This is a genomic window from Streptomyces sp. NBC_00212 (assembly GCF_045206365.1).
Lineage (GTDB): Bacteria > Actinomycetota > Actinomycetes > Streptomycetales > Streptomycetaceae > Streptomyces.
On sequence record NZ_CP108115.1, the window covers coordinates 55,764 to 278,472 of the forward strand.

225 protein-coding genes, 31 pseudogenes and 1 riboswitch (1 of these 257 running past the window's edge) are annotated in these 222,709 nt (G+C 67.9%); of the genes and pseudogenes, 122 read left to right on the forward strand and 134 right to left on the reverse strand.

The genetic code is table 11. The features are described from left to right. The 3 genes from OHA17_RS00300 to OHA17_RS00310 form a co-directional block, all read left to right on the forward strand. Window positions 1-360 carry the final stretch of a DUF317 domain-containing protein gene (locus tag OHA17_RS00300; RefSeq protein ID WP_406502897.1) on the forward strand. The gene continues 780 nt to the left of window position 1, outside the view, so only the last 360 of its 1,140 coding nucleotides appear in the window; the start codon falls outside the window, past its left edge; the stop codon is at window positions 358-360. Between the two features lie 17 nt (window positions 361-377). Then, entirely contained in the window at window positions 378-794 is a 417-nt protein-coding gene (locus tag OHA17_RS00305; RefSeq protein ID WP_406502899.1) for a DUF3592 domain-containing protein, read from the forward strand. 386 nt (window positions 795-1,180) lie between these two features. Beyond that, on the forward strand, window positions 1,181-1,846 hold the full coding sequence (locus OHA17_RS00310; protein WP_406502901.1) for a hypothetical protein: 666 nt from the start codon (window positions 1,181-1,183) through the stop codon (window positions 1,844-1,846). Between the two features lie 571 nt (window positions 1,847-2,417). Here OHA17_RS00310 and OHA17_RS00315 read toward each other — a convergent pair. Continuing rightward, entirely contained in the window at window positions 2,418-3,305 is an 888-nt protein-coding gene (locus tag OHA17_RS00315) for an endonuclease NucS domain-containing protein (protein WP_406502903.1), read from the reverse strand. 95 nt (window positions 3,306-3,400) lie between these two features. Here OHA17_RS00315 and OHA17_RS00320 point away from each other — a divergent pair, with 95 nt between their 5' ends. From OHA17_RS00320 to OHA17_RS00350, 7 genes and pseudogenes are all read left to right on the forward strand, one after another. Further along, window positions 3,401-3,682, forward strand: a complete 282-nt coding sequence (locus OHA17_RS00320) for a helix-turn-helix transcriptional regulator (protein ID WP_406502905.1) — start codon at window positions 3,401-3,403, stop codon at window positions 3,680-3,682. A 190-nt stretch (window positions 3,683-3,872) separates the two neighbouring features. Further along, window positions 3,873-4,550 (forward strand): hypothetical protein, encoded by a 678-nt coding sequence (locus OHA17_RS00325; RefSeq protein ID WP_406502907.1) that lies wholly within the window; start codon window positions 3,873-3,875, stop codon window positions 4,548-4,550. Between the two features lie 235 nt (window positions 4,551-4,785). Then, window positions 4,786-4,893, forward strand: a pseudogene (locus tag OHA17_RS00330) (PhnA domain-containing protein); the annotation flags it as partial. Window positions 4,894-5,329: 436 nt separating this feature from the next. Then, window positions 5,330-6,169, forward strand: coding sequence for a PxKF domain-containing protein (locus tag OHA17_RS00335; RefSeq protein WP_406502909.1), 840 nt, complete (start codon window positions 5,330-5,332; stop codon window positions 6,167-6,169). Between the two features lie 465 nt (window positions 6,170-6,634). Beyond that, complete coding sequence (locus OHA17_RS00340; RefSeq protein WP_406502910.1) at window positions 6,635-6,781, forward strand: hypothetical protein; 147 nt, start codon at window positions 6,635-6,637, stop codon at window positions 6,779-6,781. A 646-nt stretch (window positions 6,782-7,427) separates the two neighbouring features. Continuing rightward, complete coding sequence (locus OHA17_RS00345; protein ID WP_406502912.1) at window positions 7,428-7,913, forward strand: hypothetical protein; 486 nt, start codon at window positions 7,428-7,430, stop codon at window positions 7,911-7,913. Then, window positions 7,910-8,236 carry a transcriptional regulator gene (locus OHA17_RS00350; RefSeq protein ID WP_406502914.1) on the forward strand — a complete coding sequence of 109 codons (327 nt, stop codon included), beginning with the start codon at window positions 7,910-7,912 and terminating at the stop codon, window positions 8,234-8,236. Before OHA17_RS00345 ends, OHA17_RS00350 begins: the two co-directional genes overlap by 4 nt. A 99-nt stretch (window positions 8,237-8,335) precedes the next feature. Here OHA17_RS00350 and OHA17_RS00355 read toward each other — a convergent pair whose 3' ends face one another. Both OHA17_RS00355 and OHA17_RS00360 read right to left on the reverse strand, forming a co-directional pair. Further along, complete coding sequence (locus OHA17_RS00355; RefSeq protein ID WP_406502916.1) at window positions 8,336-9,124, reverse strand: hypothetical protein; 789 nt, start codon at window positions 9,122-9,124, stop codon at window positions 8,336-8,338. An 837-nt stretch (window positions 9,125-9,961) separates the two neighbouring features. Next, window positions 9,962-10,453, reverse strand: coding sequence for a hypothetical protein (locus OHA17_RS00360; RefSeq protein WP_406502918.1), 492 nt, complete (start codon window positions 10,451-10,453; stop codon window positions 9,962-9,964). A 705-nt stretch (window positions 10,454-11,158) separates the two neighbouring features. On the opposite strand from OHA17_RS00360, the gene OHA17_RS00365 reads away from it, so the two are divergent. Further along, a complete protein-coding gene (locus OHA17_RS00365) occupies window positions 11,159-11,431 on the forward strand; it encodes a hypothetical protein (protein WP_406502920.1) in 273 nt (90 codons plus the stop codon). A gap of 139 nt (window positions 11,432-11,570) precedes the next feature. Here OHA17_RS00365 and OHA17_RS00370 read toward each other — a convergent pair whose 3' ends face one another. After that, the gene (locus OHA17_RS00370) at window positions 11,571-12,419 is read right to left on the reverse strand and encodes a hypothetical protein (RefSeq protein WP_406502922.1); all 849 of its coding nucleotides are present in this window, start codon (window positions 12,417-12,419) and stop codon (window positions 11,571-11,573) included. Window positions 12,420-12,483: 64 nt separating this feature from the next. On the opposite strand from OHA17_RS00370, the gene OHA17_RS00375 reads away from it, so the two are divergent. Continuing rightward, window positions 12,484-13,449 (forward strand): beta-propeller fold lactonase family protein, encoded by a 966-nt coding sequence (locus OHA17_RS00375; RefSeq protein WP_406510602.1) that lies wholly within the window; start codon window positions 12,484-12,486, stop codon window positions 13,447-13,449. Window positions 13,450-14,135: 686 nt separating this feature from the next. Here OHA17_RS00375 and OHA17_RS00380 read toward each other — a convergent pair. The 5 genes from OHA17_RS00380 to OHA17_RS00400 form a co-directional block, all read right to left on the reverse strand. Then, a complete protein-coding gene (locus tag OHA17_RS00380; RefSeq protein ID WP_406510603.1) occupies window positions 14,136-15,236 on the reverse strand; it encodes an IS110 family transposase in 1,101 nt (366 codons plus the stop codon). A gap of 354 nt (window positions 15,237-15,590) precedes the next feature. After that, window positions 15,591-15,788, reverse strand: a complete 198-nt coding sequence (locus OHA17_RS00385) for a hypothetical protein (RefSeq protein ID WP_406502924.1) — start codon at window positions 15,786-15,788, stop codon at window positions 15,591-15,593. A 618-nt stretch (window positions 15,789-16,406) separates the two neighbouring features. Next, window positions 16,407-18,590, reverse strand: coding sequence for a hypothetical protein (locus tag OHA17_RS00390; protein ID WP_406502926.1), 2,184 nt, complete (start codon window positions 18,588-18,590; stop codon window positions 16,407-16,409). Beyond that, window positions 18,580-18,957 carry a hypothetical protein gene (locus tag OHA17_RS00395; protein WP_406502928.1) on the reverse strand — a complete coding sequence of 126 codons (378 nt, stop codon included), beginning with the start codon at window positions 18,955-18,957 and terminating at the stop codon, window positions 18,580-18,582. The genes OHA17_RS00390 and OHA17_RS00395 overlap by 11 nt, the downstream gene beginning before the upstream one ends. Continuing rightward, on the reverse strand, window positions 18,954-20,390 hold the full coding sequence (locus OHA17_RS00400) for a PrsW family glutamic-type intramembrane protease (protein ID WP_406502930.1): 1,437 nt from the start codon (window positions 20,388-20,390) through the stop codon (window positions 18,954-18,956). The genes OHA17_RS00395 and OHA17_RS00400 overlap by 4 nt, the downstream gene beginning before the upstream one ends. Window positions 20,391-21,039: 649 nt before the next feature. Between OHA17_RS00400 and OHA17_RS00405 the strand changes: the two genes are divergently transcribed. Then, entirely contained in the window at window positions 21,040-21,282 is a 243-nt protein-coding gene (locus OHA17_RS00405) for a hypothetical protein (RefSeq protein ID WP_406502932.1), read from the forward strand. Window positions 21,283-21,656: 374 nt separating this feature from the next. Here OHA17_RS00405 and OHA17_RS00410 read toward each other — a convergent pair whose 3' ends face one another. Next, entirely contained in the window at window positions 21,657-22,778 is a 1,122-nt protein-coding gene (locus OHA17_RS00410; RefSeq protein WP_406502934.1) for a tetratricopeptide repeat protein, read from the reverse strand. Further along, window positions 22,775-24,049, reverse strand: a complete 1,275-nt coding sequence (locus OHA17_RS00415; protein WP_406502936.1) for an ATP-binding protein — start codon at window positions 24,047-24,049, stop codon at window positions 22,775-22,777. The genes OHA17_RS00410 and OHA17_RS00415 overlap by 4 nt, the downstream gene beginning before the upstream one ends. Before the next feature lie 258 nt (window positions 24,050-24,307). Between OHA17_RS00415 and OHA17_RS00420 the strand changes: the two are divergent. Then, window positions 24,308-24,640, forward strand: a pseudogene (locus tag OHA17_RS00420) (ElyC/SanA/YdcF family protein); the annotation flags it as partial. A 139-nt stretch (window positions 24,641-24,779) separates the two neighbouring features. Here OHA17_RS00420 and OHA17_RS00425 read toward each other — a convergent pair. The 9 genes and pseudogenes from OHA17_RS00425 to OHA17_RS00465 form a co-directional block, all read right to left on the reverse strand. After that, complete coding sequence (locus tag OHA17_RS00425) at window positions 24,780-25,142, reverse strand: hypothetical protein (protein ID WP_406502938.1); 363 nt, start codon at window positions 25,140-25,142, stop codon at window positions 24,780-24,782. After that, window positions 25,139-26,176, reverse strand: coding sequence for an IS110 family transposase (locus OHA17_RS00430; protein WP_406502940.1), 1,038 nt, complete (start codon window positions 26,174-26,176; stop codon window positions 25,139-25,141). The genes OHA17_RS00425 and OHA17_RS00430 overlap by 4 nt, the downstream gene beginning before the upstream one ends. Window positions 26,177-26,444: 268 nt before the next feature. Further along, window positions 26,445-27,347, reverse strand: a pseudogene (locus tag OHA17_RS00435) (ISKra4 family transposase); the annotation flags it as partial. Window positions 27,348-27,455: 108 nt separating this feature from the next. After that, window positions 27,456-29,237 carry a reverse transcriptase domain-containing protein gene (locus OHA17_RS00440; protein ID WP_331721310.1) on the reverse strand — a complete coding sequence of 594 codons (1,782 nt, stop codon included), beginning with the start codon at window positions 29,235-29,237 and terminating at the stop codon, window positions 27,456-27,458. Between the two features lie 534 nt (window positions 29,238-29,771). Continuing rightward, window positions 29,772-30,407: pseudogene (locus OHA17_RS00445) on the reverse strand (ISKra4 family transposase); the annotation flags it as partial. A gap of 66 nt (window positions 30,408-30,473) precedes the next feature. Then, window positions 30,474-30,995 carry a hypothetical protein gene (locus OHA17_RS00450; protein ID WP_331721311.1) on the reverse strand — a complete coding sequence of 174 codons (522 nt, stop codon included), beginning with the start codon at window positions 30,993-30,995 and terminating at the stop codon, window positions 30,474-30,476. Window positions 30,996-31,270: 275 nt separating this feature from the next. Continuing rightward, window positions 31,271-31,915 (reverse strand): hypothetical protein, encoded by a 645-nt coding sequence (locus OHA17_RS00455; protein WP_406502943.1) that lies wholly within the window; start codon window positions 31,913-31,915, stop codon window positions 31,271-31,273. 133 nt (window positions 31,916-32,048) lie between these two features. Next, window positions 32,049-32,279, reverse strand: a complete 231-nt coding sequence (locus tag OHA17_RS00460) for a hypothetical protein (protein ID WP_406502945.1) — start codon at window positions 32,277-32,279, stop codon at window positions 32,049-32,051. A gap of 182 nt (window positions 32,280-32,461) precedes the next feature. Next, window positions 32,462-32,905, reverse strand: a complete 444-nt coding sequence (locus OHA17_RS00465; protein ID WP_406502947.1) for a hypothetical protein — start codon at window positions 32,903-32,905, stop codon at window positions 32,462-32,464. Between the two features lie 114 nt (window positions 32,906-33,019). Between OHA17_RS00465 and OHA17_RS00470 the strand changes: the two genes are divergently transcribed. After that, window positions 33,020-34,162 (forward strand): acyltransferase family protein, encoded by a 1,143-nt coding sequence (locus tag OHA17_RS00470; RefSeq protein ID WP_406502949.1) that lies wholly within the window; start codon window positions 33,020-33,022, stop codon window positions 34,160-34,162. A gap of 429 nt (window positions 34,163-34,591) precedes the next feature. Next, window positions 34,592-35,668 (forward strand): acyltransferase family protein, encoded by a 1,077-nt coding sequence (locus tag OHA17_RS00475; RefSeq protein ID WP_406502952.1) that lies wholly within the window; start codon window positions 34,592-34,594, stop codon window positions 35,666-35,668. 784 nt (window positions 35,669-36,452) lie between these two features. Here the strand turns inward: OHA17_RS00475 and OHA17_RS00480 are convergent. From OHA17_RS00480 to OHA17_RS00500, 5 genes and pseudogenes are all read right to left on the reverse strand, one after another. Further along, on the reverse strand, window positions 36,453-36,626 hold the full coding sequence (locus tag OHA17_RS00480; protein ID WP_406502954.1) for a hypothetical protein: 174 nt from the start codon (window positions 36,624-36,626) through the stop codon (window positions 36,453-36,455). Continuing rightward, window positions 36,590-37,216: pseudogene (locus OHA17_RS00485) on the reverse strand (trypsin-like serine protease); the annotation flags it as partial. The pseudogene OHA17_RS00485 and the gene OHA17_RS00480, both read right to left, overlap by 37 nt. Window positions 37,217-37,421: 205 nt before the next feature. Next, window positions 37,422-37,544: a hypothetical protein gene (locus OHA17_RS00490; RefSeq protein WP_406502956.1), complete on the reverse strand. Its 123-nt coding sequence runs from the start codon at window positions 37,542-37,544 to the stop codon at window positions 37,422-37,424. 209 nt (window positions 37,545-37,753) lie between these two features. Further along, entirely contained in the window at window positions 37,754-39,223 is a 1,470-nt protein-coding gene (locus OHA17_RS00495; protein ID WP_406502958.1) for an FG-GAP-like repeat-containing protein, read from the reverse strand. A 244-nt stretch (window positions 39,224-39,467) separates the two neighbouring features. Further along, a complete protein-coding gene (locus tag OHA17_RS00500) occupies window positions 39,468-39,863 on the reverse strand; it encodes a hypothetical protein (protein ID WP_406502960.1) in 396 nt (131 codons plus the stop codon). 506 nt (window positions 39,864-40,369) lie between these two features. Here OHA17_RS00500 and OHA17_RS00505 point away from each other — a divergent pair. From OHA17_RS00505 to OHA17_RS00515, 3 genes are all read left to right on the forward strand, one after another. Next, window positions 40,370-44,284 (forward strand): polymorphic toxin-type HINT domain-containing protein, encoded by a 3,915-nt coding sequence (locus OHA17_RS00505; protein WP_406502962.1) that lies wholly within the window; start codon window positions 40,370-40,372, stop codon window positions 44,282-44,284. Next, window positions 44,281-44,790 carry a hypothetical protein gene (locus OHA17_RS00510; RefSeq protein WP_406502964.1) on the forward strand — a complete coding sequence of 170 codons (510 nt, stop codon included), beginning with the start codon at window positions 44,281-44,283 and terminating at the stop codon, window positions 44,788-44,790. Before OHA17_RS00505 ends, OHA17_RS00510 begins: the two co-directional genes overlap by 4 nt. A gap of 344 nt (window positions 44,791-45,134) precedes the next feature. After that, window positions 45,135-46,802, forward strand: coding sequence for an IS1182 family transposase (locus OHA17_RS00515; RefSeq protein ID WP_406502966.1), 1,668 nt, complete (start codon window positions 45,135-45,137; stop codon window positions 46,800-46,802). 10 nt (window positions 46,803-46,812) lie between these two features. Here the strand turns inward: OHA17_RS00515 and OHA17_RS00520 are convergent, their stop codons facing one another. After that, a complete protein-coding gene (locus OHA17_RS00520; protein WP_406502968.1) occupies window positions 46,813-47,076 on the reverse strand; it encodes an integrase in 264 nt (87 codons plus the stop codon). A gap of 38 nt (window positions 47,077-47,114) precedes the next feature. Here OHA17_RS00520 and OHA17_RS00525 point away from each other — a divergent pair, with 38 nt between their 5' ends. The 3 genes and pseudogenes from OHA17_RS00525 to OHA17_RS00535 all read left to right on the forward strand — a co-directional run. Then, window positions 47,115-47,621: a transposase gene (locus OHA17_RS00525; RefSeq protein WP_406502970.1), complete on the forward strand. Its 507-nt coding sequence runs from the start codon at window positions 47,115-47,117 to the stop codon at window positions 47,619-47,621. Window positions 47,622-47,864: 243 nt separating this feature from the next. Continuing rightward, the gene (locus tag OHA17_RS00530) at window positions 47,865-49,133 is read left to right on the forward strand and encodes an IS110 family transposase (RefSeq protein ID WP_406502972.1); all 1,269 of its coding nucleotides are present in this window, start codon (window positions 47,865-47,867) and stop codon (window positions 49,131-49,133) included. 56 nt (window positions 49,134-49,189) lie between these two features. Next, window positions 49,190-49,342 (forward strand): annotated as a pseudogene (locus OHA17_RS00535) (IS5/IS1182 family transposase); the annotation flags it as partial. Window positions 49,343-49,429: 87 nt separating this feature from the next. Here OHA17_RS00535 and OHA17_RS00540 read toward each other — a convergent pair. Continuing rightward, window positions 49,430-50,446, reverse strand: coding sequence for a hypothetical protein (locus tag OHA17_RS00540; protein ID WP_406502974.1), 1,017 nt, complete (start codon window positions 50,444-50,446; stop codon window positions 49,430-49,432). Between the two features lie 401 nt (window positions 50,447-50,847). Between OHA17_RS00540 and OHA17_RS00545 the strand changes: the two genes are divergently transcribed. Genes OHA17_RS00545 through OHA17_RS00560 form a run of 4 tightly spaced genes read left to right on the forward strand, consistent with a single transcriptional unit; the run spans window position 50,848 to window position 56,121 of the window. Next, entirely contained in the window at window positions 50,848-53,034 is a 2,187-nt protein-coding gene (locus tag OHA17_RS00545) for a HAMP domain-containing protein (RefSeq protein WP_406502976.1), read from the forward strand. A 4-nt stretch (window positions 53,035-53,038) separates the two neighbouring features. Then, window positions 53,039-54,541, forward strand: coding sequence for a poly-gamma-glutamate synthase PgsB (pgsB, locus tag OHA17_RS00550; RefSeq protein ID WP_406502977.1), 1,503 nt, complete (start codon window positions 53,039-53,041; stop codon window positions 54,539-54,541). Further along, a complete protein-coding gene (locus OHA17_RS00555) occupies window positions 54,538-55,020 on the forward strand; it encodes a poly-gamma-glutamate biosynthesis protein PgsC/CapC (protein WP_406502979.1) in 483 nt (160 codons plus the stop codon). Before pgsB ends, OHA17_RS00555 begins: the two co-directional genes overlap by 4 nt. Window positions 55,021-55,044: 24 nt before the next feature. Next, window positions 55,045-56,121, forward strand: coding sequence for an NlpC/P60 family protein (locus tag OHA17_RS00560; protein ID WP_406502981.1), 1,077 nt, complete (start codon window positions 55,045-55,047; stop codon window positions 56,119-56,121). Between the two features lie 57 nt (window positions 56,122-56,178). Here OHA17_RS00560 and OHA17_RS00565 read toward each other — a convergent pair. After that, a pseudogene (locus OHA17_RS00565) lies at window positions 56,179-56,463 on the reverse strand (transposase); the annotation flags it as partial. Window positions 56,464-56,502: 39 nt separating this feature from the next. On the opposite strand from OHA17_RS00565, the gene OHA17_RS00570 reads away from it, so the two are divergent. Then, complete coding sequence (locus OHA17_RS00570) at window positions 56,503-56,664, forward strand: hypothetical protein (RefSeq protein WP_406502983.1); 162 nt, start codon at window positions 56,503-56,505, stop codon at window positions 56,662-56,664. 100 nt (window positions 56,665-56,764) lie between these two features. On the opposite strand, the gene OHA17_RS00575 is transcribed toward OHA17_RS00570, so the two are convergent. From OHA17_RS00575 to OHA17_RS00595, 5 genes are all read right to left on the reverse strand, one after another. After that, window positions 56,765-57,010, reverse strand: coding sequence for a hypothetical protein (locus OHA17_RS00575; RefSeq protein WP_406502985.1), 246 nt, complete (start codon window positions 57,008-57,010; stop codon window positions 56,765-56,767). Further along, entirely contained in the window at window positions 57,007-57,993 is a 987-nt protein-coding gene (locus OHA17_RS00580) for a hypothetical protein (protein WP_406502987.1), read from the reverse strand. The genes OHA17_RS00575 and OHA17_RS00580 overlap by 4 nt, the downstream gene beginning before the upstream one ends. Before the next feature lie 95 nt (window positions 57,994-58,088). After that, window positions 58,089-58,571, reverse strand: a complete 483-nt coding sequence (locus OHA17_RS00585; RefSeq protein WP_406502989.1) for a hypothetical protein — start codon at window positions 58,569-58,571, stop codon at window positions 58,089-58,091. Between the two features lie 203 nt (window positions 58,572-58,774). Next, on the reverse strand, window positions 58,775-59,047 hold the full coding sequence (locus tag OHA17_RS00590; RefSeq protein WP_406502991.1) for a hypothetical protein: 273 nt from the start codon (window positions 59,045-59,047) through the stop codon (window positions 58,775-58,777). Between the two features lie 473 nt (window positions 59,048-59,520). Then, window positions 59,521-59,925, reverse strand: a complete 405-nt coding sequence (locus tag OHA17_RS00595; RefSeq protein WP_406502993.1) for a cupin domain-containing protein — start codon at window positions 59,923-59,925, stop codon at window positions 59,521-59,523. Window positions 59,926-60,276: 351 nt separating this feature from the next. Between OHA17_RS00595 and OHA17_RS00600 the strand changes: the two genes are divergently transcribed. The 4 genes and pseudogenes from OHA17_RS00600 to OHA17_RS00615 all read left to right on the forward strand — a co-directional run. Then, a complete protein-coding gene (locus OHA17_RS00600; protein ID WP_406502995.1) occupies window positions 60,277-60,543 on the forward strand; it encodes a helicase associated domain-containing protein in 267 nt (88 codons plus the stop codon). 348 nt (window positions 60,544-60,891) lie between these two features. Further along, entirely contained in the window at window positions 60,892-62,319 is a 1,428-nt protein-coding gene (locus OHA17_RS00605) for an ATP-binding protein (protein WP_406502997.1), read from the forward strand. Window positions 62,320-62,655: 336 nt separating this feature from the next. After that, window positions 62,656-63,264: an SMI1/KNR4 family protein gene (locus tag OHA17_RS00610; RefSeq protein WP_406502999.1), complete on the forward strand. Its 609-nt coding sequence runs from the start codon at window positions 62,656-62,658 to the stop codon at window positions 63,262-63,264. Window positions 63,265-63,270: 6 nt separating this feature from the next. Then, a pseudogene (locus OHA17_RS00615) lies at window positions 63,271-63,426 on the forward strand (transposase); the annotation flags it as partial. A gap of 94 nt (window positions 63,427-63,520) precedes the next feature. On the opposite strand, the gene OHA17_RS00620 reads toward OHA17_RS00615, so the two are convergent. The 4 genes from OHA17_RS00620 to OHA17_RS00635 all read right to left on the reverse strand — a co-directional run bounded on the left by OHA17_RS00620 (window position 63,521) and on the right by OHA17_RS00635 (window position 66,430). Continuing rightward, window positions 63,521-64,015: a hypothetical protein gene (locus OHA17_RS00620; protein ID WP_406503001.1), complete on the reverse strand. Its 495-nt coding sequence runs from the start codon at window positions 64,013-64,015 to the stop codon at window positions 63,521-63,523. 88 nt (window positions 64,016-64,103) lie between these two features. Then, on the reverse strand, window positions 64,104-64,382 hold the full coding sequence (locus OHA17_RS00625; RefSeq protein WP_406503003.1) for a hypothetical protein: 279 nt from the start codon (window positions 64,380-64,382) through the stop codon (window positions 64,104-64,106). A 151-nt stretch (window positions 64,383-64,533) separates the two neighbouring features. After that, complete coding sequence (locus tag OHA17_RS00630) at window positions 64,534-64,932, reverse strand: RidA family protein (protein ID WP_406503005.1); 399 nt, start codon at window positions 64,930-64,932, stop codon at window positions 64,534-64,536. Between the two features lie 574 nt (window positions 64,933-65,506). After that, the gene (locus tag OHA17_RS00635; RefSeq protein WP_406503007.1) at window positions 65,507-66,430 is read right to left on the reverse strand and encodes an LLM class F420-dependent oxidoreductase; all 924 of its coding nucleotides are present in this window, start codon (window positions 66,428-66,430) and stop codon (window positions 65,507-65,509) included. Here OHA17_RS00635 and OHA17_RS00640 point away from each other — a divergent pair. Further along, window positions 66,429-66,647 carry a hypothetical protein gene (locus tag OHA17_RS00640; RefSeq protein WP_406503009.1) on the forward strand — a complete coding sequence of 73 codons (219 nt, stop codon included), beginning with the start codon at window positions 66,429-66,431 and terminating at the stop codon, window positions 66,645-66,647. The two genes, OHA17_RS00635 and OHA17_RS00640, sit on opposite strands and share 2 nt — an antisense overlap. A 387-nt stretch (window positions 66,648-67,034) precedes the next feature. On the opposite strand, the pseudogene OHA17_RS00645 reads toward OHA17_RS00640, so the two are convergent. After that, window positions 67,035-67,262 (reverse strand): annotated as a pseudogene (locus OHA17_RS00645) (hypothetical protein); the annotation flags it as partial. Window positions 67,263-67,422: 160 nt separating this feature from the next. Between OHA17_RS00645 and OHA17_RS00650 the strand changes: the two are divergent. Continuing rightward, window positions 67,423-67,698: pseudogene (locus OHA17_RS00650) on the forward strand (site-specific integrase); the annotation flags it as partial. A gap of 149 nt (window positions 67,699-67,847) precedes the next feature. Here the strand turns inward: OHA17_RS00650 and OHA17_RS00655 are convergent. Then, window positions 67,848-68,549, reverse strand: a complete 702-nt coding sequence (locus OHA17_RS00655) for a 2-phosphosulfolactate phosphatase (protein WP_406503011.1) — start codon at window positions 68,547-68,549, stop codon at window positions 67,848-67,850. Between the two features lie 423 nt (window positions 68,550-68,972). Here OHA17_RS00655 and OHA17_RS00660 point away from each other — a divergent pair, with 423 nt between their 5' ends. After that, entirely contained in the window at window positions 68,973-69,449 is a 477-nt protein-coding gene (locus OHA17_RS00660) for a hypothetical protein (protein ID WP_406503013.1), read from the forward strand. 191 nt (window positions 69,450-69,640) lie between these two features. Here the strand turns inward: OHA17_RS00660 and OHA17_RS00665 are convergent, their stop codons facing one another. Both OHA17_RS00665 and OHA17_RS00670 read right to left on the reverse strand, forming a co-directional pair. Then, window positions 69,641-70,156 (reverse strand): DinB family protein, encoded by a 516-nt coding sequence (locus OHA17_RS00665; RefSeq protein WP_406503015.1) that lies wholly within the window; start codon window positions 70,154-70,156, stop codon window positions 69,641-69,643. Between the two features lie 964 nt (window positions 70,157-71,120). Then, window positions 71,121-71,744, reverse strand: coding sequence for a ricin-type beta-trefoil lectin domain protein (locus OHA17_RS00670; RefSeq protein WP_406503017.1), 624 nt, complete (start codon window positions 71,742-71,744; stop codon window positions 71,121-71,123). A gap of 315 nt (window positions 71,745-72,059) precedes the next feature. On the opposite strand from OHA17_RS00670, the gene OHA17_RS00675 reads away from it, so the two are divergent. Further along, the gene (locus OHA17_RS00675; protein WP_406503019.1) at window positions 72,060-72,371 is read left to right on the forward strand and encodes a hypothetical protein; all 312 of its coding nucleotides are present in this window, start codon (window positions 72,060-72,062) and stop codon (window positions 72,369-72,371) included. A gap of 207 nt (window positions 72,372-72,578) precedes the next feature. Next, complete coding sequence (locus OHA17_RS00680; protein ID WP_406503021.1) at window positions 72,579-73,127, forward strand: YceI family protein; 549 nt, start codon at window positions 72,579-72,581, stop codon at window positions 73,125-73,127. Between the two features lie 177 nt (window positions 73,128-73,304). Here the strand turns inward: OHA17_RS00680 and OHA17_RS00685 are convergent, their stop codons facing one another. Next, a complete protein-coding gene (locus tag OHA17_RS00685) occupies window positions 73,305-73,727 on the reverse strand; it encodes a two-component system response regulator (RefSeq protein ID WP_406503023.1) in 423 nt (140 codons plus the stop codon). A gap of 737 nt (window positions 73,728-74,464) precedes the next feature. Here OHA17_RS00685 and OHA17_RS00690 point away from each other — a divergent pair. Then, window positions 74,465-74,770 (forward strand): hypothetical protein, encoded by a 306-nt coding sequence (locus tag OHA17_RS00690; protein ID WP_406503025.1) that lies wholly within the window; start codon window positions 74,465-74,467, stop codon window positions 74,768-74,770. Here OHA17_RS00690 and OHA17_RS00695 read toward each other — a convergent pair. Further along, on the reverse strand, window positions 74,670-75,215 hold the full coding sequence (locus OHA17_RS00695; RefSeq protein ID WP_406503026.1) for a helix-turn-helix domain-containing protein: 546 nt from the start codon (window positions 75,213-75,215) through the stop codon (window positions 74,670-74,672). The two genes, OHA17_RS00690 and OHA17_RS00695, sit on opposite strands and share 101 nt — an antisense overlap. A gap of 63 nt (window positions 75,216-75,278) precedes the next feature. Between OHA17_RS00695 and OHA17_RS00700 the strand changes: the two genes are divergently transcribed. Continuing rightward, the gene (locus OHA17_RS00700) at window positions 75,279-76,214 is read left to right on the forward strand and encodes an alpha/beta fold hydrolase (RefSeq protein WP_406503028.1); all 936 of its coding nucleotides are present in this window, start codon (window positions 75,279-75,281) and stop codon (window positions 76,212-76,214) included. A gap of 98 nt (window positions 76,215-76,312) precedes the next feature. Here OHA17_RS00700 and OHA17_RS00705 read toward each other — a convergent pair whose 3' ends face one another. Together OHA17_RS00705 and OHA17_RS00710 are read right to left on the reverse strand one after the other, a co-directional pair. Next, on the reverse strand, window positions 76,313-76,573 hold the full coding sequence (locus tag OHA17_RS00705; protein ID WP_406503030.1) for a hypothetical protein: 261 nt from the start codon (window positions 76,571-76,573) through the stop codon (window positions 76,313-76,315). A 347-nt stretch (window positions 76,574-76,920) separates the two neighbouring features. After that, window positions 76,921-78,108, reverse strand: coding sequence for an MFS transporter (locus OHA17_RS00710; RefSeq protein ID WP_406503032.1), 1,188 nt, complete (start codon window positions 78,106-78,108; stop codon window positions 76,921-76,923). Window positions 78,109-78,372: 264 nt separating this feature from the next. Here OHA17_RS00710 and OHA17_RS00715 point away from each other — a divergent pair, with 264 nt between their 5' ends. Continuing rightward, a complete protein-coding gene (locus OHA17_RS00715) occupies window positions 78,373-79,287 on the forward strand; it encodes a hypothetical protein (protein ID WP_406510604.1) in 915 nt (304 codons plus the stop codon). Window positions 79,288-79,780: 493 nt separating this feature from the next. On the opposite strand, the gene OHA17_RS00720 is transcribed toward OHA17_RS00715, so the two are convergent. The 9 genes from OHA17_RS00720 to OHA17_RS00760 form a co-directional block, all read right to left on the reverse strand. Beyond that, a complete protein-coding gene (locus OHA17_RS00720; RefSeq protein ID WP_406503034.1) occupies window positions 79,781-80,245 on the reverse strand; it encodes a hypothetical protein in 465 nt (154 codons plus the stop codon). A 28-nt stretch (window positions 80,246-80,273) separates the two neighbouring features. Then, on the reverse strand, window positions 80,274-81,011 hold the full coding sequence (locus OHA17_RS00725) for an MgtC/SapB family protein (protein ID WP_406503036.1): 738 nt from the start codon (window positions 81,009-81,011) through the stop codon (window positions 80,274-80,276). A gap of 83 nt (window positions 81,012-81,094) precedes the next feature. Further along, window positions 81,095-81,487 carry a glyoxalase gene (locus OHA17_RS00730; RefSeq protein WP_406503038.1) on the reverse strand — a complete coding sequence of 131 codons (393 nt, stop codon included), beginning with the start codon at window positions 81,485-81,487 and terminating at the stop codon, window positions 81,095-81,097. A gap of 18 nt (window positions 81,488-81,505) precedes the next feature. Next, window positions 81,506-81,886 carry an ArsR/SmtB family transcription factor gene (locus tag OHA17_RS00735; protein WP_406503040.1) on the reverse strand — a complete coding sequence of 127 codons (381 nt, stop codon included), beginning with the start codon at window positions 81,884-81,886 and terminating at the stop codon, window positions 81,506-81,508. Beyond that, a complete protein-coding gene (locus OHA17_RS00740; RefSeq protein ID WP_406503042.1) occupies window positions 81,864-82,238 on the reverse strand; it encodes a hypothetical protein in 375 nt (124 codons plus the stop codon). The genes OHA17_RS00735 and OHA17_RS00740 overlap by 23 nt, the downstream gene beginning before the upstream one ends. Window positions 82,239-82,287: 49 nt before the next feature. Further along, entirely contained in the window at window positions 82,288-82,749 is a 462-nt protein-coding gene (locus OHA17_RS00745; RefSeq protein ID WP_406503043.1) for a winged helix-turn-helix domain-containing protein, read from the reverse strand. Between the two features lie 210 nt (window positions 82,750-82,959). After that, window positions 82,960-83,220 carry a hypothetical protein gene (locus OHA17_RS00750; protein WP_406503045.1) on the reverse strand — a complete coding sequence of 87 codons (261 nt, stop codon included), beginning with the start codon at window positions 83,218-83,220 and terminating at the stop codon, window positions 82,960-82,962. Window positions 83,221-83,227: 7 nt separating this feature from the next. Next, complete coding sequence (locus tag OHA17_RS00755) at window positions 83,228-83,473, reverse strand: hypothetical protein (RefSeq protein ID WP_406503047.1); 246 nt, start codon at window positions 83,471-83,473, stop codon at window positions 83,228-83,230. A 202-nt stretch (window positions 83,474-83,675) separates the two neighbouring features. Beyond that, a complete protein-coding gene (locus tag OHA17_RS00760) occupies window positions 83,676-85,322 on the reverse strand; it encodes an NRAMP family divalent metal transporter (protein ID WP_406503049.1) in 1,647 nt (548 codons plus the stop codon). Between the two features lie 311 nt (window positions 85,323-85,633). Next, window positions 85,634-85,807, reverse strand: a riboswitch (M-box (ykoK) riboswitch). Window positions 85,808-85,934: 127 nt separating this feature from the next. On the opposite strand from OHA17_RS00760, the gene OHA17_RS00765 reads away from it, so the two are divergent. Further along, the gene (locus OHA17_RS00765; RefSeq protein WP_406503050.1) at window positions 85,935-86,057 is read left to right on the forward strand and encodes an SGM_5486 family transporter-associated protein; all 123 of its coding nucleotides are present in this window, start codon (window positions 85,935-85,937) and stop codon (window positions 86,055-86,057) included. A gap of 52 nt (window positions 86,058-86,109) precedes the next feature. Here OHA17_RS00765 and OHA17_RS00770 read toward each other — a convergent pair whose 3' ends face one another. Further along, complete coding sequence (locus OHA17_RS00770; protein ID WP_406510605.1) at window positions 86,110-87,492, reverse strand: FtsW/RodA/SpoVE family cell cycle protein; 1,383 nt, start codon at window positions 87,490-87,492, stop codon at window positions 86,110-86,112. 464 nt (window positions 87,493-87,956) lie between these two features. Between OHA17_RS00770 and OHA17_RS00775 the strand changes: the two genes are divergently transcribed. Continuing rightward, window positions 87,957-88,967: a hypothetical protein gene (locus OHA17_RS00775; protein WP_406503052.1), complete on the forward strand. Its 1,011-nt coding sequence runs from the start codon at window positions 87,957-87,959 to the stop codon at window positions 88,965-88,967. 119 nt (window positions 88,968-89,086) lie between these two features. Here the strand turns inward: OHA17_RS00775 and OHA17_RS00780 are convergent, their stop codons facing one another. Together OHA17_RS00780 and OHA17_RS00785 are read right to left on the reverse strand one after the other, a co-directional pair. After that, the gene (locus OHA17_RS00780; RefSeq protein WP_406503054.1) at window positions 89,087-89,482 is read right to left on the reverse strand and encodes a hypothetical protein; all 396 of its coding nucleotides are present in this window, start codon (window positions 89,480-89,482) and stop codon (window positions 89,087-89,089) included. Window positions 89,483-89,623: 141 nt separating this feature from the next. Then, window positions 89,624-90,043, reverse strand: coding sequence for a sec-independent translocase (locus OHA17_RS00785; protein ID WP_406503056.1), 420 nt, complete (start codon window positions 90,041-90,043; stop codon window positions 89,624-89,626). Between the two features lie 176 nt (window positions 90,044-90,219). On the opposite strand from OHA17_RS00785, the gene OHA17_RS00790 reads away from it, so the two are divergent. The 5 genes from OHA17_RS00790 (at window position 90,220) to OHA17_RS00810 (ending at window position 93,956) form a co-directional block, all read left to right on the forward strand. Continuing rightward, the gene (locus OHA17_RS00790) at window positions 90,220-90,687 is read left to right on the forward strand and encodes a hypothetical protein (RefSeq protein WP_406503058.1); all 468 of its coding nucleotides are present in this window, start codon (window positions 90,220-90,222) and stop codon (window positions 90,685-90,687) included. 246 nt (window positions 90,688-90,933) lie between these two features. Continuing rightward, window positions 90,934-91,482, forward strand: a complete 549-nt coding sequence (locus OHA17_RS00795; RefSeq protein WP_406503060.1) for a DUF6542 domain-containing protein — start codon at window positions 90,934-90,936, stop codon at window positions 91,480-91,482. Beyond that, window positions 91,475-93,037 carry an LCP family protein gene (locus OHA17_RS00800; protein WP_406503062.1) on the forward strand — a complete coding sequence of 521 codons (1,563 nt, stop codon included), beginning with the start codon at window positions 91,475-91,477 and terminating at the stop codon, window positions 93,035-93,037. The genes OHA17_RS00795 and OHA17_RS00800 overlap by 8 nt, the downstream gene beginning before the upstream one ends. 90 nt (window positions 93,038-93,127) lie before the next feature. Then, entirely contained in the window at window positions 93,128-93,352 is a 225-nt protein-coding gene (locus OHA17_RS00805; RefSeq protein ID WP_406503064.1) for a cold shock domain-containing protein, read from the forward strand. 247 nt (window positions 93,353-93,599) lie between these two features. After that, complete coding sequence (locus OHA17_RS00810; RefSeq protein WP_406503066.1) at window positions 93,600-93,956, forward strand: ArsR/SmtB family transcription factor; 357 nt, start codon at window positions 93,600-93,602, stop codon at window positions 93,954-93,956. Between the two features lie 123 nt (window positions 93,957-94,079). Here the strand turns inward: OHA17_RS00810 and OHA17_RS00815 are convergent, their stop codons facing one another. Both OHA17_RS00815 and OHA17_RS00820 read right to left on the reverse strand, forming a co-directional pair. Beyond that, on the reverse strand, window positions 94,080-95,444 hold the full coding sequence (locus OHA17_RS00815) for a hypothetical protein (RefSeq protein ID WP_406503068.1): 1,365 nt from the start codon (window positions 95,442-95,444) through the stop codon (window positions 94,080-94,082). Between the two features lie 12 nt (window positions 95,445-95,456). Then, window positions 95,457-97,001 (reverse strand): LCP family protein, encoded by a 1,545-nt coding sequence (locus OHA17_RS00820; protein WP_406503070.1) that lies wholly within the window; start codon window positions 96,999-97,001, stop codon window positions 95,457-95,459. Between the two features lie 150 nt (window positions 97,002-97,151). Between OHA17_RS00820 and tatA (OHA17_RS00825) the strand changes: the two genes are divergently transcribed. Both tatA (OHA17_RS00825) and OHA17_RS00830 read left to right on the forward strand, forming a co-directional pair. Further along, window positions 97,152-97,436 (forward strand): Sec-independent protein translocase subunit TatA, encoded by a 285-nt coding sequence (tatA, locus tag OHA17_RS00825; protein WP_406503071.1) that lies wholly within the window; start codon window positions 97,152-97,154, stop codon window positions 97,434-97,436. Window positions 97,437-97,643: 207 nt separating this feature from the next. Then, window positions 97,644-98,048, forward strand: a complete 405-nt coding sequence (locus OHA17_RS00830; protein WP_406503073.1) for a hypothetical protein — start codon at window positions 97,644-97,646, stop codon at window positions 98,046-98,048. A gap of 69 nt (window positions 98,049-98,117) precedes the next feature. Here the strand turns inward: OHA17_RS00830 and mihF are convergent, their stop codons facing one another. The 3 genes from mihF to OHA17_RS00845 all read right to left on the reverse strand — a co-directional run bounded on the left by mihF (window position 98,118) and on the right by OHA17_RS00845 (window position 99,581). Next, window positions 98,118-98,435 carry an integration host factor, actinobacterial type gene (mihF, locus tag OHA17_RS00835; protein WP_406503075.1) on the reverse strand — a complete coding sequence of 106 codons (318 nt, stop codon included), beginning with the start codon at window positions 98,433-98,435 and terminating at the stop codon, window positions 98,118-98,120. Between the two features lie 112 nt (window positions 98,436-98,547). Then, on the reverse strand, window positions 98,548-99,000 hold the full coding sequence (locus tag OHA17_RS00840; RefSeq protein ID WP_406503077.1) for a single-stranded DNA-binding protein: 453 nt from the start codon (window positions 98,998-99,000) through the stop codon (window positions 98,548-98,550). A 206-nt stretch (window positions 99,001-99,206) separates the two neighbouring features. After that, window positions 99,207-99,581 (reverse strand): STAS domain-containing protein, encoded by a 375-nt coding sequence (locus OHA17_RS00845; RefSeq protein WP_406503079.1) that lies wholly within the window; start codon window positions 99,579-99,581, stop codon window positions 99,207-99,209. A gap of 718 nt (window positions 99,582-100,299) precedes the next feature. Here OHA17_RS00845 and OHA17_RS00850 point away from each other — a divergent pair. After that, window positions 100,300-100,581, forward strand: coding sequence for a hypothetical protein (locus OHA17_RS00850; RefSeq protein WP_406503081.1), 282 nt, complete (start codon window positions 100,300-100,302; stop codon window positions 100,579-100,581). A 25-nt stretch (window positions 100,582-100,606) separates the two neighbouring features. Here the strand turns inward: OHA17_RS00850 and OHA17_RS00855 are convergent, their stop codons facing one another. Continuing rightward, a complete protein-coding gene (locus OHA17_RS00855; RefSeq protein WP_406503083.1) occupies window positions 100,607-104,569 on the reverse strand; it encodes a Pls/PosA family non-ribosomal peptide synthetase in 3,963 nt (1,320 codons plus the stop codon). A 513-nt stretch (window positions 104,570-105,082) separates the two neighbouring features. Next, window positions 105,083-106,600 (reverse strand): LCP family protein, encoded by a 1,518-nt coding sequence (locus OHA17_RS00860; protein WP_406503085.1) that lies wholly within the window; start codon window positions 106,598-106,600, stop codon window positions 105,083-105,085. A gap of 146 nt (window positions 106,601-106,746) precedes the next feature. Between OHA17_RS00860 and tatA (OHA17_RS00865) the strand changes: the two genes are divergently transcribed. Next, a complete protein-coding gene (tatA, locus tag OHA17_RS00865) occupies window positions 106,747-107,031 on the forward strand; it encodes a Sec-independent protein translocase subunit TatA (protein ID WP_406503086.1) in 285 nt (94 codons plus the stop codon). Window positions 107,032-107,042: 11 nt separating this feature from the next. On the opposite strand, the gene OHA17_RS00870 is transcribed toward tatA (OHA17_RS00865), so the two are convergent. Then, window positions 107,043-107,282 (reverse strand): hypothetical protein, encoded by a 240-nt coding sequence (locus tag OHA17_RS00870; protein ID WP_406503088.1) that lies wholly within the window; start codon window positions 107,280-107,282, stop codon window positions 107,043-107,045. A gap of 128 nt (window positions 107,283-107,410) precedes the next feature. Between OHA17_RS00870 and OHA17_RS00875 the strand changes: the two genes are divergently transcribed. Both OHA17_RS00875 and OHA17_RS00880 read left to right on the forward strand, forming a co-directional pair. Then, window positions 107,411-108,070 carry a hypothetical protein gene (locus OHA17_RS00875; RefSeq protein ID WP_406503090.1) on the forward strand — a complete coding sequence of 220 codons (660 nt, stop codon included), beginning with the start codon at window positions 107,411-107,413 and terminating at the stop codon, window positions 108,068-108,070. A gap of 286 nt (window positions 108,071-108,356) precedes the next feature. Next, window positions 108,357-109,172 (forward strand): IS5 family transposase, encoded by an 816-nt coding sequence (locus OHA17_RS00880; RefSeq protein ID WP_406503092.1) that lies wholly within the window; start codon window positions 108,357-108,359, stop codon window positions 109,170-109,172. On the opposite strand, the gene OHA17_RS00885 is transcribed toward OHA17_RS00880, so the two are convergent. Both OHA17_RS00885 and OHA17_RS00890 read right to left on the reverse strand, forming a co-directional pair. Continuing rightward, window positions 109,144-109,605 carry a hypothetical protein gene (locus OHA17_RS00885; RefSeq protein ID WP_406503094.1) on the reverse strand — a complete coding sequence of 154 codons (462 nt, stop codon included), beginning with the start codon at window positions 109,603-109,605 and terminating at the stop codon, window positions 109,144-109,146. The two genes, OHA17_RS00880 and OHA17_RS00885, sit on opposite strands and share 29 nt — an antisense overlap. Before the next feature lie 255 nt (window positions 109,606-109,860). Then, entirely contained in the window at window positions 109,861-110,166 is a 306-nt protein-coding gene (locus OHA17_RS00890; RefSeq protein ID WP_406510606.1) for an SGM_5486 family transporter-associated protein, read from the reverse strand. Between the two features lie 302 nt (window positions 110,167-110,468). Here OHA17_RS00890 and OHA17_RS00895 point away from each other — a divergent pair, with 302 nt between their 5' ends. Then, window positions 110,469-111,446: a recombinase family protein gene (locus OHA17_RS00895; protein WP_406503096.1), complete on the forward strand. Its 978-nt coding sequence runs from the start codon at window positions 110,469-110,471 to the stop codon at window positions 111,444-111,446. 117 nt (window positions 111,447-111,563) lie between these two features. Here the strand turns inward: OHA17_RS00895 and OHA17_RS00900 are convergent, their stop codons facing one another. Beyond that, the gene (locus tag OHA17_RS00900) at window positions 111,564-113,015 is read right to left on the reverse strand and encodes a family 2B encapsulin nanocompartment shell protein (protein WP_406503098.1); all 1,452 of its coding nucleotides are present in this window, start codon (window positions 113,013-113,015) and stop codon (window positions 111,564-111,566) included. 611 nt (window positions 113,016-113,626) lie between these two features. Here OHA17_RS00900 and OHA17_RS00905 point away from each other — a divergent pair. From OHA17_RS00905 to OHA17_RS00915, 3 genes and pseudogenes are all read left to right on the forward strand, one after another. Further along, complete coding sequence (locus tag OHA17_RS00905; protein ID WP_406503100.1) at window positions 113,627-114,604, forward strand: magnesium transporter CorA family protein; 978 nt, start codon at window positions 113,627-113,629, stop codon at window positions 114,602-114,604. A 518-nt stretch (window positions 114,605-115,122) separates the two neighbouring features. Next, window positions 115,123-116,829, forward strand: coding sequence for a phosphatidylglycerol lysyltransferase domain-containing protein (locus tag OHA17_RS00910; protein WP_406503102.1), 1,707 nt, complete (start codon window positions 115,123-115,125; stop codon window positions 116,827-116,829). Between the two features lie 206 nt (window positions 116,830-117,035). Next, window positions 117,036-117,576, forward strand: a pseudogene (locus OHA17_RS00915) (transposase family protein); the annotation flags it as partial. A gap of 163 nt (window positions 117,577-117,739) precedes the next feature. Here the strand turns inward: OHA17_RS00915 and OHA17_RS00920 are convergent. Then, window positions 117,740-118,060 (reverse strand): annotated as a pseudogene (locus OHA17_RS00920) (hypothetical protein); the annotation flags it as partial. A 410-nt stretch (window positions 118,061-118,470) separates the two neighbouring features. Between OHA17_RS00920 and OHA17_RS00925 the strand changes: the two are divergent. After that, window positions 118,471-118,839 (forward strand): hypothetical protein, encoded by a 369-nt coding sequence (locus tag OHA17_RS00925; protein WP_406503104.1) that lies wholly within the window; start codon window positions 118,471-118,473, stop codon window positions 118,837-118,839. Further along, complete coding sequence (locus OHA17_RS00930) at window positions 118,836-119,513, forward strand: nucleotidyl transferase AbiEii/AbiGii toxin family protein (RefSeq protein WP_406503106.1); 678 nt, start codon at window positions 118,836-118,838, stop codon at window positions 119,511-119,513. The genes OHA17_RS00925 and OHA17_RS00930 overlap by 4 nt, the downstream gene beginning before the upstream one ends. 581 nt (window positions 119,514-120,094) lie before the next feature. Here OHA17_RS00930 and OHA17_RS00935 read toward each other — a convergent pair. Then, window positions 120,095-120,823, reverse strand: a complete 729-nt coding sequence (locus tag OHA17_RS00935) for an SDR family oxidoreductase (RefSeq protein ID WP_406503108.1) — start codon at window positions 120,821-120,823, stop codon at window positions 120,095-120,097. 75 nt (window positions 120,824-120,898) lie between these two features. On the opposite strand from OHA17_RS00935, the gene OHA17_RS00940 reads away from it, so the two are divergent. Together OHA17_RS00940 and OHA17_RS00945 are read left to right on the forward strand one after the other, a co-directional pair. Then, window positions 120,899-121,276, forward strand: coding sequence for a MerR family DNA-binding transcriptional regulator (locus OHA17_RS00940; protein WP_406503110.1), 378 nt, complete (start codon window positions 120,899-120,901; stop codon window positions 121,274-121,276). 308 nt (window positions 121,277-121,584) lie between these two features. Next, window positions 121,585-122,443 (forward strand): annotated as a pseudogene (locus OHA17_RS00945) (integrase); the annotation flags it as partial. Window positions 122,444-122,484: 41 nt separating this feature from the next. Here OHA17_RS00945 and OHA17_RS00950 read toward each other — a convergent pair. Continuing rightward, window positions 122,485-123,666, reverse strand: a pseudogene (locus OHA17_RS00950) (IS3 family transposase). A 24-nt stretch (window positions 123,667-123,690) separates the two neighbouring features. Then, window positions 123,691-124,062, reverse strand: a complete 372-nt coding sequence (locus tag OHA17_RS00955) for a pyridoxal-phosphate dependent enzyme (RefSeq protein ID WP_406503112.1) — start codon at window positions 124,060-124,062, stop codon at window positions 123,691-123,693. Between the two features lie 196 nt (window positions 124,063-124,258). Between OHA17_RS00955 and OHA17_RS00960 the strand changes: the two genes are divergently transcribed. Beyond that, window positions 124,259-124,609, forward strand: coding sequence for a peptidase inhibitor family I36 protein (locus OHA17_RS00960; protein ID WP_406503114.1), 351 nt, complete (start codon window positions 124,259-124,261; stop codon window positions 124,607-124,609). 31 nt (window positions 124,610-124,640) lie between these two features. On the opposite strand, the gene OHA17_RS00965 is transcribed toward OHA17_RS00960, so the two are convergent. From OHA17_RS00965 to OHA17_RS00980, 4 genes and pseudogenes are all read right to left on the reverse strand, one after another. Continuing rightward, window positions 124,641-124,799, reverse strand: coding sequence for a hypothetical protein (locus tag OHA17_RS00965; RefSeq protein ID WP_406503116.1), 159 nt, complete (start codon window positions 124,797-124,799; stop codon window positions 124,641-124,643). Further along, the gene (locus OHA17_RS00970) at window positions 124,796-125,101 is read right to left on the reverse strand and encodes a hypothetical protein (protein ID WP_406503117.1); all 306 of its coding nucleotides are present in this window, start codon (window positions 125,099-125,101) and stop codon (window positions 124,796-124,798) included. The genes OHA17_RS00965 and OHA17_RS00970 overlap by 4 nt, the downstream gene beginning before the upstream one ends. A gap of 443 nt (window positions 125,102-125,544) precedes the next feature. Continuing rightward, window positions 125,545-125,748 (reverse strand): annotated as a pseudogene (locus tag OHA17_RS00975) (DUF3710 domain-containing protein); the annotation flags it as partial. 42 nt (window positions 125,749-125,790) lie between these two features. Then, window positions 125,791-126,237 (reverse strand): YidB family protein, encoded by a 447-nt coding sequence (locus OHA17_RS00980; protein ID WP_406503119.1) that lies wholly within the window; start codon window positions 126,235-126,237, stop codon window positions 125,791-125,793. A 661-nt stretch (window positions 126,238-126,898) separates the two neighbouring features. Between OHA17_RS00980 and OHA17_RS00985 the strand changes: the two genes are divergently transcribed. Both OHA17_RS00985 and OHA17_RS00990 read left to right on the forward strand, forming a co-directional pair. Beyond that, window positions 126,899-127,270, forward strand: a complete 372-nt coding sequence (locus OHA17_RS00985; protein WP_406503121.1) for a hypothetical protein — start codon at window positions 126,899-126,901, stop codon at window positions 127,268-127,270. Beyond that, entirely contained in the window at window positions 127,267-127,524 is a 258-nt protein-coding gene (locus OHA17_RS00990; protein WP_406503122.1) for a hypothetical protein, read from the forward strand. The genes OHA17_RS00985 and OHA17_RS00990 overlap by 4 nt, the downstream gene beginning before the upstream one ends. An 810-nt stretch (window positions 127,525-128,334) precedes the next feature. On the opposite strand, the gene OHA17_RS00995 is transcribed toward OHA17_RS00990, so the two are convergent. Further along, on the reverse strand, window positions 128,335-128,559 hold the full coding sequence (locus OHA17_RS00995) for a hypothetical protein (protein ID WP_406503124.1): 225 nt from the start codon (window positions 128,557-128,559) through the stop codon (window positions 128,335-128,337). Window positions 128,560-128,972: 413 nt separating this feature from the next. Between OHA17_RS00995 and OHA17_RS01000 the strand changes: the two genes are divergently transcribed. After that, entirely contained in the window at window positions 128,973-129,332 is a 360-nt protein-coding gene (locus OHA17_RS01000) for a hypothetical protein (RefSeq protein WP_406503126.1), read from the forward strand. 151 nt (window positions 129,333-129,483) lie between these two features. Here OHA17_RS01000 and OHA17_RS01005 read toward each other — a convergent pair whose 3' ends face one another. Continuing rightward, window positions 129,484-129,648 carry a trypco2 family protein gene (locus tag OHA17_RS01005; protein ID WP_406503128.1) on the reverse strand — a complete coding sequence of 55 codons (165 nt, stop codon included), beginning with the start codon at window positions 129,646-129,648 and terminating at the stop codon, window positions 129,484-129,486. Between the two features lie 443 nt (window positions 129,649-130,091). Here OHA17_RS01005 and OHA17_RS01010 point away from each other — a divergent pair, with 443 nt between their 5' ends. Beyond that, window positions 130,092-130,580: a transposase family protein gene (locus tag OHA17_RS01010; RefSeq protein WP_406503130.1), complete on the forward strand. Its 489-nt coding sequence runs from the start codon at window positions 130,092-130,094 to the stop codon at window positions 130,578-130,580. A 226-nt stretch (window positions 130,581-130,806) separates the two neighbouring features. Here the strand turns inward: OHA17_RS01010 and OHA17_RS01015 are convergent, their stop codons facing one another. Continuing rightward, a complete protein-coding gene (locus OHA17_RS01015) occupies window positions 130,807-131,325 on the reverse strand; it encodes a YcxB family protein (RefSeq protein ID WP_406503132.1) in 519 nt (172 codons plus the stop codon). Window positions 131,326-131,428: 103 nt separating this feature from the next. Between OHA17_RS01015 and OHA17_RS01020 the strand changes: the two are divergent. After that, window positions 131,429-131,713, forward strand: a pseudogene (locus OHA17_RS01020) (ATP-binding protein); the annotation flags it as partial. A gap of 45 nt (window positions 131,714-131,758) precedes the next feature. Here the strand turns inward: OHA17_RS01020 and OHA17_RS01025 are convergent. Beyond that, entirely contained in the window at window positions 131,759-132,307 is a 549-nt protein-coding gene (locus OHA17_RS01025) for a TetR/AcrR family transcriptional regulator (RefSeq protein ID WP_406503134.1), read from the reverse strand. Window positions 132,308-132,428: 121 nt separating this feature from the next. Here OHA17_RS01025 and OHA17_RS01030 point away from each other — a divergent pair, with 121 nt between their 5' ends. The 3 genes from OHA17_RS01030 (at window position 132,429) to OHA17_RS01040 (ending at window position 135,057) form a co-directional block, all read left to right on the forward strand. Next, complete coding sequence (locus tag OHA17_RS01030; RefSeq protein WP_406503136.1) at window positions 132,429-133,664, forward strand: MFS transporter; 1,236 nt, start codon at window positions 132,429-132,431, stop codon at window positions 133,662-133,664. A gap of 80 nt (window positions 133,665-133,744) precedes the next feature. After that, window positions 133,745-134,134 (forward strand): nuclear transport factor 2 family protein, encoded by a 390-nt coding sequence (locus OHA17_RS01035; RefSeq protein WP_406503138.1) that lies wholly within the window; start codon window positions 133,745-133,747, stop codon window positions 134,132-134,134. Window positions 134,135-134,604: 470 nt separating this feature from the next. Continuing rightward, entirely contained in the window at window positions 134,605-135,057 is a 453-nt protein-coding gene (locus OHA17_RS01040) for a GNAT family N-acetyltransferase (protein WP_406503140.1), read from the forward strand. A 29-nt stretch (window positions 135,058-135,086) separates the two neighbouring features. Here the strand turns inward: OHA17_RS01040 and OHA17_RS01045 are convergent, their stop codons facing one another. Continuing rightward, window positions 135,087-135,767, reverse strand: coding sequence for a transposase (locus OHA17_RS01045; protein ID WP_406503142.1), 681 nt, complete (start codon window positions 135,765-135,767; stop codon window positions 135,087-135,089). 14 nt (window positions 135,768-135,781) lie between these two features. Next, window positions 135,782-136,690 carry an ISL3 family transposase gene (locus OHA17_RS01050; RefSeq protein WP_406503144.1) on the reverse strand — a complete coding sequence of 303 codons (909 nt, stop codon included), beginning with the start codon at window positions 136,688-136,690 and terminating at the stop codon, window positions 135,782-135,784. Between the two features lie 267 nt (window positions 136,691-136,957). Between OHA17_RS01050 and OHA17_RS01055 the strand changes: the two genes are divergently transcribed. Both OHA17_RS01055 and OHA17_RS01060 read left to right on the forward strand, forming a co-directional pair. Continuing rightward, window positions 136,958-137,482: a hypothetical protein gene (locus OHA17_RS01055; RefSeq protein WP_406503146.1), complete on the forward strand. Its 525-nt coding sequence runs from the start codon at window positions 136,958-136,960 to the stop codon at window positions 137,480-137,482. A gap of 151 nt (window positions 137,483-137,633) precedes the next feature. After that, a pseudogene (locus OHA17_RS01060) lies at window positions 137,634-138,071 on the forward strand (transposase family protein); the annotation flags it as partial. Here OHA17_RS01060 and OHA17_RS01065 read toward each other — a convergent pair. Next, a complete protein-coding gene (locus tag OHA17_RS01065; protein WP_406503148.1) occupies window positions 137,987-138,460 on the reverse strand; it encodes a hypothetical protein in 474 nt (157 codons plus the stop codon). The pseudogene OHA17_RS01060 and the gene OHA17_RS01065 overlap by 85 nt on opposite strands. A gap of 367 nt (window positions 138,461-138,827) precedes the next feature. Beyond that, the gene (locus OHA17_RS01070; protein ID WP_406503150.1) at window positions 138,828-139,691 is read right to left on the reverse strand and encodes an NAD(P)-dependent oxidoreductase; all 864 of its coding nucleotides are present in this window, start codon (window positions 139,689-139,691) and stop codon (window positions 138,828-138,830) included. Window positions 139,692-139,809: 118 nt separating this feature from the next. Here OHA17_RS01070 and OHA17_RS01075 point away from each other — a divergent pair, with 118 nt between their 5' ends. Continuing rightward, window positions 139,810-140,364: a CGNR zinc finger domain-containing protein gene (locus tag OHA17_RS01075; RefSeq protein WP_406503152.1), complete on the forward strand. Its 555-nt coding sequence runs from the start codon at window positions 139,810-139,812 to the stop codon at window positions 140,362-140,364. 123 nt (window positions 140,365-140,487) lie between these two features. Here the strand turns inward: OHA17_RS01075 and OHA17_RS01080 are convergent. Further along, window positions 140,488-140,925: pseudogene (locus tag OHA17_RS01080) on the reverse strand (GNAT family N-acetyltransferase); the annotation flags it as partial. A gap of 173 nt (window positions 140,926-141,098) precedes the next feature. Continuing rightward, window positions 141,099-141,863: an SDR family oxidoreductase gene (locus OHA17_RS01085; RefSeq protein ID WP_406503154.1), complete on the reverse strand. Its 765-nt coding sequence runs from the start codon at window positions 141,861-141,863 to the stop codon at window positions 141,099-141,101. Between the two features lie 71 nt (window positions 141,864-141,934). Between OHA17_RS01085 and OHA17_RS01090 the strand changes: the two genes are divergently transcribed. Next, the gene (locus OHA17_RS01090; RefSeq protein WP_406503156.1) at window positions 141,935-142,861 is read left to right on the forward strand and encodes a LysR family transcriptional regulator; all 927 of its coding nucleotides are present in this window, start codon (window positions 141,935-141,937) and stop codon (window positions 142,859-142,861) included. Between the two features lie 416 nt (window positions 142,862-143,277). Here the strand turns inward: OHA17_RS01090 and OHA17_RS01095 are convergent, their stop codons facing one another. Beyond that, complete coding sequence (locus OHA17_RS01095; RefSeq protein WP_406503158.1) at window positions 143,278-143,733, reverse strand: hypothetical protein; 456 nt, start codon at window positions 143,731-143,733, stop codon at window positions 143,278-143,280. A 64-nt stretch (window positions 143,734-143,797) separates the two neighbouring features. Then, window positions 143,798-144,187: pseudogene (locus tag OHA17_RS01100) on the reverse strand (Mu transposase C-terminal domain-containing protein); the annotation flags it as partial. Between the two features lie 106 nt (window positions 144,188-144,293). On the opposite strand from OHA17_RS01100, the gene OHA17_RS01105 reads away from it, so the two are divergent. Further along, a complete protein-coding gene (locus tag OHA17_RS01105; RefSeq protein ID WP_406503160.1) occupies window positions 144,294-144,422 on the forward strand; it encodes a hypothetical protein in 129 nt (42 codons plus the stop codon). A 542-nt stretch (window positions 144,423-144,964) separates the two neighbouring features. Here OHA17_RS01105 and OHA17_RS01110 read toward each other — a convergent pair. Then, on the reverse strand, window positions 144,965-145,888 hold the full coding sequence (locus tag OHA17_RS01110) for an alpha/beta hydrolase (RefSeq protein WP_406503162.1): 924 nt from the start codon (window positions 145,886-145,888) through the stop codon (window positions 144,965-144,967). Between the two features lie 130 nt (window positions 145,889-146,018). Here OHA17_RS01110 and OHA17_RS01115 point away from each other — a divergent pair. The 3 genes and pseudogenes from OHA17_RS01115 (at window position 146,019) to OHA17_RS01125 (ending at window position 147,947) form a co-directional block, all read left to right on the forward strand. Continuing rightward, a pseudogene (locus OHA17_RS01115) lies at window positions 146,019-146,356 on the forward strand (MerR family transcriptional regulator). A 246-nt stretch (window positions 146,357-146,602) separates the two neighbouring features. Next, window positions 146,603-146,875 (forward strand): DUF6233 domain-containing protein, encoded by a 273-nt coding sequence (locus tag OHA17_RS01120; RefSeq protein WP_406503164.1) that lies wholly within the window; start codon window positions 146,603-146,605, stop codon window positions 146,873-146,875. 124 nt (window positions 146,876-146,999) lie between these two features. Then, window positions 147,000-147,947, forward strand: a complete 948-nt coding sequence (locus OHA17_RS01125) for a hypothetical protein (RefSeq protein ID WP_406503166.1) — start codon at window positions 147,000-147,002, stop codon at window positions 147,945-147,947. On the opposite strand, the gene OHA17_RS01130 is transcribed toward OHA17_RS01125, so the two are convergent. The 3 genes and pseudogenes from OHA17_RS01130 to OHA17_RS01140 all read right to left on the reverse strand — a co-directional run. Next, window positions 147,944-148,819, reverse strand: a complete 876-nt coding sequence (locus OHA17_RS01130; protein WP_406503168.1) for a DUF4352 domain-containing protein — start codon at window positions 148,817-148,819, stop codon at window positions 147,944-147,946. The two genes, OHA17_RS01125 and OHA17_RS01130, sit on opposite strands and share 4 nt — an antisense overlap. A gap of 402 nt (window positions 148,820-149,221) precedes the next feature. Continuing rightward, window positions 149,222-150,085, reverse strand: coding sequence for a DinB family protein (locus tag OHA17_RS01135; RefSeq protein WP_406503170.1), 864 nt, complete (start codon window positions 150,083-150,085; stop codon window positions 149,222-149,224). Continuing rightward, window positions 150,082-150,690 (reverse strand): annotated as a pseudogene (locus OHA17_RS01140) (3'-5' exonuclease); the annotation flags it as partial. The pseudogene OHA17_RS01140 and the gene OHA17_RS01135, both read right to left, overlap by 4 nt. Window positions 150,691-150,753: 63 nt before the next feature. Here OHA17_RS01140 and OHA17_RS01145 point away from each other — a divergent pair. Together OHA17_RS01145 and OHA17_RS01150 are read left to right on the forward strand one after the other, a co-directional pair. After that, a complete protein-coding gene (locus tag OHA17_RS01145; protein ID WP_406510607.1) occupies window positions 150,754-151,167 on the forward strand; it encodes an ATP-binding protein in 414 nt (137 codons plus the stop codon). Between the two features lie 20 nt (window positions 151,168-151,187). After that, a pseudogene (locus OHA17_RS01150) lies at window positions 151,188-151,394 on the forward strand (ATP-binding protein); the annotation flags it as partial. 186 nt (window positions 151,395-151,580) lie between these two features. On the opposite strand, the pseudogene OHA17_RS01155 reads toward OHA17_RS01150, so the two are convergent. Then, window positions 151,581-151,646: pseudogene (locus tag OHA17_RS01155) on the reverse strand (hypothetical protein); the annotation flags it as partial. A 127-nt stretch (window positions 151,647-151,773) separates the two neighbouring features. Continuing rightward, entirely contained in the window at window positions 151,774-152,373 is a 600-nt protein-coding gene (locus OHA17_RS01160) for a hypothetical protein (protein ID WP_406503172.1), read from the reverse strand. A gap of 172 nt (window positions 152,374-152,545) precedes the next feature. Here OHA17_RS01160 and OHA17_RS01165 point away from each other — a divergent pair, with 172 nt between their 5' ends. The 3 genes and pseudogenes from OHA17_RS01165 (at window position 152,546) to OHA17_RS01175 (ending at window position 155,505) form a co-directional block, all read left to right on the forward strand. Next, window positions 152,546-153,586 (forward strand): helix-turn-helix transcriptional regulator, encoded by a 1,041-nt coding sequence (locus OHA17_RS01165; protein ID WP_406503174.1) that lies wholly within the window; start codon window positions 152,546-152,548, stop codon window positions 153,584-153,586. 231 nt (window positions 153,587-153,817) lie between these two features. Next, window positions 153,818-154,901 (forward strand): annotated as a pseudogene (locus OHA17_RS01170) (integrase core domain-containing protein). A 31-nt stretch (window positions 154,902-154,932) separates the two neighbouring features. Then, the gene (locus OHA17_RS01175) at window positions 154,933-155,505 is read left to right on the forward strand and encodes an IS3 family transposase (RefSeq protein WP_406503175.1); all 573 of its coding nucleotides are present in this window, start codon (window positions 154,933-154,935) and stop codon (window positions 155,503-155,505) included. Window positions 155,506-155,544: 39 nt separating this feature from the next. Here the strand turns inward: OHA17_RS01175 and OHA17_RS01180 are convergent, their stop codons facing one another. Further along, on the reverse strand, window positions 155,545-155,850 hold the full coding sequence (locus OHA17_RS01180; RefSeq protein ID WP_406503177.1) for a hypothetical protein: 306 nt from the start codon (window positions 155,848-155,850) through the stop codon (window positions 155,545-155,547). Between the two features lie 357 nt (window positions 155,851-156,207). Between OHA17_RS01180 and OHA17_RS01185 the strand changes: the two are divergent. After that, window positions 156,208-157,657: pseudogene (locus OHA17_RS01185) on the forward strand (NF041680 family putative transposase). Here the strand turns inward: OHA17_RS01185 and OHA17_RS01190 are convergent. The 7 genes and pseudogenes from OHA17_RS01190 to OHA17_RS01220 all read right to left on the reverse strand — a co-directional run. Next, window positions 157,632-157,793, reverse strand: coding sequence for a hypothetical protein (locus tag OHA17_RS01190; protein WP_406503179.1), 162 nt, complete (start codon window positions 157,791-157,793; stop codon window positions 157,632-157,634). The pseudogene OHA17_RS01185 and the gene OHA17_RS01190 overlap by 26 nt on opposite strands. Window positions 157,794-157,803: 10 nt before the next feature. Continuing rightward, window positions 157,804-158,673 carry a carbohydrate ABC transporter permease gene (locus OHA17_RS01195; RefSeq protein ID WP_406503181.1) on the reverse strand — a complete coding sequence of 290 codons (870 nt, stop codon included), beginning with the start codon at window positions 158,671-158,673 and terminating at the stop codon, window positions 157,804-157,806. Continuing rightward, entirely contained in the window at window positions 158,670-159,629 is a 960-nt protein-coding gene (locus OHA17_RS01200; RefSeq protein ID WP_406503183.1) for a carbohydrate ABC transporter permease, read from the reverse strand. Before OHA17_RS01200 ends, OHA17_RS01195 begins: the two co-directional genes overlap by 4 nt. After that, on the reverse strand, window positions 159,623-160,963 hold the full coding sequence (locus OHA17_RS01205) for an ABC transporter substrate-binding protein (RefSeq protein WP_406503185.1): 1,341 nt from the start codon (window positions 160,961-160,963) through the stop codon (window positions 159,623-159,625). The genes OHA17_RS01200 and OHA17_RS01205 overlap by 7 nt, the downstream gene beginning before the upstream one ends. After that, window positions 160,960-161,940, reverse strand: a complete 981-nt coding sequence (locus OHA17_RS01210; RefSeq protein ID WP_406510608.1) for a GNAT family N-acetyltransferase — start codon at window positions 161,938-161,940, stop codon at window positions 160,960-160,962. Before OHA17_RS01210 ends, OHA17_RS01205 begins: the two co-directional genes overlap by 4 nt. Continuing rightward, window positions 161,937-162,119, reverse strand: coding sequence for a hypothetical protein (locus tag OHA17_RS01215; protein ID WP_406510941.1), 183 nt, complete (start codon window positions 162,117-162,119; stop codon window positions 161,937-161,939). Before OHA17_RS01215 ends, OHA17_RS01210 begins: the two co-directional genes overlap by 4 nt. Window positions 162,120-162,261: 142 nt before the next feature. After that, window positions 162,262-162,900, reverse strand: a pseudogene (locus OHA17_RS01220) (exo-beta-N-acetylmuramidase NamZ domain-containing protein); the annotation flags it as partial. On the opposite strand from OHA17_RS01220, the gene OHA17_RS01225 reads away from it, so the two are divergent. Continuing rightward, on the forward strand, window positions 162,814-163,350 hold the full coding sequence (locus OHA17_RS01225; protein ID WP_406510609.1) for a terpene synthase family protein: 537 nt from the start codon (window positions 162,814-162,816) through the stop codon (window positions 163,348-163,350). The pseudogene OHA17_RS01220 and the gene OHA17_RS01225 sit on opposite strands and share 87 nt — an antisense overlap. Further along, window positions 163,351-163,593 carry a hypothetical protein gene (locus OHA17_RS01230; RefSeq protein WP_406503187.1) on the forward strand — a complete coding sequence of 81 codons (243 nt, stop codon included), beginning with the start codon at window positions 163,351-163,353 and terminating at the stop codon, window positions 163,591-163,593. It abuts the gene before it with no gap. 253 nt (window positions 163,594-163,846) lie between these two features. Here OHA17_RS01230 and OHA17_RS01235 read toward each other — a convergent pair whose 3' ends face one another. Then, the gene (locus OHA17_RS01235) at window positions 163,847-165,142 is read right to left on the reverse strand and encodes an exo-beta-N-acetylmuramidase NamZ domain-containing protein (protein ID WP_406510610.1); all 1,296 of its coding nucleotides are present in this window, start codon (window positions 165,140-165,142) and stop codon (window positions 163,847-163,849) included. Between the two features lie 598 nt (window positions 165,143-165,740). On the opposite strand from OHA17_RS01235, the gene OHA17_RS01240 reads away from it, so the two are divergent. Continuing rightward, on the forward strand, window positions 165,741-166,022 hold the full coding sequence (locus OHA17_RS01240) for an HU family DNA-binding protein (protein WP_406503189.1): 282 nt from the start codon (window positions 165,741-165,743) through the stop codon (window positions 166,020-166,022). A gap of 160 nt (window positions 166,023-166,182) precedes the next feature. On the opposite strand, the gene OHA17_RS01245 is transcribed toward OHA17_RS01240, so the two are convergent. Then, window positions 166,183-166,566 (reverse strand): WhiB family transcriptional regulator, encoded by a 384-nt coding sequence (locus OHA17_RS01245; RefSeq protein ID WP_406503191.1) that lies wholly within the window; start codon window positions 166,564-166,566, stop codon window positions 166,183-166,185. 225 nt (window positions 166,567-166,791) lie between these two features. On the opposite strand from OHA17_RS01245, the gene OHA17_RS01250 reads away from it, so the two are divergent. Next, window positions 166,792-167,055 carry a DUF6225 family protein gene (locus tag OHA17_RS01250; protein WP_406503193.1) on the forward strand — a complete coding sequence of 88 codons (264 nt, stop codon included), beginning with the start codon at window positions 166,792-166,794 and terminating at the stop codon, window positions 167,053-167,055. Window positions 167,056-167,171: 116 nt separating this feature from the next. Continuing rightward, window positions 167,172-167,381: a hypothetical protein gene (locus tag OHA17_RS01255; protein ID WP_406503195.1), complete on the forward strand. Its 210-nt coding sequence runs from the start codon at window positions 167,172-167,174 to the stop codon at window positions 167,379-167,381. A 24-nt stretch (window positions 167,382-167,405) separates the two neighbouring features. Here OHA17_RS01255 and OHA17_RS01260 read toward each other — a convergent pair whose 3' ends face one another. Further along, window positions 167,406-168,524: a serine hydrolase domain-containing protein gene (locus tag OHA17_RS01260; protein WP_406503197.1), complete on the reverse strand. Its 1,119-nt coding sequence runs from the start codon at window positions 168,522-168,524 to the stop codon at window positions 167,406-167,408. A gap of 173 nt (window positions 168,525-168,697) precedes the next feature. Here OHA17_RS01260 and OHA17_RS01265 point away from each other — a divergent pair, with 173 nt between their 5' ends. Beyond that, the gene (locus OHA17_RS01265) at window positions 168,698-169,393 is read left to right on the forward strand and encodes a TetR/AcrR family transcriptional regulator (protein ID WP_406503199.1); all 696 of its coding nucleotides are present in this window, start codon (window positions 168,698-168,700) and stop codon (window positions 169,391-169,393) included. Between the two features lie 597 nt (window positions 169,394-169,990). Here OHA17_RS01265 and OHA17_RS01270 read toward each other — a convergent pair. Both OHA17_RS01270 and OHA17_RS01275 read right to left on the reverse strand, forming a co-directional pair. Beyond that, on the reverse strand, window positions 169,991-170,509 hold the full coding sequence (locus tag OHA17_RS01270; protein ID WP_406503201.1) for a YcxB family protein: 519 nt from the start codon (window positions 170,507-170,509) through the stop codon (window positions 169,991-169,993). Between the two features lie 154 nt (window positions 170,510-170,663). Beyond that, entirely contained in the window at window positions 170,664-171,020 is a 357-nt protein-coding gene (locus tag OHA17_RS01275) for a hypothetical protein (RefSeq protein WP_406503203.1), read from the reverse strand. 322 nt (window positions 171,021-171,342) lie between these two features. Between OHA17_RS01275 and OHA17_RS01280 the strand changes: the two genes are divergently transcribed. Then, complete coding sequence (locus tag OHA17_RS01280) at window positions 171,343-171,777, forward strand: hypothetical protein (protein WP_406503205.1); 435 nt, start codon at window positions 171,343-171,345, stop codon at window positions 171,775-171,777. Between the two features lie 249 nt (window positions 171,778-172,026). Continuing rightward, a complete protein-coding gene (locus tag OHA17_RS01285) occupies window positions 172,027-172,407 on the forward strand; it encodes a hypothetical protein (protein ID WP_406503207.1) in 381 nt (126 codons plus the stop codon). 7 nt (window positions 172,408-172,414) lie between these two features. Here the strand turns inward: OHA17_RS01285 and OHA17_RS01290 are convergent, their stop codons facing one another. Next, window positions 172,415-172,606, reverse strand: coding sequence for a hypothetical protein (locus OHA17_RS01290; protein WP_406503209.1), 192 nt, complete (start codon window positions 172,604-172,606; stop codon window positions 172,415-172,417). 486 nt (window positions 172,607-173,092) lie between these two features. On the opposite strand from OHA17_RS01290, the gene OHA17_RS01295 reads away from it, so the two are divergent. Further along, a complete protein-coding gene (locus tag OHA17_RS01295) occupies window positions 173,093-173,365 on the forward strand; it encodes a hypothetical protein (RefSeq protein ID WP_406503211.1) in 273 nt (90 codons plus the stop codon). A 105-nt stretch (window positions 173,366-173,470) separates the two neighbouring features. Here the strand turns inward: OHA17_RS01295 and OHA17_RS01300 are convergent, their stop codons facing one another. After that, window positions 173,471-173,806 (reverse strand): hypothetical protein, encoded by a 336-nt coding sequence (locus tag OHA17_RS01300; protein ID WP_406503213.1) that lies wholly within the window; start codon window positions 173,804-173,806, stop codon window positions 173,471-173,473. A gap of 453 nt (window positions 173,807-174,259) precedes the next feature. After that, complete coding sequence (locus OHA17_RS01305; protein WP_406503215.1) at window positions 174,260-175,486, reverse strand: hypothetical protein; 1,227 nt, start codon at window positions 175,484-175,486, stop codon at window positions 174,260-174,262. Between the two features lie 285 nt (window positions 175,487-175,771). Here OHA17_RS01305 and OHA17_RS01310 point away from each other — a divergent pair. Next, window positions 175,772-176,050: pseudogene (locus OHA17_RS01310) on the forward strand (transposase); the annotation flags it as partial. Between the two features lie 96 nt (window positions 176,051-176,146). Here the strand turns inward: OHA17_RS01310 and OHA17_RS01315 are convergent. Further along, a complete protein-coding gene (locus OHA17_RS01315; protein ID WP_406503217.1) occupies window positions 176,147-176,563 on the reverse strand; it encodes an SRPBCC family protein in 417 nt (138 codons plus the stop codon). A 28-nt stretch (window positions 176,564-176,591) separates the two neighbouring features. Further along, window positions 176,592-176,963, reverse strand: a complete 372-nt coding sequence (locus OHA17_RS01320) for a VOC family protein (protein ID WP_406503219.1) — start codon at window positions 176,961-176,963, stop codon at window positions 176,592-176,594. A gap of 166 nt (window positions 176,964-177,129) precedes the next feature. Between OHA17_RS01320 and OHA17_RS01325 the strand changes: the two genes are divergently transcribed. After that, window positions 177,130-177,585 carry a hypothetical protein gene (locus OHA17_RS01325; RefSeq protein WP_406503221.1) on the forward strand — a complete coding sequence of 152 codons (456 nt, stop codon included), beginning with the start codon at window positions 177,130-177,132 and terminating at the stop codon, window positions 177,583-177,585. Window positions 177,586-177,622: 37 nt separating this feature from the next. Here the strand turns inward: OHA17_RS01325 and pip are convergent, their stop codons facing one another. Beyond that, the gene (gene pip / locus OHA17_RS01330; protein WP_406503223.1) at window positions 177,623-178,585 is read right to left on the reverse strand and encodes a prolyl aminopeptidase; all 963 of its coding nucleotides are present in this window, start codon (window positions 178,583-178,585) and stop codon (window positions 177,623-177,625) included. 192 nt (window positions 178,586-178,777) lie between these two features. Continuing rightward, complete coding sequence (locus tag OHA17_RS01335; protein WP_406503225.1) at window positions 178,778-180,028, reverse strand: IS256 family transposase; 1,251 nt, start codon at window positions 180,026-180,028, stop codon at window positions 178,778-178,780. 82 nt (window positions 180,029-180,110) lie between these two features. Here OHA17_RS01335 and OHA17_RS01340 point away from each other — a divergent pair, with 82 nt between their 5' ends. The 3 genes from OHA17_RS01340 (at window position 180,111) to OHA17_RS01350 (ending at window position 182,722) form a co-directional block, all read left to right on the forward strand. Continuing rightward, window positions 180,111-180,581, forward strand: a complete 471-nt coding sequence (locus tag OHA17_RS01340) for a helix-turn-helix domain-containing protein (protein ID WP_406503227.1) — start codon at window positions 180,111-180,113, stop codon at window positions 180,579-180,581. A 185-nt stretch (window positions 180,582-180,766) separates the two neighbouring features. Then, entirely contained in the window at window positions 180,767-181,123 is a 357-nt protein-coding gene (locus OHA17_RS01345; protein WP_406503229.1) for a hypothetical protein, read from the forward strand. A 141-nt stretch (window positions 181,124-181,264) separates the two neighbouring features. After that, window positions 181,265-182,722 carry an NF041680 family putative transposase gene (locus OHA17_RS01350; RefSeq protein ID WP_406510611.1) on the forward strand — a complete coding sequence of 486 codons (1,458 nt, stop codon included), beginning with the start codon at window positions 181,265-181,267 and terminating at the stop codon, window positions 182,720-182,722. A 567-nt stretch (window positions 182,723-183,289) separates the two neighbouring features. On the opposite strand, the gene OHA17_RS01355 is transcribed toward OHA17_RS01350, so the two are convergent. Together OHA17_RS01355 and OHA17_RS01360 are read right to left on the reverse strand one after the other, a co-directional pair. Beyond that, window positions 183,290-183,787 (reverse strand): hypothetical protein, encoded by a 498-nt coding sequence (locus tag OHA17_RS01355; RefSeq protein WP_406503231.1) that lies wholly within the window; start codon window positions 183,785-183,787, stop codon window positions 183,290-183,292. Window positions 183,788-183,801: 14 nt separating this feature from the next. Next, on the reverse strand, window positions 183,802-184,338 hold the full coding sequence (locus OHA17_RS01360; RefSeq protein ID WP_406503233.1) for a hypothetical protein: 537 nt from the start codon (window positions 184,336-184,338) through the stop codon (window positions 183,802-183,804). 300 nt (window positions 184,339-184,638) lie between these two features. On the opposite strand from OHA17_RS01360, the gene OHA17_RS01365 reads away from it, so the two are divergent. Then, on the forward strand, window positions 184,639-185,187 hold the full coding sequence (locus OHA17_RS01365; RefSeq protein WP_406503235.1) for an FG-GAP repeat domain-containing protein: 549 nt from the start codon (window positions 184,639-184,641) through the stop codon (window positions 185,185-185,187). 165 nt (window positions 185,188-185,352) lie between these two features. On the opposite strand, the gene OHA17_RS01370 is transcribed toward OHA17_RS01365, so the two are convergent. Together OHA17_RS01370 and OHA17_RS01375 are read right to left on the reverse strand one after the other, a co-directional pair. Beyond that, the gene (locus OHA17_RS01370) at window positions 185,353-185,781 is read right to left on the reverse strand and encodes a hypothetical protein (protein ID WP_406503237.1); all 429 of its coding nucleotides are present in this window, start codon (window positions 185,779-185,781) and stop codon (window positions 185,353-185,355) included. 20 nt (window positions 185,782-185,801) lie between these two features. Beyond that, window positions 185,802-186,101, reverse strand: a pseudogene (locus OHA17_RS01375) (DUF2637 domain-containing protein); the annotation flags it as partial. A 94-nt stretch (window positions 186,102-186,195) separates the two neighbouring features. On the opposite strand from OHA17_RS01375, the gene OHA17_RS01380 reads away from it, so the two are divergent. The 3 genes from OHA17_RS01380 to OHA17_RS01390 all read left to right on the forward strand — a co-directional run bounded on the left by OHA17_RS01380 (window position 186,196) and on the right by OHA17_RS01390 (window position 189,124). Next, window positions 186,196-186,426 carry a hypothetical protein gene (locus OHA17_RS01380; RefSeq protein ID WP_406503239.1) on the forward strand — a complete coding sequence of 77 codons (231 nt, stop codon included), beginning with the start codon at window positions 186,196-186,198 and terminating at the stop codon, window positions 186,424-186,426. 341 nt (window positions 186,427-186,767) lie between these two features. After that, window positions 186,768-188,423 (forward strand): gamma-glutamyltransferase family protein, encoded by a 1,656-nt coding sequence (locus OHA17_RS01385; protein ID WP_406503241.1) that lies wholly within the window; start codon window positions 186,768-186,770, stop codon window positions 188,421-188,423. A 164-nt stretch (window positions 188,424-188,587) separates the two neighbouring features. Beyond that, window positions 188,588-189,124, forward strand: a complete 537-nt coding sequence (locus OHA17_RS01390; RefSeq protein WP_406510612.1) for a hypothetical protein — start codon at window positions 188,588-188,590, stop codon at window positions 189,122-189,124. On the opposite strand, the gene OHA17_RS01395 is transcribed toward OHA17_RS01390, so the two are convergent. Beyond that, the gene (locus OHA17_RS01395) at window positions 189,081-189,872 is read right to left on the reverse strand and encodes an IS5 family transposase (protein ID WP_406503243.1); all 792 of its coding nucleotides are present in this window, start codon (window positions 189,870-189,872) and stop codon (window positions 189,081-189,083) included. The genes OHA17_RS01390 and OHA17_RS01395 overlap by 44 nt on opposite strands. 920 nt (window positions 189,873-190,792) lie before the next feature. Between OHA17_RS01395 and OHA17_RS01400 the strand changes: the two genes are divergently transcribed. Then, entirely contained in the window at window positions 190,793-191,398 is a 606-nt protein-coding gene (locus OHA17_RS01400) for a dihydrofolate reductase family protein (RefSeq protein ID WP_406503245.1), read from the forward strand. A 79-nt stretch (window positions 191,399-191,477) separates the two neighbouring features. Here the strand turns inward: OHA17_RS01400 and OHA17_RS01405 are convergent. Then, window positions 191,478-192,789 (reverse strand): annotated as a pseudogene (locus OHA17_RS01405) (transposase). Between the two features lie 329 nt (window positions 192,790-193,118). Between OHA17_RS01405 and OHA17_RS01410 the strand changes: the two are divergent. Then, window positions 193,119-193,931 carry a squalene/phytoene synthase family protein gene (locus OHA17_RS01410; protein WP_406503247.1) on the forward strand — a complete coding sequence of 271 codons (813 nt, stop codon included), beginning with the start codon at window positions 193,119-193,121 and terminating at the stop codon, window positions 193,929-193,931. A gap of 127 nt (window positions 193,932-194,058) precedes the next feature. Here OHA17_RS01410 and OHA17_RS01415 read toward each other — a convergent pair whose 3' ends face one another. Then, entirely contained in the window at window positions 194,059-194,538 is a 480-nt protein-coding gene (locus OHA17_RS01415; protein WP_406503249.1) for a ricin-type beta-trefoil lectin domain protein, read from the reverse strand. A gap of 276 nt (window positions 194,539-194,814) precedes the next feature. On the opposite strand from OHA17_RS01415, the gene OHA17_RS01420 reads away from it, so the two are divergent. Together OHA17_RS01420 and OHA17_RS01425 are read left to right on the forward strand one after the other, a co-directional pair. Next, window positions 194,815-195,051, forward strand: coding sequence for a hypothetical protein (locus OHA17_RS01420; RefSeq protein ID WP_406503251.1), 237 nt, complete (start codon window positions 194,815-194,817; stop codon window positions 195,049-195,051). 68 nt (window positions 195,052-195,119) lie between these two features. Beyond that, on the forward strand, window positions 195,120-195,644 hold the full coding sequence (locus tag OHA17_RS01425) for a hypothetical protein (protein WP_406503253.1): 525 nt from the start codon (window positions 195,120-195,122) through the stop codon (window positions 195,642-195,644). A gap of 231 nt (window positions 195,645-195,875) precedes the next feature. Here the strand turns inward: OHA17_RS01425 and OHA17_RS01430 are convergent, their stop codons facing one another. The 4 genes from OHA17_RS01430 to OHA17_RS01445 all read right to left on the reverse strand — a co-directional run bounded on the left by OHA17_RS01430 (window position 195,876) and on the right by OHA17_RS01445 (window position 199,871). Next, a complete protein-coding gene (locus OHA17_RS01430) occupies window positions 195,876-196,952 on the reverse strand; it encodes a hypothetical protein (RefSeq protein WP_406503255.1) in 1,077 nt (358 codons plus the stop codon). A gap of 78 nt (window positions 196,953-197,030) precedes the next feature. Further along, window positions 197,031-198,050, reverse strand: a complete 1,020-nt coding sequence (locus tag OHA17_RS01435; protein ID WP_406503257.1) for a polyprenyl synthetase family protein — start codon at window positions 198,048-198,050, stop codon at window positions 197,031-197,033. 448 nt (window positions 198,051-198,498) lie between these two features. Next, a complete protein-coding gene (locus OHA17_RS01440) occupies window positions 198,499-199,092 on the reverse strand; it encodes a lytic polysaccharide monooxygenase (RefSeq protein ID WP_406503259.1) in 594 nt (197 codons plus the stop codon). Between the two features lie 329 nt (window positions 199,093-199,421). After that, the gene (locus OHA17_RS01445; protein ID WP_406503261.1) at window positions 199,422-199,871 is read right to left on the reverse strand and encodes a hypothetical protein; all 450 of its coding nucleotides are present in this window, start codon (window positions 199,869-199,871) and stop codon (window positions 199,422-199,424) included. A gap of 291 nt (window positions 199,872-200,162) precedes the next feature. Between OHA17_RS01445 and OHA17_RS01450 the strand changes: the two genes are divergently transcribed. Beyond that, window positions 200,163-200,387, forward strand: coding sequence for a helicase associated domain-containing protein (locus OHA17_RS01450; protein WP_406503263.1), 225 nt, complete (start codon window positions 200,163-200,165; stop codon window positions 200,385-200,387). A gap of 260 nt (window positions 200,388-200,647) precedes the next feature. On the opposite strand, the gene OHA17_RS01455 is transcribed toward OHA17_RS01450, so the two are convergent. After that, a complete protein-coding gene (locus tag OHA17_RS01455; RefSeq protein WP_406503265.1) occupies window positions 200,648-200,980 on the reverse strand; it encodes a hypothetical protein in 333 nt (110 codons plus the stop codon). A gap of 134 nt (window positions 200,981-201,114) precedes the next feature. Between OHA17_RS01455 and OHA17_RS01460 the strand changes: the two genes are divergently transcribed. From OHA17_RS01460 to OHA17_RS01480, 5 genes and pseudogenes are all read left to right on the forward strand, one after another. Beyond that, window positions 201,115-202,058 (forward strand): IS5 family transposase gene (locus OHA17_RS01460; protein ID WP_406503267.1). Its coding sequence is split into 2 segments (ribosomal slippage): window positions 201,115-201,495 and window positions 201,498-202,058, totalling 942 coding nucleotides; the frame shifts between segments, so codons are not numbered across the junction. Between the two features lie 156 nt (window positions 202,059-202,214). After that, a complete protein-coding gene (locus tag OHA17_RS01465) occupies window positions 202,215-202,598 on the forward strand; it encodes a transposase (protein ID WP_406503269.1) in 384 nt (127 codons plus the stop codon). 203 nt (window positions 202,599-202,801) lie between these two features. Beyond that, complete coding sequence (locus OHA17_RS01470; RefSeq protein ID WP_406503271.1) at window positions 202,802-203,047, forward strand: hypothetical protein; 246 nt, start codon at window positions 202,802-202,804, stop codon at window positions 203,045-203,047. A gap of 15 nt (window positions 203,048-203,062) precedes the next feature. Further along, window positions 203,063-203,623 (forward strand): annotated as a pseudogene (locus OHA17_RS01475) (transposase); the annotation flags it as partial. 543 nt (window positions 203,624-204,166) lie between these two features. Continuing rightward, on the forward strand, window positions 204,167-204,892 hold the full coding sequence (locus tag OHA17_RS01480) for a PxKF domain-containing protein (protein ID WP_406503273.1): 726 nt from the start codon (window positions 204,167-204,169) through the stop codon (window positions 204,890-204,892). A gap of 316 nt (window positions 204,893-205,208) precedes the next feature. On the opposite strand, the gene OHA17_RS01485 is transcribed toward OHA17_RS01480, so the two are convergent. After that, complete coding sequence (locus OHA17_RS01485; protein WP_406503274.1) at window positions 205,209-205,388, reverse strand: hypothetical protein; 180 nt, start codon at window positions 205,386-205,388, stop codon at window positions 205,209-205,211. 76 nt (window positions 205,389-205,464) lie between these two features. Here OHA17_RS01485 and OHA17_RS01490 point away from each other — a divergent pair, with 76 nt between their 5' ends. Further along, complete coding sequence (locus OHA17_RS01490) at window positions 205,465-206,742, forward strand: IS701 family transposase (RefSeq protein WP_406503276.1); 1,278 nt, start codon at window positions 205,465-205,467, stop codon at window positions 206,740-206,742. A gap of 133 nt (window positions 206,743-206,875) precedes the next feature. Beyond that, the gene (locus OHA17_RS01495) at window positions 206,876-207,685 is read left to right on the forward strand and encodes a terpene synthase family protein (protein WP_406510613.1); all 810 of its coding nucleotides are present in this window, start codon (window positions 206,876-206,878) and stop codon (window positions 207,683-207,685) included. On the opposite strand, the gene OHA17_RS01500 is transcribed toward OHA17_RS01495, so the two are convergent. After that, on the reverse strand, window positions 207,651-208,325 hold the full coding sequence (locus OHA17_RS01500) for a hypothetical protein (protein ID WP_406503278.1): 675 nt from the start codon (window positions 208,323-208,325) through the stop codon (window positions 207,651-207,653). The genes OHA17_RS01495 and OHA17_RS01500 overlap by 35 nt on opposite strands. Before the next feature lie 174 nt (window positions 208,326-208,499). Next, window positions 208,500-208,697 (reverse strand): hypothetical protein, encoded by a 198-nt coding sequence (locus tag OHA17_RS01505; RefSeq protein ID WP_406503280.1) that lies wholly within the window; start codon window positions 208,695-208,697, stop codon window positions 208,500-208,502. Between the two features lie 1,275 nt (window positions 208,698-209,972). On the opposite strand from OHA17_RS01505, the gene OHA17_RS01510 reads away from it, so the two are divergent. Continuing rightward, a complete protein-coding gene (locus OHA17_RS01510; RefSeq protein ID WP_406503282.1) occupies window positions 209,973-210,344 on the forward strand; it encodes an anti-sigma factor antagonist in 372 nt (123 codons plus the stop codon). Between the two features lie 68 nt (window positions 210,345-210,412). Here OHA17_RS01510 and OHA17_RS01515 read toward each other — a convergent pair whose 3' ends face one another. Both OHA17_RS01515 and OHA17_RS01520 read right to left on the reverse strand, forming a co-directional pair. Next, complete coding sequence (locus tag OHA17_RS01515) at window positions 210,413-210,601, reverse strand: hypothetical protein (RefSeq protein WP_406503284.1); 189 nt, start codon at window positions 210,599-210,601, stop codon at window positions 210,413-210,415. Window positions 210,602-210,978: 377 nt separating this feature from the next. After that, entirely contained in the window at window positions 210,979-211,338 is a 360-nt protein-coding gene (locus OHA17_RS01520; protein ID WP_406503286.1) for an STAS domain-containing protein, read from the reverse strand. A 188-nt stretch (window positions 211,339-211,526) separates the two neighbouring features. Here OHA17_RS01520 and OHA17_RS01525 point away from each other — a divergent pair, with 188 nt between their 5' ends. After that, window positions 211,527-211,727, forward strand: a complete 201-nt coding sequence (locus OHA17_RS01525) for a flagellin (protein ID WP_406503288.1) — start codon at window positions 211,527-211,529, stop codon at window positions 211,725-211,727. 560 nt (window positions 211,728-212,287) lie between these two features. Here OHA17_RS01525 and OHA17_RS01530 read toward each other — a convergent pair. Beyond that, on the reverse strand, window positions 212,288-212,839 hold the full coding sequence (locus OHA17_RS01530; protein WP_406503290.1) for a hypothetical protein: 552 nt from the start codon (window positions 212,837-212,839) through the stop codon (window positions 212,288-212,290). Window positions 212,840-213,633: 794 nt separating this feature from the next. On the opposite strand from OHA17_RS01530, the gene OHA17_RS01535 reads away from it, so the two are divergent. After that, window positions 213,634-214,743, forward strand: a complete 1,110-nt coding sequence (locus tag OHA17_RS01535) for an alpha/beta hydrolase (protein ID WP_406503292.1) — start codon at window positions 213,634-213,636, stop codon at window positions 214,741-214,743. A 99-nt stretch (window positions 214,744-214,842) separates the two neighbouring features. Then, window positions 214,843-215,786, forward strand: a protein-coding gene (locus tag OHA17_RS01540; RefSeq protein WP_406503294.1) for an IS5 family transposase whose coding sequence is annotated in 2 segments (ribosomal slippage) — window positions 214,843-215,223 and window positions 215,226-215,786 — 942 coding nt in all. Because the reading frame shifts where the segments join, the coding sequence is not laid out codon by codon here. On the opposite strand, the pseudogene OHA17_RS01545 reads toward OHA17_RS01540, so the two are convergent. Then, window positions 215,786-216,043 (reverse strand): annotated as a pseudogene (locus OHA17_RS01545) (transposase); the annotation flags it as partial. The gene OHA17_RS01540 and the pseudogene OHA17_RS01545 sit on opposite strands and share 1 nt — an antisense overlap. A gap of 212 nt (window positions 216,044-216,255) precedes the next feature. On the opposite strand from OHA17_RS01545, the gene OHA17_RS01550 reads away from it, so the two are divergent. Continuing rightward, window positions 216,256-217,485: an IS701 family transposase gene (locus OHA17_RS01550; RefSeq protein WP_406503296.1), complete on the forward strand. Its 1,230-nt coding sequence runs from the start codon at window positions 216,256-216,258 to the stop codon at window positions 217,483-217,485. 717 nt (window positions 217,486-218,202) lie between these two features. On the opposite strand, the gene OHA17_RS01555 is transcribed toward OHA17_RS01550, so the two are convergent. Continuing rightward, entirely contained in the window at window positions 218,203-219,003 is an 801-nt protein-coding gene (locus OHA17_RS01555; RefSeq protein ID WP_406503298.1) for a maleylpyruvate isomerase family mycothiol-dependent enzyme, read from the reverse strand. A gap of 840 nt (window positions 219,004-219,843) precedes the next feature. On the opposite strand from OHA17_RS01555, the gene OHA17_RS01560 reads away from it, so the two are divergent. The 4 genes from OHA17_RS01560 to OHA17_RS01575 all read left to right on the forward strand — a co-directional run bounded on the left by OHA17_RS01560 (window position 219,844) and on the right by OHA17_RS01575 (window position 222,256). After that, complete coding sequence (locus tag OHA17_RS01560) at window positions 219,844-220,227, forward strand: hypothetical protein (protein WP_406503300.1); 384 nt, start codon at window positions 219,844-219,846, stop codon at window positions 220,225-220,227. Next, the gene (locus OHA17_RS01565; protein WP_406503302.1) at window positions 220,178-220,636 is read left to right on the forward strand and encodes a transposase; all 459 of its coding nucleotides are present in this window, start codon (window positions 220,178-220,180) and stop codon (window positions 220,634-220,636) included. The genes OHA17_RS01560 and OHA17_RS01565 overlap by 50 nt, the downstream gene beginning before the upstream one ends. A 4-nt stretch (window positions 220,637-220,640) precedes the next feature. Then, window positions 220,641-221,288 (forward strand): transposase, encoded by a 648-nt coding sequence (locus OHA17_RS01570; protein ID WP_406503304.1) that lies wholly within the window; start codon window positions 220,641-220,643, stop codon window positions 221,286-221,288. Between the two features lie 770 nt (window positions 221,289-222,058). After that, on the forward strand, window positions 222,059-222,256 hold the full coding sequence (locus OHA17_RS01575) for a hypothetical protein (RefSeq protein ID WP_406503306.1): 198 nt from the start codon (window positions 222,059-222,061) through the stop codon (window positions 222,254-222,256). The last annotated feature ends 453 nt before the right edge of the window (window positions 222,257-222,709 follow it).

The following is a 222,709-nucleotide window of genomic DNA, read 5'->3' on the forward strand; positions in this document are numbered from 1 at the left end:
CCGCTCGCCGATGCGGGCTGGAAGCACTCCATCGACGGGCGCTACATCTCCTGGCAGGCCCCCGGCCCCGAGAAGGGCGGCGTACAGTTCGACGCCTTCGCCGCCCAGACAACCAACGACTCCCTTCCCACATGGACCATCTGGGGCGGCCACGCCGTCCACCAGCCCACCTGGCAACTCCAGCTGTCCGCACACGCACCCACCTCCCTGGTGCAGGACATCGCCATCGAAATGGCCGAAGGCCAAGGGTCCCGCCGAGCACGGCCCGCAGCTGACGGCCCGGCGCTCCACACCGTCCAAGCCCCGGCTCCCGTGGCGGCATCTCCGCCGGCCACGCACCTTCCCACTCACGGCCGATGAGCCTCTACCCTGCGCAGATGACAATGTTCTGGGTGGGTCTCGGCATCCTGGCCGCCTTCGGGACCCTCTGCTTCTTCCTGGCGCGACAGCTGGCCGACCGACTGCGCACGGTCATGAACGGCATAGCCGTGGAAGGCCGATGCATACGCAGGTACTCGACCGAGGGCAGCGAGGGCAACACCTACTGGCACCACGTCCATGCCTTCACGACGCTCGACGGCCAGTACATCGAATTCGAGGAGGACGCCCTGCTCCTCGCGCAGGGTGACACCGTGACCGTGCGATACCGACCCGGCAGCCCCGCCCGAACAGCGACCATCATGGGCCCCGGAGGAACCTGGTCGCCGCTGTTCGGGAGCCTCTTCGGCATCCTCATCTCCGGCACCTTCACCGCGTTGGGCGTGCTGTTCGTCGTCCTGAGCTTCACCCCGTAGCCGCCCCGAACCGGGCCGCGTCCTCAGCTCGGACAGCCGCCATCGGTAGGTCAGTCCAACGCAGCCGTTCACCGACGAGCGACCGCGATGGCGCCGACCACAGCTCAAATACTCAAGATCGCTTAGCTCGGGTGCGATCGAGCTCGTCCCAGGCGAGTCCCCCTTTGAAGGTGGCACGTTCAGTCGATTCATCACCTAATGGAATGAATGCGACTACGGAGGGTTCCACCTCGTTCACTCTAGGTGCTGCTATGGGTTTTATCCGTTCGTGACCCGTCGACAGGGCCACGATCACGCCGGGAGGCTGCGGAATGACTGAATCAGTGATCAGACGCCTCTGGAAACCCGTAATCGCTTCCGCTGCAGCAACGTGTGCGTTCCTGGCAATGACGAGTCCGGACCCGGCCTCGGCACGTGCCGGCCAGGCTGCCGTCGGCTACTTGAATCTGCATGGGTGCGCGTACAACGGCGGCCTGACCACCGTCACGCCCATCTCCAACAACGCACCTGCCTTCGACTCGGGTACGAACGTGTCGAACACCCCGGACACGGCCACGAAGTGCGGACCGGGAGTCGGCCCCAGCTTCCCGGTGATCTATCAGAATTCAGGCTTCAAGGCCCTGGACCTGTCCAGCGGCAGATACTTGAACCTGCATGGGTGCGCGTACAACGGCGGCCTGACCACCGTCACGCCCATCTCCAACAGCTCACCTGCCTTCGACTCGGGGACGAATGTGTCGAACACCCCGGACACGGCCCTGAAGTGCGGAGGGGGAGTCGCCAACTTCCCCCTTATCCCTCAGAATTCAGGCTTCAAGGTCCTAGACCTGTCCAGCGGCAGGTACTTGAACCTGCATGGGTGCGCGTACAACGGCGGCTCGACAACCGTCACGACCGTCACGACCGTCTCCAACAACGCACCTGCCTTCGACTCGGGTACGAACGTATCGAACACCCCGGACACGGCCCTGAAGTGCGGACCGGGAGTCGGCAACTTTCCCCTGAGCCGTCAGAACTCAGGCTTCAAGGTCCTAGACCTGTCTCACAGCTGATGGCAAGGCTGTATCAGTCAGCTGTCTGGGGTTCTTCGTCCAGGTGCGGTTGCGTCCGAGGGCACGGCACCGGTGAGTGCCCTCGCCTCGATGAACACTCGGGTCCGATTCCCGAGCGAGAATCGCAACGCCGCATCCACTGAGATGGCGTTGTTCATCGAACGTGTAGATGACCCCGGGCTCCGGTCCGGGGCCATCACTCATTTCTTCGTCGCGCGGCGGCTTTCGATGACGTCGGTATACCGGCCGAGGACAGCGAGGACGGAGTCCTCATCGGCCCCGGACACCGCCCGCAGCGGCCCCGTCGGCGTCAGCGGGACCGACTCGCCCGGCTCTCAAAGCAATGCCACGACTCCGTTGGTGATGCTGGTGGGGGGGCTGACGGATGGCGTTGGTGGCCATCCATCGGCAGGGCGATACATAGCAGACGATCCCCGGTTAGCAAAACCGGAGATCCTCCGCACCATTAGTGGTCCACCGCCCATACCTGCCCGTCACGTCGAAAGGCAGCATCACGACGACACCCCACAACTCCACACCCTGCTTGAGCCACCGCCTCCGCAGAAGATCTCTAAGCCGCGGCATAGCTGAGGCGGAACAGGTCCTGGGCACGCTCCAGGTCCCGCTCCGTACGCAGCTGCAGTTCCAAGTCCCCCGTGCCGTGGTGACCCAGCCCTGTCACATCCCGGGTGAAACCCGGAACGAGGTCGACCTCCTTCGGGTCCGCCTTGAGGTAGATAAGGACCTTGGTCTGCTGCGGCGGGCAGACGCAGGCGAAGTTCCGCAGCCGCTGGTAGGCGCGGTACTGCTTGCGCTGCACCCGGGTCACACCGTCACCGAGTCCGACAAGGACCTCGTCGACCGCCTCGGCCAGCTCGGCCATCGCGCCGTCTTGCCGTCGGACACTCGGCCGCGTGGCCACACGCCGGCGAACCCGCCGGCGAGCGGCCGACTGTCCGGTGACCGACGCCACGGTCTCCAGGCCGATGTGGTCACTGCCGTAGTACCGGTAGCGGACCAGGTCGATGCTGCGCCGGTGCTCTCGTACGGCGTGCGCGTCGTAGCGGGTGAAGTCGCCAGCCACACAGATCAGCCTCGGTCCGCTCCACAGGATCTGGGACGCGGCCATCACCCCGAGCCGGTCGCGGACCAGACTCCGGAAGGCGTCCTTGTGGTTCGTCAGCCAGGCCATGTAGTAGAGGCCCTGGTTGATGACGCCTGCGTCGGTGCCGCGCTTGTACTCGACGATCACGGGGGCACCGTTCTCGTCGAGGCCCAGCGAGTCAATCCGTCCCCCGTCGACACAGTCGATGACGTACTCGCTCGCCAGGAACGTGACGCCCAGCATCGTCTCCATGTGCGCCTCGACGAGGTCCTGCACATCCGCCTCGACCTCAGCCGGACGCGGCATGACCTCGCTCACGCCGCCTGCCGTGTTGAACAGCTTCAGACCGACCACTCCCCCTCCGCGATCACGTTGCCAGAGGGCAACGTCACAGAGTTCGGGGATATTTCCGCGACCGAAGCCGTCTTGAAAGGACCGAAGAGTCACACATGCACAGCCAGAACGACGCGATATCCGATACGGACGCCCAGCACAGCCCCGAGCAGATCCGCGCCACCTGGGGCGGAACCGGCAGCGTCGAAGACGCTTCCCGGGCCTTCGGGTTCTCCAGGGCGAAGGGCTACGACCTGGTCCGCCGTGGAGAGTTCCCCTGCCGTGTGCTGCGCCTCGGCCGTACTACCCGTGTCGTTACCGCATCCCTGCTCCGCGTCCTCGACAGTGGCGAGCCGGAGTACAGCGGCCCCCACGTCGGATGCTGTACACCGTCATAACCCACGACGCGATCCCCCCGCGCAGCGAAAACGATGGTCATCGGCCGATGGTGACGCGGCAGGCATCGGCCGTAAAGGCTCCGCTCCGGTGGGAGCGGGTCCTTCGATCGAGCGGACTGTGCCCCCTGACCGAGCGGGAGTTGGGGCGTTGGCGGTAGCTTCACGGTGTCGCCGTCGCTGGGGGTTCCGCATGACTGTCCGCCGTATCGCCGTCACCGCTGTCTCACTGCTGCTCGCCGTCACGGCGGCGGGCTGTTCGGGCGGTACATCCTCCGACAGCGGGAAGCATCCGAAAACGCCAACGCCCAGTGCGTCCGGCAGCTCGGCGCCGGGCGCCGACGGTCCCGGCGCGGCCTTGCAGTACGGGCCCGGCCCACAGGCGAAGTACACCGTGCAGACCCAGCCGCCCGCCGGGTCATGCCACTTCGGATACACAGCGGCCAAGGAGCCGCTGGAGGACAAAGCGTGCACTCCCGGCGCGCTCAACCCGAAGGTCACCACCGCGACGTTGAAGACCACGATCTGCCAGTCCGGATACACCTCGACGATCCGGCCGCCCGCCAGCATCACCGGTGCAGAGAAGGCAGCGAACGCCAAGTCCTACGGATACACCGGCGCGCTGCACGACGCCGAGTACGACCACCTCGTCTCGTTGGAGCTCGGCGGTGACCCCAACGACCCCCGCAACCTCTGGGTGGAGCCGCCGTCACCGGGCCACAAGGCGGGCGCCGGCCCCAACAACCCGAAGGACAGCGTCGAGTCCAAACTCCACACGGCCATCTGCTCCGGCAAGGTCCCGCTGGCCGCAGCACAGAAGGCGATCGCGACGGACTGGACCACCGCACTGGCCACACTGAGCCTCAACTAACCGCAGGCAGAACAGCCAACACGGCTACCGGGCCGCGTACCGGACCCGCGCGGCCGCCAACGATGCGGGGCGGCATGACCTCGGCCGGGCCCGGCCAGACCGCAGGTCGATACCGGCCCAGCATCGCGGCCCGGCGCACGCCTGGAGGCATCGGTACATCAGAACCTGTTCGAGGAGAGCATCGTAGGGTCGGCGGGCGCGATCTCCGGCTTGAGGGCCAGAGGTTGGGGCCTGGGTCTCCGCGTGGCGCCTCGTCAACGGCATCGACGGATATGACATCGACTGCAAGATCGACGGCCTCGACCCCATGCGACTCAAGTCCAGCGTGGTCAAGAAAACCTGACACTTCCGGCCGTACAGACCAGATTGCGCGAGCTACTCACCTTTCCGCTTCAGGGTGACGGTGCCCCACAGCGCAGGAACCTCTTGATGGTCGGCTGTCCTTCTGTACCGGATGGCGGCCTGCGGCGGCGTAGGTGGGGTACGCCCTAGTCCATCTGGTCTGTGCCGGGGGCCTATTGGGCTCTTCCCCGGACTGGACGGGCGGCGGGATGCTCGTGGGTATCAGTGAGCGGTACGCAACGACTCTCATGCGGTGATCCCCTGGGGGGCGATTCTGGGGACCGTGATGGGTCACGGCTGAGGACGGCGCACCGGGTTCGGAGCCCCCGTCGGCGTGGCGCCTGCCGGGCGGTTTCGGGCCGCGGCGGGGTTGCCGCGCCAAGCCGGTCCACCAGGGCCGCCGGGTATACCCGCCACCCCGGAAAGGGGTATTCCTCATGTCGCGCTCCCGCACCATCGCCACCCCGGCGGGCCGGGCCCGCTGGTCCTTACGCACCCGCCTGACCGCGCTGTTCGCCGGCGCGGTGCTCGTCTCGGCGGGCTTGTTCACCCTGGCGGCACCGGCCCAGGCCGACTCGATCGTCCAGATCAACGACTCGGCCGACCCGGTCACGGTCAATACCTCGTACACCTACGTCGTCAACGTCAACTACACAACCGACGCCGACGTGGACCAGACCACCAGCATCACCCTCAGCGGGGCGGCCGCGACGTTCACCGCCGTCACGTCCTCCAACCCCAACGACGCCTGCTTCGCGAACGGCGTCCATGCGCATTGCGACAACGCCGGCTACCACGGCACCTCGGAAACCATCACCCTGACCGTGCTGCCCACCGCTGCCGGTACGGTCACCGCCAGTGCCGCCGCGGTCGGAGACGCCTACGGTTCTGACAGCACCACCACGACCATCACCGCGGCCGGACCGGTGTACACCTTCTCCGGGTTCTTCCAGCCGGTCGACAACCCGCCCACCGTCAACACGATGAACGCCGGGCGGGCCGTCCCCGTGAAGTTCAGCCTCAGCGGCAACCAGGGCCTGGACATCTTCGCCACCGGATACCCCGCCTCGCAGCACGTCACCTGCAACACCGGGGCGCCCCTCGCCCCGATCGAGCAGACCAGCAGCGCCGGGCAGTCCAGCCTGACGTACGACCCGGTGACCGACACGTACACCTACGTGTGGAAGACCGACCGCGCCTGGAAGGACACCTGCCGCACCTTCGACCTCAAACTCGCCGACGGCAGTGACCACACCGCCAACTTCAAGTTCAGCTGAACCACCCCGCACCAGGTGGTGCCCGGCGCTCCGGTGCCGGGCACGCCTCGCGCTGGGCTCCTCGGTACAGGCCCGGGTGTATCCCGATGAGATGCGATAGCCCGGCGACCCCGGCGGAGGCGGTCTGACCACCACGCAGCCACTACAGCGGGAGCGGGTGCGCTGCGAGGCCGCCGACCTGTTCACTCGGGGCTCACGCCCCGGCAGGTACTGACCTTTTCGCTTCGGGTGACGCTTCGTCGGGGGTGGTGGCTTCGAGCAAGTGCCGGGGCAGGGGGCAATGTGCCCATCCCTGTGGCCTGTTGTTCCCTTCCGGGGCGGGTTCGGTTGGCGGCAGGGTGACCTGGCATCGATGGTCAGGTTTGCTGGCCGTGGCCGTCCGCGCCGAGGCCGTCACCGCACAGCGGGCTGAAGTCGAGGTCCAGGTGCGGGTCGTACGCCTCGGGCTCAAGGTCGAGTTCGTGAGTGGAGTACTCGCCGACGCGGCGGATGCACTCGGTCAGGCACAGCGAAGATGTGGGCCAGGTCCTCGGGGTCGACGACGTGGCCTTCCTCCTGGAGCTGGTGCACGATCTCGACGATGTCCAGAGCGTTGTGGAAGCCGGGCGGTAGCCCGCCGTCCTCGTCCGGTGACCGCTGCGCGTTGTATGACACCGTCCTGTATCGCCCGAAGGCGTGTCAGTCAGGCCGAGGACGGCCGGGCCGTGGGTGAGGCGCCGGTTTGGTGCCGGTGGGGTGGTGGCAGTGATGGTTCGTCAGGTTGGTGGTTGTGGCCGTGTCGGTGATGTACGCGGCGACGGCGGCCGGCTTGCGTGTGGAGGGTCCCGGGGCTGTCTCCGAGCCCCGGGACCCTGGTGCACTTCATCCTGACCCGCCGGTTCAACGACCGTCCGCAGCCCGGGTCACCACCGCCCTACGCCCAGTCCATGCCGAACCCTGCGAGCTGCCCAAGCTGCCCGGCGATCAGTCGCGGCGGCTCTTGTGGTGGGAGACCCACACCCCGAGCCGCATGTTGTGGTACGGGCCGTCCAGGGCGAACTGTTCGGTGTGCGATACGGAACGGCGGTCTGCTGCTGTCAGAAGAGCTTCTGGGGGGCCTGGTGGTTGACGGCGGAAGATCGCGTACCGCACTCTCAACGTCCGCCTGCTCCTGCGCCCCCTCAAGTGCATCAGCAGCTCTTCATGCTCGGGTTGCCCAAATGCGAATCTAGAAAGTAGTTTCTACTTGGAAAGTGACGTTGCGTGCGGGAGTGAGTGGATGGACGAGTACCAGGTGGGCATGGACGTTGTGGCTCGTCAGCGCCGGGCCGCGGCTGCGCGGGTTCGGCTGGGCTGGTGGTTTCCGGTGTTGATCGCGGTGTCCTGGGCGCTTGCGGTCAGCAGTGCGTTCCCAGCGGATGGCTACCGGCGCTTGGGCGTTCCGGACCTGCCGTACGGCCAGGTTGGCGGTCTGCTGTTCTTGGCACTGATCGTGGTGTTCTCCGTGCGGTCTGGGATGAATCGGCGGGACGTACGGCCGTTCGCGATGTATCCGTCGTTGCGTCGGCGTTTCCCCGCGTTCGTCCTGGTGTGCCTGGGCGGTGTGGCGGTGGTGTTCGGGCTGGGCCGGCTGAGCGGTTCGTCGAGCGCCGCATGGGCGGCCACCGTGGTCGCGGTGGGCGCGGGGGGCGTGATCGCATTCCTGCTGACCTGGATGGCCGCGGGGATCCGTGGCGACATCCTGACGGGGAGCCAGCGGCGGTGACCGAAACCTCCATGGGGCTGGACCCTGTGATCCATCACCTGCCGAAGCTGTCGATCTGCGCGCTGCTGGCCGCAGGCCCGCAGTGGGTGGAGTTCCGCACGGTCCGGGAGGCGACGGGGCTGAGCGATTCCATGGTGTCCAAGCACAGCCGCGCCTTGGAGGACGTGGGCTACATCGAGGTCCGCAAGGGCGGGGTCGGGCGGCGCCCTCGTACCTGGTTCCGCATGACCCCACTGGGCCAGGCCCGCTACGGCGGGCACGTCGCGGCACTGCAGCAGATGCTCCAGCGGGAACCTGACCAGGACACCAACCCGGACGCCTGACTACCGCGTACGCGCAGCAGCGACCGTGCGGAAGCCGGGCAGAGTACTGCCGGGCACCCTCACCTTCTTGAGGGTGCCCGGCAGCGTCTGATCGAACAGCTACATGCCCAGACAGGTGGCGGCGGCGTTGCCGTAGTACAAGCTCACGGCCGCCGCGCACGCGGGCCCCGCGGCCGCGCAGGGCCCACCGAGGATGCCCATGACCCAGCCGGGAATCGAGGCGTCATCAATGCAGCTCTTGAGGTCGTCCCAGAAGTCCGCCTGCTGGACGTGACCACCCGAGGTGAAGCCCGCCTGCTGGACACGGCCACCCGAGGTCATATCCGCCTGCAGGACGGAAGCACCCGGGGTCGCCTTCGGCACAGGACCGGCCGCCGGGGCCGACGACGTGCCGTCGCCCGAGCCGCTCACGTGCTGCGCAAGAACGCCGTCCCGCCAGGCCGTCAGCACCCCAGAATTCGGCCCCGTGGGCTTGAACTGCGACTCGGCGCTGTGCAGCGCACCGTCCTTGCCGATCTGCACCGTCAGAGCGCTCGCGGCATGCAGTCCCGCACCTCGGATGGGGATCACCAGGGTAGTACCGTCCGGTCCCACGACTGCGCGAGCGCGCCCGATCGCCAGCTGCGCGCCGTCGGGCAAGTGCATCGCCAGCTGGCCGGAGGCTATCTGGCTCTTCACCCGTGCCACCGCATCGGCCTTGACATTCGCGGGGGCCTCCGCATGGTCCTTGCGGAACTGCTGCAACGCGTCCTTGAAGTTCCGCGCCGACGCGCCAGTCGCAGCCACCTGGACCCCCGCAGCCGATTGTCCCGCGACTGCAGGCACCGGCCCGGTGTGCGTCGGAGCACTCGCGCTGGCCGCACCCCCGACGGTGAGCACCATCGTCATCGCCGCCCCCGCAGCTACCGTCGAGAATCCCGAGGCGACCACTGCTGCGACCGTCGGAACACTCCACTTTGCTTTGCGCACAGATTCTTCCCCATCTACTGCCTATTTTCACATGGCTACTTGCGATCGATCACATACAGGGCGAGTCGGTTAATTCGGTCAGTCGCCCCCGGTTTCCCGGCCACCCGAAGTGATCATGCCGGGCGGTGCGGAGCGACGTTAGCGCGCATTTGCGATGGATCTATCGTGCATTTGCGGACACATCAGACTCGCGTATCGAAGGGTCTCAAACCATTCACATATTCCGGCCTAACCTCACCTCAAATGGTCACACCGGCCCGAAGTCGGCCCTATCGACCGGAGGTTGGACGCCCCCATCGGCTACGACGCCCCGAACCTGTACCTGCACTCCTGAGACGAAATGAGAAGGCGGCCTTCCATGTCTTGCGGGGCGTGACGGCCGCAGCGTGGTCGCCATCGGCGAAGGTGCATATGTCTGGGCGGACCGTGGGGCGCCGTACTGGAGGCTCAATTCGCAGCATCGTGACCGCATGCGCGGCGCACAGCAGTCATGTAGGCGCCAGGCAGAGGCCCCGTGGTGCCCGTTTCTGGCGCGCTACTGAGGTTTTCGCCTCGGGGTGACGGCGGGCCGTTGTGGGTGAGCGGGTGCGGGTGAGCCTCTGGTGGCGGGGTGCGGTGTGATCGCGGCCGGTGGGGTGCGGGCGGGCCGGGGTACCCCGTGGGCATGCGGTATACCGGAGCGGGCGGGTCGGGGCCGGGGACGGCGCCGGGGTCCGGGGCGCCGTGTACGGGGCTGTTGGGTCTGGCTGGGGGTGTTCAGGTGCGGGTGGCGCGGTGTTCGGTGGTGGCGCTCACCGAGCCGGGATCGGTCTGGATGTAGACGAAGCTGTCTCCCGAGGCTGCGGGGTAGATGTCGAAGTGCAGAGCACCCGCGATGGTGAGGGTGCCGGTGCAGTCCGGGGCGAGGGTGTAGGTGCCGGTGAAGTGGCTGCCGCGGGTGACCGTGCCGTTCGCGCTGAACGTGTTCGTGCCCCGCACCGCGCCGTTGCCGTCAAAGTGTTCGGTGCCCGCGAACGCGCCCGGTGTGGCCTGACCACCAGAGACGGTCCAGCCGTTACCGGCGAAGAGATACGTGCCCGTCAGTGTGGCCGTGCTGCAGGACTGCTGGACCGCAGCATGCGCGGGCGCACCGCTGGCACCCGCGGAGCCGGTGAGGGCCAGTGTGCCGGCCGCGCCGAGGACGCAGGCCGAGGCCACGGCCAGGCTACGACGGTGTGCGCCGATCCAGCTGAAGTACGAGCGTGACATGGGTGGTTCTCCCTCCCGAGGCACCGTCCTGACCGGCCTTGAACGGCAGGCAGCGGCGAACAGCGCGATGACGAATACGAGCAGAACCAGCAACGCAACAGACGAAAGCCGCCCCCAGCACGGACCGCTCCCGCCTCCCCCGGGACCGGGCTGCCCACGAGCGGCGTCCAAGCTCTGCCGTGCCGCGTCGTTGCTGCGAGAGTTCCACCACAACCGGCGCCCCAGGAAGACGAGTACACGCCACGGCCCGGCACTGCCCGCACCCCCCATCACCGCTACTGAGGTTTTCACCTCGAGGTGACGGCCGTGGAGTAAGGCGGTCAGCCACGTGCGCACGCTGATCCGTGCGCACGTGGCTGGGGGTGTACGTGCTGGGTGAACGCGGTTTGGGGCGGGTGCTGGAAGACCCGATCACCCTGCCCTGGCCGAAAAATGGCCCATTCGTCGCTGTTGGCACGCCGGGTGCAGCCGCCAGTCTGGGCGGTCCACGACGCAGGACGTGTGCACCGTCCCGCCCGGCATTCACGTGCCGTGACGGCCGCCTGGACCCGGCCCCTGTCCCGGCGGCGCACGGATGCCCCGGCGGCAGGCCGACGCTCACGTCCTGGCCGGGCACGGGCGAAGCCCGCACCCGCGTCGCGGACACACCGCGCCCGCGGGGTCGCAGGGGCCCGCCACCGGGCGCCGCACGGAGAGGGAACTGTCATGAGCACATCTGCTCTGAGTCGACTACCGGGCGCCAGAGTGCGCCACCGGCTCGCGGTGCTGTTCTCGGCCGCCGTGCTCTCCACCGCCGGCCTTGCCGCCGCGACTGGGCCGGCCGAGGCCGCCCCGGCCCCGACGGCCGAGGTGGCCGTCACCAACACCGCCTATGTCGCCAACATCGACTCGGACAACGTGTCGGTCGTGGACACCGCCACCAACACCGTCACCGCGACCATCCCCCCGTCGGCAACGACCCCGTCGGCGCCACGGTGACCCCTAGGGCGTGTCCGACGGGTCGCGTGACCGTCCTGGGTACTGGTCGTTTGCTGTGGCTCCGGCGATGATCCGCGGGGCAGTTCTTCCCGGTCTGGAGACTCCCGGGAACCATGGAGAGGTCGGTGATCGGGGGAGGTCAGGGTTTCCAGGGGAGGCGGAGGGCTTCGAGGCCGGGGTTGTTGAGGAGGGCTTCGATCAACGGGGTGGGGCCTGCGACCTTGGTGCCGTGGAGGTCGAAGTGAGTGAAGGTGACCCAAGTCCGGTCAGCGGGCCAGATATTGGAAGGGCTGCATGCCATCAGGTCGGGATGGTGGTAGAGGCTGTGGGCGTCGCCCAGGCGGCCGGTGAGCACCGCGGGGACGTGGTAGTAGAACATGTTTCGGCAGAAGTGGACCAGGCAGCGAGTGTCAGGGCCGTCCGGGCTGTGCTCAATGAGTAGGTCGATCAGCCGGTGCCAGGTTTCCCAGTCGAGGCTGCCTTCGTTCGACCACAGGATGTTGTCCGGCCAGCTGTGGTCTTTCGAGCGCCATGAGCGCAGTTGGTACCGGTCGGGATAGGAGCCTTCCTCGACGATCGCGTCGCCGATGCGTTCGGCCAGCTCGGACCAGCGCACGCGTTGCCAGTCAGGCCCGGGATGCGCGGCCCAGTCCGTCTCATCGTCGCAGTCGTTGGCGCCTTCCGTGCCGATCGCAGCGTCTGTACCAGCCGGAGTGGCCGGGCGTCGCGGGTCCTCGTACATGGCGTGCAGGATCCAGGCACTGTCAGGGTGAGCCGGTGGCTCGAAGCCAAGAAGGCCGTCGTCACCGGAGAGTGCGGCCAGCCAGCGCGTTTCGGTCTCGGCGGGAACGCGTGCCCAGTTGGCGAATGACGCAGCCTCCTCGGGCGTCAGGACCCGCGCAGCCCTCTCGGCCTTATCCGCCGCGAGGATGCTCCGCAGTGCCGGAGGCACCTCGGCCATGTCGGGAAGGCTGTGGATATCTTGCATCTGGCCATTCTCTCAAGCCGCAGGACTCGCCCGGCGACGGTGTCGGTGAGCCGGCAGATCGTGTCTGGCGGCGGCATCTGCTGGTCGCGGACGTCAGGGTGTCGAAGCCACCTATCGGACAGGCCCTAACGGCAGCACGCTCTACATCACCAACTACGCCTCCGCCTCGGTATCGGTGATCAACACCGCCACCAACACCGTCACCACCACTGTCCCCGTCGGCACCCAGCCGTTCGGCATCGTGGTGACCCCCAACGGAAACACCGCCTACGTCACCAACAGCAACGACAACACCGTGTCAGTGATCAACACGGCCACCAACAGCGTCACCGCGACCGTCCCCGTCGGCAACCACCCCGACGGGGTCGCGGTGACCCCCGACGGTGCCCACGTCTACCTCGTCAGCCAGAACAGCAACACGGCCACCGTGATCGCCACCGCCACCAACACCGTCACCGCCACCATCCCCGTCGGCGCGATCCCGACCGGCATCGCGGTCTCCCCCGACGGCAGCCGCACCTACGTCACCAACGCCAACGACAACACCACTTCGGTGATCAACACCGCCACCAACACCGTCACCGCGACGATCCCCGTGGGCGCCTACCCCTTCGCCGTCGCATTCGCCCCAGTCGCAGCCGCCGCAGACCTCGCCGTGTCCGTCACCGCCCAGCCGCACCTGGGCATCCTGGTCCCCTACCTCACCTTCACCCTGACCGCCCACAACACCGGCCCCAGCGCCGTCAGCTCGGCGACCATTACCGCGAGCCTGCCGCCGGGCGCCTCCGCGACGAACCTGTCCGCCGGATGCACCACCACCAGCGGCACCGTCACCTGCACCTACGGCGCCATCGCCAACGGCGCCAGCACCGCCAAGTCCTTCAGGATCCCGCTCAACCTGCTCTCCCTGGGCCAGGTCAAGGTCACCGCCGTGCGCACCGCCTCCGCACCCCATGACCCCAACCCCGCCAACGACACCGCATCCGCCACCTGCACCGTCGTCTCCGTCATCCTGGCCACCTGCCCCTGACCCGGCACCACCCCTACCTGCCCGGTGGGCCGGGGGCTGAGGCGCACCGGGCACCCTCTCCTCGAAGAGTCGGCCGGTCGGCTGGTTGCGCACCTTGATGCGGATATCGGTCTGCCCCACGGCCGCTGGCGTAAGGAACGGGGGCAGCCACCCGGAGAGGCGGCTTCCATTCTGATCCTGATCACGGGGCCGTTGCCGGCCCCTTGTCGCCCATCACAACCAGCGGGATGACGGAGCTACGGTTGTCCGCCACGCCCCGTACCGGCCCACCACGGCCAGCCTCCACCCCATGAAGCCCCAGCCCCATGCAAGTTCCAGTCGCTCCATGCAGATCCACGGGCAAGGCCAAGCTGACCTGGCCGAGGACCGCCGATCCTGGCGACACCGTCATCAACTGCCCCTGACCCCATAGCGACAACCGTCACACACGCATAGCACCAGCACCACAGAGCCGCGGCCACCAGCACCACAACGCCCACCCGGAGGCCGCGGCTCACCCACACCCCCGCCGGTCTGCCCCAGCTCGGCAAGTCGCTCCAAAGGAACCAGGAGCTACACCCATCAAAGTTCCCGTGGACTGCCAGTCGTCACTCAGCGCTCCGTGGACGGCCAGTGCGCCGTCTGCGGGCTGGCCGCAGGGGGCATGCCGCTCCCCGCGCCCTCATCAGAGCGCACTCAAGGACCGTTCACGAGCAACCCGGGCCCTGCCGCTGCCTCTCAATGAGGCGGTAGACCTCCCGGGCCACATACCGCTTCAGGCAACGGATGATCTCCCGCCGGGTCTTCCCTTCCGCCACCCGCCTCTCGTAATACGCCTGGGTACGCGGGTCCCAGCGCAGCCGAGTCAGCACGATGCGATACAGGGCAGCATTCGCCTGCCGGTTGCCGCCACGGTTGAGCCGGCGATGGCATCTGCTGCCCGAGGAGTACTCAACCGGGCTTGCCCCGCACAACGCAGCGAACGACGCTTCGCCGCGCATTCGCTGAGCGTTGTCCCCGATGGTGATCAATAGAACGGCGGCGCTTTCCGGTCCTACCCCTATAGCGCCGAGCAGTTCGGGGTAGTGCCGCTCGATCAACGCGGAGAGGCGCTGCTGCAGCCCCTGGGCCTGCACGAGGAGCTGCTCGATGCGCTGGGCCAGCGCGCACAGCGTGAACCGCGTGGCCTGCAGCACCGGATCTGCTGCCCCGTCATCCTCGCTGAGCCGGGCGCAGGCGCGAATGAGTGCACGACGCTTCAGACTCATCAGCTCTTCCCGCAGTGCAGGATCAGCGGTGACCAAGATCGCCTTGAGCTGGTTCGTGGCCTGGGTAGAGGCTTTGACAGCAGAGTCCCGGGCCGCCTTGTACATCCGGGCGATCTCGAGGGGGCCATTGCCCGCCTTGGGGCAGGAACGCGCACGACCGCTGAGCACGACACGGGCCGCGGCCTCCGCATCGCGGCGATCGGACTTACCATGACGACGACGCGCCGCACGGTCAGGTCCAGGGGCCTCGTACACGACGAAGCCCCGCGACAGCAGATACCGGGACAGGGCCGCACCGTAGCTGCCCGCCCCCTCCACTCCGGCCCGGCGAACAACGCCTAACTGACCTGCCCACTGGGCGAGTTCCCGATATCCGGCCGCGGTGGCCGGGAAACTCTGCACAGCAAGGACCTGACCCGTCGTGGAGACAGCGGCGGCCACATGAGCATCTCGGTGCGTGTCAATACCAAGAACCACCTCCTCTGGATCCAGAGGGGGGTGCTGCTTGGCAGGAGTAGCGCCTGCACAAACGATCACCATCACCACCTTCGATGGCTGCGCGCCTGCGCGGTCACTGGCCCGGAGGGGCGGTCATCGGTGACACAGTGCATATTCCTTACGCAGGACCATCCTCCAGACACACGCTCCGGGCCGGTGCCCATCCATACCGCCCAGCCCCGAGGAACGACAGGGGGATCGAAGGACACATCCGTTCAGAAAAGTCACGAGTCAGATCCCGCAACAGGGCAGTACTGGTGCCACTATCCCCGGCCGATCCCGAAAGGGAGCCGCTGTTCCACTTCACGTGCGGGCCAACGGAAGTCCCCCCGCGGCCAGGCGCCCGGAATGCTGCGCCGGTGCGTAATGGTGCGCACACCACTCGCAGCAGCCAAGCTACGAGGCGATATCCAACTGGGCCACGTCCGGCGTGCCGAACAGGTCGTCAAAGTGACGGGCTCCCTGGGTGGAGATCAGAAAGTACGGGGCACCTGATCCCGCACTGCTGTGCGGCCCTTTCCGTCCCACGACGAGCACATCGTACGGCGACCGCACATCAAGGCCATCGAAGACGTAGTAGACCGGAAGCTGCATCCAGGCAACGAGCTGCAAATGCGCAACCACTGCAGCCCGTTTGCCTGCTGGCGGCACCCCAACTCGAGCCCGGATACCACCTCATCAGCCTGGAGCTCGGCGGAGACCCCAACGCCCCCGCAGCTTCTCGGTCCACGGTCACCAGGGCTTTGACCAACGCGGGACCATCGCCGCGTGCACGGGGGTGGTCCAGGGCCGTACCCTGCGGGTCCGCGCTCGCCACCTGCTCCCCACGTACGCGGGGTGTTGCCTACCGTCGGGGACTGACAATTGCTGAACGCGCCCTGGCCATGACGCCCTCGCACATGGCGAGCAACCGTCCCGGCCCGCGCTGCGGGCCGGGATCGTCGGTCACCTGCCCTCGGGGTGGCTGCGTGTCTGAGTCAGCTCGAACATCTCATCGGAGTAGCGTCTCGCGGCATTGCCGACCTTCCCCAACTGCTCGCGTTCCCCAGCCGGTCCTGGCGTGCGGAATTTAGCCTCGTCGTAGAAAAAGCGGCCGACCTCATAGACCAGCTCAGCACGAGCAGACGCATCGCCAAAGAAGTCGTCGGGCAGAACCGTCTCTTCGCGGTGACGTGGCCGGACGGCAGCACCCTTTGTAGGCCAGGGGGCGTTTCAGAGTGCCCTTCGGCGTCGGAACGCTGAGCCGTCGCGGACGAACAACAGCAGGATCCCCAGGGCGACCAGGAGGCCGACGAGGATACCGGTGCGACTGCTGGCAAAGCCTAAGACGCGGTCCCAGACGCCGACCGGGGTGGCCTTCGCCGTGTCGCCCAGCCAGACGGTGCCGTCGGCCGCCTTCGTCGGCTGGTGTGCGGATTTCTGGATGGTCTGCGGTAGTCCGGGCGCCAAGCGGTTCATGTCTGCCGAACTGAGTCTGCTCGGGCTCAGCTTGCTGAAGTCGACGCCGCCGGTCCGCATGGTGTACGTCACGACCGTGTCGCCGACCCGCGTGGTACGCGAGTAAGTGAACGCCCCATCGCGGATGGACCGCACATACGCGTCGTAGACCTGCTGCGGCCGCCAGCTCCCCTCCAGGGCCGCGGGACCTATCTCGCCGGAGCCGATCAACTTGTCGAACGACGTGGCCTCCCCCTTGTCGTGCCGGTCACGGATCCACTGGGCCACGACGCGGGCCAGGAACGCCTGGCGCAGCGGCGCGTATTCAGGTGCCGTGTTCACCGCCTTCGCGATCCTGGGTACGACCATGTCCTGTTCGACCTGCGCGTTGCGCGCCGTCTCCTGCGGGTCGGCGTTGCAAGTGGTCTGCCCGAGGCCGGCCACCTTCTCGGGTTTGGCTTTGACGTCGAGAGTGGCTTTGAGGACATAGAGCGAGGAGCCGTCCTGACGCACCTCGACGGTGCCGGGAACGATCCACATGCGCGACGAGTAGCAAGTATGGCCGCCTGAAATGCCGAGCCGCCTCCAGTACTCGGCTCCGAACTCGGTCTTGGGGTCCAGCAGTTTCCCCTCGGTCTGCTTCATCTGCCAGTCCGCCTCCAGCAGGGCACGGCCGGTATCGGTGCGGCCCAGCTGTGCGTCGATGATGCGGTCCGGCTCACTGGGATTGAGATTGACCCAGAACTTGTCCGGGCTCAGCGCCAGCCACGTCCGCAGCGCGCCCATGCTGTCGGTCAGCGCCTGACGCCCGGTGCGGGGATCGCTGATCTGTTCGCCTGTGGCAGCCTGTCCGGAGAAGGCGTACTGCACCGCGGAGTCGCCGTCGTCGGAGAGGTAGCGCAGCTGGAGGCTGGAGAGGTCGATGCCCCCGTTCTGCTCCGTGCCCAGTGCCCCGGCCAGACCCCCCTCGCTCTGGCCGCAGGGCGCGGCCATCAATCGGGAGGTGGAGTTCATCGCCTGCGGCTTGTTCACGGGCGTGCACGGGGCGGTGAGGCCCACCTTGTTGAGACCCTTGTCGATCTGCTCACCGGCATGCTTGTTGTAGGCGGTCTCCAGCCGTTTGTTGAGGCGTCTCCATATACTGGCGGCAAGCTTGGCCTGATCGGTCCTGTAATCGTCCCAAGGTGTTACGAACAGGCGCTTGGGGAACGTGTAGCCCCACTTCGTCATTTTTGGGCTGCATACGTTGCAGAAGCCGCGCTGGCCGGCGATACCGGCGCCAGCTTTTTCCTTCATCATCTGGACGGCGTTGGTGATCTCCGCGCGTTCGGCGTCGGTGTGCGCGATGTGCCGCAACGTGTTCGTCATGGTGCGCTCGAACCACTCGTTCATGGCGTCCTCCGAGTGGTAGTCCTCGCCGTGGCTGCCGGTGGCGAGTTCCAGGACCTGCTCGTTTCCATAGACGTCCACCGCGGGCGTGCCAAGTTCCCCCAACAGGGCGTCGTTGGCGTAGTTCTCGGCGTCGAGCGTGCTCGCGGCCAGCGCGTACTGCCATGCGGGCTTGGTGGTGGGCGACACTATCTCTTCGGACAGTCGGCCCATGAACTCGCGGTAACGCTCGCGCACCCACGCCGGGAGCTCGGTGTCCTTCTCGATCCAGGAAAACTTGAAGTACGCCACCTGGGCGTTCGGAGCACCCTCCACGTGAAGTCTGAGTCTTCGCATGTTCAGGTAAAGCGCCTCACCGAGAGGATTGCCAATGATCTTCTCTTCGGCCAGCTCCTTGAGTTCGTCGTTCGTCGGGGACTTACCGACCGCAATCAGGAGGCCGTCGTCGCCGGGCTGGGGAGAGGGCTCTGCCGCGGCCGAGGCGAGATGTTCTCCCGGTACGGCGGCGGGGGCGAGGGTCATGAGCAGGGCGGCGAGCAGCACGCCGAGGTGCGAGAGGCTACGGCGCATGAGTGTGCTCCCCCACCGGCGGGACGATGCCGGTGGCCGCGAGGTACTCGGTGAGTACGGGGGCCGGGCCTATGGTGAGGTCCTCTGCCTGCCGGTCGCTCATCTGCCGCTCGGCCCGGCGGACGACAAGCGCGCCGGCTGCGGACAGCGCTCCTAGGGCCAGTACGGCGACGGCGACGGCGCCGGTCGCGGAGGTGGCGGCCGAGCACGCGCGGTGCTGTCTGAGGTCCTTCATCGACACGGACGGCTTGTAGCCGACTCCGATGCTGCAGGCGGATGCCGTGGGCGCGGCCGGGAGTACGACGCCGAGCGCCAGGACCACGACCACGGCCAGTCGCGCGGCGAACCCGCGTGCGGCGCGCCTCACGGCTGCACCATCCTGCGCTCGCCCTTGGCCCGCATCACCTGTGCCCTCAACTCGACCCCCTCGCTTGTCATTTCGGAATCTCCTTCGGCGACCCAGCCGGCCAGGTCCAGTTGCGCGGACTGCAGGCGGTGCAGGGACCATGCCGTCCGCCGTCCGTGGATGCGCCACGTGCGTACCAACGTCCACAACCTCAGGGCCGGAGAGGCCAGCACAGGGGCCTCGACCGGTGTGACGGGCCCTGCGGGCGCGCCCTCGGCTGCCAGAGCGTCCCGCAGCTGGGTGGCTCGGGTCCGCAGCCCCGTCACCAAGATGGCCACCGCGATGGCCAGGAAGGGGAGTTGCGGCAGCAGCCAGAAAAAGGGCGACGCCACCAGTGTGTCCAGGGTGCTGCCCGTCTCGACATGCTCACCCACCTGCCCGGCCAGCCAGCCCGAGAGCGTCTCGGCCCCGGCCGAACCCCCTATGCCGGCCAGCAGTCCTGCCGCGACGGGCCTGCCGCGCAGCCGGGCTCCGGCAGCGGCGCCGAGCCCGGCCCCGATCAGGGCCCCGAACGTCACCTGCCCGCCCAGCACACCGATGGACTGACGGATCCAGTACTCAAATCCGCCGGTCGGCCCCAAGAACGCGCCCAGGCTGCCGTAGATCTTGATGAAGAGGATGCTCTCGACGAAGTTGTAGCCGAGACCTACCGCCGCACCGAGGACCAGGCCCGTCACGGCATCGGTGACGCGATGGCGCAGCAGCATCAGCAACAGGGCGACGCCGCCCGCGATGAGCAGCCCGTTGGCAACGCTGAGATGCACGACCAGCAGGTCCATCGTGTGGCTGAGGCTGGTAGTGAAGCCGCTGAGGTCCGTCGTTCCGGCCTTGGGTCCCAGGAAGCCGTAGGCGGTGCCGAACGCCAGGCTGGTGTAGGCGCGGCCGAGACCGAAGACAATCAAAGCGCCCCAGGCGAAGGCCAGGAGCAGCGCGGTCCATGACAGCCGCGCAAATCGCACGGTCGCACGCAGCAGGAGCAGCACCAGGACTGTGCTCGGCAGGCACAGCAGGGTGACCGGGAAGTACGAGATCACCACCGTCAAGGGGATGAGTCCGAACGGCAGCAGCAGGCAGCCCAGAGTGACCCAGGTCAGGACGATCGCGCGCCGTCCGTCCCGTTCCGCGGTCCTGCGGCGGGTGAGTGCGGCGAAGATCTGAACCGCCGCTCCGGCCGCGATGCCCGCGATCACCGCCCAGAACACGAGGCGGGGCGTTGACAGCAACCGGCCCAGCGATCCGGACGAGCCCGGGAGCCGATAGAAGATGGACAGAGCGGGCTCGTCCGGCAACAAGTGCGGCCGGATCAGATTGAGGACCAGCTCGATCAAATACAGCGCGATGGCCAGCCGCGCGATCAGCAGGGCTCGGCTCCGCAGCAAAGGGTCGTCTCTCATGGTCAGAAGGCGCCGACCACTCACGAGCCACCTCCGGACAGACCAGGCAGGCCAGTCGGCAGATCCGTCGGGAAGTCCGTGGGCAGACCGGTAGGGAACCCGGAGGGCAGGCCGCCGACATCGGGAGCGGACGGCAGGGGCGGCATCGACGGCAGCGGGGGCAGATCGGTCGGCAACCCCGACGGTGTCGGCAGGTGTGGCACCGCCGTTTCGTTGGCACCGCTCACGTCCACCGCGAGCACCGCGCAGAGCAGTGCGGCACCTAGCGCACCCGCGGTAACCAGCAACCGCGTCTGCCGCGCTTCATGAGTAACCAACCGATCCTCCATCCCCCGTTGAACCGTTCGCGTCCTATGAACCACCAAAAGTTGTCCGCGTTCAGTCACGCACAGGGAGGCGGGGCAGGGAACCCGGAACGATCCGGAACGAAGGTCGCATGACTCATTCCCGCCACACCGAAGACTGGTGTATCTGCAGACGAAGGCGACCACGATGATCGTCGACCGATGGCGACGCGACAGGCACCGGCCGTAAAGGCCCCACCTCGGCGGGAGCGGATCCTTCGATCGAGCGGACTGTGCCCCCTGACGACACGGGAGTTGGGGAGCAGGCGGTAGCTCCACCGTGTCGCCGTCCCTGGGGGTTCCGCATGCCTGTCCGCCGCATCGCCGCCACCACTGCCTCACTGCTGCTCGCCGTCACGGCGGCGGGCTGTTCGGGCGGTACATCCTCCGACAGCGGGAAGCATCCAGGAACGCCCCATGGAAACCTCTTCGCACCTCCAGGCACCAGCGCCACCATCACGTCGGAGGTCTTCGTGTCCCAGCGTCATGCGCGGCTGACGCCCATCCACTACGCGACCCGCTACGGCCAGCATTCAAATACGCGCTGATCTGGTGAAAGCGCTGCCAGGCGGAGGGATCGGGCCGCGGCCCAGGGTGAAGTGCAGGGCCGGGCGGGCAGCTGGGCCGAGTTGCACGGGGCCAGGTCGGACAGAGCGCGGCGAGCACGTTCGGAGCCGAGATCTGGCGTGCTGAGGCTTCGGATAGGAGTGCATCCGCTGCTTCCGGAAAGGAGGGTTTCGCCCGCCGGGATGCGGCCCGCGGAGAGGAGAGGGCTGTTCAGTGCCCGCGATGTTCACCGCCATGACTCCGGGCAAGCCGGCGGACGGCCAGAAGTCCAGGGCCGACATGGCCACCGCCTGCTTAAGCGGTCGTGGCTTGTCGGCTGGCTCGTCCGCCCCTCGTTCATGCGGCCCCGAGTGGGTTAGCGAGTCTTCTTCTTGTCGAACCAGATGGTGGCCGCTGTGGGCACAAGCCCCGCCCAGAACAGGAGGCGAGGTGCGGGCAGGCTTGTCCAGGGGAGTCCGGCAATCAGCAGGGCGCACAGCGTGGCCCAGCTTGATTGGGCGGCGGCGATGCGGGCCCAGCGGCCGCGGCGGATCAGCGAGCGGACGTTGAGCTGCACGCCGCCTCGGAGCTTGCGGTAGCGGCGCCAGGCCCCGAACGCCCAGACCACTGCCATGATCACGATGACCCACAGGCGCTGGCCGATGGGGAGGGGCAGTTCGGGGGCGGGCCGGTCATCCGAGGGGAACAGGTTGACCATGGCGCCCGCCACGACCAGGCAGAGCAGGGCGAGCCATCGGGTGCCGCGCAAGAGGCGGTAGGTGGCGCGGTCGAGTTGCTGCTGCATGAAGGGGTGGTCAGGCTGACCGGCGAGTGCGTCCGCGTACAGCTCGGCGGCCCGGGTGGCACTCACGCCCGGTGCCTGTGCGGCCTTCTCCGTCTGGCGGGTGAGGGCCCCGGAGTGAGTGGGATCGATGCGGAGGATGGCCTCGTCGAGTTGATCGGAGACGGTGCCGTTGCCGCAGGTGCTGGCGATGAGTTGCGCGACTTCGTGGGCGTAGATGTTTTCGGGGCCCAGGCGCAGTGCCTCCATGGCCAGGTCGGCTGCCTCGCGGGAGATGCGATCGGTGTCGCTGAAACTGATTTTCCCGGTGCCGGTTGCCTGGGCGTGTCGGACCACGGCAGTCCGCCACACGGCGTCGGCGAGCATGGCACGAGGGTAGGGCTCGTCGGGAGCCACCCGGACCGCCTCCCGCAGTACGGGTTCGACGTCGAGCCAGCCCCCGTTGCGCACCATCGCCTGAGCACGCAGCAGCAGGGCACCGTAGTCCGCGGGAGCCAGTCTGAGGGCCTCGTCGGCCGCTTCCATGGCCTTCTCGGGCTCGTCCGCGTGCAAGTGGCAGTAGCTGAGCTTCACCCAGGCGCGTATGTCGCCGGGGTCCTCCGCGAGATGGCGGCCCAGCAACTCCAGGGCCTGGTCATGGCGTCCGAACTCGATCAGAGCGTGGGCCCGTTCGACGGCCCGGTCCAGCGCGGTCACAGCTTCCGCTTCTTCTTGAGGTAGGCGACCAGGTCGTCGTACATGCCGCCGTCGTTGGCGTACATCGCGACGTTGCGCGCCGCGGCGAACCACGGCTCCGTCGAGGGCACCGTCTGCTTCGCAGCATCCAGCAGGTCCTTCATGCCGATCATGCGGACGACCCCGGTGCGTACCGAGTCGAGGAGCGCTGATTCGGCTGCGGACTCGCACAGGTGGGCCAGGTCGGCGCCGGACAGGCCGTCGGTCAGCTTGACGAGCTTGCCCAAGTCGACCTTCTCGATGGGACGTTCGCGCAGGTGGTAGCGGAGAATCGTCTCGCGTGCCGGGGCGTCGGGCGGCAGTACCAGGAGCGTGCGGTCGAAGCGGCCGGGGCGGCGCAGGGCGATGTCGACGTCCCAGGGCACGTTCGTCGCGGCGAGCACGAAGACGCCCTCGTTGGCGGTGGCGTTGATGCCGTCGAGCTCGGTCAGGAGCTGGTTGACCGTGTTGCGCATGCCCGCGCTCTGCGTACGGCTGCGCTTGCCGCCCAGAGCGTCCAGCTCGTCGAGGAACACCACGCAGGGCGCCTGGCGGCGGGCTGTTTCGAAGAGTTCGTGCATGTTGCGTTCGGAGTTGCCGATCCACATGTCGAGCACGTCGTTGACCGACACCGACAGGAAGCTCGCACCGAGCTCGCCCGCGACGGCTCGCGCCACGAAGGTCTTGCCGCAGCCCGGAGGCCCGTACAGGAGGAGGCCGCCGCGCAGGCTCTTGCCGTACAGCTTGCGCAACTCGGGGTTGCGCAGCGGCGCGAGGAACGCAGCTTCCAGGCGGTCCTTGACCTCCTGCATGCCGCCCACGTCGGCCAGGCGCACGGTACCCGGAGCATCCACGTCCCAGGCCAGGGCGTCCTCGGGGTCGCCGCTGCCGTCGGTGGCAAGGGGCGCTTCGACGAACCGGGGCGGAATCACATCCTTGAACTGGTCAGCGGCGGCACCCCAGTTGAAGTCGGTGTCGAGGCCGGGCTCCGTGGGCGGGGTCGCCCGGGCCGGCGGAAGCACAGGAGCCGGCGCATCCGCGGAGGAGGGCACCCCCATGGCACGCGCCATCAACGCCTTGGCCTGACCATCGCCCGGCGCGTGCTGCAGCGCGACGGCCACCTCGGTGACCGCGGCGTCCTGCTGCCCGGCGTCCAGCAACAAGCCGGCCAGGTGCAGCCGCAGCGGTACGTCACCGGGTGCCGCCTCGACGGCCGTGCGCAAGCTTCGTATCAGGGGAGAGACCTCAGACATGCGCCCAGCCTACGGACCCGACCACCCTCGTCTCATCACGGGCCCTGCCGATCCGCTGACGACAGGAGTGCCGAGGAGAGCCACCTCCGCGCTCACGTGTTCCTCGCGGGCCGGCATCACGACCTCGTCGTCATGGCATGCGCGACGGCGCGTTCGCCCAACCGCACTCGACATGCGAGTAACTCCTCACAGCATGCGCCGTATACCGCGGGGGCCGGTGCTTCGCTGCCCGTCTCCGAGGTGTCCTAGAGTCGCCGCATGCGACGGAGGACAGGACTGGCGATCGCCGGGGCTGCGACGTTGGCCTGGGGTGAGTGGTTGAACTGGCGCTGGTCGCGAGCTCTCACGGGAAACAGCGGGGGCGATTCCGAGGCCGTGGCCGTGCTGGGCTACCGAAACCCCCAAGCAACGGCGAACTTCGTCAACCGCTGGCGGGTCCGTGCTGGAATTCGCTCCATCGCTGCCGACCGTGCGCGTGGCACTCGCGTGATCTTCAGCGGTGGTGCGACCAGCGGTGGCGTCGCGGAGGCCCAGTTGATGGCTGACTACGCAAAGTCGGTGCTCGCGTTCGACGGCACCGTGCTCCTCGAAGGGTGACCATGCCGGTCAGGCGGCCCGCCGCGTCACGGATGACGGCAAGCCAGGCGCGATAGCGGCACAGCAGTTCGACAGCCCCGGCGACGCTGTCGGAGGGGGCCAATTCGGCCACCGGGCGTGCCAGTTCGCGCGCTTATGGCGCCCCCGCAGGCGCGGGCCCCCAGGGCGTCGCGGGCGTGCACCGAACCGACAACCCCGTCGCCGTCGCGTACCAGCAGCCGCTGGCGGCCGCGGTGGCCAGGACGGTGTCGACATCCGGGTCTGCGTAGACGGTGGTGATCTCCTCGGCGGGAACCTGAAGGTCGGCCGCGGCGATCTGGGGTTCGGTGAGGGAGCGGACGATCAGCGCGACGTCGTCCTCGCCGACCAGGCCGAGGCGTTCGGACTCCAGGCGGCAACCGCCCTCGCCATCGGCAGCCCGATGGCTCCCGAAGTCTGCTGGCCCACGACTCCACCGCTCACCCCCAGACCAGCCAGGGCTGAAAGGGCCGTTCATGAGCAACCCGGTGCCGGACGCTGCCCCTGGACGAGGCGGTAGACCTCTCGGGCCACATACCGCTTCAGGCAGCGAATGACCTCGCGCCGGGTCTTGCCTTCCGCCACACGCCGCTCGTAGTACGCCTGGGTGCGCGGGTCCCAGCGCAGCCGGGTCAGCACGATCCGGTACAGGGCAGCATTCGCCTGCCTGCCGCCACCACGGTTGAGCCGACGATGACATCTGCTTCCCGAGGAATACTCCACAGGACTCGCCCCACATAATGCGGCGAAGGACGCTTCACCGCGCAAGCGGTCGGCGTTGTCCCCCATGGTGATCAACAGAACGGCGGCGCTATGCGGCCCGACCCCCGCCACGGCAAGCAACTGGGGGTAATGCCGCTCGATCAACTCCGCGAGGCGCCGCTCCAGTTCCCGGGCCTGCACGGTCAGCTGCTCGATGCGCTCAGCCAACGTGCGCAACGTGAACCTCGTAGCCCGCAGTACAGGATCGCCACCCGCGTCATCGTCGCCGAGCTTTACGCACGCGTGGATCAGTGCTCGACGGCTCAACCCTGCCAGCTCTTCCCGTAGTGCCGGCTCGGCGGTGACCAAGACCGCTTTGAGCTGATTGGTGGCCTGCCTACAGGCTTTGACGGCGGAGTTCCTGGCCACGTTGTACATGCGGGCAATCTCCACCGGCCCGTTCCCTGCTTTCACACGGGAGTAAGCTCGGCCACTGAGCACGGAACGGGCGGCGGCCTGTGCGTCACCCTGATCAGACTTGCTGCGTCGACGGCGAGCTGAACGGCCCGGTCCGGGGGCCTCGATCACGTCGATTCCCTGGGACAGCAGATACCGGGACAGGGCGGCCCCGTAGTTGCCCGATCCCTCCACCCCGGCACGCCGGACAACACCCAACTGGGTCGCCCATTGGACAAGTTGGCGATATCCGAGCGCGGTGGCCGCGAAGCTCTGTACAGCGAGGGTCTTCCCCGTCAGCGACATCACGGCGGCTACATGGGTATCCCGGTGCGTGTCGACACCAAGAATCACCTCGCCTGCATCCGCAGGACCGTTGCGGGAAACAGTGTTCGCAATGATCGTTCCTCCACCACCGTCAGTAGTTCCAAGTCAGCGTCACCACTGGCCCGGAGGAGCAGTCGTCAGTGACACAGTGCGCATTCCTCACGCAAGGCAGAGCTCTGGACACACTCCCCCGAGACAGTCCTGTGCCCACTGCCCTGCACCGGTGATCGACGCAAGATGGTTAGGACACTGCGGTCAGAGATGGGGTGTGGATCCTCTGGAGTGATGGTCGTGATCAAGCAGTGAGGCGGTACTCCTGCTGGTCGGGGCTGGGGTAGAGGCGTTGGTGTTCGCGGGCCGCGTGGAAGGTCCAGTAGTCCTCGAAGTCGCCGTTGGCGATCAGTGCGCGGAGTTGGAGGACGGCTTCGGCGCCGGTAAGTCCCCAGCGGGCGCCGGTGATGTCGAGGCGGTCGGCGACCAGGTGTCGGCAGGCGCCTTCGACGGCGCCGGTGGCGATCGGCCAGCCGGCCGCGAGGGCGGTGTCGTAGTGGAGTTGGTCGAGATGACCGGTGAGGTAGCGGGCGCAGGTGGTGACGGCGTCGCGGCGGGTGGCGGCAAGCTGTTCGGCGGTGGCCTGGGCGGTCATCTCCTTGGCGGCGCGGCCGGCGTGTCCGGCGAGGATCGCGGTGAGTTTGTCCGCGGCCCAGGTCTCGGCCTCGCGGCTGCCGACGGGATGGAAGGCGTGCGCGGCTGTCCATGTGTACTCGGCGACGTGCACGAAGTCGAGCAGGACGTGAACGGGGATGCCGCGGCGTGCGGCTTCGTTCTGGATCAGGTCGAGTTGATGGCGGGCGCCGTCGACGAGCACGATCCAGTCGCGCAGATACTGCGGGTCGCGGGAAGCGGCCTGCGCGAAGGCGTCAGCGACGACCCGTTCCGGAGGGCGGATCACCGAGGCGGTGCACCACTTCCGCTCCGCTTTCGGGCCCTGCCGGGGTGGCCGCATTTCACTGCGGCCACCGGGCGGGTGCACGATGTCGTGCGGTCGACGCGGGGCCGGGACGACATCGAAGACGCAGGCCACCGTCGCCATCCGTTTGCGGTTGGGCTTCTCGCCCGGGGCAAGACGCCCCCGCCGCCCGGCCGCAGCACTCTTGGCCGCGGCCCGGCGGGTGGCCTCGCGCAGGGCCTCGGGCCGGTGAGGTCGGCCCACGGGCGCGGTTCCGGTCTGTTGACCGGCCCGGTTCCCGTGAGCCTCCTCCCGAACCGGACTTGATCGTTTCCGATCATCCGGCTCTCCAGCGGTTCATGCCGTTATTGCGGCAGGAGGGTCAGCGTGGATAGCGTCATGGCACGGCGCACACACCACGAGGGTTTTGCGCCGCTTCATCGTCATAAACACTGCCCAGGCCGGTTGTTGAGGGCCTTCGGAGCTTTGGAGGTCGGCGAGTTTACGGACATGGTGTACTTGGATATTGTCCGTGCTCCCGCAGAGTTCACATTCCCCGTGGCGGAGCCGACGGATCAGCTCACTGCCCGTGAGGGTGCTCCGCACTGGACGGCGATCGATGATCTTCGCCGTACGCTGCCGTTTCAGCGGAATTCCCCCGAACGTCGCGACCAAAGGGTTCCGCCCTGGGCCGCGTTCGATGCGGGCTTGCAAGCAAGTCCGCAGTCCCTCAGGCGTCTCGACCTTTACCTTGTATTTTCGAGACATCTTGGTGACCTTGGAATTGTGCTTGTGGGCCAGCGTCTTAAGTAAGGAGGTCTGCATCACCCAGTGCAGTCTGTTCAGCCAGTGGACGTTGCTGGCGAGTAGGTAATACTGCACCATGCCCCTGTATTCGGCTCCGAACCTTGCCACGATATTGTAGTCGCTACGGTGCAGAAGCCTGGTCTGGGATGCGGGTTTGCCGCGTTCCATGTACTGGGCGCATTTGGTGGTGAGAACATCGACCGGGACTCGCAGTCCGATCACGCCGTTGACTGCCCGGTTTTGACGGGTAATCTGGTCATTGGCGTGCTGGGCGACGATGTGATAGCCGAGGAATCTTGCCCCCTTTCTGGCGTGGGTGATCAGCGTCTTTTCTTCTGACAGCTCCAGCTTGAGCTCGCCTTTCAGGAACTGTCGGATACGCTGTTTTATCTCCTCGGCTTCGGTGACGGGTCCGCTGAACCCGAGTAGGAAGTCGTCGCAGTACCGCACATACCGCAGTCGCCGATATCCGGGATCTTGTGGATTCCCGTAGGGGATACGGCGGCGCTGCTGGCGCAACTTGCGGAGAGCCAAATGGTCACCGCTTTGTTTCGCCTGTGCGATCGGCGAGTCGAGCCTCCGGTATGCAGGGTTGGCGACCCTGTTCTTTCCTCGGGTGTATCCGGGCACGAGAACTGTCTCGACGAATTCATCCAACCTGTGCAGGTAGATATTCGACAGGATGGGTGAGGCGATGCCTCCTTGTGGCGCGCCGGACAGAGTAGCGTGCCATTCCCAATCCTGAAGGTACCCCGCCGTGAGCATCTTGTGGATCAGCGCAAGGAACCGGCCGTCGTGGATATTATCGCCGAGCGCCGTAAGCATGACAGTGAAGTCCAGGCTCCCGAAGCAATCGGCGATGTCCCCTTCGATAAACCAGTGTGTTCCTTTCCAGGTTTCGGCGACCTCCCGCAAAGCGGTGTGGCAGCCCCGGCCTGGGCGGAACCCGTGTGAATGGTCGGAGAACTGGACGTCGTAGTACGCATCAAGCAGCATACGCACCACTTCGGCGACCAATTTATCCGACCAGGACGGTAGGCCCAGCGGACGCAGCTTCCCGTTCTTTTTCGGGATGAAAGTCCTCCGTGCAGGGCTGAAGATATAGCGCTCGTGGCGCAGAGCATCAATGATCTGCTCGATCTTTCCCAGTGACATACCGTCCACGGTTTCCTCGGTGACCCCTGGCGTCATCGATCCATGGTTGGAATAGATGCGTCCGTAGGCCATAAGGAATAGCTGCGGGTTGAATAATTGTCGATACAGTCGATCCAGCGGCAGGCCCTCCCTGCCGCGCTTTCGGAGGATATCCAGAACCGTTTGGGCGTTCTGCATTACGCATACCCCCACGGTTCGAACATCCGAACAGCCTGGCCCCCTTGGCCCTGTGGACGGCTTTCCCGCCCTCCCTGGCAGGACGTTACTCCTGCGACTACTACGGGGCCTCCGTCACCGTAGGGCACTTTGCCCCTTAGGTGATCCCGGGTACGTCCTCTGTGTACGTAACAGCGCGACTTAGGCATCCCATTCATCCCCTTGAATCCCTTCGTTAGGGATCGCCCCACGCTCTGGAGGTTGCATCGACCGTCATGCGGAGTCGTCGCAGAGCATGGCACCGGTTCCAGACGTCTTTCCGATGGGTGGGCGTATACACCTTCTGGGGATTGGGCTTCAACCAATCCAGGCTTTGCCATATCACGCGGGTCCCTCAGTGCACCGTCCCATACGTCTGGACCCGGCCACTGATTTTCTGGCATGCTGCGGTCCCCGTCACCTTTCGGCTTTGGGTAAGCCATTGGACCCAAGAACTTTCCTCCAAGTTCCTCCCGACTGAATCGGGAATACAACAGAGGCGCCTTACCGGCGCACCATCACCACACCCTTGCCGTCGACCTCGATGATCAGCGGCATCTCGCGGGTGCACGGAGTGGGGATCCTCGCCGTGTAGTAGGCGGCGATGTCGACCGCGGAGGCCATGACCAGTTCTTTGAGGCGGCGCTTGCCCAGGACCTTCCCGCACCGTCGCTCGATCGCTGCGGCGGCCTGGTCGAAGGAGCCGCGGACCGCTTCCAGGGCCGCGAGCCGGGCAAGGCCGCGGGAGTGTCGACCGGCGGGCAGTGACAGCTGGGCATCCGCCGGGTGCACGTTGGCAACACCTCGTCCGCGATGGGCGATCCGGCTCACGCGCACCGGGCCGAACACACACGTCAGCAGGCGGCGATGCCCTCGCTCCCGCCAGGTCCGCGGCTGTCCTTCCGGACCGAGGACGACCGGCTGTCCTCCCTTGTCCCACATCGCGTCCTCCTCCTTCCTGGCGCGAGAATCGAGGTGGTCCTGCATCACCTGCCGCAGCAGCTCGCGTCCCAACTGTTCAATCTGCACTTCGAGTTCGTCATGGGGCAGGCCGCCTGCCGGGCCCTCGGCCAGTGCCGAGATGAGGCGTTCGAAGGCATCGCGGGAGGCGAAGTACGGATCAGGTTCGGGTAAGGCGTCGTACTGTTCCACCGGGCTCTTCTTTCAGCAGATCCGATGTGGTTGGCACCCTCGAATCTACGGAGAAGAGCCCCTTGGTCACCGGGAGTTGGACCGGTCGATGCCCGGACCGCGACGTGCCAGGCCGAACCGTCCCGGCACGTCCTCGTCCAGCCACCCCCGCTCCACCAGACGCTTGAGCTTCACCCTCGTGCCCTCGATCTTCCCGGTCGTCGCCGGCAGCCCGATCCGCGGCACAATCTGCTTGGCCTGCAGCGGGCCCGGTGCGTCGGCGATGACCTCCATGATGTCCCGGTACACATCCGGCAGCACCGTTGTCACCAGACCCTCCCGCCAAGGCGGGACCATCATCACCGCCGCCCCGTGCGGCTCCGACTCCCGCTCAGGCTCCGCCGACACGACCAACTCGACGTCCATATCCGCGGCCGACAACTCAGCCAGCACCTTCGTGACGGTCTCCCGCGTGATCTCCAGCCGTGACAGGTCCTCCCGAGCCTTCTCCATCCTGAGGGCCAACTCCGCGGCCTCGGCCTGGAGTTCCTCGACACGCCGCCGAGCCGCAGCCTCCCGCGCCTCAAGCTCCTCCGGCAAAGACACCATGGCACCCCACCTCCACCTCGCCACGGTAGAAGCACGACAGCACCGCCCACGCGTCAATCAGCATCTTCCCAGCTCAGCTGTCCCTCGAAAGGATCCACACCCTACGGTTTTGGCCTCCTGCGTCGTCCCGGTGCGGGTTCCTGGCACTGCGGCGACCGCTCGTGCAGCGCCGAACGCACCAGGGGGTCGGCGATCGGCGCGCCGGGCTGAGCCGCCTCCCGGCGCAGCGCCTGGCAGGTGGGGCAGTTCTTCTTCACCCGTCTCTTCCCGGGGTGTCATTTTGGGTCGGGGTTCAGGCGTAGCCAGGCGGTGAGGGCGGCGTGCAGGTCGAGGACCTGGGTGCGGTTCAGAGGGGTGGGCTCGTTGTAGTGGAGGCGTACGGCGTCGGGGGTGATGGTGTAGCCGGCGTGGTGGTGGCGGGCGGAGAGCGGGCTGCCCTGGGCTAGGACCCGCAGGTACTGGTTGCTGCGCGAGTTGCCGGGGAGGGGGCGTTGCCAGGCGCGGGCGGTGGCCGGGGTGGGGCGGACCGGCTGGCCGATCGCCCGGTAGAACGCGCTGATCGCCTCTTCCAGGGGCCGTAGGCCGGAGGGGGCTGCGCCGGTGAACGCCTCGATCACCTCGGCGCTGGAGGCTTCGTCGACGCCGTCGTACAGGCGGACCGCGGCCGGGGCGATCAGGACCCGGGAATAGGTGTGCTGCTGACTCTCGTGCAGCCGTCGCAGCAGCATCACCGACTCCTGCACCGGATGGCCCCCCGGCTTGGACGGGAACCGGTTGACGTCGCGGGCACAGTGCAGCCGGCCGGCCATACCGAGCGCGCCGGAGCTTTTGTGGAGGAACCCGGCCTGGGTGACCACCGCGGTGATCTGACGGCCGGTTGTCTGATTCGCCCTGCGGAATCCGATGACTGCCAGTGCCATGCGCGCCCCCCCCGTGCGGTGTCTTGCGCCGATTCTGGACCTGCCCGACCGCGGCAGGTGCCGGTTTCGGGGAGCCGACCCGGATAGGTGGAGGCGCAGGCGAAGGCGAGCGCCGGGCACGCCTCGGTGTCGGTCAGGCCGTGGCCTGGGGCCATGCGTCGAGGGTGTCTCTCCGGCCGTCCGGATGCTGCTCCCACAGGCGGATCGTCGCTGTGGCAGGAGTGGTGCCGTACAGGCCGATCCACTCCCGGAGCTTGTGCTCGGCGGTGGCCCGGCTCGCCCAGGAGCCCTCGACCGCAGGGCCAACCGACCCTGTCGGGGCGAACCGGAGGGTGACGTGGAAGGTGTGGTCTGCCTGGTCCATGCCCGCACCGTACGTCCCGCCCCTGACAACCAGGCCCGGTCGGCATGGCGCAGTCCTGGCGGTCCGCTGCCGCCACGGACACCTGACTCGTCTCTTTGACCGGTCGCGCTGGCCAGCCGGCTGCGGGCCAGGCCCGGGGCCAGCCGACCCGACACCCAGTCCGGGCTTCGGTTACGTGTCGGTCAGGGGTGGGTGGGGGCGGTGTCGAAGAGGGGGTCGAGCGGATCGCCCTCGTGCCCGACGACGAGACAGGCCGCGGCCCACGGTCCCCGGGAGAGCTCCACGAGCCGGGCCAAGGCCGTTGCCTCGGACGGCAGTTTGGCCGGGTCGAGGCCAAGCGCCCGGGCCGCACGGTCGCGTCGCCGATCGAGGTCGGGCATGTCCTCCCGGTATTCGTCGGCGATGGCCCGGAGTTCTTCGGCCGTCCGACCGGGAGCGTCCCGCCACCACGGCACCGCGAGACACAGCCGCACCAACTCCGCCAGCCCGAGCGCGAGCGGGCCGGCCTCGCCGTCGAGGCTCACGTACACCACCGGGCGTTCCTCGCCGCCCTCGCCGACGAAGCAGAACGCGTCGCCCGAGCCCGCCCGTGCGAACTGCTCCAGCCGGGCCCCGGAGGTGTTCACCGAGGTTGCTGCAACGTACTGTGACCCGAGCAAGGGGGAGGGCCTGGGCCGTGTCGAGGCCCTCCCAGCCAGTCAGCCCGGCCGCAGCCAGTACGTTGTGCCTAGGCCGAGAATATGAAGGACCCCGTGCCCACGCCCAGCCCTTCCCAGCTATCGCAGCGCAGTGCCTTCTTCGACAATGCGAAGGTCATGCTGGTCGTGCTGGTTGTCCTCGGACACGGGTGGGAGCAGATCATCACGGTCGACGCGCCGGTGCTGCGGGCCTTGCACAACGTGGTGTATGCCTTCCACATGCCGGCGTTCATTCTGCTCTCCGGTTATTTCTCGAAGAGTTTTACCGGTCGTCCCGATCAGATTCGACGTCTCGTCACCGGAGTTCTTCTCCCTTATCTGATTTTCAATGCTCTCTATGCCGCTGCCTATTACTATCTCCGTGGCGCGCCTTTCAGTACCAATCCCGCCGTTCCTGTGTATCTGTGCTGGTTCCTGATTGCCCTGTTCCTGTGGCGGCTGACGGCTCCGCTGTGGAATGCGCTGCGCCACCCGGTTGCCACGGCCGTGGTCATCTCGCTGGCCGCAGGTGCCGTCGAGATGGGCCAGGAACTGGCCATGGCGCGGGTGCTCATGTTCCTGCCGTGGTTCGTTGTCGGACTGCGCATGCGGCCCGACCATTTCGCCCGGCTCCGCACGGCCGCTGCCCGCTGCTGCGCCGTCGTGGTCTTCGCGGTCTCCCTGTGCCTGGCCCGGGTGCTGTCCCCCGCTCCGAGTGACGACTGGCTCTCCATGTCCAGCGGATACAGCGCCCTGCACAGTACGCCCCTGCACTACCTCCTGGGGCGTCTGGCGCTCTTCGCGCTCAGCGCGGCACTGGTGGCTTCCTTCTTCTCGCTCGTGCCCGGCCGCCGCATGCGGATTACCGCACTCGGCGCGGTCACCCTGTACCCCTACCTGCTCCATGGCCTCCTTATCCGCGCGGCCGAGAAGGCGGGGGTCTTCTTGGTGTTGATGAACTGGGGGCCGGCAGGCACGGCTCTCCTCACCGCTGCCGTCGTCCCCATTGTCCTGTTTCTTTCCGCAGCACCCGTACGTGCCCTGGCCCGCCCCCTGGTGGAACCACGCCTGCCCCGCTGGCTGGCGAAGCCCACGCCCAGCCCTGCCCGGCGCGCCCGGCCCGAGGGCAGCCCAGAACCGCTCCCAACCCGCCAGGACCAGGCCTCGACCTCCCCCAGCTCCCCGGTGATGTCCGCGGACCGGTGACCTCGCCCCGGCACCGACAGCCCCTCACCGCCCGCAGCCCGCTCAGGCCTCCCACGGCCTCGCCGGGGCGTCGCTCCGGAGCCACCGGCCAGTAACACTCACTCCGCGCCAGGGGAGAGCCTTCTCCGAACGGGCCGCCCGCGCAGGAGCCGAGCCCAGGTCTCAATGACGGGCTGACTGGCGCAGACTTCTCCGCACTGGCCTCCGCACCGGCAGTGGTCGGCTATCAGGCCTGCAGGGAGCGCAGCGCGCAGCTGCTTCAACAGCCCTTCCGCGTGCCACTGGGTGATGGCCTGTAAGTCGCTTTTGTGCATCCTCAAACGAAGCTGCCGCACGGGTGTTTCATGGTCGGGTTTACGATCGGCGTCGGCTGTGGCGGTTGCGTGCTCGCAGTGCCCGCCTCTGATCCCCTGCCTTGAGGTATCCCACGTGACGCAACTCGTTTCTCCGTCCCTTCGCCCCCCGGGCGCGCAGACATCCGTCCTCCGCCGGGACCCCTACTACGACAATGCGAAGCTGCTGGCCGTCGTCCTGGTGGTCTGTGGCCACTTCTGGGAACCGCTTATCGAGCAGCCGGGGCAGCGTCACCTCAAAGCCCTCTATCTGCTCGCCTACACCTTCCACATGCCCGCATTCATTCTCATATCGGGCTACTTTTCACGGACTTTCACGGCGCGGCCGCAGCAACTCCGCCGCCTGGCGACCGGGTTGCTCATACCCTTCGTGCTCTGGGGCGCGTTGCTCACTCTCTTCAACAACACGTTCTCCGGCACGCCTACGAAGTGGCAGCCGCTCACGCCGGTGTGGATCACCTGGTTTCTGATCGCCCTCTTCCTGTGGCGCGTGTCCGCCCCGCTCTGGCAGACCCTGCGCACACCAGTGGCCATCGCCACCGCGCTCTTCCTTGCCGCCGGAGCCTTCTCGCTCGGTGCCCAGCTGTCCGTGACCCGTGTCCTGCAGTTCTTGCCGTTCTTCGTCATCGGCCTGACCATGCGGCCGTCCCACCTGGTCTGGCTGCGCGAGACCCGATGGGTGAAGGGAGCAGCCGTCACTGTCTTCGTCGTGGCGGGCGTCGCGGCGTACTGGCTGGCGCCGCGCCTCGGGGCGGGATGGCTGTACCGCAGCGGCAGCGCCGCTGAACTGCACGTCTCATACACGCACTGGCTTGTGCAGTCCGCTGCCGTCTATGCCGCTGGCCTCATCGTCACGGCAGCTTTCCTGGCTCTGGTCCCCGGCCGCGATGCCTGGTACACCGCGCTCGGCGCCGGCACCATGAGCGCCTTCCTTCTTCACGCCTTCATCCGCCAGGCGCTGGTCCACACTCACACCTACGACCACCGTGTCCTTCACCATCCGGCAGGCCAGGCCGTTCTCACGGCCCTGTCCATCGCTCTGGCTCTCGCGCTCTGCACCCGCCCTGTGGGGCGGATCATGAGGCCGCTCATCGAACCGCGCCTGAACTGGCTCTTCCGCCCGAACGGCACGCCAGGGAACCAGGTCCCGTAGAGGTACCCAGCCGCACCGCTGTCCGTGAAATGTAGATCTGTCCCCTATGGGGCAGATGGCGCGCGGGGCCAGAACCAGCGGGTCGGCTCAGCGACAGTCACGACCGAAGCCGTTGCAGGATCTGCGGGTGAATCTTGCGCCGGGAGTCGCATGCTGCACGGGCTGACAGCCGTCGAAGGGAACGTGAGGGTGTTCAGGGGCGGGAGGGCGGTGCCGGGTGGCCGGCGCGCAGGCGGCGGTACCACCACATGGTTTCGGCTTCGCGGTGGTTGAGGCTGCAGTCCTCCATACCGCACGTCTCCCGGTGGTTTTCAGCGGCCGCGCGTGCCGCTTGCAGGGCTGACTGCCTCGAAGCACGACGCTGCTGGCGTCGCGACGGTCCTGCTAGCGGAGCCCGGAGATCCTGCCGCAGTGTTCGGTACCACCAAAAGGCAGATCGCTCACGGTGTACGAGGAGGCAGTTGTGGCTGGGGCAGGAGCGGGCGTGGTGCCGTGCCGCAGCCAGCGCGGTGGATATTCGCATGTCCGATATCCGCTTGATCATCTCGCCCCTCTCCCGGCTTAGTCTTTTTATCCGTCTGTCATGCGCCATGGTAGCTCTGCGGCAACATCGCCGCGGAGGCGTCCGGGGAAGGCCTTCGGCTCACAGGGGCGATGATGTGCGCCGGGTCGGCAGGGGCTGGCTGGCAGCGGTCATGTCCGCCCGACCGGTCGACGTTGCGTGGTGGCTGACTACCGGGGTGGGGCCCGACCGCGGGAGTCCCACGTCGGCCGGTTCACGGCCTCAACCTCGCGGCCAGGCGTCCTGGCCGTCGGCGAGTGCGCCGGCACCGTCCCCCTTGAAGAAGTTGAACCGTTGCTGGTTGTCCCACAGGCTTCCGAGGTCGGCCTTTCCGTCGCCGTCGAAGTCGCCCGCCAGGATCAGCTGTGCGGCGCCCCAGGTCTTGTCACGCCACATGTCAGTCCGCCCTGGGCGTTGCCGCTGTAGCGGAAAAGTGCGCCGTCACCGCTCGTGACGACGACGTCAGCGCGTCCGTCACCGGTGAAGTCGCCGGTGGTCAGCTTGACGGCGGCCTTCCAGCTGCCGTCGTTCTTCCACATGCTCTTGCTGGCGCCGCTCAGCACCCCCTCACTGTTGGTGGGGTAGGCGTACAGGGCGCCGACGGAACCGGCACCCCGTACGGTGAGCAGGCCGTCGCGCCCGGTCACGTCACTCTTGAAGCGGGCGAGCTGGAGCATGCCGTTCCAGTTCATGGTTGCCGCGACCAGCTCCGCGGTGATGCCGTTCATCCGTACGGTCGGCCCGCCCGCATCCCCTTGGCGCACCACCGCCTCGCTGGACCCGTTCAGGTTGACCGTGCTGCCCGCGACCGAGCCGAGGGTGAACGTGCAGGAGTGCAGCTTGTTGGGCACCCATTCGGTCTTGGTGCGGCCGAGCCCGAGGGAGGTGAGCTGCTCGTTCGCTGCGGCGGGTGTGGAGGCGAGCCGGATCGGCTTGATGGTCGAGTCCTGGATGCGCTGGGCGTGCTTGACCATCACCACGTCCCGGGTCCGTGCGCGGGACGAGTTCGACGGCTTCCCGGACGTTGCCGGTGGTCGAGGCGAGGTCGGTGCGGCCGACGGTGACGGTGGTCTTCACGACTGGTTTGCCGGCCGGGGAGGGCTTTGCCGTCGACGGCAAAGCAACTGGCGGCGGTGAGCACCTACTGAGGGGCGACCAGCGCGCCCGTGCACGCCGCGTTCTCGCCGACGTTCACCTTCGCGGGGAACTGCAGGACTCGTTGGGGGCGTCGGGGCCGGTGAGTGCGGTGGCGGGGGCTGCGGTGACGAGCCCCGCGGCGAGGGCGGTACTGGAGAGCAGTGTGGCAGGCAGCACGGAACGTGCACCTCGGACAGACACGAGAGTCCCTCGAGAACGACGAGGAGGAAAAGAAAATAAGGAGAGAGCTGCGCGGACGGCGGGCGGCGGCCAACGCCGCAGAGACGAGAACGCGGGGCTCCACGCAGGTGGGTGTTGATTAGCCAGTTCCGGGGCGGCGGCAGACCGGCGCCGGGGGCCCTCCCCAGGGCCCCCGGCGCGGTTGACTACTTGGCGGGGATGTAGCCGCTGCTGATCTGGTGGTAGTCGGTGAAGCCGTCGCCGAAGCTGCGGCCCATGACGATGGTGCCGTCGGTCTGGAGGCCGAGGATGTCGGCCTTGCCGTCGCCGGTGACATCAGCGAAGGCGAGGCGGCTCTGCATGCCGACGTAGCCCTTGCTGATGGTGTGGAAGTTGGTGAATCCGTTGCCGGTGCCCACTCCCATCACGACCGACCCGTCGTCCTGGAGGCCGAGGATGTCGGCCTTGCCGTCGCCGGTGATGTCGGCGAAGGTGAGGCGGCCTTCCATTCCCTTGTAGCCGCTGCTGATGGTGTGGAAGTTGGTGAATCCGTTGCCGGTGCCCACTCCCATCACGACCGACCCGTCGTCCTGGAGGCCGAGGATGTCGGCCTTGCCGTCGCCGGTGATGTCGGCGAAGGTGAGGCGGCCTTCCATTCCCTTGTAGCCGCTGCTGATCTGGTGGTAGTCGGTGAAGCCGTCGCCGAAGCCGCGGCCCATGACGACCGACCCGTCGTCCTGGAGGCCGAGGATGTCGGCCTTGCCGTCGCCGGTGATGTCGGCGAAGGTGAGGCGGCCTTCCATTCCCTTGTAGCCGCTGCTGATGGTGTGGAAGTTAGTGAAACCATTCCCGTTGCTCGCACCCATGACGATCGAGCCATCAGGCTGCAAGCCGAGAATGTCAGCCTTCCCATCACCCGTCACATCAGCGAAGCTTACGGCCGACGTCAGCCAGTGGCTGGTCTGCTGGATCCAGCCACCCAGGTCATCGACCCGGACGTCGGTGGCGCTGGTGCGGGTTTCGGCGGGGTCGTTGCCGAGGCAGCCGCCCTGCCATGACAGCGAGTTGATGGCGACGAGCTCGGGCGTCGTGCCGTTCGTGCGCACGGCCGGGCTTCCCGCATCTCCCTGACACAGCACGGCAGTCTCCGAACCGTTCAGGTTCACCGAACTACCGGAAGCCGAAGCGACGGTGAAAACACCGCTGTGCAGCTGGTTGGGCACCCACTCGGTCTTGGCCCTGCCAAAGCCCAGTGAAGTCAGCGCCTCGCTCGCAGCGGCCGGCTGCGCGGCAACCTGGACCGGCTTGATCTTCGGGTCCAGGATGCGTCGGGCCAGTTTGACCATGACGACGTCGCGGTCGGCACGTGGCACCAGCTCGACGGCCTCCTGCACGCTGCCGCCCGCCTGCGACAGGTCCGTGCGCCCCACGGTGACCGTCGTCTTGACGGTGGGCTTGCCTGCCTGCGCGGGCTTGCCATCAATCGTGAAGCAGCTGGCTGCGGTGATGACCCATTGCGGGTCAACCAGCGCGCCGGTGCACGCCGTTGCCTCGCCGATGTTGAGCTTGGCGGTGAAGGCGTAGCTACCGCTGGCGGCGTCACTGCCGGTGAGAGCGGAGGCAGGAGCAGCGGTCAGGAGCCCGGCTCCCACTGCAGTGGAGAGCAGGGCGGTCATCCACGCAGCACGTGAACTCTTGGCAGGCATGATGGTCCTTTGGATGCTTCGAAGATAGAGAGCCCCGAGTGGGGCGGCATGGCAGCGGACTGCTCGCGACAAGGAGACGTCCATCGCCTTCTGGTCGCGCTGTCGCGGCGGCAGCCAGGCACGTCTGTTCACGCCGCTGGGCAAGCGGGGCGAAAGGCATGGGCGGGGCTGGCGCTCTCTGGTGGACTCGACAGTCCACGCGTGGCTGTGGACGTCAGCCGGTGACGCGGAGTTCGACAAGGGCGGAGCGCTTGCCGATGGCGCCGGTCTCGCCGACGGGGGTGTAACCGGTCTCCTCGCCGGGCTTGGCTGCGGGGGCGTTGACAACAGATTGCTGACCGTCGTCCTTAGCGATCAGGGTGGCCTTGACCGGGTGCTCCTTGGTCCAGATGCCGTAGGTGTCGGGGAGTTCCAGGGCGAGGTAGCCCTGCTTGCCGCTGATCGCGAAGCAGAAGTAGGTCCCGCTGGTGCGGGACTCGACCTGGACATCCCATGCGGAGGCGCAGTCGGTCAGCATGATGCGGCCGTCGCCCCGCTTCAGCGTGATCTTCTTCTCCGCCAAGATCGTCGCTGCGTTCGGGTAGGCGAAGGTTTCGACAGCGGACGGCATGTCAGCAGCCGTGACGGACGCGGTCACAGGGCCTTGCGCCTGAGGGGCGGCCTGCGCAGTGGTCAGCGCGACCAGTCCGGCCGTTGCCGCAACTGCACCGACAACGCCCGAAATTGCCGCCTTGCGGGCGCGGGGTATGGACACGGAGCCCTCACAATCATGGATGCATGGGCACATTAGAAGCCCATGAGATTCACGTAAGTAAAACATAGGTAAGATCAGCTTGAGCGTGCCCCCAACCACTCCTGATGTGGGGGGGCGTTACGGCTGGCCGGGGGGCGGCAGCCGCGCCTGCTGAGCCGGTCTTTCGCAGCCGCACCTACTTCCCTTCCATGGCCCGAAACGGACATGTCCTGATGTTGCTCCGTTCCTTCGGGCGGCTGGCCGCAGTGATGCGCGCCCGACTCGGAAGGAACAACCAGGTGAAACGCCTACTGCGCTCTGTCAGAGCGCAAGACATCCCAGCCGTACGCACCCGCAGGCGAAGGCACCTCTCTCTGCACGGTATGGCCGCTGGGCTGCTTCCCGCCACGCTGACAGCCGGGCTGCTCGTAGCTACACCCGCCGCTGCATCGGACGACCTCGACGCGGCTGTCTTCCGCGGGCAGGCGGTCGAGCTGTGGGAGACCGGCGGCACGGGAATCAAGGAAGAGGCAGAGAAGGCCCTTCTAGGGTCTGACGAGGACATCAAACGGTTCCTCACCGATGCGCCCACCATCCAGACCGTTGACGATCGAGTAACGGTTAGCCGGATCATCAACGCGGGTGGCCCGCAGGTCCGGGACGCAGCGAAGAAGGCCCTCTCATCCGCGAATCCGGATGATGTGGCAGCGTTCATCAGAGATGGGTGGAAGGCTCCCCTGCAGGTGGACCGTCGCGTCGAAGTGTCGCGGGTCATCAACCTCGGAGGTCCCGGCGTTCAGGACGCCGGGAAGGCTGCCCTTGAAGGCACACCCGAAGATGTGGACAAGTTCCTGGCCGGGGGGCAATACGAAGCGCGGAAGATCGACAACCGTGTCAAGGTCTCCCAGCTGATCAACACGGGTGGCCCGGCAATGAAGGCGGCCGGCAAGGTCGCACTGCAGGGTAGCCCGGAGGACATCCAGGAGTTCTTGGAGATCGGCCAGTTCACGGCGCGCAACCGCGACCAGGAACACGCCTCCATCGCCCAGCTGAATGAGCAGGCTGTGGAGGCCGGCAAGCGGGCAGACGACGCGACGAAGGCGTCTCAGGAAGCCTCTGCGAAGGCGATCGCCGCGTCCGAGCTGGCCAAGGCGGCTGCCGAAACCGCGGCGAAGGAAACCGGCGAAGCCAAAAACGAGTCCCAAAAGGCCGCCCTCAAGGCGAAGCAGGCAGCAGAGGCGGCGAAGGCCGCGGCTGCCGCCTCTCAGACCGCGATCGAAGCGGCGAATGCGGCCAACCGCTCCGCCCGGGTCGCCGCCCTGGCAGCCGCGCAGACCGCAAGCGCCGCTGCCGCTGCCGCGAGCGCGGCTGACGATGCGTACAAGGCATCGATCGCCGCACTTGGCGACAAGAACAAGGCCGAAGAGGCTAAGAATTACGCCAAGAACGCCCAGATGGCCGGCGCACTCGCCAGGACATCGGCGCTCACCGCCCAGCAGGCCGCCAAGGCATCTCTCGCCGCCGCCACCGCTGTCAGCGCGTCGAGGAGCGCCACCGCCAACGCCAATTCCGCCGCGGCGTCGGCCGACGAAGCCGATGCTGCTGCCCAGGCCGCCGGGGTCCATTCCGGTGTGGCTGCCGCTGCGGCTGCAGAGACCCGTCGTCATGCCAACGAGGCCAACCGCGCAGCCAACGCTGCCGAGGCGCTGGCCAGGAAGTCTGCGGCAGCCGCTCTCGAGGCGGGCGATCACGCCAACAAGGCTGCCACGCACGCCGATAACGCCGCGGCCGCTGCGGAAGAGGCCGCGAAGCACGCGGGCGATGCCACTCGGGCGGCGGCGGAGTCGAACAAGCAGGCAGACAAGGCGAAGGAGGCTGCCGACGAGGCCAGCGCGGCGGTCGCCACTGCCAAGAAGGTCTTCGCGATCGCTCGCGAGACCGAGGTCGAGGAACTCAGCACCCGCACCAACGCGGCCATCGAGCGGGCCAAGTCGGACAAGGCGGCCACCGACGACTTCACTAAGCAACTCGCCCAGGTCGCCCTCGATGACACGGCCATCACGAACGACACCGCAGCACTCTCCGCGGAGGCAGACAAAGCGGGTGCCGACACCAAGGCCATCGCCGCCAAGGGCCGCGAGATCGCCCTGCGCGCACTCAAGCACTATGGCTCCTGGCGCCAGGAAGCAGCGGCCAAGGCTCTGTCCGGCACCGACACCGAAGTACTTGACTACCTGCGCACTGGCGCCAAGAAGGCGTCTGCGGACGAGGTGCGCCAGCAAGTGTCCGACCTCGCCTCGGCCAGCCCCTACGAGGCAGTGCGTACGGGTGCCATGGACGCGCTGAAGGGTACAGATCAGCAGGTTCGCGAGTTCTTGAGCACAGGGCAGTACGAGGTGGCGGCCACCGACTACCGAGTGCTGATCTCGAAGATCAACAATGCGGGCGGGCCGAGCGTGAAGGAGGCATCCAAGGCCACCCTCGCCGACGGCAGCCCCAAGGCCATGGCTGCGTTCCTCAACAGCGGCCAGTACCAGGCTCGTAACACCGACGAGCGTGTGATCGCGACGAAGCTGTTCAACGACGGCGGCCCCGAGGTCAAGGGCGCAGCCATGGCCGCCTTGCAAGGCCCGGCAGATCAGGTGCACGACTTCGTCCAGGCCGGCCAGTACATGGCCGACCGAAAGGACCAGCTCACCAGCAACCACGTCGCCCAGGTCCAGCGCCTGATCAACGAAGCCGACGGCGTCGCCGCCACCGCGCAGAAGAACCGCTGGCTCGCCGCCAAGGCCGCAGCAGACGCCAACCAGGCCAAGGACGAAGCCAACAAGGCCGCTGCAGAAGCGCAGAAGAACGCTGATCTGGCAGGCAAGTACGCCGCGGACGCCAAGACTTCGGCCGATCAGGCAGAAGCTAGCGCCAATCGAGCCGCCAAATCAGCCACAACCGCTCGCAGCGCCGCCGATGCTGCCGACCGCGACGCCGACGCCGCAGCCGAATCCGCCGCCCAAGCTGCATTCTCCGCGAGCTACGCGCGAGCCTCCGCCACGGAAGCCCACAGCTCCGCAGCCGACGCTAAGGACTCGGCACTGGCGGCAGGGAAGAGCGCTGGGGAAGCCAACACCATCGCCTCGCAGACATGGGCCGACGTGCTGACGAAGCGCCAGGCCGAGGAGGCAGAAGAGCGTCGGCTCGCCGCGGAACAACGCAGGCAGGAGGAGGCGAGTAAGCCCAAGAAGCACGAGTGCATTCAGTTCATGAGCCGGGACAGCCTTGCGCCCTGCAAATACGACGAGAACGCCGTCATCGTGGTACCCACGGTCGACCCACGCCTCGCCAAGCTGCTCCTCAACGGCGGCATGGAAGTCCTAGGAGTTAACGACCTTCTCGACTGCATCAACGATCCCACCATCGGAAAATGTGCCCTCGCAGTGGCCGGCGTCCTCCCCGTCGGAAAGCTTAAGCTCCTCAAAAAGGGCGCCGACGGCATCGAGGACATCGCCGAGGCATCTCGTGTCGGACGAGTCATCAAATGCGCTACATGCTTCCTCGCCGGAACGAAGGTTCTCATGGCGGACAAGTCCGCCAAGAACATCGAGTCGGTGAAGATTGGAGACAAGGTAACCTCGACTGACCCCGTAACGGGGAAGACTGAGCAGCAGGAAGTTTCCGACCTGATCATCACGGACTACGACAAGAGCTTCAACAAGCTCACCATAGCCACCGATCACGGAAGTGCACTGCTCACCGCCACACGGGAGCACCCCTTCTGGTCCCCGTCGGAAAAGACGTGGGTCGAGGCCCACGCCCTTCATGCCGGAATGACCTTGAAGACTGCCGACGGCAGTACTGCGGAAATCCGGTCCAACACATCATTCACCGAGCGCGCTCGTACCTACAATCTGACCGTTGACCGCCTGCACACCTACTATGTGTTCGCGGGGCATACTCCGGTCCTGGTCCACAATGAGGTTTGCGGAGTCCGCGTGTCACCCATGGCCTCGGACTGGGCCACGAAGGGCGCGCATCTGCACTTCGGTGCAGACGAGGTTCGCGTGTTCGCTAACGAGTCTGGTGGGCTCGGAGCTAAGCCGCTCCGAATGAGCAACGGTTGGGCTTCCGACAAGAGCGTTCAGAAGGTCCTCGACACACTCAACAGCAGCCGCGAACTCCGCCAGGACCTGGTCGAGAAGGCCAGTGCCGCAATGGCCGAGATGAACAAACACAACTGGGGAAACGAAAAGAATCGGGCCGCTGAAATGAGCCGCCTAATTAACACACTGGAGAAGATGGGATGAACGGACCCGAATTCATTGCGAGGGCGGTCGAAACGGGCTCACTGTTCGACTTCTCTATCGGAGCGAAGCTGGCCGAGGCCGAGAAGAAGATCGCTCTCGAATACTTCGATGAGCTTCAAGGTCGTCGCGGCGCAAGAACGCTGCGGCGAGATTATGGCCTCTTCGAGGCCGCCTTCAGCGATGAGTCGGACTGGACCTGCCGGTCCATCACCCTGGAAATCCACCGACTCGCCTCCATGCCCGAGCTTGCGGCCAGGGTCAGGGGGCTGACGGGCATCAATCTCACGCCGTACACGAAATGGACGGATGTAGCGGAGGCGCTCCACGGCCTTGTCGGGTGTCTGCCGTTCGACTCGCCAACCGTCACGCAAGGATATAGAACGTACCGATCAAGAAATACAGGAGTCTCTGTCATCGTGATCGATGACGCATCATCCGAACGCGGCACATATCCTGGAAATGGCGACATCTGGGGTCTGGATATCGTAGACCCGAGATTCCTGTAAACAGGGCTTGGTGGAAATCTCTGCCCGGATCCATATTTAGACGGGCCAGATGGTGCACCATACCCCCGGTCAATGCCGCGCTATAGTCGACCTTCAGGCATCCCGGGCGTAGTGGCGGCACTTGAAGGGCGAGTGCCGCCCGGTTCGCAAGGAAAAGGAAAGAGCCAAACCGCTGACAGGAATAAGCAACCTCGGCCGGAGTAAATCCCGGCCGAGGTTTCGCTATCAGCCTGGCTTTACTGAGCGACTCTGTCGGGAATCTTGAGGACTTCAGGCGCGGTGGCTTGATCGGCGGGCATGCTCAGGGTGGTTCATGAACTTGACGGCCGTACGTGAGGTGCTCGATGTCCATCCGCCCGCGCTCCGGTGTCCAGATCCCGCCCCTGACCGCGCGGGTGGCTCGGGCGAGCAATCCCCGCGGGACGACGGCGATATGGGTGCGGGACCGGCTGGATGGGCTGTGGCGGGACGAGGATTTCGTCGCCTGGTATCCACAGGACGGTCGGCCGGGTCTGTCGCCGGCCCAGCTGGCCACGGTCTGTGTGCTGCAGTTCCTGCACGGGCTGTCCGACCGGCAGGCGGCCGAAGCGGTCCGCTGCAGAATCGATTTCAAGTACGCCCTGGGCCTGGAACTTGACGATCCGGGCTTCCACCACAGTGTGCTGTCCGACTTCCGCGACCGGCTGGCCCAGGGGGACCGAGCAGATGCCCTGCTGGATCTCATGCTGGAGCGATTACGGACGGCCGGGCTGGTCAAGGAGCGCGGACGACAGCGCACCGACTCCACTTATGTCCTGTCCACAGCACGGGAGTTGACCCGGCTGGAGCTGGTCACCGAGGCGGTGCGGGCAGCCTTGGAGGAACTGGCCCGCGACGCGACCGAGATGCTGGACGGCCTGGTGACGGCCGAGTGGGGTGAACGATACGGGCGGCCGGTGCGGATGTGCAGCCAGCCCAGTCACCCCGTCGCCCGGCTCACCCAAACCGGCCTGGATGCCCGCGACCTGCTCGGACGCTTCCAGGAGAATCGCCCTGGCCAGGTCCTGGGACCCATGCTGGAAGTACTGCGGCAGATCATGGTGCAGCACTTCGTCGTCGATGCCCGTGGGCAGCTGCGGCCGCGCACCGAGCGGGACGGCCTGGCACCGGCCAGGATCCGGATCGAGTCGCCCTACGAAACCGAGGCCCGGTGGGTCCGCCGGGGCAACACGCGCTGGACCGGATACCTCACCCACGTCACGGAGACCTGCGGCGAGACGAGCATCAACGTGATCACGGACGTGGCCACCGTGGCGTCCGCGGCGGACAGCACTGCCCTGCCCGGCATCCACGCCCGCCTCCGGCACCGCCGGCTACTGCCCGCGCAGCACCTCGTCGACGGCGGTTACACCTCTGTCGCCCTGCTCGACGCTGCCGCCCGCGACCATCGCATTGACCTGGTCGGGCCGCTGAACCGGGGCAATCCCCAAAAGAGCAGACGCGAAAAGGGCTTCGCCCGCGAGGACTTCACCATCGACTTCGACCAACGCCAGGTCACCTGCCCCGCAGGTCAGACCAGCCGGACCTGGCTGGAACCACCGGCCATGGCCCCCTACACGGTCGTCCGCTTCCATGCCCGGCAGTGCGACCCCTGTCCGCAGCGCACTTCGTGTGCGCCCGGTCTCTCCGCACGCACTGTGAACTTCCTCCCCCGCCACCTCCATGAACTCCTGATACGTCATCGCGCTGACCAGCACGACCACGAGTGGCGGCGCCTCTACGCCTCCCGCTCCGGCGTCGAGGGAACAGTGAACGAGTTCGTCAACAACCATCAGATGCGGCGCTGCCGCTACCGCGGCTTGGCCAGGACCCACGTCCAGCATGTCCTGACCGCCATCGCCGTCAACATCGAACGCCTCGCCCAACAGGAACCCGCCACTTCCACCCACCGTCCCAGGCGACCCACAATGTTCCAGCAGTACCTCGAAGCCCGCGGGCTACCCCGGCCCCTCTGGTGGCGCCAAGGCAAGTGACCTTGGAATCTCAAGATTCCCGACAGAGTCGCTCAGCGTGTTGGTACTCGTGGATCACTCCGCCGAGGCGGTCGCGTCGGCGTATGTCCAGGCGGGTGATCTGCCTGGGGTTGGTGATGGTTTCGGGGAGTGCGCGCAGCGGCGCGGCTGCCTGCAGGGAACGGTGGGTGCGGTGCTCGTTGGAGAACTGCTCGTACTCGCTCAGGACATGCCGCAGGTGGTGCCCGTGCCAGATCAGGGTGCGGTCGAGAAGCTCGCGGCGGAGGCTGAGCACCGCGTCGTACGTTCGCTGAGCAGGTCGAGGGGTTGACCATGCGGTATGGCCGCTACGCGCCGCTTCTGCTGGTGGCGCTGCGGGCGGTGGGCCTGGCACTGGCTGGCAGCGCCGGAGCCCGGCTCTTGAAGGTGCTGAACGTGGTGGTCAGCCGGGTGACGCTGCTGTCCCTGGTGCTCGCGCTGCCCGAGCCGACAGTGGCCTTCCCACGCATCCTGGGTGCCGACGAGTTCGCCCTCAAGCGGTCCCGCCGCTACGGCACTGTGCTCGTCGACGTGGAGACCCACCGCGTCTTCGATGTGCTCGACGGCGCGTCGCGGGACACGTTCGCTGCCTGGCTGGAAGCACATCCCGGGGCTGAAGTGATCTGCCGCGACCGTGCCCATTCCTTTGGCGATGGCGCCCGGCGGGGTGCCCCTCATGCCCGGCAATGTGCTGATCGCTGGCATCTGTGGAGCAGCCACAGACTCCTCCGCCACCCATCCTGCTCGCATGACCGCATCACCCACGGTCACCTCGTCACGAAAATCTTGCGAGGAACGTAGATCGCTGCGCTGATCATCTTGAGTGCGGGAAAGTTGGGTCTGGATGTCCCGACCACGCCGATGGGTCTGCGATGCCGGTGAGCTCGTTTGCAAGGATGGTGTGGGAGTCAGCCAGGGGATCGCGGTTTGTCGCCATGGCGGCATTGCGCCGGCCGGGAGCACGCGTGTCAGATTCCGATTCTTCCCTCGGCTCCCTCGGGGCAGCCGTCGAGCGGGGCAGGTGCGGTCGTCGGGAGGTGCATGATGAGTCGGCAGGACATCAACGACGAGGCCATCCATCTGCGGTCTGCGGGGGTGGATCTGGGAAAACGGTTCCTGCTGGCCTGTGTGCGCACGCCCAGCGCGAAGCGGGCGGGGGCCTGGGGCCTGGAGACTGAGCGGTTTGGGACCACGCGGGCGGAAGTACGCCGGCTGCTGGCCTGGCTGAGTGAGCGTCAGGTCGAGGTGGTGGTCATGGAGGCGACCGCCGACTACTGGCGGGGCGTGTACTACGTGCTGCAGCCGCATCTGAACCTGATGCTGGTCAACCCCGCCCACCTCATGGGAATCCGAGGGGGCAAGAGCGACCCCAGCGACGCGGCCTTCCTGGCCCGGGCCGGCGCGTCCGGCCTGGTGATGGCCTCCTTCGTGCCCGAGCGCGACATCCGGGAACTGCGCGAACTGACCCGCAGGCGGACCGAGCTCGTGCGTGCCGCGGGCTGGGAGGCCCAGCGCTTGGAGAAGGTGCTGGAGGACACCGGCATGAAGCTCGCCTCGGTCCTGACCGACGTCACGGGCGTGAGCGGGCGGGCCATCTTGGAAGCCCTCATCGCCGGGGAACGCAGCCCCGAGTACTTGGCCGACCTGGCCGTCGGCAAGGCACGCGCCAAGATTCCGGCACTGGTCGAAGCCCTGGACGGCGAGTTCACCGACCACCACGCGTTCATGGTCCGCCACTACCTCGACGAGATCGACCGGTTCAAGGCCGCTGTCACCGCCTTCGACGCGCGGATCACCAGTGTGCTGCGCGAGCGCGAGCACGAACTCGACCTCCTGGACACCATCCCGGGGGTCGGCCGGATGGCCGCGGAGATCATTCTCGCCGAGACCGGCGGCGACATGCGCCAGTTTCCCAGCGCCCACCACCTGGCCTCCTGGACCGGCGTCTGCCCCGGACAGAACGAATCCGCAGGCATGAAGAAGTCAGGGCAGACCCGACCGGGCAACAGCAACCTCAAGCGCCTCCTCGGCGTCGCGGCCATGGCCGCGATCAGGAACAAGCACACCTACCTCTCCGCATACTTCCGGCGTCTCGCCGCGCGAAGGGGAGGCAAACAGACCGTGGTCGCGGTGATGCACAAGCTCGCGATCGCCATCTGGCATGTCCTGCACGACCGTGTCCCCTACCGGGAACTCGGCGCCGACTACTTCACCCGTCGCGATCCCGAACGCGCCATGCGCCGCATGACCAAGGAAGCCAACAGCCTCGGACTCACCATCCGCTTCGACCACCTCCCGACCACCGCGGTCTGAGGGGGCCGGAGTTCCGGAGCCAACGGCGCGCGCCCACGAGGGCGCGCGCCGTTGGCTCCGGTGCGACCGCTCACCGTCGCTTCAGCGAGTGGAGCCAGTTGTGGGTGTTGGCGAAGCCGCACGGTATGGTCCTTGACGAACTCGACGCCCGGGGTGAGCCGGACTGGTCGCGGTGCGCCATCGACTCGGTGAACATACGAGCCTTCAAGGCAATGCCACCGTAGTTAAGTCTCGGCCCGTCGGAGAAGGCACGTCACATCCTCACTGTCAGTCCTCCACGGGTCCGGCCCGCGGCGTCAGTCCCGCCCTGTGCTCTCCTGGCCCGCCGCCCACCGGGCGGTGAGCGTGTCCACGGCGGCGATGGCGCGCCTCGTGGAGGCGTCGTCCGTGCGCACCGTGTTACTGAACTCGACGTGCAGGAACGGGACATCTTCGGCTGCCGCCTTGCGGCCCTCGACGTTCTCCGTGCCCTCCAGCGGGCATGAGCGCGCCCAGGCCCGGCACACCTGGAAGCCCTGGCCGAGCAGCGCGTTCGCCAGGCTCTTGCCGTCGGCTCGGCCTGCCGTCCCGGTCCCGGTGGAGGCGATGACGTCGTGGTCGGGATCGGAGCCGTCGGCGAAGCCGTGGACCTGGATGCCAGGCAGGCCGCGCTTGGCGAGCTCGTCGCAGACCGCCGCGAAGATCGTGTCGCGGCGGTGTGCGACGTCAGCCGAGTTACCCCGCCCGGCGTCGCGGTGGGCGCCCGCGATGACGAGGACGCCCCCTGGGGAGCCCAACAGGACGTGTGCGCCAAGCCGTTCGGTTCTGGCGTCCGACACGGGGTGAGGTGCCTGGACCGACCAGCGCACCGGCGAGGACAGATCGATGTAGACCCGGCCCCAGCCGCGGGGCGCGGGAACGCTCTCGCTGCGGTCGGAGAGTTCCGCGTACGTGCGGCCTGTCTCGGCGTCGACGAGGGTGCGCAGCTGGTAGCCGACGTGGGACAGGCGTCGGCCGGCCTCCTCGCGTTTGCCGTCGAGCACGAGTCCGACGGACTCGGCCATGGCGCGCCGGTCGGTGGGGCTTGGTTCGCGATACCCGGAGTCCGCGTGGAACGGGGCGGCGAACTCGGCGATGCGGCGCTCCAGTTCGGCTCTGGGCGGGCCGCTGGGTGGCACGCTGGGCCACGGCCGCTGTCCGTCCGCTTGGTCGTCCCGGCTCATGCCGCTGCCCGAGCGGCCTCCGGCGAGGGTGAGGACCGACGCGATCAGAGCGCCGAGCAGGGCGATCGCCGAGGCGATGGCGATCGTTTTTGTCTTCCTGTGCACAGTCATGGCCGCACCAAAGATACGGGTGAGACGGGAAGCAGAGGGGGGAGACGAAGGGGAGGTGCCATCTACATTCGTTGGTTAGCGACACATATGCGCTCAATTCGGACAACACTCCATCGATCCGGCTGACTGCCTGGAAGGCCGAGGTTGATCGCGCCTCTGGGCCGTTGTTTTCCAAGAATTTGCGCAAAGATCTCGATCAATATATTTTTTAGTGGATTTTGTCTGGGGGTGGGCAACTCTTTACCTACCTGTTGGTCGGGGATCCGGGGTCGCACCCTTGTGCCCCCAGGGCGAGACGACTCCCTCGGGGGTCGACCGCGCACCCCGAAAGAATGGAGAGGGGTATCGCGTTGGCCGCTTCGCGATCGAGGCGACGGCACAAGGGCCGTCGAAGGTCGGATATGTCGCTGATCGGTGGCATACGTCCGCCTATCGCTGTGCTATCGACTCTGCTGCTGTCCCTCGCGGGCATCACCGCGCTCGCCCTCGGCAAACCTGAGAACGCCCTCGTGCCGGAGGCCGTCCGCAAGTCCCAGCAGTACGTCGCCGAGGACGGAGCCATCGCGCTGCGTGCGTCACTCGACGAATCGATCACTGATCTGACCCGCACCGCCGCCCTGTTCAACCAGGGGCGGCCCGCGCCCGCCGACGACGTCCTGGACAAGGTCGGCGACGTGTACCAGAAGTGGCGCGGAACCGCCGTCATGGAGATCGCGTCGGGGAAGCTCCTCGGTGCGCGCGGCGAGAACGTACCGCTCACCGCCATCGACCGGAGCCGCCTTGCCGACGAGGGCGGCCTCGCCCCTCGCATGGTCCGCCTGGAGAACGGTCAGACCCGTCTGGTCACGCTCGCCCTGCTGTCCTGGGAGGGCCGGCCACAGCAGCTCCTGATCGCCTCCAGCAGCCTCAACTTCCCCGGCGTGAACCTCGGCGAGGGTCGGGCCATCGGCGTCGTGGACGCCGAAGGGCGACTCCTGAGCAGCCACGGCGCCCTCGGCGGCAAGGGCGCCAAGGAGCAACTGCGCACCTTCGCGGGCATCGCGGCGAAGAAGGGCAAGCAGAACGCGATCTCGGCCAAGTCCCCCGGCGCGGGCGGCTACACGGGTGTCAGCGGCCACCTCGCCGGGGACACCGTCGGGGACAAGCAGAGCATCGGGGGCTACGCCACGCTTGCCGCGGGCGACCCGGGTGAGGCCACCCCGGCCGGCACCCTCGGCCTCACCGTCGTCACCCAGGTCGGTGTCGTCGAGCACGCCTCCCGGCTCGCCGGACCCGCCTTCGGCCTCATCACCGCGGGCGCACTCCTCGTCATCGGCGCCATCACGGTCATGCTGCTCCTGTCCACGGTCCAGCGCCCGCTGATCAGACTCTTCCTGGAGAGCCGCCGCCTCACCCGCGGCGACCTCGCGCGACCCGTGACCGTGCCGAAGTACGGAGAGGCCGCGCGGATCGGCGCCGCCCTGGAGCGGTTGCGCGGCCAGCTGTGCGGGGCACCCCTCGGCACGCAAGAATCACAACGTCCCGGGCGACGCAGGGGGCTCGGCACCCGCGCGCTGCTCGTCGTGTGCGCCCTGTTGCTGCTCGGATGGGCCGTGCCGCTGATGCTCCTGCTCAACCGGGCCGATGACGACGTCCGCGTGCCGACCCAGACCGTGCACGACCAGAAGGCCCGCACCGCGACGCTCAGCGACCGGGTGCGCCGCGCCCTCAACGAGGGCCACGCCGACCTCTCCGCCGTCGCGTCACTCATCGGCGACCGCACCTCGTCCCAGGACATGAAGACCGTCCTGGACCGCACCCTCAAGGACCACCAGCGCTACGAGTCGGTGTACGTCCTCGGCGCCGACGGCACGATCCTCGCCCGGGCCGGTCATACCCCCCACCACGCCGCGGGAGATGCCCCTTCGAAGAACGCCTTCGAGGTGAGCGGTCACGGAGGCAAGAAGCCCGTCATCACCGCCACCGTCGCGACGCCGGGCCGTCAAGTGACCGCCGTTGTCGGGGAGTTCCGCATCGGGTTCGTCAACGGACTGCTCGGGCGCCAGGGCCTCGGCGAGGTCCGCGTGGTCGACGCCGAAGGCCGCGTCATCGGCGGCGACTCGGGATACCGCGCCTTCCAGAAGCTGCCCTCCTCCCTCCAACCGCTGCTCGACAAGAAGGCCGACCACGGCGAGGTCCGGCGCGACGGCGGGAACGTGCGCGTCGTCGCCGCCGCACCGTTTTCGGGCGGCGGGGCCGCGGAGTCCCTGCAGTGGACGGTGGTCAGCTCCCAGCCGGCCTCCTGGCTCGCCATCCCCGAGTACAGCCTGCAGAACCGCACGGTCCTCGCGGGCCTGCTCGGCCTCACCGCGGCCGCGGCCTGCCTCGGCTGGCTGCACATCGTCGTCGCCCGCCCGCTGCGCGAACTGGCCGACCAGGCCGAGAAACTGGCCGACGGCGACCGCAAGACAGTGCTCTACCCGCGCCACCACGACGAGGTCGGCGCCGTGGTCCGCAGCCTGGAACTGATCCGACAGCGCCTCCAGGACCAGCAACGCCAACGCGACGGCGCCACCCGCACGCCCGCCGCGGCCGGAAGGAACCAGTAACACCGTGCTTTTCCTCTACACCGTGCTCGTGGTGTGCGGGGCCGTCCTGCTGATCTCCGGAGTGATCGAACAGCGACGGCACTACGTCAACCTTGACCGCATCCCTACGCGCGTGCTCGTCAACGGCATCCGCGGCAAGAGCTCCATCACCCGCCTGTGCGCGGGCGCGCTGCGCGGCGGCGACCTCGTCACGGTCGCCAAGACCACCGGAACCGCCGCCCGGTTCATCCACCCGGACGCCACCGAGGAGCCCGTCTACCGCAAGTTCGGCATCGCCAACGTCGTCGAGCAGATCGGCATCGTGCGGCGTGCCAGCGCGTACCAGCCGGACGCACTCGTCATCGAGTGCATGGCCGTCATGCCCGCCCTGCAGGAAATCAACCAGTCCAAGCTGATCCGCTCAACGATCGGCGTGCTCTGCAACGTCCGCGAGGACCACCTCGCCGAGATGGGCCCGACCCTCGACGACGTGGCGCGCTCGCTGTGCCGCTCGATGCCCGAGAACGGCATCTGTGTCACCGCCGAGAAGGACCGCTTCGACATCCTCCTGGAGGAGGCCGAAGCCCGGAACTGCCGACTCATCTACGCCGACCCGGAGATGGTCACCGACGAAGAGCTGCGCGGCTTCAGCTGGTTCACGTTCAAGGAGAACGTGGCCATCGCGCTCGTCGTCGCCGACCTCCTCGGCGTCGACCGCGAGACCGCGCTCCGGGGCATGTACGAAGCCCCGCCGGACCCTGGAGTCCTCTCCGTGGAGCGGTACGTGACACACGAGGACAAGAAGCTTCGCTTCGCCAACGTCTTCGCGGCCAACGACCCCGAGTCGACGCTGATGAACATCAACCAACTGCTCGACCTCGGCGCCATCCACCGCCCCCTGAACGTGGTCATCAACTGTCGCCCCGACCGGGTCGAACGCAACGGCCAGATGGGCGAGATCATCCCCGACCTCGACCCCGACCAGGTCTTCGTCATCGGCCACCCGGCCAAGTCCGCCATCGACGCGATCCCGGCCGCCTACCGAGACCGCGCCGTAGACCTCGGCGGCGACCGGCGCGACCCCGAGGAGTTCATGCGACAGCTCCTCGGCCGGCTCGGGCCCGACTCCTCGCTCGTCGCCATCGGCAACATCCACGGTCAGGGCGAAGTGCTCCTCGAACACCTCGCGGAACTCCCGCCGGACGACTCCGACGAGCCCGCCGCCGCGCCGGCAACGCCCGAGCGGACACCCCAGTACGTCGAGACGACACCGCTGTACGCACCCCACCTCGACCCCTACCAGCAGTACCCGCGGGCGTACGAGGACCGCTACGCGCCGCACCACCACGCGCAGCGCGCGGGGGAGCAGCACCCCCACCCCGAGCCACCCCCGGCCCCTCACCCCCAGCAGAACCCGGCGCACCCCGCGCACCTCGAACAGGCCGAAATCCGCGGCTTGTTCGAGCCGCGCGTACCTCCCGCCGACGACTCCCCGCAGTGGCGCAACCCAGGAGAGCAGCACCGTTGATCCCCTCCGTACTGACCCCCGAGATCGCCGCGATCGGCATCGCGATCGGGCTGCTCTTCTCCCTCGTCTGCTACCTGACGACCAACCTCTCGCCGGGAGGCATGATCACCCCGGGCTGGCTCGCGCTGACCCTCGTCGAGGACCTGCAGCGCGCCGCGATGGTCGTCGGCGTCACCGTCCTCACGTACGCCGGCACGCTGCTGATGCAGAAGTTCGTGATCCTCTACGGCAAGCGGCTCTTCGCCTCCGTCGTACTGCTCGGCGTCACCCTCCAGGCCACCGTCATGATCGTGCTCGCCCTCGAGTTCCCGCTCATGTACGCGAACCAGACCCTCGGCTTCATCGTGCCAGGCCTGATCGCCTACCAGCTGGTCCGTCAGCCCAAGGGACCCACCCTCCTCGCCACGGGCTCGGTGACGCTCATGGCCTACGTCGTCCTCACCGCCGGAATCCTCCTCGGCGTCATGCCGTCCGCCTGACCCAGGATCGGAGCCGAAACAGCCATGCCCCCCAAGAAGAAGCGCGCCACTCTGCACACCCTGACCGTGCTGGCCCTGCTGGGGTCCAGCACGTACCTCACCGTGGAACTACGCAAGGACGAGCGGGACTCGGCACCGGGCGTCCAGACCGTCAAGGACCGTCCTGGCCGGGAGACCGACGCCGGGAAGGACAGCGGCAAGGAGACCTGGGAGCGCCTGAACAACCCCGCGCGCACCGTGCTGCGGGGCGACCAGGGCCAGATCCTCGCCACGTTCACCGACAAGGCGCGCACCGCGACCCTCAAGGGCCCCTCGCGCACCTTCACCGAACCCGCGAGCACTGCGGTCCGCGTCGTCACGGAGGACTGGGTGCGCCTGATGCCCCAGACGTGGCGCCAAGGAGCAGAGAAGGAGGCGTGGTTCAAGGCGTGGTTCAAGGAGAACTTCGGCAGCAATGAGGAAGACCTCTTCGCGACCGCGTTCCAGTACGCCACCGGAGCGCCGGTCAAGAAGGACGCCAAGGGCCTCGCGTACGCAGGCGACGCCAGGTTCGGCCCGGTCAACCCGGACCTCACCAAGCACCGCGGCACACCCCTGCTCGAACAGTCCGACTTCTTCCACTACTTGGGCATCCCGTACACCTTCCGCGACGGCACCACCAAACAGCCGGAGGCAGCCCGCGCCAGAGCCGTCGACTGCTCCGGGTTCATGCGCCTGGTGTTCGGCTACCGGGCCCGCTACCCGCTGGCGTCCGACGACAACAAGGGCGGCGGCCTGCCCCGCACAGCCAACGGCATGGCCCGCTCGCAACTGGGCGCGGACATCATCCCGTTGTCGGGCCCCGCTCCCTGGTACGAACGCCCGAAGAACATCGACGTGCTCCAGCCCGGCGACCTCCTCTTCTTCAAGATGGACCATCACACCGGCGACCGCCTCGACCACGTCGCCCTCTATCTGGGACCGGACGCCGAGGGCCACAAGACGTTCATCTCCAGCCGCAAGGAGGTCAACGGTCCGACGATCGGTGACAAGGGCGGAGTCTCCCGGATCGACGGAAGCGGCTTCTACGCACAGCTGTTGCGGAACGCGAAGAGGCTTTGAGCCCGGAGCCGCAACACCAGGGGCAGGCTACGGGGCCGGGGCCGTATTAGTGGAGGTTCATCTCGGGCGAGGTGTCTCATCCTGGGGGGGCGGGTTTCTCCAGGTTGGGACCGCTTCACCCGTGATCCGGCGGGCCATGGTGTCGATCATCGCGAGGTAGATCACGGCTTCGGAGCTGGTGGGCAGGGTCTCGTAGTCACGGGCGAGGCGGCGGTGCATCATGATCCAACCGAAGGTTCGCTCTACCGGCCAGCAGTGTGGAATCGGAGCGAATCCCCTGGCCCCAGGCTTGCGTTGGACGATTTCAAGGTCGATTGCCAGTCTGGCGGCGCTTTCGGCTATGACGCCGCCCACTACCGGGACCGCGAGGGGAGCTTGGAAGTGCCCTACGAGCACCTCGAAGGCCGTACCCGCTGGGGCGGTGGCTGTCGGATCGACGGCGCGAACAGTGACCCGTGCTCGATGTGGGAGAGCGCATCAGGGACCCCGGCCGGCGGCGCGCCCGCGGCCCTGCACGACTTCCACGACTTCGGGCTCCAGTGATGGAGGTCGGCCTGAAGCGCCGACCGTATGCTCGATGACCTCGAACTGCCCCAGCCCCCGGGTGGCCAGGCCAGCAAGGGGCGTGGCCTGTTGGCATCTGTCAGCGGCGGTCTTCATAGTTGGTGAAGTAGCTGACGACGATAAGGACGCCGAGAACGCCCCCGCCGAGGAGGGCCAGGACCGTCCCGATTCCCTTTCCGTCCATCACGCTGCGCACGCCGCCGGCGAGTCCGCCAACAGACATGCAGATGCCGAGGACGAGGGTCTGTGGACTTTGAGGTCTCAGCCAGTGCCGCAGGCTCGGGCGGCGTCGCCCGCGCGTGGGTGGGCCTGCGGAGTGCGTCATTGGTACTTCACCTTTCCCGGTTCTGCCGGGGCGTCCACATGGGTGTCGCCCGGGGTCCTTGGCTGGTTGGGCGAGTAATAGAAGTCGATCCCTGTCGCGACCACGGAGACCGGCACGCTGAATATTTTCGTCCCGACCTTGCCGATCGTGTTGATGAACGTGGGGCGGTGGTGTTTCCCGGTTACGTTGCCCAGGAGCGAGCCCTTGGCGAGACCCTTGCTGGCCTCGCCGCCGGCTGCGGACGGAGAGCCGCCAATCGCGCCCTGTATCGCGCCGTTGACGTCTCCGTGCAGCGCCGCTTCGACGCCGCCCATCCAGGAGCGGTAACTGAGGAATTCGGCAATGGGTTTGATGGTGCCGCTGCCCCACTTCGCAGGCGGCGTGTAGTCCACCGAATCCATCTTGGACTGCTGCGCCTGCCGGGCGTCGGTCTTCGCGTCCTTGAGGGATCCGTAGTACGTGCTGCCGAACTCGTGCTTGCCCTTGGTGAGTTGCGCCAGGCCCCAGGAACAGGTCGAGTCCGCTTCCGCCGCCCGGCCGAGGATCGCGTCGATGCGCCGCTGCAGGGCGTCCAGATCGTCCTGCGTCACCACCTCCACGGGGTCGCCGTGGGACATGCGGCGGGGCTGGACGCTGCGGGTCAGTGTTCCGCCGGCGAGGATCGTGATGCCGGCGGGTGGGTTCTCGTAGAGGTTCTTGAGGTCGTCCCGGGCCGCCTTGATCTGGTCGTGTGCGGAGCTCAGCAGGTTGGCGATGCTCTCCGCCTCGGTGACCGCATCGGTGAACTCGTCGGACACCCGGACCACGAACGGCTTGGTGACGGTGGCGTTCTCGCCCTTCCACTCGGTGCCCTGAGCCAGGCTGCGCATGCTCCCGGCCTCCGTGGCGACCTTCTTCAAGAGGACCGCCATGGCGGCCCAGTCGTCGGCCGCCGACTGCAGCGGTGAGAGTTTGATGTGGAGCAGCTCTTCGAACGTCGGCACCGGCCCCCTGCCATTCCCGGCGCCGCCGCCGTCGTTGTTCCGGAGGGCCCCTGGTTTGCTCAGGAATCCCTCCGCCCGCACACCCCTTACAGGGGTCACATGACGGGACCTTCCGCCTTCCGCACATGCGGCACATCGGAACCCGAAGTGGGTGGCGGCACGTCCAGGTACTCGGAGATCTTGGAGACCCGCAGCTGCGCGCCGATGAACTGGTCATCCTGGCTCGACGACTTCACCGAGTAGTCGAGATGGTCCGAGATCTGGGCGCAGGCATCGAGCAGCACCTGAAGCTGCCCCTGCCAGCCCTCACCCGCCTTGGCCAGGGCGCCACCCGTGCCGAACCCGTCGCCCTCCAGGCTCTTCGCGGCGGCCCCGGTAGCCTGCTGAGCGTGCTTGCCCGCACTCGACAGATGCTGGTGCAGCAGGAAGGCTGCGTGCCCGATCTTCCCCATGTCGTCGAACTTGAGGACCAGGTCCACGCCATCGGGCGACGGCCCGCCAGGATCCATGCTGGGCACACTGCCCAGCCGCACCTGGGCCTTCGCCTTCAGCACCGCCCACTCCTGATCGAACGACATGCCCCACACCCCGTCAAATGGCTGATCAGACGAGCCTACCCAGGGGTGATCTCAAGGATCCGTCAAGACGAGACGGCCCACAGGAGGGCTGCGTCACAAGGCTTCACAGGGCGCCCGGCCGCGTGAAGCCGCCGGGCTCACTCGCCAGCGTTTTTCGCGTTGTTGGGGCCGGCCGGGGCCAACGGCCGCCCCCGGCAGCCCGTTTAGCGACGCCGCCGTGCCGCGCGCTCCCGTTCGAGTTCCCCGAGCCGTACGAACCAGCCGACGACGCCCAGGAGTCCGAAGGTCCCGACAGCGAGCGCGACCAGGCTCATCGCGACCCGCCACCAGTGCAGCAGTCCGCTGACCCCGATGCCGAGGCCGCCGACTGTGAGGATGCAGAAGAACAACAGCGTACGCGAGCCCTCCAACTGCCGACAGAACTCACCCCAGTACCGCGCCATCAGGCGCCGCGCCCCCGCCCGTGCCACTGCCATACATCCCCCTGTCGCCCCGGCCTGTCACCGCCGATTCCGCGAGCCTACTCAGTGGCCCCGACACCCGTACGCCGCCCTGCAGGCGGCCCCCCTGCTCGCATGACAGTGGCCAGTCCAAGGACCACCCACCCGGGCAGGAGAGTTCTCAGGGGCCAGCGTGACATGTCAACCTGCAGGGGCCGACGGCGATTAGCAGGCCGGGGGCGCTACGGTTCCGGCCAGGCCGCTCAGGGCACCGCGACCCGGGCCGCGTCGGCCTGCGGTACACGTGGGCTCCGGTGCTCCCGGCGGGTGGCTGGGTGGCGGTGAGCACCTGGACGACCTTGCGCCGGGGTGGCAGGAGCTTGCCGCGCGCGGCTTCGACGGCGGCAAGTTGATCAATGGGCGCAAGCACCCGGCCGCGCTCGGTGGACGGTGGATTGGCAGCGTCACTACGTAGGCCTGGCGCAAGCACAGCGGGGCTTCAGCCTGGTTCAGCCGGCTCCGACGGGCAGTGCGCCGATGTGCCGTTCCAGAGCGGCCGGCAGGTCAAGCAGCTGGACGCTTTCCTGCTCGTTGGGGTCGGTCCGCGCGACGAGGCAGATCATGTCCTGGGTGCCGGTGTTGACCGGCATGTGGGGGGTGTTGGCGGGGATGTGGAGGTAGTCACCCGCGTGCAGCACGACGTGTTCGGCGAGACCTTCTCCGTGCCACACCTCGACAAAGCCGGACTGGACGTAGATGGCCGACTCGTGGCCCTCATGCAAGTGAGGGCGGCCCCGCATGCCGGCGGGCATCACCAGCCGATGCAGACACAGCCGCTCCGCCCCGGCCGACTGGGCACTGACCCCTGCTCCGAACGTGCCGCCCTGGAGCCCCTCGTACTGCCCGGTGCGCACGACCGTGCATTGTTTTTGATCTTCCATGCGCGCAGTACACCAGTCCGCCCGCAGGGTGTGATCAGATTGCGCCAAACGCAAACTACACCTGCATCGACCGGAGTTGTCCGGTAGTCACTCCTGGTCCGCGTAACGCTCGGGTCGGCGTCGCCTTCCTCCCGCGAGCTGAATGGCCGTAACGCCACAAACACCAAGAGCCTCCCCGACTCCGGCCCAGATCCGGCCCGTCGTCGCGCATATCCTGGACAGCCACCTGCCGCTGTCGCCGCAGCTACTTCTGCAGGTCGGGCACAGCACCGGTTCGCGGCTCCCCGGGATCCGGTGATGATCGCGCAGTGGATCAAGCATCGGGTGATCGAGCCAGAGAAGCAGGACTGGCTACACGGCTACGACGCCGCCGTCCCCTACCGGGACCGCGAGGAGGACCTGGAGGTGCCCTACGAGCACCTCGAAGGCGCCTATCCACTGGGGCGGTGGCTCTCCAATCAACGGCGCGCGCTGCGGGCCGGGCAGATGCCCAGCAAGCGAGCCGACGATCTGGAAGCGCTCGGAACCGTGTGGGCCACCGCCGACGCCGCGTTCGCCGCACACCCCGGCTCACGGCCAGCCCAAGAATGAACAGCAGGCAGTCGGACGGGGGCTGGCGCTCCCCCACCTCCTGGGACACCCCGGAGCCGCACGGTTCCGCCCTCGCCCCCTCCATCCCATGGGCCTCCCAAATCCCATGGCCTCCCCGGCACGGGTGCGGAGCCTGCGCAGAACCGTTCCTGGAGATGATCGTTGGACAGCAAGAATTCCGTTCCCCCACGGAATCAGCCAGGGCCGCGTCAGCCATCCAAAGACCCAGCACACGCGGCCCCGCCCCGTTGCACCGCAACCCACCGCACTCTCCGCCTGCAGCGCGGTTGCATGCTTTCTTCTATGAAAGTATCTTTGAGGAAAGTTTCTCCGCTGTTGGAGGTCGCTGTGAACGGGTTCATCGGACGCCGTCATGAGCTGGGACTGCTGGAGGATCTGCTGTCCTCGGTCACATCAGGCGGGCGCAGTGGGCGGCCGGGGCGTGCGGTGCTGATCCGGGGGCGCCGGCGGGTGGGGAAGTCGCGGCTGGTGGAGGAGTTCCTGGGGCGTGAGGGGCTGCCGCATGTCTTCTTCACCGCGGTCGGCGGGTCCCGCGAGGAGGATCTGGCGGGCTTCACCGCCGAGGTGGCCGCCTCCTCCCTGCCGGATGCAGCCCGCTTCGCCGACTTCACAGCCCCGCAGACCTGGGACGCGGCCCTGAGCCTGCTCGCTACCGCCCTGCCCACCGATACGCCCAGCCTCGTCGTGCTCGACGAGATGCCCTACCTGGTGCGCGAGGACCCCACCTTCGAAGGCGCGCTGCAAAAAGCCTTCGACCGGAACCTGTCCAAGCTCCCGGTCCTCCTCGTCCTGATCGGCTCCGACATCGCCATGATGGAGCAGCTCAACACCTACGGGCGGCCCTTCTACCAGCGCGGCACCGAGATGGTCGTCCCCCCGCTCACCCCGGCCGATGTCGCCGTCATGCTCGATCTGCCGCCGGCCGACGCCTTTGACGCCTACCTCGTCAGCGGCGGACTCCCCCTCATCCTGGAGGAATGGCCGCAGGGCGCAGACCTTTGGGCCTACCTGCATCACGCCCTGCAACGGCCCACCTCGGCGCTGCTGGTAAGCGGAGAGCGCACCCTGGCCGCCGAGTTCCCCACCGAAGTCCAGGCCCGCACCGTCCTGGGCGCCATCGGCCACGGCGAACGCACCTTCACCCTGATCGGCCGGACGGCGGGCGGTCTCAACCCCGGCTCGCTGACCCGCTCCCTGGAACTCCTCACCAGCCGCCGGATGGTAGCCGCCGACCTGCCCCTGTCGACCCGCCCCAGCCGGGAGACCCGCTACCGGATCGACGACCCCTACCTGCGCTTCTGGCTCTCCTTCATCGGCCCCGGCATCCCGGCCGTCGAACGCGGCCGCGGCGACCGGGTCCTCGAGGCCATCCGCACCAGCTGGACGTCCTGGCGCGGCCGGGCCGTCGAGCCCGTCATCCGCGAGAGCCTGTGGCGCCTGGCCGACGACCACCTCCCCGAAAACACCAACACCATCGGCGGCTACTGGACCCGCACCAACGACCCGGAAATCGACATCATCGGCGCCGACCGCGCCCCCATCGCCAAAAACATCACCCTCGTCGGCTCCATCAAATGGCTCGAGAACAAACCCTTCGACCACCGCGACCTCGCCCGCCTCATCACCCACCGCTCCCAACTGCCCGGCGCCGACCACGACACACCCCTGCTCGCCGTCGCCCGCAGCGGCTGCACCACCCACGGCATCACCCACCTCACCCCCGCCGACCTCCTGACGGCATGGCCCACCAACTGACCGAGGCCGTTCCGCCGTTGAAAGTTGCAGGTCGCGGACCGCAGGCCGTCCCGCCCTCCCTCCGCCACACCGGCCGCAAGGTCCACCACAGCTCTTTGGGAGCACTTCCGTGCGCTCGTTGGGACGCCTGCGAACCGAGTCCGTGCCTGAGGGATGGCCTGAGCGCAGCACGCTGCGCCCTCTCACGGGGATAAGGCAATCCGTAGAGCGAGGCCCTGGCGCTCGCGATGGTGCTGCCCCTGTATGCCGACTCCGACTGGCTGGTGGAGTGCATGGTGGAACAATGATCCCGCTTGACATGAACGTCCGCCGCTGCGGAGCGACTGGGAGGGTCGAATGGATCACTTGGTATCTGAGGAAGCATTCCGTTTCGAAGAGCTTTGGCAGAGGTTCGAGGGGTGGCTCTTGCTCAACACCCCGGAAGATCACATTGCGCTTCGCTCGGGCGCGTCCGATTCGGATATCCGCACGTTGGAAGCTGGAATCGGGTTCGAGATCAACAACGATCTGAAGTCGCTGCTCACGAAGCGCAACGGTGTCGTCGTACGCAGGTCAAGTGCAGAAGCCGGTGCTTTCGTCCTCGGTTACAGCCTCCTCGATGCGGAAGGGATTCTGGAGTGGCAGCAGACTCTCGCTGAAATGACAGAGGACGCTGAAGAAGAGGGCTATGAGGAAGAGGTGGTCGGGCGCACTGCCCATAAGCAGTGGGTGCCCTTCGCTCAGAGCCTTACCGGCGATCTCCTGTTCATTGATCACCGGAGCGACCATTACGGAGATATCGGGGAGATCTCGTTTGGCAGTCCCGAATACACATGGCTCTGGCCCGGTATGGGCCTGATGATGCACGACCTGTGCAACGCCGTGGAGGGTATGTTGCCGCTTCCTGCGCTGGGCCGCCGCCCCTCCGTCCATCAGGGGCGCCTGCTGGAATGGGTCGCGGCCTGAGCGGACATCAGAGCGGCCCTCCGGGGGCTGATGCTGGACGGACGCCGCACGCCGATCCAGGCGATGGCCGACCGGCGGCCGGACGGCAACGAACAGAACCTGCAGCAGTTCATGGACCAGTCCACCTGGGACCCGACGCCGGTGCGGAGGCGGATCGCCGAGCCTAAGCTCGGTCTTGTCCGCATCCCAACCCGCCGCTAGCTCCCCACGGTCATCAACCCCGGTACAGACAGGCAGGCGACCGTGGCGTAGCTCCTCAGACTCCGGCCGTGCAGAACACGCACGCTTCCCAGAACGGCAGCGCGTCCAGCACCCGGTGGCGTACACACGAGGCCATCGCGGCCTCCTGCGGCCCGGGCAGGACGCCCGTGCCGGCCCTCGCGGTCGCAGGGTCGAACTCCTCCACCATCGACCGATACGTGCGCAGGTACCCCTCAGCCCGAGGCGGCTCGTACGTCAGTTCCTCCCACCGGTGGCGGGACAGCGCCAGATCGAGGACGCGCAGCAGGAAATCCTTGGCCTCGGCCCGCTCCTGCGGCGTGTCCCCCCAGTCGAGCTCCGCCAGGCCGAAGCCGACCACCCCACGCCCCATCACGTTCTGGTCCTGGAGCGTCAGCAGCGCGGCGAAACGGAAGTCCCACTGCTCGTGGGCCAGCGCGGACACCGCGAGCATCAAAACGTCCACGAACACCGCCGTGCCGCCATTGGTCATCTCCAGGTACCGGCCGCCACCGCCGCCAAACACGTTCATGACACGAGAGTAGGAGCCTGCCTCTAAACCCCGGCCGGATCAGCGCGACGAGCGTGACGCCGGCAGCAGCGAGGAGCCGTCCGGCCGCCTAATCGGAAAGGACAGCCCCCTCGACGAAGTACTCCAGCCCTGGCTTGAACTCCAGCCGGGGGACGACGGCCAGCACCTGACCTTGCAGGTCACGGGGCACTTCGTAAGCAGCGCAGGCAAGCCACTCGTCCTCCCCCGCTGAGGGCAGGCGGCGGTCGAAGAGGTCGCGGATGCGCAGGATCTCTTCCCGGCTGAGTTCGGTGACGTGAGCTGGGCGTTCGTCAGCATCCCACCCGGTCAGTTCCCAGATGCGTCGATCGTCGGTCGTGTCGTTCACACCAAAAACGATAGACGCGCAGATGACGGGCCTGCCAGCTTCCCGCCCCGGACGGCCGCTGGGCTCGAAGAGCCATTGACCGGCCTCGGGCACCGCGCCAGCCAGGCTGGAGCCTGGGCACCGGTCTTCAGGAGCTGGCGTTCACTACTCATCAATACCCGGCGCTCGGTGCCGTAGCCAATGCGTCCACCTCGACCCGGAAGTCTGGGTGGACCAGCCCAGCGACCCTCACCAGGGAGCACGCGGGCGGGTTCTCTGCGTCCTGGTATTCGTCGCGTACTTTGCGGAACGCGCCCAGATCGTTCAAATCAGTCAGGTAGACCGTCAGTTTGACTACGTGTTCCAGACCAGAGCCCGCTGCCTTCAAGGCAGTGGTCAGATTTGCGTAGACCTGCCGGACCTGTTCCTCAGCGTCCCCTATACCAACCAGGTTCCCGTCGCCGTCCACAGGAACCTGACCCGAGACGGCGACCATCGCTCCGGTGAACGCGACCGCGTGGCTGTATCCATTGACAGGCGGCGAACCGATGGGACGTATGAAGTGCTCCATGGCGCGATCATGCCACGACCGCAAGCCAGCTCCTGTAGAGCACTGCCCATGATCCGCCGGACACGCCCTAACATCCTTCGTCGAAGCGGCACCCAAGCCTGTAGTTCCTACCCGACGGCGGCTGCCCGACGGGGCCAACGGGACTGAAAATTCAGGTTCGCCACACAGAGCGTCGCCCACCTGCCTCTTCCAGCACGGGGGCATCGTGCACGTGTCGCGGAAATTCAGTCCCGTCAGTCCCTCTCCATGACTACACAAGCTTCTGGCCTGTGCAGATGGCGGGCCCCCTGTCAACGGGACTGAAGGCGAACACGTCGCCGAGCCCAGGTCACCCCCGCCGGGCCAGCTCCTTTCCGCGAAGGTTGGGTGCGTGTCCTGCTCGTGAGCCAGCCCCGGGTTGTCGCGCTTGCGCGCGGCTTCGGCTTGCAGCGCGGCGGCGCCTCGTGAAGAAATCAGTCGGCTCACGAAGCACGTGCCGAGGCACGACAGCTGTCAGGGAGTCAGCACGCTGCTTGTCATTACTGTGGAATCTGCAGGATGTCCGGCCACCAGGTGTACAACCGCCCGCCGGGGCTCAGTCGGCCAGCTCTCCGAGGAGTGCCCAGGTACGGCGCCGGTCGGACTCTCCGGCGATTTCCGTCCCCGAGAACACCACCTCCGTCGCTCCGGCATCCCGGTAACGGCGCACCTCGGCGGCGACCGTCCGCTCGTCGCCGATCACAGCCACATCGACGGCCCGCTGGCCGCCGGAGAGCCCGATGACTCGTGCGTAGGACGGGAACTGCTCATAGAACGCGAGCTGCTCGGCGGCTTTCTCCCGTACGGAGTCGACATCGTCGGTGACCACGCCGTGCACCAGGGCGACGATCCGGGGCGCGGGCCGGCCGGCGGCCTCTGCCGCCGCGGTGACTGCCGGAACGATGTGCTCACTCAGTGCGCGCGGCCCGGCCAGATAGGGCAGGATCCCATCGGCCAATTCACCGCTGGCACGCAGCGCCTGGGGGCCCATCGCGGCGACGAGCAGGGGCACGCCGCTTTCAGCGCCCGGCACGCGGGCGGGGATCGGTGTCGTCGCGGTGAGCAGTTCGCCGTGGAAGTCGGCGGTACCGGTCTCGGTCAACTGCCGCAGCGCGGTGAGGAATTCACGCAGACGCGCGATGGGCCGTTCGTAGGGGATGCCGAAGCCCGCCTCTGTCAGGAGTTTGGTGCCGAGCGCCAGTCCGAGATGGTAGCGGCCGTGGGTGGCCGCCTGGGCGGTCTGGGCCTGGCTGGAGACCAGCAGCGGGTGGCGGCCGAAAACAGGGATCGCCGACGTGCCAACATGCAGACCGGGTACTTCTCGCCCAACGACCGCCGCCAGCTGGGGTGAGTCCGCGCCGAAGGTCTGTCCGAACCAGGCCGACCGCAGCCCAGCAGCCGCGGCCTCGTGCGCGAGCCGCACAGAGGCATCGATCTGGTTGTCGGCGTCGATCGCGTTGAGCGCTACTCCTGTAGTCATGTCAGCGAAAACCAACAGCAGCCAGCCCGCATTCCGATCTCTGTGTGACAGCGCCGGACAGCGCCGACTGACCGAGCCGTACGCGGACGGCAGCATCCGCTACCGCAACGAGGCCAACCACCTGTGCCTGCTGTCCCCCGACGACGACCACGGCAGAGTCAGCCTCTACAAGTGCGAGGACATCACCACCGAACGCAGGAACCTGGTCAACCCCTGAATCCCGTCGTGCCGCCGGGCCATCGAACGGCTGGCCCTGCCGGTACGGCGCAGACCGCACCCGAGACACCCATCACCTGCACCGTCCCCGAGCTCAAGCGCTTCGCCCGGGTAGCCACCCGCTAGACAGCAACGCCGGGGGCGACGGGCGAAGTCCGGGACCGCGGCGCAGCGGCCGCCTCTGGGCCTGAGCCCCAAATACATGCAAAGGGCAGTAAAGTTGAGGGGAAGGGTCCTGCCGTATCCCCCGTCGGCAGGACCCTTCACACACCTCAGCTCGATTTTGACGGCAGAGCACCGTCCGGTCCTCGTCAGCTGCCGTCCCCGCCGCTGACCGTCTTCGCGCCCCGGCTCCACCAGCCGGTGCCTGCCGAGGCTGCCCCGCGCCCTATTTGAGGCCGAGCGCGGCCAGGGCGGTCGTCCAGTCCGTCGCGATCGCACTCTGCGCGGCAGCCAACGGGACCTTGCCGGAGCAGACGGCTGTGTGGAGTTTGGACTCGACGCTGTCCTTCGGGTTGTTCGGGCCGGCGCCCGCTTTGTGCCCGGGTGACGGCGGCTCCACCCACAGATTGCGGGGATCGTTGGGGTCGCCGCCCAACTCCAGGCTGACCAGATGGTATCCGGGGTCGAGTGGGGGTGCCGCTGAAGACGTCGACGATCGGCTGTGCAGTCGATCTGCACGCAACACGAGTGTTTATCCGGGGTAGTTCGCTCGCGACGGTGATGTTGTTGTCGATGCCGCCCCCAGCTTCCGGTCGCCTTCTACGCTCGATGGCATGGCTGTTCGGCAGCGTGTGGTGATCGGTGACGTGGTCACCTATGTCGTCCTTGACCGTCGGTGGCGGGTCGTCGAGCCGGTCGAGGAGTACCTGGAGTGCCTCCGGCAGGAGGAGTATTCGCCCCATACGGTGAGGGCCTATGCGCACGGGCTGGCGTGCTGGTGGTCCATGCTGGAGGGCCGCGATGTGGACTGGTCCGGCGTCGGGAGAGACGATCTGGCCCGGTTCAAGCGCCTGCTGCACGATCGGGGCACCGACTCGACGGTGATCACTCTGCGGTCGGCGGAGACCGCGGCCAGCAGCACCGCGGATGTGGGACTGACCTTGGTGCTGAGCTTCTACCGCTACCGCTACCGCGCCGCGGTGACCAGGGGCCCGCGGCGTGCTCGCTCTTGCATGCTGAAGGCTGACCCCACTAGCGATCAGACCGGGGCCTGGGCAGTCAGCGACGGCATCGCATGTGGACGCAGGACCATGAGCGAGCCTTCCAAGGTCGCCACCATGGCAAAGGGGAACCGGTCGACCTCAAGACAGAGCGCAACGTCATCAGGATGGACTCCTTGACGCACTCCCTCTGCCAGTTCGGCGGCGGCGCGCGACTCGGCAGCGCGGCGGAGGAACTCGGCAGCATCCGTCCCAGCCTCGGCGGCTCTGCGAGCGATGTATTGAGCGCACGCCAGATCTTCATCGGCCTGTCCATCGTCGCCAGTGACTACGAACGTGACGCTGTCACTCTTGCGTGTCCGCAAGAGCTGAGCTGTTGCCTCCGCCACCACGAAGCTGGCGCACAGCACCAGAGGCGCCTCCTTGACCGCAAGGGCGCCGACCGTCCCTGCCGTGGTCTTCTGCACGACGGTCCGTCCGCCAAGGTCAACAGACCGCAGCAGGCCCGGCGAGTTGACCATGCCGAACCCGGGTGCGGGCGGACCGTCCTTGAGCGCCACCCAATCCGGGTGGCGAGCCTTGAGCGCCAGGGCTTCGTTCAGCGACTCAGCAAGAACGATTTTTTCCGCCCCCTGGGCAAGGGCCCAGGCAGCCACGGTGAAGGCACGCATGACGTCGACCACTACCGCCACCGACGGGGCTTCGACCAGCTCCGCGATGCCAAGGAAACGAGTGTCCATTCCGGTCATGATCGCGCATGTCCGACCCGAAGCACCCGGAGAGTGATGCGCGGCACATCGGCGGCCTCGGAATGCAACACCTCCGGCTGTCGGCGTCGCGAAAATGGTCCACAACGACATGCCCGGGCACTCGAAGTCGCCCACGGCGAACTCCTCACGCCTCGGCGCATGTTGGAGAAAATGCCGTCAGCAGTTCCCACCTGAAAGATCAGTTAGGGGTCACTCGTGGCAGTTCACCGCCGTCTCGCCGCCGCCACTGTCGCAGTTGTTTTTGCCACCGCATGCGCTTCCTGCTCGAAGGACAAGCCGGCCGGTGACACGAAGCACCCGACACCCTCGTCGTCCACCCCAGGCGCTGGTCCCGGAGCAGCTGGCCCCGCGGGACCGCTGCCCCAGGGGCCGGGCCCGCAGACGAAGTACACCGTGCAGGCCCAGCCGGCGCCGGGCAGCTGCCACTACCGGTACACGGCGGACAAGCAGCCGCTGCCGGATACCAAGTGCACTCCGGGGGCCCGCAATCCGGCCGTCACGCAGGCGAATCTGAAGTCGACGATCTGCGTGCCTGGTTACACGTCGACGATCCGCCCGCCCGCCTCGGTCACCGGGGCGGAGAAGTCGGCGAACGCCAAGTCCTACGACTACACCGGGCCGATGAACGACGCCGAATACGACCACTATCTGCCCCTGAGCTGGGGCGGAGACCCTGATGACGCCCGAAACCTGTGGGTCGAGCCGCCGAGCCCCGACCACAAGCCCGGCAACGGCCCGAACAACCCGAAGGACATCGTCGAGGCGAAGGGCCACACGGCGGTCTGCTCAGGGAAGATCACGCTCGCCGCCGCACAGCAGGCCATCACCACCGACTGGACCACTGCACTCAAGACGCTCGGGCTCACGTGAGATGAGGGGGCGGGCCTACGGCCTTTACTGAGGTTTGACGCGTGATGTCGCTGGGTCGACGCCTTGAACTGCGAAGACGAGGGTTCGCCGCGCGGCATCATGCGAAGATCACCAGTAACGGGCTCTCCCGCATTGGTCGTGAGGCGTGTTGGCCTGGCTCCTGAGGGAAGGGCCCGCTTCGCGGAGCTGCGCTAGTAGTAGCCCTTCGTGCCGTCGAGCAGCTCCCGGACGATGTCCGCGTGCCCCGCGTGGCGCCCCGTCTCCTCGACGAGGTGGATCAGCATCCAGCGGAGGTTGGCGCTGCCGTCGCGGAAGTCGGGGTGGCGGCCGGCGTCGTCCAGGTCGGCCGCGGCAACGATCTCGTTGCTGCGGGCGCACTGGGCCTCGTACTCCGCGAGGAGCTCTGCAAGGGGGCGGCCGTCGGTGTGCCAGTCAGCGTTCTTGCTTGACTCGTCGAATGCGGGGTTCTGCTTCTTGTCGCCGCCGGCGAACAGTACTTCCAGCCATATGTGCTCGGTCCAGCGCATGTGGGAGATGAGACCGGCCATCGTCATGGCCGGTGAGGTCGGGATGACCGGGCGGCGCGCGTCCTCGTCGCTCAGCCCTTTGCATTTCCAGCGCAGGATCTGCCGCTGCAGGTCCAGCCAGCCGATGAGCGCGGTGCGTTCGTCCGCTTGGCGCGGGGGACGTTCCAGTTCCGATGACATGCCGGCGCACGCTACCAGGGCGGTCGGGAGGGGGCACCTGGGCGACGGGCTCTTCCGCGATTTACGATCTTGGTCACGGTTGGGGACATCGGGGTGCTACTGGTGATCTTTGCATGATGCCGCGAGGCGGGCCCTCCTCTTCGCAGTTCAAGGCGTCGACCCAGCGACATCACGCATCAAACCTCAGTAGTTGATAGCAAACTCCGCCGGGCCAGGCGTCTGTTCACACCACAAACCCGCGCTACACCCAAACCGCCGACGGCATGCCGCTCACGGCACCACCAGCACAGACTTCCTCATGCCGCGTCACGACGCCGGATAGAAGATGGTCGTACTCGGCGTCATGCAGAGCGCCGGTGTAGCCATACGACTTGACGCGCGACGCCGCCATCGGGCCGACGCGTGGTCGCCTCCCGGCGCGCGCAGCGGCATAGACCGAAGAACCGATCTTCTTCCCAACGACGCGAGAGGTCCCAGGTTGCGGTCTGTGAACCGGTCCGGTTCGGAACGTCTGCGCCGCTGTTCAAGAGGGTCATGCCCGGGGTGACCGACCGCGGCAACGGCACCGGGTGCTGACCGGGCCGCCAGCAACGCAACTTCGGCCGGCGAACACCGAGCAGCTGAAGCGGCTCGCCAAGTGCGATGTGCAACCGGCCGTACAGGCCCGCAATGCCCCGTCACCGAGCGGCGCGATGACGGGGAGTGCTGTGCGGAGGCGTTCACGCGGGCCCTGGCGGCCCTTGCGCAATACATCGAGCGGGAGCAGCGGAGCGTGGTTCCGCGCCAGCACACCGAACAGATCACCATCGGCGGCCAGGAACACGACGTACGACTCGGGGTATGGGTCTCCACCGGTGACATCCGGAAGCCACTGCCGCACCCCACAAGGTGAGCCGCTGCCGCTGCCCCACACCCCGAAGCGGCCCGCCAGATGAGCCCACGGGCCGTCGCGGAAGACCGAGGGTCAGGGCACGGGAACGAACGCGAAGTTCTGCGTGTCGGCCGTGCCGCATGCCTGGGCAAGAAAGGCGCGGGAGCGGGAGCCATAATTCGCGTAGTCCATGCAGGACGGCTTCCGGGCGATACGGGAGGGTTCTGACTTGATATGTCCGTCTGGGGTCGCGGTGAACTGCTGCGGCAACGCCGAGTTGCCGCACTTCTGCACCTGGTAGCCGGCAGGTCCATGCGGATTCCCGAAGACGGTGACGCAATCACCCGGCCGTGAGACGCTCTTGAGGTTCTTGGTGCCGGGATCGTAGGTGAACTGTTGCTCCGTGTTCACCCGATCGCACGGTCGCGGGATCAAGAGGTAGTCGTTCTGGATGCCACGACGCTCGACCGTTGCGCACTTACCCGGCTCGACGGCTGGAGTGATGGCGAACTTCGCCGGTGTCGGCGGGAACGGCGCGGCACCAGCCGGACCGGCCACCGCGAGCACGGTGGTGAGGGCTGCGACACCTGCCCCAAGGCGAGAGAACAGACGCTGGCGCAATGCTGTGGTCCTTTTCTCGTGTGCCGCCTGTCCTTGGCCCATCGCTACGAGTTGCAGACGCGCCGATGGATTGCGGTCTCTTCCGGTGCCGCTCATCACGAGGGCACCTGCAAGGAACAGTGAATCAGTCACCTCCGGAGCGCCGCTATCACTCACAACGGTGAACGAAGGCCTTCAGGAGAGCGGACCCTCCAGGATGTGCAGTCACGTAGTTACGCGAAGTTCCGCACCCGGCATCCGCGCCGCCCAGCCTGCACGCCGGCATCGCGGCGGCCTCGCCACGTCCCACCGCGGACCCGGTTGGTGACGAAGATGAGGACAACGGCGAGCAGCCGCCGTTGCCGGGCATCGACGATGCCGAAGACCAGGCGCTCATGAAGAAGGCGCCTCTATGGCTGGCGAAACGGGCCCTTGCCCGTGGCCGAGCTCGCCGAGATCGTCGTAGTCAACGACATCCGGGTGCCGTTGAGACCCGCCTCGGCCTCGCCGCGCGGTCATCCCGTGACCGCGCGATCCCAACTCGCCACGCCGGCCGTCCCCACCGCACTCGCTCACCCAAGACCCCACCCTCTCTTTCTTGATCATCGGGCGCAGGGGGACGGGCAGGAGGGCCCCGGCGTCGGAACCATCGAGAACACCTCCCAAGTCCGGCGCTACGTACGCGTCCTGCACACCTTCAACGCCGGCTGGAACTACCCCAACCCCTCACGCGACGAACTCTGACAGGTCAAACACTTCACTCTGCCGGAATGGCCTCGGCCACGGGGTGCATGGAAGGCCCCGCGGCAGTCGATGACCCGAGGCCGCCGGCCTGAATGCACTCCGCTGCCCCGTGCGTCCGACCAGGACGGAATTCGGTCGGCCTTTAGCGTGGGTCACAACGACCCCGGCCCACCGCCGCCAGGATCCCGGACCTTCGGAGGCACCACCATGACCGACATCTCTGAGCTCACCGGGGACTATCTCCTCGACCCCGCCCACACCCGGATCGGCTTCGTCGCCCGCCACGCCATGGTGACCAAAGTCCGCGGCGCGTTCCACCAGTTCGACGGCACTGCCCACCTGGACGGCGCCGAACCGGCCCGATCCACCGCCCACGTGGTGATCAAGGCCGAAAGCGTCGACACCGGCGTGGAACAGCGCGACCAGCACCTGCGCACCAACGACTTCCTGGACGTTCCCCACTTCCCCGACATCACCTTCCTCAGCACGTCGGTCGAGCCCCGCTCCGACACCGAATACCGCGTCACCGGCGACCTGACGATCAAGGACACCACCCGCCCGGTCACCATCGACTTCGCATACACCGGCAACGCCGTCGACCCCTACGGCAATCTGCGGGTCGGTCTGGAGGGATCGGTGACCATCTCCCGCAAGGAATTCGGCGTGACCTGGAACGCGGCCCTGGAAGGCGGCGGCGTACTCGTCGGCGACAAGGTCGTCCTGGAGTTCGACATCTCCGCCATCAAGCAAGGCTGAAGGCCGGGCACTTCGCGCCCCGGTCACGAATGAGGTACTTCGCTGGGCCCCGATGTCCTTCAGGTTCATGAACAGGTTCTTGGCGGGCCGGGTGATCCAGGCCCGCCCTCCCGCGCGTAGAACGGGTCTGGCACCGCTTCGATCGGGTGGTTCCGCCGGCCGCAGAGCTGCCCGGCGTCATAGGCTGACATGGGATTGGTGCTCCAGCGTCTGCAGCCTGTGGGACAGGCGATAGAGGTAGCGGACCTTGGTCCGCAGGATGCAGGGCTCGACGGGTTTGAAAACGATGTCCGCCACACCGAGTTCTTCGGCTTCGGCCGTCCAGGCGCCGCTGTGCGCGGCCCCGGTCATCAGCACGACGGGAATGTGCTGCGTCTGGTCCAGACGGCGCATGTAGCGGACGACTTCCAGCCCGCCGACATCCGGCATCAGTACGTCCAGAACCACGAGCGCGACGTTGCCGTGCAAGAGGGCCTTGAGAGCCCGCTCACCGCTCGCGGCCCGCTCCAGCGGACAGCCGAGCGGGGCAAGTGCGCTCGCGACGGCGAACAGGCTGTCGTCGTGGTCGTCGACCAGGAGGATCTTGGCTTCGTCAGCCATGTCTCGTTCACGCTCCCCGCGTGGCATCGAGTTCGAGTGGCCCCCCACCCGCTGCTGCCCAACCAAGGTCCTGGGACTCATCACCCCAGCGGCTGCGCCACATGTTGTCGCAAACGCTACCCGTCGGCGCCAGATCAACTTGGTACGTCAGCGAAGCCACGAAAGGGCCCCGACGGCAGATGAGGAGGGGACGCAATATACGGCGTGCCCAGGGCCCGGCATGTGCCGTATCGCGCACAAGTCCCTGCGCCCAAGGCTTCGGCGGCAGTGTCAGACTTCTTGTTCCTTCTGTAGTGATCTTGAGGTGACTTCGCATCCCCCAGACCCTGTAGCCGTCCGTATACCCCCACGTTCTGAATCTTCGAACGTGCCCCGGGCGGACGTCGCACTGGCCTGAGTTGCGTCACCCACCCCCTCCGTTTCCTGTCATTTCCCGAGCGCAGCTCTGCCGACTGCCCCAGGTCTCGTGCTTCCCGGCCCCGGTGCGGCTGACGGCGAGCTCTCCGATTCCTGAATCAGGAGTCCCACCGTGGTTTCCCCCGCGCTCGGCAGCGAGCCGAAGCACCCGGCTGCGCCCTCGGCTCACGCCGTATCCGGCACAGCATCCAAGATGACTTCGGCTGCCAGGATCGCCCTTGTGGTGGTCTTGGTCGTCGAGCTCATGGACGTCCTCGATCAGCGGTCGTCCTCACCGCTATCCCCACCCACCAGAGTCGCTCGGCGCCGGACCGGCCGCGGTGCAGTGGCTGACGGCTGGCTACGCGCTGCCCCTCGCCCTCGGGCTGATCACCGGCGGCAGGCTCGGCGACACGTACGGGCAGCGCAGGGTCTTCCTCATCGGCACCGCCGTGTTCACCCTCGCCTCACTGCTGTGCGGCATCCTGCCCATGCTGGCTCCCGTTTCTGTGGGGCCGACCGGTCCGGTCCCACGCCTTCGACGCTTTAGCCGTCTTCGTGCGACGGTCTCTCCAGCGGGAACAGGATCGGACTCAGCAGGTGGAGGCTTCGCCCCGGCGTGGGCTTGTTGTGCCCCTTGGACCTGATGGCGGCGAGGATCTCGTCGATCAGTTCGGCGAGTTCGTTCTGGTCGAGCCAGAGCGGTACCTGGGTGTAGCCCACCGAGTCGGCGGTCGGGTCGGCGTCGTCCCGGTCGAGGTAGGCGTTGAAGTCGGCGTGGAGGCCGGCCAGAGCGGCGGTGAAGGCGTGGCGGTGGTCGTCCAGGGTCATGGATGCAGCCTCGTCGGCGTCGATCACCGCACGTTCGCGGCGCAGGCGGTAGTGGCGTTCGACGGCGCCGTGTACCCGCCGCTCGTGGGTGACCTCCAGCAGTCCGGCGTCGGCCAGCAGGGCGACGTGCCGGTACACGGTGGTCTTGGGGACGTCGGGAAGGCTGGCGCACAGGTCGGAGGTGGTGCGCGTGCGCCCGCCCGACATGGCGTGCACGATGCGCAGCCGTACGGGGTGCAGGAGGAGGTCGAGCTTGTCCACGCACGTACAATCCCACATCTGCTACCGTTTCCAAAGTTGGGAACGCGTTGGGAGGAGTGAGCCATGTCCGAGCAGCCGTCCAAAGTCCGGCCCGAGGCTACGAGCGATGCCCCACCACCCCTGGGCCGGTTCTACGAAGTCGATGGCCGACGCCTGCTGCTGCACCGTGCGGGCAGCGGTGGCCCGGCCGTGGTCTTCCTGCCGGGCGGCGGAGGAGTCGGCCTGGACTACTGGAACGTCCACGAACGAGTCACCGAGCTCACCACCAGCGTGGTCTACGACCGCACAGGTACGGGCTGGAGCGACCGCGCCGAGGAGCCGCCCCGCTGCGCCGAGGTCACCGACGAGCTGCGTCAACTCCTGCGAACAGCTGGGGTGCCCGGCCCTTATGTGCTGGTCGGCCACTCCCTCGGCGGCCTGTACGCCCGCCTCTACGCGGTGCGCCACCACGGCGAGGTCGCCGGCCTGGTCCTGATGGAGACCGACCACGAGAACTACAGCTCCTACATGCCCCGGGAACTGCGCGAGCTGCGGGGTGCGTGGGACCCCGCCCAGGAGCTGCCCGACCAGATGCCCGAGGAGAGCGTCCGGCTCTACCGTCACCTGCTCGGGCAGATGATGGCGCACTGGCCCGAGGAAATCCGCGAGCCGCTCATCGACCGCCACGTCAGCCCAGAATGGATCATGGACGGATACAAGGTGCTGCCGCACCGCGACCGGTTCCTCGACGAAATGCGCCATGCCGGACCGCTGCCCGACGTGCCCCTGATCCTCCTCACCGCCATGGACATCGACGACTTCAAGAAAGCCGTCCTGATCGGCGAGTCCCAGGAACAACTGCGCCAGGAGATCGACGGAAAGCGACGCCTCTACACGGACCTGGCCGCCTCCGCCCCCCGAGGCGAGAACCGCCTCATCGAAGGCGCTGGACACGCCTCGATCCACTGGCGCCGCCCCGACGCCGTACTCCAGGCAATCACAGACCTCCTCGGACGATAACCGCCCTGCCGAGGGGAAGCCGGTCCGAACTCGGCCGCAGCAACCGCCTTCGTCGGCGGCAGTGACCGGAAGGGCAGTGCGTGAGCCGGTGTCGATGTTCAGGCTCGGGTGCCCAGCAGGTCGGTGAGGTGGCGCGGGAGGAGGCGGGCGCTGTCGCGGGCGAGGTCGAGGAACTCGCTGACGAGGGGGTGCGGGGCCGGGCGGGCGAAGACGGCCTGGGAGCAGAGGTGTTGGACGGTTGTGGCCAGGCCGTGTGCGGTGTCGTACAGGACCCAGCGGCGCGCGGCCCTCCCCCGGAAGGTGGTGCGGGCCGGTCCAGGCTTCGGGCAGCGGGCCGATCGCGACGTCGGCGGTGGCATCGGCCATGACGGCGGCGAAGTCGTCGAGGTCGGCGTATTCGTGCAGGACGACATCGACCAGCGGGTGGTGCTGGTGCCAGGCGGCCAGGACGGAGGGAAGCACGCCGAGGGTCACCGACAGCAGGGAGGCCAGATGCAGCTCGCCATGGGTCATGCCGGCGACGGCACGGGCGGCACCGGTCGCGCGCTGGGCACCGGCCAGGGCGTGGCGGGCGCCGGGCAGGAAGGCGCGGGCGGCGGAGGTTGGTGTCCTGTCGGCAGGTGCCGCCTGCACTGCCCGAACTGCCCGCTCGGACCACTCACTCGTACCACGGGGTGTGCGGCCTCGTGACGCGCTTGCCCCGCCGTCAGGTTGCCTCGTGGCGTCGCACGGACGGCACCGCCAGTACTACCGCGACTGCGGTTAGCTGCCACATCACACCGAATGCCAGCAGCCGGTCTGTCCCCGCGGCACCTGCCACCGGCCCGGCCAGCGCCAGCCCTAGCGGCCCCAGCGCGAAGGCGCCCAAGCTCCCGAACGCGCTGACGCGTCCGAGGACCTCGGCGGGGATCCCGCACTGGGTGACGGAGGTGAGCAGTGCGTTGCACGCCGCCGCCCCGACCCCTGCGGGGAGCGCGGCTGCCGCCACCCAGGCCAGCGGCAGCCGCGCGGCCAACGAGGCTGCCGGCAGCGCCCAGCACGCGGACGCGGCCATGGACCAGGCCAGTGCTCGACGCGGGTTCCTACCAAGCAGCGCCAGTCCGCCGCCAATCGACCCGATGCCGTACAAGGCCAGCACCACACCCCAGGAACTGGCGCCCCCGAGCCGCTGCTGGGCGAGGGTCGGCCCCAGCACCAGGAACGGCGCCCACAGGACGAAGTTGAACAGGCTGATGTGGAGGGTCGTGACCCACAGCCAAGTGCGGGAGGTGAACTCCTTCCAGCCGCGCCCCAGGTCGGCGAGCAATCCGCGGCGGCGCATGGCCGGCTGCGACAAGCGCAGCCCAGCCAGGGCGAGGGCGCTGACGCCATAGCTGGCCGCATCGACCGCGACGACTGTGCCGGCGTCAGAGACAGCGACGAGCAGCCCGGCCAGGCCCGGACCTGCGACCGAGGCAATCGCCTGGGCGATCTGCAGCAGCGAGTTGGCGTCCATGACCTCCTCCGCAGGGACCATTCCGGGCACCATGGCCGTCAGACCCGGGCTGAACCCTCCCTCGCCGATTCCGAGAACCGCCGCCAATGCGACCGCTTCCCAGATCCGCGCGCTATCGGTGAGCAGGAGCACGGCCAGGACGCCCTGGGCGGCAAATCGAAGCAGATCCGCCGTCAGCATCACCGACCGGGCTCCAAGCCGGTCGGTGAGCACGCCGCCGAGCAGCAGCACGGCCAGAACCGCCAGGATTCGCGCCGCCATCACCAGGCCGACGGCGTCGACCCCGCCGCCGGGCAGCTGCAGTACGGCGAAGGTCGTGCCGATCGTGTTCATCCCGGAGCCGAGCAGCGACGTGCCCTGGCCAACGAGGAGGCGGCGGAACCGGGAGTGCCGCAGCACGCGCAGACGGCGTGTTGCTGTCTGAGGTTCTGCAAGAGCGGATGGGCGGGTGCGAGGCGTCATGGCTCCGCAATGCTCCGCCACCGGTCTGCTCCCCACAAGGGTTCTCGAGAGAGAAAGTTGAGTCCCCTGCGAGCAATTTTGCTTCGCGGTCAACTGGCGCAGTAAATCGCGTCCATTTACTGCAACATGCCTGGTAGTAGGCTCTATTGTCGAAGACTGGCGTAGGCTTCAAGGAACTCATTTACTGCGGATGTGGCCAACATGATTCAGCACCGCACCGCCGGCGCGGGCGGGTCCCGCCCCGCACCCGTGGATTACAGCGCTGCGGTCGACCGCTACCTCGCCGCAGCCGATCTGGGCAGCGCCTCCCGCCGCGTCTACCGCATCTCCCTGTACGGGTGGGCCTGGCCGCTGGTCGACCGCCGGGCCCCGACCGGTCGCGAGCGCAGGGGCGCCCAGCCGCCCATTGCTCCACTGGCCCTGCTCGACGACCCGCAGGCCCCGGAACGACTTCAACGGGGACTGACCGACCGCGCCGCCGAGGCGCAACCACGCACGCTGGCCCGCGAATTGGCCTGCCTTCGAGCCGCGACCGCATGGTGGCAAGCCCGGGGCTGGATCACCGCCGACCCCGCGGGCGGTCTCACGGCGCCACCGCCACGGCCTGGACCGGCGCCCAATCCCGCATGGGATTGCGCGGCCCCCTCGGCGGCGGCTGCCGGCCCGGATCGGGCGCGCGCTGCTCTCGCTTTGCGCGCCCCGCTGCGGGAATTGACCCTGTGGCACCTCCTCCACGAATCAGGAGCCCCCGTCGAGCGGGTGCTCGCCCTCGACATCGACTGCCTCGACCTGCCCGGCCGACGCACCAGAGCGGGCACGGCCCCACCATTGAGCTGGGGATCGGGCACAGCGCGCCTGCTGCCGATGCTGCTGATCGGGCGTACTGCCGGGCCGGTATTCGTCACCGACCGCCGTGCGCCCGCCACCACGCCTTCAGCCGACCGCTGCCCGGTGACCGACCGAGGACGGCTCTCCTACCGTCGGGCCGCCGAACTGTTCACCGCCGCGACCAGACCACTCGATCCAAGCGGCCGCGACTGGACCCTGCTCGTCCTGCGCGACCGAACACCGCGGGCCGTGCCGACCCGCAGTCTTGCTGCCGAGCGGGGATGGTGACTGGCCGTGCCGGCGTATCGCGACAGCCCGGACAGCTTCCACATGAACCGCATTGGCCAGATGCATCACACCGAGTTCGAACGCACCGTCGCCACCCCGGCCAGACAGGACGGATACGTGATCATCCGAAACCGGGGTTGTGCTGGTTGCTGGCTGCGAGGTGGTGGCGCCGGGAGCGGGCGGGCATCAGGGGGTCGCCGAGGGTGTGGTGCGGGCCGGGGTGGTCGGCAAGCCAGGGGTCCGTAAAGTTAACTGGCTCTGGCTCACATCCGGTGGTAACGCACTGTTGCCGACTTCGCCCACTGCGCTGTTCGGACCCTGGTAGGGCGTTGACCTGGAGTTCATCGGCCGAGGCAGCGGTATGTCCGGGGTGATCGATCCCATGGAATGTGCAGCCGCAACGCCCATGCTCACATCCGTCCTGGCCGCGTCCGAGCCCGCTGTCCTGCAGGATGTTCAGATCGCGACATCAGGGGGAGGGGGTGACGTTGCGTTACCACCGGATGTGAGCCAGGGCCGTTGACGGTACAGACCCGGCGGCTTCGGTGAGCAGTTGTGCGTAGCGGGCGGGGATGCCCAGGTGCCGTTGGAGTCGGGTGGTGGGGTGGCCGTGGGGTGGCGAGGACCCAGGCGGTGTAGGGGCGGTTGAGGCTGAGTGCGTCCTGAACGAGAAGCAGGGGCGGATGGCGTCCATGGATCCGGCCAGCGTGCGGGCGGTGAACCAGTCTCCGTTGTCGATGAGCTGCTGACGGGCCTTTCGGGCGGCGGACCGATGCCGGTGCAGCATGGCAGCCGCCAGCAGGAAGATCGCGGCACCGGCGCCGAGCAGGACACCGCCGATAGTCGGGCGGTCAGCGGCGGGGGCGGCGTTGACCGCCACCAGTTCCAGCCCGGCCAACGCGATCACGCCCAGGATGGTGGCGCCCTCTCCGGTGCGGGGACGGGGAATGCGCAACATGCCGGTTCCTCCCGGTGCTGGATCGCTGTTAGGCGAGGGCCTGTCGGTCGGTGGGGTCGGACTGTTCGTCGTCTTCCAGGTGCCAGTGCAGGTCACGGATGTCGGGTTCCAGAGACAAGCGGGCGATGACCTGTTCCAGGGCGGAGGCCGCATCGCCGGTGACGGTGACGGTGGCGCGCAGGCTGGTGGTGTCCTGGCCATCGCGATGCGCCCGCAGCCCGGTGGGTGGCAGGCCGGAGGCGTTGAGGGCCTGTAGGAGCAGGGCGCGGATGCGGGGTTCGGCACGGCGTTCGCAGTGCAGGTGGACGGTGGCGCGGGCGGTGGTGTCCGGGTCGGTGCCGGCAGCCGGGGCCCGGTCCAGGAAGCGTCCGGCCGGTCGCAGGACCAGGTGGACGGCGAGGACGGTGAGGGTGCCCGCGATGGAGAAGGACAGGTTTCCGGAGGCGGCCAGGACGCCGACGGCGGCCGAGCACCACAGGGTGGCGGCAGTGTTGAGTCCGCGGACCCCGGCGCCGTCGCGGAGGATCACCCCGCCGCCGAGGAAGCCGATGCCGGAGACGACGTAGGAGGCGACCCGGGTGGGGCTGCCGGCGTCGCCGACCGCCTCGCTGTAGAGGACGAACAGGGTGGCGCCGACCGCGACCAGGGCGTTGGTGCGCAGGCCCGCCATCCGGGCCCGCCACTGACGCTCGACGCCGATCAGCGCGCCGCAGCCGGTGCCGACGGCGAGCCGGGTGAGGAAGTCGAGAGTGGTCAGGGAGTGCACCAGGCACCTCTTTCGTGACCGGAGCAGGAGGTTGAATCCCTCTGCACGGGGTGGGGCGGTGTGCTGCTGTTGTACCGGAGGGGTTAGGTGCGGGGTTCGAGAAACTCCAGGCGGTTGCCGAGTTTATCGAAGGCGTAGAAGCGGTCGTGTCCGGGGAAGTTGTCGTCCCAGGTCACCTCGTGGCCGTGCGTCTCCAGTCGTTTGGCGAGGTCGTGCAGTGATTGCACGAGGATGCCGGGGTGGACCTTGGTGGCGGGGCGGAAGTCGGCTTCCACGCCGAGGTGGACCTCCAGGCCGCCGCCACTGAACCAGCAGCCGCCCCGGGTGGCGAGCACCGGAGGCTTTGCCAGTTCGGTCATGCCCAGCACCTCGCCCCAGAAGGCACGGCACAGTTCCTCGGCGCCGGCGGGGATGGCGAGCTGGACGTGGTGCAGCGGGCCGATGCCGAAACCGGGGCCGGTGTTCTCGGCGGTCATGTGTGTCCTTTCTTATTGTCAGTGGTGTTCGTGGAGGTGGGCCGGGTCCTGCGGTGCCGTCTGCTCTGCCAAGTGGAGAGCCGTGGCGAGCAGGGCGGGGAGGTGCAGGTTGGTGGTGCGGTAGAGCATGTGGGTGCCACTGCGGCGTGCCGTTACCAGGCCCGCCGCCCGCAGCCGGGCCAGGTGCTGGGAGACGGCGGCGTAGTGCGCGCCGACAAGCTCCACCAGCTCCCCCACCGAGAGCTCCTGCTGTATCAGGGCCTGCAGCAGTCGGAGCCGGATGGGCCCGGCCACCGTCTTCAACACGGCCACCACCGCGGCTACTTCCACATCCGTGAGCGGCACGGCGAGTGTCAGGGGCGGGAGGAGGACGGCGTCAGGCTCCTGGACAGCATGCACGGGACAGCCTCCTGCCGGGTTCGTGTGCGCGGGTGCCGGGGGTGTGGTGCTGGTGCCAGTGCAGGTCGCGGACGTGGGGTTCGCGGGAGAGCTGGTCGACGAGATGGTCCAGGACGGTGGTCTGCGGGCTGTGCAGGGCGGCCGTCACCCGTAGATGGACGGTGGCCTCGTCGGGCCGGTCGACGTGGAGGGCCTCAAGGTGGGCGCCGGGCCGGCTGAGGGCCAGTACGCACAGCGCGCGGACCTTGGTCTCGGCTCGCTGGCCGCAGTGGACGTGGACCGTGGCGAAGGAGGAGAGGGGGGCGGCTGGTTGGCGGGGCCGCCTCAGGTACGTACGGGGCAGGAATCGCACGGGATACCTCTGGGTCGCTTCCCGTCGGGATGTGAAGGACGGGTACGGGTCAGTGGGATTCGGGATGGGGTCCCGGGATCCGCTGGGGGTTCAGGGCGTAGCCGACCTGGCGCACGGTGCGGATCAGGACCCGGTACTCGGGGCCGAGCTTGCGGCGCAGGCGGGCGATGTGGACGTCGACGGTGCGCAAGTCACCGGTGGCGGTCTGCTGCCACACCTGTTCCATCAGCCGCTGGCGGGTGTAGACCCGGTCCGGGTGGGCGGCCAGGTGGGCGAGCAGCTCGAACTCCATGCAGGTGAGGCCGAGTTGGCGGCCGCCCGCCGAGGCGCGTCGGGTGGCACAGTCGACCACGAGATCGCCGACCTGGTACACCGGCGTCCGCGGCGCCTCCGCGATCGCGGAAGTGTGCGGTTGCTGCGATGCGAGCCATCGCCGTCGACGCCCCCACGGCGCGGCGGTGGTCCCTTGGTCATCGTGGGTGCAGTGGGCCATGTGGTAGCTCAGGGCCATGTCGGTTCCTGTCGGATCGGTGGGGTGCCGCAGGGCAGGGGCAAGGAGTGCTGGCAGGGCGGCCGCCAGCGCAGTCCATTTGGACTGGGCGGGCAGCGGATTCCGCGCGTTGGGGCGGGATGGGTCGGGCGAGGGGCGCCATGCCCTTCCCCAGGGCGGGGAAGGGCATGACGGAGCCTCCCTTCGGGCTGTTCGGGCGGATTCGGGGTGCTAGTGCCAGGTGGCTTCGAGGTGGCGGCGGCCGTCGGGGCCGGTGACGGTGTGCCAGTGGGCGTGCGGCCCCACGTGCCGAGCGCGCGCCGACGGTGTGCGGGTGGCTGCCGGGGCGGGCAGGGCGTGCAGGACGGTGCTGTCCATCGGGCTGTCGGCGAGCCGGCGCAGGATGTGAGCAAGCCGGGCCTGCATGACGCCGGGCTTGCGGGCCGGGGCGTGGCTGATGAGCGGGATGTGGATCGCGGTCAGCAGGGACATGGGTGACTCACCTCCGGGAAAGGCGCGTTGCGCCGACAAGAAGCGGACGGTGTGGGGAGGAGCCGGTGGCCCCGGGCTGCTGGCGGGTACCGGCGGCTTGGGCGAGGCGTTCCACGGCGGGCAGCGGCAGGTCTGCGAAGCGGGCCAGCCAGTGGGCGTCGCGGCCCTGCCGGGCCAGCAGGTAGACCAGGTTGGACGCGCGGGTCGTAGACGGCTCGCCGGGGCGTGGGTCCTGGCCAGGCGGCCGGGTCATCCAGCAGGCAGGTGTGCTCCCGGCCATCGAACAGGGTCAGCCGCAGTGACGGGCAGGCGCACCTCGCCGGGGTGATCCGGCGGACGGCCGTGGCCGTCAGGTGGACCAGGCGACGCAGGACGTGCATTGACGGACTCTCCCTTCCCAGGAGGAGCGGGCGGCCGGGGCGGCGGCGCGGTTCAGCCGCCGCCCCGCGCGAGGCTTACTGGCCGAGTGCGACCTGGACGATCTTGATGACGACCAGGACCATCGCGATCAGGAGGTAGATACGCAGGGCGCCCATGCCGATCTTGCGGGTGGTGGACATGGCCGGCCTGGTGAGTGTCTCCAGGGGCGGCATCCGCCAGCCCTCGCGGCCGGTGCGGTCGATCGGGTCTTCCTTGGTGCCGGTGCGCCGCCGGGTGAAGGAGTACCCGGCCGCCAGGACTCCGGCCACCCCGCAGGCGGCCATGATGTCGAGGATCGCGTTCGCGGTGATGTCGGGGAACAGGACGGAGGCGGTCAGGATGACGGAGAGGGTGACCAGGACGCCGACGACCGCCGCGGTGAAGGCGTTGGTCTTGGGGCCGTTGACCCACGGGCCGAGGACGGCCTTGTCGTTGCAGAGCAGCAGCAGGAAGACGGATGCGGAGGGCAGCAGGACTCCGGCCAGGGTCTGCACGCCCTGGGTGAGCAGGCCGAGCGGGGAGCCGGGGATCAGTACGATCGTGGCGGCCACGGCCACCAGGCCGGCGTAGATGGCGTAGAAGCCCTTGGCTCCCTTGACCCCGCGGTGCAGTGAGTGCTTCATGCCGAAGACGTCACCGATGGCGTAGGCGGTGGAGAGCGAGACCGCGAAGGCTCCGATGATCGAGGCATCCAGCAGGGCCACGGCGAAGAGCACTCCGGCGACCTTGCCCGCGTGGGCCTCGATGCCGGCCGCGACACCGGCGGTGTCGTCGAAGTTGCCGAAGGCGTTCGTTCCGGCGAACGCGGCGGCGGCCATGCCCATGACCGCGGCGGCGCCGATGATGACGATGGCGATGCCGATCCACAGGTCGGCCTTCTCGTACTTCATGAAGCGCGGCGTGATCCGCTTGTCGATGACGTACGACTGCTGGAAGAACAGCTGCCAGGGAGCCACCGTCGTGCCGACGATGCCGATGATCAGCAGCATCACCGTCGCCAACTCACCCGATCCGCCGGGCATGTTGGGCACCACGAAGTCGTGCGCCATCTGCGAGGAGGCCGGGTGAATGATGAAGTACAGCGGAACCAGCAGCAGCGATCCCGCGCACAGGAAGATCGCGGTGCGCTCGAACCGGCGGAAGGACCCGGTGAACGCGGAAGCGATGATGACCGCGGCGGCCAGGATCACCGACGCCACCTTGGGCAGCCCCAGATACCCCGCGGCCAACGTGATGCCGATGAACTCGGTAACGAGGGTGAGGGCGTTGAGCAGGAACAGGTCGATGACCGAGAAGGCACCCCAGAACTTCCCGAACCGCTCCAGGATCAGGCGGGCGTGCCCGACGCCGGTGACCGCGCCGAGCCGAAGCACCATCTCCTGGTTCACATAGAGCACCGGGACCAGCAGGAGCAGGGTCCACAGCAGGCTGGTGCCGTAGTTCTGTCCGGCCTGGCCGTAGGTGGCGAACGCGCCGGCGTCGTTGTCGCCCACCATCACGATCAGGCCCGGACCGACTATCGCGAGCAGGGTCTTGAGCTTGGCCGACAGGCCCCGGCGCTCGCCGTGGTCGTCCAGCTTGATGGTGCCGAGCGCGCCGCGGATGTCGCCCACGTGCGCGTCGTCCAGGACCGCGCTGCGCGGCGCCGGTACAGGCGTCTGGTCGGTGATTACATCGGTCATGGCAAAAGCCCCCCAAATCCCCTGGCAGGGATCGGTATTGAAGGCGCGCGGCAGCCATCTCCCCTGCGAGTGCGCAGCCCGGGCTCCCGGCACGGCGAGGCCGCACGGGTGCCTGGGGAAAGGGGGGCGCGATTGCGCGCGGGAGAGGTGGTTACCGCGTACCGGAGGTCGAGCAAGACATACGGATACGGGTCGCGGGCCTACTGTGGCCCGGACTACTGCAACTGCAGTCCATGTCTCTCGCCTCCTCCCGGTCGGGGCGCACGCGGGCGCCGGACGACACGGCAAGGAGCGGACCCGCCCCGGGGGAGGGTTCACCCCAACTCGTCAGAGCTTTGGCACTGCACGGCGTAATCCCCCTGCAGGGGAAGCCACTTGGGGTCACCCCTTATGTCGGGGAGACCTGTCCTGACCCTGGGCGTCTCTCGACGTCGTGGGGTCAGTGGCCTGTGTCCGTGCAGACGCCTCACCGAACGAGGTGCCTTCTTACGTTTCGAACCTCCAGAAGCATAAACCCATACTTGCACGATCACGCAACCACTTGACGAAGTCTTGACTCGGGTCGGACCTTATGCATACGCGCCGACCGTGCGCCGTGTCACACTCCACGTCATGCCCGTTCTCGAACCTGATCCCCCGCGCCCGCAGAGGCGGTTGCTGCTCCTGCTCGGCCTGATGCTCGCCGTGCCGGCCCCGCTCGCCGTCGTCGCCACCATCGGCGCCCGGCTCGGCTGAACCCCGCAGGCCACACCCCATCGGCCGACCCTCTTCGAGAGCGAGGCGGGACCTACCGCTGGAGCGTGGACACCGCTGCCGGTGGGGCGGGTTCGCGGCGGCGCTGGGCGCTGTCGCTGATCCGGATCAGCAGAGCCACCATCAGCCAGTTGGCGACCATGGAGGAACCGCCCTTGGCCAGGAACGGCAGGGCCTTGCCGGTCAGCGGGATCAGACCCATCACGCCGCCCGAGACGACGAACACCTGGAGCAGGAGCGCACTGGACAGGCCGACCGCCAGGAGTTTGCCGAAGGGGTCGCGGGCCAGGACGCCGATGCGCAGTCCGCGCTGCGCGAGGAGGCCGTACAGGAGCAGGACGGCCATCACCCCGGCAAGGCCGAGCTCTTCGCCGACGGTGGTGAGGATGAAGTCGCTGTTGCCTGCGAAGCCGATGAGTTCGGGGTGGCCCTGGCCGAGGCCGGTGCCGGTGATGCCGCCGCTGCCGAAGCTGAACAGGGCCTGGCCGAGCTGTTCGGAGATCCCGGCCTTCTGCCCGGCGGGCGTGAAGGCATCCATGGGGTGCAGCCAGGCCACCACTCGACCGTGGACGTGCGGCTCCATCGAGCCGACCACCCCGGCCCCGACCACGGCCATGAGCAGGCCGCACACCACCCAGCTGGTCCGTTCGGTGGCCATGTACAGCATGATCACGAAGAGGCCGAAGAAGATCAGGGACGTACCGAGGTCGCGCTCGAAGATGAGCACCAGGAGGCTGAGCACCCAGATCGTCGCGATCGGCGCCATCTGCCGGCCGGGCGGCAGCCTCATGCCGAGGAGGCGTCGGCCGGTCAGGGCGAGCGCGTCACGGTTGACCGTGAGATAGCCCGCGAAGAACACCGCGATCATGATCTTCACGAATTCGCCGGGCTGCACGGACAGCGGCCCCAGCATGATCCACCGCTTGGCGCCGAACTGGTCCGCGCCGAAGAACGCCGGAGCCATCAGCAGTACCAGGGCGACCGCCATCATCAGATACAGGTACCGCTGCAACCAGCGGTGATCGCGCAGGATGACCAGCACGCCGACGCAGACGGCCACCCCGATGACCGTCCACATCAGCTGGCCGCTGCCGGCCTGGGGGATCCTCAGCCGGGGCTCAGCCGCATAGGTGATGTCGAGCCGGTACATCAACACCAGGCCGAGCCCGGTCAGCAGCAGGGCGAGCGGCAGGATCAGCGGATCGGCCCGCGACGCCCAGCGCCGCACCGCCAGGTGCGACACCAGCGCGAGCAGGAGGACGGCGGCGGCGAACCCGGGCAGCCCCGACGGCAGCCGGCCGTCCATGGACAGACCGGTGCAGGTATAGCCGCCCACGGTGATCAGCACGACGAAGCCGAGCAGCCATGCCTCGGCGCGCCGCCGGTTGGGCGCCTGCGCGAGCGCCGCGAACGACATCGTGCGCCCGTAGTCGTCCTCAGAGCCCGCATCCCCCGTGGACCGCGACCGGGTCACGTTCGTCACTCCCCGCACAAAAACCTCCCACCCCGGGAGAACCACAGGCCCAGAAACATCCCACGGCCCGCGCTCGCGGCATGAACGCACCGCAAGACAACAGGCAGCCTGAGCCGGTTCCTGCGGGGCTCTCCTCATAGACACTTGCTAAGTTGCGCCATTATGCAACTAATCGGGACCACGGTACCCCGTCGACCCGAACAGCGGACACCGGATAGGCCGACCGAACGGCGAAGCATCTACCGACCAGAAGACGTTGCTGTTTCCCATCCCCCGCTCCTGCAACACCCGCCCCACCGGTCGGGCCAGTGCCGTGGCCGGGAAGAGCCGCCGGTCGGGGTGGTTGGTTTCGGAGGGGATTGCCGAGGGGCGATGGGTGCGACGCGGGGCGGACTACGGTGTGCGTCATGGCGAGTCAGACCGACCGCGCCGCCCTGGCCGCCGAGGTGTGCCTCGCGCTGAGGAGGTGCTGCCCCGGCTCAAGTGCGGAGCTGATCAGCTCGCTGGCGTCAGGTACGGCGGACGCCTTCAGCGACATCGACGTCACGTGGGTCGTGCCGGACGCGCAGTTTCCCGACTGCCTGGCCCGTGTGATGGAGGCGTTGGGTGAGATTCAGCCGGCCGGCGGCATCCGCAGCGACCCGGACTTTCACCGTTCCGACCGGCGCCGCCTGCTGCTCGTCCGCTTCGCGGGGGTGCCGCTGTTCTGGCGGCTTGATCCGGGGGTCCGCACCGCATCGGTCGCGGATGACCTGCACTACGACGCGGGGAATCCGGCGGCGCGCGCCGGTGAGGGCGAGTGGTCACGGCCGGCCAGTGCCCTGGCCAATGCCGTCGGCGCGGTCAAGGCGGCGGCCCGGCAGCAGGACGACGAGGCCCGCGGCCTGCTGGACCGGCGGTTCGCCCGGATCGGTGAGGACGACCGAGCCACCGGCGCCTGGGTGAACAACGTGGCCCGACTCGCGCGCCGCCGCACTGCGCGATTCCGCCCTGTCAGACCTGTCCGCCCAGGTCACCACGCTCGCAACCTGGCACCTCGGCAGCGATGGCGCCTGACACGCGGGATTCCCTCAGCACCGGGTATTCGTGGCGCCCTATATAGGGGACGCCCCACCGCCAGAAGCCCCGTTGCCCCTTTGGCTTGGGCCGTCGGGCATCGGCTGGGCAGTGCGGGTGATGATCCAGTTGGCTCCGCGGGCCGCCAGCGTCCGGCGGCGCTGCCAGCGAGAGCGCGGCGGGATGACGATGTCTTCTCCTGTGGAGGCAAGGGTGACGGCGGCGAGCCGCCGGGCGGCGTGTGTGAGATCGGCAGCCAGCCGGTCCCTGCGAGGGCCAGGGCCGGTGAGGCGCAGAGCGGTGTAGAGGCCTTCTATCTGGGCCACGGCCGCCCCGATGCGCAGGTTCGCGCTGCCTGCTGACGGAAGCTGTTCCTGTGGCAATTGCACCCCTCGACGTTGACGGTCACCTTCCAATGGTTGTCCAGTTGCGTAATCCGGCAATCATTTGGTTGCGATCGTTCGTGAGGAAGTCGCGCCAGTCAAGCGGCCGTAGAGGCCTCGCCGCGCGCCGGTCTACGGCCGGTGATCCGGCAGGGCACCACCAGGTCTTCCGTCAAGTGGTAAGCGGCGCAGACCCGGTGGTAGCCGTCGGCGATGACCAGCGGAGTATCACGGACCAGAAGTACGGGGGAGAGCTTCTTGCCGGAGTTGACCTTCTGGATGTTGCGTTTGACGTGGATGTTGTCGGCGGGCAGCAGCGGCAGGGCCGAGGCCCGCATGATGTCCTTGGCCTTCTTCGTCTGGGTGGGAGCCGTGCGCAGGGCGTCGATGATGCGCTTCACCTCGCCGGTTTCGAGCAGCAGGCCGAGGTAGTCGGCCGCTGCCGGGAAGTCGTGCTCCTCGGGCTCCGGGAGCCACAGCTTCGTCCATTCCACAGCGCTGTCCCCTGTCCTGGTCGAGCACCACAACCGAGGGAGAAAGCCTAGAACGGACCCGCCCAACTCGGTCCCGGCGTGCGTCACTTCATTGCGGTGCATCCGTGCCTGAGCGCCGTGAGCCGCCCGGCCGGGCGGCGGTCACGTGGCGTCAGGGTCGAACGCGTGCCGGGTCGGCGGCGTTGCGTGTGCGTCCTTGGCCAGGGAGACGGTGCCCGGCGCCCGGCTGTCGGCCGTGTCGTGCACGGCGGCCGTGATCTCTTCCAGTTCGGGGCGCGGGTCGAAGGCGTTGCGGATCTCCTCCAGCTCGGCGAGATTGCCACCGTCCACCATGTGTTTGCGTACGAAGGTCTTCGGGTGGAGGTCCTCGAACTCGAAGTCCTTGAACTCCGGGCCGAGTTCGGAGCGGAGGTCCTCTTTGGCACTGTCGGCGAAGGCTCGCACCTTGCGCAGGACACCGGTGGCGTTCTGGATGAACTCGGGCAGCTTGTCCGGCCCGAAGACGAAGATCGCGACGATGGCGATGGCGACCAGCTTCATCGGGCTCAGTTCCATGAACATCCGCTCGCTCCTTGATCGACAAAGCGCCCGCATGCCGCGAGCGCGACGGGCTACGCCCAATACTTTAAAGGTTGCGCAAGTCGGGAACCATCAGTTGCTGCGGTTCGTCCTGCCAGCCGTAGTGACGCAATCGCTGCGTGCTCGGCCCGGCGGGATCCGGAGGGTATTCGTTATGAGTGCAGACTTCAGTGCGTCCGCCCCTCACGCAGACGATCCGGAGAGGCCGGGCAGGGGCGGCGCCCGTCGAGTCGCTGACAGGCATTGCACACCCCGAGGGGCGTTTCGACCGCGCCCTGGCTCTGCTGCCGCGCGCCCTGGCCAGCAAGGCGCATGTCGTCTTCCTGATTGTGCTTGGTGTCTATCTGATCGTGCTGCCGCTCGCGCACATCCTCACCCCGAGTGCGACGGCCGAGCTGATCGGCGGTAACTACACCAACGTGACAAGTGATGTCGGGGCATGCATCGCGGTGGGAGGCACCCTGCATCTGGTGCGCGCGAACCGCAGGCGCTCCCGCATGGAGGAGGAGCGGTTACGGCTGGCCCGCGAGACGCACCGCCTGCTCCACCACGTGTACGCGAGCCAGGCCCGCGAGCTGGAACGCGACTGCGGGGGCGGTATGGAGCCGCCGTCGGGGCCGGAGTGAAGCAGCTCGCGCCGCACCGCTCGCGATGACCGGACCGTCCGGCACGGATCAGCCCGAGGGGCACAGACGGCCGGCCTGGGCAGCCGCCCCGGGTCAGTGACTCTCGTCACAGCGTAAATGCTTGCAGAGTTGCGCGAGTCTGCAACTAATGAGGTGGGTTATACGTCTCCCTTTCCAGCAACGGTACGGGGGCGTATTGGGGTCGCGGGAGGGGAGCCTCCCGGGCGGACTGATGAGGACGGGCGCATGCAGCAGCGATATCCGGCCGGGCCGGGCGGCAATCCGCCGCGCAGGGGGCCCAGCCGCGCCATGCCGGTGCGGGGTGAGGGGCCGACTCCGGCTTCTTCGCCGCCGGAGGCAGTGGTCGGGCACCGGTCCGGCCCGGTCCGCGGCCGCTCCAACGGTCGCGGGACCACGCGCCCTGCCGTGGCGCTGGCCCTGGTGGTCCCGCCGCTGGCGGGTGCCTGTGTTGATGCTGCCCTTGGTTCCGGTTCGGGGTGGGGGCTGCTGGTGGGCGGTGTGGCCGGTGCGGCCGCGTCGGCCGTGCTGGGGGCCAGGCGAGGCGCACTGTCGTGGGTGGTTCCGCTGCCTGTCCTGGTGGTCGCCGCGCTGGCCGCGGCGGTGCACCTGTTGACCGGGCCTTCCAGCTCCGGCGGCAAGTCGACGTCCACGGACCTGATCCGGTGGGCGGTAGCCGCCTTCCCCGCCATGGCCGCCGCCGAGTGCACGGTTCTGGCCGTGCTGGCGGTACGTGGTCTCCAGTCCCTGCGTACCAGGAGGCGCGACCGTGCCTGACAACCCGTCCTCCCGCCCGCAGAACCGCCGCCGCAAGTCGTCGCCCGGCTCACCGGCCGACGGCCGCACGCGCCGGCCGGGGTGGGTCCGGGTGCTGCGCGCCCTGGTGTGGGTGACCTCGGCCGTCGTGCTCATCGCGTGTGGAGTGACGTGGTTTACGTACCGGTCACTGACGAACGGCCTCACTACGTCGGACGCGCTGGACGCGGTGAAGAAGAATGCGCCCAAGCATTTGGACAGTTCGGTGAACCTGTTGCTGATCGGCCTCGATTCGCGCAAGGACATGGACGGCAACGATCTGCCCAAGGAGTTCGTCCAGGACCAGTTGCACGCCGGGTCCAGCGAGATCGGCTACTACAACACCAACACGCTGATCCTGATGCACATCCCGGCGGACGGCGGCAAAGTCAGCGCGTTCTCCATCCCGCGCGACGACTACGTGGAGACCCTCAACGGCGACGGCTCCTCCCAGGGCGAGCACAAGATAAAGGAGGCGTACGCCAACGCCTACACCGGCGCCAGCGAACGCCTGTCCAAGCAGGGCATCAAAGGCCCGGACCTCGAAGGCAAGAGCCGCGAGGCCGGGCGCGAGGCGACGCTGGCCACCGTGCAGCAGTTCACCGGCGTGCCGATCGACCACTTCGCCGAGGTCAACCTGCTCGGCTTCTACGACATCGCCAAAGTCCTCCAGCCCATCACCGTCTGCCTCAAGCACCCGGTCAAGGACCGCTATTCCGGCGCGGACTTCCCGGCCGGGGTGCAGAAGGTCGACGCCAAGCAGGCTCTGGCTTTCGTCCGTCAGCGCCACGGCCTGGACAACGGCGACCTCGACCGCACCCGCCGTCAGCAGGCCTTCATCTCCAGCATCACCCACCAGCTCAAGGACGAGGGCCTCTTCGGCGACCTCGGCAAGCTGCAGGGTCTGTTCGGCGTCCTCAAGAAGGACCTGGTCCTGGACAGCACCTGGCAGGTGCTGGACTTCGCTCAGCAAGCGCCCAACCTCACCGGCGGCAATGTCGAGTTCCATACCCTGCCCATTACCGGGTTCGCCACCCGCAAGGGTGAATCGGTTAACCTCGTCGACGCAGAGAAGATAAAGGCGATCGTCCAGCAGACCTTCGGTCCCAGCCCCGCGTCATCCGCCTCGCCGGAGGGCGGTGATGACAAGGCCGGTGCGAAGGCCGCGCCGGCCACCGTGGATGTCCGCAACGGCAACGGCACCGGCGGTCTCGCCGACACCGCGCTCAAAGCCCTGACCGCACTCGGCTACACCGCAGGCGATACCGGCAACGCTGCCGCCCAGGCCCACACCACCGTGGCCTACGGGGCAGGCGCCCAGCAGGCCGCGGCTCAGATCGCGTCCCGCCTCAAGTCGGGTACGGCCACCGCCAGCTCCGCCATCCCGGCCGGGCACGTCCGCGTCACCCTGGGCCGCGACTACACCCCCCCGGACAACAAGGCTCCCGCGCCCGCTCCCGGCGACTCCGCCTCCGCGGCGGACAGCGGGGACAGCGGGCCGGTGGTCAAGGCGGGTGGCGTGCCCTGCGTCAACTGATCCGGCGCAGCCGGCGTGCGCCCGTAAGGAAAGGGCATCACAAGCAGCAGAGGGACATGCAAGTCCAGTACACAGCGGGGAGGAACAGGAGTGAACGACAGGGTCAGCGGAGTGGTCCGCTGGTTCAACCAGGCCAAGGGATACGGGTACATCGACGGGGACGACGGCCGTGAGGTCCTGGTCCGCCGCGAAGCCATCGAGGGCGCGACCTTCCTGACCGAAGGACTGCGGGTCACGTACGTTGCGGTGACCGGCTCCGGAGAACTCCACGCAGAACACGTCCACGTAGCAGAACGCGTCCGCCTAGCCGAGTGAGCCTTGGAGCCCGCCGTCATCGGCGGGGTCCCAAGGCGGCTCCGCGCGGCACCAGCGTCCCCCGTTCATGCACAGCCGCGGCTGACCGGGGGACGCTGGAGGCTTGACGGACAACGGTCTGTTGCGCAGTTGCGTAACTATGTGGAGGGTGTGCAGGGCGTCTGACGGTGGGCGACGGGCGCCGCGCCTACACTGGGGGTGCGCCCGGGCACGGGAGGTGACCGGGACGCGAGGGAGGGTGGACGAGATGGCAGCGGGCAGCGGCGAGTTCACGGACCCGTCCGCGGAGGTCCTGGCGGACGCCGCTGCGGCGTTCGGCCTGCTGGCCTCGCCCGCGCGCCTGCACATCGTGTGGGCGCTGGCGCAGGGCGAGAGCGATGTGTCGAGGCTCGCGGAGCGGTTGGGTGGCGCGCTTCCTGCGACGAGCCAGCACCTGGCCAAGCTCAAGCTCGCCGGCCTTGTGGGCTCACGCCGCGAAGGGCGCCGCCAGATCTACTACGTGGACGACCAGGACATCGTCGCCGTCGTGCAGTTGATGATGCGTCAGCTCAGGCGGACCGCCGATCAATCCCCCGAACATCTCCTGCGTTCTGTGGGCACCTGAGGCCGGAAGCAGTTCGCGCTGCGCCGTCAGTGCATGGGCGCTCGCTGGCGAACTGGCCGACAGATGCATGGAGGGACGGACCTGGCCTCGGTTGCTGTCCCGGGGCCAGGCCGCGAGTGACGGCTACCAGTCGCCGCCGCCGAAGTCGCCTCCCGAGTCACCGCCGAACCCGCCGCCGCCAAAACTTCCGGAGAAGTCGGCCGGGTTGAAGTCGGAGCCGCTGGACTCGCCGCCGCCGGGCAGGCTTTCGGGTCCGGCGAAGCCCGGTTCGGCAAACGCGCTCGGCGCGCTGATCAGGCCGCCGAGCATGGTGCCCACCAGGAGGCCGCCGAGGATGCCACCGGCGCCGCCGAAGTAGCCGCCCGCCCAAGGGGCATAGGCGGGCCCGGCGTTCCAGTACGGCTGCGGGCCCTGGTCGGTGTGGACCGTGCGGGCTTCGGGGTCCTGCCCGGAGTTGACGCGTGCGGTGTCGTCGGCGCAGGCCGGAACCGGGCGCGGGCTGCCCCCGGGCGGGGCCCACTGAACGTCGGTCACCGAAGGGCCGTGGCGGGGGTCGAAGAAACACGGCAGTCGGCGCTCGGGCAGAAGTCGGCCAGCGCGCCGGGCTTCCAGGGTGGCCAGGGCGAACCGGCCGTCGGCGAGCGTCTCGGTCACCGGCGAGACGTCCTGCGGCAAACGGGCGGCCGCCATCTGCTCCTTCGCCTTGTCGTAGGCGTCGAGGGCGTGCTCGTAGTCCTTGCGCATGGCGTCAGTGGCGCTGGACTCGGAGGGTGTGAAGGCGAGTCGGTCGAGTTCTTCGCCGTAGGCGGTGATGTCCTCGTCCACCACGGTGCGCAGGGCGTCCAGTTCGGCGCGCTCGCGCTCCTCACGCTTCTTCCGCGACCGCCTCAGAAAGGCGTATCCGGCGCCGCCGCCCACCACGAGCACTCCGCCGACGGCGAGCCACGTAGCGGTGGCGGAGCCGTCCTCGCTCCTGCCCGACCAGGAGCCGGGTGCCTTGCCCTTGGCCTGGTGGAGGGCCTGGTCGACGAAGGCGTTCAGCTCCGTCTTCGCGTCCGCAGGCGAGGACCGCTTGACGGCGCCCACCAGGTTCTCGACGGCGTTCTTGGCCATCACCTGCCGATCGGCTCCCGCGTTGAAGCCATCGCCGAGCCGGATCGCGTACAGCCCGGTGATGCCGGTGAGCGAGCGCACGTCCTTTAGGACAGAGCCGGAAGGAAATTCGGCGCTCTGCGGCAGGACGGCCACGAAGACCGGCTTGTCCGCATCCTTGATCTTCTTCGCGAGCGCCTCGGCATCCGGCTTCGGCAGCTGGGCCTCGGCCCGCGGATCGACGTAGACCGGGCTCTTCTTGAGTGCGTCGGCCACCGCCGCCGTGCCGCTCGCGGCATGCGCGGGAACGGGGATGAGGGCGGCGGCCAGGGCGAGCAGCAACCCGGCCAGAGCCGTGGCCCAGCTCGGCCGTGCGGCCCGGGGATAGGCGGGCATGGGAGATTCTCCTCAGGTGCGTCGGGCGGGTGGGACTCGTACTGAGCCGTACGAGAGGTTGGAGCAGAGGTCGTCGTCGGCGGAGCGGGCCCCGGCGATGCTGGAGGGCACCATGCTCGGTTCGACGAATGCGGGCGCGGCCGGGGCAGCGGTGTAGGACTTGCCCAGGATGATCTTGATGCCTGGTGTGGCCGCAGTGGTGACTTCAGCGCCAGGGAAGACCTGGGCGGCCTTCTCGGCCTGGCCTTTCTGACCGGGGCCGTACTCGATCACGGTTCTGCTCTGGGTACGGACCATGGCCATGCCGGTGCTGGTGACGGTGAAGCCGTGCTGCCCGAGCACATCCGCGGCGCGGGCGGCCAGGCCTGCCACGGTGGTGCCGTTGTACACGGCGACGGAGATGCCCGTGCCGGACACCGACTCCATGGTGCTGGGTGACGGGGATGAATCGCCGGCCTGCTCGTCGTGATGGGTGCCCGCGTCCTGCCCGTCGAGGGTGCGATCGGCCTTCAGCGCGGCCCACAACGCCTCGGCGTCCGGGCGGACGATCGCGACCCGCGCACCCTGGTAACGCCAGGGCAGCGTGACGAACTTGGTGTTGTGCAGATCGATGTTCTTCATCGACATGGCGAACGAGATCAGCTTGTCGGCCGAGCCGAGCCCGGGATCCACGGTCAAGGACTGCGTGGCGGCATTGGCCAGCGGAAGCAGGCTGGTGGGAGTCAGCCCGTCGCTCTTCACCTTTTTCAACAGAGAGGCCACGAAGGCCTGCTGGCGTTTGATGCGTCCCATGTCGGAGCCGTCGCCGATACCGTGCCGGATGCGTACGTAGTCGAGGGCTTTCTGGCCGGAGACGGTCTGCGGGCCCTTGGCGAAGATCTGGGCACCGCGGGTGGTGAGGTGGGGATTGACGTCTCTTTGGTAGATGTCCTGGGGCAGGCAGACCTGGACGCCGCCGACCGCCTCGGTCACCTTCGCGAAACCCTTGAAGTCGACGACCACGGTGTGGTCGACGCGCAGCCCGCTCAGCCTCTCGACGGTGTTCTGGGTGCAGGCCGGATTTCCCTTGGCGGACCGGCCCACCGAATAGGCCGCGTTGAACATGGTGTTGCTCTGCGGACTGGTCCAACTGCCATCGGGCAGCTTGCAGGCAGGGATACCAACCAGGGTGTCGCGGGGAATGGAAACGGCGACGGCGTGCTTCCGATCGGCGTACACATGCAGCAGGAAGGCAGTGTCGGACCGGCCGATGTCGTTCTTGTTGCCGCCGCCCAGAGCGCTGTTGCCACCGGTCCGCGCATCCGTGCCGATGACCAGCACGTTCGGCCCGTTCGAGGAGGCAGGCGGCCGGTCGCCGGAGATTCCGTCCGCACCGAACGTCGCGATGTTGCCGTCGAGCTGGATGTAGATCCAGCCCGCCCCGGAGGTCAGCAGCACGAGCAGCGAGACGCTTATGACGATCCCGATCTTCACTCTGCTGCGCTTGCGCGGCGGGCCCGCCGCCACGGCCCGGCCACCAGCCTGACGCTGACCCGACACCTTCTGGCTGCCCGCCATCCGTGCGCCCCTTGTCCGTGCGGTCTATACCGAAGAAGGGGACGCCTTGATCCCACCCCACAGTTGTACAGTTGCGCAATGTAGCAATCTTTCCGGCGGGTACGCCCCTGACTCTCCCGTCCGGCTCTGCGAGAGGAAGGCGAGGATGGAATGTTCCGAAATGCGCTGGAACCGTGGCATCTGCTGATCCTGGTGACCGTGATCGTGCTGCTGTTCGGCTCCAAGAAGCTGCCGGACGCCGCCAGGGCGCTGGGCAAGTCGATGCGCATCCTCAAGAGCGAGACCAAGGCAATGAAGGAAGAAGGCAGCACGCCACCGACGGCATCCCCCGAGCCCGGCCCGGCTACCCCCGAGGCACCACGCACCATTCAGACCGCCCCGGGAGATACCTCCTCGGCCCGCCCTGTTGCAGAACGCTCCCACGGCACGCTCTGACCCCTCGGCCCAGCCGGTTACACACGGGTACTCGGCCCGCGTGTAACCGTCAAGGTCCGCAGCGCAGCGGTCGCGGCGAAGACGTAACCGACCTCCGTAGGCGCGGTCAGTGTCGGCGCCTTCAGGGGCAGCTGGTGCGGCACTTGCACTATCGGCGGTCGCCTTCGACCTGTATCCACAGCGTCCGCAGGTCCATGCTCACATACGGTGACTGGCCGACCCGTCTCGATTCCCGTATCCAGGTGGTCACTTGGACGGCTGCGTATAGGTTCCGATTGTCGCTGGCCGGCTACCCGTACGCCTCATGCGCCCCCGCTCTCCATCAAGCTCGACCACCGCGAACGCTTCCGTCGCCTGCTCATCTTCGTCTACACCTGCGACGCCACTCCCGCCTTCGCCCGCGCCACCGTCACCTTCTGCCTCCCCGACGGCCAGCTGACCATCGGCCTCGACGAACACAATCCCCACGCCCCCACCTGCGCCGTCGCCCTCATCGATAACCACACCGGACAGCTGAACCTCCGCCGCGAAGCCGCCTACATCTACGGCTTCCAGGCTGGCCTCGACCGCCTCTACAGATGGCGAACGCAATGGACCCACGGCCGGAAATAGGCCGGGCGCAGGCGGAAGCTGCCGGGCTGGATCAGGCTCGCGGGGCTGACAGCAGGCCAGCTGCCGCGGTCAGTCCCGGGGCGGGAAGAGGGCAAGGAGGCGGGCTCGCTGAGCGGTGCCCAGTCCACGGACGCGGCGGCGCTCGGAGATACCGAGGTCAGAGATCAACTGCCCGGCGCGTACCGAACCAATGCCCGGGAGCGCCTCCAGCAGCACACGCACCGGCATCTTGCGGACAGCCTCGGAGTCGCTGGCCAACACCTCGGGCAGGGAGAGGCTGCCGTGCTTGAGTGCATCCTTCACCCCGGCCCGTTCCCGGCGCGCGGCGGTGGCCTTGTCCAGCGCAGCGCGGCGCTGCTCCAGCGTGAGAGGCGGCAGAGCTACCACGGGTAGGTCCCTTCGTCGTACGGCTGAAGTGCCCATCATGCGGCCGCTCTCAAGCCGGTGACCAGCGAGTTGAGAGCACCAACCGCCATCTCCACCCAGCTTTGAAGCTCGGTTAGAACGAGTGGGGCCCGGCCGGAGACGAGCCTTGGGGCAGGGCTTGGCCTGCCGAGGCGGTCGGCGCTGACTGCGGCGCGCCAGGGCGGTAGGTCTTGGTGACGGTCGCCCGCGCGTACATCAGGGAGACAGCGACGTCCTCGGCGTCGATCTCGACGGTGGTGCGGCGCTGGCCCTCCTTGTCGTCGAAGGTGCGCTGCCGCAGCCTTCCAGTGACGATCACGCGAGAGCCCTTGGTCAGCGACTGGGTAGCGTTCTCACCCGCCTGGCGCCACAGCGAGCAGCGCAGGAACAGGGGGTCCCCGTCGACGAATTCGTTGCGCTCGCGGTTGAACACCCGGGGCGTGGAGGCGATCGTGAAACCCGCGACGGGCATCCCGGAGGCGGTGTGGCGCAGTTCAGGATCGGCGGTCAGGTTGCCCACCACCGTCACCAGTGTCTCGCCCGCCATACTCCAGCCCACCCCTTCAACTGAACGTCCAGTTCAAGGACTACCGTACCGGCCTGGGTACGACGGCTTCAGCCGAAGTGCTGACCGCGGCCTCGGGCGACTACGACCGTCGGCCGCGTCAGCTGGGCGGGGATCCGTTCGTCTCCCCGACATACTCGGCCCATCGTCCCGTGCCCGGTCCGGACCGCGACAAGGGCACTGCCGATTCAAGAACCACCACCCTGCGGGCGCCCCAGGGCCCGGTCGAACCCGACCCTGTGCAGCGCCGCCCATACGTGTGGCGAAGCACCGACCACCATCATGTGAGTGCCACTCAAACGTGCCTTCTTGAGCGCGGAGAAGAGCGGGACAATTCCGTCGGTGCTGATGTGCTCCACCTCGGACAGATCGACGTCGAGGGCCTCCGGCCCGCCCCTCAGTGCTTCGTCGAGCAGCCTGCCGACCTCTTCGGCACTAACAGCATCGATGTTTCCGTGCAGATGTACCGCCAGATAGGCGACCGAGCCGCTGCGCCGGAACCCAAGCAGCAGGGATCTGCCGCGGCGCTTCTGCGTGATGTGCCCTGGCGGACGATGCGGCATGGGACAGGCTCCTGGACAGGCGGACGATCTCTCCGACCAGACTGCTCGGCGTACCTGGAGCGGACTGTACGCCGTGGCCCCTCAGTACGCCCGCCGGGCGCGCTGCCGGCAGTCCGGCTCACGGCCCGTCTGGCCGCCGCCTCAGCCCGCAGAAGGCTCCTCCAGCCCAAGCGCCCGGTCTGGATCATCGGCAGCTACAGGGGTGTGTCCAGGCCCGTTGATGCCGCCCGCGAACTGGACTGGCACAGCCCGGACAGCCCCGGCGGCTGGACAGCGGTGACTCGTGCGTTTCGCGACGGGCGCACCGCCACATTCGGTGTGCGGGGATCGGCCCGGCCCGTTTCACCCGAACGCCGGGGAAGGTGTTGCTGTGCGGCGGCGTGCTGCCGTCCATGATGGGGGCATCAGCTGACGGTAGGGAGCGCGGGGCATGAGGGCAACGGTGCGGGCGCGCAGGCCGGCTGTCGTGGTGTCGGCCATGGCCGTGGTCCTTGTGTCGGGTGCTGTTCCTGCTGTCTCGCAAGAAAAGTCACCAGGCGCGGGGATGGGCGCCCCGGCTGTTCGCGCGGGGCAGCAGGGTCCTGTCGGGAGTGTGCCCGATGATGCCTACGACCCGGCCGCTGGCCCCCGGACCATTCCCAAACCCGCGGCGGGCGCGGGTTCACAGCCGGTCGGGTCACGCTGGCTGACGCTCCTGGCCTCGGCCCGGGAGCCAGCCGTGGGCCAGTATGTGACGCTCACCGCGGAGACCAATATGGATGTCGCGGCGGGCCCCTACTGGATCAGCGTCTTCGACCAGACGGACCAGGTCTACCTCGCGCTCTGCGGTGCGGGGACGATCTGCCATGTCTCGGTCACCCGGCAGGCGGCAGGGACCCACGACTACGTTGGCCTGGTGTCCGCCAAGCCCGACATCACCCTCAGCCCGTCCGGCGTGCAGGGAGCGGCTGGGACCTTCGTCACCTGGAAGCAATCCTCGCCACCGAGTCCTCGCTCCTGATACACCTCACCCCGGTTCGCTCTTCCTACACACCGACCTGCTGGCGGGCTAGCGCCCGGCCCGGGCGGCGGCCGCGGTGGCGGCCCGCCGAGTGCCGGTGCCGGGCCTGGGCCTGCGGGCTGCCGGAGGGCCAGGCGGCGACGGGATTGCCCAGCCAGTGGGTGCCATCCGGGAGTTCCTCGCCGCGCATCACCAGGGAGTGGGCGCCGACCGTGGCGGCCGTCCCGAGCCGGGAGCCCGGCAGCACGATCGAATGCGGGCCGAGGGTGGCGCCCTCCTGCAGGTGGACGGTGTCCAGCCGCATCACCCGGTCGTGGAACAGGTGGGTCTGCAGCACCGTGCCCCGATTCACGCTCACGCCGTCCTCCAGCGTGATCAGGTCGGTCTCCGGCAGCCAGTGCGTCTCGCACCACACACCGCGGCCGATCTTCGCGCCAAGGCTGCGCAGCCAGATGTTCAGGAACGGCGTGCCGATCAGTGTGCTGCCGAGCCAGGGCATCGCGACTTCCTCGACGAAGACGTCGTACAACTCGTTGCGCCACACGAAGCTGGACCACAGCGGATGTTCGCCCACCGTGAACCGGCCGACCAGCAGCCACTTGGCCAGCGTCGTCATCGCGCAGGCGACCACGCCGAGGCCGAGCAGGATCAGCCCGCCGCCGGCCACCCCGGCCGCCAGGCCGAACCGGTCCACCACGTCCTGCAGCGCGCCGAAGGCGACGTCGCCGAGCAGCGCGGTGCAGACGATCGGCAGGAAGCGGCACAGCTCGACCACCGCACGGGCCAGCATCAGCCGGCGGAGCGGGTCGTAGGTGCGGCTCGGGTCGCCGCCGTCGGCGACACGGGGCAGCGCGATGGCGGGCCGGCCGAGCCAGGACGAGCCGGGCTCGGACCGCTCGGGGGCGTCCGCGAGCACACCGACCAGGGCGTCGTCGGGCAGTTCGCGGCCCGGGCCGACGATGCCGGAGTTGCCGACGAAGGACCGGCGGCCGACCCGGGAGACGCCGATCCGCAGCCAGCCGCCCCGCACCTCGTACGGCGCGATCAGGGTGTCGTCGGCGAGGAAGGCGCCGTCGTCCACCTGCATCAGCTTGGGGATGGTCAGCACGGTGGACGCCTCCACCCGGCGGCCCACCTTCGCGCCCAGCAGGCGCAGCCAGACCGGGGTGAACAGGCTGGCGTAGTACGGGAAGAGGGTGCCGCGCGCGCCGTTCATCAGGCTGGAGACGATCCAGGTGCACCAGGCGACCTTGCCGTGCGCCGGGTGGTAGCCGGGCTTGATGGGCACGCTGAACAGCCGGACCACCAGGATCAGCAGCAGCGAGTAGGTGGCCAGCGAGACCAGCACCAGCAGCGGCGTGGCCACGATCATCTGGACCATCGCCGGGACGAGCGTCTTGTCGGTGTCGATCAGCGGGTACAGCAGCAGCAGCGACGGCGCCGCGGCGAGCAGCGGCAGCAGGCCGAATCCGAGCAGCGCGACGCCGTACATCAGGTCCCAGAAGCGGGAGCGTCGGTGGTCCGGCGCGGGCCAGCCGTTCGCGGGGCGGCCCGACGGGCGGGCTGGGGAGCCGTGCCAGTACTCGCCGTCGGCGACCGGGTCGAGCACCGAGCTGCCCGGGGCGACCTCGGCCCAGGCGCCCACCTTGGCGCCCGGCAGCAGCGTGGAGCGGGTGCCGACCCGGGACTCCGGGCCGACCTCCAGCGCGCCGAGGTGCAGGATGTCGCCGTCCAGCCAGTAGCCGGTGATGTCGACCTCCGGCTCGATCGAGCAGCCGTCGCCGAGCTTGACCAGGCCGGTCACCGAGGGCATCGAGTGCAGGTCGACGTTCTTGCCGACCCGGCAGCCGAGCACCCGGGCGTAGCGTCCGGCCCAGGGGGTGCCCATCAGGGAGGCGACGTTGAACATCGTGACCACCCGCTCGGCCGTCCAGATCCGCAGGTGCACCGAGCCGCCGCGCGGGTAGTTGCCCGGCTTCATGCCGGCGGTCAGCATCCGGGCCGCTCCGGCGCCGATCACCAGGCGGGCGGGGGCGCTGGACAGCAGGAACCAGCCAGTGAGGATCACCCACCAGGACGTGTGCGGTGCCCAGCGCAGGGTGCCGAAGGTCAGGTTGTCCAGGGCCGTCAGGCCGATCACCCAGCGCAGGCTGCTGATCGTGTAGAGGACGGCGAGCACCAGAAACTGGATCACGCCGACCCGGCGCGGGGTCGGGCGCACCTGCCTTTCCTGGCGGGCCGGGCCGCTGAGCTCGTCCAGCTTGGCGGCGAGGCCGAGCAGCCTGGGGTGGGCGTAGATGTCCGCGACGGAGATGCCGGGGCAGCGGGTGCGCAGCACCGAGACCAGCTTGGCGGCGGCCAGGCTGGTGCCGCCGAGCGCGAAGAAGTCGCCGTCGGTGCCGACCGGCATGCCGAGCAGGGCCTCCCACTGCTCGGCCAGCCAGCCGGCCGTGCCCGTCGGGCGCGGCCCGGCGGCGGACTGGTCGGGGCCGGAGGTGGCCAGCGGCCAGGGCAGCGCGTTGCGGTCGACCTTGCCGGAGGTCTTCGTCGGCAGCCCGTCCACGGTGGCCAGCACCGGGACCAGCGCCTGCGGCAGCCGCTCCAGCAGCAAGGCGCGGGCGGCGGCGGGGTCGTACGGCGCGCCCGGGTGCAGCACCAGGTAGCCGACCAGCAGCTCACCGCCGGCCGGGGTCGTGCGGACGGCCGCGGCGGCGGCACGCACGCCCGGCAGGGCTTGGAGCGCCGCGTCCACCTCGCCGAGCTCGATCCGACGGCCGGACAGCTTGACCTGCTCGTCGGCGCGGCCGACGAAGATCAGGCCGTCGGGCTCTGCGCGGACCAGGTCGCCGCTGCGATAGACGCGCGGGCTGTGCAGGTAGGGGCTGCCGCCGTACTTCTCGGCGTCCTTGGCCGGGTCCAGGTAGCGGGCGGTGCCGACGCCGCCGATCACCAGCTCGCCGGTGCCGCCCCAGGCCACCGGGTGGCCCTGCTCGTCCATGACGGCGATCTCCCAGCCGTCCAGCGGGACGCCGATCCGGACCGGCCGGCCCGGGAACATCTGGGCGGCGGTGGCGACGACGGTGGTCTCGGTCGGTCCGTAGGTGTTCCAGAACTCGCGCTGCGGCGAGGCGACACGCTCCACCAGCTCGGGCGGGCACGACTCGCCGCCGACGATCACCAGGCGGACCCGCTCCAGGCACTCCACCGGCCACAGCGCCAGCAGCGTCGGCACGGTGGAGATCACGGTGATCCCGCGCTCGACCAGCCAGGGGCCGAGGTCGGTGCCGGTCTTGACCAGCGAGCGCGGCGCGGGCACCAGGCAGGCGCCATGCCGCCACGCCAGCCACATCTCCTCGCAGGAGGCGTCGAAGGCGACGGACAGGCCGGCCAGCACCCGGTCGCCCGGTCCGACCGGCGCGCCCTGGAGGAATATCCGGGCCTCGGCGTCCACGAAGGCCGCAGCGCTGCGGTGGCTGACCGCGACGCCCTTGGGCCGTCCAGTGGTGCCGGAGGTGAAGATGATCCAGCAGTCGTCGTCCGGGGTAGGCCAGGAAGGCCGCCCGCCGGGGCGCACGGTCGGGCTGGGCGTGATACTCCGGCCCGCGCCGAGCACCACGCAGACCTGGGCGTCCTCCCAGATCATCGCGGCCCGCTCGTCGGGGTCGTCGGCGTCCACCGGCACGTACGCGGCGCCGACCCGCAGCACGGCCAGGATGGCGACGTACAGGTCCGAGGTGCCCGAGGGCACCCGGACACCGACCCGGTCGCCGCTGCCGACCCCGTACGCCGCGAGCCGCCCGGCGAACTCGTCCACCTCGCGCATCAGCGCCCGATAGTCGAGCACGGTGCCGCCCGCGTCCAGGGCGGGGGCGTGCGGATACGCCTCGGCAGAGGCCACCAGGATGTCGAGCAGCGTCCGGGCGGGAGCGGCGGGAGCGGCGGGCCAGATCGCGCCAGTGGCGAAACCACGATTCTCGATGACGTCCATCAACCTTTACTTGCTGGTCTGCGGCTCGAAAGACGGCGCGGAACCCGTTGTGCCGCAGCCAAGGGGCAGGACGCACATCGAACGGTTGACCGCCTTGGCGTCGATCCTCTGCCGAGGCTAACGGACGCTGGCGGCGAGATTACGCCGAGTAGCGGCTCTTCATCGAACTCTCATATGAAGGTTTTCTGTCCGTTCGACGTTGTTTTTGTGCGTCCATGGCGGATAAGAGCCACTACTCCTACGGCAGTGAGCCAATTCTGAGCCACCGTGCCCGGCCCAGCGATGCGCCGATTGCGGCCGCGCCGACGCCCTACCCCACGGCGTACCCGACGTCGGTCGCATCGCTCAGCGAGTCGAAGAAAGGTGTTCCTAACCGCACCCAAAGAGACTGAACACCAGCGTCGGCAAGAGCGTCCTCGCCCAGGGCATCGACTGGCGCCACCAGGCATGTGGCAAGCGCCAGCGGGCCCTCGATGCTCCTGCCCGGCCTGGACCGAGGTGTAGCCCCGGTGCTCAGCCGTAGGAGAGGTTGGAGCAGGGGTCGTCGTCGGCGGAGCGGGCGCCCCCGGCGACGCCGGAGGGCACCGCGCTCGGTGCGGTGGATGTCGGCGCGGCCGGGTCGGCGGCGTAGACCTTGCCCAGGATGATCTTGACTCTGGGCTTGGCCGTAGCGGTGACTTCGGCGCCGGGGAAGATTTGGGCGGTCTTCTCGGCCTGGTCCTTCTCGCCGGGCCCGTACTCGATGACGGTCTTGCTCTGGGTGCGGACCGCGGCGGTGCCGGTGCTCGTGACGGTGAAGCCGTGCTGCTTGAGGGCGTCGGCGGCGCGGGCGGCCAGTCCGGTGACGGTGGTGCCGTTGTACACGGCGACGGAGATGCCCGTGCCGGACACCGATTCCGTGGCGCTGGGTGACGGGGATGAATCACTGACTTGTTCGTCGTGGTGGTTTCCGGCGTCCTGGCCGTCGAGGGTGCGGTCGGCCTTGAGCGAAGCCCACAGGGCTTCGGCGTCCGGGTGGACGATCGCGACCCGCGCACCCTGGTAACGCCAGGGCAGGGTGACGAACTTGGTGTTGTGCAGGTCGATATTCTTCATCGACATGGCGAAGGAGATCAGCTTCTGGGCGGAACCGAGCCCAGGGTCCACGGTCAGCGACTCGGTCGCGGCGTTGGCGAGCGGGAGCAGGCTGGTGGGGCTCATGCCATCACTCTTGACTTTCTTCAGCAAGGAGGCGACGAAGGCCTGCTGGCGTTTGATGCGGCCTATGTCGGAGCCGTCGCCGATGCCGTGCCGGATGCGTACGTAGTCCAGGGCTTTCTGGCCGGAGACGCTCTGGGGACCCTTGGCGAAGATCTGGGTACCGCGGGTGGGCCGGTTGGGGTTGAGGTCTTTTTGGTAGATGTCCTGGGGCAGGCAGACCTGGACCCCGCCGACGGCCTCGGTCATCGTGGCGAAGCCCTTGAAGTCGACGACGACCGTGTGGTCGACGCGCAGGCCGGTCAGCTTCTCGACGGTGTTCTGGGTGCAGGCGGGGTTGCCCTTGGGGGTCTGGCCCACGGAGTAGGCCGCGTTGAACATGGTGTTGGCCTGGGGCTTGGTCCAATTCCCGTCGGGGAGTTTGCACGGCGGGATGTCGACCAGGGTGTCGCGGGGGATGGAGACGGCGACGGCGTGCTTCTGGTCGGTATAGGTGTGCAGCAGGAAGGCGGTGTCGGAGCGGCCGATGTCGCTCTTGTCGCCGCCGCCGAGGTCGCTGTTGCCGCCGGTCCGTGCGTCCGTGCCGATGACCAGCACGTTCGACCCGTTCGCGGAGGCGGGTGGGCGGTTGTCGGAGATTCCGTCCGAACCGAAGGTCTCGATGTTGGCGTCGAGCTGAAGGTAGATCCAGCCGGCGCCGGCCGTCAGCAGCACGAGCAGCGAGACCGCGATCCCGATGCCGATCTTCGTCTTGCTGCGCTTGCGCCGCCGGCTCGCCGCCGGAGCCCGGCCGCCACCACGACGCCGACTCGACGCCTTACGACTGCCCGCCATCCGCGCGCCCCTTGTCCGTACGGCTCACAAAGAAAAGGGGCCGACTCAACCCACCCCACAGTTGTACAGTTGCGCAATGTAGCAATCTTTCCCGTGGGCGCATCCTGCCGAGGCGTCCTGGCTCGACGAGATGAAGCGGGGGCGGAATGTTCCGCAACGGGCTGGAGCCGTGGCATCTGCTGATCCTGGCGATTGTGATCATCCTGCTGTTCGGGTCGAAGAAACTCCCCGATACCGCCCGGGCGTTGGGCAAGTCCCTGCGCATCCTCAAGAGCGAGACGAAGGCGATGAAGCAGGAGGGCGCCCAGGCGGCGGCCCCTGCGGACTCTCCCCCGGCCGCGCAGCCGGAGGCACCCCACCGGACGATCCAGACCGCTCCCGGTGATGCGGCCTCGGCTCGCACCGTCCAGGAGCACGTCAACAGCAGCTGAAGGGCCACGGCTCAGGGGCTGGCCGCATCGAAGCCGTAGCGCACCGGCTGAACACCGCCGGCACGTCGACGCGTGTCCCGCCGGTAGATGAACAGCGCCTGGACCTTCACGTTCTCCGCCGACTGTTCCACCGCGCACGGGTATGTCACCTGGACGATCGCCGGCCGGCCCGCCACTCGCAGGCGCAGGCCGTGCGCGGGCCCGCCGTCGAGCACAGCCGCTTCCCAACTTGCTGTGTCTTCCGCATCCATGGCGACACTTTAGAGGTTGCGCAACTCGATAATGATTGCGAGGCCTCTCACGCCCCGTCCGCCGGGGACGCACGGCAGACTTCGTGCGGGCCGGTCTTGCCCGATACGGCCCACAACAGGGGGAGCACATGCGCGGAACCTGCACCGGGGACCCACACAGCAGGTGGTGTGACCATCTCAGTGAAGAGGACCTGCCCGCCTTCGAGCAGGCCCTCCAACAGGCCCTGGAATCAGCCGAGATCCAGCAGGCGCTAAGCGCCAGCGGCGGGGTGATCACCGCCGGACAACTGCACGCCCTGGCCTGGGAGGCCCAGGAGAGCATCGCTGCCGCGGCAGCAGCCGAGTATCACGGGCTGCTGCGGCTGCGCCGCACCGACGTGTCCGCCAGCACCTCCGACCAACTGCCCGCCGTGCTGGCCGTGCTCGTCCCGGCACTGGCAGCGATCGCCGCGGCCGTCTTCCTGTTCTTCGGCTACGGCCTGCACCTGGCGAGCAGCCAGCCACAACTGGCCGGCGAGTTCCAGGCGATGGGATGGATCTGCGCGGCCGTCGCAGGCACCGGCCTCCTGGCCGACGTGATCTGGCTGATGGCCACAGCGGTACGCAACCGACCGACGGCCGCGGCCACGACCAGAACTGCTGCACCTGCCGAGCCGGACGGAGGCGACGCGCTCAAGGTCTGGCGACAGGCGCAGCACTGGCAGCGGTCGCTGCTGGTGCGGGGGATCATGCCCTTCCTCCGCGCCCGCGTGGAAGAGGCCCGCAACATGGGTACCACCACCCACTGACCCCGCGCCGGGCCTTAGAAGGCTTCCGCATACCGGTAGGTGAGCGTGATCAGTCGAACTGAGTTCTTGATCGGGTGATCGCGGCGGCGCCGGCGCATGAAGACAGAGTCCCCTCGGTAGCTCGGGGTTGCGAAGCCACTCGAGCACCAAGGAGACCCTGTTGCCGCAGTCTTGCGTGACCGTGCCCGTCGCGTCCAACTCCCGCGTGTCACTGTGCGATTGTCTCGCGCACCGGTTCGGGAACGCGAGTGACCAGCGGGGGCGAACCCCGTGCTACGGCTCGGACATGACGGAGGCGGAGTGGCAGGTCGTCCGGGCTGCGCTGCCGGTGCCGGCGTGGCTTGCGGGCCGGGGAGGGCGACCGGAAGGCTACTGCCACCGGGTCATGCTCGACGCGATCCGGTACGTCGTCGACAACGGCGTGAAGTGGGCGAACCTGCCCTGTGACTTCCCGCCGTTTCGGCGGGTGCATGCCTTCGCCCGCCGCTGGCAGGCCACGGGGCTGCTCGCCGAGTTGCACGACCGGCTGCGCGACAAGGTCCGGGCCGGGGAAGGCCGTTCACCGGATCCGACGGCCGCGATCGTGGACTCGCAGTCGGTTCGGGCCGCGGCGAACGTCCCGCGCTCGACGTCGGGGTGGGACGGCGGAAAGAAGGTGGGAGGCCGCAAGCGGCACGTGGTGGTGGACTGTCTCGGCCTGGTCGTGGCGGTCCTGGTGACCGCGGCGAGCGTGCAGGACCGCGACGCCGCGGTGCCCCTGCTCACACGGCTGCGCGAACTGCACTTCTCCATCCGCCTCGTCTGGGCGGACGGCGGCTATGCCGGACGCCTGGTCGACTGGGCGGCGAAGAGGCTCCGCCTCACTCTGAACATCGTCAAACGCTCTGATGACACCACGGGCTTCGTGGTGCTGCCGAGACGGTGGGTGGTGGAGAGAACGCTGAGCTGGCTGATGCGTTCGCGTCGGCTGGTACGTGACTACGAGGCACTGCCCGTCATGCACGAGGCCATGGTGCTGTGGTCCATGACCATGCTCATGAGCGGCCGTCTCGCCGGACGCCGTCCGGGGGCGTTCAGCCGGCCGGCGTCGCGAGTGCGGTGAACACCCCCGGCCTCACCTGCAGGATCCAACCCCTCTCCACCAGGCGTTTCGCCTTCGACCGCAGTCCCTCGACCTTCGCCGGGACCACGTCCAGGCCGAGGGCCACGGCCAGCTCCTGACACCGCAGACCTGCCCGGCCCGCGTCCGATTCCACTACCTCCACGATGCGTTGGTAATCCGGTGCCAGGACGGACGTCGCCACGCCCTCGGTCCGGTGCGGCACCACGGATCCCGTCATCGCCCCCGGAGCCGGATCCGCTGCCGCGGAGGGCGGCCCGGTCAGCACCTCGGTCACCGTGATCCGGGCATCCACCAGACGCTGCAGCGCGAGTTCTGCCTCACCGAGCACGGCCTGCACTCGCTCAGCCTCCTCCCGCAAACGCGCGACCTCTTCCCGGATCTTTTTCTCCCGGGCCTCCAGCAGACCGAGCACCGACGGCACCAGCCACCCCCCACCAACGAGACGAACGGACGGACCACACCCATCTCTCCCGCCGACAACCGAAGTTCATGCCCACCCAGCCCGAACTGAACGATCACGTTCGGAAAGCGGATGGCGTCTTACATCCTGCTCCCTTGGGGGCTGGCGGCTAGGTCATCGGGATCGAAGGGCGTACGGGCCGGCGACACCATCTCCCCCGTCCTTCTCCAGGCGAACGACGGGCGTCTCTGCCCCGCGGCGCCAGAGTCAGCCGAGTCTGGCACCGATGGTGGCGATGATCGCGACAACAGCAGGAACGGCGAGCATAAGACCCAGGAGAAGCAGGAGCCTCTTCTGGGAACGCGGAGGATGGGGCTCAAGTACGGGCATGGGATGAAGTCTGGCACCAGGCTGATCCAGGTCCGTCAAGTAGGCGCATCTCACGCGGGCAAGAAACCACGGACGACTGGGGCGTGCCCTTCTGCGTGCTCCTGCCCACGACGGCACAGCACCGTGCGCAGTTTCAGCACGGCACCCGGCATCTGCCGCAGCCAGTAGCCAGCCCCTCCCCATGCGCACCGCTGCACCACGCACCCGTCGCACCGCAGCACAGCCAGCGCACGGGGCTCGGGCAGGTCGCGGATCGCCCGGTCAGGGCGGGCAGCAGGTTCACCATTCGTCCGGTCGGATGAGAGGGCGGGGACCAGAATCGGTCGTTTGAGTCCCTGGAGGTCGACCCGTTGACGGGAGATGGAGATATAGGGACATTCTTGAGTGTCGCCTTCACCGGGACCGTCCCAGATTGGCGCCTCCCTCTTCCGCCCCCTACGGTCGCGTTTTGGCACCAGCCGGAACGATGAGGACGGGGACGGGACATGACTGACCGTCTGTATCTGCGGCATTCCACTGACGAGCAGACCAACGCCCGTCAACTTCGTGCTCTGGACGGTCTGCTCGCGTCCGGTGCGCTCACGTACGAGGATCCGCCCGCATCGTCCCGCGTCTACGCGGTCGACCGGCCCGGGTTCTGTCGGCTGCTGGACGAGGCGGCGGTCGGCGACATCATCCGGATCGCGGAGGCGGCGCGGCTGTTCCGCTTTGCCCAAGATGTCCTTCAGATCCGCGCAGTTCTCCAGCGGCGCGGTCTGCACCTGCGCATCGCGACCGGCGCGTGGTACGGCTTCGACCTCACGGCCGACGACCCGCAGACCGAGCTGTTCGTCACCATGCTCACCGGGGTCCTTGAAGTCCAGCGCGACATGATCGCAGAGGACACCAGGGAAGGCGTCGCCGTCGAGGCGGCGGGCAGGACGCTGGGGCGCCCGGCCGCGCTCGACGAGGTCCAGGCAGCCGACATCGTCGACGCGTACGCGAAGGACATCGCGGTGAAGGCGCCCGCCCGGCAGCACGACATCGCGCCCAGGGCCGTCCGCACGGTCCTCGACGCAGCCGGCGCCCGTGACGTCGGCGAGATCACGCGCGAACCCGACGGCATGCCCGCTGGCGTCGAAGGTCAGGAGCGATCGCCCGAGCCTGCGCAGGCACACACCATCGACGTGCCCGGTCTGCTGGCCGAGTACCTCAAAGCCACCGAGGTCGCCGAGATCCGCGAAGCGCTGCGCGGCGGCCGGATTACCCGCCACGAGCAGGGCTACTCGGTACGCGTGACCGCTCCGCTCGCCCTCCACCGGGCCGCCCTTCGGCAATGCACCGCCTTCGTCCGCGACGGTGGTGCTGAGGCCGGGCGCAACGCTTTCCGCGTCTACGCCGATCGGATCGCCACAGTCTCGCCGCCGTGGCTGCCCGCTGCCACGGCGATGACATGGCCTTTGAGGGTCTCCCCCCGGACGTAGTGCACGCGCCCCGATACCCCGGCGCACTGCGCCAGGCTCACACTGTGGGCACGTCTCCTGCCCGGGCACCGCCTTTGGGGACCGAGCGAGGACGAAACGCGCGGCGGACTGGAGGCCTCAGGGCTTGGTGTGCTTGGGGGGTTCTGCCGTGGGGGCACCTGGGCCTGCGGTACCGCGCCAGCGGTTGACTTCGATGTTCTCCAGGACGCCCAGCGCGTCGGGCACCAGGATCGCGGCCGAGTAGTACGCGGTGACCAGGTACGAGATGATCGCCTGCTCGTCGATGCCCATGAAGCGGACCGACAGGCTCGGCTCGATCTCGTCCGGGATGCCGGCCTGCTGGAGCCCGATGACGCCCTGCTCGGCCTCGCCGGTACGCATGCAGATGATCGAGGTCGTACGGGCCTCGCTCACCGGGATCTTGTTGCACGGGAAGATCGGCACGCCGCGCCAGGCGGGCACGTGGTGGCCGCCCACCTCGACGGACTCGGGCACCAGGCCACGCTTGTTGCACTCGCGCCCGAAGGCGGCGATCGCGCGCGGGTGGGCGAGGAACAGCTTGGAGCCGCGGCGCCGGGAGAGCAGCTCGTCCATGTCGTCGGGGCTGGGCACCCCGTCGTGCGGCTGGAGGCGCTGGTCGTAGTCGCAGTTGGTCAGGAGGCCGAACTCCCGGTTGTTGATGAGCTCGTGCTCCTGGCGCTCGCGCAGCGCCTCGACCGTGAGCCGCAACTGCTGCTCGGTCTGGTTCATCGGCTGGTTGTAGAGGTCGGCGACGCGGCTGTGGACCTTCAGCACGGTCTGCGCGACGGAGAGTTCGTACTCGCGCGGCGAGCCCTCGTAGTCGACGTAGGTGTGCGGAATGACCGCCTCACCGACGTGGCCCGCGGAGAGGTCGATCGCCGCTTCGCCGTAGTTGTTGGTGCGCTGGTCGGGCTGCGCCGAGGCCATCGCGAGGTGTGCGTGCAGCGACTCGGCGCGCTCCGCGAGGTTGAGCACGTCGGCCCGGGTCAGGATCAGGGCAGTGCACCCGGTGGTGGCGCGGTAGGTGCACTCCCAGACGGCCTCGCCGGAGACCAGCGCCTGCTCGCCGAAGTGCGCCCCGTCGGCGAGGAAGCCGAGCTCGGTCTCGTCGCCGTACGGGCCGGTGCCGATCTTCTCGACGCGGCCGTGCGCGAGCAGGAACACGCGGTCGGTGACGTCGCCGGCGGTGGCGATGACCTCGCCCGCCGCGAACTCGCGCTGCTCGCAGCGGTTGGCCAGCTCGGTGAGGGCTGCCTCGTCCTCGTAGTCCCGCAGCGCGGGCAGCTCGCCCAGCTCGGCGGGGATGACGGCGACTCGCTCGCCGGTCTGGACGAAGGTGATCCGCCCGTCCCCCACCGAGTAGCTGAGCCGTCGGTTCACCCGATACGTACCGCCCTGCACCTGGACCCACGGCAGCATCCGCAGCAGCCAACGGGAGGTGATCTCCTGCATCTGCGGGACGGACTTGGTGGTGGTCGCCAAGTTCCGCGCGGCGGCTGTGCCGAGACTCTGCTGGGCGCGGTTCTCGAGACCTGCCTCAACCGACATGAACACTTTCCCTTCGACGCAACAATGAACTGCCGCCTCAAGGTTCCAGCCACAAGGGAACCCCGCCATTCTCCCTGCGGGGGAAGAAGCGAAGATCCGTACGAGAATGCCCCACCATCCCCAATCAACACTCAAACACCATGCCCACAAGCGTCGTCGGCCCAGGTTCCCCAGCACCGTCGACAAGCGCGTCGCGGCCGCCTATGGCGCCCCGGCGGAACCCCCATCCGCCTCTTTTGAAGGCTCAGATGAGGCCAGGGCCCAGAGGTCCGTGTAGGAGCCCTTCGGGATGTCCGTCATCGCTGTCGGCGCCCGCTGCTGCACACTATGCCCGCGATGGGGTGCCGGGGCGCATCCCGCGGCCGCGGCGGGATGTATCAAAGCCGAACGTTGAGTACGCCGGGCGTAGGTACCCTCCCGAAAGGTGCAAGCACTGAACGCCGTTGGTCTCCGTGTGGTCCTCGGCAGGACACTCAAACGCCCGCAGCCCCAATCCGGCAGCAAATCCCCCGTAAGAAGGGCGCACGCCTGACGTCGGGCGCCCCCTGGCCGCCCGGCCCGGAGCCGCCCTCCTGCCAGCTCCGCACTGCACGAGCCTAGGGTTGCGGGTCATGACGACACGAACACGGCTCTACCGCAACGGCATATTGGCGCTGGAAGACTTTCCGGCTGAGGACATATCGGAATACATTTCGGAACCGGGGGTGGCGGTCTGGCTCGACCTGTGCGCACCGACCCCTGCGGACTTCGCCATGATCAGCGAAGAGTTCGGACTGCATGAACTGGCGATGGAGGACGCCCGTCACGAGCACCAGCGTCCCAAGCTCGACCGCTACCGCACCCACGCCTTCCTCAGTGCCTACGCCGTCTGCACAGCCCCGGACACCGGGCAGTTGTCCACGAGTGAACTGTCGGTCTTCGTCACCGAGAGCGCCCTCATCACCATCCGCCCCGACGAGCGCTTCGACATCGAGGAGGTCGTCGAACGCTGGGACAACAACGCGGACCTGGCCAAACACGGCGTGGGCTACCTTCTGCACGGACTGCTCGACCACATCGTCGACGGATACTTCGCCGCCGTGCAGGACCTCGACGACCGCATCGAAACCATCGAGGACCTCCTGTTCGAGGAAGGCCGCCAGCAGATCGACACCGTCCAACGCACCTCCTACCAACTGCGCAAAAGCCTCTCCCGACTGCGCCGGGTCGTCCTGCCCATGCGGGAAGTCGTCAACAGCCTTCTGCGCCGGGACTTGCACATCGTGACCGAGCCGCTGCTGCCCTACTACCAGGACGTCTACGACCACGTGCTGAGGGCCGGCGAGTGGACCGAGTCACTGCGGGACATGATCGCTTCGATCATGGAGACCAACCTGACGGTCCAGGGAAACCGCATGAACCTCATCATGAAGAAGGTCACCAGCTGGGCCTCCATCATCGCCGTGCCCACCGCCATCACCGGCTTCTACGGCCAGAACGTCCCCTACCCCGGCTTCAGCACCCAGGCGGGGTTCATCACCTCGACCGCTGCCATCATCATCCTGTCCGTCGTCCTGTACGCCGCGTTCAAACGCAAAGACTGGATCTGAGACCTTCGCCGAGGGCAGCAGCCCGCCGTGGGCACGCACCGCGAAGGCGCGCCCGACGGCCCTGGCCTCGAGCCCGAAGTCCAGCCTCGGCGCTGGGGGGGGGCCGGCCCCGATACATTTGCCGCCGGCCCCCTCCCCCGCCTGAAGCGCCTTACCTTCGGGGCTATCTGCCTGCCGTGAGCCACCGAGACAACACCTCTCAAATTCGCTGCACGGTGGTGGCCCCCGGCGGCGCCGGGTTGCGGAGAGCGCCCAGCACGGCCGCGGGCAGCATCCCAATCCGTCTACAGCTCTGTAGACCATAGACTGGATGGTGATCGTCCCGAAGGGCGCATCTCACGGTTTGAATTGTTCGCGCCCGGCACCGCTCCGTCGATTCCGGAAGGCTCATACTCGTGTCCGCAGACCGTTCTGCCCAGGTCAGCCCGCCACCACAGGTACGCCGAGGGGACGGCGAAACGGGACTGGCCTCGCGCGGTCGCTGGCGCCGGAGGGCAGCCGGCGGCTCCGTCTGGTACTTGCGCCTGGTCGCGGCGCTCAACCTGGTGGCGGTCCTGTCGGTGCCCTTCCGCTCCCAGGTCCGCATTCACAATGCGGACGGGCGCTACTTCACCCCCTACCTGGCGACAGCAGGTCTGGTCTCGGTGGTGCTGTCCCTGTTCCTGGCGCTCGTGATGCGGCGGCGCAAACGAGCAGCCTGGATCTTCAACGTCGGCCTGGCCGGCCTGACGCTCGTTTCAATGATCGTGCTCCTGGCTCTTTCCGACCCGGACGCCAGTTACCGCCGTCACCCCTTCAACTATCTCTCCGCCGGGCTGACCGCCCTGTTCGTGCTGATGCTCCTGGTGGGGCGCAAGGAATTCGTCGCCAAGGGAGACCGCTCGAACATCGCCCTCGCGGTGGGCGTAGGAGTCGGCTCGGCGGCCTTCAGTGTCGCCCTCGGTACGGCATTGGTCACCTGGACCAACACGGTGGCGGGCTCCGCGCTGCGTGACCGTCTCGGATACACAATCGCCAGGATGGTGACGCTCGAACCGCCGGAGCGGGCCCAAGAACTGATTGCCGTCCCCCGTATCGTGGACGTGACGATCAACGTGCTGAGCGCGCTGACCTTGATGCTGGTCCTGTATTCCTGCTTCCGTGCCCCGCGCAGCAGTGAATGGCTGAGCGGCGAGGATGAGCAACGGCTGCGGAGTCTGCTGGCCAAGCACGGAGAGCGGGATTCACTGGGCTACTTTGCCTTGCGGCGCGACAAGACGGCGATCTGGTCTGCGAGCGGGAAGGCCGCAGTGGTGTACCGGGTCGTCGGCGGCGTCACGCTCGCTTCCGGTGACCCGATCGGCGACCCGGAGGCATGGCCCGGCGCCATCGAGCCGTGGCTCGAGGAAGCACGGGAGCACGGGTGGGCGCCCGCCGTCATGGGCGCCTCGGAAGAGGGCGGCGCCGTCTATGCTCGGCACGGCCTGAACGCCCTGGAACTGGGCGACGAGGCAATCGTCGAGCGCGACGAGTTCACCCTCGAGGGCCGTGCGATGCGGGGCCTGCGACAAGCGTGCAACCGGGTGCAGCGAGCCGGGTACACCGTCCGGGTACACCGCCACCAGGACATTCCCGACGCTGAGATGGCAGAGCTCGTGGACAAGGCCGACCAGTGGCGCGACGGTGCCACCGAACGCGGCTTCTCCATGGCCCTGGGCCGACTCGGCGATGCGGAGGACGGGCGCTGCGTCATGGTCGAGTGCCATGACGCGGACGGCAGTCTGGCTGCCCTGCTGAGCTTCGTCCCCTGGGGCGACAGCGGGCTGTCTCTCGACCTCATGCGCCGGAACCGCAGCGCGGACAACGGCCTGCTCGAGTTCATGGTCACTGAAGTGCTGGCCGCCGCTGCGGAACTCGGCATCGAACGGGTCTCGCTGAACTTCGCCATGTTCCGCTCCGTCTTCGAACGCGGCTCCCGCCTCGGTGCCGGCCCCGTCCTGCGGCTGTGGCGGTCGATCCTGACCTTCTTCTCCCGCTGGTGGCAGATCGAATCCCTCTACCGCGCCAACGCCAAATACCGTCCCATCTGGGAGCCGCGCTACATCCTGTTCGCCTCAAGCAGCGACCTGCCGCGGATCGCCCTCGCCAGCGCCCGAGCCGAAGGATTCGTCAACGCACCCCGCCTCCCCGACCTCTTCCGGAGCCGACACACAGCCTCCGCCCCACCGACCGGACAACAACGGTAAGAATCCGGCAACCACGGTCCCGATGGATCTTGACGACCCAGGTTTTGATTTCTCGGTGCTCAGTGAGCCTCTTTCATCCTGTCTCGCAGGGGTGAAATGGGCTGGTCAGCGGTGGTGGTGACGAGGCGGGGCCCCTCGTCGTTGGCGTGGTGATCTCACTCATCACACCGGCGACCTGAGGGGCCCCGTTGGTTCCGTATCCTGCCATGCTCGATGTCCCGCACGAGCTCGTCGAGCACGTCTCCTGGCTGCTGTACGAGCACCGTCGGATCCGCAACACCCGGTGGCGCAAGCTCGGTTGCTTCAAACAGGCGCTGCTCACGCTGGTCCACCTGCGTAAGAACGAGACGTTCGCTGGGCTCGGGGCCGGTTTCGGGATATCCCAGGCCGCCGCCTGGCGATACGTCGACGAGACCCTCGAGGTCCTGGCCGCGTGGGCGCCCGGCCTGCACGAAGCCCTCACCGGCCTCGGCGAGGGCGACCACGTCATCGTCGACGGCACCCTGATCCCCACCGACCGGATCCGCGCAGACCAGCCGTACTACTCACAGAAACACCGCCGGCACGGCATGAACGTGCATGTCATCGCCCGGCCCGACGGGACACCGCTCTGGTTCTCCCGGGCGACACCCGGGCCAGACCCACGACCTGACCGCGGCCCGTGCCCACGGAATCGTCCAAGCCTGCCTGACCAGGGAGATCCTGGTTCTGGCCGACCGCGCCTACCAAGGCGCCGCGGGCGTGGTCGCGGTTGAACTGCTGGTAGTGCTCTGGCTGTTCGCGGTGGTGGTAGTACGGGGTGCGGAAGGTGGCGCCGATCCGCCGCTCCGGTTCGGGAAGTGGAAAACGGTGCGGTTCGCTCCAGGGCCGTGTTCACTCGCGGGCGACGCAGCCAGGCCTCTTCCGCACGGAGGTATTCGGCGGCGATTTCTGCGATGGCCACGGATCGGTGACGGCCTCCCCGGCACGCCACTGCCACATGCACCAGCTGGTGGCGGGAGTCGACATAGCCGCGTAACAGAGCCGCTGTGCTGTCCACGATCGCGCTGATCTCCTTGTTGGCGCCCAGGGTGGTGAGCACGTGGTCACGGACCTCAAGGTCCAGACCGGTGCAGTATCGCATCTGCGGATCGTGGTGTGGGTTGCGCAGCCGGTTGCCGAGATCGAAGAAAAGCGCCCCGTGCTCGATGTGCGAGACAGCGTCGGGGTGCAGGGTGCCGATGGTCCGGATGACGACCTGGACGCCGCCGTGAGTGGGGTTCGCTTGATCCGACCCTGGACATCGCCATCACCTTCCACCACGGCGGCCTCGGCACCCAGCAGGAACTCGACGCCGTCACCGACCGCCTGCGGGAGGCGACAGCGACCGGCGGCTACGCCTACTACGCCGACATCGCCAACTACCTGGTCGACCGTCCCACGCCCCGCTCCCAGAGCCGGTGGCTGAATGGCGAACCTGCCGTACGCAACCGGTGGCACGCCCTGGTCACCACCCGCCGGATGCTCCTGAACGACGGACAGTAGGCCCCAGCCGCCCAACGCTGCTCTCTCCACCATCCGCATCCCGTTGGCCATGTCCGATCGAGGAGCACTCGGTGCCCGTGGTGCCGGGACGGGCCCGGGCAGGCCATAATCGGGGGCATGGCTCTGGCATCCTCCCCCGCTCCTGTGCCACCTGCGCTGACGATCCTGCGTACCCGGTACGCCAGCCAGCTGCCCGCGCGCCTGGACGATCTGGCCGGCCCCACGCACGGCACGGTCGACCTGCCGCTCCATGTCGTGTGGTCGGGGCTGCGCTCCTTCGACGTCGACCATCCCAAGCTGCGGATGAGCCTGTACCGCACCGTCCTGGCCGAAGGCCTGCGCCCCGACCTGGAGACATACCTCAACCGGGACCTGCTCATCAGCCAGTGGCCCGTGCTGCGGACCCTGATCAGCCGGCCGATCCGCGAGGTATGGGAAGACACCTTCCCCGAGCTCGCCGCAACCCGACCCGTGACGGCCGCGTGAACCTGACCGACCTGCACCGCCGGCTGCTGGCCGACGTCCTCGCCATCGGCGCCCCCTATCCCCTGGTGATCACCGGCGGCTACGCCGTCCAGGCCCACGGCCTGGTCGACCGCCTCAGCCAAGACCTCGACGTGGCCACCGAGAACTCCGCCCCGATGGACGAAATCGTCCGCACGGTCAGCGAAGGCCTCGCCGCGCGCGGCTGGGGCGTGCGGCAGGTGAAATCCGACCCGCTCTCCGGACGCCTCATCGCCACCGACCCGGACACCAGGGAGCAGTGCGAGGTGGACATTCTCAAGGAAGCGTTCTGGGCACCGCCCACCACCACCGAGCACGGCCCCGTCCTCGCCCTCGACGACGTGATCGGCACCAAGGTCCGCGCGCTCGCGGATCGCGGCGCGGTCCGCGACCTCATCGACATCCACGCCGCATCCCAACACCGCAGCACCGCCGACCTGGAATCCCTCGGCCGGCGCCACGCCCGCTTCGAGTTCAGCCTCCACGACCTCCGCGACCGGCTCGCCGGCGCGGACTGGCTGGTGGACGAGGAATTCGCCGCCTACGGACTGGACCCCGACCAGATCCAGGCACTCCGTACCTGGGCCGTTGCGTGGGTGACCGACCTCGACGCCCGCCTGCACGCCGAAGAAGACGTCGACTTCGATGACGAATAGGCCGGCCTGCGCGCCTGCCTGTTCTGGGAACGCGTCGGGTTCCAGCGGCTCGGGTGGGCGGGCGTCCAGTACCTCGACGCGTGGTGTAGTCCCATTTCGCGGCAATGAACCTGCGGTGCCAGGCGAGCAGGGTGCCGGGGGGTGACCAGGAAGACCTCGCGCCAGCGCCGCCGGAGTATCAGCACGGACAGGGCGGCGAACCAGAACCGGTCGGCCGGCTCGCAGCGGCCCGGCCAGCCGACGGCGCACGACCGCGTTCTCATGCCGCAACACGAGAAGCTCCGCGTCTTTCGCCGCATCGCCGCCGAACAGCACCGACGGCAGAGAGAGCAACTTCCCGGTCTCCTTGTGCAGCAGGGACACGATCACCCGAACATGCTCCCAGCCGACGGACCGCCACCACTGCCGCCTGCGGCGATGACTTTTCGAGCGGCACAGGCGTCGTCGACACCAGGCCCGCGCCCGCGACTGCCACTACCGCCGGCGCGAGGCCACAACATGAAGATCCACAACTGCGGATGGAGTATGAGCTGACTGACCTCAGGAGCAACCGACCGAAGTCAGTGCGGCCGAGAAGCCCCTCAGGCCGCCGTCAGCGCCGCCAGGGCGCGGTCCATCGCGGCGTTGAACTCTTCCGGCGTCAGCGGCAGCCGGGACTTGACGTCTCGACTCCACTGGTCGGCGAGGACCTCGGCGGATCCCGCTTCGACACCGTCGAGCGCCGCGTCTGCCAGGTCCGACGGCGCGATCTTGTTCACCGGCCAGCCCGCAGCCATGTCGGTGTCGGCCAGGCCGAGGTGCACCGCTGTCACGAGCGTGCCCTGCTCGGCGAGCTCCAGGCGGACGCCGTTGGTCATGGCCCAGGCGGCGGCCTTGGTCAGGTGGTAGGCATTAGCACCCTTGCCCCCGAACCACGACATGGCGGAGAGCACGTTGACGATCGCGCCCCCGCCGTTCCTGGCGAGCGCCGGCGCGAACTCCCGGATCATTCCCAGGTGGCCGAACACGTTGGTCTCCAGCTCGTGCCGCACCGCGTCAAGCGAACCGGTCACCAGGTCGGTCCCCGTCTGGATCCCCGCGTTGTTGATGAGCAGCGAGAGGTCCGGGGCGGCCTCGGCGGCGGCCCTCACGGCTGCGGGATCGGCGATGTCGAGGGGCAGCACCTCGACCCCGGGCAGATCCACGCTCTCCGGCCGGCGGGCCGTCGCGTAGACCTTGCGAGCGCCCCGTTCGAGCAGGCGCTGGGCGAAGGCGCGGCCCAGGCCGCGGTTGGCTCCAGTGACAAGGGCAACTGAGTTGTTGATATCCATGCCCGGTACGCTAAAACCTGACGTTAACGTCAGAGGCAAGCGTTAGTCATCAGGACCGGGGGGAGAGGAATCACCATGACCGTCGCACAGGCCGCGGCCGAGCGGCTGATCCGCATCGGCGAGGTGGCACGGGGGGCTGGCGTCTCGGTACGCGCCGTGCGCTACTACGAGCAGCAGGGGCTGCTCATCGCGGAGCGCAGCCCATCCGGCCAGCGCCTCTACCGACAGGACGCCATCCCCCTGGTCCGCTTCTTCCAGCAGATGTTCGCCGCCGGCCTGACCAGCCGAAGGATCACGGAACTCCTTCCGTGCTGGGACTCCGGGCACACCGACGCCGAGCAACGAGCCATGCTGCGCGCCGAGCGCGACCGGATCCAGGCCAAGGCCGACGACCTGCAGGCTGCCCTGGACCGCCTCGACGAGGTCATCGCGGTCACGGACACGCACCCGTAAGCGCGGTCGGTCGGACGTCGCACCAGCGATCTACGGCTGGAGTACAACCCCCGACCTCCCCCACCACCCAAGCCCCGGCACCGGCACTATCGCGAGGCAGTACCCAGCCGCCCGGTGCGCGCTGGCGGACACCATGCCGGACACCGGCGCCTGGGCTGACCACTCCGGCCTGGACCCCGCCGCCGTGACCGTCTACCGCCGGCAACTCCCCCGCTGAGACCGCAAGCCAGCCTGTGCCGTTCGGAACTGATCGCTGCTGTTCGGAGCGGGTGTGGCGTGCCACGGAGAGCTGCTGGAACCCTGTCCAGGTGGTCGTCTCGTTGGTGTACAAGGTGGCGCGGAAGCTGCTCGCGGTCCCGGCGGTGGTCCTGTGCCGGGACGCGGCCAAGGACGCTGAACTGCTGGTGCTGCGGCATGAGAACGCGGTGCTGCGCAGGCAGCTCACCGCGCCTGTGCGATACGAGCCGACGGACCGGCTGTGGTTCGCGGCACTGTCCTCGCTGATCCCCCGGCGCCGGTGGGTGCAGGTGTTTCCGGTGACGCCCGGGACTCTGCTCGCATGGCACCGCCGGCTGATCGCCCGGAAGTGGGACTACGGCAAGTGCCGGAGCGGGCCCGGCAGGCCGCCGACCGCGAGCGCCCTGAAGGCGCTGGTGCTGCGGCTGGCCCGGGAGAATCCGCGCTGGGGCAGCCGGCGGATCCAGGGCACTCGTCCGCCTCGGGCATCCGATCGGCACGACGACGGTCTGGGAGATCCTGACGGCGGCAGGCATCCATCCGGCCCCGCGCCGCGAGGGCCCGACGTGGCGCGAGTTCCTGACCGCGCAGGCCGAGGGCGTCATCGCCTGCGACTTCCTGCACATCGACCTGGTCGACCTGCGCCGGCTGTACGCGCTGGTATTCCTCGAGCACGCCACACGGCGGCTGCACATCGCCGGGGTGACTGCCCACCCGACGGGTCCCTCAACGGTGCAACAAGCGAGAAATCTCGCCGCCGAGTTGGGCGTCCGGCTCGATTCACCACGCTTCCCGATCCGCGACCGGGACGCGAAGTACACCGCGTCGTTCGACGCGGTCTTCGAGGCTGAGGACGTGGAGATCATCAAGTCACCACCCCGTGCTCCGCAGGCGAACACCCACCGCGAACAAGTCATCGCAACCCTGCGGCACACGACCGGGGCCTTCCCCGTGACCGTGGACACCGGTTGTCATGCGGCGGTGGCCAGCGTAGTTGACCGCTGCTCATTGTTGATCGGGCTGGTCTGGCCGAGGCGGGAGTGCCGTCGCCGGGTGTTGTAGCGGGTCGCCCATCGGAAGACCGCGAGCCGGGCCTCACGGGCCCCGTTCCACCGCTTCCTGCCCTGGAGCGTCTCGCGTTTCATGGTTGCGTTCAGAGATTCCGCGGCTGCGTTGTCCGCGCTCGTGCCCACCGCGCCGCGCGATCTGATCACGCCGAGTTCCGAGCAGACCTGGGCGAACTCCTTCGAGACGTACTGGGCTCCGTTGTCGCTGTGGAACACCGCCCCACGCAGGCCGTCGGCGCCGCGGGCTGCCGCAGCGGCCCTGAGCGCGTCGGTGACCAGCTCGGTTCGCATGTGGTCGGCGATCGACCAGCCTGCCAGCCGCTTCGAGCACAGGTCCAGCACCGTTGCCAGATAGAGGAATTGGCCGCCACCGATCGGGAGATAGGTTATGTCGCCCACGTACTTGGTGTTCGGCGCCCGGGCGGTGAAGTCGCGCCGCAGCAGGTCCGGCACCGGCGTCGCCGACGGCTCGGGAATGGTGGTGCGGATCTTCTTGCGCAGGTGCAGCCCGACGATGTTGAACGTGCGCATGACGCGCTCGACGCGCTTGTGATTGACCCGCCTCCCGGTGTCCTTCAGCTCGGCGGTGACGCGCGGGACGCCGTAGGTGCCGTCCGAGTCCCGGTGGATCTGGGCGATACGCTCGGCGAGCTCGACGTCCGCCCGGGCCCGGGCAGCCCGCGCGTCCGCGCCGTCCAGCCACCGGTAGAAACCGGACCGCGAGACCTGCAGCATCCGGCACAGCCGCTTGACGCCGAAGGCGCCACGGTGATCGTCGACGAAACTGGAAGCGGCTGCTCACCAGCTGGCCTCGGCCGCAAAATACTTCGCGGCCCTCCGCAGGATCTCCCGTTCGAGCTCGAGCTCCTTCACCCGCGCCCGCAGCTGCCGGTTCTCCTTCTCCATCGCGGTGGCCTCCACCGCCCCGGGCCGGGCTGCGGCCTCGGCATCCCGGACCCAGATCCGCAGCGTCTCGTGGTTGATGCCCACGTCCTTGGCCACCGACGCATACGTCCCACCCGGGCAGGCGTGGTACAGCGCGACGGCATCAGCCCGGAACTCAGGCGAGTACTTCGACGTCCCCAACGGGAACTCCTGTCCTATGGATCTTCACGATCCAATGATCAGGGTGTCCACGGCCACGGGGAAACGCCCCTCGGCGCCGAAGGCCCGCAGGGTGGCGACCTTCTCATCGCTGGCCCGGTCCGAGGCGACCAGCACGCTCCGGTACTCCTTCTCGGCCGCCACGAGCGCGAGTCCGATGCCGGTGTTGCCGGAGGTGGCCTCGACGACGGTCCCGCCCGGCCGCAGCAGTCCGTCCTGCTCCGCCTGCTCGATCATGCGCAGACCGATCCGGTCCTTGGCACTGCCCCCGATGCTCAGATACTCCAGCTTGGCGTAGACGGCGGCCGGGCTCCCGGTGCGCGGACGGACCAGCGGAGTGGCGCCGATGAGGTCGAACGCAGACTCGTAAACGTCCATCACGGCACCCTAGCCAATGTTGAGCAGCGCAAAGCCCTTGGCAGGACGGCGAGTTGCTCTCCATGGGGCAGGGCCGGGTTTCCTTGTTTCCTGTTCTCAGGGGCAACGGGAAACCGGTCGACCCGGCTGCGCACCGGTCGCCAGACTCCTGGCATCGGGGCGCAACCGTGCCACCGGTTCATCGAGGAGGATTCCCATGAAGCTGCGTTTCTGGTCCTTGGCCGGTGCTCTTTCGCTGACCGCCGTGCTCATGCCCGTCTCGAACGCGGTGGCGGCCCCGGCCACGCCGTCCTGTACGGACGGCTCGATCTGCTTCTACACCGGGGCCCGCTACAACGGCCAGAGCTGGGAATGGGTCGCCAAGGACGGCTACCACGACATGCCGGCCGCGTTCCACGACAACGTCGGGTCGTTCGTGTCGAGCGCCGACGGCTGCTTCATCAACTGGGACCCCAAGGAGACCCGGCCCGTGCACAAGGGCGACAGCCGGATCGACTACAACAGCGACTTCGGCGGACGCATCGACGGCGTGGGCCAGGTCTGCTGATCCCTCATACACGGGGTGTCAAGCGGGCGGTCTACCGCTGGGCGTGACCGCTGGCGAGTGACCATTCGCGGTTGAGTGTGCCCAGCGGGATCCGGTGCTCGATGACGGGCGTTCCGAACAGGGAGAGCTGGAAGTGGAGTTGGCCGCTCAGGTCGAAGCCGCCGTACAGTGCCCGGGAGCCGGACCTCACCCGTCGAGGTCGGTCAGGGCCCAGCGGCGGCGGCCACCGTCTTCCTGGTCGGTATCCGTGCCGCACGAGACGACCCCAAGTGCGGTCACCTCACGCAGCAGGCCCTCGCCCTCGGGCGAATGGCCGCTCTGGTGGGACAGGACCAGGATGAGCACCTGGTGGTCCTGGTCGGCAAGATGGACGCTGATCCGGCGGCCGCCGTCGGCCAAGGCAGCCCGGGCCAGCAGAACGGTCACCGCGGTGATGCTCGCTTCCCGGTCCTCGGTCAGTCGATAACCCCACTCCCCCAGCTTGGCCGTCACGCGCCGGCCCGCTTTCACGGGAGTCCAGGGGCGTTCTCCAGCGTCCAGTTCGCCGCCCTGCGGTTCGCAATACGAGCCGCCAACCGCGGCCGCACCAACACGGAGCCGGGCGTAGCACCTTCGGGGCGTGGCGGCTCAACCGGCTCCTTCGGCGGAGGCGGAGTCTTCGGCGGGCAGTCGGGACGATGACCGTCCTCGCAGTCGGCGTCCAGCGGCGGCACTGCCACAACTGCCTCCCCACGAACGGGCGTTCAGGGCCCCGCGGGGCCGGGGCCCGTGGTGTTCATCGTAGCGGCGCGGCTCGGGCCTGCGGTGCAGAACGAGAGAAGGGCAGCGTGCAAGCAGGCCTTGTCCGATCGGGGGATCACTGTACAGGGGACAGGCGCGGGTTTCGGGGCGGCGCCACCCATCTATCTGTACGACGTTGGGGCACAGGAGCAGGCGGGCAGCTGCACCGGGACCTGCGCGCGCAGCTCCCAGCCCAGCGGGCCCTCGACCTCGTCGATGATGCCGCCCTGCTGAGTGATGCCGGAGGCGATCTCCTCGCGGACCTCGCCCCAGATGCCTTCCTTCTTCGGTGCCGCGAAGCCCTGCAGCTGGACCGCGCTGTCGTTCAGCACGACCGTGGCCACCACGATCACGTCGCCCGGGCACGCCCCGGAGGCACCCGGACGGGACGCTGCCGGCTGCTAGCCCTGGCCGACTTCCTGCGTGAACTGCAGGATGATGAACTCGGCAGGCCGCACAGCGGCCATCCCGATCCGCGCGGTGGCCGTGAACGGAGCCTTGTTCTCGAACTCGGTATACGCCTGGTCGAGCACCGCCGGGTCACTCGTGATCTGCCCGTCCGGGGAGATCTGGTCGATCAGCACCGGCAGTTGATCTGCCACATAGGCCGCGAGGGCTCCGCTGTCGGCCCCGGTCTTCTCGGCGATCTCAGCGAGGTTCTCCTCCCCGAGGGCCGTGACGACCTCCGGAGAAGTGATCGGCTCGTTGGCCTCCGTGCCGACCCAGGACTGCACCGCGACCGACTGGCTCCTCTGGAGGATGCTGGTGAGCTCGTTCAAGTGCCCCTCGGTGGTCCGGATGAAGCCGAGTGCGTTGCTCGCGTTCCTGGAACCCTCTGCCAAACCCATGGTTTCCCCTAGCCAGTTCCGACGGCCGGACCGCCCGGTCCGTAATCGGAGACTAGCGATGCGTAGTCCTCACCAGGCAGGCTTCGACGCAATCGGTCCCGATGAGCCACCACATGCCAGCGTACGCGCCTGCACTCAACACCAGGCCTCGCGAAGAATCCTGACGAATCCTCAAAACGACCCGAAGAGCCGCAGAGCCCCACCCGAGACACAAACAACGAGCCGACCCCAGGGCCCCCCTCCCGCCCGAGCCCCGCACCCGCAGACGGCCACACAGCCCCACCCCCATACCGCTCTGCACGATCAGCACCGCACCCTCACCAAAATCGGCGCCACCTCACCACCAACACGCCCCCACCAGGATGAGGCGGACTGGGCAAGGACCGGCACGCGCCGAACGGGCCAGCGGTCCAGCCCGCCACGGACCGGTCGCGTGCCCGGTGGTCCCCGCAGTTCCCGGCACCCACCGGGCACACAAAGGGTGCGCGGCCTGCTCCTCGTCACTGGTGCCTCTGGCGGCCGCTGGTGGGAGTGCGGGTCAACAGGTCCTTGCACGCTGGTTTCGCTGCAAATCGTGGGGCTCAGAACTACGAATGGGCCACAGTGGGAAATGATCACGGATTTGTCGGTAGGTTCGGACTCCTGACGGAAGGAGCACCCCGTGGCACCGGCACCCCAGCATCACACCGAGGATGAACTGATCCCCCGGCCCGAACGCACGGCTGGCGCGCTGCGGGCCGCCCTGGCCAGGGTCGCCCCCTCCCGGCTGGAGGAGATGCAGCGCACGATGGACGAGGCGTTCTCCCAGGCCATCGACCACAAGTCGCTGGCCCCGATCCAGGCGTGGCTGCTGGTCTGGGCGCAGCACATCGAGATCGCCAGGCGTATGGATCTGCGTACCCGCTACCAGCAGGCGCAGGACGTTCTGGCCATGTACGACAAGCACGAGCACGACGACGAAGAGGCCGTGAACAAGGCCCTCGCCGAGATCAGCGCCGTACTCGATGAAGCCCAGCAGGCGGTGCGCGGTTGAGCTGGAATTGGGAGTACGCCTTCAGCGCCGAGGCAACAGCCCGGACAGCCCCGGCCCCGTTCCTGCGGGAAGTGGAGAAGAAGGCGGACGAGCTGGTCCGCATGTGCGAGGTCACCTACCTCCACGCCAGCGACTACCAAGGACTCGACCCCAAAGGTGCCACCCTCACCATCCCCGGCGGAATGATCACCTACCAGGTAGTCATCCGCCGCGAGCGCGTGTACATCGTGCAGATCATCGCCCTGGAATGGTGACGCTCCCCGCGAAAGGCGCCTTGGAGCGTGCGACACGGCTTCCGGCGGCTACGACGCCTCCTTCTCGTGGCACGCAGGGGACCGCTCCCGCCCTCGAGCCTTCCGGCGCACGCTCAACGGCGGCTGTAGGGCGGCTCCGCTGCGTGCGTGCGGCGGAAGCGGAGCCGCCACTGCGACCGTATCGGCCACCGCGCCGGTCAGGCACCCGCACTGGCGCGGACGGGGGGGGCGCCGGTTCCCGGGGTGCGCGTAGCCGGTCAGGGTTGCGCACCTCCGAGGCGGGTGATGGGGCGGCTCCACTACACGCGGCGGGGCGGAGCCGCCCCACACGACGGTAGGAGCCCCCACCCCATGCCGCCTGCGGGGCTGGGCCGCCCGAAGGAAGGGAAGCGGCTCCCTGCGGCACATGCCAAGGAAGAACCGACCCCGTCCCGAGGAACGGCAACAACGAGACAAGACCGGTGACCCGCCCGACGCCGAACGACACCACGCGGAGCGGCTCCACCCACCCCAACACCAAGACACCGGGCCCAGACACGGCCCCACAACCCGCAACACCCCGGACAGACCATCACCAGATTGCCGGGATAGCGGAGAGCGTCGATCGGGTGACGGTGACAATCGGGCCCGCCGCCCGGGTGGAAGGCAAGCCCGATCGTGTGCCCCACAGAAAAGAGGCACCCTGAACAACGATGTGACAGGGAGCCGGTGAAGGCGGAACGCCGGCCCGAGGAGAAGAGGGTGGGTTCCGCCGGGATGGCACCCCGGGTACCTCGCCGCGGCCCCGGACGGCTCCGGGCGGCCCGTCCTTCAGAGGCGAGGGGCTTCTCCGGGCGACGGCACGTAGATACGTCCGGCCAGGTCAGGGTCTATGTCGAGGAACTGATGCCGCTGCTCGGCAAGCCCCGGCAGGTGCTGCTGGCGCGCACGCAACTCGTTGATCAGCGACTCAAGCCGCTGCCGGTCCAGCTTCCCGACCTGCGCTGCCTCACGGGCGGCCGGGGAAATACCGCGCCCGGAGGTCTCCGGTGTCACAGAAGGGCACATCACGATCTCCGTTCTTCTGAGAGGCCAGTACGTCCCTCCCCGCGAACGTCTCTCTGAGGAAACGTCCCCAGTCAAACCCTCGTGCCCTCGGGACGCGCCGTCGTGCCCTTCGGATTGCTCGCCCGCGCAACCTGCGCGGTCAAAGGAGGGACTTGCTCACCGGAGCGGGGATGGACGGACAACGCGCACCTCACCAGCTGGGTCGGACTGCACGACTGCCGTGAGCCTGCCTGGTGATCAGGTAGCCGCACTGGGAAACCCCAGGATTCCCGTCAGGCCGCAGCCGACCGCATGAGGTCCAAAACCGCGATCGCTGTGCTCCCGGCCCTGGCCAACGGAAGCCGCTGCCGGACCCGAAATGCACCCCCGGCGCGCTCAACCCGAAAGTCGCCCAGGCGACATTGAAGGAGACGGTCTGCAAGTCCGGCTACACGGCCACCATCCGCCCGCCCGTCTCCATTACCGGACCGGAGAAGACCGCGAACGCCAAGTCGTACGAATACACCGGCCCCATCGGCGACGCCGAATATGAGCACCTCGTCTCCCTCGAGCTTGGCGGAGACCCCAATGACCCGCGCAACCTGTGGGTCGAGCCGCCTTCCCCCGGCCACAAGCCGGGCGCTGGCCCCAACAACCCCAAGGACTCCGTCGAGTCGCAGCTGAACACCGCGATCTGCTCGGGCAAGACGCAGCTGGCAGCGGCTCAGAACACCATCGCCACCGACTGGCCCACCGCGCTCGCCAAACTCGGTCTCAGCTAGACGCCCTGCGGCGGGCCTTCCCTGCCCTGCAGACCACCGACTGAGCGCGCTGCCGACCTCTCCGGTCGCCCCTTGGGGAGCTGGCTGATCATCTCGCTGACATGGCCTCAGCCCCCGTGGCAGGGTGCGGTGATCGGATCACCGAACGCCTTCACCCCGCCGCCGGCCGACGCGGTGTGTGCTCGATCCTCAGGTCCAGCACGATCTCCTTGACCGTGAACCGGACCGGCGACCCGTCCCCGTCCCGCTGCGCGGCCGCCATTACCCCGCGCACCGCCTTGATCGCCTCGGACAGCTCGGTGGGCTCAAACTCCATGATTCCCCCTTGATCGCTTCTGTGCAGAGAGCCAGTCTGCCGGGCAGTACCCGTCGGCGGAGGGACACGGTGGGCCGGAGCCCTCGGGGAGCGCAGCGCAGAGGTCCAATCGTGCTGTCTGTTTGCGCAGTTGAAAACCTTGTGTTCTCAATGCGCCCAGGTGGGATGGGAGTTGGCTGGCGTTACCCCTGGGTCCTTACGGGTGGTGAGGTTACGGGCTGCCCCGCGATTGATGATCTTGGTCACGGTCGGGGATGCGGAGAGGGCTCCGCGAGTTGTCCGGGTGTGATGATCCATCAGGCCCGCGCGGCCATGTCCCATCCCGCTTTCTCCGGCGTCTCAGAGTTGCTCCTGGGCGAGCTGGTCGCCGAGCTCGCGCCGAGCTGGGAAGCGCGCTGTGAGTCCGGTCGGCACGGCCGACGCCAGGGGCTCGGAAGCGGGAGGTGGGGGCCGGGCCGAAGTACGAGTTCGTGTTCGTCGACCGGCTGCTGGCAACGCTGGTCCACCTGCGGAACGGGCTCACCCACGCGGCACTCGGGGTGATCTACGAAGTGGGATCGTCCACTATCGGCCGCGCGATCGGTGAGATCCGCCCGCTGCTCGCCGAGCGGGGATTCGCGGTCCCCGGCCGTCCGGGTCTGCGGCTGCCCACTCTGGAGGACGTGTTCGCCTACGCCAAAGCCGAGGACGTGACCCTGCGGATCGACGGGATGGAGACCCAGGTGAGGCGCCCAAAAGCAGGCAGGCCCGGCCGGCGCGCGTTCGCGTCGGGCAAGCGGAGACAGAACACCATCAAGACAACCACGATCAGCGACGCCCAGGGCCGCACTCTGTGGTCGGGTGCGGTCAGGCCGGGCCGGGCCGGATGCATGATCAGACCGCGATGCGGACCGAGGGCATCGCTGAGCAGTTCCGCCAGCACCCCGACGTGAAGGCCGAGTTCGACGACGACGCTCTGGTCGCGGTAGAAACCCTGGCCGCCGTGCTCGCCGAGACCGACCCAGAGGTCGGCAAGGTGACGGTCGCGACGGCCACGGCCCGCCGGCACCTGGATCTGCCGGTCGACGCCGATAAGGCTGTGTTTCCGCGCAGTCGGCCTACCTGGTTCTTGGCGGGGCCGGGGCTGGTGTCTTTGGGTCGGTGCCTGTCAGGTATGAGTCAGACGCGCGCTGTATGCCGGTCGAGCTCTGCCCGCAGTGTGTCCACGTCGGTGGTGCCCCGCTTGGGCAGGATGGTGAGGCAGGACGCGTTCTTGTCCGTGCTCAGCAGCACGAACAGGTGCGGCGTCTCAACATATCGAGGTGCTGCCTGCCAGGTCAGTGTGGTGGCGGCCTGTTGATGCGCGATGGTGACGCCAGTGTCCGCGATCGTCGCCCGGTACTCGCCGTGGTTCGCGGTGAGCTTGTGGAACTGGCGGGCCTGGAGGTAGGGCATGCCAACCATGAGCACACCGAACACGACGATGCCCACCATCATCGGCATGGGGAGGCTGCCGCCGGTCACCAGCGCCATGATCCCGCTCACCAGGGCCACCGAGCCGCACACGAGCATGATGACGCGCTGACGACGGGCAGCGGCCGAGGCCCTCGCACGGGCGCGGAGAGCCTCCTTGAAGTCCTCTGCCGTCAGTCGGTAGGAAAGGCCCATCCCCGAGACGTACTGCTCTTCCCTGCTCATGTACGACCATTCCCCCGGCTCATTTCGGCTGTCCGACGGGAAATGGTAACCGCCGGGATGACCTGGAACCCCGCAGCCGTATGGCCCCCGAAGCACCGGTGACCGGGCCGGGCTGCTGTGCAACACGAAGAAGCTCCTCGAACTCGACCGGAGGGGCGCCGAGATGCTCTTCGAGGTTCTCACCGAGCAAGAGGAGAAGAACAGCATCGCGGCGGCATCCAACGCGGCGTTCACCGGATGGAGCATGACCTTCACCGACCCCCGGCTCTGCTTCGCCATCGTGGATCGCCTCACCTTCAACGCGACGATCATCGAGACCGGCACCCAGTCCTACCGACTCGCCCACTCCAAGGCCAGGCAAGGCATCGCCACCGATAAGCCCGAGTAGCCTCCCTGGGATTCCTCCGCTGTGTAAGAGATGCTGATCAGCTGGTCAGGGCAGAGTGCGAACTGCGTCGGCGATGGCGGGTCGGAGCTGTTCGAGGGTGTGGTCGGGGCCGAGGATCATGCGGCGGAGTTGGGGCATGGCCAGGCTCCAGCCGACCAGGCCGAGGGTGAAGAACAGCCGGTCGCGGGCCTCGCCGTCCGAGGTGGCGGTCTGGGCGGCGCGGATCTTGTCCTCGTAATGCCGGGTGCGGGTCTCTTCCCCGGGTACGGGCTGGTCTCCGAGTTCGAGCGCCTCCCACATGAGCAGGCGCAGGGCTTCGGGGTGGGCGCGGTGGTAGTCGAAGAGCCGCTCGGCGTAGGCGGGCAGGTCCTCGTCACCGGGCGGAATGGCCTGGGCGAGGTCGGCCATGAGGTGTTCCAGGACGGCGGCGAAGAGCTTGTTCTTGTCGCCGAAGTACTCGTAGATGGCCCGCTTGTTGGCCTTGGCCTGGGTGGCGATGCGGTCCACGCGGGCGCCGGCCACGCCGTGCTGCGCGAACTCCGCGGCCGCCGCCGCCAGGATCCGCTCTTTGGTTGCCTTCGAGTCGTACGCCATGCACCGATGGTAACGAACCAGTTCGTTTGACCGATCGTGGAGCCGTCTGCAACTCTCTTCCCATCTTCCGAACCATCTAGTTCGTTCGCTTGGAGTTGTGATGCCCTGCCCGGATATGCCGATGGATTCCGCACCGGCCCTGCCCCGTCAGCTGCCGCTGGTCATGGCACTGGCCTGCGGGGTCAGCGTGGCGAACGTCTACTTCCCACAGGCCCTCACGCCACTCATCGCCGACAGCTTCGGCATCACGGCGGATACGGCCGCGACCGTGGCGACCCTCACGCAGCTCGGGTACGCCGCCGGGATCTTCCTCCTGGTCCCACTCGGCGACCGGCTCCCGCGCCGCCCCCTGGTCACCGCGCTGCTCGCCGTGACCGGTCTCGCTCTCCTGGCCGCCGCTCTCGCCCCGACCACCGGTGCGCTGCTCGCGACCGGCGCCGTGGTCGGGGTGGCGACCGTGGTGCCCCAACTGCTGCTGCCCATGGCCGCAGGGCTGGTCACGGCCGACCGGCGCGGAGCCGTCATCGGAACCCTGCAGGGCGGGCTCATCGGCGGGATCCTGCTGGCCCGCACCTTCGGCGGCACCCTCGGCGAACAACTGGGCTGGCGCGCCCCTTATCTGGTCGCCGCCGTACTCACCGTGCTGCTGGCGATCGTCCTCCACATCGCCCTGCCCTCCGCCGCCCCGGCCACGCGAGACCGCTACACCGCCCTGCTCGCGGCCAGCGTGCGGATGCTGTGCACTGAGCCGGACCTACGTCGCTCCGCGCTCTTCCAAGCCACCCTCTTCGGCAGCTTCAGCGCCGCCTGGACCGCGCTCGCCCTGCTGCTCACCGGCCCCCGCTACGGCCTGGACGCACAGGCGGTGGGCGTTTTGGCCCTGATCGGCGCGGCCAGCATGTTCTGCGCCCCGGCCGCCGGACGGTGGGTAGACCTGCACGGCGCGAACCGGGTGAACCTGTGGTGCATCCTTGCCGCCCTTGCTGCGGCGGCCGTCCTGGCCGCCGGTGCGGCCGGCTCCTGGACAGGGTTGGCGGCCCTGACGGCCGGGCTGTTGCTGCTCGACATCGCGGTGCAGTGCAGCCAAGTCGCGAACCAGGCCCGCATCTTCGCACTGCGCCCCGAGGCCCGCAGCCGGCTGAACACCGCGTACATGACCTGCTCGTTCCTCGGCGGTAGCGCCGGATCCTGGCTCGGTATCCGCGCCTATGCACAGCTGGGCTGGCTGGGCGTGTGCGCACTCATGGGGGCTCTCACCCTGCTCGCCCTCGCCATGTACCTCACCGGTCCGCGCGGGCACCGGACTCTCGCTGAGACTCCGCCCGGCGCGGCCCAGCCCGAACCACTCGCCCGGTGAGCGGCGGCCGGCCCACAGAACGGGCCCCACCGGCCACCACGGTCCGCCGTGCTTCCCATCCCTGACTCGAAGGATCTTCCATGTCATTCCCGGCCATGCCGCTGGCGGTACTCCAGTTCTTCCGCGCCTCCCAGGACGGCGACGTCGACGCCTGGGCTCAGTCATTCGCCGTAGACGGCGTCTTCCACGACCCGGTCGGCACACCGCCCATCACCGGACGCGCCGCCATCCACGACTTCATCGCCTCCGCGCTGCCCAACTTCCAGCCCTTCCTCGGCCTGACTCCCCTGGAAGCGCACACGGTCGGCAACCGCGTTGCCGTCTCCTGGAGCGGCGCCGCCGTCGCCTTGGACGGCAAGCCGGTCAATTGGTCCGGCATCAACGTCTACGAACTGGGCGAGGACGGCCTCATCCAGGACGCCAAGGCGTACTTCAACCACGCCGCCTTCGAAGCCCAACTCGCCGGATAGCCCCGAAACACAGCCACTGGCACGGGCTCTCAAGAACGGAAAGGTCGAGCCCGGGCCGGGGCCGCGGCAAGGCCCACCGACTTCCCCACTCCAAGGCCAGGCAACACTACCGAAAGGCCCGAATCGCCTCCCCGTCGCCGAGCCACGAAGTGGTCCCACAACAAGCCGCCTCTCGGGGCCACTTCAAGACGCCTGGCCTTACCGAGTGGGGCCAGTCGGAGTCGTCCTGACGGAGCCGAAAGAAGGCTCTGGCAGCGATCACGGGGAGCCGTCGCGGAGCGTCATCCCGGCGTTCGATTGCGAGGGTTTCATGAGACCGCCGCGTGTCCTGTCCGTCTCCCCGGTACCCGTCCACGAGCCGGGGAGCCAGCGAGAGGCGGCCGGGTCCGGCAGTAATCGATCTTGACGTGCCCGAAGTGTGTGGTGTCGAGTTGACGGTGAGAAGTGGCACCAGCGCATAGGGGATCGACATGTTCATAGCGGAAGAGGGCGTTTTCGATCCTGCGGAGATGCTCAACCTCTACGACTCGGTCGGCTGGGAGGGCTACACCAGTGACGTAGACAAGCTCTGTCGCGGTCTTGTGAACTCTCACCTCGTCATCACGGCACGAGACGGATCGGGAACGCTCCTCGGACTGGCTCGGACCATCTCCGACGACGAACACATCTGTTACGTCCAGGACGTCGTGGTCAATCCGGCGAACCACAGGCAGGGGGTTGGCCGGGCTCTGGTCGAGCACCTGATGCGGCGCTACTCCCACTGCCGGTTCTTCCTCCTGTCCACGGACCACGAGTCGTCACCAGAGGGCAAGCGCAATCACGCGTTCTACCGGAGCCTGGGATTCCTGTCCTACGAGGAAAAGGAGATGGCAGGCTTCGGACTGCCAAGGAACCGCCCCGACCTGCGCGATACAGTTCCATAAGCAAAGGATCTTGAGGAGTTGGGGAGTGTTTACTGGAGCAGGATCATCTTGCGGAGTAGTTCGAATCCGGCCCGGCCGTAGAGCTGCCTCTTGATCTTTTTGATGCGGTTCACGGCGCCCTCGGTGCCGCCCGAGCTCCAGCGGAGGGTGAGCCCGGCAGTGACGGCGTCGAAGTCGCTGGTGAGGCCGCGGGCGAAGCCGGTCAGACCGGGCAGATCCACCTCGACGGCGTCCTCGATCCACGCGGAGAGTAGGACACCGGTCTGCTGGGTGAGCATGTCACCAAAGTCGCGGACGAGTTGGTGCGCGGCGGCCAGTTCGGGGCAGGCGCCCAGCACTGCCTTGAGCTGCCGGTGCTCGTCCTCGTCGAGCGTGGACGGGCGGCGGGTGAGCCAGCCGGTGACTTGGCGGACGCCCGGCGGCGCCGGGGGCCAGGCAGGGGCAGTAGGCCACTGCAGGCGGCTGCGGGCCCAGTCGCGGAGGCTGGTGTAGGGCACCAGTCGGCCTTGATCGGCGAGTTCCTCGCGTAACTCCTTGATGGAGATGGCGCCGTTGGTCTCATCGATTCGTCGCTGCAGGTAGGGCTGGTGCACGTCGAGACGGCTGGTGCGGGAGCCACGGCCGGCGACGGTGTGCTGCCACTGGGCCGCGCGAGCGTATCGCTGGACGGTGTGCCGACCCCAGCCCAGGTGCCGGGCGATGGCGCGCAAGCCCATCCCCTCATTCAACAGGCCCTGGACCAGGGCATGATGCGCTCGGCCCGGCGCCCGGTTGGCAACATGTCCCGCACCAGATCTTCCTCAATCATGCCACCGATCTCCAGCACGGCACCTTCCTCGCCCGGAGGAAAGACGACGGCGCGCAGCTGATCACGGTGGGCGGCGACGCACTTCTCGACCGCCTGGCCGAGGTTCTGCCATAAATGGAACCGGTCTGCGATCTGCCGGGCGTTGGGGGCGCCGAGCGTGGCGCCTTCGGCGTAGGCTCCGGCGCGGTCCCGGCAGATCGCCTCCACCCCAGGGTGAGCGGTCAGCCATGCGGCCAACGGCGCCGCCTCGCGCCCGGGCAGCACCTCGATAGGCCGGTGCCGTTCACCGTCCGTGATCACTGTGGCGTACGAGTGGCCGCGCTTCGTAGCGAAGTCGTCGACACCGAGGATGCGCGGGGTGTCGTAGGCGGGGTCGGGCATCGCCCGGATCCGGTTCAACAGTCCCATCCGCCCCACCGTTAACCCCAGAGCCTGAGCAATCCGGGCTCCGGCGCGGCCGGCCAACGCAAGCGCGATCCGGTCCAGCAGGGCGCCGAGGCGATCGGTGCACCGGGCGTATGGGCTGGTCAGCCCCAGTACCTGCTCGGCGAATGTGCGCTGGGAGCAGACGGGCTCAGCACATATGAAGCGGCGTACCGACATCAGGATCCACACGGCGTGCCCGGCGAGCGGGAGATCCTGCAGTCGGCGCTCGTATCGGTCATGTACACGTGACGACGCCCGGCCACAGGCTGGACATGAGCCGTCGCGGCTTTGGCTGCTGAGCCGCACCGACAGTCCGTACGCGCTGTGCACCGCAGCGGTGACCGTTACCCCGAAGCCCTCGAACAGCATTTCCTGCCAGGAGATTTCGTCAAGGTCCATGCCCTGGGCGTCGACGCCGACGGGGCGGTTCAGCCCACACCACCTGAACGTGATGGAGCGTCAGACACCGCGTCTTCCTGCAAGGCGCACCCCGGCGCATGGACCGGAATCGAACAGGCTCTTCACCGCCCGTGACGGCTCCCCGTGATCGCTGCCAGAGCCTTCTTTCGGGCTCTGGCACAGATCTTGGGGAGCGGCCGCGGAGCGTTACCTGGGGCAGTCAATATTCCGGGCGCTCTCGTGAGAGGTGCTGGCATTGTGTGAACCGTGGCAGCGATAGGAAACACATCCGAACCTTCCAGCCCTGAACAGGGCGTCTTTCCGCCCCTGGAAGTGGCAGCGTGGCTGTATCAGGCGAATCAGGTGCGTCCGGAAGACTTGCCGATGGCCGCTGCCCAGGCGCTCGCAGTCGGGATGGACACTCCCGCCCTGTGTGAGCTCGCCGGTCTATCGCGCCAGGCCGACCCCCGGGACATTCGGGCCACATTCGAGCAGGCTCTCGCCGAGTTGGGGATCGTCTTGCCCGAGCGCCGCTTGGCCAGGCGGTTCGCGTTGCGCAGGCTGGCGACGCGGTTTGTCGCCGGCGAGACGAGCCTCGCTGAGTTGGCATCAGAAGAGTGGTTGGAGATAGAGGTCGAGGGCGCTGAGGAGCAAGCATTCGTGGCGCTCCTCCCGCCGTGCGCGTGCTGCATCGAGTACACACTGGGGCTCGACGAGGTGGCATGGGAAGCACAACTACAGATCGCGGCCCGTGCATTGGTCGCGCACCCCACAGTCGGGCCGGACGTCTGACGAGTGGCGTCGGGCAGCGGGTGCTGAGGCAACTCGCCTGGAGGTGTGGTCATGGCAGGTCACTGAAGCAGGATCAACTTGCGGAGCAATTCGAATCCGGCACGGCCGTTGAACTGCCGCTTGATCTGGCCGCAAAGCCACCCGAAACCACAAGCTGACCGCGGCCGAGAAGGAAGCGAACCGCCTGCTCAGCCGCGAACGCGCCGCAGTCGAGCACGGCTTCGCGAACCTCAAGACCTGGCGGATCCTGACCAAGCTCCGCATGAACACACGTCACGCAACCACTCTCCTGCGAGCCCTACTCGTCCTGGCGAACACCGAAGTCCAGCGAAGACGGACGATCTCGCGCCAACGACCTCCCTCCCGACCAGCACAAGGACCCCACCACAACATCACGCCAGACCCGCTGACCAGCGAAAATCACGATGACGGCTTCTCAATGGCTGGAGTCACATCAGGCGACGTTCGCCTCTCCACGAGGTCATGGGTGGGGCATCTCACCGGTCAGGTGAGGTTCTCCTGCGCCCAACGGGCAACGCCGCCGAGCCTGGCCGCCGCTGCGTCGACATCGCCGGTCCGGACGGGCTGATCGACCTCGTAGTCGTAGCCTTCGAGGCCGCTCTTCTCCTCGACCATCCGCGCGATCCGATACGCCTCCGCCATGATCGGCAGTGCTTGTTGTCCCGGGTAGCGGTAGGGGATCTCGATGTAGGCCGAGTCCCCCGAGTAGTCCAGCTGCAGATGACCGGCAGGCCCGTCACGCCACAGGGTCAGGCTGTAGGGGTACTCCTCGGTGGTGACCGGCCCCACCTCCCGCGATATCCGCTGTACGAGCCTGTCCCAAACGCCACGCTCGTCACCGGTCACAGTCATGGGCCTGAGGTCTGCGTCCGGGTCGTACGCGGAATTGATCTCCTCCAGGGTCTCGTCGAAGGTACGGCCCGGAAGAACCCGCAGGAACATGATGTCGTAAGTCACCGTCCACAGCCTACGAGCCCACCCCGGCCATCTCCGAGGTCGCGGTGGGCCAGTCGGATGCCGGCCGAACCGGACTGCCGTCTGCCGGGGCCCTGTGCGTTCGCTCGTTCAGTCCAACGGGCCGCGGGCGCTGGGCGGTTGCCGGCTCAGTGGTTGGCTTGCAGGCCGAGTGCGACAGGCACGCCCGCGAAGGGTGAGCGGGCGAAGGTGAGGCCGGTCGGGATGATGTGTCCCTGTGCAAGCACGGCCTCGATCGCTTCGGCGGCCAGGACCTGCCCGACGCCGTGGATGCGCGTCAGCCAACGTCAGCGCGACGCTGTCTCCTGGCGCGATCCGGGCCGCGCTCACGGCCATCGGCCGTCGGTGGTCACCGCGGTTGCTGTTCCGCGACGACCGCCCAGTCGTCCGCCCCGTGACCGTCGGCGATGGCCTGATCGAAGACAGCCCGCAGCAGCTGACCGATCGGGAGCGGAATGTCGTGGTCGGTCGCCGCATCCAGCGCGAGCTGGAGGTCCTTGCGGCCCAGGACTGTGGTGAACCCGGCCGGCTGGTAGCGCCGTTCGGCAATCATCGACCCATAGCCTGCGTAGACGGCTCCCGGGAAGAGTGTCGAGGTCATCAGTTCGACGAACTGCCCGGAGTCGACCTCGGCGCCTTCCGCGAGGCTGACGGCCTCGCCCAGTGACTGAATTGCGCAGGCGATCAGATAGTTCCCGAGGATCTTCACGATGTTGGCCTGCTCCGGGCGGTCACCGAGTCGCCACGTCCGCGAGCCGATCACATCGAAGAACGGCTGCGCGCGGTTGATCTGCCTGTCCTCACCGGCCGCAAGGATGTTGAGTGCTCCGGCTTCGGCGACCGGGACACGGCCGAAGACCGGTGCCGCGACGTACCCGACACCAAACTCGGCGTGCGCTGCGCCGACCCGGCGAGCCAGGCCGGCACTCACCGTGGCGAGGTTGACGTGAACAGTCCCGGCCGGGGTCTGGGAGAGGACACCGGAGTCGATGAACGTCTCGGCGACGGCGCGGTCATCGGACAGGACCGAGAAGACCACCGGCGCGTGCATGGCCTCTGCGACCGAGGCGGCACGACGGGCACCCGTTGCAACGAGCTGCTCCGCAGGTGCGTCGGAGCGGTTCCACACCACGACGTCGTGGCCGGCCTTCAAGAGGTTGTGTGCGATGGGTCTCCCCATCGCTCCCAGACCGATGACCGCGATGCTGCTCATGCGGAGCACACCCTTCCGTTGAACCGTCTAAGACAGATCAAGAGTGCCATGGAGCTACCATCACTTTGAACCGTCTAAAGCGGTTCGATAGGTGTTGTTGCTCACTGCGGAGTTGAAAATGACCGAGGACGTACGGCGTGTGTTCCGGATGGACAACGAGGTCCTGGCGTTCCGATTCACTGCCACCGTCAGCAACAGAGCCGGCATGGAGCCTAGAGAGCGGCTGACCGGCCCCGCACGACTGAAGATGTGGCTGCAGGCCACAGGGCTCGACGTCCCAGACGTGTCGCCGACCGACCTGGAGGACGCCGCCGACCTGCGCGAGGCGATCTACCGCATCGGGTCGGCGATCGCCGCAGGTGAACAGCCAGACTCAAACGACGTCCACACGCTCAACACGGTCGCTGCCGCCGGGCACGCGAAGGCAGCACTGGGACACGAACACGCAGAATGGCACCTGACGGACACGACCCCTGTCGGTGACGCCCTCGGCGTCGTGGCCGCAGACGCCATCCACATCCTCGGGGGCCCCGACCGCAGCCGCATCAAGAACTGCCAAGGCCCCGGATGCGCGGGGCTCTATCTCGACACCAGCCGCGGAGCCAACCGCCGTTGGTGCTCCATGAACACCTGCGGCAACAGGGTCAAGAAGTCACGGCTCGCCGCGAGCTGACCCAACAGCGCCGCGATCAAACCCGTCAACAACGTCATGACCCGCAACAGCTCGGGCGTGTATCGAAAGCGCCGATGGGCCGGGCAGGTTGATGTCCAAGGCCGGCCTGTCCGTTGACCGCCAAAGGTCGAGCTGGCGTGTCGTGTGCGTGGGTGTGTAGCCGAGACTGTCGTTGATGTGTCTCATGTGCGTGTTGCTGTCGGCGGTGCCGGTCAGGAGGCCGCCGGAGTCCGGATAGTGCCCATGGGCCTGTCGGATCGACTCGGCTTTCATCCACCGGCCGAGGCCGTGTCCACGGTGCTCGGGCAGCACGCCGGTGCCGTAGTGCTGGCCATCGCCTGTGCCGTTGCCGGGAATGACGAGTTCTGTGAATCCGGCGATCGAGCTGTTGGAGGTGTCGACGGCGACGACGGTGTGCGGCTGGTCATCGCTTCGTTCGACGGCCTGGGCCGTGGCCCGGACCCGTTCCACGTCCCAGGCCACGGTGCCGTAGTCGGTGTCTTCCATGGGCATGTCGTCCATGGCGCGGCGTGAGGCGGCAAACGTTGGGGCGAGATCGTCGAGTCTCCCGGCCGGCTGCTGAATGCAGGCCAGAACATAGGGGTCATTGCCGAATGACCCTTTGCTCGACGGTCACATCATTCGGCAGACCGACTGCACGTACGACGCGATGGCGTCCAACTTCAGCGTGTGAAGACAGACTCAGCCATATCCGTGGTGAGCCTGGTGGCATCTCAGGCCACTTGTGCGGTGGCCGCGAGGACCAGCTCGCGCAGGGTGACGCGCTGCGGCTGCTGGTACGCGTAGCCGATGGCCGTCGCCACGTCTTCGGGGGCGAGCACCTCGGTGGAGTCCTTGAAGGCCTGGTAGTCGGCCTTCACCGCCTCGTCGGTGGTGTGCGAGAGCAGTTCGGTCTCGACGGCCCCCGGGGCGATGGTGACGACGCGGACCCCGTGGCCGGCGACCTCTTCGCGGAGGCTCTCGGAGATGCCGTGCACGGCGAACTTGCTGCCGCTGTACACCGTGTGGTTGGCATAGGTCCTGCGGCCCGCGACCGAACTGACGTTGATCACCGTGCCCCGCCCGCGCTCGATCATCCCGGGCAGGACCACCCGTATCCCGTTCAGCAGCCCCCGCACATTGACGTCGAACATCCGCTCCCACTCGTCGGCCGACTGCCTGGCCACCTCTCCCAGCAGCATCACGCCCGCATTGTTGACGATCAGGTCGGCGGGGCCGTACAGCGCCTCGGCCTCCGCCAAGGCGGCGGCCATCCCCTTGGCGTCGGTCACGTCGACGGAGCGGGCGAGGGCGTCGGGGAGACCGAGCGCCTCGATCCGCTCCACCCTGCGCGCCAGCAGGAGAAGGGGATGGCCGAGCGCGGAGAGAGTCCGGGCGGTGGCGGCGCCAATTCCCGAGCTGGCTCCGGTGATGACAGCCAGGGGCTTGGCGGCGGCGTTCAAGTCGGCGTTCACAGCCGCGTTCATGTCGGTGTTCATGTCCCCATCCTTGATCGTCCAGTGGACCCCGAACAACAGCCGGTCGCGCAACGGTCGATAACCTGACAGTTATGGAACGCCGCGACGTCGAGATCTTCCTGGCCCTCACCGAGGAGCTGCACTTCGGCCGCACCGCACAACGCCTGCACGTATCGCAGGCCCGGGTCAGCCAGACCATCAAGCAACTGGAGCGGCGTATAGGCGCGGCGCTCTTTGAACGGACCAGCAGGCGCGTGGAGTTGACATTGATCGGGCGCCGCCTCGCGGACGACATACGCTCCGGCTACGAGCTGATCAGGGACGGCGTCCAGCGGGCGGTTGCCGCGGGACGCGGTCTGGGCGAGCCGCTGCGCGTCGGGTTCAGCAGTCCGCTCGCCGGTGAGCTCGTGCTGTTCGCCGCCTCCGCATACCGCGAGCGGTACCCGACGGCCGGTGACGTCCTGCTGCACGAGACCCCGCTCTGCGACCCTTTCGGCCTGCTGCGCTCGGGCGAACTCGACCTGCTGCTCGCCCAGTTCCCCGTCGTCGAACCCGATCTGGCCACCGGCCCCGTACTGGTCTCCGATACCCGCGTGCTGGCCGTCTCCACCCGGCACCCCTTCGCGAAGAGGCCCTCCGTCCGGGTCGACGACCTCGCCGGGGACAAGGTACTCAGTCTCTCGGGGCCCGTACCGGACTACTGGCTCGACCATCTCCTGCCGCCCACGACTCCGGCGGGCCGTCCCATCGAGCGCGGTGAGCGGGCGGCGACCCGGCAGGAGCTCCTCGCCCTGGTCGGAGCCGGGCGAGGAGTACATCCGACCGCCGCGCACGAGGTCAGGTACTACGCCCGGCCCAATATCGCCTACGTCCCTTTCGACGACGCTCCCCCGCTGGAGTACGGCCTGGTGTGGCAGGCCGCAGCGGACACGCACCGCATCCGCGCCTTCGCCGAGACGGCGGTGGAGACGGTACGGCGGCAAGGCGGTCCGGGGGACGTCTGCGCGGAGTGCCGCTGATCCAGCCCAGGTTCAGAAGTCCGCGGCGCCGCCCCGCCACCGAAGACGTCCTGCCCCGAACCACCCCTACTACCACCGGCCTGATCCATCCGGGCCATACCGGCCCCCTAACGTGCGGCCGTACACCCACACACAACAATCCGCCAACCACCAAGACACAAACGGGAGTTCAAGGAACCAGACAAGAAGGATCAACGGTCGGCGTACACTCCCGCCCGCTCAGGAATCTGCACCACCCTGCCCACACCATCGTCACCACAACGACACCATGATCACGCAATGCCGACGACACCAACAACCGCAACCACCCAGGCCAACACCGACCCAACACAGTGACACCCCATACAGAACCAACGACACCCACACCCAGATTCGCACCAGAGGGTCACCAGATGCTGCATCAGCATGACACCAGATCAATCGCCGAGGTTGATCAGGGCCCAGCGTCGGCGGCCGCCGTCCTTCTGATCGGTATCGGCACCACAGGAGACAACTCCCAGCGCGGTCACCTCACGCAGCAGATCCTCGCCCACGGGCGCGAGACCGGCCTGGTGAGACAGGACCAGGATGAGGGCCTGGTGGTCCTGGTCGGCAAGGTGCAGGCTGATCCGGCTGCCGCCGTCCGACAGGGCGGCCCGAGCCAGCAGAACGGTCACCGCGGTAATGCCCGCTTCCTTGTCGGCGTCGACGCGGTAGCCCCACTCGGCGAGCTTCCCCACAACGTGCCGGGCTGCCTTCGCCGGTGTCCAGGGCGCGTTCTCCAGTGTCCAGTTCGCCGCCCGCCGATTCGCGATCCGCGCCGCCAGGCGCGGCCGCACCGTGACGGCGCCGCTCGCCGTCCTTGGCCCGGCGCAGCGCCAGGCGCTGCTCACCGGTCGCGGCATCCGCCAGGAAAGCCGCCCCCAGATTCGTGCCCGTGACCGCGTCGAACACCTCGATCTCGTGGTCGTGATGCGGAACGAACCGCACACGCACCCGCATGCGGCCCAGCCCGTGCATCCACTCCCCCACGTAATACCGGTTACGCCACCGCACCCCGCTCGCAGTGAGCGTGCATACCCGGCCGTCGTCCTCCAGCGTGAACGCCCACAACACCCCCGCATCCACGTCCTCGACCAGTGTCGGATCGTCCTGCCACGCATCCAGCGGCGTGCGGTCGCCCAACGGCTGGGACACGTGAGCGGTGTTCCACTGATGCACCCAGTCCAGCAGCAGCTCGACGAACACCGTGAACGGCAGCGCCTCACCCGGATCACGGTCCGCCCGCCGCGGCCTGGGCGTCGCACTCGGAGCGTGCCGGTAACGCGGCAGCGCAGCACAGAACATCCGCACCACACACCGGTTCAGGTTCTCCACCGTTCCCTTCAACTCCGGTCGGTACGGCGGGAGCTGCTGCACGGGCACAGCGAACGCACCCAGTGCCGCCCCGACCGTGTCCGACAGGAAATCCGCGCCCTGGTCGATCCTCACCAGCGACGGCAGACCCCCGAGCGGCCCGTACGCCCCTCCCCGCGACAACGCGATCCGCAAGGCAGCCAGGATCGCGTCCCGCGACGGCTGATGCGGCGTCACCGCAGCCCCCGTGACCGCGTTCGTCGCGCAGTCGATGAACCACGTCACCCACGGACACACCAATACCCCGTCCAGGACCACCTCGACCGGCAGATGCTTGTGATCAGCCTCCCAACATGCATTCCGCCACTCCCGCGGCCGCCGCAGATGCACATCGTGCAGACGCCGCGCCCGCTCCCCGCCCGCAAGAGCCGCACGCTGCCCCACACTCAGATCCAGACGGATCGCCCGGTGCAACGTCGCCAACGACGGCACCTCCTCAACGTGCTGCCCCCGCGCACGCGCCCGCTCGGCCTCCGCCACCAACTCCCTGTGCACCGCAGCCGCGTTCCCACCCCACAACGCCAACCGCGCATGCAACTCGTTTGTGACCCTGAACCGCTCCCGCTCGACCGGCCCCGGACGGCCCTCACGGCCGCCCTCAAGCCACCGCCACACCGTCCGCGCCGACAAAGCCACCCACTCAACCCCACCAGGACGACACAGCCGAGAACGCTGACCCGCCGGGCCCGCCACCAGACATCCTCACTCTCACCGCACGGACAGGTGCTCCAAGGCGAAGGCCACGCCGTCAGAAACCGCCTTGTCCGCGGCGGGGAAATGACCGACGAGGAGATGCCACACGTGCCCCATCTCCGGGGCGACCTCCAGGCGGACGGGCACGGAGTCCTCGGCCAGTTTGGCGGCGAGCCGGAGGGCATCGCTGAGCATCACCTCGTGGCCCCCGATCTGGATCAATACCGGGGGCAGCCCGCGGGTGTCGGCGAAGACCGGAGAGGCCAGCGGGCTGTTCGCCGGAGCCCGGCCGAGGACGACATCCGCAGCCCGGCGCAGCCCCTGCCGGCCTACGGACGGGTCAACGCCGTCGAGGGAGAACATCGTGGCCCCCGTGTGTTCCAGGTTGGCCCAGGGCGAGATGACGATCGCGGCGGCCGGCATCGGAAGGCCCTGTCCGCGGGCCTCGACCAGGGCGCTGACCGCCAGCGCGCCACCGGCTGAGTCACCGGCGAACACCACATTCGCCGGGTCCGTACCCTGCTCCAGCAGCCAGCGGTAGGCGGTCACGGAGTCCTCGACTGCGGCCGGAAAGAGCGCCTCGGGCGCCAGCCGGTAGTCCGGCACCAGTGCATGCGCGCGTAGACGCCGGACGAAGTGGCCGACCAGCCCGCGGTACCCCTGCGGATCACCCACGATGTAGGCGCCCCCGTGGAGGTAGACCAGGTACCGGCCTTCGACCGCACCGGCCGTGGTCACACGCTCGGCAGCGACCCCGCCCGCGTCCACGGCGTGGAACGCCACTCCGTCCGGCGCAGGAAGGCTGTCCTGGAAGAACGCACGGTAGGCGAGCCGGAGAGCGTCGAGAGAGCCGGGCCCCGCCCCCTCGGCCGCGTCGATGACGTCACCACTGCGGGCTGCCCACTCCTTGTAGAAGCCGGAAACATCGATCGAGACCATGCGGTCCTCCCTATGAACAGGTGGGCAGCGGCTTGGTGCCGGCTGCCGACGAACACCGCCGAGTCTCAGACACTCACATCAATGTCAAGGTCAAACTGACGAGCAACTCTGCCGGGGCACGTTCGCTCGCATGCGCATCAGAGAGCTGACAGACCGCACCGGCACGACCCGCCGCCTGCTGCGCTATTACGAGGAGCAGCAATTGCTCACCCCAGGACGTTCCGGCTACGGCTACCGCGAATACGACGAAGGCCATGTGGACCGCGTCGTGCAGATCCGCGGGCTACTCGATGCCGGGCCGGGCTGCCCACCCGGATCATCCGGCAGATCCTCCACTGCCTCGACCAGCCGCGGGCCATCTACTTCCCCGACGTGACACCCGAGATGATTGCCACCCTGGAGCACGAACATGACCAGCTGACAGGACGGATCGCCTGTCTGACTGGGGTCTGTGCGATAGGTCAGTAGCTGTCATGCCTCGGGTACGCCGCCGCGCTGGACAAGCCGGTCGGGCAGTGGCTGACCAACTGCCGCCGCCCCGGCGGGCTCGGCAAGGACACCGACCGCGCCGAGCGGCGCGCGGCGCAGCTCGCCGCGGTCGATCCGGAGTGGAACCCGACCGCACTGGGGTGGACGGTTGACTGGCAGCGTCACCACGTCGCCCTGAAAGCCCTGCTGAACGAGGGGGCACAGCTCGCGGAAATCGTGCCGGGGGTGACGTGGCGGAGCGACGACATCGGCCGGTGGTGGGCCTGGGTCCTCGACGGCCGCGCCCGCGGCCGGGCCGTCACCATCCACTCCGCAGAATGCCGACAGGCCACCGACCGCGCCCGACCGCTGCCCACCACGGCGGCCCTGGACGCTCTGGCGCGCCCCGGCACGGCGGCGTGCACCACGTGCGACGTCGCCGAAACCCTCCTGCCGATCCTCCACCACGCCCAGGCCGACGCATCCGATACCGACGACCAGGAAGCAGCACTGGAGTAGAACTACTGGTCCGCATGGACTGCCCGGCCCCGGCGCCGCGCGGACACCGCCGTGGCCGCGCAACCAGACGTTCACGGGCCCATCCCCGCCGCGCCTGCAGACCAAGCCCCCACCCTCCATTTTCTTGATCAACGGGCGCAGGGAGACGGGCAGGAGGGCGCACGGCATCCCGTTCGAAGACCATCTGATCTCCGGGGAGCTGATCACCCCGCCCGACCCGAACGCAGGCCTGGACAAGAACCACGACGGGTATACCGAATTCAGCAAACCGAAGCAGCAGGTACCGCCTCCACCCCCGCCCTACACCGGGCCGCGCATCGACGCATACCTGGCGTTCCGCGCGATCTGGAACCACATCCAGACCCGCCCGTACGGCAATGTGGGCATCATCGTCGACACCCACGACCTGGGCGAGCTGCTGGGTGCTGCGGACGGCACCGATCCGTGGGAGCTGGCCTGGTGGGACCGTCCCGACTGCGGTGACGCCCTCGGCACCCTCACCAAGTCCATCCCGTTCGACTGGGTCGAGAACCATTCCTGGTCGGACCAGGGCAGCAACTACGTCGAGCACCGGATCCGTCTGGGACGGCCCCGCCTGGGACGCAGGCGCTACGACCTGCGCTTCTGCGACGCCGAGAACATCGTCGCCCAGGCCAAACCGGACGGCCTGGGCGACGACTTCGCCAACGAGGTCCAGGTACTGGGCAAGGGCGAAGGCCGTGCGATGGCGCGCGCCCAGGTCTACCGCTACGACGGCCGGCTACGCCGTGTCGCGACCGTCGCCGACAAGACTCTGGCTTCGGATGCAGCCCTGCGCACCCGTGGTGAGCAGGGCTGGCCGGGTGGACGCAGCAGCTTCCGATTCCCGCGATCCAGATCGTCGACCATCCCAACGCGCCGTTCGACTCCTGGCGGTTGGGCGACGACATCCGGGTTCAGGTCCACGTGCCGTGGGTCGGGGACATCGACGTGTGGCACCGCATCGTGGGTGACGAGATCTCCCCGACGGCCGGTGCATTCTCAACCTGAAGCGCAGCGAGGCCTTCGTCTACCGACGGTTCCGGCACCCTAGACGAGGAGTCCGGCCCACTCGGCATCGCGGTAGAAGACCCCGGTGTTCAGGCTGAACTGGAAATTCTTGGCCGCGTCTGCGGACACCGGGAAGGCGTACTGGCCCTCCGCCTGCTCACCGGGCCCGAGCTGTCCCCGGAACGGCTTGCGTTCAGCCTTGGTGTCGAGGATGTCGTAGATGTCCTTGCCGTTGGCGTCCTTGGCGTGGGGCTGAGCAAAGTCCAGGTTGAGCGTGTCGTTGGAGCCGTTGGTGATCGTGATGTTCACACGGAACGCGCGATCGCCCTTCTCCAGCCCGAGGACGCGTTTGCCGGGTGTGTACTCGGTGGGTGCGGCCACGGTGATCTTCACGCCGTCGTCGTAGGTGTGGCTCTCGCCGAACTTCACAGCCGCAGGATTGCTGAGTTCCTTGAACATCGGCATCGTGCGCGGCGAGTCGGGTACGTACGAGGGCTCGTCCGCTACGGCGGTGGTCCGGCCATCCCTGTCCCGGTGGACGGCGTCCTTGACCATGGTCACGGTGATGATCAGACCGACGACGGCGAAGGCTATCGAGGCGCCACCGAGGATGGCGCCACCGAGGGAGGAACTCTTGTTGTCGGCCGTTCCCTTGCGAACATTGCGGTAGCCGATCAGGCCGAAGATGAGGGCGAGGGGGCCAAGGATCCACGCTATCCAGAACAGGACCGGCAGGAACGCGATGAAGGTACTGATGGAGCCGAGGATCATGGCGGTGGTGCCGAGCCCGTTACTTGGCTTCGGCGGTACGGGCGCCCATCCCGCCACTGGGTAGCCGTGTGCGGGCGGGGTGTGGCCGGGCGGCGGCCCCCACTGCTGCGGCTGCGGTTCAGGGGATTCAACAGGCGTCGTCATGCTCGTCCTTCTGCAGTGCAAGGTGCGAACCTCACCCTAACAGCGCTCTTTACACCTTCTTTACTAGATTTTCCCGCGGTCTTCACAGCGCACGGGCCGGGGCGCGCGACGTAAAAGGCCCCGGGTCCGCAAAATCCCGAGCCATGGCGAACTTCCTGGACAACCAGTCGTCGGATGCGAGGCGCATGGCGGCGCTCCTTGCCGAGTACGACCGGCGGCTCCCCTGGAGCGCACCACACAGGCCTCCCGCACGAGCATCGAGGGCGGCGCGCTGCCCATCTACGCCAAGGACGGCACACTGCGCGGCTCCGTCGGTCTCCAGCCCGATGGGAATCCCGAGCACGACTTCCACCGGCTCAACCCGGAGCAGCAGAAGCGACTCGCCAAGCTCGGGGATCTAGCTCAGCGTTCCTGCATGTTGAGGTCACGGACGCAGAACCCGTGGTGTGCCCGGTCCTCGTTCAGCACCACCCGTAGGCACTCGACCACCGACTTGCCTACGGCGTACGGCGGCCAGCCCGGTCCCGCAGGAACGGGAGCGTCTGCGGACAGCTCGTCGACCGTCACGGTCGCCAGCCAACGCTCCAGCTCGGCGGACTGTTCATCTCGCACGGCCAGTACCTCGTCGAGGCCTGGGGTCGCCGCTCGATCGAGGCCCTGTTCCTCCTGACCGGGCACGAAGTCGGACGCCAACCCGATCCCCGTGAAAGGCTGGGTCGATCCCAGGCAGCAGCGGCGAAACCACGAGTCGTGCACGAAAACCAGGTGGCGCAGGGTCTCCACTGCCGACCACTCGCCGGCGACACGCCGGTGCTCGGAGCCCGCGGCCATCGCGCGGAGCCGCTCGACCGTCCTCGCCCAGCCATCCAGTAGCTGTCGATGGGCTTTCCGCAGATCGGCCGGGTCATCTGAGCGCATCAGCAACCGAACTGGATACCGCCGGTCGAGCTCGGCCTCGATGTAGGACGTCACCTCCACGCCGTTGACCACCAGGTTGCTGACCAGCCCGTCGATCACGACGTCCCGCATCACCACGCCGATCAGCCGGGCGCGGGTCAGGTCGCACTCGCGAAACTCGGCGTCGGTCAGATCCTGATCTTCAAAACTCACCATGCCGAGCATTGTGTACCGACGGGCCGACATCAGACGGGCGTCCAGCTGTCGGAACTCACCGGCATGCACTGTTCCTTGTATGCTCCCTTCGGTGACTGGCGGGTCGGCGGCGTCACCGTTCCAGCGGGCGGAGAACACCTGGGTCGAGGTCACTGTGGCTGGCCATCGGGGTAGCTGTGGATCCAGCCGAGCCCGCCGATGTCGAGTTGGGTCCGGCTGCGGGTGACGGCGACGTAGGCCAGGCGTGCCTCGGCGTTATTGACAGGGTCTGGCGTGGGGTTGCCGGAGGGGTCCGTGGTGTCGGTGCCTCTTGGTGGATGGAAGTCGTCGGCGATGCGCACAGTTGGCCATTCGCGGCCCTTGGCCTTGTGTGCCGTGGAGATGGTCACTTGGGCGTGGGGCTCCTGGGTGAGTCGGTGGACGGCATTGAGGACGGCGCGGGTGCCGTGGGTGTCGATGAGGTCGACGAAGGCCTGGAGGTCTGCTCCTGCGGGGTCGTGCTGGGCGTAGTCCTGGAGTTCGGCCCAGGTGGCGAACAGGAAGAGTTCGGGGTGGCTGGCGCGGCGGCCCTCTTTGAGCTGCTGGGCGGCTTCGGCCAGGGTGCGCAGGCCGTTTCCTCCGCCGACCAGGGCGACGCGGTGTCCGGTGTCCAGGTGTGCGAGGAGGTGGGTCATGGCGCCGACGTTGGTGCGGCACAAGATGGCACATGGACACCGCCCTGCGCGACGAGCTGAGGGCGCTGAAGCTGTCGGGCATGCTCGAAAGACGCCCGCCTCGCCCAGGCTCACGGCGGCGAGCTCGGGCACCTCGAATTCCTCCAGATCCTCTGCCAGGATGAGATCACCCGCCGCGAGACCGTCGCACTTCAACGACGCCTGCACCGGGCGAAGTTCGAGCAGACCGTTACGCTCGAGGAGTTCGACTTCGCGGCCTCGCCGAAGCTTCCCGCGGCCCAGATCCGGGACCTCGCCGCCCTGCGCTGGCTCCACACCGGAGAGTCCGTAATTTGGTTCGGGCCCGTTGGCGTCGGGAAGACACACGTCGCCCAGGCGCTCGGTCACCTTGCCATCCGCCAGGGCGCGAACGTCCGCTTCGCCAAGACCAGCCGGGTCCTGGCGGACCTGGTCGGCGGCCACGCGGACCGCACCTGGGACAAGCGCCTGCGCGAGTTCATCCGCCCCGAGGTGCTCATCCTCGACGACTTCGCGATGCGCCAGCTCACCGCGACTGTGTGAAGTAGGCCGACGACCTCTACGAGCTGGTCTCCGAACGGCAAGGACGGTCACTGATCCTGACGAGCAACAGGGCGCCGAGCGACTGGTATCCGCTCTTCCCGAACCCAGTCGTCGCGGAGTCCCTGCTGGACCGGCTCATCAACACCAGCCACCAGGTGATCATGAACGGGCCGAGCTACCGGCCCAACAAACGACCCCGAGCCTCCGGCTCGGGGAAGACAGACTGACTCTCGATCAGATAGACAAGAACCCGGCGAGGACCTGTCCAATTGCGTGATCGCGGGGCTGGGGAATATCACTCTCACCTGTCGGACCGGGCTTGCCGGCCGCCCGTGCCCTCGACACCCAGGTGGCCAGCGCGTCGTCTCGTTGATCCCGAGGTCCTTCGCCACCTGCGGGATCGGCTTGCCGGTCTCCGCCACGATCCGCACAGCCCCCTCACGGAACTCCGCGTCGAACTTCCGCCTCTTGCCCGCCATGACCCTCAACTTCCCCTGCAGTCAGGGTCTCTACGCTACGAGGGGAAGGTCACCAACTTCATCACCGGGATCGTCACCCCCGAACGCCGACGGCCGCCGCGGAACGATCAGTTCAGGGACGGGCACTTCAGAGGTAGGGAAGGACGAAATCGTACTGCCCGGCCCGGCGGTGGCCGTTTCCTGTGGGGCAGCGGCCGTTGTCCGGTCGACCGTTGTAGAACAGGCCGCAGCACTTGTCGCAGAACCGCCAGTTCCGCTGCGACTGGTTCTCGGACACGTCGTGCGGCAGGACGAAGTCGTAGTCGTCCACGGCCCGACGATGGCTGCCACCGATGGGACAGCTGCTGTCGTACCCGGTGCCGGCCCAGTACATCCCGAGACACTTGTCGCAGAACCGCCAGTTCCGCTGCGAGCTCGAGGTCTCGGGTACGTCGTGCGGAATGTGGAAGTTGAACTGCCCCTGCGAGTCGTGGCCATTGCCCGCCGGACAGAAGCCGTCCGTCCCGTAGCCCCGGAAGAACAGCCCGTAGCACTTCCCGCAGAAGCGCCACTCCGCCTGATCGGCCAAGGACGGCGTCCGTGCAGCCGCCGGTCCGGCAACCACGACGGCACCCGCCAGCCCGGCAGCGATACCCAGCGCCCCGCCCAGCACCTGACGTCGACCCAGCCGCCCGCCCCTGGCCCCTGCCTCGTGCCCGTCCTCGCTCGACTTCCTCAGGAAGCCCATACGCCCCACCCTCCTTCATCAACAAGCCCGTCAGCGAAAGCCGATACTTGGTTCCCACCGCTGGTGTTCGTCCCGGCGCCCGGTTGCGGTGAGGACATCCCCGATAGTGATCCGGTGGACGGGCTGCGGATATCCCAAGATTTGGGGGGTTGAAATCGGCTACCTTCGGGGCATGGCCGCGAGGTTGGATTCGATCTGCCGTACCGTCCTGGAACGAGCGACCGATGCTGTGAACGTGACTGATTTGGGCAGAGAGCTCTCACACCAGTTGGCCCGGGTCATTCCTCATGACGGGTATCTGCTGGTGGGCCTTGACCCCGCCAGCGGAGCGGGCTGTTTCCACACGGGTGAACGCGGCTACCACTCCGGCACCGCACATCGACTGAGGACCGACACGGCTCTCGACGCCCATCCACATCCCTTCGCTCGCTTGGCCACCGGCCCATGCCCTGTCGGCGTCCTCAGCGCGGATCATCCAGACTTCCGGCACAGCGCGCGCGTGCACGACGTCATGGCCGGCGCGGGCATCATCAGCGAGATGCGCGTGGCACTGACGGTCTCGGGTGTGACGCGGGGGATGCTGATTCTGCTGCGGGAGCACGGCAGCAGGCCCTTCTCAGCCGCTGACTCGGATCACGCCACACAACTGGCGAGGCCCCTGGCAGCCGCGCTGAAGCAATTCGTAGGCAGTAAGGCCCTGCGGCCGGCCAGCCGGCGGCCTCTTCCCCCTGCTGTCATGGTGATCGGTACCGATGACAGGATCAGGTCGATGACCCCGTCCGGACAGGCCTGGTTACGCGAGTTGGGGCTCTCTCCCACGTCTCCGGGGGCCGACGACCCTGCATCCGTCGGGACGCAGCTGAACATGACCCACCTCGCCCGGCCGGCCACCGGGCCGGCTGTCACCCGGATCCCCACGCCTCAAGGGTGGATCGTGCTGCACGCCCAGGGCCTCGACGGTGCAGGAGCGGGGGATGTAGCCATCACCATCCAGTGCGCCTCGGCCCCTCTACTCCTGCCGGCGGTCGCTGCCTGGTACGGGATCACTTCCAGGGAAAGAGCAGTCATCGAGCAGGCCCTCAAAGGTCTGCCGGTCAAGCACATCGCCCGCCAACTCGGCCTGTCTCCCCACACCGCCAACGACCACTTCAAGGCCATCTACCGCAAGACGGGCGTCAACAGCCGCGAAGAACTTGTCGCCGGTCTGTCCTGAATAGCAGGCTCCGGGAACACGTTCTCGTACGAGACGACGGCGTACGGGACATGCGCGAGCGGATGCGGCAGGAGGCACGGGCGGCCCGGGCCGCAGCGGATCGGCTCAGTGCTCCCGCGGTCACCACGCCCTGGAACTCCTCGCCGCCTGCACCTGTGCCGTTCGGAAACTGATCGCTGCTGTTCGGAGCGGGTGTGGCGTGCCACGGAGAGCTGCTGGAACCCTGTCCAGGTGATCGTCTCGTTGGTGTACAAGGTGGCGCGGAAGCTGCTCGCGGTCCCGGCGGTGATCCTGTGCCGGGACGCGGCCAAGGACGCTGAACTGCTGGTGCTGCGGCATGAGAACGCGGTGCTGCGCAGGCAGCTCACCGCGCCTGTGCGATACGAGCCGACGGACCGGCTGTGGTTCGCGGCACTGTCCTCACTGATCCCCCGGCGCCGGTGGGTGCAGGTGTTTCCGGTGACGCCCGGGACTCTGCTCGCATGGCACCGCCGGCTGATCGCCCGGAAGTGGGACTACGGCAAGTGCCGGAGCGGGCCCGGCAGGCCGCCGACCGCGAGCGCCCTGAAGGCGCTGGTGCTGCGGCTCGCCCGGGAGAATCCGCGCTGGGGCAGCCGGCGGATCCAGGGCACTCGTCCGCCTCGGGCATCCGATCGGCACGACGACGGTCTGGGAGATCCTGACGGCGGCAGGCATCCATCCGGCCCCGCGCCGCGAGGGCCCGACGTGGCGCGAGTTCCTGACCGCGCAGGCCGAGGGCGTCATCGCCTGCGACTTCCTGCACATCGACCTGGTCGACCTGCGCCGGCTGTACGCGCTGGTATTCCTCGAGCACGCCACACGACGGTTGCACATCGCCGGGGTGACTGCCCACCCGACGGGTCCCTCAACGGTGCAACAAGCGAGAAATCTCGCCGCCGAGTTGGGCGTCCGGCTCGATTCACCACGCTTCCCGATCCGCGACCGGGACGCGAAGTACACCGCGTCGTTCGACGCGGTCTTCGAGGCTGAGGACGTGGAGATCATCAAGTCACCACCCCGTGCTCCGCGGGCGAACACCCACGGCGAACGAGTCATCGCAACCCTGCGACGCGAGGTCTTCGACCACCTGCTGATCTGGAACGAGACCCATGCCCGGCAGGTCCTTGACACCTGCGCCCGGCACTACAACCACCACCGCCCGCACCAGGCCCGAGAACAGCTCCCTCCACTCGCCCAGGAGCACCCGGCGCCCGTGGCCGACCCGACCCCTCACCGACTCCTGCGCACGCGAGTGCTCGGCGGGGTGACCAACGAGTACCGGCATGTGTCTTGACCCGCAACGATGTGTTTCCGAACGGCACAGGGTGACCAGCATCGCCGACAGTGCGGCGCCGGCCACACCCGACTTGATGGCCCGCGACTTCACCGCGGATTCGCCCGGCCGTAAACTGGTCAGCGATATCACATATATTCACACATGGGCCGGGTTCCTGTATCTCGCGACGGTCATCGACTGTCACACCAAGGCTGTGGTCGGCTGGGCGATGGCCGACCACATGAAGAGCTCGCCTATATCGGATGCACTCGACATGACGGCACGGAACATCGACCTCGCCGACGGCTGCATCTTCCATTCAGACCGCGGTACTCAATTTACTTCTCGGGAACTCCGGGAGAAACTCCGGTCGTTGAGACTCAAGGCATCAGTCGGTCGCACCGGAGTCTGCTGGGACAATGCCATGGCCGAATCATTTTTTGGCGCCCTGAAGAATGAGCTCGTGTACCGAACTTCGTTTCCGACGTATGCACATGCTCGCCGGGCAATCGTTCGGTACATCGAGATGTTCTACAATCACAGACGCCTCCACTCCGGCCTCGGCTACCGAACCCCCGCAGAAGTGCACGCCGATTACGATGAGTCGCAGGCAGCAGCATAGAAGTCCCTCAACATCCCTGTCCGAGAAGTGCAGGGCACCTCAGAAGATGGACAGGCGCAGAGCGTGGCGCCGTGCCAGGCCCCGATTCGGCAACCCTGTTCCCGACTCGGAAAGTGCTTGCTCGAACCCGTCGCGTATATCGCGGGCATCCGCGTTGCGAGGCCAGCCGGCGAGTTCGCACAACGTCGGGGTGTCCAGCCCGGCCGCGAGCGCCTCAGCCGCGATCATCGGCAGCTCCTCCGGCCGTATCTCATCCGCCTGATAACGGCATGCCACCTCGCCCAGAGTCGTGAGGCCACTCTGCATGGGGGGTTCCGGTTCCGGTGTGGTTCCTTCTGCTCTCATGATTCCTACGGTGTCAGCACCATTCCCAGGGAAGGCCCCCAGGGGCGGCCCGCTGCTCGGCACACCCACGCACGCGATCACCTGAACCCGAAGGCCGAACCCCGAGAAGCACGACACTCCATGCTCGGGTTCCCTCGAAAAGCCCTTCATTTTCCGTGACTCGCGGGCTTCGAGAGGTGTGACCGAGTCACAGAACGTCACCGATCACAGAGAAGCGGGACGGCTTCTGAGCTTGTTCCTTAACATCGGGCCCGATTATGCGGTCACTCTTTGGAGTGACCGCAGGGTATGGGGCGGCCTTCCCCGTGATCCTGAACTCCGCGACGAGATACCGGAGTTCATCAGGAAGGCCGTGGGATGAGTGTGCTGGCGCCAGTCGGCAAACGGGATGGGTCTCGGAACTGTCATGCTTTCGGACGGCCTTCTACGGGTGTCTGTCCGCGCGGGCCGACGCGTTCTTCGAACTGACCGATGCCCTGCTGTGTGCGGACGGCCCGACCCGGACGCCGGTGGAGTTGTCGCTGCTCGCCGAACACCAACGCGGCTACGGCTCGCTGTACGGCGCCCTGAACCATGGCCAGCTCGACACGAACGCCCTGCGTGACCTGCTGGTTGCCCTGCCGCTTCCGCGGTTCGACGGACGGATCGTGCTCACGGTGGACGTCTCCCCGTGGCTGCGGTCGGACGCCGCCTGCTCGCCGGAACGGCTGTTCTGCCTGGTCCACGGCCGCAACGGCCGCTCGTCGGACCACGTGGTGCCCGGATGGCCGTACTCCTTCGTCGCCGCGCTCACCCCGGACCGCACCTCGTGGACACAGGTCTTGGACGCAGTCCGCCTGGGGCCCGTCGACGACGCCGCGGCCGTCACCGCAGACCAGTTGCGGGCTGTGGTCCATCGGCTGATCGCGGCCGGCCAGTGGCAGCACGACGACCGGGACATCCTGATCGTGATGGACGCGGGCTACGACGTGATGCGCCTGGCCTGGGTATTGCGCGACCTGCCCGTCGAACTGGTCGGACGTCTGCGTTCGGACCGCGTCCTGTACCGTCCGGCGCCCTCCCGCGAGGAGTACTACCGGACCCACCCCCGAGGGGCCACCCGCCCAAGCACGGCCAGGAGTTCAGCCTGGCCAGGCCCCAGTCGTGGCCGGAGCCCTCCGTAGTGACGATGAACGACACACCTCGCTACGGCAAGGCCGAGGCCCGTTCCTGGGACCGGCTTCACCCCCGACTGAAGCAACGGTCCGCGTGGATCGACCATGACAGCGACCTTCCCCTCATCGAGGGCACGTTGATCCGCCTCAACGTCGACCATTTGCCCGGCGACCGCGACGCGCCGCCCGTGTGGCTGTGGTCCTCCGCCACCAGCGCGACCCCGGACGACGTTGACTTCATCTGGTCGTGCTATCTGCGCAGATTCGACCTTGAACACACGTTCCGCCTGTTCAAGCAGTCCCTCGGCTGGACCCGACCACGGCTTCGCGACCCGCAGGCGGCGGACCGCTGGACTTGGCTGTTGATCACCGCGCACACCCAGCTCCGCCTCGCGCTGCCGCTGGCAGCCGACCGCCGCAAGCCCTGGGAGAAGGCGACCCGCCCCGGCACCCTGCTCACCCCGACCCGGGTCCGGCGGTGGTTCCGGAACATCCGCCCTCACCTGGGCAGTCCGGCCCGCGCACCCAAACCCACCCGGCCGGGACCGGGACGCCCGCCCGGCTCCAGAAACCGACACACCGCCACCCGCTACGACGTTGGCAAGACCGTCAAACGCCCCGAGACCATCACCGAACGTAACCAACGATGTTAAGGAACAAGCTGAGGGCGAGGAGCACGCCGCGGTGCCCGCCCAGGATGTGCTCGGCCGGCAAGGGGCCTGCGGTGAGGTCCATGTCGCCGATGCGGCCGCCGAGGGCGAGGATCGTCTTCGTTTTCGCGCCGGTCACGGATTCACTCTTACTTGAGGCCGCTGAGCATGACGCCGCGGATGTAGTGCTTCTGCAGCAGCAGGAAGAGGATCAGGACTGGCAGGATGCTCAGGACGAGGCCGGCCATGACGATGGGCATCGTGCGGGTCGGGTCGACGTAGTCCTGCAGGAGCTGGATGCCGACGGGCAGGGTCATCTCGTCCGGGTTGGCGGTCGAGACGAGCAGCGCCCAGATGTATTCGTTCCAGGCGTCGACGAAGGTCAGCAGCCCGAGCGTCACCAGGACCGGCTTGGTCTGCGGCACCACGATCCGCCACCACACGGCGAACTCGCCGGCCCCGTCGATGCGCGCGGCCTCGAGGACCTCGTCCGGAATCGCGACCATGAACTGGCGCGTCAGGAAGATCCCGAAGCCGTTGACGAGGAACGGCATGGCGAGCGCCGCGATGCTGACGGTCAGGCCCGCGCCGCCGCGCCCGAGCAGGTCGTTGCCGCCCGCCAGCGGCCAGTGCACCAGGGTCAGGAAGTGCGGGATGAAGAAGAGAAACGGGGGGAACATCATCGTCGACAGCACAAGGCGGAAGATGAAGTTCCGGCCGGGGAAGCGGAGTTTGGCGAGCGCGTAGCCGGCGAGTGACGACGTGAGCAGCACCGATCCGGTGATCACGGCGGTGGCGATGACGCTGTTGCGGAAGAGCACCGGCAGATCGAGCTGGTCGATCGCCGCCCGGTAGTTGGACAGGTCGAACGCCTCGGGCAGGAACCGGTACGGCAGCGTGCCGGACTCGCCAGGCCCCTTGAAGGACGTCATCACCATGTCGAGGAACGGCACCGCCGTGAGCACGGCACCGGTCACGACCACCAGATACGAGAACCACGGGAAACGGCGGCGGTTCATGCGTCCTCCCCCTTGCGCCGGAAGATCCACAACTGCACCAGGGTGACCACGAGGACCACTACGAACAGCACGAAGGCGGCGGCGCTCGCAGTGCCCCAGTCGCCGTACGAGAAGGCCTGCCGGTACATCTCCAGCGCGGCCACATTGGTCGCGTCACCCGGTCCGCCCTTGGTCATCACGATGATCAGTGCGAACGACTGCAGGCCGGTGATGAACTGGGTGATGCACACGAACAGCAGGGACGGCCGCAGCAGCGGCAGTGTGATCTTCCAGAAGACGGTGACGGGCCCGGCGCCGTCGAGCGCGGCGGCCTCGTAGTACAACTCGGGAATGGACTTCAGCCCGGCGGTCATGACGAGGATTGCCGTGCCGACCGAGGCCCAGGCCTGTACGACCACGACCGAGGGCAGCGCGGTGTCCGGGTCCTGGAGGAACGCCACCGAGCCGAGACCGAGGGCGTTGAGGACGCCGTTGACAAGCCCGCCCGGCTCGTACATGTACTTCCATACGTTGCCGACGGCAACGACGGTCGTGACGATCGGCAGGAAGTACAGGGTGCGCCACAGCCCCTGGAACCGCAGGTTGTCGATGCAGGTGGCGACGAGCACGGAGCCGGCGAGCGCGAGGGCCACGGTGCCCAGGGCGAACAGCAGCGTATTGGTGAGGATCGGCGCCAGGAACGTCGATCCGTCCGCGAAGAGGCCTGTGAAGTTGTCCAGGCCGACCGGATCGATGTCGCCGAGGTCGAACCCTGCCCAGCGAGACATCGACAGCAGCAGCGCGAAGCCGAGCGGCAGGATCAGGAAGACCGCGAAGAACAGCAACGTCGGCGCCAGGAAGAGATAGGCGACGACCACCTGGCGGCGCCGGGTCCGGCCGCGGCCGTCGACGGCGGGCACGACGGACCGCGGGCTGTGCGCCCGCTCCGTCGTCTCCGGCGCCAGGGTGTTCACCATGAGCGCGACACCTCCTGATCGACCTGACGGCGCGTGGTGCGCAGCGCCTCGTCGACCGACTGCTGACCGGTCCACAACGCCTCGATGTTCTTGCGCAGCAGCGACTTGGCCTGCTGCGCGCCCGGCACATTCGGCTCCGGCACCGCGTACGCCAGCGCGTCCAGGAACGGGCGCAGGTTCGGATCGCTGCCCTCGCTCAGGAGCGTCCGCATGTCGTCGGCACGGCCGGTCAGGGAGCCGACCGACACCTGCAGGGAGCTCATCCGGGTCGCTGTCGCACCTTTCTTGGCGCTCTTCACGCTCACCTTCTCGGTGTTGAGCCAGCGCAGGAACTCCCAGGCCTCGCGCGGCTGCTCACTGGCCGCGTTGACCCCCAGCATGAAGCCGGTGGAGAGCGTGGCGCGCTCGTCGTCCGCCTCGAGGACGGGCAGCGGCGCGACGCCGACATCGCGGTAGTCCGTGCCCATCTGGGCCTTCAGGCTCCCGGTCCACCAGCCGGCGCTGACCACCATGGCCACCTGCCCGGACTGGAACGCCTTGTAGACGTTGACGGCGGGGGCGCTCGCACCTTTGACGACGAGTCGGTGCTCCAGCTCGAACACGGCCCGGCCGGCCGGCGAGTCGATGGCGGTGCTCCTGCCGTCCGCGGAGACGAACGTTCCGCCGGCGGCGTTGAGCAGGGCGAGCGTCTGGCCGACGGTGGTGGAGTCGTCGTAGGTCGACAGCCCGAACCCCTGGACCAGCGTGTTGCCGTACCGGTCCCGCTTGGCGGTGCGGTAGGCCGTCTCCTCCAGCTCCCGCCAGGTGCGCGGAGGGCCGTCGATGCCGGCCTCGCGCAGCAGCCGCTTGTTGTAGTAGAGGGCGTACGTCTGCACCTCGGTGGGGTAGCCGTAGACCTTGCCCGCCACCGACGAGGCGCCGACCGCGGCCTTGCCGTAGCCGCGCGTGATCTCCTCGGCGTGCTCGGACGGAGCGGGCCGCAGGACGCCGGCCTGGACGAGCTGGCCGTTCCACAGGCAGTACGGCTGGATGATGTCGGCGCCCTGGCCGGCGGCCTGCCGGACCATGAACGTGGTCAGCAGGTCCGTGAACTCGACGGCCTTCGTCCGCACTTTGACCCGGTCGTGAGTGGCGTTCCACTCGTCGACCGGGCCCCGCAGGGCCTCCTTGAGCGCCCCGCTCGCGTAGTGGGAGAGCAGGGTGAGGACGATCGGATCCCCGGGCCGCCCGGTGCCCTGGTGCGGCGCGGCGCATCCGGAGGCGAGCAGCGCCGAGGGGAGCGCGAGCGCGAAGTGACGGCGGCTCGGGCCGGCGGTGCGGCGTGACGGCATCATCCGGCGGCCTCCCGGCGCATCACGCGGAACACCCGGGTCGTGGTGAAACCGCTCTTGCGGTACAGGTGGCCCGCCGGGGACTGCTCGCCGGTCCACAGGAACCACGCGGAGTGTGCGCGGCGCGCCCGCATCCGCTCCAGGACCAGGTGGAGCAGGACCTTGCCGAGTCCGGTGCCGCGCATCTCCTCCAGCACGCCGAACGGCCCGAACCGCTCGTCCACCGAATCGAACGTGCCGTGCATCGCCCAGCCGACCAGGCGGCCCGAAGGGTCCCGGGCGACGACGATCCGGTCGAGCGGCGTGCCCGCGGCCAGACACTCCCGGATCGTGCACGCCCAGTCCGGGCCGAAGTGGTTCCCGGCGAGCGCGAACAGGTCCACCAAGTCGTCGTCGTACGGGGTGGCGAACTGGTAGCCCTGCGCCGTCAGTTCGTCCAAGCGGCACGCGACATCCTCCGGGATGCGATAGCCGACCAGGCCGCGGTCCATCGCCGCCGCCTCGTACAGAGTGCGAAAGCCCAGGGACTCAAGGAGCCCGGCCGCTGCCGGGTACTCCCCGGCGTCCAGGCCGGGGAGGACGTAGTTCGGGGTGTACGAGGAGAAGTCCACCCGGGTGCGGCCGTGGCGGTGCAGCCAGTCGAGGGCGTCGGTCAGCAGCCGACGGCCGAGGCCGCGCCCGCGGACGGCCGGGTCGACGAAGAAGAACGGGATCCAGCCCTGCTCCGGCTCCAGGTCGGTGCCGGTCATCGGCGTCAGACGGCGCACCGCGTAGGCCGCGCCGACGACACGGTCACCGTCGACGGCGACCCGAAGCCCCTCCGGATCGAAGTTGGCGTCGAGCAGCACCAGGGAGCGGAAACGGTCCGGGGTGATGAGGTCGGCCGGCGCACTCCGGCGCCACGCCTCCACCAACTGCGGGCCGTCGCCCACGCGAAAGCCACGAATCTCGGCCCGGGATTTCGTCGTGCGATCGGTCATCGACGGGTTTGTCCCTCCATACGCAGGTCGCAGACGGCGTCGAACGTCGCCCGCAGCACTGCCTCGGTCTGGTGCGGGCTGCTCTGCGCCACGGCGATCAGGACGTAGTCCACGATGGCGAGTTGGGCGACGTCGCCGGCCATCGCGCCCGAGCGCAGTCCCGCTTCGCGTACCACCATGGTGAGGACGGCGTCCGCGGTGTCGGCGACGGGGCTGGGCGCGGCGTTGGGGCAGGAGGTCTCCGGGGTAGAGCAGCACGTCGTTGCCGGCCCACCGGCCGGGCGGCGCCGGCGGATCGCACGGCGGTAGCGGGTCGTCGCCCGCGTCGACGGCGCGCCGCAACCGGTCGGACCCCCACAGCAGGTCGATGAAGTGACGGTGGCCGGTCCCCTCCACGCCGCCGTCCGCGGTGCGCCAGGCGAAGTTGTCCGGGTACAGCCGCCGCAGCGTGGCGAGCATCGCGACGGCGGTACGCAGGGGAGCGAACGCCTCGCGGTCGGTGATGTGGAGCTGGACCCCGCGCAGCGGCCGTCCGGCGTGTTTGTGGAAGGTCGGTACGTACCGCAGGTCACGGAAGTGCACTCCCGGCAGGGCGATTTCGGCGAGCGAGGGCGCGAACCGCGCGTCGGTGTACGGGGCCCCGACGATCTCGAAGGGCTGCGTGGTACCACTGCCCTCTGAGAGATTCGTCCCCTCGAACAGGCAGGTGCCGGGGTAGACGGTGGCAGTGGCCGGCGTCGGAATGTTCGGCGAGGGCGCGACCCACGGCAGGCCGGCGGCCACCGCGTCCATGGCGCGCTGCCAGCCGACAGCCTCGATCACCGTGAAGTCAGCGGCTCTGCCCGCTACTTGGGGCACAATCGAGGCGTTGAGATGCCGGGCGAGTTCGCCGCAGGTGAGGCCGTGCCGGACGGGTATCGGGGCGCGCCCGACGAAGCTGGCCCACGCCGGGTCGAGCAGCGGGCCCTCGCTGACGAGCCCACCGAGGGGATTCGGCCGGCCACCGACGTGCAGTACGACCGGTTCATCGACGGCCAGACCCGCTGGCTGCAGGACATGCTGTGGGAGACCGCCCTGCGTGAACGGGGCGAGCGCCTCGATGTCAACACTTACCTGGCCCTGCGCCTGGGGACTGTCGGCATCTACGCCACCATTGCACAGTTCGGCCTGGTCGGAGGCACCGAAATCACGGCCCAGGAGTTCGCCAGCCCGTTGTTCCGCGCCGTGATCGAGTCCGGACTCTACGCCGCGACCCTCGGCAACGACCGGTACTCCTATTTCAAGGAGAGCGAGGGGGGCCAGCTCAAATACAACATCTTCACCGCCCTGATGGTCGAGCATCCGCAGTGGACGGAACGGCAGGCCATGACCGAGGGCATCGTGATCCGCGACAGAATGGCCCAGGTGTAGATGAGGCTGCGCGCCAGGGCTCTGGCCGGCGCCAGCGACCAGTTGACAGACTTCCTCCGCTGCATCGACCTCAGCATCAACGGCAATGTGGCAGTGGGGACCAAGAGCTCCCGCTACTTCGCCCCGGACGGCCTCCCAGCTGTCGAGCGCACCGTCGCGCCGCCCCCCGGTCTGCCGCAGGAACCGCTGCCCTACCTGACGGTTGCCTGGTGGTGGGACCATCTTCCCGCAGGTGAAGAGTGAGCATTCCTCGCAGCAGCTTCCTGCGCCCGAGCACGCACGCCGGTTCAGCGCGGTTCTAGAAAAGCGGCAGTCCTGAAACGAATCGCTGTTCACCGGCCTTCCGCTCCGCCTACGGCAAAGGAGGAGATAAAAAATCCGTCGGCCGCGCTCGTGGTGCTGTGCGCAGGACTGTTCCTCGTCGGGCTCGACATCACCGTGCTGAACGTAGCATTGCCGGATTTGCAGTCAGGCCTGCGACCACCCGCCCGGAATCTCATGCGTACTGGAGGTAGTTGGCGCGCACGGTGGTGAACGCGGCAAGGTCGTCCTGCCACCAGGAGACGACGTCCTCGGTGGAGGCGCCCTTGTCGATCAGGTGGCGGACCTGGTCGGTGCCGGCGAGGTGGTCGATGTAGTGGTCGGGCAGCCAGGCGAAGTCCTTATAGGTCTGCTTGGCGGTGACCAGGAGCGCGATGCCGGTACGGACCGGGTCGTAGGCGGTGCGGTCGTGGACGTGGATCTGCAGGCCGCCGACTTCCCTGTCGTGGTGCTTGTCGAAGGTGGGGGTGTAATAGGCCTCGCGGAAGTAGACGCCGGGCAGCACGAGTTCACTGACGGCGGCGGCCCAGGACCCGTCGAGTCCTGGTGCGCCGAGCATTTCGAAGGGATGGGTGGTGCCGCGGCCCTCGGACATGTTGGTGCCCTCGAACAGGCAGGTCCCGGAGTAGACGAGCGCAGTGTCGGGGGTGGCCATGTTCGGGCTCGGCGGCACCCACGGCAGGCCCGTCACGTCGTAGAAGTCCGCGCGCTGCCACCCGTCGAGTCTCACCACCTCCAGGTCGACCCTGCGGCCGGCGGACCGCGGGAGGAACTCGCCGTTGTAGAGCAGAGCGAGTTCACCGGTGGTCATGCCGTGAGCCTGGGCGATGGGTTCGCGGCCGACGAAACTGGCCTGGTCCCTGTGCAGGACAGGGCCCAGCGCGCGGCGTCCGGTGACAGGATTGGGGCGGTCCAGGACCACGAAGCGGCGCCGGGTCATGGCCGCTGCGACCATCGCGTCGTACAGGGTCCAGTTACAGGTGTAGAAGCGGGCCCCGCAGTCCTGGAAGTCATAGACGACCGTATCGACGCCCGCCTTGTCCAGCACGCCGGCCAGGGCCGCGCCGCTCTTGAGGTAGGTGTCGTAGATGGGCAGGCCGGTGGGCTTGTCGACGGCATCCCCTTCGGACTTCCCGGCCTGCGGGTTCCCGCGGTAGCCGTGCTCACCCGTGAAGATCGCGGTCAGCTGCACCCGCGGATCGGCATGCATGACATCAACGATGCCCCGCATGTCGCGGGTGACGCCGCTCATGTTGGTGAGCGCCCCGACCTTCTGGCCCGCCAGCAGCCCGTACCCGTCGGCCGCCAGCCGCTCGAAACCCGGCCGCACCCGCCCAGGCGCCCCATCCGAGCCGCGCCCGACAGGGGCCGCATCGGCAGCGGGAGCAGGTCCCGTGGCGAGCATGGTCACGGCACCAGCGGCACCCGCCGCCGTAGCGGTGGCCAGGAAAGACCTGCGCGAAGTCAACACAGTCACGCACGGTAATGGTGTGTGCAGCGCGCGCCGGACGCGCCGCGCCGACAGGCACAGCAGCGCATCAACTACGGCCGCCAGCAGATTGACGAGCGGTCAAGCGGATGAGCTGTCGTAGCTTGGTACGGCTGTTGTGCTCGACGAGGATCGGTACGTAGTTGGCGATACGAGCGGCTCGTAGCAGCCTTGCACGACATCCCGCACGACTGAGGCCGTCAGCAGGCCGGCGAAGGAGACAGTCAGCCGGTCCGTGACCTCCTGAATGGGGTTGGGTAACGCAGTCTCGAACGTCTTCGCGCCCATGGCGCGCTCCTCACTGTCACGGAAACCGGCCGCCGCAGCCGATCGGTTTCCGAGTGCCCGGCATCGGCCAGTCCACTTCCCACACTTGCACGGATCGTGGCCGTGGAACGGCCCGCCGGATCTGTTCACCAACTCGCCATCTCGGACCGGCCGACCCGCGGACACAACCCTCGACGCCGTGCAAAGAAGCCACCTGGTGCCACTGCGGCTCTTGTCAGCGGGACCTGGCAGCATCGGCACCGTAGAAGTCACTCGCGCCCACCGCGGGCGCGAAGAACACGGGAGTATGAACATGAACCGCAGCGACCTGGTGACCACGCTGGCCGACCGCGCCGAGGTGACCCGCAAGGACGCCGACGCCGTGCTGGCCGCCTTCGCCGAGACCGTCGGCGACATTGTCGCCAAGGGCGACGAGAAGGTCACCATCCCCGGCTTCCTGACCTTCGAGCGCACTCACCGTGCCGCTCGTACCGCTCGCCACCCGCAGACCGGGGCCCCGATCGACGTCCCGGCCGGCTACAGCGTGAAGGTCTCCGCGGGCTCGAAGCTCAAGGAAGCCGCCAAGGGAAACTAGGCAGCAGCCCGTCGCGAGCCCCGAAGGGCAGGCCGACCTGGTCGCCGACGACCTGGCAGTGCGGGCATGGGAGCGTCGTCTCATTTCCGTGGTCGTCCCGCAACGGCGATCGTGCCGTTCTGCCCCTTGGCGCGGGTGGGTCCCTGCGTTCCTCGGCCGGTCAAAAGGCCCCGGTCCCTCCGCCCGTTCCAGTGAGCGGGACGTCCGGCAGACGATCACCGGCATGGGGCAACCCCGGGCCGGGCTCGCGCCGGTGCTCGCTACGAGCCGCCTCCAGCAGGCGCCTCCAGGACGTGACCGTCGGCCGGCGCCGCAGCAGGGCGCGGCGCTCGCGGTCGGTCATCCCGCCCCAGACTCCGAACTCGATCCGGTGATCCAGCGCCTCAACCAGGCACTCCAGCTTCACCGCACATCCTTCGCACACCGCCTTGGCGCGGTGCTGCTGCGCCGCCTCACCGAACAGCTCCTCCAGATCGGCGCCCCCGCAGGCGGCCTGGGTCCTCCAGTCGGGTAATGCGTTCACGAACCCCTCCCCCTTCGTCATCTCCCGCGGCCCGGCTCCCCCGTATTCCGGACGGCCCGATCAGGACGGCCCGCGTCACTTGCTCTGCCACCAGGATCGTGCCGCCGCGTCCAGACATCGTGTCCGACCGGCGCCCGGGCCAGGACACCCGGGGGCGCCGGCTCCGGCCGGGGCTGGCGCGCGAATCGTCGGGCCGCCGTGGCGCGGGAGCCATGGCCCGCACAGGCTGCGCCGTAGCCTCGGCCCATGGAAGAAACGATCGACCACACCCCGCGGGTGTGGACCGTCGGCCAACTGCGCACGGCGCTCGCCGCACTGCCCGACAACACCCCCCTCCATGTCGGTGTCGCGGACGGCCCCGGAGACTTCGAGGGATACAGCGAGTACGCCCTGATCGACCTGGAACCGGTGGAGAAGGAATACCGCGACAGTGGCAAGCTGCGCACCGAGGTCGAGTACACCCTGTTCGCCGACTTCAAGGCCGGCCGGTACGAGCACGACCTGGTCTGAACCGGCTGCCCGCGCGTCAGTGCCGGGTCGGCTCCGACGCGGCACTGACAGGCCGTCAGCATGGCAGGAACGGGGGATCACTTCAGCTCTTCATGCCCGCTCGTAGGATCGACCGTGTGATTGACATCCCGGAGCAGCTCGTTGCCACCCAGGCCATGTACAACGGTGCGGCGGGCCGGGCCTTCATCGCCGCGCTGCCCGAGCGGGCCGCACACTTCCTCGGCCGCTGGGAGGCATCAGCGGCCTTCCAGCGGGGCGTAGCAGCCCTCGCCCAGTACATTGCCCGCGAAGGCCACAGGGGCTTCAGCTGGGCGCGGGCGGTGTAGAGGGCGGCGGTGCATCCAGCCCGGTCAGCCGTGCATCGCCACGCGGTACAGAGTCGCAAGCGCGTCGTCGATGGGATGGGGCTGCGGCTTGCCGGAGGAGTCGAGCCTGTTCCACCTCTGCAGGTTCACAGCGACCGCCATCTGCCGCTTGCCGTCGGCACGGGTCATGGCCAGCGCTCCAGCACCCCAGACCGTGCCACCATGGCCCCAGAAGGTGCCCTGCCCGGGACCCTCCATCGGGTACAGGCCGAGGCCGTAGTCGATCGTCTTTCCCTCTTGGGAGACGACCGGGACAGTGCGTTGCATCTGCGCCAGCGACGACGGGCTGACGATCTCCCCGGCCAGCAGCATGGCGTAGAAGCGGTTGAGGTCCGCGACGGTCGATATCAGCGAGGCTGCCGGCCCCACCCATGACATGTCGTAGACGCTGTAGTCGCGCGGCGGGTCGATCATGCCGAACCACGCCTCGTAGAGCTGCGAGTGCGGCCCGTCGATGTATGGTCCGGCGGGGAGTTCGGTGTCCCGGAGCCCGGCGCGTTCGATGACGTTCTCGGTGATGTACCGCTCGGCGGTAGTGCCGGTCACCTGTTCCAGGAGTTCGGCCAGGAGCAGGTAGTTGGTGTTGGAATACAGCCCCGGAGTGCCGCCCGGGGCGCCGACGGCAGGGGCGGTCACCCCCATCTCGATCAGTTCGGTGCGGTGGAACCGGGTGAACCGGTTGTCGTCCAGGCTCTGGGGCCCGGTCTCCGCGAGATTGGGGAGCGCCTTGAGGGAGGGGTAGGCGTACGGGAGGTACTCGGCGAGGCCGCTGGTGTGGTTGATCAGCATCAGGACCGTGATCGCGTCACCGCGTTCTCCGGGAACCAGCCCCGGAAGGTACCGGCCGATCGGCGTATCAAGAGGGATCTGACCGCTCTCAGCCTGCTGCAGGACCGCGGCGGCGGTGAAGGTCTTGGTGATGCTGCCGACACGATGCCGCATGCCGGCGGTGACGGGACGGCCGGTGGCGACATCGGCGACACCGGCGGCACCGCGCCAGACCTGGTCACCGTCACGCACCTCGGCGAACAGGCCCGGCATCCCGGCGCGGTGGACGTTTTCGATGGCGGCGTTCAGCGCCACGGAATCCAGTGGGTTCTTCACGTCATGCGTCCTTTCGCGTTCCCCGGGGTGAGCTCCGCATCGGCCGCCCGACCCCGGATAACAGGGCACGAGTGGCATGCCGGCCCCCCCGGCATGCTCACGTCCTCATTATGCACGCAGTGCGTGCAACAGCAAGTGCATAGGCTAGGCTGAGATCCGGCGAGAGGAGCAAGATGGCAGGCCGAAGGCGTTGGTCAACCGAAGAGATCCTGGATGCGGCAGCGGAACTGCTGCGCACGAGCGACGCGGATTCGTTCAGCGTGCGCAAGCTGGCCGCGGCCCTCGGGACCGATTCCTCCAGCCTCTACCGGCACTTCCGCAGCAAGACCGAACTGCTGCGCGCGGTCGCCGACCGGATTCTCCTGGCCGCGATGGACGGCTACCGCGCCGAGGGCGACTGGAAGCACCGCATCACGTCCCTGGCCCTGCGCGTGAGAGAGGCCTTCGGGCAGCAGCCCCAGCTCGCCGCGGTCTGGGGACGCTACGCGTCAGGCGGCACCGGTTCCCGGCTGGTCATGGAAGAAGCGCTAGAGGCGCTGCGCGCGTCGGGACTGCCCGACGAGGAGATCCCGGTGCGCTACCACCGGATCGCGGTCCTCATCGCCGCATTGATCGCTTCCGAGGCAGGGGTCAGCGCGGTCACCCCGGAAGAGCACGAACAGGGCATGGAGCTGTTTCGCGTGGCGGTTCTGGGCGCCGACCCCGAACGCTTCCCGGCCCTGGCCCACTTCGCCCGCGACGTCCGCCCCCTCGGGGTGGACCGCCGCGCCGCATTCGAGGACATCCTCGCTGCCCAACTCGCCCACATCGAGGCCGCAATCCGCTCGAGCCACTTGCCCCTGAAGAAGTCTGGATCAGCGTTGGGTTGACCTCCGGGGAGAGCTGGTGAGAGTGGGGCGTGGCCAGCCTGGTGGGACAGGATGAGGATGAGAGCCTGGTGGTCCTGGTCGGCCAGGTGCAGGCTGATACGCCGACCGCCGTCGGTGAGCGCGGCCCGGGCCAACAGAGCCGTCACCGTGGCGATGCTCGCTTCCCGGCCGGCGTCCAGCCGGTGGCCCCACTCCCCCAGTTTGGCAGTCACCTACCGGGCCGCCTTCGCGGGTGACCAAGGGGCGTTCTCCAGCGTCCAGTTCACCGCCGTCGGTTCGCAATACGAGCCGCCGGACGCGGCCGCACCAACGCGGAACCCAGCGTCTCGCCCTCCGCGGGCGGGGCGGCTCCACCGGCTTCATGGCGGGGGGGCTTCGGCGGACACTCCGGGCGATGACCGTCCTCACCATCCAGCGGCACAACCACAACCACCTCCCCACAACAGGGCGTTCAGGACCCCGGGTCCGTGCTGCCCAGCGTAGACACCGCCACGGGCTCAAGGAGAGCAAACGCCTCCCGGCCTGTGTCTCCGCGCAGTCGGCCTGCCTGGTCTTGGCGGGGCTGGTGTTTTTGGGTCGGTGCGTGTCAGGGATGGGTCAGACGCGCGCTGTATGCCGGTCGAGCTCTGCCCGCAGTGTGTCCAGGTCGCTGGTGCCTCGCTTGGGCAGGACGGTGAGGCAGGACGCGTTCTTGTCCGTGCTCAGCAACACGAACAGGTGCGGTGTCTCGACGTATCGGGGTGCTGCCTGCCGGGCCAGCGTGGTGGCGGCCTGTTGATGCCCGATGGTGAAACCGGTGTCCGCGATGGTCGCCCGGTACTCGCCGTGGTTCGCGGTGGGCTTGTGGAACTGGCGGGCCTGGAGGTAGGGCATGGCGACCATGAGCACACCGAACACGGCGATCCCCACCATCATCGGTATGGGGAGGCTGCCGCCGGTCGCCAGCGCCATGATCCCGCTTGCCAGGGCCACCGAGCCGCACACGAGCATGATGACGCGCTGACGACGGGCAGCGGCCGAGGCCCTCGCACGGGCGCGGAGAGCCTCCTTGAAGTCTTCTACTGTCAGTCGGTAGGAAAGCCCCATCCCCGAGACCGCCTGCTCTTCCCTGCTCATGTACGACCATTCCCCCGCTCATTTCGGCTGTCCGACGGGGAATGGTAACCGCCAGGTCGCCCGGTGCTCCGCAGCCGTGTGGACCCCGGAGCACCGGTGACCGGGCCGGGCTGCTGTACAACATGAAGAAGCTCCTCAGACAGCGTTCGAGATCTCATTCCATGTCGAAGGCGGCGAGAGTGGCCGTGCGGCCACCACCTCGTGGCCGCACTCCGCGAAGTACTGCGCCAGTTCGCCAACGGCATCCGAAATTCTTGCCGGAGCCCATGCTGGTCCACCCGGACACGCAGATCGTGGAGGCGATGGTGTCCTGGGTGACGTCCGGGTTGTCTGCGCCGGGCTGACAGGCCGGGTCCGGCAGCGGCATGTAGGACTGCGAGCACGCCCCGGAAGCCGCGGTGGCGGGGGCAGCGTGGGCGGCGGCGTGAGCCATACCGGTGCCGACGGCGAGGCCGGCCGTGGCCAGGGCGAGGGAGGCGGCCGCGGAGACGAAGCGGCGTATCGGGCTCATAGGAGTCGTCCCGCGGGCGGTCATGAGATATCCCCGCTGGTGATTCCGCACAGCCGACGCCATGTGTGATCCTGACGGGGATGACGTGGCCAGCCTCTGGTGCTTGAACGGGCGCCACGAACCATCCCTCACCCCACGACCACGCTTACTGAAGCGCTGCGGACGGCGTTGCCTACTCCCCCGAGCGAATGGCTGACTGCCCTTGACCACCATCAATCCACACCCCACCACGGGCCGGATGCCGGGACGGACCTGGACCATCCGACTGGCAGGCCACGCCGACCACACCGCGACGCTTACCTGCAGCACCGCGGCTTGTCGCATGCCTCCACGCTCGCCGGACCTCGCCAGGCTCCGCGCGTTCGCCGCGGCTCACGCCGCCGCCCATGCCCGCGCCACCGGCACCCGTCCGCATGCCGCCTGCGCCTGCCGCGCCCACGAGTGCGCCGCCCATGAACCCAGCCCAGTGTCCTGTGCGGGACAGACCGTGCTGATCCTGCGTCACGACCCGTCCATCGGCCAGGTCTGGACCCTGTCCGAGGTCTGCGCCGCCTGCGCCGCACGCACCCCCCACACCCAGATCATCGCCCGCACCACCCCCAGCGGGACAAACCCGACCGCCGAAGCAAAGCACGCGATCCGGCCCGTCGCCGGAGGCTTCTCCGCCCCCGCAGGCCCCGGCGGCCCGCCCCCCGAACCTGGCACCCGGCGCGCCCCCAAGGCCCGCCACTACCGCGACCAACGGCACCACACCTGACCCGCACCGCACACGGGCCGGCGGGCTCCCGCCATCAGCTGCCGTCGTACGTCCGCAGCCCGGGCTCAGCTCGCGCAGCCGCCTCGACACCGGGCGCCGGCCACGTCATACCCCGTGGCCAGTCCCGAGCGCCCTTCGCGAGCCATCGCTGCACCAGGGGCCAACGCCCTGTCGGCCCAGCTACGCGGCCCATCTGCCCCAGCTCACCACGGCCGTTGACCTTTCCCCCGCGAGCGGGTTGACCACGGCATGAGAAAGACCCTGCCCGCCGTCCTCGCGGCCGCCGCGCTGGCCCTGTGCCCCGCCCCCGCACACGCCAACGCCACCGTCGAAAACGGCAGAGTCGGCATCCACGTCCAGAGATCCGGCCCGCGCGTCGACAGCGTCGACGGATACATGGCCGGCCACGACACCGGCGCCCGCGCCCACTTGTACGCCTTCGCCGCAGGACCGACCCCGCACAACGTCACCGGCTGGAAGAACGCCACCCGCCGCAGCTGGGGCCTGACCAAGACCTCGACCGTCAGCTGGGCGTGGAAGGGCGGACATACCTTCCCTGCCGGAACACGCCTGTGCATCGCCTTCAACAAGGCCCCCGGCGACAACCCATGCGCCATCATCCACCGATAGAAGCCCGTCAGGCTGCCGCCGATGAGCCCCCGGCCCGCATCTCCTCCAGCACAGCCTCGGGCACCTGCCCACCGACCGGCACCCCCACGATGCGCACCGCGGCGCCCTTGGCCTTGAGTTCCTTCTCCCGGTCCTCGGCCGCGCCCAGCGAGTAGGAGCCGTCGACGATCACACTTTGCGGCTGCCCTGCTCTAGCCATACCAGCTTGTAGTTCTTCACCTGGACTCCGTTCTTCACGTCCCGGCCCGCCACCACAGGCGAACACGTGATCCGTCGTGGCCTCCGGCACCGACACTCACGTCCGCGCCCGGAGGCAGCAGCGCGGTCTCTCGTGCGCCTCGCGCGGATCCGTGGGCCCCGGGCCGATGCCCGGGCCAGGTTCACGTCGGCATGTGCATCGCCGCACCGCGCGCATCCCTTCAAGGGCTGCAAGCCGCCAGGAGAACCGGTCCTCGCGGAAAGTCGCAGGTCGCAGCTATCGAATGAGGCTCGTGCATCGGCCATGCTCACTCCGGCCCCACTCCTCAACTCCCCTTGCGTGGCTAGCCCCTGCCTCCTTACATCCTGCTGCTCGGGATCGGACAGACGCGTTCGTCCACGTCCGGCCCCGCGACACCAACCGCGCGACCCGTAAGGCTCCGCCCCTGTCGGTGTGCTCCCGCACGCCCTGTCCCGAAGGATCTCCGTGCTCGCCAACCCCACTCCCCCCGCGCCGGCCGCTCCCGCCGGCGGTCCCGCCCAGCCCCCGGCCGCACCGCCGGCGCCCTGGCCGGCCTCCCGGTGGAGGAACATCGCGCTCGCCCTCGGCGCTCTCGCCTACCTCCAGCTGATGGCGATGGTGGTCGTCCTGTGGATCCCGTACCCGTCCGTCCGCGAACCGCTCCAGGTGACCCGCGGGATGCTCGTCTTCGCCGCCATGGCCCTGCCCGCCCGGATCAGCGCGGTACGACGACGATGACCCACCCCACCCACCACCACTTACCGAAGGAGCAGCCTGCGGTGCCCCGGCAAGGGCACCGCAACGGTTGACGAACAGCATCGCCGCCTCCGACAGCCGGCATCCTCAGGTGTCGCCGACCGGGCCGCCGCCCAAGTCCCTGGGGATGCGGGGCAGGATGCCACTACCCGCCGCGCGGCGCGGGCGCAGTGCCCGGTCCAGCAGGTCGAACCAATCCGGCTTGTCGGCGAGGTGCACGTTCCACTCCAACAGCCCGGTCCAGGAGCGCACCAGCTCGACCGCGATGGTGTAGGTGAACACCGGGCCCGCGCCGCAGCCGTGGTGACGGACCGCCCACTTCACCGGGCGTGCCCCGGGCGCCAGGCGGAACAGAGCATGCGGGTCCACGTCGGCCTTCACCTGCCAGACACGCAGCGCCCGGTCCGCCTTCGCGGTATCCACTTCGAGAACACCCTCACCATCGGGCACCCCGCCTAGGCAGACATCACACACGGACACCAGGTTGTCGACGATGCCAGGCCCCGCTCTCTGTTGCTTCCGGGACCCTACCCAGCACAGAACCCGCCGGCACGACCCTCACCTCGGGACGCGGATCCCGCAGCCCCGAGCGGTTCGGCGGCTATCGGTCAGAACCTGAATATCCCGCGGATCCTCGGAAGAGGAGAGAGGTCAGACCCGCAAGGCGCAGCATGATCTGCAGCATCACCCACAAGGCCACCGCTGCAGCGAGCCCCACAGCTGCCCACCGCAGCGCCTGGCGCATCGAGGCCGGCCGCCGCCCCGGGCTGTCGACGAACCGACCAGGGCGGCGCGCGCCAACGGGTCCCTGGAGCCGAAGGCCACTCAGAGTGCCGGAACGCCAAGCAGCGGCGCTTTGCTCACGTAGCAGCCCCCTCACCCCGAGAGGTTCGCCGAGATGATCGCGCCGATGAAGCCGTCCGTCGCGACCTGGCGCGCGTGCCAGGAGTCGGTGCCCGGTGCGGCGACATACATCCGGAAGAAGAAGAGCGGATCACCGCTGGATCCGGTGCTCAGACCCACATCAGGGTCTCGTCGGGCGTAGTTCTCCATGGTGACGTAGTCCTTGCCGCTCGACGCGATCGCCGTCCCGAAGTGGTACTCGAAGGTGTTGTCGTTGCCAGCCGCCCGGTTCTGCTTCCGCTGATCCTCCTGCGTCGCATCGCCGTAGCCGACCGTGACCAGAATGTCCCCCGGGTTCGGCGTGGGCATGAACTCGCTCATGCCCAGGGCGCCCAGGGTCTGGTCCACCGCCGCCGGGTTCTCCTGCACCAGTGCCTGGAAGCGGGCGCTGAGGTTGGCTCCGTACGCGAGATACGCATCCGGGCCCGCAGCCGCGGCCGCCGTATAGCCGGTCGCCAGGGAGCTGCCGTCGATGCGGTCAATGAGCTGGGCGAGTCCCTTGTGCCACTTCTCGATGCCTGGCGTGGCCGGGTTGAAGGCGCCGCTCACGAACGCCGCCATCTCGTTGCACCGTTGCGGCGTCCGGACGTCGAGACCCTGCTGGACCTCCTGGCCCTGCTGGCCCTTCTTCTGGACCTTCGGCTCCACCCGGTACAGCTTGCGCTCGCCCTGATCGCCGGTCAGGAGAAGGTACTTGGAGGTCTTGACCAGCCTGACGGCGCCCTTCAGCTTCGCATTGGCCTCGTCGATACGCGTACTCGTCGCGAAGAACACCTTGGGCTCGTTCACGCCGTCCTCGATCGCCAGATCGTGTGCGCTGGAGATACGCAGCGGCACGCTGCCCGCCCGTACCAGATTCGGCGTGAGCTCTGCCGGGTTCTCGAAGTAGCTGCCGTCGCGCTCCTGTTGGCTCACGAAGAACTCGTTGTCGGTGGTCAGATTCTGGTCCTTGCCCAGGATCTTCCGCTTCCGCTTCTGCGGGTAGCCGGGGTCTTCGGGCGCCACCGTCTCCGCCCGCTGGGCGGTCGCCGTCCGCTGGATCGCGCGCACCACCGCCATGTTGCCCGCCACCCGCTGGAGGGCTGCGGCCTCGGCGGGGTGCAGCGCGGCACGGTGCTGGAGCGGGCGGGCGGGTGCCGTGCGGTGGACCGGCCGTGGGCGCTCCGCGCCGGGCCCGGACGGCCTGTCGTGTGCCCGCATCTCGTGATCCTCCATCCTCTCAGGTAGGGGGCGTATCTCGCGATCCCTCGAACTCCATCCACCCTTACCTCGCCACGCCCGCAGAGCCAGAGATGCACGGGCACCGTCGCGGGCAAAGAGAACTGCCCGTGCAGACGGACAGAACCAGACGGCTTAACTGATCGTTTCAGATTGCGGCGCGTAGTCGTCTCAAGCAGATGATGGCGCGGGCTAGGGATTGTGTGAGGTCGTGATCATTGTCGGGTGCCGTCCCCGTGTGGGAATGGAACCTGGTAGGACTCCGGTGTGAGGCGCAGTCAACTCACCGACGCGTGGGAAATTGATCGAGCATTTCCTGCCGACAGGCGAGTACGGCCCGTTTCCCGAGCGTCTGCGGGACCAGTTCGAGGGGGGTGATCTGGCGGTTCCACTCCAGTACCCAGTACCCAGTGCCCAGTGCCCAGTGCCCAGTGGCGGGAGATGCCCGCTGAGTTCGGCCCGTGGCCGACGGTCAACGGACGCTTTCGCATCTGGAGGGACGCCGGCGTGTTCACCGCGCTGGTGGAGGGCCTGTGCCGGACCGGAGGCGTGACATGGGCTATTTCGTCCGCTACTTGCGCCAGCGTGCAGCCCGGGAGCTCTGCGGTCCGGGCTGCACGCTTGTCCGGCCCCGCGTCGTCCTCAATCGATCGCGGTGGCCTCGCGGTCCAGGGTTGCCTTGATGACGCGGAGTCCCTGATCGACCATCTCGGCGATGGGCGCACCGAGGTTTTCCGGCGTCACATCGATGATCCAGACGAAGCGGCTCCGGTTCCCCTCTCCGGCGAGCACCTGCATGGAGGCGTGGTGGTGCGTGGGCTCCAGGGAGCCGCCGACCACCGCGTAGGCGATGCGCCGGGTCTCATCGTCGATGTCGACGATGAGTTCGCGCACCACGGCGCCGTTGGCGAAAGTGACTGTCCTGACGTCGTTGTCGACACGGGTGTCGGTGACGTACCCCGGTGCGAGGCGGTGGTGGACCTCACCGAAGTCGCGGATCGCCGCCCACACGTGGTCAGGGGTGTCCTCGATCAGCGCTTCACGGTGGATGGATGCCATGGGTCTGTCCCTTCTCGGAGTGGAGCGGTCAGTCGCCGGCCGGGGCAGCGGTGAGGCAGAACGGGTGCCCCTCTGGGTCGGTGAGGACGATCCACTGGCCCTCGCCCGGCTGGCAGCCGGGCCGGGAGGCACCCAGGTTGAGCAGTTCCTCGGCCGCGGCGTCCAGATTGGAGACGGTGAAGTCGAGGTGCATGTACGTCGTGCCGTCGGGCCAGCCCGGCGCCTCATGGCCGTCGACGCGGACGAGGGCGAGCTGGATGGAGGGGCCGCTGCCCAGGGAGACGGAGTCCTGGTCGCTGTGGATGATCTCCCAGCCGGTGGCCTTGTGGTAGAACGCGGCGAGCGCTGCCGGGTCTGCGCAGTTCACGACGACCGTGCTGAGCTGCTTCAGAACAGACATGCCGATGACTCCTGAAAATCGATAGTGGAAGTGAACGCAACGGCATACGAGGGGAGGAGCGGGGAACCCATCGCACGCCGCAAGCGTCCTCCCGGCAGCGCGCCCCGGTCTTGAAGATCCTTGCAGCCGGGCGCGGCTGTCAGACCTCGCGCGTAACGTGCAAAGGATGCTCACAGCCATTCCCGTCGCCAGCCGCCCCGACTTCAGCATCAGCGCGGTGACCTGCCGTTCCGACCACACCCGCTGGTCGGCGCCGGAAGTACGCACCGACTACCGCGTGGTGCTCGTGCGCCGCGGACGGTTCCACCGGAAAGCCGCAGGCGCCCCGGCCCACATCGACACGACCCTGGCCTACATGGGCGCACCGGGCGAGGAGGAGAGCTTCGCCCATCCCGCCGGCGGCGACGTGTGCACGTCGATCAGCGTGACACCAAAACTGTGGCGCTCCCTCGCCGGAGACACCCAGGCACCGGCCGTCCAAGCCCTCTACGTCGATCCAAGCCTTGACCTTGCCCACCGCCGCCTGCTCGCCGCCTCCGGCTCCGGAGACGTCGACTACGCGCTCTCCGAGGAACTGCTGGCCCTCCTCGCGACCGGAGTAATTGTCAAATCATGTGGATGAGTGAAACCGAAGGTGCGTTCTGGGGCTGTGGCTCGGGTCAGTTCCGGCCCGCGAACTGCTCGATTGCCTTCCGGATCTCGGCCTGCATGGTCGAGCTGCCGGTGTGTCCGGCGTCCTCGACGATGACCAAGCGCGCGTCCGGCCAGGCCTGCGCCAGTTCCCAGGCTGTGATCGGCGGGCAACCCAGGTCCTGACGGCCCTGGATGATGACGCCGGGGATCCCGGCCAGCCGCCCGGCTTCCTGGATCAGGACGCCTTCCTCCAGCCATGCCGCGTTGCTGAAGTAGTGCGCGCAGATCCGTACGAACGCCTGCTGCGTGGCTGATGCCCGGTTGCCGTGGTCGGTCGCGGTGCCGTCCTGCTCGACGGTGAGGACCGTGTCCTCCCAGGCCATCCAGTCGGCCGCAGCTTTCGACCGGACCTCGGGATCCGGGTTCTCCATCAGCCGCGCGTAAGCGGACAGCAGGTCGCCTTCGCGGTCCGCCACCGGGACGCCGTCGCGGAACCGCTGCCAGGCCTCGGGGGCGAATCGTCCGGCGCCCCGGTACAGCCAGTCGAGTTCCGAGCGTCGGGACGTCATCATGCTGATCAGGATCATCTCCGTGACGCGCTCCGGGTGGCGCTGGGCGTAGGCCAGGGCTAGCGTCGCGCCCCAGGAGCCGCCCTTGACCAGCCACCGGTCGACGTCCAGGTGCTCGCGCAGCAGCTCCATATCGGACAGCAGGTGCTCGGTCGTGTTGAGGCTCATGTCGGCGGCCGGATCGGCGGCATGTGGCGTGCTGCGACCGCAGTTGCGCTGATCGAACCGGATGACGCGGTAGCGCTCCGGATCCCAGGTGCTGATCGGGCTGGCGCCGCCGCCTGCGCCCGGTCCGCCGTGCAGGTTCACGGCGGGCTTGCCGTCGGGGTTCCCGGAGACGTCCCAGTAGATGCGGTTTCCGTCCCCGGTGTCGAGCATCCCGCGGTCGTAAGGTTCGTAGGGCGGGTAAGGGCTATTCATGTGATGAGAGCGTAGTGACTGGACTTCCTGGTCACGCGGCCACGGCGGCAGGGCGATGGGAGTTCCGGCAGCGGGGTGCTCGGCCAGGGTCGACACTCAACGGACTTTGAGTGCGCATCCGGCCGCGGTGACCTCCTCACGCTCGAAGGGGCCTCGGTCCGGACTACGGCGCCCAGGTAGGGCGCGTGGTCGTCAGGCTGCCAGTTCCTTTCGCTCCACGAGTCGGCCACGTTCGAAGCGGGCTCCCGTGCGGACCAGGGGCACCAGGTGGGAGCCGGTGATCGCGCGCCAGCGAGCCTGCGCCGACTCCACCAGCTTGAACACCATCGCGAGCGCGGCGGCCGGGCTGCCGGCGCCGCGGGTGACCTTGGTCCGCAGCTTCACGGTGGAGAACGTCGACTCGATCGGGTTCGTGGTCCGCAGATGGATCCAGTGCTCGGCCGGGAAGTCATAGAACGTCAGAAGCTCCTCTGCGTCGTCGGTGATCTTCGCGACGGCCTTGGGCCACTTGGTGCCGTAGGTCTTCGCGAACGCCTCGATCGCCTTCTCGGCGTGCGCGCGGTCCTCGGCGTTGTAGATCTCCTGCATCGCCTTCGTCGCGCCCGGCTGCGCTGATTTCGGCAGGGCGTTCGAGACGTTGCGGGCCTTGTGAACCCAGCACCGCTGATGCCGGGCGGCGGGGAACACCTCGGCCAGTGCCTTCCACATGTCCATCGCGCCGTCGCCGACGACCAGTTCAGGGTCGTGCATGCCGCGTCGTCGGCAGTCGCGCAGCAGGTCGGCCCAGGACTCGGTGGACTCACGCAGGCCCTCGGCCAGGGCGATCAGCTCCTTGGTGCCGTCCAGGCGGACGCCGAGCAGGACCAGGACGCACGAGTGCGCCTGGCTGAGCCGGACCTTGGGGTGCACCCCGTCCGCCCAGACGTAGACGTAGTCTCGGTCGGACAGGTCGCGGTCCTGGAAGGCGGCGTGGTCGTCGCTCCATTGCTTCGTCAGCCGGGTGACCGTGGCCGGCGACAGTCCGGCCGCCGAGCCAAGGAACTGCTCCAGCGCGGGCACGAAGTCCCCGGAGGAGAGCCCGTGCAGGTAGAGCAGCGGCAGCACCTCGGAGATCTTCGGGGTCTTCCGGCACCAGGGCGGCAGGATCTTGGAGGAGAACCGCTCGCGCTCGTCGGTGGCTTCGTCCACTCGGCGGTCGTTCACCCGCGGAGCGGTGACCTCGACCGGGCCTGCCGCGGTGACCACGGTCCGGGGCCGGTGATGGCCGTTGCGAACCACCAGGCGCCGTCCCCGCTCGTCGGTCTCGGCAGCCAACTCGGCTATGTACTGGTTGACTTCGGCTTCCAGTGCGGCGGCCAGCATCCGGCGGGCGCCCTCGCGAACGATCTCGTCGATCAGGGAGCCGTCTCGTGTCGAGGCGTCGTCATTCACTGCGGTGAGCACGGGCGTGCTTTCCCGACCCGCGCTGCGAACGCGGGCCTACTCGGTGACCATCAAAGGACCACCGGGAAAGGACGCCCTCCGCGTGCCCTCCCGGAACCGATCCACAAGTCCTGAGCATTGCCCCGCGACCGCCATACGCCGCACCGCAGCCGGCCCGACCCCGCTGGACTCCACACCCTCCGGGCGCGACCGGCCCCTCATCGCAGCCGCCCGCGAGGCGATCACCGAAGCCCACCCCCTGTCGGACACGCTGTTGTCGCTCGCCAAGCTGCTCGGCGCCTCCCCCTATCGCCTGAGCCGGGCCTTCCCACGCGAACTCGGCGTGACGGTGACCCACTACCGCCAGCGCGTCCGCATCGGCAGGGCCCTCGACCGCCTGGAAGCCGGGGAGAACAGCCTCAGCACCCTCGCCGCCGACCTCGGCTACGCCGACCAGACCCACCTCACCCGCACCATGCGCCAACACCTCGGCCACACACCGACGGCGCTTCGCCGTCTGCTCAGGGCTCGCACCGTTTCTGACCCGACTCCTGGAAGCGAACTCCCGACCTGAGCTTGGCATTTATCCTCGGTTGCCCCTCGGCGGAGTGATCACGTTGGTTGTGCCGGTCGGGGAAAACCTTTATCGACGCAGGCAGCAGCGCCTCTAGCCTGCAAGCCATGCATCAGGATCGAAGGCGTGATCGACGACCAGTCCGCCACGCGCGGCCGGTGGTAGTCCGGCATCAGGCTCCGGCCATGGCCGAGGGAACTGATGTCGTGCTCGTCGGCTACTTCTCCAGCAAGCAGAAGGACTTCGCCGAGTTGATGGAAACGGCGGCCCAGCAGGCGACGAATCACGGTGCGCGCGTCGTGGGCCGTATCGTTCAACGCCGTGGTGTCTCGGACGGCGGGGCCAAGAAGATAGCCCTCCCCTATTCCTCGCGGACTCTCCTGAGCTACGGAAAGGTCCGTGAAGTAGCCGCGCTCTGCGAGCAGACCAACGCCGACGCGGCGCTCTTCCTGTCAACCCTTACCGAGCGCCAGCACCGCGTACTGACGGGGATGCTCGGCTGCCCCGCTGTGAGCCTGGCCGATGTAATGGCAGCTGGCTGAACCGTCCTTCAGCAACGGTCCTCGAACAGTGACCCGTACGTCGGCGCTCGGTGGGAAGTTCACCGGACGGGCGGACGGCGCTCGCGGGAGCATGCGTTCCGTCATGGAACCGCACTCATACGTAAGGCTGCAGGAGTGAGTCTGCTGGACCACAGTGCCCGTTACGAGGCGTTCGACTTCACGTCCCACTTTCGGGAGGACTTCTACACGTGCCTGACTCGGCGCGGTGACACGCTGTTCGAGTTGTGCGACGCGATGCTCTGTGAGGACGGCCCAGTGACCTCGCCGGTCGATCTGACGTTGCTGGCCGAGCATCGACGTGGGCACGGGGCGTTGTACGACGCGCTCAACAGTGGCCGCCTCGACGTGGGCGGGCTGCGAAAGGCGCTGGCGACGCTGCCGCAGCCGAAGGCCGCGGACGGGCGCCTGGTCCTGGCCGTCGATGTTTCCGCGTGGCTGCGGCCCGACGCCCCGACCAGCCCGGACCGCCTGTTCTGTCACGTCTACGGCCGCTCGGGACGTTCCTCGGACCAGTTCATTCCGGGCTGGCCGTACTCGTTCGTCGCTGCCCTGGAGACGGGACGTACGTCGTGGTGCCAATTACTCGACGCGGTCCGGCTCGGCCCCGCCGATGATGTCGCCGAAGTCACCGCCGCCCAGGTTCGCCGCGTCGTCACCGACTTGATCGGCCAGGGCCAGTGGGAAGTCGGTGACGACGACATCCTGGTCGTCTCCGACGCCGGCTACGACGCCCCGCGCATGGCCTACCTCCTCTGCGGTCTGCCGGTCGAGGTGCTCGGGCGGATGCGCTCGGACCGGGTGATGCGCCGTCCGACGCCCTCGCTCAAGGAGTACGCCTCGTCCTATCCCCAGGGCGGGCGGCCGCCAAAACACGGCAAGGAGTTCCGCTTCGCCAGGCCCGATACCTGGGGTGAGCCCGACGCGGAGACGATTCAGGTCACTGACCGCTACGGCTCCGCCCAGGCCATGGCCTGGGACCGCATCCACCCACGGCTCACCACCCGCTCCGCGTGGATCGACCACGACGGCGAACTCCTCATCATCGAGGGCACCTTGATCCGCCTGACGGTGGACCATCTGCCCGGCGGAGGCGATCCGCTGCCGGTCTGGCTGTGGTCCTCCAAGACTGGCATGACCAGCGAGGACGTTGACCTGCGGTGGCAAGCGTTCTTGAGGCGCTTCGACCTTGAACACACTTTCCGTTTTGTGAAGCAGACGCTCGGCTGGACACGTCCCAGGCTCCGCCGCCCCGAGGCCGCGGACCGGTGGACGTGGCTCGTGATCGCAGCGCACACCCAGCTCCGGCTCACCCGCGAGGCCGCAGCCGATCTCCGCCGCCCCTGGGAGAAGCGGGCCGAACCCGCCCGGCTCACCCCGGCCCGCGTCCGTCGGGGGTTCAGGAACCTCCGCCCTCACCTGCACAGCCCGGCCCGTGCACCCAAACCCTCAACTCCAGGCCCAGGACGCCCACTTGGCTCGAAGAACCGGCGACCCGCCACCCGTTACGACGTGGGCAAAACGACCAGACGCCCTGAAAGCATCGCCGAACGTAATCAACTCAAAGCTCACAAACCATAAAAAAACAAGCTCAGAGCCTGTGTCTAAACTCCGGCCGGATCAGCGCGACGAGTGTGGCGTCGGCAGCAGCGAGGAGCCGTCCGGCCGCCTAATCGGAAGGGACGGCCCCCTCGACGAAGTACTCCAGCCCTGGCTTGAACTCCAGCCGGGGGACGGCAGCCAGCACCTGGAGTTGCAGGTCACGGGGCACTTCATAAGCAGCGCAGGCAAGCCACTCGTCCTCCCCTGCCGGGGGGGGGCAGACGGCGGTCGAAGAGGTCGCGTATGCGCAGGATCTCTTCCCGGCTGAGTTCGGTGACATGGGCTGGGCGTTCGTCAGCATCCCACCCGGTCAGTTCCCAGATGAGTCGATCGTCGGTCGTGTCGTTCACAACAAAAACGATGGACACGCAGGTGACGGGCCTGCCAACTTCGCCCGAACACGCATCACTTCATGTGCGTCCACACACCCAACATGCACCCGAACAGGCCCGGCAGAAAGACCTACCGGAGTCCTATTAATAAGCCGAAACGGCCCACCCGTTGGACGAGTGAGCCGTCACGAAAATTCAATTCTAGGGGCCTATGTTATGAGAATTCGGGCAGCCAATCCCAATCTCCCGGGAATTCACACAATCGCGCGAAGCTCGACTCGAGGCACTCGGAAAGCGTGGGACAGTCGTAGCGAACAAATTCGAATTCGCCGAGTGCAGACCCACCGAGCGAGATGGTCCAAGCATTTCCATCGCTCATGATTCTCTCGCTGTCCACCTTCAGGATGGTGGTTACGCCAGCACGCCCCAGGCTCTCCAGTAGAGACTCGATTCCTGCTGCGTCGGAGATTGCCGAGAGGGAGGGAACCCATTGCCAGTCGCCCGGGAATTCATTCAGTTTGGAGAATGCTTCGCCGAGTCCTTCGTCGAAGCTTGCCCGTTCTAGGTGAATGTACTCCCCTTCTCCCAAGACGGGGCCGGACATGAAGACGGTCCAGGTTTCATCAGCCTGCGCCATCTTCTCTTCGTCTACTTTGAGGAGGACATTCACGCCTGAGCGCCCCAGGCTCTCCATCAGTTGTTGAACTTCCATTGTTCCTGCTTTCACTAGCGTCCGCTAATTGCTCTGCCGATAGCAGTCGCGTCTGCCAGTTTGCCCTCACCCACCTGGAAGACGATGTCCGAGAGCATGCCGGGGGGGACAACGCTTGAGACGTTGTTCCGCTGCACTAGGAGCTCGGCGACCTCGATAGTAGTCCGCTTGACTCCATCGTCAAAGGTGTGACCTTTGACGAGGCCGTATATGACAGCGCCTAGCTTATCGTAGAATGAGTTGTAGTAGCTGGCACTGGCAAGGATTTGCTCCGGGTGGTTGCGCAGGATGATTCCGGTTCCACCGACCTTGCGGTTGATTGCCACGATCTCGTCGGCAGTCACTCCCACCTTGAACCCTCCGTTGACTGCACGGAATGCTCGTGTTCCATTGGCCAGGGCCTGCACGCCTTCGGCGATTTCACCGGCTGCTTTGAGTCTGCCGATGGGAAGGACCATCATCGCGGCCATGCTGCATTTGCCCAGGGTCGGGTCTTTAATGCAGTCCTTGACATCGTTGAGCCCAGTGACTTGCCAAAAGATGGCGGTCATAGTGGGGTCGATATCGAGAGGCTGAAAGTAGTGGTCGCCTCCGGATCCCGTATCGAGCATGCACAGCGGGAGGTTATCCCGGCTGGGGTACGGAATGCAGGGCTTCTTCTTCGCAGCCTGGTTCTGCTGCCTACGCTGCTCTTCTGCCGCCTTGCCCTGAGATTCTATTTCCTGGTTGCGCAGATTGCCGGTGATGGACCAGGCCTGCGAGGCGGCGGTATCCGCTTCTTCCTTGCTCTTGCCGGCGGCGAGAGCAGAGGCCTTGGCCGAGGCTGCTGCGCTGTTTGCTGCTTCGGCCGAATGCCGAGCGTAGGTGGCGGAGAATTCTGCCTGGGCTGCGGACTCGGCGGCAGCGTCGGCGCCCTGTACAACTACGGTGTCGAGAACGGCCGTAACCACACCGCGCTGTTCACCTTCAGCAGCACCGGGGGCAGCTTCAAGGCTCCGGTCAAGGCCTGGGACAGTGACAGCGACTCGTGGAACTGGAATGCCAGCAAGCTGACCGCCGGAGACTACAACGGCGACGGCAAGGCCGACATCGGCATCCTCTACAACTACGGCCAGACCAATGACGGACGCAGCCAGACCGGCCTGTGGACCATGGCCGGCACCACCGACGGCGTCAGCGCACCGAAGAAGGTCTGGGACAGCGGATCCGACAGCTGGAACTGGAACTGGAGCGAGGTCGTCTCCGGCGACTTCAACGGCGACGGCAAACAGGACATCGCCGCCTGGTACACCTACGGCCCCGGCCTCAACGGCCGTGACCGCTCCCGCCTGTTCACCTTCACCAGCATCGCAACCGGCATGAACGCCCCCACCGTCCAGTGGGACAGCTCCATCAGCTGACCAACCCTCGGCAGCGGCGGTCGGACTCCTTGCCCGGAGCTCCTCGACCGTGTGCTCGTTGAATCGGTTGCCTCAACCCCAGTAGGTGCACACCGTCGGGCCCGCGAAGGCATTCAACTACGCGGGCCTGACGCGTTCCCGGAGTCCTCTCCAGGCGACAGCGGGTCACCTGGCCATGGCCCGACCGCGTTCGCTCAGTACGTCGAGCGCGAGCAACGGACCGTCGTTCCCCGCCGGCACGCCGAACGGATCGTCGTCGAGAGCCAGGAGCACGACGTACGGCTCGAAGTATGAATCTCCAACCAGAAGAACCGCCGCGACAAGCTGAGCGGCCGAGCAACTCGCCTTGCGCGCCAAGTTCGGCGCGGACAGAACCAAGACGTCGTCGACAAGCAGAATTCTCTGCCTGGTGAGGTCAGTGTGCAGGTGCAGGTCGTCGGCATGCTGGCGGGCAGCGAGCATTGTGGCTTCCCAGCCACCACCGGCCGACCGGGCTGTGGCCGTGGTCTTGCCGAATACCGCTCGCCGCATGGCGAGTACGGCTGGTTCACCGCGAACCGTCCTCACGTCCTCACGGCCACCGAACGCGATCACGTCAGGGCTCTGGCTGCTGTCGCAGCGCCCTTGAAGGCGATCGCCGCAGCTGTGAGCAGCCAGGCGGTCTGGTGAAGCGGCGGGAAGGGGATGCGCATCGAGGTGAGCAGCAGGTCGAGGGCGAGCAGCACACAGATGCCCGCGTCGATGCCGATCGGGAGGACGTAGGAGAAGTTCCCGAAGCCCTTCTTGAGCGCGAGCTCGCGGACCGCCGCGTACGAACCCGCGAAACCGATCCCGGCGATCACCACGGCACCCGCGACCACCACCCCGATCAGAATCCGGTGCGTGCGTGTCTGGCCCGTCCTCCGCGCCCTCAACTACTGCCGCGCCTCCCCCGGTCTGAGCAACCCTGCGCACTCTCACGCAGCGCCACGCCGCGGGCTGGCGTTCGAGATTCGGCTCAGGGCAGTCATGAAGGATCACCCTCGCGTCAGCGTGGAGGACGCGCGCGCCGACCGGTCTCCGCCGGTGCGGGGTCTGTACGCTCACCGGCTGCCGTGCACCGCGCAGATCATGCGCAACCTGCTGCGCGGCGCCCAGGGCATCATCGAGAGCGTCCCCGAAAGCGGCACGTCCGACCTCAGTCCGAGAGCGGCCCAGGCTGCGGAGGCGGTAGCCGTGCTGGGCGCGGCTCTGGGATAGTAGGGGGACCTCCTCTGTCTGGAGGAGGAGTGCGCGGTCGCGGGGCCGGGGCTCGTCACCGGCGATGGTGGCGGCGGGCCGTCCGTGTCGCGTGCGTCAGACTCTCCCGGCTGCGGGCCCGGCGAGTACGTGCTGGCCGACTCTGCTCTGGGGGCCATGTGTCTCTTCGCCGCTGTGCGTCTCACGTACTCGCCGTCTTCTTCTCCCTCCTGCTCCTTGTGCCAAGCGCCCAGGCCGGGGTTTCCAGACCGTTCCTTCCCGTCGAGTCTGCGAGGGATGGCCGCGTGTGTGCACCGGTCATCGGCCGTTCCTCCGCCTCCTCTGCGCGGGGGAGGCGGTTCATGGTCGCTGCCGCCAGTCCTCTGGCGGCCCGGGCGGGCTGTGAGGTGCTGCAACATGGCGGCACCGCGGCGGATGCGGCCGTGACCGTGCAGGCGGTGCTGGCGGTGGTCGAACCGCAGTCGTCCGGGCTGGGCCGCGGCGCGCAGGTTCTCTACTGGGACCACGGCCGCCACCGCGTCCGCTTCTTCGACGGACTCGCCCAGGCACCGGCCGTGGCCACCGCAGGACTGCGCACCCCTACTGCTGACGAACAGCGTCTCGGCGTCCGGGCCTTCGATGAAGGCGTCGAGCACACCGGGCGCGCCGTGGGAGTTCCGGGCACCGTGCGAGTTCTCGGCACATTGCACCGCGCCTTGGGCCGTCTGCCCTGGGGATCTCTCTTCGGCGCAGGGGAGCGACTGGCAGCTCACGGATTTCCGGCCGGCCGGTACCTTCACACCATGGCTCAGGAGGGCTGTGCTTACCCCGATGTGCGTGCCCTTTACTGCCCCGGCGGCACGCCCGTGCCGGTCGGGGCCAGGGTGGTCAACCCCGAACTTGCCTCAGTCCTTAAAGAGGTGGCGGCCGGCGGAGCCGATGCCTTCTACACACCGCGAGGCAGGATCGCACCGTCCCTTGTGGCACGTGCTGCGGGCGACGTCTTCAAACCCCGTACGGACAGCCGAGGAACTGCGGTGATCCCCTCGCTCATGACCGTGCGGGACATCGCGGACTACCGGGCCCGCGAGCGTGCTCCCTTGTGCGGGCCAGCTTTTGGGTACCGGGTGTGCACGGCTCCGGCGCCGGCCTTCGGCGGCATCGACGTCCTGTCCGTACTGGCCCTGGCCGACCGCAAGGCAGTCGCCACACTGACACCGGGCACCCTCCGGCATGCCCATCTGCTCATCGAGTCCGGACGGCTGGCCGGAGTGGACGCACGCGCTTGCGCAGGCGACCCGGATTTCGGTGACATCCCGGTGGCCGGGCTTCTCTCACCCTCCTACCTCAAGCAGCGAGCCGCGCAGGTTTCTCCCGGCTCCGCCGTTCACCCCGTACGTCCCGGGCTGTGCACCGATGCAGTCCGCGTCGCCGCCGACCATGACGCCACCAGCCAGGTGAGCATCGTGGACGGATACGGCAACGCCCTGTCCATGACCACCACGGTCAATCAGAACTTCGGGGCCGCTCTCCTGGCACGCGGCATGGTGCTCAACAACGCACTCACCAATTTCGCACCCGAAACCGCAGGCGGCCGCAACCTCATGGAACCGCGAAAACGCCCCACCACATCGATGGCCCCCACTCTGGTCTTCGACCCCGCAGGCAGGCCACGCCTGGTCGCCGGCTCGGCAGGCGGCGGCCTCATCCCCGACTACGTGGCCCACCAGGTCCTGGACGTCCTCGTCCACGGCCTCAACCCACACCAGGCCCTCATTCACGGCCATCTCAGCGGCCAGACCACGACGGATGCCTGCGCCGGCCTGCACGACGCCCGCTCCGACGTGGAACAGGGCACCGCAGCCGAACGCTTCCTGCCGGGACTCCGCGCCCTGGGCCACCCCTGTGCCAAAGCGGTGCCGCTCCGCAGCGGGGCCGCCCTCGTAGAAATCACCCCGGATGGCACACTCCTGGCAGCCGCCGACCCTCGCAGGGACGGCGCCGCCGCAGGCGGCTAAGGGTTTGTTGACGCATCCACGCTTGGGCCCACCTCAGCAGTTCGCTGTCTAAGTGGCTGTTGTCGTTCCGAATCTGAGGTCGGTGTTTTCGCTGGTCAGGCATAGGGCCGGTGATTCGGTGGGAGTGGTGGCGTGTTATGTCGTCGCTCCCCGGGAGGTTGCGGATGCCGTCGGTCGTCGGACTGCTGGAAGAGCACGCGCTCGCCGCTCGACGTCGGGTCGACGGGTTGCGGGAGGAAGCCGATCGCATCCAGGCCGAACTGGCCGCGGCCGAGGAGGAATGGCAGGAGTGGGCGATCGCGCGCAGGCGAGTGGGCACGGTCCTGGCTCCGGGCGGCGGCAGCGTCGCAGATGTGGAGGCCGCACCCGGCCCACGGGACGCGGGCGCGCGCCCGGCGCCCGGGCCGGCGGCGAAGGCGAAGTCGCACGTGCCCGTGTGGCGTGAGGGACTGGCCTGGTCGGTGCTGTCGGTGGACTACCAGCGCATTCTCCAGGCCCTGGCGGACCGGCACCGGCTCCATCAAGGGCCGCTGACCTGCCAGGAGTTGGCCGCCATGTTCGGCCTGGACGCGGTGCCGGCCAAAGTGGAGGCGCTGCGGTCGAAGGCGAAACGACTGGCCGCGCGGGGCTGGCTGGCCGAGCGGCAGCCGGGCAGGTTCACCCTCGCCCAGAGTGTGGCCGGGCAAGCCGGCGCGTCATGAGCAGGGTCATCGACCAGCAGACCATCGCCTCGGCACTGGTGGTGCGGCGCTCGAAGTCGCGCGCCAGACGGCGGGTGCGCATCAGGTGGGCGAAGAACCGCTCCACGATCCACCGCTTGGGCAGCACCACGAAGCCGCGCAGGTCGTCGCTGCGCTTGACGATCGCCAGGACCAGCCCGAGCGTGGCCAGGCAGTAGTCGATCAGGCTGCCGGTGTAGCCGCCGTCGGCCCAGACCAGCTCCAACTGGTGGTGTGCGTCGGCGACTTGCCGCAGAAGGGCGTGGGCGGCGGCGCGGTCGCCGGTGTCCGCGGCGGTGACCATCACCCCCAGCAGGAGTCCGAGCGTGTCGACCACGACGTGCCGCTTGCGCCCGTTGACCAGCTTCCCGCCGTCGAAGCCACGGCTGTCCGCACTGACGACGGCGTCCGCCTTGACCGACTGTGAGTCGATCACACCCGCACTCGGCTCCGCGTCACGGCCCAGTTCCTTGCGGACCTGCCTGTGCAGCCGGTCGTGGAACTCCCTGACCAGGGCGTGGTCACGCCAGCGGCGGAAGAACGCGTAGACCCGGTCCCACGGCGGGAAGTTCACCGGCATCGCCCGCCACTTGATGCCATTGTCGACGAGGTAGCGGATCGCATCGAGTATCGCCCGATGGCAGTACACCTCCGGCTGCCCGCCCCGGCCGCGCATCCAGCCCGGCACCGGCAGCAGCGGCCGGACCACGGCCCACTCCGCGTCCGTCATGTCCGACGGATACCGCCGAACACGTTCCGGGTGATCGGCCGCATTCCCGAACCGGTGAGCGACACAATCACACGTCGGTGCAGCCGAGTTGAACTCCACCGGAGCGAGCACGTACAACTGCGGCAACAGAGTCTCCTGGATCTCGGTTGGCTTCGCAACCCCGAGCTACCGAGAGGCCCTGTCTTCATGCCCGTGACCAGCCGCGGCCACCCGATCGAGACTCCCGTTCGACGCACACCCCTCAAGATCGGAACGACAACAGCCACTTAGCTCATCTGCCTGCCAAGGACTGAGCTCACGAAAGATCGAGGCTAGTCCGCCGGTCGACAGTGGAGGGCGATCAGCTCGGCCGTACAGCCTTCTTGGCAGCACCTCACACTGAGACCTTCGATGGTTCCAGGATCCGGCACCTCCCCCCCGTCCCCGTGGAAAAGGCACACTCTCGTCACAAAAATCTCGAATTCCCGTGAATCGCAGATCTTCACGCCTGGCCCAGGAGGGCCCTGCACCTGACAGTGGTGCGGTGCGGCGGCCTGCGCCGAGGTCAAAGGAAGCACGCACGAGGCGAGCGCAACTCCGACCGCCAAGCCCACACGGCTGACTATGCGCATGTTTCAAGACCTTTCCTGTAGACGGACCGTCGAGACCACCAAAGCGTCGCCTTGACAAGCCTGCACCGTGAACTAGGCCAGCCGAGCGGGTCAGTCTCGAACCTGGATCTCGGTTGGCTTCGCAACCCCGAGCTCCAAGAGGCCCTGCCTTCATGCCCGCGGCCAGCCGCGACCACCCGATCGAGACTCCCGTTCGACACGCACCCCTCAAGATCGGAACGACAACAGCTACTTACTCCACAGCGCGGCCGATGAGTTTGTTGCTCCCGGTCGGTCCAAGCTCGTGACACCCCAGGAAAGGACACCGCCATGTCGGAGCTTCTCGTCGACTTCATCACCTCCCTCGACGGCTATGCATCGGGAGAGGGATGGCCCGGGTTCTGGGGCCTCGAGGGCCCGGAGTACCTCGCATGGCTCGGCGAGCAGCCCGAGGCCACCTACCTGATGGGAGCGAACACCTACCGTCTGATGTCGGGCTTCGCCGCAGGCGATGTCCCGAATGGCCAAGACGAGTTCAGGCCCGAAGAAGAGGCGTCCGTCGACGAGCTCACGCAGGCGCCCAAGGTGGTGTTCTCCTCCTCACTCAAGGAGCCACTGACGTGGGCCAACTCCACGCTCGTCCGCGACGACGCCGTCGAGACGGTCCGCGCCATGAAGTCGAGCGGCTCGGGCCTCCTCAGCACGATCGGCAGCCTCAGCCTGTGCCGGACCCTGCTACGAGCCGGACTCGTCGACCGCTTCCGGGTCGTGATGTTCCCGGTGATCACCGGAGCCACGGGCGAAGAACGCATCTACGACGGCTATCCGGACGTTGCCCTCGAGATGATCGAGCACCGCACCTTCGACGGCCGCATCCAGCTGGTCGAGTACAAGCCCCGCGTGCTCGAGCACCCGCCGCTCGGCGTCCCTGCGTGACGACGCCCCGTCCGCCGGTCTGGACGGCTGCCAGGCCGGCGCCGACAGGCGCGGAGCAAGACCCTAGCTTGTTCTTTATCTACCAAGATCTTCCAGGTTTGCCGATGGCCTTGAGGTTCTCGGGGCGTTTGGCGGTCTTGCCGACGTCGTAGCGGGTGGCGGGGCGTCGGTTCTTCGAGCCGGGCGGTCGTCCGGGGCCCGTTCCGCGTGGTTGGGGAACACGGGCCGGACAGAGCAAGTGGGGGCGGATGTTTCTGAACCCTCGGCGGACCCGGGCCGGAGTGAGCCGCGCAGGTTGGGCCGGTTGCTCCCCAAGGGCGGCGGAGGGCGGCGGCCAGGGGCCGGGCGAGTCTGAGCTGGGTGTGCGCGACGGCCAGGAGCCAGGTCCAGCGGTCCGCCGCCGCGGGAGTACGTAGCTTCGGGGTGGTCCAGCCGAGCGTCTGTTCTCCGAAGCGGAAGGTGTGCTCCAAATCGAAGCGCCTCAAAAATCCCTGCCACCAGCGGTCCACGTCCGCTGCGGTGGCTCCGGTCCTCGAGGACCACAACCACACCGGCGGCGCTTCCCGCTCCTTGGAGAGGTGCTCGACTCTGAGACGGACCAACGTGCCTTCGACGATGGGGAGTTCACCGTCGTGCTCCAGCCAGGCCGAGCGGTGGGTCAGCCGGGGGTGGACCCGGTCCCACGCCTGGGCTTCGGCCTTGCCGTAGCTGGTGGTGTCGGTGGCCGTGGTGATGGCCGGTTCGGGCCAGGTCCCGGGCTCGGCGAAGCGGAACTCCGGCCCGTGCTTGGGCGGATGCCCGCCCTTGGGGTTGTAGACGCGGGGCGGCTTCGGCAGCCGCATCACCCGGTCGCCGCCGATCCGGCCGACCAGCTCGACGGGAAGATCCCGTAGTACCCAGGCCAGGCGGGTGACGTCGTAGCCGGCGTCCATGACGATCGTGATGTCCGGGTCCCCGGGCGTCCACTGGCCGGCCGTGACAAGCCGCTCCACCAGCGGCGCGGACTTCGCCCGCCCGTAGACACGGCAGAACAACCGGTCCGCCGAGCACGGCGCGTCCGAGCGCAGCCACGGTGACACGTCGACCGCGAGCACCAGGCGCCCGCCGTCGAAGCGCGGCAGGGGCACGTCGGCCAGAACGGCCCGCAACTTGTCGACGTCGATCCGGCCACGGTTGAGGGCCCCGTACAACGCGCCGTGCCCACGGCGATGCTCAGGCACCAGCGTCAGATCCACTGGTGATTTCACCGGGCCATCCGCACACAGCACCGCGTCCACCAACTCGGACAACCCATCCCGCCGGACGGTCAGACACTCGTAGAACTCGCCCCGGAAGCGTGACGCTTCCTCGAACGCCTGCCGTCGCACACCTTCAGCCAGCACACTCACCATCACGGCCTTCGTCTCGGTCACGTGCATTCCTTGGCCGGAACACACGATCAGGCGAAGGCTGCCTCTACGTCCCGCGAACTCCCTGGTGAGCGACACAGCTCGGGGCGCCGTTCGAGACTGGAAGAAAAAGAACAAGCTTAAGCGGCGCTGTGGACTGCGAACTGCGTGTGGTGAAGGAACACGACGGCGGCGGCGTCCGTCACGTCCGGCTGATCGACGCCTCCGGTTCCGAGGTCGGCCCGGTCTCGTGGCCTCGTCTCCCGTGGCTAGGCGCCTCGTTGAGCTGAACGGCCTGGTGCAGCCCGGCTAGTGACAGGAGGTGGTTCCCGATGCCCGCAGACGCGGAAACGTTTGTTGTACTGGAAGCGACCAGCAGAAGCTTCGTGCTACCGATCATGCAGCTCAACGGTGACCTTCGTGACGCAGTCACCGCCTACTACCTGTCCACCCGGGCCATCGATCAGATCGAAGACCACCCTGTTCTGCCGCCTGTGGCGAAGGCCGAACTTCTGCGCGCTGTAGGGCGAATCCTTCAGACCCGATTCGATGAGACCTCGTTCGCTTCGATCTTCCAACCGCACCACCAGCACCTGGAACCAGTCACCCTCCAGCTTGGCCGATGGATGACTCGCGTACCGCCCGCCAGCGTCGCACCTCACCTATGGGAGGCCGTCTCTGCCATGGCTGGCCGGATGGCCTACTGGGTCGAGCGTGACTTCCGTATCGCTACCGAAGCCGACCTGGACCACTACACCTACACCGTTGCCGGGTCCGTCGGACTCGGCCTCAGTAACCTTTGGCTCTGGCACGCTGGCGTCATCACCGACCAAAACGGCGCCATCGCACTTGGCCGCGGACTGCAAGCGGTCCACATGCTCTGGAGCCGTGACGACGACCTCGCCCGAGGCGTGGACTTCTTCCCCGACGGCTGGACTTCCGCAGACATGCGCGACTACGCCCAACGCAGCCTCACCCAGGCCAACGACTACCTGGGCTCTACTCCCCCCGGGCCCATCTGGAACTTCTCCCACCTGCTGTGGGACATCATCGCCGCCACTCTCAATGCCGCCACTCGCGAGGAAGCGACCCTCTCCCGACAGCAAATCACCGCTCTCGCCAGACGGTACGGGTCTGTCAATTGATCGGATGGGTCTGTCCCACACGTTGCTGGGGTGCCGGTAGGAGCGGAACGGGCGGCCGGTGAGCAGGGCAAACAGCAGCGCCGAGTCGGGGGCGGCGTTGAAGGCTGCCCGGACCACTCACTCCGCCCTAGATGGTGGTGCTGCGGCGCATCCCCGTAGAGCCAGGAAGTCGGCTACCCAGGATGCGGCTTGGTTCTGCCTCGGCCGCGGTATAGAACGGGCGGACGTCCCACCTCTGCGTGGGATCGGTGTCGTCGCAGTCTTCGAGCGTGACCTGGTTTTCGCTTGTCAGGTCGGTGAGGCAGGCGTTGGTGTAGGCGCCGTTCGACAGCTGCAGGTTCTCGAACTGGCTGGTGCGGTTGTCGATGCCCCAGATCGTCTGGTCGCGGCTGTCCTTGCAAGGGCCCAGGCTGAGCGCGCTGAGCCCGTCAACAGAGAGGCAACGGGTGCTCCAGAGGGCCTGCGCCGAGTCGAAGCTTCCGTCGGTATTCGTGTACCGCTGGAGCATGAGGCGCTGGCCGTCGTGGGTCGTGCAGTCGGTCGCGTGCGCGAGATCTCCTTCGCCCTCCGTTTGCAGGCACCTAGCCCTGCTCACGGGGACCGCCACGGCGGCTCAGGCCGATGACCAGTACGGGCCGGTTCGCCTCGTGAACAAGGCGACGGGGGCGACAGCGGCGTGCCAACGGGCCTGACGGATTCGGTTCATGTAAGTGGCACCTTCCGAGTACGGACAGACCGCCGAAGCGGATCACCGCGCTGGCCGGCCGCAGGTTACGGGCTATGCCCCGCATATGGGCGGGAGTGCGACTCCCTGGAGGAGGATGCGTCGACTCTTCCCGCTCAAGACTCCTGTTGCCGCCGTGACGGTGATCGTTGGCAGGCCATGAGCAACATCAAGCGCGTCTTGGCCGCTGCCGCGATCACCGGTGCGGCGCTGTCCTTCTGCGGCGTCGCACAGGCCCAGGAAAGCGAACCGTCCAAGCCCTCGTCCGACTCGGTTCCGGCCGTCAACGACGACAGGATCGACCCTCTTGCCGACGGCTTCATCGACGTCTTCAACACGCAGACGCGGGAGCTGCTCAGCAAGGTCGTCCAAGCGCAGCTAGCCGAAGGCAGCTAGCCGGTCCCGGCTCCCGCGTAACCCGTTGGCCAACCTGCTGTTTTCAAGATCATCAACAAAGGATGAGGATGCGCGTTCAGAAGACCGCCCGCACCGCCCTGACGGCTGCCGCTGCGGCCCTGCTGCCGGCGACGACGGCCGCTCCTGCCCACGCGGACATTCCGAAGAAGGGCGACACGTTCGTGATCTCGACGGTGTTCGAGGGCAAGACCGTGTGCGTGTCGGCACGCGAGGAGGAAGGTGCCGTGCCGGACTTCCCGCTCGTGGAGTGTGACACCAACGCAGCGGCGCAACAGTGGAAGCGTTCCGCCAACGGCCGGTACTTCCAGAACGTGGCGAGTGGGCTATGCCTTAACGACAAGCCGATGCAGAGGCGCAAGAAGATCTGCGAACTCTCCACCCCGGGCCCCGCCCACTGGCATCAAGGAGTCCTGGGCCGGGTGTGGACGAAGTCGCCCGAATCCGGGACGACGTTCTGGGCGCCGTTCCGGCACAGCACTTATGGAGCCATCCTCGACTTCCCCGGACGGTCCGACGGCACCATCCCGCAGGATGCGGTCCCGTTCCATTTCGGTGTCGTGAAGCAGGGCTAGGCACCTGACGCAGAACGAGCGGCAGCCCTCAGTCGGCCCGACTGGCGGAGGGCTGCCCCGTTCCCGCCCGGGAGCATCTCGGACACGACCTGACGCTGCGGCTGGGTACCGCGGACGCCATGCGCTGTCATAAACGGACGACGGTCCGGCGGCTGGTGGCGAGGGCGGAGAAATATCGCCCGTCACTCTCTCGGGCGACTCCGCATTCGGTGCCGCGACGGGCAGCGACGTTCAGCGCGTCCTGGGCGGATGGTCGTTGCTATCAGCAGCCGTGTAGACGGTCGGGTCGGGAAGGAGGGTAACGGTGCCGGAGGTGACGCCGTTCCAGTTGTGGTCGACGCCGTTGTAGCGGGGGGTGACGTACGAGTAGCGCACGTATCCGCTGCACAGCATCTCCAGACCGTGCAGGAATGTCCGTACGACGGGGTCGTGTCCGGTGGGGGTGGCCCGGACCTGATCGTGGAAGGCATAGAACTCGCGCTCTGTTTGCAGGATGAGGTCGCACAGGTGCTGGACGGCTTCCTGGAAATCCAGGCCGTAGTGCTTGGTGAACAGGGTGATGGCGTTGTCGGAGACTTCGCCTGTGAAGTGCTCCTTGCGGTAGGAGAACAGGTCGTTGACCAGGAGGACGTGCCGGATCGCGGCGTCCTTGGCCTCACGCAGCTCAGTGGGGTCCGCGAGGTGGGCGCTGACGTCGATGTTCAGCCCGTACTCGAGCAGGAGGACGACGACACTCCCATGGCTGACAGCCACGTGGGCGGCCATGTATGTGTCGAAGTCGGTGATCGCGCCGGCCACCCGGAGCTGGTCCTCATCCGCGCAGCCGTTGGCGTACTCTTCGACCGCCGCCACCAGGCGCTGCTTCTGCTCTCTGGTCAGGTCCTTGTCCAGGCGGGCGATCAAGTCGAGCATCTCGTGGATGTAGGCGGGGCTGTCGTCTGGCTGAACTCCGCTGTGCAGGGCGGACAGGAGCGGGTCCAGAATGGCGGGCATGCTGGCGGTGGTCCGGTCGGCGGGGCGGACGTCGTCCAGGAGATCGTCGACCGCGGCGAAGTACGTCATCCAGTCGTGGATCAAGTCCAGCCGGTCGGTCGCGACGTCGGGGTAGACATGGGTTGCGATGAGCTCGCACTTCTTGGCCAGGAACGCCTCCACCGACGCCTCGTTGCCCAGCAAGGACGGAAGATGTTCGCGGCACCAGGCCACCGACCGGCGCTCCCCCTGTTCGGCCTGCGGATGAGTGCGGGGAGCCGGCAGGCGCTCGGTGAGTTGGGGCAGGGTAAAGAAGAGGGGCTGCGGGATGGTCATGAGTCTCCTCCTTGCGACTGAGCCGAAGGGGTCAGGGCGTGCGCAAACGCCTTCGCGCTTCAGGCCCCCCGCACCGCGTCAACTGGTGGCCAGAGATGCGAGGTGGCGTCGATGGACACTGGCGGGCACCCGGGAAAGGTGATCAAGAGCCAGCGCGGTCTGCCGCGCAGCGGCTTCAACGGCTGCCTCGTCGGCGCCCGTGGAAGCGATGACAGCACGGATCACCTCGGTGTTCCTGTCGCTGGGCTGGGTCGTGAAAGCGAGTAGGAGCTGTTCGCGCTGGGTTGGAGTGGCCCGGTCTCGAGCGATGAGAACCGGCAGCGTGGGACGCTGGTTTCGCAGGTCGCTCTCAGTCGGCTTGCCCACGGACTCGGGTGCCGAGGTGTACGGAAGCAGATCGTCGCGGATCTGAAAGGCCATACCGAGCGCCTCCGTGTTCGCCGCACTGGCTCCGGCGAGGACCGCGCCGATGCGACACGCTGCAGAGGTGAGTGCCGCCGTCTTGAGACGCACCATCTCCATGTAGCCCTCGACCGAGGTGCCCAAGGCAGCGGCCTGGGCGAGTTCCCGGGCCGCGCCCTCGCAGACCAGCCGTCCGGCCTGGGCCTGTACTCGGGTGGCCGCGACGATCCGGGCATGGGGAACGCCGCGCTCGGTGCATTCGGCCAGCGCCTCGAACCAGGTGAAGAACAGGGCGTTGCCCGTCACGATGGCGACAGCTGGACCGTAGCTGTCGTGGACAGCACGGCGGCCGCGCCGGACGGTGTCCTCGTCGATCAGGTCGTCGTGGATCAGGCTGCCGACATGCGCGCACTCCAGACCGGCAGCCGCAGGCAGCACCCACTCCGCTGAGCCGCCAGCGGCCAGTGCGCTGCGGACCAGCAGCATGGGGCGCAGGAGCTTGCCCGCTGGCAGCAAGGCGTGCCGAGCCGCAGCACCGAGGAGTGAATTGCTCTCGGTCGGCAGTCGTAGCTCAAGGTCGGCCGTCAGGAGCGCGGCTAGGTCGTTGTCCTGCGGCTGGGCGGTGATCGGCGGTGTTGATGCAGGCGGTTTCGCCGGTAAGACGGGGGCTATGGGGTCGGGGAATGCGGTGGTCATATGCCCTCCGGAGCCGTCGGTACCAGGTCGTAGACCGGCGGACCGCAGCGGGACCGCACCAGGCCAAGAAATGCCCATGAGAATGGGCGCAGACGCGGAGCGGCAGGGGGGCACGGAGGCATAGGCAGCGGAGAGAGCGCGGACGCAGCGCACGCCTCTGTGGGGCGTGCCTCAGGTGGTACCTCCATCAGGCATATTTACGTACAGCTGTGGCTGCTACCGCGAAGACGTCGTTGACTGCGCCATTTCCCCGGCCAGGGAATGGTGGCTGTCCGGCGGCACATTGCTAGCCATCACGGAAGCGCGGTCAGAACCCCACAGTTGGCCACTCTGGCCAACTGCGGCGCTCAATGGCGCCAGCGGCGATGATGCGCCGCGGTAGACAGACTCTCGTCAGCAACAGTCGGCTGGCGGCGGTACCGTCTCAGCCCTCAAAGTTGGGCTGGAGTCAGCTCACGAAGCGTAGGTCGATGACCTGGTAGGTGGCGTCGCCGCTGTCGGGGTGGTCGATCTCCAGAAGGACAACGTGATGGCCGACAGACCGCTGCGGCAGGTTGAACGAGAACGTCAGAGGCGTGGGGGCGACCAGACCGACAGGGATCTCCTCGTCCGCCTCGGAGTAGGGCGCGGCACTGAAGGCGCGGCGGTAGACCGGGCTGGCCAGGTCGAACTGGGCCCTGGTCAGGGGCTGGTTGGAGTCCCAGTTGGCCTGGGTGAGGTAGGCACTGATCCTGCGGATCTTGACTGCTCCGCCGAACGTAATGTCTACGGTGAACGCGTCGCCGTTGCGGACTGGGCTGGCGTTCCACTCGTTGCCGAACTCGTCACGGACCCCGTCGAGTTTGAACGCGAAGGGGTTGCCGGCGCTGGCGATCTGTCCGTCCCGGGGAGGCTCCCGGTTGACGATGTCGCTCGGCACGTCGGGGTCCGAGATGCCTCCGCTCTTCTGGTCGATGAACTTTCCGCCCCGCAGCCACGCCTGGCTCGCCGTGAGGTACGTCGCCTGCCGCGACGGCGGGGTGATGAAGATCGGCGCTGCCATTGGGTCTCCTTGAGCAGGGGGCTTCCATCGCTTCCGAACAGACGTCCCCGCAGGTCAGACCGAGGGGCGCCTTTGACGGACAGTAGCGATCGGTGGACTCATAGCGATATGGGGATCCCGGCCAGGCGGAAGCAGACCCAGGCTGAAAACACACCAACCGACCAGAGACCCCAGGCCAGTCCCTCTGTCCTGTCGCAGCGCATCTGGCAGAGAGCGGACCGCTGGCCTGCCAGGGTGCCATGTCGTTTGCAAACGATGCCCCTCGGCGTTCTCAAATGACATGGCTTCCACGGAAGTCCGGCGAGATTCAGAAGGCCGGCTCAGCCGTCCTACTCATCGGCAAGGCCGTCCGTGTCCCCCGGAGACGGTGCCGTGGTCGGTGGTGCTTCCTCTGTCAGCAGGCCCCAGCCAAGGTGCGCGGTGAGGAACGCGGCGACCTCATCCGCATCTGTGCACTCCGCGGGCAGATCACCTGGCCGGGGCCGGTACAGATCAATCAATTCATCCCGCAGCCGAGCATCCAGAACCGGTGCTTGGTAGCAGTCGATGGTTCCTCGGCAGAACAGCCTGTCGAAGATCCGCACGGCAGGGCACCGGCCGGACTGCGGCACTTCCGCCAGATGGCTGTCCTGCCAGGAGCCGACGTAGACGTAGTCGGCATGCTTCAACGCTCCGTCGAGGGTTGGAGTGGGGAGGTCCTTCAGGTTCCAGTAGGTCCGAGCTTCGGTTTCAGGAATGGGTTTCGGGACCGCGGCAAGCCAGAGACGATATTCGAGCATCGAAGCAGCTTGACAGACGATCTCACCACGGACTGACCGTTGCGAACGGCCATCGTGAACGCGAAAGACTGCGAATCTGCCAACCAGAACGCGACGGGACACCCTCATCGCGGTGTCACCTGTCTCGGAGCATCAAGGTGGCCAAGTGGAGCGCTCAGCGGCCAACTGCGGCACTAAGTCACATTCGGCCGGCTCGATGCGGAGCAGCAGAAGCGACTCGTCACGCTGGGGGTGAAACCCTCCGTACAGGCCCGTCCGGCACCGGCGCCCGGCGGTGGGAAGACTGGGGCGGTGCGCGGCGCAGAGGCCTTCACGCGGGGCCTGGCGGCGCTCGCGCAGTACATCAAGCGGGAGCGCACCGTGGTACCGCGCCAGCACACCGAACAGATCACCGTCGACGGCCAGGACCACGACGTACGGCCCGGGGTGTGGGTCTCCAACCAGAAGAACCGCCGCGACAAGCTCAACGAACAGCAGCTCGCCCAACTCGCCGCCCTCGGACTGGACTGGGCGTAGGCCGTCGCGGTGGCCAGACCTGTGGCCGGTCGTTGAGTACCCGTTTCTGAACCTGAAGAGGCCAGGTCAGTGGCAGGACAACCTCGGCCAGGCTGTATGGGTACGTTCGCTGAACGGTTGCGGTAACCGTTCAGCGAACGGCAGCCCTGAGGCGCATGGGGCAGGTAATCAAGCTGTCGTACGGCGTCTTGACCAGGGGCACCCGGGTGCTCGTCTTGGACGGGCCTCGGCCAGGCTGAGGTGAGGGTCAGAGGTTCGCGCTAGACAAGGTCGGACGCGTTGTAGACCCGGTTGCGAACAAGGCCGGGCTGGCAGTCATTGGTGCAGCCCTTCTTGTACTCGTAGTAGCTCTGGATGAACTCCTCGGGGTCTTCATAGCCGTAGATGTCGGTGGGGTACCCCTCGTCCTTGCCGGACTCCGGGGCGTACTGCGGCACGGGGAGGCCGAGGAACCAGCCGTCCTTGGCGGACTCCGGCACGGAGATTCCAGTGCCGGCTTCGATGCCGTCGGCCTGAGCAGGCAGCGCCAACGCCCCGAGTACGGCACCGGCAAGGACAGCGGATGCGGCGATATGCCGCGCAATGATTGTCATGCCGGTCTAACGCTCTACTTCGTCGAGTGGTTGTGGCACTCTGCAGAGAAGCTACGCCCTACCGCGGTTAGGCCGTTTCTGATGGCTCTTGGTTGGTTGGGTGGATCTCGTGGTTGGTCGGGCAGGACGCCCGTATGGTGCGGCGACACGAGCTCACGGACGCGCAGTGGCGGAAGATCGAACCCCTCATGCCCGGCAACGGCAAGCCGGGCGGGCAGTGGGCGGATCACCGCAGGGTGATCAACGGGGTGCTGTTCCGGGCCCGGACCGGGGTGCCCTGGCCTGACCTGCCGGAACGGTACGGTCCCTGGCAGACCGTCTACGAGCGTCATCGCCGCTGGTCGGCCGACGGCACCTGGAAGGCCGTCCTTCAGGAGTTACAGATCGAGGCGGATGCCGGCGACCCGGACGGGGCGCTTGCCCGCCAGGCGGACCGGCAGGAGTGGGCCGTGAACATCGACTCCACCTCCTGCCGGGCACATCAACACGCGGCCGGGGCGCCCCGCAAGCCTCCGGCCGACTACCCGCAAAAAGGGGCGGGGTGCGTGAGGAGGGCGATGGACGCGAGGCGTTGGGGCGCTCACGGGGCGGGCTGACCAGCAAGGTCCATCTGCTCTCCGACGACCGGGCTCGCCCGCTGCACTGGCTGACCTCGCCCGGTCAGCGGGGTGACAGCCCGATGTTCGCCCCGGTGCTGGACGGCTTACGCATCCGGCGCCGCGGCGCGGGTCGTCCGCGCAGCCGACCGGATCGGGTGCGCGGCGATAAGGCGTACTCCAGCCGTGACAACCGCGCCTACCTGCGGCGGCGCGGGATCAAGGCCACCATCGCGCAGCCCGATGACCAGCGGGCCCACCGCAAGCGCCGGGGACGAGCCGGTGGCCGGCCCCCGGCCTTCGACAAGGCCCAGTACCGCCGTCGCAACGCAGTCGAGCGGTGCGTGAACAAGTGGAAGCAGTTCCGCGCAGTGGCCACCCGGTATGACAAACGCGACTACATCTTCAACGGCACCCTGACCGTCACCGCGATCGTCATCTGGCTTCGCGACATCGTCCAAGAGCCATCAGAAACGGCCTAGCCCCTGAAGAGCCCAAGTTCAGAAACAGGCTAAAGCAGCCCCGGCCCGCTCTCTGGGCCATCCGGCTCATCGGGCTCCCCCTCTCTGTCAGCCTTGGGTGAGACGTCCCGCTTTGTCGGGTTAGCCTGAGAGGGCGCGACAGGAGACCCACCCCTCATGACCAGCACCAAGCCCGCCGGATCCGACCCGGCGCCCCGGCCCAAGCGCCGCACGTTCAGCCCCGAGTACAAGCTGCGGATCGTGGCCGAGTACGACGCCGCACCCAAGAACGAGAAGGGTGCCGTCCTGCGCCGCGAGCGTCTGTACCACTCACACGTGAAGGAGTGGCGGGCCGCGCGGGACGCCGGCGCGCTGGAAAAGCTGGTCGACAAGCGCACCAGCCCGGCGAGGCCGAAGAAGTCCGCGGCCGAGGCGGAGAACGAGAAACTGCGCCGCCAGGTGGAGCGCCTTGAGGAGGAACTGGCCCGGAACAAGGCCGCGTTGGATGTTATGGGAAAAGCTTCCGCGCTCTTGGAAATGATCTCCGAGAGCGCGGACTGACACACGCCTGCGACCCGGTCACGGGCGATGCCTTCACCGGCGTCGAGCGCGCCCTGGACATCACCGCCGCATGCCGGCTGACCGGCCGCTCGCGGGCCACCCACTACCGCAGACTCCGGCCGCCGCCCGCCCGCAATCCCCGGAAGCCGCGAGTCCAGCCCTCGGCCCTGGCCGTCGAAGAACGTGCAGCCGTACTGGAGTTGATGAACCGCGAGGAGTACGCCGAGCTCCCGCCCGCCCAGATCTGGGCGCGTGAACTGGATGCTGGGCGCTACCACTGCTCGATCTCGACGATGTATCGGATCCTGCGCGCCAAGGGCCAGTCGGGCGAGCGCCGCCGGCAGGCCGCCCACCCCGCCAAGATGGTGCCCGAACTCGTGGCCACCGCCCCGTCGCAGGTGTTCACCTGGGACATCACCAAGGTGGCCGGTCCGGCCAAGGGCATCTGATTTCACGCCTACGTCGTCATCGACATCTACTCCCGCTACATCGTCGGCCATACCGTCGAGCGGGCCGAATCCGCCGAGCGGGCCGAGGAGTTGATCCGCGAGACCATCGCCCGCAACAACATCGTGCCCGAGACCGTGCACGCGGATCGCGGCACCTCGATGACGAGCAAGAAGGTCTCCCAGCTGCTGATCGATCTCGGGGTGACCCGGTCACACTCGCGGCCGAAGGTCTCCAACGACAACCCCTACAGCGAGGCTCAGTTCAAGACCACGAAGTACATGTCGGACTATCCCGAGCGGTTCGACTCACTTGCCCACGCCCGCGAGTGGTTCGACGCGTTCATCGCGTACTACAACCACGAACACCGGCACTCCGGCATCGGATGGCACACCCCTGCCTCGGTCCACTTCGGGACCGCCGGGGAGGTCCGTGACCAGCGGGCCGTCACCCTCGCCCGGGCATACGCCCAACATCCCGAACGCTTCGGCCGCCGCCCCCGACCACCCGAGATACCCCAGACCGCCTGGATCAACAACCCGGCCAAGCGCCGCGAACCCGCACGACAGACCTCATAACCTCACGAACGTCTCACTGGACTTGAAATCTTCCGGTTTCGGCAGTGCGGACGTTCGGGCGACTGGATCTCTTTGGTCGTGCTCGGCGCGCCATGAGTCTCGCGGCTTGGCGGTCGGAGTCGACCCCAGAAGGACGTGCTTCGGCCAGTAGTCAGTACGTATCTGCCAAGGAATCAGGCCATTTCTCCGGGAGGGCCAACTGGCCTCCTGTACGGGCCGTTTGTCTCTGGTGGTACCCCCACGGTGTGTGGGACGGTGGGCCTGCACGACGCAGAAGGCCCTGGCGGTTCCGACAGGGGGATCGTCTCTGCTGGAGGTGCGCCGAGGCTCACGCCCCGCCCAGTGCTCATGTTCCGGCCCGCACATCGCGCACCACCGCTGGTCCATGCCACTACGGCCCCACGCCTTAGAGGGCCCGGCTCCGCCAGCATCTGGCAGAACGGAGTCTCCTGTGTCCTCGATCCATGCTGCCCGCCCGCCCCGTGCGCGGCTGCTGCGCAGGATGACCGTCCTGTCCTCTGCCGCCGCGCAGAGCGCGCCGGAATGCTGGCGACCGCCGGTACGGCCCACGCCGATGCGAACATCCAGATCACCAACTCCGCCGACCCCGTCCCGGTCAACACCCCCTACAACGACATCGTGACCGTCCCCCAGACAGGGGTCGGCATCTCCACCGTCGTCCTCAACCTCAGCGGCGCCGCGGCCACCTTCACCGGCTGCACCTCCACCGTTCCGGGCCAGACGTGCCTCAACCTCAACGGCGGCACCCAGCTGCAGTGCATCTTCCTCGGCGCCGCCGCCAACGCCACCATCACCGCGACGGTCCTGCCGACCGCCGCGGGCACCGTCACCGCCCAGGCCGCCCTGGACTCCCAGACCGGCGGACCTTCCGGAACCGACAGCACCACCACCACGATCACCCCGGCCGGCCCGGTCTACACCTTCACCGGGTTCTTCCAGCCGGTCGACAACCCGCCCACCGTCAACACGATGAAGGCCGCACGGGCCGTCCCCGTCAAGTTCAGCCTGAACGGCGACCAGGGCCTGAACATCCTCGCCACCGGATACCCCGCCTCCCAGAACGTCACCTGCGACACCGGAGCCCCCATCGAGGAGACCACCGGAGCCGGTCAGTCCAGCCTCACCTACCACACGGCCACCTACACCTACGTGTGGAAGACCGACAGCACCTGGAGCAACACCTGCCGCGCCTTCGACCTCAAACTCGCCGACAACAGCGACCACACCGCCAACTTCAAGTTCAGCTGACCCGGTTGGCACCTGGTGGTGCCCGGCGCTGATGTGCCGGGCAATGGCACTACGCACCATCACTTGTCACTCCGCCGCAGCTTCGGGAGTACACCCGGGGCTCATGGCGGCACGGGAGAAAGCGCAGGTAGCGTGATGGGCCCTGGGCCTATGCCAATGCCTTTGAAGGGCCTTGTGCGCTTCCAGTGCTCCTGCCTGGCGGGAGCAGCGCCGTTACCCCTCCCGTGGCCATGGGCAGGTACCGGGCGTGATGTTCGTGGGGGTTAGTGCCCGAGCCCGATGAATCACTGGGGTTGCCACGGGAATGGCTACAGAGTCACGCATAGACGGCTGGGGAGGCGACTTCCGGATTCCGGAAGTACGGCTCATCACGCCAGCCCGGTGCCATCCGCGAGCCGAGGAGCTCGAACACGAAAATCAGCGGTACATCCGTGACCGTCTGGCGTCGCTCTACCAGGACAGCGGTGAGTTCGAAGATTTCGTCAGGGAACAGCACGCCGGATTCGTGGCCTGGTGCTATTAGTACTCCGTTAGGTCTTCCTGGCGGGCCTGTTCGGGAGCATGGTGGGTGGGTGGACGCACATGAAGTGATGCGTGTTCGGGCGAAGTTGGCGTTGTTCGTGGCGGATGTGTTCGCCTCGGTGCCGCGCAAGGACCAGCGGGCCAAGAGCGACTGCTATCTGCGGGGACTGATGACGGATGGTCGCCGCAAGTCGATCCAGGCGATGGCCGGCCGCCTGCCGGACGGTAACGAGCAGAACCTGCAGCAGTTCGTGAACCAGTCGACCTGGGACCCGGTGCCGGTACGACGGCGCATTGCTGAGCGGATGGTGCCGCAGGTCGTCCCGGATGCGTGGGCGGTCGATGATGTGTCGTTTCCCAAGGACGGGAAGATGTCGGTGGCGGTCGCGCATCAGTACTGCGGGGCTTTGGGCAAGCAGGCCAACTGCCAGGTCGCGGTGAGCGTGCATGCGGTCTCCGACACCGCGTCCTGTCCGCTGCAGTGGCGGTTGTTCGTGCCTCAGGAGTGGGTGGACGATCCCGAACGGCGGCGCAGGACCGGGATACCCGAGGAGCTCGGGCACCGGGAGAAGTGGCGCCTGGCCCTGGACATGCTGGACGAGCTGGCCGGATGGGGGTTGTGCCCGCCGGTCCTGGTGGCCGACGCCGGTTACGGCCAGAACGCCGACTTCCGCGACAGTCTGGACACGCGGGGCATCGGCTATGTCGTGGCCGTCCGCTCGGATATGGCCGTCCACCCGCACGACGCCAGGCCGGTCACGCCGCCCTGGTCGGGCAACGGCCGCAAGCCGCAGCCCCGCTACCGGGACAAGCCGTCCCCGGTGGCCGCGCTGGCGGCCGGCCGGGGACGGCAGGCCTTCACCGAGATGACCTGGCGGGAAGGCTCCCGCGGACCGATGCGCTCACACTTCCTGGCGCTGCGGGTGCGGCCGGCCGGGGTCCGGGCCCGCCGCCTGGTCCAGGCCGCCGCCACCGCCCAGGAGGGAGTCTGGGACGGGGTCCTGCCCGAGGCCACTCTGCTGGTCGAGTGGCCCGAAGGCGCCGAAGCGCCCACCGACTACTGGCTGTCCAGTCTGCCCGCCGACACCGTGTCGGCTGAACTGGTCCGCCTGGCCAAGATCCGCTGGCGCATCGAGCACGACTACCGGGAACTCAAACACGGCCTCGGGCTCGACCACTTCGAGGGACGTTCCTGGACCGGCTGGCACCACCACGTCACCCTGGCCACCGCCGCCCACGCCTTCCTCACCGAACAGCGCCTGGCCCCAAAAGCCGATACACCGGACTCACCCTCTACCAGATTCTCGACATCATCCAGGACCTGCTGAACTGCTGGACCGGCACCTGCACCACCTGCCACCGCCCCCTGCCCGGAACACCCACCACCAGCCAGAACCCAAGAGCCAGAACGACCTAACGGAGTACTACTATCCGACGGCCAAGGACGACCGGATCGGGATCATCGCGGAGTGGACCAGCGCCTGGCTCGCCTATGACGATGTCTTCTCGCACGGGAGCAAGGCGGGCGCGTCGCCCGGCCGGATGCGTGAGATGGCCGACCGTCTGATCGCTGCACTCGACGCCCCGGACGTGGCGGACCCTCCGGTGTTTCTGCGGCCGGCCGTGGATGTGATGCGCAGGATGGCGCGGGGCATGTCACCGCAGTTGAGGGACCGCTACATCGAGACCACCCAGGGGTATCTGAAGGGCACCGTCCAGGAAGTGGAGTTCCGCGCGCGCCGCGAGACGCCGGGCTGGCGGGACTACCTGGACATGCACATCCTCGCCGGGGCGACATGGGTGCTCGACACGGTCGAATACGGCCAGGGATTCGACCTCACTCACGAGCTCGCCGTGTGCAGGGAACTTCGGGAGGCGCGGCGTATCGCCGCCGAGGGTGTGGTGATGGTCAACGACCTCTTCTCGTTCGAGAAGGAGTACTTCACCGGCGATCACTCGAACATCGTGTCCTCATTCATGGTCACCGAGAGCCTGAGCCTGCAGGGCTCCATCGACCGGTTGTGCGAGCTGATTCAGGACGTCGAGCGTCGCTTCATCCTCAAACAGGCCGAGGTGCTGGCAGGCTCGCTCCCCAGGACCCTCTATGTTCCCTACGCACCCAATCCACACGCCCCGAGCTGGGCCAGTACTGGTCAGGGAAGAGTGGGAGCCGCTGCCCCGGGACCGCGTGGCGGTGGCCGGTCGCCCGACCGCCGCCACCCGTACACCTACCTGCTCACTTCCAGATCAGGCCCTGGCCGTTCGTCATGAACGGGTCGCCCCAGTACTCGGCGGACACGACCTTCGTCGTGGCCGACGGGGCCAGCGCGATCGCGCAGCCCGCCTGCGTCTTGCCGTTCGTGAAGCCCTTCGGCAGCGAGTCGCTGGGGCACTTGTCGAACGAGCCGATGATCATCAGGTCCTGCGCCTCGGTGCCGTCCCCGAGGCGGCCCTTGATGTGGCCCACGGAGGCGTACGCCAGGTCGGTGGTGCCGACGTTCTTGACCGAGTAGCGGATGTAGTACGGGACCTTGCCGGCCGCCTTGTCGCCGAGCTTGAGCGGTGTCAGGTCGGCGGGGGCGCCCTGCTCGATCGAGGTGACGGTCAGCGCGATCCTGCCCTTGGTGGTGGTGCCGTACTTGAACGGGAACTGCGCCGCCTCGCCCATCTTGAAGGTCTGCCCGCCCTTCGCGTCACCGGCGGCCCCGCCCTGATCGGCGGGGGCGCTCGGCTGGGTCGACCGATCGGGCTGCGACGACGGCGACGCCGGTGAACTCGGCGCGGTCGTCGGGCTCTTGGCCGCCCCGTCCGAGCCGTCGCCGCTCTTGCACGCGCTCAGTGCCAGCGAACCGACGACGACCAGACCGGCCGCACCCAGCGTGGTGGCCTTGCGCATGGCGAAGATGCTCATTGTTCGTACTCCCCCGTGAGACATGTGACTGTGGAACGCCTGTGGCGCTCTCTGCGAACAGAGTTCCTAGTCCAGGAGCGACCGGCTCCGCCATGCCGATGACCGATTTGCGTAGGGTCGTGGCCGATTCATGACCGCTTCAATACCAAAGCAGTACGAGGCCCGTACATATCCTCACAGCTTCAGCAGCACGCCGCGCCAGCTCCAGCCGACCTCCAGGACCGCGTCCCGCAGGGAGTTCTTCAAGTCCGCGGAGTTGAAGCGGAACGTCTCGACCCGGCGGCGACGGCCGTCCGGCCCCCGCCCGTACGTCCACTCCTGTGGATACCGGGCGCAGGCCCTCGCCCGTATGTGCGCTCCTCCGCGTCCCACTGCTCTTCGAGAGCCCGCACCGAGTGTGCACCGTGCCGACGGATCCGGCAGGAGGCCGAAGTTACGCAGGCAGACGTACACGCTTCCTCAGATGCACGAACTCTCTCGCTGGTGGCCGCAACGACACGAACTCGGCCATGCCGCTCCTCTGCCGAGCAGCATGGCGTCCTACATGTCGCCGACCGGGCCGCCACTCAGACCCCTACGGCCCGCCGGCAGGGGAGAAGGACTTGGAACCGTGGTCCAAGAGAGAAGTGCGTACAGACAGTCGCCCTGCTACGAGCAGAGGGGCTGGTAGGCCCCGACTCGCGGCTCGGACGGTTCCGTGTCCGCGGTTGTCCACCAAGGTTGTGCTTTGGGGCCGCGCACACTGCTCCTGTTCGGCAGCACGGTGGGATGCTGGGTGCGAGTGCCCGGGACGGCCGCCGCCCCGGCTGAAGGGGCGGCGGCCTCATCCGCGCGGGGAACGGTGAGCTCCCCTCCAACGTCCCCTGCGCGAGGTGCCCTTCCGGCGGCGGGGATGCGGGAATCCCTGCCCTGAAGTCACCGGACGGGCATGGGCTGGAGCCGCGGAGTCGGTGCTGCGGCTCCAGCTGGCCTGTCTGTCCTGGTGTTGGTGCCGCCTCGGGGTCTGGGAGAGCAGCAAGTGCGCAGTCACCACTCCAAGTACTGCCAGTGGGTGGACTGCACCCCTCTGCGGGCAGCGTAGGGCGGATACGCCGACGCCGGAACCTTGGCCCTTGGCTTTCGGCCATGTAATCGATCCTGGTGACAGTCATTCGCCACCATTTCCCCGCTCTCTCGTCGATTACGACGTAGATCCCAAGCATTGTTCCTGCGTGGAGGAGCGGCGGCCTATGCCCCCTTGTTGGCCGGTTACGCCCCTCCCAACGCCGCCCCGCTCCGCCCTGGGTTGCCAGCAGGAGCTCATCGGTCTCCCTTGGAGGCGCCCGGCAACTCCCGCAGCCAGTGCCACATGGTCGAGGGGCACGGCCACCAGCTGTCGACCGGCGGGGGAGGCGGTGGCTGTGCTGGCCCCTGATTGCGCTGGCCGGTGACCATACCGGGTAGAGGCGAGGCGCGCCGGCTGCTGGAGGCGGCACCGCTCACACGGATGAATCAGCGACTGCCTGCACGTTTCTGCACCCACGTGCTTCTCTACCGTGGGCGGGTGTCACTCCAGACCCCGGTGGCTGTCTGAGCCAGCCACGCCCCGTCATGCGGGGCTTGTTCAACCGGGGGACTGCCATGGCGGACGAAACTCAACCTACGGACGTGGGACAGGTCCCGGCAGCACAGGGGAGCGCACGCACCTACACCCTGGACGGATACACCGTGGTGGAGCTCCACGGCGAGCTCGATCTCTGCTCGGTTCCAGCGGTCCGGGAACAGCCGGACGCAGCGACCTCATCCGCGGGTGCCCGCGCGATCGTGGACCTGCGGCCCGCTCGCTTCCTTGACTGCTCAACCCTCGCGTTGATCTCTCGCGCCCGACGCCGGGCCTTGCACACCGGCGGTTCCATCGGGTTGGTCTGCACACACCTGTGGCACCTGCGGGTACTGCAAGCAACCGGGCTGAGCACGGTTCTTCACTCGCTCGCCACGGTGGAGGAGGCTATCGCGTACGAACTGCGCGATGCGGACTGACGCGTTCAAGGGGGCACTCGCCCCCCCCTCCCACGGAGGGCGAGCACACCCTTGTGGCCAGTGCCTGGTCATCCGCGGCGGGGCTGGTCCGACAATCCGTCGTCCAGAGCCTCCCGCAAGGCCAACAGCGCGGGGAGATCGGCCCCCACCACGAACCGGTCCAGCAGGACACCCGTACGCCACCCGTGCCCGTCGTTGACGGCCCGCACGATGGCTGCGATCTCCTGGAGCTGGACGTCAGAAGGTAAAGCACCCAATTGAACTACCCCGCTCAACCACAGGACCGAAGCCGGTCCGTGCCCCCACCTTCCCCTATCTGGCAGCGTTCGCCGCACACGCCGACCCCCATGTTCGTTTTTCAGCCACGCTCTTCGCATATGCCAGATGGATGCCCACTTCCGCGAACCTCGCTGACACCTTTTGAACGGGCACCTCTGGCGGACGTCCTTTCGAGAGCGTTCTCAAACGGTAGTTGAACAAACATGTTTCACAGTCCGGCCACGAGCACCTCGGCACATCGCGGGGCACCCGGCGACCCTGGTGACCGTCATTCGTCACCATGCCGCCGCCGTCTCAGCGCTCTGAGGGGCGGCTTCCTGCCAGCTGTCGCGTCGGCAGGACTGGTCCGGTTGAACTACTGCTCAGGGCTGGGGCCTTCGTGTTCTGGTGGCCCTGAGGGGCGAGTAAGGAGGTCGTCAACTCCGGCTAGTTGCAACACCCTTTGGACGAGCGAGGACGCGTGGGGCATGGTCATGCTGCCGCCTGCCAGGTGGCAGTGACGGAGGTGGGCGAGGAGCGCGGCGATCCCGGATGAGTCGATGAAGCCGACTTCGGTCAGGTCCAGCTCAACCGGGCGGTGCAGCAAGGGCGCCAGGGCGGCCCGGAGTATGGGCGCGTTCTCCACGTCCAGGTCACCTCGCACGCGCACCAAGGCCGGGTCGAGGCCGGCGACGACATCGACATGCAGTGATTCTGATGAGGGGGAGCCATCCATGCCATCCTCACGTAATGGGCTGGAGTGCTCATCACGGCACCGCTTCCAGGGACTTCGCCCTTCCAGCGTGACATCACCCGCCATCCCCGCACAGCCCACAAGGGGCGCTCACCATGCCGGACCGGCCCGTACGACTCGCCCTGGGTTCATGAGCACCGCGCCCATCGTCGTGCACCGGATCCAGGGAGATGCCGGCCGCCGGGTCACCATCCGGGGCCGGATACAAGGCGTGGTCTACAGCGACGGCCTCCGACTCCACGATCAGGGACACCAACATGGCCGCGGAGATGGTGGAGTTCACGAAGAACAACGTCCTGGCGCAGGCATCCCAGGCCATGCTCGCCCAGGCCAACCAGCTCCCGCGGGGCGCCCTCCAGCTCCTCCGCTGACACCGAGCCAAGCGGCTCCATGCCATGACCGACATCCGACGTGGATGCGTCGCGGACATCTACGCGACGCATCCACGCAGTTCAGAGTCGATACAGCCAGTTCAGTAGTCGGTAAAGACGCCGACCTCGTCGAGCTGCTCCGGATCGCCAACGTGCCCGACCCCGAAGACGTCGCAGCCGGGCCCTCAGCGTTTCTGGAATGGCGGGACTCACCGCCTGCGGGTTGGGCAGGGAACCCTGCCGGTGATCAGGATATGGATGCGTCGGCCGACTGGTCAGGCCGAAGCCGGGGCTCCAGGAAGGTGGCGGGCGGAGCGCCGGCCGTAGAGCGGGGCTCGGTCCGACGCGGACGTGCCGACTCGGGAGAACTGAAGGACGGGGCATCGCTGTCCAGGACACTGCGCGGGTCTGTGGTCACCCACCCAGTCTCCCCCACTCCCGGCCCCCAGCCAGCAGGCCGGATGGACCGCGCACCCCGCCCCTTCATCCAGCCCGTCCTATGGGGCCGGCGGGTTCCGGCAGCCCCAACCTCACCGCGGCCCCGAGGTACACCAACACGATCACAGGCCGACGGCGGCCAGGGCGGTGGTCCAGTCGGTGGCGATGGCACGGCGGGCGTCGTCGAGAGGGACCTGGCCGTTGCAGACGGCGGTCTTCAGCCGGTTCTCGACGGTGTCCTTGTTGCCGGCGGTCTTGCCGCCGGTGCTGTAACGCGGCTCGGGCCACAGGTTCTTGGGGTCACGGGGCGCGCCGCCGAGTTCGAGGGGGATGAGGTGGTCCTCCTCATAGTCGGCGGTGGAGGTGTCGCTGTAGCCGTACGCGGCGATCTGCTGGACTTTCAGCGGGTTGGTGTAGGACGTCGGCGGACGCACTGTGCTGGTCCACCCGGACACGCAGATCGTGGAGCTGATGGTGTCCTGGGTGACGTCCGGGTTGTCGGCGCCGGGTTGGCAGACCGGGTCCGGCAGCGGCAGGTATGCCTGTGAACACGCCCCGGAAGCTGCGGTGGCGGGAGCGGCGTGGACGGTGGCGTGGGCCATACCGGTGCCAGCGGCAAGGCCAACTGTGGCGAGGGCAACGGCAGCGGAGACGAAGCGGCGTATCGGGCGCATGGGAGGGGATCCCGTCGATCGGCCCGGCCGGGCTGCCGGGCGGCTGACGGCATGACACCACCCCAAGCATCTATGCGAGTAGACCCAGAAGATGAACAACGAGCAACCAGCACAACCCTTGCCCTCCCATGGCACGTGCATGACCGCCCGGCGAGACCCCCTTGACCCGCACACACCCTCCGTAGGTCCCCCAACGACACCGTCAACGTGCCGACCGAGGTCCGCGGGACGACTTCGCGTCGGTCATCTCCGGGAGAAGCCCGGCCATTGGCGACGGGGCGCCGCCCGACACCGGGTGACTCCATTCCATTTCGGCTAATGGCGTGTTGTTCGGCCGGGCGGGCTGGTGTCGGGTCCAGGGCCCGCCACTGTGTGCCTCGTTGACGTGCAGTGCGCTGGAGATGAGCCAGTAGATGAGGGCCGCCGGTGGCGCGAAGATCAATAGCAGGAGCATGAGGCGGGGCGAACGCGGTACCGGCTCCGCAGACCCGTACAACCGGGCGCCCTCCCACCTCGACGACCTCCCGTACGGCCCCAGCCGCACACCAAGTACCCAGCCGTTCACCAACAGGCAAACACCCCTCACACCTCCCAGCCCCTCGCTCCCGCTCCCCCACGCCGCCGCTCCGTCCGACCCGGAGGAGTGAGCCCCGCCCCGTGGCCTGGGCTCTTAGAGAACTCTTATCGGGTTCTGACATATCTGTTCCCGTTGTCCTTCGGGGCTGGTCACCGCCGGGAACAGGCCGGGCGGACCGCCCTGCCCCCAGTCCCAAGTACCACGTGGAGCACAGACGATGACACCCCCCGACACCGTGGCCACGCCCGCTCAGGGCCGCCGGCCCGGCCGCCGTACCAAGCGCTGGGTCCTCACCGCCGCGGTGGTGGCCGTGCTCGGGCTCGCCACCTGGCCCGTGCTCAGCTACTTCGACGTCTTCTCCGACAAGGGCGACGCGATCAGCTTCGGCCAGGACGACAAGCAGAACGGCGAACGGGGCGGAACAAGCAGTTCCAAAGCGTCCATGCCCACGGGCCCGAAGGCCGATTTCACCGTCTCCGGCACCGTCCCGCAGGACGGCAGCAAGATCGCCGTCACCACGTACGAGGGCAAGAAATCCGGGTTCAAGGGCAAGGTGTGGGTCTGGGTCCCGCCCCAGTACAAGGACCCGCAGTACGCGAAGAGCGGCTTCCCTGTACTGATCGCCCTGCCCGGCGGCTCCGGATACCCGAACAACTACTGGATGGGACCCGACCTCAAACTGGAGGCGAGCATCTCCAAGTGGTCCAAGGAGGGCAAGAGCCTGCCGTTCATCGTCGTCATGCCGGTACTCAACCCCGAGGACCACGACCGGGACCCCAAGGACCCCAAACTGGGCCAGTACTGGGACGGCAGTGACATCCCCGGCCAGCCGAAGATGGGCACCTGGCTGACCGAGGACGTGCCCGACCTGGTCAAGGAGAACTTCCGCACGGTCAACTCCCGCGACGGCTGGGCCTTCATGGGCGCCTCCACCGGCGGCTTCGCGGGCCTCAAGTCCGTGCTGCAGAAGCCCGACCGGTTCAAGGCTGTCATCGCGGCGGGCCCCGACATCGTGCCGGACTCCCGCCTGTGGAAGGGCCACGACCAGGAGAAGGCCGAGAACAACCCCAAGGCCCTCGCCCCGAAACTGATCAAGTCCGGGCACCCGGACGTCTACCTCGCCTTCGAGGTCGGCACCAAGGAAACCGCAGCCATACCCCCCATCGAGGACTTCGTGAAGCACTACACGAAGGGCCCCATACACACCAAGCTGGACGTCATCCAGGGCGGCAAGCACAACGCCGCGACCTACGTGCCGAACATGGAATCCGCCGGACTCATCCAGTGGATCAGCGAGCACATGCAGGGCCCCACACCCATCGCGTGAACGGCATCCCGGTCTCCGAGGTGTTCCACGACTTAGGCCGTTTCTGATGGCTCTTGGTTGGTTGGGTGGATCTCGTGGTTGGTCGGGCAGGACGCCCGTATGGTGCGGCGACACGAGCTCACGGACGCGCAGTGGCGGAAGATCGAACCCCTCATGCCCGGCAACGGCAAGCCGGGCGGGCAGTGGGCGGATCACCGCAGGGTGATCAACGGGGTGCTGTTCCGGGCCCGGACCGGGGTGCCCTGGCCTGACCTGCCGGAACGGTACGGTCCCTGGCAGACCGTCTACGAGCGTCATCGCCGCTGGTCGGCCGACGGCACCTGGAAGGCCGTCCTTCAGGAGTTACAGATCGAGGCGGATGCCGGCGACCCGGACGGGGCGCTTGCCCGCCAGGCGGACCGGCAGGAGTGGGCCGTGAACATCGACTCCACCTCCTGCCGGGCACATCAACACGCGGCCGGGGCGCCCCGCAAGCCTCCGGCCGACTACCCGCAAAAAGGGGCGGGGTGCGTGAGGAGGGCGATGGACGCGAGGCGTTGGGGCGCTCACGGGGCGGGCTGACCAGCAAGGTCCATCTGCTCTCCGACGACCGGGCTCGCCCGCTGCACTGGCTGACCTCGCCCGGTCAGCGGGGTGACAGCCCGATGTTCGCCCCGGTGCGGGACGGCTTACGCATCCGGCGCCGCGGCGCGGGTCGTCCGCGCAGCCGACCGGATCGGGTGCGCGGCGATAAGGCGTACTCCAGCCGTGACAACCGCGCCTACCTGCGGCGGCGCGGGATCAAGGCCACCATCGCGCAGCCCGATGACCAGCGGGCCCACCGCAAGCGCCGGGGACGAGCCGGTGGCCGGCCCCCGGCCTTCGACAAGGCCCAGTACCGCCGTCGCAACGCAGTCGAGCGGTGCGTGAACAAGTGGAAGCAGTTCCGCGCAGTGGCCACCCGGTATGACAAACGCGACTACATCTTCAACAGCACCCTGACCGTCACCGCGATCGTCATCTGGCTTCGCGACATCGTCCAAGAGCCATCAGAAACGGCCTAGTCGCGCACGTCGTCCAGGACCTCGTCGGCATCCCACTCGATCCGGTTCAGCAACCGGTGGATCCGGTCAGGGCCCGTATGGCCGGCTTCCTCCGCGAGCGTCCAGCCGTTCTTCCGCTCCAGCGGAGCAATCAGCCCCCGCATATAGGCGAGCGCCGACTGCCGCGGCTCCTCCCGGCTGAACCGGTGCACGAACCGCCCCTGCACCGCATTCAATTCCCCAGCCCACAACCCGACATCAGCGAGATTCCCACCCATAACCACCCCAACGACAAAGCTGCCCACCCGTCACGGCAAGCACCGTTGCAGTACTAGTACTCCAGCAGTACTTCTCCATTTGTGCTGGTCAGGGTGGTGGGAGTGGGGAGTGTAGTGGCGTGGGCGGTGGCATGGGACCGTCTTTGACGCAGTGCCGCTCCAACGAGTGGCCGCGCCGTGTGTAGTGCTCCTGTTGTGGGCATTGCGTCGATGTGATCGAAGATGCGCCCACGCATGTGTGGGACGAGGAACTTGACGGGCTGTTGCGTCGCATCGGGAACCGCTTCACACGGGTGGAACCCAGGCGGTTGGTGCGCGATTACATCCATGGCCTGCTTGGCCAGGTCGGCCGCAAGAACGGCTGGCAGATCGCCGAGTACGCCGGCCACACCACACCTGACGGCGTGCAGCGCCTGCTGTCTCGCACCTGCTGGAACGCGGACGACATCCGTGATGACCTGCAAGCCTACGTCGCTCAACACCTCGGCACCGAGGGCGGAGTACTCATCATCGATGACACCGGCTTCGTGAAGAAGGGCCTCACCTCCGCCGGAGTGCAGCGCCAGTACTCCGGCACGGCCGGCCGCACCGAGAACTGCCAGATCGGTGTCTTCGCCGCCTATGCCACCACCCGCGGCCACGCCCTGGTCGACCGGGAACTGTATCTGCCCAAGTCCTGGACGGACGACCGCCCTCGCTGCCGGGCGGCGAAGATCCCCGAGGAGCGAACCTTCGCCACGAAAGGCGAGCTGGCCCGGACCGTCATCACACGAGCCCTCGCCTCACCGTTGCCCATCGCCTGGGTCACCGCCGATGCCGCTTACGGACAGGACTCCCACTTCCGCCGCTTCCTCGAAGCCCGCGGCCTCTCCTATGTCGTGGCCGTGCCCAAATCCCAGCCAGCCAGCGGCCCGCGCATCGATCACCTCTTCAGCCAGGCCCCGCCCGAAGCATGGCAGCGGCTGTCCGCCGGACACGGCGCGAAAGGGGAGCGGTACTACGACTGGGCCGCGGCCCACCTGCCCTCTGCCGACGCGCCCGACGGCGACATCCCCACCAGCCGGCACTGGGTACTGGCCCGCCGCAGCATCGCCAAGCCTGACGACATCGCCTACTACCTCGCCTGCACCCCGCTGGAGGCGACCATCGCCGACCTGGTCCGTATCGCGGGATGCCGCTGGAAGATCGAGGAGTGTTTCCAGGCCGCGAAGAACGAGTGCGGCCTGGACCACTACGAAGTCCGCCGTTACATCGGCTGGATGCGGCACATCACCCTGGCCATGCTCGCGCACGCGTTCCTGGCAGTCACGGCTGGCGAGGAGCGGAAAAAGGGGGCACCGAACGGGACACACCCGAACTCGTGGACCTCACACCAGCCGAGATCCGTCGTCTCCTGGCAGCTGGCCCCCGCCATCGTCCCGTCAACACCCGGCACATCATGACGTGGTCACACTGGCGCCGCCGTCATCAAGCACAAGCCCGCCGCTGTCACTACACACGGCGCGGCCACTCGTTGGAGCGGCACTGCGTCAAAGACGGTCCCATGCCACCGCCCACGCCACTACACTCCCCACTCCCACCACCCTGACCAGCACAAATGGAGAAGTACTGCTGGAGTACTAGTCCTGGTAGCCATCGGACACCTGGCTCCACACTGAGAACCCCTGCCGAATCCTCCAGAGAGACACAGGCAACCAGTTGCCTATGCGTGGTCCGGTCATCGCGAGGCTGCCTCGGCCCGGCAGAACAGCCGGTCCGGGCTGGTCGACGCGTCGGAACGCAGCCATGGCGAGACATCCTTGGGCTGCGGCAGCATCGCAAGCGCCCTCCCCAGCCCGTCCACCTCAATGCAGCCTATGCCCTACCTGGCAAATGATCATCTGCCGGGTTCGTGGGACCAGGAGCGCGGCCAGGGGCGCGACGCAGAACCGCCGGCTCGCTGGATACGGAGAGCGAGCCGGTCGGCGGTTGCCCGGCTATCGATGTACTCGTCTCTGATCGTGCGGAGGTCGTGAGTTCGGGATCTGACCAGGTAGACGGTCGGCTTGGTGACGCCCCGAGGCCGCCTCGCGGGTTTGAGCCCGGTGCCGCGACCGACGAACCTGGCGAAGAGTCGTGCCCTACCTGCTCGAGGCGCGGCCAACCGCCCCCGCTACGTCCTACTTCTCCTCCGGCTCCCAGGCGCGGAGCAGGTCGAGCAGCCCTGCGTCTCCGTCAACGTGCAAGGAGCCGGCCTGGATCCGGTCGTACAGGTAGAGAACCAGCTCACTGGCCGTGCCGTGGACGGAGGCGCCGGCTGCGTCCGAGTCCTCGCCGGTCGCGGCGGTGGGCGCGGGGATGCGGGTGGTGCGTGCGCCGTCGCCGTCGACGGTGAGGCGCCAGGAGCGGCCCTCGGCGGCGTGGAAGTCGAAGGCCGTGGGCTTGTGCGGCCAGGCACTCGGCGTTGCGCAGACGGTGAACAGGAACTCCTCCACACCGTCGAGTGCCAGCTCGACCGGCAGCGGCTGCGGGGCGCCCCCGGCGAACTGGGCGTCGTAGGTGTGCACCGCGGTCTCCTGGACCCGGTGCCGGGCGGTGCCGCCGGCGGTCTGCGGTGACTGCGACGCGGGCCACCACGTCCAGCAACCGCTCTCCGGTCCCGCCGCGCGCAGGGCGCCCAGCAGAAGCTGCGTTGACGCGGCCAGCCAGGCCAGCAGGGCCTCACGCTCCTGCGGCACTTCCAGCGCGGCGCGCCCGGCGACGGCCTCGGCCGGGGGAGCGTCGGCAGGCCCCGCGCCGACGATGGCGGCCCAGAAACGGTCTCCCCCACCCAGGTGCTTCACCAGATCGAACAGCGTCCACCCGGGGCAGGTCGGCACCTGCGCGTCGAGACCGGGCGCGGCGGCGACCACGGCGCGGAAGGCGGTCGACCGTTCATCGATCAGTCGCAACAGGTCAGGGAACTCAAGATTCTTTTCCACGCCGGATGTCTATCACCGTGCTCCGGTGATCGGACAGCGATTTTCGCAGTCGCCGCCGGTTGGCCATTGCGGACGTCCTCGCCTCCCACCGCTCGGGTGACAAGCTGCGCACTGCTGCGAGGACGCTGGTGGTGGCGGTACGCCAGACGTCGTGCCTGGTGGGTGCTCTAGCCTCGCCGCGCGGCCGGGCACCTCGGCGACGTGGCGTCCACCCGGTGCGCGCGGTCATGCTGCCGCTCGATGTGATGGGCGCGGAGGTCACGACGGCGAGGAGGACCGGTCGCGTCGGGAGTTCATGGCGCGCCAGGAGAGCCGGCCGGGCCGGGTCCGGCGGGTCCAGCGCCGCCTGGGCGCTGGCGGAGGCCGGGGACACCAGCCACCCGGCGACCCGAGTTCCACCGCAAGGCATCGCTCTTACAATGGAACAAACGTCATGAACTGGGAAGACAGCCATTTCAGCCATGCGAACCGTTGATAGCCGGAGGAGCCCCTGCCGGGGCTCCCGCGCGACTGGAAGCCCAACACACCCGGCGGAAAGGCACTCTCGCCGCCGTCCGGCAAGGCTGACGGCGGCCATGGCAAGCGGCTCATCCAAGATTTCCGTGAAGCTGGCCGATGTTTCTATGCGCCCGTGACGCTCCGTCACGCGGTCGGGGACATTCGGGGCGTGTGAGGATCTGCTGAAGTCCCTGCTGCCGCACCTGGCCGGGGTGCTGGTGGAGAAAGTGAGCGTGGAGGGCGGGGAGTTGCGCATCGCGGCGCGTACCCGCCGCGAGGTGGCGCTGCCGTGCCCGGACTGCGGGGCCACGATCGAGACGGCGTCATAGCGGATACGAGCGGGTGCTGGCCGACGGTGTGGTCGGCGGGCGCACGGTCGTGATCACTCTGGAGGTGCGGCGCCTGTTCTGCGACAACTCCCGTTGCGGACGGGTGACGTTCCCCGAGCAGGTCCGGGGACTGACAGAGCGATACCAACGGCGCACGCCACTTCTTCACCAGCTGCTGACGGCGATCGGCATCGTACTGTCGGGTCTGCCGGGCGCGCGGCTCGCGGCGCTGCTGCCCGCGCCGGCGAGCAAGACCACCATGCTGCGCCTGATCATGTTGACGTCGGATCCGGCCGCGCCGACACCGCGGGTGCTCGGTGTGGACGATTTCGCCTTCAAACGCTGCCATGTGTACGGAAGTGCGCTGGTGGACTGCGAGACCGCTGCACCCCGTTGACCTGCTGGAGCACCAGGAGGCAGACACCCTCGCCCGCTGGCTCGCCGCCCGTGAGGGCATCGAGGTGATCTGTCGGGACCGGGCCGGCGCCTACGCCTCGGCCGCCTCCGCAGCGGCCCCCGACGCGATCCAGATCGCAGATCGGTGGCCTGTCTGGAAGAACCTCTGCGACACCGTCGAGAAGGCCATCGGCGCACACCGCGGCTGCCTCGACCCGCCGAACGAGCCCCGGCCCGCTCCGGTCGAGGGCACCAGGCCGGAAGGCATCCAAACCGCCCAGACCCGGCGTCGGCACGCCGAGGTCCACGCTCTGTACGACACGGGCGACGGCATGGCATCGACCGCATCGCCGCCCAAGTCGGCCTGGACCGTGGACCGTACGCCGCTACGCCCAAGCCGCAACTGCTGACGACATGATCTCGAACCATCCGCGCCGCGGACGCCACGGCATCGCCCGCTACGCGCCCTATCTCAACCAGCGGTGGAACGAGGGCTCCACCGGCAGCGGACGGCTGCACCGCGAACTGCGCGAGCTCGGCTGCCTCGGCAGCGCCCGCAGCGTGCGCCGCTGGCTGGAACCCCTGCGCGGAACCGACCCGCCGATGAACGGCCTGCCCGAAGCGCCGACCGTGAGCCAGGCCACCATATGGTTCACCCGTCACCCCGACGGCCTGAGCAGCGAGGAACCCCTCCGCCTCAAACAACTGCTGGACCGCTGCCCGGAGTTGGCATATACGGCCGCTCACGTGCAGGAGTTCGCCAAGATCATGGACCGCCTGGACGGGACAAGGCGGCTACCCGGCTGGATCGACCGGGCCGAAGACGCTGAGCTTCCGATGATCCGAGCCTTCGCCCGAAACCTCCGCAACGACCTCGACGCCGTCATCCGGGGGCTGACCAGCCCGTTCAACTCGGGAATCGTTGAAGGCTGCGTCACAGACCTCAAATCGATCAAAAGACGGATGGCAGGACGCGCGGGCTTCCCGTTGCTGCGAAAGCGAGTCCTTCTCGTGGCCGCCAGCCGCAGAGCACCCAAAGTCACGAAGTCGACGGACCCATGACCGGCTTCACGGAAATCTTGGATGAGCCGTTCAAAATTACCGTTGACAGCAAAGGGCACGGCGAAAGAAAGAAAGCCTTCCACGACCACCGACACAGCGCCCGGACAAGATCGGTTCCACCGTTCCTGAACGGACACCGTCTGAGCGCCCCACCTGGCGACCGCCGCCAACTGGGCCACTCGGTCACACCAACCCAGCCTGAAACTCGGCGAAACCCCGCAGAACACTCACTTGGATCCTCAAGATCCATTGTCAGGGCGTCTACTCCGCGGGGCGGGCCTCAGAAGGCCCTTGCCCCTCCGAGAGGAACAGGCCATCGCAGGTAGGCGCTGACCAGATCGGCGAACTCGACCTTGGTGCGCCGCAGTGCGGAGTTGTGCCCATCAGGTGCGGCCTTCCTGCTCGTCGCCCTCGCCCTGCGGCCGACCCGCTCCTGGTGTTCGGCGGATAACCCCGCCAACGATCTCGGAGTATTCATTCTCGGCACTGGTCCAGAAATCTAATTCCACGTACTAAATTCCATACTCCATCTCCATCTCCATACTCCATCGGATTCTGCCTGCAGACCCTGCGCCTATGTGCTCGAAACGAGGATCTTGATCTTCACCCATTCGGCCGCCTCCCGCTGTCACGCCGGAAGGCACGGAGTGAGGCTGACCATGAACAACGGGCTCACGGCTGCCGGTCGCCTCTGGCGCCTTGTCCCGGCCGTGTGGCGGTCCGGGTCAGCCGCTGAGCCAACCCCCAACCGACTCAAGGAGAACCCTCCCATGCGCCGTACCGCAGCCGTCATACTCGGCACCGCCTGTCTCCTCGGTCTCGCTGCCACTACCGCGACAGCAGCACCCAGCGCTCCCGGCACGAGCACCACCGCCAGTGCCCCCGTCGACTCCTGCGGTGTCGGGCCCTGTGAGAACGTCTTCAACTTCAACATGGACAGCCAGGTCTCCGGCTGGGTCTGGCACTGACTCGCACCCACGTTTTTCCTTGATCGCCTGATCGTTCGGCCGGTATCGGAAAAACAGGAACACATATGGTCCCGGGACCATCACAGTTCCGGGGCCATGTACTACCGCGCGACGGGTGCCCCGACTCCAGCCGCACGCGGCCGGCGCCCCGGGTCCCGGATGCTCTCGAGCCACAACGTCGTCGTCCTCGTCCCAGGGCAGGACGAGGTAGGTGGCGCCCGGGTACAGGGCGGTGAAGGTGTCGGCGATCGTGCGGGCCAGCCCGCGCACGGTTGCCAAAGCAGCTTCGCGGGCGGTGGTGAAATGGTCGGCGGTGGTACGCATTCCAGCTCCTTGCAGGAGGCCGGCGTGAGCAGCGGACCGTCATTCCGCGCCAGCACACAGAACACATCACCCTCGACGGCCAGGACCACGGCGTACGCCTCGGAGTGTGGCTCACCAACCAGAAAACCC

Coding starts and splice junctions, on each gene's coding strand:
- OHA17_RS00305 (WP_406502899.1), top strand. CDS start 378: ATGACAATGTTCTGGGTGGGTCTCGGCATCCTGGCCGCCTTCGGGACC.
- OHA17_RS00310 (WP_406502901.1), top strand. CDS start 1,181: ATGACGAGTCCGGACCCGGCCTCGGCACGTGCCGGCCAGGCTGCCGTC.
- OHA17_RS00320 (WP_406502905.1), top strand. CDS start 3,401: ATGCACAGCCAGAACGACGCGATATCCGATACGGACGCCCAGCACAGC.
- OHA17_RS00325 (WP_406502907.1), top strand. CDS start 3,873: ATGACTGTCCGCCGTATCGCCGTCACCGCTGTCTCACTGCTGCTCGCC.
- OHA17_RS00335 (WP_406502909.1), top strand. CDS start 5,330: ATGTCGCGCTCCCGCACCATCGCCACCCCGGCGGGCCGGGCCCGCTGG.
- OHA17_RS00345 (WP_406502912.1), top strand. CDS start 7,428: ATGGACGAGTACCAGGTGGGCATGGACGTTGTGGCTCGTCAGCGCCGG.
- OHA17_RS00355 (WP_406502916.1), bottom strand. CDS start 9,124: ATGACGATGGTGCTCACCGTCGGGGGTGCGGCCAGCGCGAGTGCTCCG.
- OHA17_RS00360 (WP_406502918.1), bottom strand. CDS start 10,453: ATGTCACGCTCGTACTTCAGCTGGATCGGCGCACACCGTCGTAGCCTG.
- OHA17_RS00365 (WP_406502920.1), top strand. CDS start 11,159: ATGAGCACATCTGCTCTGAGTCGACTACCGGGCGCCAGAGTGCGCCAC.
- OHA17_RS00370 (WP_406502922.1), bottom strand. CDS start 12,419: ATGCAAGATATCCACAGCCTTCCCGACATGGCCGAGGTGCCTCCGGCA.
- OHA17_RS00380 (WP_406510603.1), bottom strand. CDS start 15,236: ATGGTGATCGTTTGTGCAGGCGCTACTCCTGCCAAGCAGCACCCCCCT.
- OHA17_RS00385 (WP_406502924.1), bottom strand. CDS start 15,788: ATGCAGCTTCCGGTCTACTACGTCTTCGATGGCCTTGATGTGCGGTCG.
- OHA17_RS00390 (WP_406502926.1), bottom strand. CDS start 18,590: ATGCGCCGTAGCCTCTCGCACCTCGGCGTGCTGCTCGCCGCCCTGCTC.
- OHA17_RS00400 (WP_406502930.1), bottom strand. CDS start 20,390: ATGAGAGACGACCCTTTGCTGCGGAGCCGAGCCCTGCTGATCGCGCGG.
- OHA17_RS00405 (WP_406502932.1), top strand. CDS start 21,040: ATGCCTGTCCGCCGCATCGCCGCCACCACTGCCTCACTGCTGCTCGCC.
- OHA17_RS00415 (WP_406502936.1), bottom strand. CDS start 24,049: ATGTCTGAGGTCTCTCCCCTGATACGAAGCTTGCGCACGGCCGTCGAG.
- OHA17_RS00425 (WP_406502938.1), bottom strand. CDS start 25,142: ATGAACGGCCCTTTCAGCCCTGGCTGGTCTGGGGGTGAGCGGTGGAGT.
- OHA17_RS00440 (WP_331721310.1), bottom strand. CDS start 29,237: ATGCAGAACGCCCAAACGGTTCTGGATATCCTCCGAAAGCGCGGCAGG.
- OHA17_RS00450 (WP_331721311.1), bottom strand. CDS start 30,995: ATGGTGTCTTTGCCGGAGGAGCTTGAGGCGCGGGAGGCTGCGGCTCGG.
- OHA17_RS00455 (WP_406502943.1), bottom strand. CDS start 31,915: ATGGCACTGGCAGTCATCGGATTCCGCAGGGCGAATCAGACAACCGGC.
- OHA17_RS00460 (WP_406502945.1), bottom strand. CDS start 32,279: ATGGACCAGGCAGACCACACCTTCCACGTCACCCTCCGGTTCGCCCCG.
- OHA17_RS00470 (WP_406502949.1), top strand. CDS start 33,020: ATGAAGGACCCCGTGCCCACGCCCAGCCCTTCCCAGCTATCGCAGCGC.
- OHA17_RS00480 (WP_406502954.1), bottom strand. CDS start 36,626: ATGTGGCGTGACAAGACCTGGGGCGCCGCACAGCTGATCCTGGCGGGC.
- OHA17_RS00495 (WP_406502958.1), bottom strand. CDS start 39,223: ATGACCGCCCTGCTCTCCACTGCAGTGGGAGCCGGGCTCCTGACCGCT.
- OHA17_RS00500 (WP_406502960.1), bottom strand. CDS start 39,863: ATGCCGTCCGCTGTCGAAACCTTCGCCTACCCGAACGCAGCGACGATC.
- OHA17_RS00505 (WP_406502962.1), top strand. CDS start 40,370: ATGGCCGCTGGGCTGCTTCCCGCCACGCTGACAGCCGGGCTGCTCGTA.
- OHA17_RS00510 (WP_406502964.1), top strand. CDS start 44,281: ATGAACGGACCCGAATTCATTGCGAGGGCGGTCGAAACGGGCTCACTG.
- OHA17_RS00515 (WP_406502966.1), top strand. CDS start 45,135: ATGTCCATCCGCCCGCGCTCCGGTGTCCAGATCCCGCCCCTGACCGCG.
- OHA17_RS00525 (WP_406502970.1), top strand. CDS start 47,115: ATGCGGTATGGCCGCTACGCGCCGCTTCTGCTGGTGGCGCTGCGGGCG.
- OHA17_RS00530 (WP_406502972.1), top strand. CDS start 47,865: ATGAGTCGGCAGGACATCAACGACGAGGCCATCCATCTGCGGTCTGCG.
- OHA17_RS00540 (WP_406502974.1), bottom strand. CDS start 50,446: ATGACTGTGCACAGGAAGACAAAAACGATCGCCATCGCCTCGGCGATC.
- OHA17_RS00545 (WP_406502976.1), top strand. CDS start 50,848: ATGTCGCTGATCGGTGGCATACGTCCGCCTATCGCTGTGCTATCGACT.
- OHA17_RS00560 (WP_406502981.1), top strand. CDS start 55,045: ATGCCCCCCAAGAAGAAGCGCGCCACTCTGCACACCCTGACCGTGCTG.
- OHA17_RS00575 (WP_406502985.1), bottom strand. CDS start 57,010: ATGACGCACTCCGCAGGCCCACCCACGCGCGGGCGACGCCGCCCGAGC.
- OHA17_RS00585 (WP_406502989.1), bottom strand. CDS start 58,571: ATGTCGTTCGATCAGGAGTGGGCGGTGCTGAAGGCGAAGGCCCAGGTG.
- OHA17_RS00590 (WP_406502991.1), bottom strand. CDS start 59,047: ATGGCAGTGGCACGGGCGGGGGCGCGGCGCCTGATGGCGCGGTACTGG.
- OHA17_RS00610 (WP_406502999.1), top strand. CDS start 62,656: ATGGATCACTTGGTATCTGAGGAAGCATTCCGTTTCGAAGAGCTTTGG.
- OHA17_RS00620 (WP_406503001.1), bottom strand. CDS start 64,015: ATGAACGTGTTTGGCGGCGGTGGCGGCCGGTACCTGGAGATGACCAAT.
- OHA17_RS00630 (WP_406503005.1), bottom strand. CDS start 64,932: ATGGAGCACTTCATACGTCCCATCGGTTCGCCGCCTGTCAATGGATAC.
- OHA17_RS00640 (WP_406503009.1), top strand. CDS start 66,429: ATGTCAGCGAAAACCAACAGCAGCCAGCCCGCATTCCGATCTCTGTGT.
- OHA17_RS00635 (WP_406503007.1), bottom strand. CDS start 66,430: ATGACTACAGGAGTAGCGCTCAACGCGATCGACGCCGACAACCAGATC.
- OHA17_RS00655 (WP_406503011.1), bottom strand. CDS start 68,549: ATGGACACTCGTTTCCTTGGCATCGCGGAGCTGGTCGAAGCCCCGTCG.
- OHA17_RS00665 (WP_406503015.1), bottom strand. CDS start 70,156: ATGTCATCGGAACTGGAACGTCCCCCGCGCCAAGCGGACGAACGCACC.
- OHA17_RS00670 (WP_406503017.1), bottom strand. CDS start 71,744: ATGAGCGGCACCGGAAGAGACCGCAATCCATCGGCGCGTCTGCAACTC.
- OHA17_RS00680 (WP_406503021.1), top strand. CDS start 72,579: ATGACCGACATCTCTGAGCTCACCGGGGACTATCTCCTCGACCCCGCC.
- OHA17_RS00685 (WP_406503023.1), bottom strand. CDS start 73,727: ATGGCTGACGAAGCCAAGATCCTCCTGGTCGACGACCACGACGACAGC.
- OHA17_RS00700 (WP_406503028.1), top strand. CDS start 75,279: ATGTCCGAGCAGCCGTCCAAAGTCCGGCCCGAGGCTACGAGCGATGCC.
- OHA17_RS00705 (WP_406503030.1), bottom strand. CDS start 76,573: ATGCCACCGCCGACGTCGCGATCGGCCCGCTGCCCGAAGCCTGGACCG.
- OHA17_RS00715 (WP_406510604.1), top strand. CDS start 78,373: ATGATTCAGCACCGCACCGCCGGCGCGGGCGGGTCCCGCCCCGCACCC.
- OHA17_RS00720 (WP_406503034.1), bottom strand. CDS start 80,245: ATGTTGCGCATTCCCCGTCCCCGCACCGGAGAGGGCGCCACCATCCTG.
- OHA17_RS00730 (WP_406503038.1), bottom strand. CDS start 81,487: ATGACCGCCGAGAACACCGGCCCCGGTTTCGGCATCGGCCCGCTGCAC.
- OHA17_RS00745 (WP_406503043.1), bottom strand. CDS start 82,749: ATGGCCCTGAGCTACCACATGGCCCACTGCACCCACGATGACCAAGGG.
- OHA17_RS00750 (WP_406503045.1), bottom strand. CDS start 83,220: ATGTCCCTGCTGACCGCGATCCACATCCCGCTCATCAGCCACGCCCCG.
- OHA17_RS00755 (WP_406503047.1), bottom strand. CDS start 83,473: ATGACCCGGCCGCCTGGCCAGGACCCACGCCCCGGCGAGCCGTCTACG.
- OHA17_RS00760 (WP_406503049.1), bottom strand. CDS start 85,322: ATGACCGATGTAATCACCGACCAGACGCCTGTACCGGCGCCGCGCAGC.
- OHA17_RS00765 (WP_406503050.1), top strand. CDS start 85,935: ATGCCCGTTCTCGAACCTGATCCCCCGCGCCCGCAGAGGCGGTTGCTG.
- OHA17_RS00770 (WP_406510605.1), bottom strand. CDS start 87,492: ATGTCGTTCGCGGCGCTCGCGCAGGCGCCCAACCGGCGGCGCGCCGAG.
- OHA17_RS00775 (WP_406503052.1), top strand. CDS start 87,957: ATGGCGAGTCAGACCGACCGCGCCGCCCTGGCCGCCGAGGTGTGCCTC.
- OHA17_RS00785 (WP_406503056.1), bottom strand. CDS start 90,043: ATGTTCATGGAACTGAGCCCGATGAAGCTGGTCGCCATCGCCATCGTC.
- OHA17_RS00795 (WP_406503060.1), top strand. CDS start 90,934: ATGCAGCAGCGATATCCGGCCGGGCCGGGCGGCAATCCGCCGCGCAGG.
- OHA17_RS00810 (WP_406503066.1), top strand. CDS start 93,600: ATGGCAGCGGGCAGCGGCGAGTTCACGGACCCGTCCGCGGAGGTCCTG.
- OHA17_RS00815 (WP_406503068.1), bottom strand. CDS start 95,444: ATGCCCGCCTATCCCCGGGCCGCACGGCCGAGCTGGGCCACGGCTCTG.
- OHA17_RS00820 (WP_406503070.1), bottom strand. CDS start 97,001: ATGGCGGGCAGCCAGAAGGTGTCGGGTCAGCGTCAGGCTGGTGGCCGG.
- tatA (WP_406503071.1), top strand. CDS start 97,152: ATGTTCCGAAATGCGCTGGAACCGTGGCATCTGCTGATCCTGGTGACC.
- OHA17_RS00840 (WP_406503077.1), bottom strand. CDS start 99,000: ATGGCGGGCGAGACACTGGTGACGGTGGTGGGCAACCTGACCGCCGAT.
- OHA17_RS00845 (WP_406503079.1), bottom strand. CDS start 99,581: ATGCCGCATCGTCCGCCAGGGCACATCACGCAGAAGCGCCGCGGCAGA.
- OHA17_RS00855 (WP_406503083.1), bottom strand. CDS start 104,569: ATGGACGTCATCGAGAATCGTGGTTTCGCCACTGGCGCGATCTGGCCC.
- OHA17_RS00860 (WP_406503085.1), bottom strand. CDS start 106,600: ATGGCGGGCAGTCGTAAGGCGTCGAGTCGGCGTCGTGGTGGCGGCCGG.
- tatA (WP_406503086.1), top strand. CDS start 106,747: ATGTTCCGCAACGGGCTGGAGCCGTGGCATCTGCTGATCCTGGCGATT.
- OHA17_RS00870 (WP_406503088.1), bottom strand. CDS start 107,282: ATGGATGCGGAAGACACAGCAAGTTGGGAAGCGGCTGTGCTCGACGGC.
- OHA17_RS00875 (WP_406503090.1), top strand. CDS start 107,411: ATGCGCGGAACCTGCACCGGGGACCCACACAGCAGGTGGTGTGACCAT.
- OHA17_RS00880 (WP_406503092.1), top strand. CDS start 108,357: ATGACGGAGGCGGAGTGGCAGGTCGTCCGGGCTGCGCTGCCGGTGCCG.
- OHA17_RS00890 (WP_406510606.1), bottom strand. CDS start 110,166: ATGGGGAGGGGCTGGCTACTGGCTGCGGCAGATGCCGGGTGCCGTGCT.
- OHA17_RS00895 (WP_406503096.1), top strand. CDS start 110,469: ATGACTGACCGTCTGTATCTGCGGCATTCCACTGACGAGCAGACCAAC.
- OHA17_RS00900 (WP_406503098.1), bottom strand. CDS start 113,015: ATGTCGGTTGAGGCAGGTCTCGAGAACCGCGCCCAGCAGAGTCTCGGC.
- OHA17_RS00905 (WP_406503100.1), top strand. CDS start 113,627: ATGACGACACGAACACGGCTCTACCGCAACGGCATATTGGCGCTGGAA.
- OHA17_RS00925 (WP_406503104.1), top strand. CDS start 118,471: ATGGCTCTGGCATCCTCCCCCGCTCCTGTGCCACCTGCGCTGACGATC.
- OHA17_RS00935 (WP_406503108.1), bottom strand. CDS start 120,823: ATGGATATCAACAACTCAGTTGCCCTTGTCACTGGAGCCAACCGCGGC.
- OHA17_RS00940 (WP_406503110.1), top strand. CDS start 120,899: ATGACCGTCGCACAGGCCGCGGCCGAGCGGCTGATCCGCATCGGCGAG.
- OHA17_RS00955 (WP_406503112.1), bottom strand. CDS start 124,062: ATGGACGTTTACGAGTCTGCGTTCGACCTCATCGGCGCCACTCCGCTG.
- OHA17_RS00960 (WP_406503114.1), top strand. CDS start 124,259: ATGAAGCTGCGTTTCTGGTCCTTGGCCGGTGCTCTTTCGCTGACCGCC.
- OHA17_RS00980 (WP_406503119.1), bottom strand. CDS start 126,237: ATGGGTTTGGCAGAGGGTTCCAGGAACGCGAGCAACGCACTCGGCTTC.
- OHA17_RS01005 (WP_406503128.1), bottom strand. CDS start 129,648: ATGGAGTTTGAGCCCACCGAGCTGTCCGAGGCGATCAAGGCGGTGCGC.
- OHA17_RS01015 (WP_406503132.1), bottom strand. CDS start 131,325: ATGAGCAGGGAAGAGCAGTACGTCTCGGGGATGGGCCTTTCCTACCGA.
- OHA17_RS01025 (WP_406503134.1), bottom strand. CDS start 132,307: ATGGCGTACGACTCGAAGGCAACCAAAGAGCGGATCCTGGCGGCGGCG.
- OHA17_RS01030 (WP_406503136.1), top strand. CDS start 132,429: ATGGATTCCGCACCGGCCCTGCCCCGTCAGCTGCCGCTGGTCATGGCA.
- OHA17_RS01035 (WP_406503138.1), top strand. CDS start 133,745: ATGTCATTCCCGGCCATGCCGCTGGCGGTACTCCAGTTCTTCCGCGCC.
- OHA17_RS01040 (WP_406503140.1), top strand. CDS start 134,605: ATGTTCATAGCGGAAGAGGGCGTTTTCGATCCTGCGGAGATGCTCAAC.
- OHA17_RS01050 (WP_406503144.1), bottom strand. CDS start 136,690: ATGGACCTTGACGAAATCTCCTGGCAGGAAATGCTGTTCGAGGGCTTC.
- OHA17_RS01070 (WP_406503150.1), bottom strand. CDS start 139,691: ATGAGCAGCATCGCGGTCATCGGTCTGGGAGCGATGGGGAGACCCATC.
- OHA17_RS01075 (WP_406503152.1), top strand. CDS start 139,810: ATGACCGAGGACGTACGGCGTGTGTTCCGGATGGACAACGAGGTCCTG.
- OHA17_RS01085 (WP_406503154.1), bottom strand. CDS start 141,863: ATGAACACCGACATGAACGCGGCTGTGAACGCCGACTTGAACGCCGCC.
- OHA17_RS01090 (WP_406503156.1), top strand. CDS start 141,935: ATGGAACGCCGCGACGTCGAGATCTTCCTGGCCCTCACCGAGGAGCTG.
- OHA17_RS01110 (WP_406503162.1), bottom strand. CDS start 145,888: ATGGTCTCGATCGATGTTTCCGGCTTCTACAAGGAGTGGGCAGCCCGC.
- OHA17_RS01130 (WP_406503168.1), bottom strand. CDS start 148,819: ATGACGACGCCTGTTGAATCCCCTGAACCGCAGCCGCAGCAGTGGGGG.
- OHA17_RS01160 (WP_406503172.1), bottom strand. CDS start 152,373: ATGGGCTTCCTGAGGAAGTCGAGCGAGGACGGGCACGAGGCAGGGGCC.
- OHA17_RS01165 (WP_406503174.1), top strand. CDS start 152,546: ATGGCCGCGAGGTTGGATTCGATCTGCCGTACCGTCCTGGAACGAGCG.
- OHA17_RS01180 (WP_406503177.1), bottom strand. CDS start 155,850: ATGAGAGCAGAAGGAACCACACCGGAACCGGAACCCCCCATGCAGAGT.
- OHA17_RS01195 (WP_406503181.1), bottom strand. CDS start 158,673: ATGAACCGCCGCCGTTTCCCGTGGTTCTCGTATCTGGTGGTCGTGACC.
- OHA17_RS01200 (WP_406503183.1), bottom strand. CDS start 159,629: ATGGTGAACACCCTGGCGCCGGAGACGACGGAGCGGGCGCACAGCCCG.
- OHA17_RS01205 (WP_406503185.1), bottom strand. CDS start 160,963: ATGATGCCGTCACGCCGCACCGCCGGCCCGAGCCGCCGTCACTTCGCG.
- OHA17_RS01210 (WP_406510608.1), bottom strand. CDS start 161,940: ATGACCGATCGCACGACGAAATCCCGGGCCGAGATTCGTGGCTTTCGC.
- OHA17_RS01215 (WP_406510941.1), bottom strand. CDS start 162,119: ATGGTGGTACGCGAAGCGGGACTGCGCTCGGGCGCGATGGCCGGCGAC.
- OHA17_RS01225 (WP_406510609.1), top strand. CDS start 162,814: ATGCCGGGCGAGTTCGCCGCAGGTGAGGCCGTGCCGGACGGGTATCGG.
- OHA17_RS01230 (WP_406503187.1), top strand. CDS start 163,351: ATGAGGCTGCGCGCCAGGGCTCTGGCCGGCGCCAGCGACCAGTTGACA.
- OHA17_RS01240 (WP_406503189.1), top strand. CDS start 165,741: ATGAACCGCAGCGACCTGGTGACCACGCTGGCCGACCGCGCCGAGGTG.
- OHA17_RS01245 (WP_406503191.1), bottom strand. CDS start 166,566: ATGACGAAGGGGGAGGGGTTCGTGAACGCATTACCCGACTGGAGGACC.
- OHA17_RS01250 (WP_406503193.1), top strand. CDS start 166,792: ATGGAAGAAACGATCGACCACACCCCGCGGGTGTGGACCGTCGGCCAA.
- OHA17_RS01265 (WP_406503199.1), top strand. CDS start 168,698: ATGGCAGGCCGAAGGCGTTGGTCAACCGAAGAGATCCTGGATGCGGCA.
- OHA17_RS01270 (WP_406503201.1), bottom strand. CDS start 170,509: ATGAGCAGGGAAGAGCAGGCGGTCTCGGGGATGGGGCTTTCCTACCGA.
- OHA17_RS01275 (WP_406503203.1), bottom strand. CDS start 171,020: ATGAGCCCGATACGCCGCTTCGTCTCCGCGGCCGCCTCCCTCGCCCTG.
- OHA17_RS01280 (WP_406503205.1), top strand. CDS start 171,343: ATGCCTCCACGCTCGCCGGACCTCGCCAGGCTCCGCGCGTTCGCCGCG.
- OHA17_RS01285 (WP_406503207.1), top strand. CDS start 172,027: ATGAGAAAGACCCTGCCCGCCGTCCTCGCGGCCGCCGCGCTGGCCCTG.
- OHA17_RS01290 (WP_406503209.1), bottom strand. CDS start 172,606: ATGGCTAGAGCAGGGCAGCCGCAAAGTGTGATCGTCGACGGCTCCTAC.
- OHA17_RS01305 (WP_406503215.1), bottom strand. CDS start 175,486: ATGCGGGCACACGACAGGCCGTCCGGGCCCGGCGCGGAGCGCCCACGG.
- OHA17_RS01315 (WP_406503217.1), bottom strand. CDS start 176,563: ATGGCATCCATCCACCGTGAAGCGCTGATCGAGGACACCCCTGACCAC.
- OHA17_RS01320 (WP_406503219.1), bottom strand. CDS start 176,963: ATGTCTGTTCTGAAGCAGCTCAGCACGGTCGTCGTGAACTGCGCAGAC.
- OHA17_RS01325 (WP_406503221.1), top strand. CDS start 177,130: ATGCTCACAGCCATTCCCGTCGCCAGCCGCCCCGACTTCAGCATCAGC.
- pip (WP_406503223.1), bottom strand. CDS start 178,585: ATGAATAGCCCTTACCCGCCCTACGAACCTTACGACCGCGGGATGCTC.
- OHA17_RS01345 (WP_406503229.1), top strand. CDS start 180,767: ATGGCCGAGGGAACTGATGTCGTGCTCGTCGGCTACTTCTCCAGCAAG.
- OHA17_RS01355 (WP_406503231.1), bottom strand. CDS start 183,787: ATGGAAGTTCAACAACTGATGGAGAGCCTGGGGCGCTCAGGCGTGAAT.
- OHA17_RS01360 (WP_406503233.1), bottom strand. CDS start 184,338: ATGACCGCCATCTTTTGGCAAGTCACTGGGCTCAACGATGTCAAGGAC.
- OHA17_RS01365 (WP_406503235.1), top strand. CDS start 184,639: ATGCCGAGCGTAGGTGGCGGAGAATTCTGCCTGGGCTGCGGACTCGGC.
- OHA17_RS01380 (WP_406503239.1), top strand. CDS start 186,196: ATGAAGGATCACCCTCGCGTCAGCGTGGAGGACGCGCGCGCCGACCGG.
- OHA17_RS01385 (WP_406503241.1), top strand. CDS start 186,768: ATGGTCGCTGCCGCCAGTCCTCTGGCGGCCCGGGCGGGCTGTGAGGTG.
- OHA17_RS01390 (WP_406510612.1), top strand. CDS start 188,588: ATGCCGTCGGTCGTCGGACTGCTGGAAGAGCACGCGCTCGCCGCTCGA.
- OHA17_RS01395 (WP_406503243.1), bottom strand. CDS start 189,872: ATGACGGACGCGGAGTGGGCCGTGGTCCGGCCGCTGCTGCCGGTGCCG.
- OHA17_RS01400 (WP_406503245.1), top strand. CDS start 190,793: ATGTCGGAGCTTCTCGTCGACTTCATCACCTCCCTCGACGGCTATGCA.
- OHA17_RS01410 (WP_406503247.1), top strand. CDS start 193,119: ATGCCCGCAGACGCGGAAACGTTTGTTGTACTGGAAGCGACCAGCAGA.
- OHA17_RS01420 (WP_406503251.1), top strand. CDS start 194,815: ATGAGCAACATCAAGCGCGTCTTGGCCGCTGCCGCGATCACCGGTGCG.
- OHA17_RS01425 (WP_406503253.1), top strand. CDS start 195,120: ATGCGCGTTCAGAAGACCGCCCGCACCGCCCTGACGGCTGCCGCTGCG.
- OHA17_RS01430 (WP_406503255.1), bottom strand. CDS start 196,952: ATGACCATCCCGCAGCCCCTCTTCTTTACCCTGCCCCAACTCACCGAG.
- OHA17_RS01435 (WP_406503257.1), bottom strand. CDS start 198,050: ATGACCACCGCATTCCCCGACCCCATAGCCCCCGTCTTACCGGCGAAA.
- OHA17_RS01440 (WP_406503259.1), bottom strand. CDS start 199,092: ATGGCAGCGCCGATCTTCATCACCCCGCCGTCGCGGCAGGCGACGTAC.
- OHA17_RS01445 (WP_406503261.1), bottom strand. CDS start 199,871: ATGCTCGAATATCGTCTCTGGCTTGCCGCGGTCCCGAAACCCATTCCT.
- OHA17_RS01455 (WP_406503265.1), bottom strand. CDS start 200,980: ATGACAATCATTGCGCGGCATATCGCCGCATCCGCTGTCCTTGCCGGT.
- OHA17_RS01465 (WP_406503269.1), top strand. CDS start 202,215: ATGACCAGCACCAAGCCCGCCGGATCCGACCCGGCGCCCCGGCCCAAG.
- OHA17_RS01470 (WP_406503271.1), top strand. CDS start 202,802: ATGAACCGCGAGGAGTACGCCGAGCTCCCGCCCGCCCAGATCTGGGCG.
- OHA17_RS01480 (WP_406503273.1), top strand. CDS start 204,167: ATGCTGGCGACCGCCGGTACGGCCCACGCCGATGCGAACATCCAGATC.
- OHA17_RS01500 (WP_406503278.1), bottom strand. CDS start 208,325: ATGAGCATCTTCGCCATGCGCAAGGCCACCACGCTGGGTGCGGCCGGT.
- OHA17_RS01520 (WP_406503286.1), bottom strand. CDS start 211,338: ATGGATGGCTCCCCCTCATCAGAATCACTGCATGTCGATGTCGTCGCC.
- OHA17_RS01525 (WP_406503288.1), top strand. CDS start 211,527: ATGCCGGCCGCCGGGTCACCATCCGGGGCCGGATACAAGGCGTGGTCT.
- OHA17_RS01530 (WP_406503290.1), bottom strand. CDS start 212,839: ATGCGCCCGATACGCCGCTTCGTCTCCGCTGCCGTTGCCCTCGCCACA.
- OHA17_RS01535 (WP_406503292.1), top strand. CDS start 213,634: ATGACACCCCCCGACACCGTGGCCACGCCCGCTCAGGGCCGCCGGCCC.
- OHA17_RS01565 (WP_406503302.1), top strand. CDS start 220,178: ATGTGTACGGAAGTGCGCTGGTGGACTGCGAGACCGCTGCACCCCGTT.
- OHA17_RS01570 (WP_406503304.1), top strand. CDS start 220,641: ATGATCTCGAACCATCCGCGCCGCGGACGCCACGGCATCGCCCGCTAC.
- OHA17_RS01575 (WP_406503306.1), top strand. CDS start 222,059: ATGCGCCGTACCGCAGCCGTCATACTCGGCACCGCCTGTCTCCTCGGT.